The sequence below is a fragment of the Streptomyces sp. NPDC053076 genome (genome assembly GCF_044546845.1).
Lineage (GTDB): Bacteria > Actinomycetota > Actinomycetes > Streptomycetales > Streptomycetaceae > Streptomyces.
Window position 1 is genome coordinate 283,175 of the sequence record NZ_JBITZL010000007.1, and the last position, 217,514, is coordinate 500,688.

Below are 217,514 nucleotides of genomic sequence, written 5' to 3' on the forward strand. Positions count from 1 at the left end.
CTGACCTTCCTGTTCCGCTTCATGCGGCCGCTGGTCGAGGCCGGGCACGTGTACCTGTCCCGCCCCCCGCTGTACAAGATCAAGTGGGGCCGCGACGACGTGGAGTACGCCTACTCGGACCGCGAGCGCGACGCACTGATCGAGATGGGCCGCCAGCGCGGCAAGCGCGTGCGCGAGGACTCGATCCAGCGCTTCAAGGGTCTCGGCGAGATGAACGCCGAGGAGCTGCGCGTCACCACGATGGACCAGGAGCACCGCGTCCTCGGCCAGGTCACCCTCGACGACGCCGCCCAGGCCGACGACCTGTTCTCGGTCCTGATGGGCGAGGACGTCGAGGCCCGCCGCCAGTTCATCCAGCGCAACGCCAAGGACGTCCGCTTCCTCGACATCTGAGTCGGTCTCAGCTGACCGCTTCAGGAAGGATCTTCACCAGCAATGGCCGACGAGAACACTCCCGTCACCCCGGAAGAGGGCGGCGAACTCGTGATGCGTGTCGAGCCCGTCGGGCTCGAGACGGAGATGCAGCGCTCGTACCTGGACTACGCGATGTCCGTCATCGTGTCCCGTGCGCTGCCCGACGTCCGGGACGGTCTCAAGCCCGTCCACCGCCGCGTGCTGTACGCCATGTACGACGGCGGCTACCGCCCCGAGCGCGGTTTCTACAAGTGCGCCCGTGTCGTCGGCGACGTCATGGGCAACTACCACCCGCACGGTGACTCCTCCATCTACGACGCCCTGGTGCGCCTCGCCCAGCCGTGGTCGATGCGGATGCCGCTGGTGGACTCCAACGGCAACTTCGGCTCCCCGGGCAACGACCCGGCGGCGGCGATGCGCTACACCGAGTGCAAGATGGCGCCGCTGTCGATGGAGATGGTCCGGGACATCGACGAGGACACCGTCGACTTCACGGACAACTACGACGGCCGCTCCCAGGAGCCGACCGTCCTGCCGGCCCGTTTCCCGAACCTGCTGATCAACGGCTCGGCCGGTATCGCGGTCGGCATGGCCACCAACATCCCGCCGCACAACCTGCGCGAGGTCGCGGCCGGCGCCCAGTGGTACCTGGAGAACCCGGACGTCTCGCACGAGGAGCTGCTGGACGCGCTCATGGAGCGCATCAAGGGCCCCGACTTCCCGACCGGCGCGCTCGTCGTGGGTCGCAAGGGCATCGAGGAGGCGTACCGCACCGGGCGCGGCTCCATCACCATGCGCGCGGTGGTGGAGGTCGAGGAGATCCAGGGCCGTCAGTGCCTGGTGGTCACCGAGCTGCCGTACCAGGTGAACCCGGACAACCTGGCGCAGAAGATCGCCGACCTGGTGAAGGACGGCAAGATCGGCGGCATCGCGGACGTCCGTGACGAGACGTCGTCGCGGACCGGCCAGCGTCTGGTGATCGTCCTCAAGCGGGACGCGGTCGCCAAGGTCGTGCTGAACAACCTGTACAAGCACACCGACCTGCAGACGAACTTCGGCGCCAACATGCTGGCGCTGGTCGACGGCGTACCGCGCACGCTGTCGCTGGACGCGTTCATCCGGCACTGGGTGACGCACCAGATCGAGGTCATCGTCCGCCGGACCCGGTTCCGGCTGCGCAAGGCCGAGGAGCGCGCACACATCCTGCGTGGTCTGCTGAAGGCGCTGGACGCGATCGACGAGGTCATCGCGCTGATCCGGCGCAGCGAGACCGTGGACGTCGCGCGCACCGGCCTGATGGGCCTGCTGGAGATCGACGAGATCCAGGCCAACGCCATCCTCGAGATGCAGCTGCGCCGCCTGGCCGCCCTGGAGCGCCAGAAGATCGTCCAGGAGCACGACGAACTCCAGGCGAAGATCACCGAGTACAACAAGATCCTCGCCTCGCCGGTCCGCCAGCGCGGGATCGTCAGCGAGGAGCTGGCCGCGATCGTCGAGAAGTACGGCGACGACCGCAAGACGATGCTGGTGCCCTACGACGGTGACATGTCCATCGAGGACCTGATCGCCGAGGAGGACATCGTCGTCACCGTCTCGCGCGGCGGCTACGTCAAGCGGACGAAGACGGACGACTACCGGGCGCAGAAGCGCGGCGGCAAGGGCGTGCGCGGCACGAAGCTGAAGGAAGACGACATCGTCGACCACTTCTTCGTCTCCACCACGCACCACTGGCTGCTGTTCTTCACCAACAAGGGCCGGGTGTACCGGGCGAAGGCGTACGAACTGCCGGACGCCGGCCGGGACGCGCGCGGGCAGCACGTGGCGAACCTGCTGGCCTTCCAGCCGGACGAGGCGATCGCCGAGATCCTCGCCATCCGTGACTACGACGCGGCGCCGTACCTGGTCCTCGCCACGAAGGCCGGCCTGGTCAAGAAGACGCCTCTGAAGGATTACGATTCGCCCCGCTCCGGCGGTGTCATCGCGATCAACCTGCGCGAGCGCGAGGACGGTTCGGACGACGAGCTGATCGGTGCCGAGCTGGTCTCGGCCGACGACGATCTGCTGCTGGTCAGCAAGAAGGCGCAGTCGATCCGGTTCACCGCATCGGACGACACCCTTCGCCCGATGGGCCGTGCCACCTCCGGTGTCAAGGGGATGAGTTTCCGGGAGGGCGACGAGCTTCTCTCGATGAATGTTGTTCGAGCCGGTACGTTCGTGTTCACTGCCACCGACGGTGGGTACGCGAAGCGGACCGCCGTCGACGAGTACCGCGTCCAGGGCCGCGGCGGCCTCGGTATCAAGGCCGCCAAGATCGTGGAGGACCGTGGTTCACTCGTCGGCGCGCTGATTGTCGAGGAGAACGACGAAATCCTCGCGATCACCCTCTCCGGCGGTGTGATTCGTACGCGAGTCAACGAGGTCAGGGAGACGGGCCGTGACACCATGGGCGTCCAACTGATCAACCTGGGCAAGCGCGATGCCGTGGTCGGTATCGCACGTAACGCCGAGGCCGGGCGCGAGGCGGAGGAAGTCGACGGCGATGTGGCCGTGGACGAGACCGCCGAGGCCGCCGCGACCGCCGGCACGGACGAGGGTGAGGCGCCCTCGGCCGAGTAGCACGAGGAGTGAGTCATCGTGAGCGGAGCCACGGGCGCCGGATCGGCCGGTACCTCCACGGGTACGGAAACGGACGGCGGCGGCCGTGGCTCCGCCGCGCGTGCGGCGAGTGCGAACGACCCGCACGACCCGCACACGACCAACCTGAAGCCGGTGAAGGCTTCCGTGTCGGACCCTTCCGGCACGCAGGAATCCCAGCGGGCATCCCAAGGGGGAACTGTGGCGGACACCCGAGGCCCGGCCCCGGCCGGTGAGGCGCGGCCGGCGTCTCCGCTTCCCGGTGAGCGGCGTCCGGAGCAGCCCGACGGGCCGTACCACCCGCCGCAGGCGTACCCGGCGCAGGCCCCCGCCGGGGCGGTCCGCAAGCCGCGGACCGGTGTGCGGACGGCGCCGCGGACCCGCAAGGCGCGGCTGCGGGTGGCCAAGGCCGACCCGTGGTCGGTGATGAAGGTCAGCTTCCTGCTCTCCATCGCGCTCGGCATCTGCACGATCGTCGCCTCGGCGGTGCTGTGGATGGTCATGGACGCGATGGGCGTGTTCTCGACGGTCGGCGGCACGATCTCGGAGGCGACCGGCTCGAACGAGGCGAACGGGTTCGACCTCCAGGCGTTCCTCTCGCTCCCCCACGTGCTGATGTTCACGACGATCATCGCGGTCATCGACGTGGTCCTGGCCACGGCGCTCGCCACGCTCGGCGCGTTCATCTACAACCTCTCCGCCGGCTTCGTGGGCGGCATCGAGCTGACCCTGGCGGAGGACGAGTGACGGCCTCCGCGACCGACCGCGGGCCCCTGACCTGACCGTCCCCGGCAACCGATTTTGGGACTGGCGTGGTCGTGCGCTAATCTTCAGGAGTCAGCGCGCGGGACATACACCGCAGAGCGCGGCGGGGCTATAGCTCAGTTGGTTAGAGCGCATCCCTGATAAGGATGAGGCCACAGGTTCAAATCCTGTTAGCCCCACCATCGAAAAGACCCCCGGTCCCCTAGGGCCAGGGGTCTTTTGACACCCACGGTTGACACCAACGGCCGGGACCGCGTCAGCAGGCGCGCAGAGGGCACCGTTCGTCGGCCGCCGGCCTCGGCTGTGAAAATCACTGTCCGACTGTCGGAACACGGTGATAAAGAGTCCATGTGACGACGCCCCTTACGTTTCCCGTTCTGTTGCGACTGATCGACGAACGGTCGACTGCCTTCCGCGCCGCGGTCGCCTCCGCGCCCAGCCTCGACGTACAGGTGCCGACCTGCCCCGAGTGGACGCTGTTCGATCTGGCGCAGCACATCGGCGAGGGGCGCCGGGCCTGGGCCGCCACCGTCGCCGCGGGGCCTGCTCCGGCCAAGTCCGCAGCGGAGGGCGCCCCGGCTGCGCCTCGGGAGCGCGAGGCCCTGCCGGCCTGGTTGGCGGAGTCCACGGAGCAACTGCTGGACGCATTGCGGAAGGCCGGCCCGGATCGCGGTTGCTGGACGTGGTGGGGTGCGTCCCAGTCGCCGCAGACCTGTGGTGCCGTCGCCCGGCACCAGCTCCAGCAGATCGCGGTGCACACCTACGACGCCCAGGTCACTGTGGGTGCCCCTGAGCCGCTGCCGGACGAGGTGGCGCTCGACGGTGTCGAGGAGTTCCTGTCCACCTGCGTCGCCACGACGAGTGCCTGGCCGCACGAGCCCAACGCCTTCGACTTCCACGCCACCGAGGGCCACTCCTGGTGCCTCACGGTCGACGGCGACGGCGCACGCTCCACCCGTATCTCCGCGCCCGGCACGACGTCTGTCGCCGCTGCCGACGAGGGCCCGAACGCGGCTGGCGTCTCCGTTCGCGGCACGGCCAGTGAGCTGGTTCTCTTTCTGTACGGCCGTATCCCGGCGGACTCCCTGCAGATCGAGGGAGACGCAGGTTTGTTCGATCTGCTTCGCGCGTGGGACCCGGAGGAGTAGGACGGGTGCTGTAGAGCGGCGAAGTAAGCCTTGTCAGTTCGCAGGGCCCGGGGGGCGGGCCGGCGGCCGAGGCGTGCCGTCTTTCGTGATCACGGTGTCATGAAAACGCCCGACCGCTGGCGACGGGGGATGCACCAGCGATCGGGCTATGGCCAAGGGTAACAAGGTTGTCGGTTCCGTGGGGCCAAGTCCGGCGGGATTCGGGCATGTTGGCCGATCATCGACCACACGGGGGGTCGTAGGACAGGCGTGGCAGGTACTCATGCCACCGCTGCGGGGTCAGCACGCCCCGGGTGACCGAACAGATGTGCCGGATCGCCGAGTCCGCGTCCAGGCTCCACAGGCGCACCGTGTCGGTGCCGCTGGAGACGCCGAGGACGTGGCTGTTGGGACTGAAGGAGAGGAAGTTCCCCGTCTTGGCGTTCGGGCTCATCGACTGGCCGATGGCCGTCGCCGAGGCCGGGTCGGTGACGTTCCACAGCCGGACCGTGTTGTCGTTGCCGCCGCTGGCCAGGGTGCGCCCGTCGGCGCTGAGGGTCAGGGACGTGACCGCCTCGGTGTGACCGGTGAGCGGGTCGCCCAGCGCGCTCGCCGAGGCCGGGTCGGTGACGTTCCACAGCCGGACCGTGTTGTCGTTGCCGCCGCTGGCCAGGGTGCGCCCGTCCGCGCTGTAGACCAGGGCGTTGACGGGACCGGAGTGTCCGGTGATCGGCTTGCCGACCGGTACGGCGTGCGCGGGGTCGGTGACGTTCCACAGCCTGATCGTGCTGTCGGCGCTGCCGCTGGCCAGGGTCTGGCCGTCCGGGCTGAAGGCGAGGGAGTTGATGTAGCCCCGGTGCCCGGTGATCGGCTTGCCGACCGGTACGGCGTGCGCGGGGTCCGTGACGTTCCACAGCTGGATGGTGCGGTCGTCGTAGGCGGTCGCCACGGTGCGCCCGTCCGGGCTGTAGGCCAGTGCGTCGGGGCCCATGAAACGGGTCCGCAGGGACAGCGGAGGGCCCGCGACGACCGGGTGGGAGGGGTCGGTGACGTTCCACAGCCGCACCTTCCGGTCGCCGGCGAGAACGGCGAGGGTGTGGCCGTCGGGGGAGAACACCAGCGTGTGCTGGTCGCCGTCGGCGGGCATGAACGGTTTGCCGAGCGGTACGGGCCGGCCGGTCCGCGTCACGTTCCACAGTCGCACCCTGCCGTCCCGGGCGGCCGTGGCCAGAACCTGGCCGTCGGGCCGGAACGCGCCACTCCGGCCGATCATGTCCGAGGTCGGGACCGACCACAGGCGCACCTTGCCGTCCCCGCTGCCGGTGGCGAGGGTCCGCCCGTCCGGGCTGAACCCCAGGGCGTACATCTCGCCGCTGCTGCCCGCGAGCGGCTCGCCGACCTGGGACGGGGACGCCGGATCGCTGACGTTCCACAGGCTCGCCGTGCTGTCCGCGCTCGCCGCGGCCAGCCGCCCGCCGTCGGGACTGAACGCCACCGACCAGATCGGTCCGGTGTGGCTGGTCAGCGGGGAGCCGATCGGCGTCGAGCGGCCGGGGACGGTGACGTCCCACAGCCGGATGGTGTCGTCCGCGCTGCCGCTGGCCAGTGTGTGCCCGTCGGGGCTGAAGGCCACCGAGTGCACCAGGTCGGTGTGTCCGCGCAGCGTCGTGAGCGGCTCGGGCCGGCGCGCGGCCGGGACGTTCCACAGCCGGACCGTGTCGTCGTCGCCGGCCGTGGCCAGTGTGTGCCCGTCCGGGCTGAACGCCACCGAGCGCACCGGGGCGGTGTGGCCGCGCAGCGTGGCCCGCGCGCCGGGCCGGCGCGGATCGGTCACGTCCCACAGCCGCACCGTGCGGTCCTCGCCGGCCGTGGCCAGTGTGTGCCCGTCCGGGCTGAAGGCGACCAGGTAGATGGTGCCCCGGTGCCCGGTGAGCGGCTTGCCGAGCGGTACGGCGTGGGCGGGGTCGGTGACGTCCCACAGCCGGACGGTGCCGTCGTCGCCCGCGCTGGCCAGGGTGTGCCCGTCCGGGCTGAAGACGGCGCTGCTCACCCAGCTGTCATGACCGCTGAGGGGCTTGCCGAGCGGGGCCGGACGGTTCGGGTCGGTCACGTTCCACAGCCGGACCGTGCGGTCGTAGCTGGCCGTGGCCAGCGTCTTGCCGTCCGGGCTGAACGAGGTGAGGTAGACGGCACCGGTGTGGCCGGACAGCGGCCTGGCGAGCGGCGCGTTCACGATCGAGATCAGACGGCTGTACGTGCCCTCGTCACCGGGGCGCAACCGGTGCGCGACCAGATCGAGCTGGGCGGCCAGGGACGGATCCGTGTGCTGGACCCGGTCGGCCTCGGCGAGCACCTGCTCGAACACGGCGTCGTCGCGCTGCTTCGAGGCGATCACGGCGGAACCGGCGGCGAGGACGGCCAGCACCACCAGCGCCGCCACCGCGGCCCTGCTCAGCCACACCGTGCGCTTGCGCAGCCGCACCGAGGCGGCCAGGAACTCCACGGCGCTGCGGGTCAGATAGGTGTCACCGGCCGACCGGGCCCAACTGCGCGCCTGCTCCAGCCGGGATCCCCGGTACAGCAGCGAGTTGTCCCGGCCGGAGTCCTCCCAGGACCGGCCGTCCTCCTCCAGTCGCTGGCGCAGCAGGTGGTCGCCCCGGCCCTCGTCGATCCAGTGCCGCAGTCGGGGCCAGGCGTGCAGCAGCGCCTCGTGGGTGATCTCCACGGTGTCCGCGTCCAGTGTCACCAGCCGGGCCTGTACCAGGGCCTCCAGCGACTCCTCCGTCTTGCCGGGGTCCGCCGACTCCTCCGCCAGTTGCCGCCGGGTGCCGCGCCGGCGCGTGGCCTGGGTGTCCTCGCCCAGCCGGACCAGGCGCAGCAGGAGCAGCCGGGCGGCGGTACGGGCCGCGGGGTCCAGGCCGGACCAGGCACGCTCGGCGGTCGCGGCCACCGCGCCCTGGATGCCGCCCGCCGCGCGGTAGCCGGCCAGGGTCAGCCTGCCGCCCTTCCGGCGCTGCCAGGTGGCCAGCAGGGCGTGCGAGAGCAGCGGGAGCACGCCCGCGTCGTGCGCGCCGCGCGGCCCGTCGGCGCTCACCTCGCGCACGATCAGCTCGGCGAGCCCCGGCTCCAGCTCAAGCCCCACCGCCTTGGCCGGACCGGTCACCGCCTCGCGCAGCTCGCTGCTGGTCAGCGGGCCGAGCACCATGTGGCGGTGCTGGAGCGCGTCGGACAGTTCCGGATAGCCGAGGCACTGCTCGTAGAAGTCGGCCCGGATGCCGAGGACGATCCGGACGGGGGCGGGCGCGCCGGGGCCGGCGAACGGGGTGCAGGCGGAGTGCAGGAACTGGATGAAGGTGCGCCGCTCCGCCTCGTCGGAGCAGAGGGTGAACGTCTCCTCGAACTGGTCCACGATGACGACCGGCCGGTCGTCCGGGGCGTTCGCGCGGCGGGCCCAGGCCGCGACCGCCTCGCGCACGGCGCGGACGACATGCGGGGCGTCGCAGCCGGGCAACGCCGGGTTCTCCGACGCCTCCCGCTCGGCCACGAGCGCTTCGGCGGCGACGGCGGCGAGTTCGGGTATACGGCGTACCAGTTCACCCAGCGGGTCGGCGCCTGGGACGAACTGCAGGACGGGGCCCGGGGGATCGACGAGGGGATCGGTGGGGGGCGGGGTGTCCTGGGAGGGCTCGCCGGACTGCTGTCGGGCCTGGGACGAGGGGCCGTCCTGTGCCGGTCGGGCGGGGCGGGGCGCCGTGGCCGCTCCGTCCTGTGCCGTTCGGGGCGTGGTGGCCGCTCCGTCCTGTGCGGTTCGGGGCGCGCTGGCCGTTCCGTCCTGTGCCGGGCGGGGCGTGGTGGCCGTCGTGTTCCGGTCCTGCTCCTGCTTCGGCCCCTGCTCCTGCTCATGTCCCGGTCGGGCATGGACCGCTCCGTCGGCCGTCGGGCCGTTCTGGCCGGCGGCCAAGGCGGTGTTCAGGGCACCGCCCCGGATCGCGGGGACCAGACCGGCGTTCAGCAGGGACGACTTTCCGGCTCCCGATGCGCCGACCAGCATGATCAGTCCGCCGGACCGTTCGGCCCTGCGGAGCTGGGCGACGAGGGTGTTCGTGCTCCGCTCCCGGCCGAAGAACCACCGGGCGTCCTCCCGCCGGTACGGCGCCAGCCCCCGGTACGGACACACGCCGCCGGCGACGGGCGGTGCCTGGGCCGGTGGCCGCCGGTTCTCCTCCGCGGGCGGCGCGGGACGGTCGCCGACCGGCCCGGCCAGGGCCAGCTCCCACAGCCGCTGCCAGTGGGCGATGTCGTACAGGCCGGTGGAGACCGGAACGGGACGCAGGCGACGGGCCTCCGGGATCAGGATCTGCAGGACCGCCGCGAGGGCGGCGAACTGGGCGGGTACGTTCTTGGCCCGGCGCCAGTCGCTGATCCGCTGCGCGGACACCCGTACGGGCCGGCCGCGCTCGTCGATCCGCTGCAACCGTACGACCGACTCGGCGACGCTCTTGAGGGGAGGATTTCCGGCCTCCTTGTACAGCAGCGCGAGCCGCTCGGCGAAGGCTGTACGTGCCCCTGAGTCGGAACTCAAGGTTCCACACCTCACTTTCCCCCGCGTGTGGACGTCCGGACCGGAAAACTCACCCTATACGCCTGACCTGCGGATAACGGGTGGGCCGGAGATCGGAACCTCCTAGTCGGTGGCGACAGATGGCAGGATCCGAACCCGGTAGCGGACCCGTCACATACCGTCCGGACAGGCCACCGGCACAGCGCCCGAGCAGACAGCCCATGGCGCCGAACGTTCTCGGTCAGATTCGGTCACCTTGTGCCGCGCCCGGCGGGCGAGCCCGCGGGCGCCCCGGAAACAGGCCCCGTTCTTCGACCCGCACCGCACCGCCGAAACGGTACGGGTCGACGGCCTCGCACCGTTCGGCACCGGTCCCCACGAGGGGAGGGACCGGTGCCGGGCGGTCGAGAAGCGGAATTCGTCAGGCGAACCATCCCGCCGCGCGGGCCGTGGTGACGGCTCGTCGCTCGGCCTCGCCGGCACCGGCGTTCAGGGCCGCGTCCCGCCCCCGTGCGGCGCCGCCGGCCGCTGCCGCCGCGGTCTGGGACGCCGTGAGTGCCGCGCGCAGGGCCGCCGCGGCGGCCGGGCCTCCGTCCCGGGTCGCGGCCAGCTGCGCGGCCAGGGCGGCGGTGGCGGCGGTGTTGCGGGCGCAGCGGGCGTCCGCCGCCGGGTCGGGGGCGGACGCGGCCAGGGCGTCCAGCGACCGCGCCGACAGCCGTAGCGCGTTGGCGGCCCGGCCGACGGTGTCCGTCGGCACGATCTCGGCCGCGTCCTGGCCGACACCGGCGTGCCGGCACGCGGCGACCGCACGCTCGTAGGCGCTGTGGGCGCGGGCGCCATGGATCCGGCGCAGCTCCTCCCCCTGTGTGTCCGGTCCGGCCTCCGCCGCTTCGCGTCCGCTCACGCTCATCCTCCGGCCTCCTGTTCCCGGACGGCCTCCTGGGACGGCCTCCCAGGACGACGCCGCATGCCCCGCCGCCGCGGACCGGGCGCGGGCAGGGTGCCACGCCGGACGCGAGGAGACCACACACGCGGGGGTTTCTCGGGTGCCCCGTTCCCGGGGGGCGCGGACCGGCGCGGCGGAGTCGGCGGCCGGCTGCCGGGGACGCGCCCTGGATATCTGATGGCTCGTCAGTTACGGTCGCCTCGCCGGTCGTCGACGAAGGGGTGAGTGCCATGGAGAAGCAGCGTTCCCGGTGCCCGCGACCGCCCGGCGAGCCGCGCTGGGTCGCGATGTTCCACGAGGGCGCCCAGGACAGCTGGACGATGGGCGCGCAGTCCCCGTACCGGGACCCGGTGCTGTACGCCGTCGGCGCCATGGCCCAGACCGTGCGGGCGCGCGGGGAGGAGATGGCGGTCGCGCTCTGGGGGCCGGAGGAAGGCGCCTGGCGCCTCTTCGACAGCCCGTCCGCCACGACACCCGCCCCCGCGCCGGAGCGGCCCGCGTCCGGCTCGGCCGAACCGGCTCGGCTCGCGGAACGCATGACGGGCCGCCGGCACCAGGTGCTCATGGCCGGTCTGAGCAAGGCGGGCCTGTACGACCTGACCCCCGAGGACGGCGAGGCCGTCCGGACCCTGGCCGAACGGCTGGACGAGCCCACCGTCCGCCGGGTGGCCGACTGGCTGTCATCCGCGAGCGGCCGACGGTAGCGGCCCGGCCGGTTCGGCGGCCGGTCCGCCGGGCAGTGACGTCCTGGAGGTCACCGCTGACGGCTGGAGGACGCATGAAGGTCTCCGTCGACCGCTCCCTGTGCTACGGCTCGGCCGAGTGCGCGCACCGGGCGCCGACTCTGTTCGCGTTCGAGGACGGGTACGGCGTCGTACGCCGCGGCGCCGCTGCTCAGGCCGCCGATGACCCGCAGGTGCGCGAGGCGGTCCGGGAGGCGGCCGAGAAGTGCCCCTCCCAGGCCATCACCTTCATGGAGCGGGAGGAGCGGCGGGAGGAGCGGGGGCGGGAGGAGCAGAGGTGGGAGTCGGAGTAGCGGGAGGAGCGGGGGCGGGAGGAGCAGAGGTGGGAGTCGGAGTGGCGGGAGGAGCGGGGGCGGGAGGGGTGGAGGTGGCCGCCGCCGGTGGATAGGCCCAGCCGAGGTCGGCGAGCGCCCGGGCCCGGGCCTCCGCGACCGCCGTACGGGCCGCGAGTTCGGCGGGGTCGACATGTGCCGACTGGCCCGTGACCTGCCCCTCCCACTTGCGGTACAGCAGACCGGCCTCCGCCGAGAACCAGCCGCGGCTCACCGCGTTCAGCGCCAGCAGCAGGCCGGTGTCCTCGGAGGCCGGCAGCGCCATCCAGCCACCCAGGGCGACCAGCAGCTCACGTCGTACGCACAGGCTCGCCGGATGGACCGGTGCGCGAAAGCCGTGGCGCTTCCAGTGGTCGAGGACGGCGCCGCGTTCGATCGGGCCGTCGCCGGGGTCACCGGGGAAGCCGGCCGTGGAGCCGTCGGGCAGCAGGTCCAGGACGCGGCACGTCGTCCACCCCACGCCGGGGTCCGCCTCCAGCGCGGCCAGGTCACGGGCGAGCACGCCCGGCATGAGCTGGTCGTCGGCGTCCAGCACCTTGACGTACTCGCCCTCGGCGCGCGCCAGCGCGATCGTCCGGGCGACGCCGGGGCCGCCCGGCCGGCCCTGGCGGAAACTCACCCGCGCGTCGTCCGGGACGTAGCGGCGGACCTCATCCGAGGTGCCGTCCTGCTGGACGATCCAGTCCCACTCCCAGCCGGCGGGCAGCCGCTGCGCGCACAGGGATGTGTAGGCGTCCGGCAGGAACCGGGCGGACGGGCCGTGGACAGCGGTGACTACGGTGACGCGCCGGCTCACGGCAGCGCTCACCACCTTTCCGTCGGGGTGCGGATCGTTGTCGTACGAGGATGACGTACGACGACGATGCCGTAGGGCGGCGATGCCCGGGTGAGGCGGCTGACGTGGTGCTGCGGGGCGGTGAGGTGTGGTGCTGCGGGGCGGCGAGGTGTGGTGCTGACGTGGTGTCGGGGGGAAACAGCGCGAGACCCCCGGCCGAACCCGGCCGGGGGTCTTTCCGTGTCGACTGGTGCGTACGCAAGTCGCCGTCGTGTCGAGACGTTGCGGTACTGCGGCTGCCGGGGATCAGCAGTCGAGGGAGGCCGAGAGGTGGTCGGTGGACGTGGTCTCCGACGGTGACTGCGTCTCGGTCTTGGTGAGGGGGCGGTGGCGGCAACGCGGGGACTTTCCGTGGGCCTCGGCCCGGATCCGCTGCTTCATCGTGGGGGGCAGGGCCCTGGCATGGGGCCAGGCCCAGTGGCGCGTCGCCGGAATCGTCGGGATCGTGTGCTGCGCGGTGCCGGTGCGGGGGCTCTCGGTCCGGGGGCCGGCCGCGGTGGCGGTGGCGGTGCCCGCGGCGACGAGTCCGAGCGCCGTGCACAGCGCGAAGAAGGCGGTGACGATGGCGGTCCACAGCTTCATGACCTTGTTCTGGGTCATGGCCCCTCACTTTCGGGTTGGGCGATTTGCGTACTTTGCTCATGATGTGTATGTGGGCCGCGAAGTGGTGGACCGACGCCCGTGGCGCGTGGATGTTCCGATGAACACCACTCGTATGGACGCAAAAGGCCAGAAAGGCCGCGAAAGAGGGTGAGCGCGAGCGAAGGGGGAGCAAGGTAACCGTCCGTGCGGGTGCGGTCACCCTCCGGCCAAAACGGCTTGCGACCTGGCCTATTGCGCAGACGGGGGCGGGAGTTGGGCCCCGGCGCAGGTCACCGATCGATATCGGTCGGTGTGTATAGTCGGGCGCCAGAGGTCCCCTACGTCAAGGAAAGACGAGGTCGCGCGGTGAAGAAGCTGCTCCTGGTCGCACTGGCCGCCATCGGCGGGCTCCTCGTGTACCGCCAGATTCAGGCGGATCGCGCCGAGCAGGACCTGTGGACGGAGGCGACTGACTCCGTGCCCACGGGTTCGTGAGTCCGGATACCGAATCTGCTACCCAAGCTGAACAGACCCCGGCCGCCCGCGCGGTCGGGGTCTTGTGTTGCCCGGGGCCGGGCTGGGGCCGTGGCCCGTTGACCTTCGTGTTGCGGGGTCCCGCCGGGTGAGGTAGCCGTGGCTGCGGGCGGTGCCGGATGTGCCGGGCGTTTCGGACGGGCGTACGCGTTGCCCGGATGGCGCAAGGGCGGTCAGGGCAGGATGGGGCTCGCGGTCCGGTGCGGCTGTCCGACGACTGGGGGTGGTGGCGCGTGCGGGGGCGAGGGCGTACGGCGTGGGCGTGGTGTCGGTCCGGCACCGCCCGGCGCGCCGTGACCGTACTGCTGGGGTTCTGCGCCACGGTCGCGATGCCCGCCGCCGCTGCCGCCCCCGTCGCCCAGCCTGCCGCCGCACCGGTCGCCACCGCCGCCCAGCCTGCCGCCGCGCCGGTCGCCGCCGCACCGGTCGCCGTCGGCGGGGCGGGGCCGGGGGCGTACGCCTTCACGCCCGGCGCCCGGACCGTCGCGGGCACGGAGGGCACCGCGGACGCCGTCCCGCTGGACCCCCGCCACACCTACCGCAGCTCCCTCCCGCGAGGCGGCAGGCTCTACTACCGCCTCCGGCTCGCCGCCCAGGACACGGCGTACGTCCCCGTCACCGCCGTACCACCGGCGGACGCCGCCGTCTCCGCCACCGACGGCATCCGCGTCTCACTCCGGGACGCGAACGGCGGTTCCTGCTCCTACGCCTCCGCCCGCTTCGGCGCCGGGCTCAGCCCGCGTCCGGTCACGGCCCTGGGGCAGCGCGAGGCCGGCAAGGCGCTGTGCCAGGGCGGGGGCACGTACTACCTGCTCGTCGAACGGCTCGACGCCGGGGGCTCCGGCGCGGCGGCCCCGGCCCAGCGGTGGGACCTGGAGATCGCGCCCGTCACGGAACCGGGCCTGGCGCGGGCCTCCGCCACGAGTCCGCCGCGGACCTGGGACTCCGCGACCCCGGAGCCCCTCACCGGCCGGCCCCGCGAACGCTCCGGCGGCACCGGATTCGCCGGGGCGCGCCCGTTGGGCCCAGGAGTCTGGCGGACCACCCTCACCCCCGGTGAGACCCGCTTCTACAAGGTGCCGCTGGACTGGGGCCGGCAGCTGCACGCCTCCGCCGAGCTGGGCGGCGCCCCGGGCCACGGCTATGTCGGCGGCGCGCTGAACCTCTCCCTCTACAATCCCGTCCGCGGCTCCGTCGAAGACGCCTCCCTCGGCTACACCGGTGCCGCGAAACCGGCCGCCCTCGCGCCGGTGCCGCCGGTGGAGTACGCCAACCGGTACGCCGTTCAGGCCGGGGTGACCTCCGTCCGCTTCGCCGGCGAGTACTACCTCGTCCTGCACCTCAGCACGCAGTTGTCCGGCACGTTCGGACAGGGGCCGTTCGACGTGACCCTGCGGGTCCGGGTGGACGGACAGGCGCACGCGGGCCCCGCGTACGCCGGCAGCCCCGTACCGGAGGACGCCTTCACGGTCACCGAGCAGGACCGGGAGGCCGCGCTCACCGGGGACACCGGCGGCGGGGGCGACGACCGTGTGATGTGGCTGGTCGCCGTCGGCGGGATCGGCTCGGGGACCGCACTGCTGCTGGTCCTCGGCGGATGGACGGTGGCGGCCCGACGGTCCCATGCACGGGCTCGGTGACGGCGGCCGGGTCGAGGTGGCCGGGGGCGGGTCGGCGCCGGGGCCGGTGCGGCGGCGGAGGGGGCCCGGGTATGGGTCTCGGTCGACAGCCTTGGAGGGGGCCTTCGGTACGGGCTGAGGAGGTCTTGGAGGGTGCCTTCCGTACGGGCTGAGGAGGTCTTGGACGGGGCTCGGGTACGGGCGGAGGCGGAGGCGGACTGGAGGGGGCTCGGGTATGGGTTCGCAGGCGGACTCGGAGAGGGCTTGAGCACGGGCACCGGTGCGAGTTCAGAGGCGGGTGAGCGCCCAGAAACCCACCGCGTAGCAGGCGAGCGCCAGCAGCAGGAGTGGGATGGCTGCCCTGGCCGGCGGGCCGGGGCGGCGCGGCGCGCGGCGCGCCCGACGGCCCCGTGCGCCCGGTGCCCGCCGTGTGGGCGGGGTGGGCGCTGTGGATGAGGGGGGCGGCGCGAACTGCGGCGGGGTGTGGGGCGCCACCTGTGGTTCGCGTGCCGTGTACGCGGCGGTGGTGGCGGTGTCGGTGGACGGGCCCAGCAGGTGGGCTGGAATCGGGGTCCGGAACGGGGGCTGATGCGGCACCGGGCCCGGCCCGAAGACGGGGGGCGGTGGAGGGGTCGGATCGGGGGCCGCGGGATGCCAGGGCGGCGGCAGCCGGAAGCTACCGGTGTCCGACAGGGAGTCGGTGGAGGGGGGCGCGCCGGGGCCCGTACCCCCACGAGAATCCGTACCGGCAGCCGTACCCGCACCAGGGTCTGTACCGGCACCAGGGTCCGTACCCGCACCAAGGTCTGTACCGGCACCAGGAGCTGTACCGGCAGCCATACCGGCACCAGGAGCTGTACCCGCAGCCGTAGCCCCACCGGCAGGGTGGCTGGGAGCCGCACCCGCACCAGGAGCTGGGCCGGAACTCGTACCCGCACTCGTGCCGGCACCCATACTCATCCCCGCACTCGTGCCCGCACCCGCACTCGTGCCCGATCCCGCACTCGTGCCCGCACCCGCACCCGCACTCGTGCCCGCACCCGCGCCCGCTTCCCCCTGCGCCCGCTCCCCCTCCCCCTCTTCCGGGGCTCTGCGCAAGGTCGTTGCCGACGTCGGGCCCGATATCAGGTCCAAGGTCACGCCGGATGCCTGCTGTAGGGGACCGTCGGGTCCGAAACCCGGGGGCAGTGGGCCGAGTTGGTCGAAGACCTCGATGAGTTCGTCATCGGGGCCCGGTTCCGGCAGGAGGTCCGCGGCGCCGGCGAGAGCTTTGCGCGCCCCCGTGGCGGTGCGGAAGCGGTCCGCGGGATCGGGCTGCAGCAGCGAGGCGACCACCTGCCAGAGCGGTTCCGGAATGCCCTTGGGCGGCCCGGGCGTCCCGTGTTCCAGGAAGTGCTGCACGAGCGCCTTGGCGTCGGGTCTGGCGCCTTCGAGGAGGTACAGGGCGACCAGGCCGACGGCGAACAGGTCGGCGGTGAAGTCGGGTTCGGCGCCCAGCAGCTGTTCGGGCGCGAGGTATCCGGGCGTGCCCACCACGAGGTTGGTCTCCGTCAGCCGGGGTTCACCGAGCCGCATGGCGATGCCGAAGTCGGACAGCCGCAGCCGCGGCCGGCCGGTACCGGTGGCTTCGAGGAGCACGTTGGCGGGCTTGATGTCCCGGTGCACGACGCCCTCCGCGTGCACGGCGGCGAGCCCGGACAGCAACTGGTCGAGCAGGGCGCACACGAAGGCCGGCGGGAGGGGGCCGTAGTCGCCGATCAGGTGGACCAGTGAGCCGCCGGCGACCAGGTCCATGGTGAACAGCACCTTGTCGTCGTCGGCGGCCCAGCTGGCCGGGGCGAGGACGTGCGGGTGGTCGATGCGCAGTCCTTGTTCCCGGACGAAGCGGAGCAGGGAGTGGGCGTCGCGCTGCTGGAGGACCTTGGCGGCCACGTAACGCCGTCGGCGATGGTCCCAGGCACGCCATACGGCGCCCACACCCCCGCGTCCTATCGGGTCGGCCAGCTCGTACCGGCCGGCGAAGACCTCACCCATGGCAGCCGCCGCTCCTCCCACTGGCCCCACGAAGCCCCGGGCCTCATGCCCCCCTCGGCTCCCTCGCTCCCCTCCCTACCCAAGAGACGAGCGATACGACCCGGCGGGCCCGGCCCCCTGCGGTGAACCGGCCCGTAGGTCAGTTCTGGTGGGACTGGTAGTGCGCGACGGCGTCGGAGGTGCGGCCGGCGCCGTAGACGCGGAGGAAGTCCGCGAGTTCGGGGTGGCTCGGAGCGAGGGAGTCCGCGGCGTCGATGATGTCACCGGCGGCGGCCACCGAGCGGAGCAGCGACTGGATCTCGCGGACCACTCGTTTCACCGTGGGCGCACCGGAACTGCTCGTGGTCTGGGTGGTGTTGTTGAGCACGGAGCCCCCCTGCGACTTCTTGATCTCGTCCATGCGCTCGGTCGCCTCGGCGGCGCTGACGCTGCCGTCCGCGACCTGGGACGCCAGCTCCTGGAGCAGCTGCACCCGCTGGACCACCGCCGGATTGCCGATCTTCGCGCGTTGGCCGCTCATCAGCTGCGAGAGCATCGGAGCGGACAGCCCCAGGACGGCGGCGAGTCGCGCCTGGTTCAGCCCGAGATCATCGATGAGCTTGCGGAAGAGCGCCCCCAACGGCTCCCCGTACCAGTTCCGCTGCAGCTCCCGCGCTCTGGCGGTGGCTTCCTGCTGTGCGGCATCCATTGCGTCTCCCCATCGCTTCCCCTGAAAACCGCGGTTCGCTGTCGCGAACCACGTCGAGCATCTTACGGAGAGTGGTCATCCGCGGGGACCCCCAATCTTTTTGTGAGATACGGGGGGTGACCCGGTACTCTGGTCTGCGGCACCCGCCGGAACCCACACCGTCCGGCCGGGGGCTGCTTCCCGGGGCCTTAGCTCAGTTGGTAGAGCGCCGTCTTTGCATGGCGGATGTCAGGGGTTCGACTCCCCTAGGCTCCACAGCAGGTCAGACACCCTCCGAGAGTTTCTCTCGGGGGGTGTTCTTGTTCCCCGAGTCCGCATAGAGTCCACAACGCCAAACGATCACGGTTTGACGGTCGCCTTCCGGGGGACTTGATCAGAGCGTTGTCCGCCGTAGAGTGCCAGCGGACGCAGACGAGGACGGTGCGGCTCCCCACGCTGACGACGGGGAACCTTGATCACTCAAATGAGAGTCGGCCCTACTCACAAGTGATCTTGCGGTCGGGAGCGTGGACGGGTGCCCCGTCCCACCCCGCCCGACGATCGGGTCATTACCCGCCGCCGCCAGGTGGGGGAGCAGATCCGCCGCGTCCGCGAACCCCGGCCGAGGGGTCAGGCGCGGGCCTGCACGATGAGCGTGCCGATGTGCCCGGCCTCCGGAGCATCCAGCACGCGCGCCTCGGCGGTGGCGAAACCGGCCCGCAACAGGTGCCGCTCCCACACCTCCGGCTTGTAGCTGTACCGGTAGGTGAACATGGCCTTCCCCGCGAACCCGCCCTTGTACATCCCCTGCGGGCCGTAGGCGCCAGGGATGGCCGGCGGCTGGGAGAACACGAAGACGCCGCCCGGCGCCAGGTGCTTGCGGACGAGCCGGAAGAGGCGGGACGGGTCGGTGAACCAGGCCGCGCCGAAGATGGAGTACACGGCGTCGTACCGGTCCTGATCGGTGGCGAGCCAGTCGAGGACTTCCGCCTGCTCGATCCGGACGCCGAGCGACGCCCACCGGTCACCGGCCAGCTGCACCATCCGGGGCGACAGGTCCACGCCGGTGGCCTTTACGCCCTGCTGCGCGAGGTGGGCCAAGGCGCGGCCGGTGCCGCAGCCGATCTCCAGCACTGACTCAGGTGAGCCCAGGAGTTCAGGCCCCGGCCCGTGGCCGGCGTACTGCGTCCAGCAGAACGAGGGCTCTGCCTCCGCGTCGAACGCGCTCTTGGCGAAGGCGTCCCAGAGTTCGGTCTCGGCGGGGATGTCGTGAGGTACGGGCACGGCGGTCCTCTGGTCGTCGGGATACGGGGAGCCCCCGCCCTCGGGGGTGCGCGAGGGCGGGGGCGACTGTAGCGGGGTCAGTGACTGTCGGGGACCTTGTCGTCGCACGGCGAGCAGTCTGAGCCGTCGATGGCCCACAGCTCTTCATCGATCGCCCAGCCCTGGCTCTTCAGGAACTCGCCGGTGCGCAGGCACAGGCCATCCCGGCGGCGTTCGATGAACGGGGCGTGGTGCTTGTAGGCGCCTCCGTTGTAGCGGCGGCAGATGCCCCACCACACCGGCGTGTCAAGGATGAGCTGGTGTACGCCGATGTCCACGAGCTTGCCGACCCCGAGGTGCACGTCGGGACTCTCGATGGAGCCCATGACGTACATGACGGCATTGCCGAGGATCCGTTCGGCCATGTCACGGACCATCGTGTGGTCGCGCAGCAGCAGCGCGATCTCGCGGCCCCACAGGCTCATGCCGGAGTCGAAGACGTTGACGGTCAGCTCGGTGATGTGGGGTACGACCGCGTTAAGCAGCTCCTGCGGGTCGCGAGTGCGGCTCGATACCGGGAGTTGTAATGCGATGGTCACTCGATCCTCCGTGAGTGGGCGGTTGCCCTCGGGATCCGAGGGCCTGTCTCCGCGCGCCTCCTTGGGAAGTGCTGGAAGACGGGCGGACGTCTAGGGCTCAGCTGTTGCTGAGGTTCTCGTAGTGGTCGCACAGGGCACGGACGGACCGGGCCAGCCTCATCGCGACGGACATGCGCACGTTCGGGTTGTCTCCGGCACCAAGCCGAAGGCGCGCACGAGCCTCGCGGACGCAGGCCAGCGCGCAGGCCGCGGGGGCGTCGTCCGGCTGGTGCTCACCGGTCATCAGCTCGACCACATCGGTAAGGTGCTGGGCATGCCCGACTAGGGCGAGTCTGAGGGTCTCCAGCTCCTCCGGCTTGACCGGCCGTGCGTCATCGGCAAGCAGCCGCCGCGCGGTCGCGCGCATCGTCGTGATGTCGGGCGGCAGCCGGTCGAGGTCTGCCACGGGAGCGGCGGGGGCTGTACGGTGCGTCACGTCGACTCCTTGCAGTCGGCCAGCCCCGGGGCCGTTCGCGCGGTCGCCGGGGCGCTGTGTCACCGATCACATTCGTGCCGTCACCCGGCGTCGCGCGACGACATTTGCGACGTCCTACCGACGACATGCAGGGCGTCATTTCGGTGTCACTCTGAGTGCTGCGGGGTTACCGTGGACCCCATGACAACGCCGAACAGCACCCTCCGTGCCGCGCGTATGGCGCTGCTCATGTCCCAAGACGAGTTCGCCCGGGCGCTCCGCGATGCCGGCCAGCGAGCGGGCACCCCGAACGACGCGTCGAAGCGCCTCGTCCAGCGATGGGAGTCCGGTCAGACCACCGCGCCCCGCCCGATCTACGCCCGCGCACTGGAGGCAGTGACCCGCATGCCTATCGGCAGCCTCGGCTTCCCGGCCACCACACTCGCCCGCGTCAGCGACGACGGACACGGCGGCCATGACCTCGAGGACTCCCCCCTCGGCATCCTGGCCGGGCCCGCACCCACCACACAAGCCGCGCCTGCGAGGAACTACTCCGGGGTGTGGCTGAGCACGTACGAGTACGTGTCCAGCGGACGCGGCAACGAGGTCCTCACCGGCCGGCACTACGTCGTACTCCTGCAGCACGGCAACACCCTGACCGCCCGCAGCCTGCCGAACGGCAGCCTCAACCCGGACAGTCCGCTCACCCTAGACCTCCAGGTGGACGGCAACACGGTCACCGGAACGTGGACCGAGCAGACCGCCGCCGACGGGTATTACCAGGGCGCCCGGTACTTCGGCGCGCTCCAGATGCTGGCCGAGCCGACCGGCCGCCGGATGGCCGGCAAGTGGGTCGGATTCGGCCGCGAGTTCGACGTGAACACCGGCCCCTGGGAGCTGAGGCTCATGGACGCGTCCACGGCCAAGGCCACGCTGGACCGGTACAACCGGCCGCCCGAGGCGTAGCCATTCGTACCCTGAACGCACTGAAGCGGCCCCGCCCTCCCGAAGGAGAGCGGGGCCGCTGTCACGATCCGATGTCGTGAAGGTACGGACGGACCTCGTCGGGTACCGGCTGCGGAGGCGGGGGCAGCTCCAGCTGGGCCTGCCGCATGTACGCGACCAGTGAGCGGGCCCACCCGGCGATGTAGCGCAGGGCGAAGTCCTGGGCGGTGATTCGCTGCCGGTCCTGCTCGGCCTGCGAGCACTCCCCGATCGCCCCCGGTCACCCTCGCCAGGTCCGCAACCGTGCAGGTCACCGGTGTGCAGGCGAAGTGGTCGGCGATCTTCTCGGGTCGTGTCAGGCAGCGGCGGGCCAGGACCCGGCGGCGGCGCTCCCGGATGCCGGTGCCCGCCCGCACCCGCCACGGTATCGGCGCTCCCGGATGCCGGTGCCCGCCCGCCCGCACCCGCCACGGTGTCGGCGACGGCGGCGACCTCGGACGCCGTCGGGCTCCAGCGGGAGTCCAGGTGACCTCCAGAAAGTCCGACGACGCTGTCCAGCGTGGCCGGGGTCCGCCCGGCGCTGCGAACGTGCGATGTGACGGCGGTGAGGGGCATGGCTTTGGGGCCTGAGGCGTTCCGCGAGTTCTTCGGATCCGTACCGACGGCCGTCGCGGTGGTGACCACGGTGGGCCCGGACGGCAGACCGCTCGGCTTCACCTGCAACGCGTTCTGCGCGGTGTCCCTGGACCCGGCGCTGCTCCTGGTGTCGGTGGACGAGGGCTCGCGCACGCTCCCCGCGGTGCTCGGCTCGGAGGTCTTCGCGCTGCACCTGCTGTCCGCCGAGGGCGGCGAGGAGCTCGCCCGGACCTTCGCGGGACGCTCGGACTGGAAGTTCGACGGGGTGGCGTGGCGGCGCGGCGAGTCGGTGCCCGACTGCCCCGTACTGCTCGACGGTGTGCTCGGGCACGCCGAGTGCACCCTGGAGCGGAGCATTCCGGCCGGCGACCACCGGCTGCTCCTCGGGCGGATGGAGCAGGTCCGGATGCGCGAGGAGGCCCGCCCGCTGCTGTACCGGCGGGGGGCCTTCGCCGCGTGGGACGCCGCGCCCGCAGAGATCGCCGCGCGCCCGTGAGCGCCGGGCGCTCAGGCGTGGCAGGCGGGCAGCCCGCCGTGGTACTCGACCATGCGGCGGAAGAGCTCACCCATGTCCACACGGGAGCCGCGGGGCTCGCCCTGTTCCTCGGCATACGCCCGGAAAAGGTTGGGGACGAGCCGCTCGGCGTCCAGCCAGTGCGCGTACCGGCCCAGGTCGGTGCGGCGGGCCAGGGCGACCGGGTCGAGCCCCTCGGCGAGTCCCTGCTTCGCGAGGTCCTGCAGCAGGCGCAGGTATCCCTCGGTCTCTTCGAACACTCCTGGTCCCGCGACCGGTCCGTGGCCGGTGACGACCACCTCGGGGGCGAGGGCACGCATCGTGTCCAGCGCCTCCAGGGTGCCGGCGACCGACCCCATGGGGCAGAACGGAGTCACTCCGTTCATCACCAGGTCGCCGGTGAACAGGACCCGCTCGGCGGGCAGCCAGACCACCGTGTCGTTGCTGGTGTGGGCCGGGCCCAGGTGCAGCAGTTCGGCGGTCTTGTCGCCGATGTGCAGGGTGAGCCGGTCGCGGAAGGTCAGTGCGGGCGTGACGAGTTCGAGGTCGCCCCAGTCCACGTCCGGCCACAGGCCCGTCAAGTGCAGGCCCGCTTCGGCCATTTCCGTACGAAGGCGCTCGTGACCGACGATCAAAGCCTCGGGGAAGACGAAGTTGCCGAAGGTGTGGTCGCCGTGGAAATGGGTGTTGACCAGGACCTGCGGGGCGCTCGGGGCGACACCCAGCACCGCCGCGCGCAGCGCCCGGGCGCGCGCCTCGGTGGCCGCGGTGTCCACGAGGGCCGCGCGGTCGCCCGAGACGATCAGGCCGGCGTTGTTCAGGCACCAGCCGCCGTCGGGCTGCACGTAGGCGAACACGTTGTCGGCGACCTCCGTCAACTCCGGCCCGGCGTCGGCCGGTCCCCCGGTCGGGCGGGCGGTCACTCCGGCAGTCGGTCCGGTCATGTGGGCCTCCTCTTCGACATCATGGATCTGGTTCATCGTCGGCTCAGCGACTGGAGCCCGGCTCGAACTCCACCGGCTCCCGGCTCGGACGTGCCGCGACCACACTGACCAGCACCCCGCCGAGCACGTGTGTGGCGGTGGTGAGGCGGCCGGTCAGCGGGATGCCTGCCGCGTCCCGCAGGACCGGGCGGCCCGCCGGGTCGGCGGCGTCCAGGCCGAAGGTGCGCGGCGGGTGGCGCAGCCCCGTCCCCAGCGCCTTGGTGTAGGCCTCCTTGAGGGTCCACAGGCGCAGCAGTTCCGCGTCGCGAGCGGCGCCGCGCAGTCCCCGCGCGTCCAGCCCGGCGCGCTCGTAGGGCGTGCACATCCGGTGCTCCAGTACGGACATGGGGCGCCCCGGGCGTTCCGCGTCCACGCCGACGCGGCCGCCGCGGAGGACCGCGACGGCCAGCAGGGACCCGGTGTGGCTGAGGCTGAAGTCCAGCTCCGGCAGGTCGGAGGCGTACGGGCGGCCCAGCGCGGTGCGGGCCAGGCGGACCCGGTCGGGATCGCGGCCGCAGAGCGCGCCGAGGGTGGTGCGGATCAGCAGCCGGGAGGCCCTGAAACGCCGGCGCATCCGGTCGTCGCGGAGCGCGTCGAGACGCTCCGCGTCGTCGGGGTGCCCGGGGTGGGCGTCCGCCCGCGCCGCCCATTCCTCGACGGTGCCGTGGACGAGCAGCGGCTGTCCGGGACCGAGTGCGGGCGGGGTCCGCACCGGCGGGCTCAGGCCAGGTGGCCGCGCCGCCCATTCCCCGACGGTGCCGTGGACGAGCAGCGGCTGTCCGGGACCGGGCGCGGGTGGGGTCCGCACCGGCGGGCTCAGGCCAGCTGGTCGTGGGTGACCAGGCGGGAGCGGGTGTGCACGCCCTCCTCGGTCACGACCAGGACGTCGTGCACGACGCAGCTGGGTGCGATCTCCGGCTTCCCGCCGGGCCGGACCGTGACGACCAGGGCGTACACCGTGGAGCGCAGCGAGCCGTCGGCCTGCGGCTCCAGGGCGATGTGGTTGAACCAGTGGCGGCGCTGGACCGGGTCACCCTCGAAGCGCTTGTGGAACTCCACCAGTTCGGCCACTATCCCGGCGCGGCCCACGGCCGGCTCGGCGGCGGGGGAGTGCTGGAAGGTGCCGTCCTCGGTGAAGGTGGCCGCGTACTCGGTGAAGCGGCCCCCGTCGAGGGCCTGCATCTGGTGGGCGTAGAAGTGCTGGACCTGGGCGTAGACGTCGGTACGGACTGCGGTGGCGGTCACCGGTTCCTCCAGAGCGCGAGATGGTCGATGCCGCCACCCTCGCCGGGCGGGCTCGAAGGGCCCTCCACTACGGCTTGAGTCTGGAACGGAGCAGGTCCGGCCGTTCCTGTGGAGCAAGGCCGCCGACCGGATCACCGGCCGGTTCCGCCGTGGCCGCGGCAGGATCTCCGGGCCGGCTCACCAGGTGTGCTGACCCATGCGGGCGGGGGCGCGGCAGGGTGGGGGCGCGGCCGGGTGGCGGTCAGTGCCCGTGCGGTGAGGGGTCCTGGACGCGGGGGGCCGCTTCCACGGCGTGGCGGAGGGTGGCCAGGCTGTTGCGGCCGAGCGCGTCGCGCAGGTAGGTGCGGGCGTCGGCCAGGGTGGCGTCGGGGCCGAGGACCTCGGTGATGCCGCTCGGATCGACGGCGACCGTGTGGCGGGCGGTCGCCACCGGCCCCTCGGGAGTCTCCGCGAACGTCCACTCGCCACTGTGCCCGGACAGCAGCCGGGGGGTGAGCTGCTGCTTGTAGGCGATCCACTCGGGTGCCCGGCAGATCCGGGCCGAGCGCGTGGTGTGGGCGGAGCCGTCCGCCGTCACGGTGTCCATCTCCAGCCACTGCACGCCCGGCTCCGGCTCGGTCAGGTCGACCCGGGCCACGTGCGGCAGCAGGTCGGCCCAGCGCTCGGCGCGCTCGATGAAGGTGTACGCGTCCAGGGCCGCGCCCGCGCCCTGGAGCGGGATCGTGTCGGTGAACGAGAACACCAGGTCGTCCACGGCGTGGCCGGTCTGCGCGAGTGCGGCGAGCGCGCCGAGTTCGCGGGCGCCGTTGCGGTCGAGGGCCTCCTCCAGGCGGGCCACCGCGGCCGGGTCGTCGTCCGCGACGGTGAACCGGTGGCGCAGGACGATCTCCGTGCCGCCGTCGGCCAGTCGCCGGAACAGCCACCCGCCGGACATCGACGTCACGGGCGGCCGGCTGTGCTCCTGGCGGAACGACACGTACAGCCGCCGTGGGTCGAGCACCCGGCGCGAACGCCAGTGTGCGACGTCGCCGTTCACCTCGGCCCAGATCTCGAACCGCTCGGTCCGTCCCTCCCGGGCCAGGTGCCGCACGTGCACGGTCGGCTCGAACACGGCGGGCCACCGCGTCACGTCGGCGACCAGCGCGTACAGCGCCTCGGCCGGTGCGGCGACCGTCACGGTGTGCTCACTGCGGTGAACGGTGGGGCGGGCGGCGGTCTGGGCCATGGTGCGTACTCCTTCGGCGGGTTCGGGCACAGGCGTGAATGCCGCGGGGGCACGCATCGGACATGCGGGCCCCCGCGGTGTGGCGACGGTGCGTCAGGCGGCTTCCGCCACCGAGACGTTGACGAGGTCGAGGAGGAGGCGGGGGGTGAGCTCCTCGTTGACGTCGTCGTCGGAGAGCGAGACGCCGAACTCGCGCTCGATGCGCGAGGCGCTCTCCATGAGGGCGAGGGAGTCGTAGCCGAGGTCCTCGAAGGTGACGTCGAGGATGTCGCCGGAGAGGTCGATGCTGTCGTCCTCGCCCGCGCAGGCGACGAGGATGGTGCGCAGGGCGTCGAGGGTCAACTGAGCCATGTCTGGGTCTCCTTGGGGGAAGTCAGGGGCGGGGTGCGGTGAGGACGACAGCCGAGTTGAAGCCGTGCCGGCCGCGGGCGAGCACCAGGGCGGTGTCGAGGGCGGCCGTCCGGGGCTCGCCGGTCACCAGGTCGATGGCGTAGGTGTCGGGCACCCGGGTGGTGCGGCCGCTCGCCGGGATGACCTGGTCGCGCAGGGCGAGCAGGGCGGCCGCGACGTCGACGGGTCCGCCGCCGGCGCACAGCCGGCCGGTGAGGGCCTTGGGCGCGGTGACCGGGACGCCGCGCGGGCCGAAGAGCCGCACGAGCGCGTCGGCCTCGGCACGGTCGAGCTCCGGGACGCCCGCGCCGTCGGCGAACACCACGGAGACGTCGGCGGGTGTCAGACCGGCCTCGGCGAGGGCGAGCCGGGCGGCGCGGTCCAGGGCCGGCGGGCGCCCGGAACCGGGCGCCGGGTCGAAGGTCGCGGCGTAGCCGGCGATCTCACCGTAGATCCGTTCCGCCCCGCGCTCCCTCGCCGAGTCGGCGTCCTCGACGATGAGGACGGCTCCTCCCTCGCCCGGCACATAGCCGGAGGCATCGGTGTCGAAGGGCAGATAGGCGCGCTCCGGGTCGGTGACCGTGGATACCAGGCCGCCGGCGAGCTGGGAGGCGAAGCCCCACGGGTCGAGCGCGGAGTCGACACCGCCGCTGAGCACCAGCCGGGTGCCGCGGCGGACCGTGCGCCGGGCGTGCCCGATCGCGTCGAGTCCGCCGGCCTGTTCGCCGACCAGAGCGGCGCTGGGGCCGCGCATCGCGTTGCGGATGGAGATCTGGCCTGTGTTGACGGCGTAGAACCAGGCGAACGACTCGTACACGCTGACGTACTCGGGGCCCTGGCTCCACAGCTTGTGGAACTCGCGGTGGGTGAAGTCGAAGCCGCCCTGCGCGGTCGAGGTGACGACGCCCAGGTCGTAGTCGTCGAAGCCGGATTCGGGACCCACGCCCGCGTCGGCCAGCGCCCAGTCGGCGGCGGCGAGGGCGTACCGGGTGGAGACGTCGGTCTGCGGAAGCAGCCGGCCGGGCAGGTGCTCGGAGGCGTCGAAGTCGGTGATCTGCCCGGCCAGCCTGGACGGGTAGCGCGCGGCGTCGAAGCGGGACAGCTCGCCGATGCCGTTCTCGCCGGTCAGCAGCGACTTCCAGTAGCGCTCGGTGCCGAGGCCGCCGGGTGCGACGACGCTGATGCCGGTGACGACGGCACGCTTCGGGGGACGGGTGCTCACGCGGCCACCTCCGGGCGGTGCAGGACCATGGCGCTCTGGAAACCGCCGAATCCGCTGCCCACGGTGAGCACCGTGTCGACGCGCTGCTCGCGCGCCGTGAGCGGCACGTAGTCCAGGTCGCACTCGGGGTCGGGAGTGTGCAGGTTCGCCGTCGGCGGTACGACGTTGTGCGCGATGGCCAGGATCGACGCGGCGATCTCGATGGAGCCGATCGCGCCGAGCGAGTGGCCCACCATCGACTTGATGGAGCTGACCGGCACGGCGTAGGCGTGCTCGCCGAGACTGCGCTTGAACGCGGCCGTCTCGTGGCGGTCGTTCTGCCGGGTGCCGGAGCCGTGCGCGTTGACGTAGTCGACGGCGGTGCGGTCCAGGCGGGCCTCGTCGAGGGCGGCCCGGATGGACTCGGCCATCTCGCGGCCGTCCTTCTTCAGACCGGTCATGTGGTACGCGTTGCAGCGGGTGGCGTAGCCGCCGACCTCGGCGTAGATGTGCGCGCCGCGCCGCTTGGCGGCCTCGTGGTCCTCCAGGACGAACATGGCGGCGCCCTCGGCCAGTACGAAGCCGTTGCGGGTGCCGTCGAAGGGCCTGGAGGCGTGCTGCGGGTCGTCGTTGCGCGGCGTCGTCGCCTTGATGGCGTCGAAGCAGGCGACCACGATCGGCGAGACCGGGGTGTCGGCGGCGCCCGCGATCACCACGTCGGCGCTGCCCTCGCGGATCAGCTGGACCGCGTAGCCGACGGAGTCCAGGCCGGAGGTGCAGCCGTCGGACACCATGGTGACCGGGCCCTCGGCGCCGGCCGCCCAGGCGACCTCGGCGGGCATGACGCCCGGGCTGAGGTAGTCGAACATGTACGGCGACAGATGCGCCGGGTCCACCAGCCACTCCCGGCCGGCGTCCGACATCACCAGGTACTCGTTCTCCAGGCTGGTCGCCGAGGCGACGGCGCTGCCCAGGGCAACGCCGATCCGGGACGGGTCGAGGGCGCCGGTGTCCAGGCCGCTGTCGGTCAGCGCGTCCCGGGTGCAGGCGACGGCGAACTGGGTGGCGCGGTCCATGCGCCGGACCTCCCGCGGGGAGAAGCCCTCGGCGACGGCGTCGAAGTCGACCTCGCCCGCGATCCGGGAGCGGAAGGGGGAGGCGTCGAAGAAGCTGATGGGCCGGGTGGCCGTGCGGCCGGCGGTGAGCAGGTCCCAGAACTCCTTCGTCCCCGAGCCGCCAGGGGCGCGCACCCCGACCCCGGTGATCACTACACGCCGGGTCACCGTCGTCCTCCTGTACTGCTGGGCATCGCGTGGGGCTCCTTTCGCCCGCCGTACCTCACTGACACCCCGGCACACTCCCCGGCCCTGCTCGAGAGCGGCTCGCGGACGGATGGGGCGGCGCCGAGGGCGGCCGGCGCGCCCGGGTCCGGCCGGTCGGGGAGCCCCTGGACCGGGCGGGCGGGGGCTCGGGTCCGCCCGGCCGGGTAGCGCCTGGGCCGGATCGCTCCTCTCCATCCGGCTTCCAGCCCCGCTCGAGCGCCCGTGGCGACGCTCTCCCGTGGCACGGCAGCACGACGCCCCATCCCGCCCCCACCCCACCCGAGGGAGACGAGCAGCAATGACGACGGCGACAGCGACGGCCACGGCCACTTCCGCCACGGCAGCGAAGCCGGTGGCGCTGGTGACCGGTGCCACCAGCGGCATCGGCCTGGCGATCGCCCGGCGGCTGGCGGCTCTCGGCGCGCGCACCTTCCTGTGCGCCCGCGACGAGGAACGGCTCTCCCAGACGGTGAAGGAGCTGCGGGCCGAGGGGTTCGACGTCGACGGCACGGTGTGCGACGTTGCGGACCCGGCCCAGATCCGCGCCTTTGTGGCCGCGGCGGTGCAGCGGTACGGCACGGTCGACATCCTGGTGAACAACGCGGGCCGCAGCGGCGGCGGTGCCACCGCCGAGATCCCCGACGAGCTCTGGCTCGACGTCATCCAGACCAACCTGACCAGCGTCTTCCTCATGACGAAGGAAGTACTCAACGCCGGCGGCATGCTGGCCAAGAAGCGCGGCCGGATCATCAACATCGCCTCCACCGGAGGCAAGCAGGGCGTCGTGCACGCCGTGCCGTACTCCGCGTCCAAGCACGGTGTCGTCGGCCTGACCAAGGCGCTCGGCCTGGAGCTGGCCCGTACCGGCATCACCGTGAACGCGGTGTGCCCGGGCTTCGTCGAGACGCCGATGGCCGAGCGGGTGCGCGAGCACTACGCGGGCATCTGGCAGGTGTCCGAGGAGGAGACCTTCGACCGCATCACCAACCGGGTCCCGTTGGGCCGGTACGTGGAGACCCGCGAGGTCGCCGCGATGGTCGAGTACCTCGTCGCGGATGACGCGGCGGCGGTCACCGCGCAGGCGCTGAACGTCTGCGGCGGACTGGGCAACTACTGATGGCCGCCACCGCGCCCCAGGCGCCCGTCGCGCTGGTCACCGGGTCCTCCTCCGGCATCGGGCAGACCGTCGCCCAGCGGCTGGCCGCCGACGGATACCGCGTGGTCGTCAACTCGGCCCGCTCCGTGGAGGACGGTGAGAAGACGGCCGCCGCTCTGCCGGACGCCCTCTACGTCCGGGCCGACGTCTGTGACGAGGAGGAGTCCCGCCGTCTGGTGGACACCGCCGTCGAGCACTACGGCCGGCTCGACGTCCTGGTCAACAACGCCGGGCGGACGCGGGCCATCCCGCACGCCGACCTGGCCGCCGCCACCCCCGAGGTGTGGCGGGAGATCCTCGGCCTGAACGTGATCGGCACCTGGCAGACGACCGTGGCCGCGATGCCGCACCTCACCCGTTCGGGGAGCGGCGCCGTGGTCAACGTGTCCTCGATCGCGGGCAGCCGCCCGGCCGGCAGCTCGATCCCGTACGCGGTGAGCAAGGCGGCCATCGAGCACATGACCCGGCTCCTGGCCCACACGGTGGGGCCGGCCGTACGGGTCAACGCGGTCGCGCCGGGGCTGATCGAGACGCCGTGGACGCAGAACAGCGACTTCTTCGCGCCGATCGCCGAGCACGTGCGGAAGACCACGCCGCTGCGCCGGACGGGCCGGCCCGAGGACGTCGCCGACGCCGTCCTGGGCCTGATCCGGTCCACGTACACCACCGGGCAGGTCCTGCTGGTGGACGGCGGCGCCCACCTTCTCTGACCCAGGCCCGCACCCGCCCCACGCCCTCTCCCGCACCTGCCCTCACGCCCACACACGCCCTCACCCCCACATCTCACCCCCCTCCCCTTCCCGAGGAGTCAGACCGTGCGGCTCGCCGTGAACCTCGTCCACCAAGGTGCCGGCGAACTCGCCCGCGCCGCCGAACGGCTGGGTTACGCCGCCGCTCTCGCCCCGGAGGGCTACCGGTCCGATGCGGCGAGTGTCCTCGGCCTCGTGGCCGGGGTGACCGAACGCATCGCGCTGATCTCGGGCGTGATGCAGATCCCGGGCCGTCCACCGGCCATGACCGCGCTGACCGCCGCCACGCTCGACTCCCTGAGCGGCGGCCGGTTCCGGCTGGGCCTCGGGGTGTCCAACCCCGATGTGTCGGTGGGCTGGTACGGCGTGCCGTTCACCCGGCCACTGGAACGAACACGGGAGTACGTCGACATCGTCCGGCGCGCCCTCGAGGGTGGGCCGGTCACCCACCAGGGCGCCCACTTCGAGGTCGGCGGCCCCGCTCCGCTGCATCTGCTGACCGAGCGGCGCCCCGGCCGGCTGCCGGTGCTTCTCGCGGCGGTCGGGCCGCGCAACCTGCGGCTCGCGGGCGAGATCGCGGACGGCTGGCTCGGCGTCTTCACCTCACCGGAGGCCGTGGCCCGGTCCGTCGCCGAGATCCGCAAGGGCCGGGGTACCGACGACCTGGACGGCTTCGACGTCCTGCCCAGCCTGCCCACGGCCGTCGCGGACACCGCTGAGGAGGCGGCGGACCTGCTGCGCGGCCAGTACGTGTATCTGATGGGGATCGGCGACCCCGACCGCAACTTCTACTGCTCGATGGCGCGTTCGATGGGGTACGAGGCCGAGACGGCCGCCTTCCTGGACCGGCTCGGCGCGGGCGACCGCGCGGGCGCGGGGGCCGCACTGCCGGTCGGCTTCATCGACCGTACGGCGCTGATCGGCCCGGTCGACCGGATCGCGGACAGGATGCGCGAGTACGCCGACGCGGGCGTGACCACGCTCGGGGTCATGGTCTCGGCCGCCGCGACCGGCCTGGAGGGGCGGCTGACGATCGTCGAGGCGGCGGCCCGCGCCCTGGAGCGCTCCGGCACCGCCACCGCTGCCCCGGCCCCCGTCCCCACCGCCTGACCCTTCTTCGGTTCACATCGAACATCACCCGGCGGGTGGGCCCTCAAGGTGGCCGAGCCGGCTCGCTCCGGTACGACGGATCGGCCTCCGCCCTGTTTCACGTGAAACATCGCCGCCCGGCCCCGTCGCCCCCGTCGCCCGTCCACCTCGCCCCTTCACCGACCGGAGAGCCCGGAGAGTATGGAGAACGCCATGACGCTCCTCTTCCATGACGACTTCGCCGAAGGGCTGCGGGTGCGCGACCCCCGGACCCGGCCCGACGGCCCCTGGTCGCTGCGGCCCGCGGGAGCGCTCGCGGCCGGGGACGGCACCACCCACGCCACGGCCGCCGGCTTGGTGGTCCAGCCCACCGGCATCGACCCGGACACCGGACGCCCGGCCTTCGTGGTGCCGCCCGAGGGGGAGGCGGTCGACCATCTGCGCTGGGCCGCCTTCGGCCCGGCGTGTGACACCGGCGGCGCCACACTGACCGTGTCGGCGACCCTGTCGGCGGAAGTGCGGGGGGTCGTGACGGACGAGGCGGCCGACGACGACATACGCGACGGTGCAGGCGTGCTCGTCGTACTTGACCGCGACGCCGGACTGATCATGGACTTCGGCCTGACCGACGGACGGGTCTGGGCGCTGTACGGCAGGGTGCCCGCACCGGACGGCACCCGGGGAGGGTTCTCGTACAGCGTGCCGCTCGCCTCGCGCCGGCCTTCGGACAGCCACCGCTGCGCCCTCGTGGTGGACTCGGCGGCGGGCGTCGCCCGCTGGCTGCTCGACGGCGACGAGGTGTTCGCCGTCAAGCGGCTGGGACATGGGCTGCCCGAGCCGGCGCGTGCGGACTCCTGGACGCCGGGGCCGTTGTCCACCGTGCGGTCCGCGTTCCTCGCGCCCGGCCTTGCCCTCATCGCGGAATCCCCGCACAGCCAAGGCGTACGGCTGACCGTCTCCGACCTCTCCGTCACACGGTCCGGTGGTTCCGTCGGTCAGCCCGCCCGCTCCGTCCCCCAGGGGGTGGCGGGCTGATGCGGATCAAGAACGCGGCCGACTTCCACACCTGGTTCGCCGAGCGGGGCGCGGCCCATCGCTACCGCATCACCCCGGTACCGCTGCACGATCTTGAGGGCTGGTACACCGATCCGGCAAGCGGCGACGTCCGCCACCGCAGCGGCCGGTTCTTCTCCGTCGAGGGCCTGCGGTACGGCCGGCAGGAACCGGACGGGCCCTCGTGGACGCAGCCGATCATCCGGCAGCCGGAGACGGGCGTCCTGGGTGTGCTGATCAAGCGGTTCGACGGGGTGCCGCACCTGCTGATGCAGGCCAAGATCGAGCCGGGCAACATCAACACGTTGCAGCTCTCGCCGACGGTGCAGGCCACGTTCAGCAACTACATGCGGGTGCACCGGGGTTCCGCGGTGCGCTACATCGACCACTTCCTCAGGCCGGGGGCAGCGGACCGGGTCCACTACGACGCCCTGCAGAGCGAGCAGGGCTCGTGGTTCCTGGGCAAGCGCAACCGCAACATCGTGGTGGAGACGACCGGGGACGTCCCCGTCCACGAGGACTTCTGCTGGGTGCCACGCCCGGTGATGGCGGAGCTGCTGCGGGTCGACAACCTCGTCAACATGGACTCGCGCACCGTGCTGGCCGGTCTGCCGGACGAGCCCCGCGAAGGTCCCGCGTCGGGGCGGCCGGCGGAGAAACCGCTGCACGACACAGCGGCGCTGCTGCACTGGTTCACCGAGGCCAAGGTGCGCCACCGGCCCGAGCGCACGACGATCCCGCTGAGCCGGGTCGACGGCTGGCACCGCGACGCCGAACGGGGTGAGATCGTCCACGAGTCGGGCCGGTACTTCCGCATCATCGGCGTCGACGTCGAGGCCGACAGCCGCGAGGTCACCTCGTGGTCGCAACCGATGCTGGCACCGGTCGGCCGCGGAGTGATCGCCTTCATCAGCAAGGAGTTCCACGGGGAACGGCATCTGCTGGTTCAGGCCCGCGCCGAGGCGGGGACGTTCGACGCCGTCGAGCTGGGGCCCACGGTGCAGTGCAACCCGGGCAACCTGGCCGACGACGCGCCCCGGCCGCCCTATCTGGAGGCCGTCCTGACCGCACGGCCCGAGCAGGTGCTCTTCGACACCGTCCACTCCGAGGAGGGCGGCCGGTTCTATCACGCGGAGAACCGGTACCTCGTCCTGGACGGGGACGAGATGCCCGCCGACGTTCCGGAGAACTACACCTGGATGACGGTACGACAGCTCACCCGCGCCGGCCGGATCGGCAACCTCGTCGACGTGGAGGCGCGGACCCTGCTGGCGTGCGTCCGCACCCTGCCCGACCACGGAGCGGCCCGATGAGCCCGGCACCCACCGGCTCGGCGAACACGGTGCGCACGCCGTCGCCGAGGGCTCTGCGGATCGGGGTCGCCGGCTGTGCCGACATCGCGCTGCGCCGGATGCTGCCCGCCTTCGCCGCTTCCCCGCACACCGAACCGACGGTGATCGCCAGCCGCAGCGCCGACAAGGCCCGGGCCGCAGCCGAGGTGTACGGCTGCGCGGCCGTCGAGGGGTACGACGCGCTCCTCGAACGTCCCGACGTGGACGCCGTGTACGTCCCGCTGCCGATCGCCCTGCACGCGCGCTGGACCGAGCGCGCGCTGCGCGCGGGCAAGCACGTCCTCGCCGAGAAGCCGTTGACCTCACGGGCCGCCGACACCGCACGCCTGCTGGGCCTCGCCCGCGAGCGCGGCCTCGTCCTCGCCGAGAACTACCTGTTCGTCCACCACGGCGCGTACACGGCCGTGCGGGACCTGGTGGCCGCCGGCGTGATCGGTGACGTACGGGCGCTGAGCGCCTCGTTCACGATCCCGCCGCGCCCCGTGGACGACATCCGCTACCGCGCCGACCTCGACGGCGGCGCCCTCCTCGACATCGGTGTGTATCCGCTGCGGCTGGCCTCCCTGCTGCTCGGCCCCGAGCTGCGGGTGCACGGCGCCGTCCTGCGCCACGACACCGCGCGCGGTGTCGACCTCGGCGGCAGCGCCCTGCTCGGCGACCCGGTCACCGGGGCGAGCGCCCAGCTGGTGTTCGGCATGGAGCACGCCTACACGGCGGGCTGGCGCCTCCTCGGCAGCGAGGGCAGCCTCGCCCTCGACCGGGCGTACTCGCCGCCCGCCGGACACCGACCGACCTTGCGGATCGAGCGCGCGGACGGTTCCGAGGAGCGGGTCCTTCCCGCGCACGACCAGGCGAGCACCGCCGTCACCGCCTTCGCCGAGGCGGTGCGCGGAGCCGGCCGGGGGCACGTGGCCGACACCACCCCGGTGCTCCGCCAGGCCGAGCTGGTCGACGCCGTCCGCCGGGCGGCCCACCTCGTGAAGATCTGAGGGGCGACGAGGAAGGACATCCGGCCCACCTCGTGAAGATCTGAGGGCGACGAGGAAGGACGTCCGAGAGCTGCGGAGGCCCGGGCGCCCATGTGATCACCCGCCTCGGCGGGCCGACCCGCGTTCACGGCGCTCGCGTACGGCGAGCGTCGGCACGGTCACCGCCTCACCCGCACGCGCGGCCCAGGCGAGCTGCGCGCCGACGCACCCCGGGACACCACCCCGTGCGGCCGGGCCCGGCCGCACCCAGGGCGGCCTGTAGTCCGGCTCGAGCGGCGCGCGTGAGGCTGGCGCCCAGCACCAGCCAGAGGCACTGTCATGAGGAGCAGACCAGGATGCCGACACAGCAGACGTCCCCGCCCGCGTCTCCCCGGACCACACCCCGGACCGCCCAGCAGATCTCCGACCGGCGGACCTCCCGGATCGACTCCGCCGCCGTCGTCGTCGCGGCAGCCGACGTCGCGAAGATCGCCGCCGAGCACGCGCAGGCCGCCGAGCGCGACCACCGGCTCGCCCCGGAGGTCGTGCGGTTCATGCTGGACGCGGGATTCGCGCGCCACTTCGTGCCCCGCCGGCACGGCGGCGACGCCGGCACCTTCGAGGAGATCGTCCGGGCCGTCTCCGTGGTCGGCGAGGGCTGCACCTCGGCCGCCTGGGCCGCCTCGCTGACCGCCTCCCTCGGCCGGATGGCGGCCTACCTCCCCGAGGCCGGTCAGCGCCGGATCTGGGCGGGCGGCCCGGACGCCCTGATCGTGGGCGCGCTCATGCCCCTGGGCCGGGCCCGCCGCGAAGAGGGCGGCTGGCGGATCAACGGCACCTGGCCCTACGTCAGCGTCGTCGACCACGCCGACTGGGCGCTGGTGTGCGCGATGACCACGCAGGAGCGGCCGGTGGCCCGCTTCTTCGCCGTACCGCGCGGCAGCTGGCGCACCGAGGACACCTGGTCGTCGGTCGGCATGCGCGGCACCGGCAGCAACACCCTCCACGTCGAGGACGTCTTCGTGGCGGACGAGCTGACCTTCACCCGGGACGCGATCGCCACGGGCGTCGCCGACAACGCCGAGGCGCCGTGCCACCGGGTGCCCCTCAAGGCCGTCAACGGCCTGTGCTTCGCCGCCCCCGTACTGGGTGCCGCGCGTGCCGCGGTGGCCGCCTGGCGCGAGGGGACCGCGCCCCGCCACACCTCCGCCTCGGGCGGTCTGGAAAGCTCTGCGGCCGTGATCCTCGGCCGGGCGGCGGGCGAGGCGGACACGGCTGCGCTGCTCCTGGAGTCGGCGGCCCGCGTGGCGGACACGGGCCGGGTCACCGACCTCGAGATGGCCCGCAACAGCCGGGACTGCGCCCTCGCCGCCGAGCTGGCCACGGCCGCCGTCGACCGGCTCTTCGCCTCCGCGGGCACGCGGGCCCACCAGGAGACGGCGCCGCTCCAGCGTCACTGGCGGGACGCCCACTCGGCCGCCGGCCATGTCGTTCTCGGCTTCGCGGGCGCCGCCGAGGCGTACGCCCGCGAACTCCAGCGCGAGAAGTGAGCCACTGAGCGCCGGCCTGCCCACGCCGGGGCACGCACACGAGCCGTACGGAGACCGGGGCGTACGGATGAGCACCGGCCTGCGCACGCCGGGGCACGCACACGAGCCGTACTGAAGCGTGGGCGTACGCAACGGGGAGGGAGCTCCCGCCCCGTACGCCCCGGTCGTCGTGCGTGCCCGGGCGGCCCGTCGTCCGGACGCGGGTACGGCGAGGGCCCCGCTCCCTCTCGGTGGAGCGGGGCCCTCGCCGTGGCGCGGGGGTGGTGGTGCGTACCCGTAGGTCTCAGTCCGTCGGGTCCTTCGCGCCACCCTGGCACGACGGGCTCACGCCCCCGCACGGATCGGCCACAGGAACGTCCGCTTCCGCCACCGGGGTGTGCTGGGTCCGGCCGCGGGCCGCCGCGCCCGTCGGCTCGCGCAGCAGACGGCGCGGCCCGGGACCCTCCTCGCCCAGCTCGTCGTACGGATTGGTCAGCGGACAGTCGCTCACCGACAGGCAGCCGCAGCCGATGCAGTCCTCCAGTCCGTCGCGCAGCGCCAGCAGTTGCTCGATCCGCTCGTTGAGATCGGCGCGCCAGCGCTGCGAAAGCCGCGCCCAGTCGGCCCGGTTCGGAGTGCGCCCCTCGGGCAGGGCGGCGAGCGCCTCGCTCACCGTGCTCAGCGGGATGCCCATCCGCTGCGCCACCCGGATCACCGAGATGCGGCGCAGCGTGTCCCGGGTGTAGCGGCGCTGGTTGCCGGGCGTCCGGCGGCTCTTGATGAGCCCCTTGGACTCGTAGAAGTGCAGTGCCGTGACCGCGACGCCGCTGCGCGCCGACAGCTGTCCGACGGTGAGTTCGGTGACGTGGGACGCGGGTCGGCTGACGCTCATCTCAGCCGGTCTCCGCCAGTGCCCAGTGGAACTGCTCGACGGAGGGCACGCCGCCGGCGATCCGCACCCCGTCGACGAAGACGGTCGGTACTCCGGTGACACCGCGGCGCACGGCGGCCGCCTCGTCCTCGCGCACGTCCGCGGCGTACGCGTCGCCCGCCAGGACCCGTGCGACGTCATCGGCGTCGAGCCCGGCACCGATCGCGGTGCGCGACAGGACGTCGTGGTCCGCCACGTTCTGCTGTTCCTTCAGGTAGACGCGGAACAGGTCGTCCTTCAGCCGGTGCGCGAGGCCGCTCTCGGCCGCGAGGTGCACCAGGCGCTGCGCGTCGAAGGAGTTCACGGGACGGACGCCGGTGAGCCGGATGTCCAGGCCCTCGGCCTCGCCGAGGACGCGGATCTTCTCGAACAGCTCGACGGTCTCCCCGTCCTTGAGCCCGAGCTTCTCCCGCATCATCTCGCCGAGCGTGGCACCGGGCGTACGCGGCTGTTGGGGGCGGAGTTCGAAGCTGCGCCAGACGACCTCGACGTCGTCACGGTCGACGCGCTCGATCGCCTTGTCGAGCCGTGCCTTGCCGATGTAGCACCACGGGCACATGATGTCGGACCAGATCTCGATCTTCACTGCCGCTGTCTCCCCACTTCAGGACCCTTCTCGACCAGCCTGCAACCTCGACCGCGCTAGAGGTCAAGCGCGGCCGCGCCGGCCCGCCCCGCTGAGGGGCCGGCCGGCGCAGCCGGTACGGACGCTGTGTTCGCGACGGTTACTGGACGACCGTCTTGGCCAGCGCGATCGGCTGGTCGGGCCAGCAAGCGAGCTGGGCGTCGCTCGGCCAGTTGACGGGCGTGAACGTCCAGCTGAAGCCCGGGTCGTCGTGCGAGGTGCCGCCGAAGCGGGTCTCCAGGGTGGCCCGGGTCTTGGGGGCCTTCAGCTTGAAGGTGACCTTCGGCAGGTCGAAGGGCGTGTTGGAGGCGTACGGGCCCTCGGCGCGCAGCACCGCCTTGGTGCCGTCCACCTCCAGCTTCGGGGTGCCCGCGACACCGCCGTCGGCGACCTCGTAGGAGACGACGGTCGCGCCCTCCGGCAGCTTGAACTGCAGGGCGACGTCCTTGACGACCTTGTTGTAGGCCGGGTTCGGGGTGATCGGGGCCGGGTCCAGCGTGACGTCGAAGGTGGCGCCGCGCTTGACGGTGGCCGGGGCCTCGGCGTCGACGTACGTGCTGTAGGCCAGGCCCGTGGTGGTGCCGACGCGGCAGTCGAAGTACGTCTTCACCGGGGCGGCCGAGGCGCTGGAGGTGGCGGCCACCAGACCCGTGAGGGCCAGCGGGACGGCGATGGCGGCGGTGCGGGCACGGCTGCGCAGAGCGGACATGTGGGTTCCGTTTCTCGTCGACAGGTCCCCGCCGGCCGGTGCCGGCGGGGGTGGACAACTGGGTTGGCGTGGGGGGTGGTGGCGTCTCCGGGGCGGCCGTCAGGAGGCCGGGGTCCGCCAGAAGTCGGGGTGGTCGCGGTACCAGTCCACGACCGCCCCCAGCCCGCTCTCGATCGACCAGCGGGGCGCGTAGCCCAGCTCCTCGCGGATCTTGGAGTCATCGATCGCATAGCGGAAGTCGTGTCCGGGGCGGTCCTCGACATGGCGCACCATGTCCCAGTCCGCGCCCAGGAGTTCGAGCAGACGGCCGGTCATCTCGCGGTTGCTCAGACCGCTGCCGCCGCCGATGTTGTAGATCTCGCCCGCCCGGCCCTTGGTGAGCACCAGGTGCAGGGCCCGGCAGTGGTCGTCCACGTGCAGCCACTCGCGCACATTGCGGCCGTCGCCGTACAACGGCACGCGACGGCCCGTCAGGAGGCGGGTGACGAAGTTCGGGATGAGCTTCTCGGGGTGCTGGTACGGGCCGTAGTTGTTGGAGCAGCGGGTGATGCGCACGTCGAGCCCGTGCGTGCGGTGGTAGGCGCGGGCGACCAGGTCGCTGGACGCCTTGGACGCCGCGTAGGGCGAGTTGGGCAGCAGCGGGCTGGCCTCGGTCCAGGTGCCGGTCTCCACCGAGCCGTACACCTCGTCCGTGGAGACGTGCAGGACCCGGTCGACGCCGGCCTGCAGGGCCGCGTCGAGGATCTGCTGGGTGCCCGTGACGTTGGTACGGATGAACTCGCCCGGGGCGGTGACCGAGCGGTCCACGTGGGACTCGGCCGCGAAGTGCACGATCGCGTCATGGCCCGGGACGATCCGGTCCAGGAGGTCGCGGTCACAGATGTCGCCGTGCACGAACTCGAACCGCTCGTGTTCGGCGGGCAGGTTCGCGCGGCGGCCCGCGTAGGTGAGCCGGTCCAGGACCGTGACGCGGACGTCGTCGGACTCGGGATAGCTGCCCGCGAGTACCTCGCGGACGTAGTGCGAGCCGATGAACCCGGCGGCGCCGGTGACCAGGATCCTCATGCCGCCACCTCCGCCTGGGTGTGGTCGCCGATGATGAGCCGGCGCCCGGCGGCCTCGCCACCGCGCACCGCGGCCGAGCGGCCGATGATCGAGCCGGACAGTCCGCGCACGCTCTGGATGGACACCCCGTCCAGGACGATGGAGTCGCCGATCCCGGCGCCGTCCAGGACGCAGTCGCGGCCGAGCGCGGTGTACGGGCCCAGCTCGCTGTCACGCACGATGCTGCCCGCGCCGACGACGAGCGGTCCGACGAGACGCGAGCGCTCCACGACGGCCCCGGCTTCGACGAGCACCGGGCCCTCGACGGTGCTGGCCGCGTCGACCTCGCCGTGCACACCGTGGTCGAGCCGGCCGAGCAGCAGGCGGTTGCAGTCCAGCAGGTCGTCCGGGCTGCCGGTGTCCTTCCAGTAGCCGGCGTACGCGTCGGCGACCACCCGGTCGCCGCGCTCCACCAGGAACTGGACGGCGTCGGTGATCTCCAGCTCGCCGCGGGCGCTCGGCTCGATGGCCCGCACCGCGTCGTGCACCGCGGCGGTGAAGAAGTACACCCCGATCACGGCGAGGTCGCTGCGCGGCTGCTGCGGCTTCTCCACCAGTGCGAGCACCCGGCCCTCGGCGTCGACCTCGGCGACGCCGTAGGCCCGCGGGTCGGCCACCTTGGTGAGCAGCAGCTGGGCGGCGGGGCGCGCGGCGCGGAAGGCGCGGGCCGACTCGGCGATGCCCTCGGCGAGGATGTTGTCGCCCAGGTACATCACGAAGTCGTCGTCACCGAGGAATTCCTCGGCGATGGAGACGGCGTGCGCGAGGCCGAGCGGGGCCTCCTGCTGGAGGTAGGTGACGTTCAGGCCGTACGCGGAGCCGTCCCCGACGACCGCGCGGATCTCCTCGCCGCGGTCGCCGACCACGACGGCCACGTCCTCGACGCCGATCTCACGGACGTTCTCCAGGCAGTGCACCAGGATCGGTTTGTTGGCGACGGGCACCAACTGTTTGGGCATGGAATAGGTGAAGGGACGCAACCTGGTCCCCATCCCTCCGGACAGAATCAGCGCCTTCATGGCAACCCTTCACTCGCACCTTTGCCCCGGCCTCGGTTACGGCACCGATTCTGGGAAGCCGACCTAGAGGGCGGGTCCACTTCAGCTGGACTCCGTGTGGCGGACGGGTGCGCGAGGGTGCCGGAGCACGGCGAAGGGGGCCGGCACGGGCCGGCCCCCTTCGTGGACGGGTGCACGGGGGATGGGCACGCGTCCGTATGGAGGGCGTGCTCGCCCGCCGGAGGGCGGGCGGCACGCGTGTGGTCGTCGCCTGAACCAGGCGGTGCAGCGGCTCAGTTCTTGCCCGCGGGCTCCTTGGCCTCCTTGGCGCCGCCGGGTGCGGGGGCCGGCTCGCGACGCTTCTCCTTCGGGACGGCCGCGAGGACCAGGGCGATCAGGAGCATGACTCCGCTGACGAGGAAGACGGTCTGCATCGCCTCGGCCATGCCGTGCAGGAACGGCTTGGCCAGGCGCGGGTCGGCGTGGTCGAGGAAGGAGCTGTTGTCCATCGGGACGGCTCCTTCCCGGGCGCCGAGGAGCACCTTGTTGGCGGCCTGCCCGGTCACCGACGGGTCGTTGACGGCCGCCGTGTAGGCGGGGTCGGAGACCGCGTCGCGGTAGGAGGCGGCCACCTTGTCGCTGACCGCGCCGAAGAACATCGACAGGAAGACGGCGATGCCCGCAGTGCCGCCGATCTGGCGGAAGAAGGTGAACGAGCCCATGCCCGCGCCCATGTACTGCGGCGAGACGCCCGTCTGGATCGCGATCAGCATGACCTGCCAGCACAGGCCGATGCCGAAGCCCATCAGGCCGGCGGCGATGCCCGTCTGCCACAGCGCGGTGTCCGCGGCGAGCGTGCCGAACCAGAAGGTCGCGGCGACCATCAGCACCAGGCCGGTGAGCAGAACGACCTTGTAGCGGCCGGTCTTCGTGACGAACGGGCCCGCGATGCGGCCGGCGACGACGATGCCGAGTGTCTGGGGCAGCATCATCAGGCCGGCCTGGGTGGGCGACAGGCCCTTGACCATCTGGAGGTAGAGGGGCAGCACCGACAGCGCGCCGAACACGGCGGCTCCGACCAGCATGTTGACGCCGTTGTACACGGAGAAGAGCGGGTTGCGGAACATCGGCGTGGGCAGCAGGGCGGCACCGCCCGCCCGCTTCTGCGCCAGCAGGAACAGCACCAGGCCGAGGAGCCCCAGGCCGAACAGGCCGAGCGTCCCGCCCGCGGTCCAGCCCCACTTCGGGCCCTGCTCCACCGCGAAGAGCAGCGGCACCAGGCACAGGATCAGGGTGCCCAGGCCCGCGATGTCGAACTTGTGCTGTGCGCGGTTGGGCTGGATGCGCACCATGGAGGCGATGATCAGCGCCGCCGCCACGCCGATCGGCACATTGATGTAGAAGGCCCAGCGCCAGCCGGATGTGCCCATGAAGCTGTCGAGACCGGCGAAGAACCCGCCCGCGACGGGCCCGACGACGGCCGAGACACCGAAGACCGCGCCGAACCACGCCTGGTAGCGGCTGCGCTCGGCCAGCGGCACCAGATCGGTGAGGATCGCGAAGGCGAGGCTCATCAGACCGCCCGCGCCGATGCCCTGGACACCGCGGAACACCGCGAGGAAGGTCATGGACTGGGCGAGGCCGCACAGCACCGAGCCGAGCACGAAGACAGCGACGGCGGTGCAGTAGACGGGCCGGCGTCCGTAGATGTCGGAGAGCTTGCCGTACAGCGCCGTCGTGATCACCGATGTGATCATGTACGAGGTGTTCGCCCAGCCCTGCTCCGACAGGCCGTTGAGGTCGTCGGCGATGGTGCGCAGCGCGGCGGAGATGATCGTCTGGTCGAGCGCGGACATGAACAGGCCGAGCAGCAGCCCGACCATGATCAGCCGGACCCTGCGCCGGTCCACCGCGTCGGCACTGGAACCGGGCACCGACGCGCCCGGCTTCGCTGTGTCTGTCATTCGGGAGTTTCTTCCTTCGGGATGCGGAAGTGGAGGGGAAGCGGTGCGCCCACAGGTTCGGCCCCGGCACGGACCGGGGGCCCGTCGGCGGGTTCCGGCCGCTGCGTCCGGACCAGGATGAAACCTCTAGTGCGCTAGAGGTCAAGGGGGATTGTGCGGCGCCCGGCTAGGGCACGGCTCGCACCCGCCTCGCGCCTGCCGGCTCCCGTGGCCCGACGACTCCCTCACCGGCCGCTCCCGGTGTTTCCAGCGCCGCTCCAGGAACGCTCGACCCCCGCTGCCTAGCGTCCGCGGCCATGAGATTCCTTTTTGTGTCCGGAGGAAGCGCGGGGGCGGTCTTTCCCATCACCCCGCTGGCGCTGGCGGCGCGCAACGCCGGCCACGAAGTGATCGTCGGGGCCACGGAGAACGTGATGCCGCTGGTCGCGGCGACCGGTCTGCCCGGCGCCCCGATCACCTCGCGCACCATGTTCGACTTCATGCAGCGCGACCGGCACGGCAACCCGCTGGAGATCCCCAAGGACCCGCACGAGCGCAACCTGTTCAACGGCCGGGGCATGGCCCGCCTCGCCCTCGGCAGCATGGAGGGCCTGGTCCCCCTCGTCGAGCGCTGGCAGCCGGACGTCCTGGTCGCCGGGGCGCTGTCGTACGCGGCGCCGCTGGTGGCCCACCGGTTCGGCCTGCCCTGGGTGCGGCACGCGCTCAACATGGGCGAGCCGTCCATCATCGACCTGTCCGCCGCCGCCGAACTGGCCCCGGAGATGGAAGAGATGGGCCTGTCCGCCCTTCCCGACCCGGACATGTACGTGGAGATCTGCCCGCCCGGTGCCCGGCGCCCGGACGCGGGGCCCGCGCAGTTCATGCAGTACGTGCCCTTCAACACCCAGCGCGCGCTCGAGCCCTGGATGTACACCAAGGGAGACCGGCCGCGCGTCCTGGTCTCGGCGGGCAGCCGGGTCACCGCCGACTACGAGGCCGACGCCCTGTCCGCCCTGGTCGAGAAGGTCGCCGGGCTCGACGTGGAACTGCTCATCGCGGCTCCCCAGGAGATGGCGGATGCCCTGGGCGAGCTGCCGGACAACGTGCGCGCGGGCTGGCTGCCGCTCGACGTCGTCCTGCGCACCTGCGACCTGCTGGTGCACCGGGCCGGCGGCAACACGATGCTGCACGCGATCGTGTGCGGCGTCCCCCAGCTGGTGATCCCGGCCATGCCCAAGCAGGTCGGCATGTCCGAGCGGCTCGCCGAGTACGGCGCCGCCATCATGCTCACGGCCGGGCAGGACGACTCACCGGAGAACGTGGCCAAGGCCTGCCGTGAGCTGCTGGAGGACCCGGCCTACAAGGCCCGGACCGACGAGCTGAGCAAGGAGATCGCGGGGCTGCCCACCCCGCACGACGTGACGGTGGCGATCACCGAGCTGGTCCGCGCCCGCGGGGCACTGTGAATCCGGCACCCCCGAATTCGTGAAGAATGCACTGGTCGGCGATCATCAGGTGTTCGCACAATCCAGCCGAGGCGCTGCATCACGGCACCTTCGAGCCGCACACGCTCGCTCGGAAGACTCCTGGAAGGAACCACCATGCTCCCTGTCCTCACCGAGGACCCCTCCTGGGCCCCGGTCCTCACCCCGGACCTCCAGTCGTCGAGCACACTGACGATCGAGGACCTGGACTCGGCCCCCGCCGACGCGTCGGCCCTCTTCACCCTCTGTGTGCTGGCTCCCGAGCCGGCTGAGGCCCTCGCGGCCTGACGACCGCCGTGCGGGAACAGGGAGGACCGGTGGCCGCCGGCGGCGCATCGCGGATCGGCTGGCGCAGCCATCTGCGGAGCGTCGTCGTGCCGGGCGAGGCCGTGTACCTGGTCTCCGGCCGGGGCGTGCGCGCCGTGCGCGGCGCCCCGGCCGAGGTGCTGGCCCCTCTGCTCGACGGCACCCGCACGCCCGACGAGGTGCTGCGGGCCGCCGCCGGGAACCCGGTGGCACCCGGGACGTCCCCCGACGAACTGCGCCGCGCGCTCGCCGAGCTCTGGTCCGCCGGCCTGCTGCGCGCCCGTTCCGCCGGAGCACCGGCACCGGCCGACCCCTCGGCAGAAGCCTTCTGGGACCTGGCCGGCACCGCGCCGCCCACCGGTTCGTCGGTACGGCTCCTGGTGCTCGACGGCCCGGTCAGCCACGCGCGGGCGGCAGCCGCCTGCACCGACTCCGGGCTCACCATGGTGCCGCCCGGCGCGGCGGACGCGGCCGTCACCCTGGTGCTCTGCGCCGACTACCTGGACGAGCGCCTGGCCGGCATCGACGCCCGCCAGCGCGCGGCGGGCCGGCCCTGGATCCTCGCCAAGCCCGGCGGTCCGACACCGTGGACCGGTCCGGTGCTCCGCCCCGGCGACGGCCCCTGCTGGCACTGCCTTGCCGACCGGCTGCGCCTCCAGCGCGGCTCCGAGGCGCCCCTGCACCACGCCCTGGGCAGCGCCGGCCCGGTCGCCCGGCCCGACGCCTCGCTCGCCGCGAGCCGAGCCCTGGGCCTGCACACCGCCGTCCTGGAGACCGCCAAGTTCCTGGCCGGGACGCCGAGTCCGGTACGCGACGCCGTGCACGTCCTGGACACCCTCACCCTGGCCGTCGGTCACCACCCCGTCGTCCACCGCCCCCAGTGCCCGGCCTGCGGCGACCCCGGACTGGTCGGCGCCACGGTGCGCGCGCCCTTCATCCCCGGGCCCCGCCGCAAGGCGGCGGCCGGCGGCAACGGCCACCGCGCCCTGACGCCCCGCCAGATGCTGGACACCTACGGCCACTTGGTGAGCCCGGTCACCGGCGTCGTGCGCGAGGTGCGGCGCGACCCGCGCAGCCCGGCCTTCACCCACAGCTACCTGTCCGGGCACAACCTGGCGCTGCGGGCGCACACCCTGGCCGGGCACACCGCCGGCCTGCGCGCGCTCAGCGGCGGCAAGGGCCTCACCTCCGAGGAGGCCCGGGTCAGCGCCCTGTGCGAGGCCGTGGAGCGCTACAGCGGCACCCGGCACGGCGACGAGCCGGTGGTCCGCGACAGCCTGCGCGCGCTCGGCGAGGCCGCGGTGCACCCGGACACCGTCCGGCTCTACGACGCCCGGCAGCTGCGCGACCGGGCCGCCTGGAACGCCGCCCGCTCGCCCTTCCAGTACGTCGGCCGCCCCTTCGACGAGGAAGCGGTGCTCGACTGGACCCCGGTGTGGTCCCTGACCGCGGGCCGGCAGCGGCTGCTGCCCACCTCGCTGCTCTACTTCGACGCCGACCCCGCGGCCCCGCTGCGCGCGGACTCCAACGGCAACGCCGCCGGGTCCAGCCGCGAGGACGCCTTCGTCCAGGGCTTCCTGGAGCTGGTGGAGCGCGACGCGGTCGCCCTGTGGTGGTACAACCGCACCCTCGCACCCGCCCTCGACCTCGACGCCTTCGCCGCGTCGGGCGACGACTGGATCGAGCCGCTGCGCGCGGGCTACCGCTCCGTCGGCCGCGAGGTCTGGGCCCTCGACCTGACCTCCGACTTCGGCATCCCGGTGGTCGCCGCCCTGTCCCGGCGTACCGACGGGGCCGCCGAGGACGTGCTGTTCGGCTTCGGCGCCCACCTCGACCCGCGCATCGCGGTGCGCCGTGCGCTCACCGAGATGGGACAGCTGCTGCCCGCGGTCATCGACTCCCGCCCGGACGGCTCCGGCTACCGGGTGGACGACCCGCAGGCCCTGTCCTGGTGGCGCACGGCCACCGTCGCCGACCAGCCCCATCTGCTGCCCGCCCCGAACCGCCGCCCGACCGTTCCCGGCGACCACGTGCACACCCCCCGAGCCGACCTCGCCGACGACGTGGCGGCGCTCACCGCGCTCGCCCGGGAGCGCGGTCTCGAAGTCCTCGTCCTGGACCAGACCCGGCCCGACATCGGGCTTCCGGTGGTGAAAGTAGTCATTCCGGGCATGCGCCACTTCTGGCCGCGTTTCGCGCCGGGCCGCCTCTTCGACGTGCCGGTCGCCCTGGGCCGGCTCACCGAGCCCACTCCGTACGAGCGCCTCAATCCGTTGCCGCTGTTCATCTGACCCCGGCCGCCCATGTCCGGTTGTAGGGGTTCTGACCTGGCCTTTCCTGGCCCGTACGCCCCAAGGTACCCGTCGACGACGCCGGGGCCGCCGCCCGTCGGACGCCACGGACCGAACCTCCGGCCGCCGTCGACCATCCCTCCTGTCCGGTCAGACATCACCACCCTTCGCCCGGACGGCGCCGTCCGGGCGATGATCGACTCGCCCCCCGTCGTCCCGGTCACCGCCGGGACGGCCTCCGGGTGTGTCCACCGCCCCCCGCAGAGAGTCGTCGTGCCTGATGAACTCACGTGAACAGCACCTCAACGAGCCGGAAGGACCGGCCCTGAACCTCTCCGGTGAAGTTTCCGACGTGCCTGCCCCGCGGCTGGCGCGCGCGGTCCTCTTGGCTGTGATGGCCGGATATTCCCTGGTCACCGCCGTGAACCTGCTCGGTGAGAGGCTGACACCGGTCGAGAAATGCGTGGGCTTGAGCGCCCTGCTCGCCGTGTTCGGCCTGCAGATCGTGCACTCCCGGCCGCCGGCCCGGCAGAGCCCGTACTGGCATCGAGCGACCACCCTCCTGCTGCAAGGCATCTTCTGCTTCGTACCGCTCGCCCTCTTCGGCATCGCCTGGGGCGCGATGGGCGGCTTCCTGGCCGGGTCCGTGCTCCTGCTGCTCCCCGGCCGGGCCGCCTGGCCGCTGTACGGCGCGATCGGCCTCTTCCTCTTCACGTACTCGGCGCTCGAGGGCAGCAGTGTGCTGGACAGCGTCTACGCGATGGAGGCCACGCTCGTCACCGGGCTCGTGGTGTTCGGGCTGAGCAGCCTGACCGGCCTGGTGACCCGGCTGCACGCACACCGCGCCGACCTGGCCCGGCTCGCCGTCGCCAGCGAGCGGGTGCGCTTCTCCCGGGACCTGCACGACCTGCTCGGCTACAACCTGTCCGCGATCACCCTCAAGACCGAGCTGGTCCGCCGTCTGGTGCCGGACATGTCCGAGGCCGCCCAGAACGAGATCGAGTCCGTCCTCGCCCTGTCCCGCCAGTCGCTCGCCGATGTGCGCAAGGTCGCCACCGGCTACCGGAACATGTCTCTGATCGAGGAGACGGCGGTCACCTGCTCGATGCTGGAGTCGGTCGGCATAGAGGTGGAGACCGCCATCGACGTGGGCCCGATTCCGTCGCAGATCGACACGGTCCTCGCCACGGTGCTCCGCGAGGGCGTCACCAACGCGCTCCGGCACAGCCGCGTCCACCACTGCACCATCCGGTGCCGGGAGGAGAACGGCATGGTCACACTCAGCATCGCCAACGACGGCGTGGACCCCGGGGAGGCGGCCCGGGAATCACAGCAGGCGGACGACTCCGGCGGCAGCGGCCTGGGCAATCTCACCCACCGGCTGACCCGCGTCGGCGGCAGCCTCACCACTCACCTGGGCGACGACGGCTGGTTCAGGATGGTTGCCCGGGCCCCATTGGCTCCCCACGCCTCCCGTCCCTCCTCGGGACCGACGGAGAACAGACTTAAATAGAAAACTGTACGGAAACAAAAAACTGTACTGTGAAACGGTCAAGATGCGGGGGGGATTCACCACAGTGATACGCATATTGTTGGCCGAGGACATGGACCTGATCCGGGGGGCGCTCGTGGCACTGCTCGGCCTGGAGGACGACCTCGAGGTGGTCGCCCAGGTCGAACGCGGTGACAAGATCCTGTCGGCCGCCCTGGAGACCCGGCCCGACGTCGCGATCATCGACATCGGCCTCCCCGGCCTCGACGGCCTGTCGGCGGCGGCCCTCCTCGCCGAGGAGCTGCCCGGCTGCCCCACCCTCATCCTGACCAGCCTCGGCCGCCCGGGCGTGCTGCGCCGGGCGCTGGACGCCAAGGTCTCCGGCTTCCTGCCGAAGGACGCCTCGCCCCAGGACCTCGCCGAGGCGGTGCGCCGGATCGTGGCGGGCCACCGGGCCATCGACCCCGAGCTCGCCCTGGCGGCCTGGGACAGCGTCGAGAGCCCGCTGACCGACCGCGAGAAGGAGGTGCTGCGCCTCACCGCCCAGGGCGATGAGGCGCCGGAGATCGCCTCCCGGCTGCACCTGTCCACCGGGACCGTACGGAACTACCTGACCTCGGTCGTCACCAAGCTGAACGCCCGCAACCGGGTGGACGCGGTGCGCATCGCCCACGAGTCCGGCTGGCTGGTCTGAGCCTCAGACGCCGGTGCGCAGCAGATGACGCCCGGCGTGCTGCGGCTCCAGCTCCGGCTCCCCGGACAGCACCGCCTGGTGCAGCCGCTGCAGGCGCTGTGAGGGCTCCACGCCGAGCTCCTCGATGAGCGTCCGGCGCAGCTGCTGGAAGACCTCCAGCGCCCGCCACACGCCGCCCGACCGGTACAGCGCCGTCATGAGCTGGGCGGCCAGGTTCTCGTTCATCGGGTGGCGGGCGACCAGCATCCGCAGCTCGGCGAGGAGCGAGGCGTGCCGGCCGAGCAGCAGGTCCGCCTCGATGCGCTGTTCGAGCACCCGGGTGCGCTGCTCGTCCATGCCGAGCACCTCGACCCCGAGCACGAGCCCGACCGGCACGTCCACCAGTGCCGGCCCGCGCCACAGCTTCAGCGCCCGGTCCAGCATGACGGACGCGGCGTGCGCGTCGCCCGTCTCCAGCGCGAGCGAGCCGCGAGCCGCGAGCGACTGGAACTCGCGCACGTCACTGTCCTCCGGGCGGACCGCGAGCCGGTAGCCGCCGAAGCAGGTGGCCAGCACGTCCTTGGCGTCCCCGACCTGCTCGGCCGCGCCACCCGCCGGCCCGGTGCGCAGCGCGGCCGTCACCTTCCTGCGCAGGTGGAGGATGTACGTCTGCAGGGTGGTGGCCGCGCTCTTGGGGATCGCATCGCCCCAGATCTCCTCCATCAGCGTCGGCACGGTCACCACCCGCTCCGCCCTGATGGCCAGCAGCGCCAGCAGCTGGCGCGGCTTTCCCGCACTCGGCACGATCGACTGTCCGTTCAGCCGGACGGCGAGCGGCCCAAGAATCCCAATGTCCATGACACTCCCCCATAGCGATTCCGCGTGTAAGTCACTGATCCGCGGTGTGCACATCGACCATGACACGCCTCCTCAGTGGCACCCAGTGTCACGCTCATTGATTGAAATGTGACCGGCTCACTCCAGCGGGACTCCAGGAACAGCCGAGGCCGGCACGCCTGGGAACCCAAGGCATCCGACAGCCCCGACCGGTACAGGTCCCGACATGGGATGGTTCCCTCCGGACCACGATTCAACGGGGGACTTTCGAAGGCGCAATCCGGCGACTGCATTCCTCGATACGTCGACGGAGCTATATTCCGCCATTTAACTGGCGCAATCATTGCTGTGGCCGCGTGGGACCGGGGCCGGGGTGCGGGGCCGGCCCGAGGAGCGGCCTCGGCCCGGGGGTGACCAGCCGGCCGCCGGCCGTGGAGAAATCCCGCGGGCCGAGCCGCTTGACCTCCCGGCGGGCGGCGCCGGTCAGCACGAGCGTCGGCGTCCAGGCGTGCCGGCTCAGCGCGAGGGAGACGATCTCGAGTCCTGCACGGCCTCCTCGGGGGTCAGGCGGGTGCCGTGGGTGAAGGAGCGGGTGAAGGCCGCGTGGCCCAGGGTGGTGCGGGCCGCTCGTGTGATGCGGTCCACGTCGGTGCGTTCGGCGGGCGGCAGCGGCGCGCCCACGCTGCGGCGGGCCGCGTCGGCCGCGCCGAGCAGCAGGGCCGCGCAGCCGGCGGCGGATGCGGTGCCTCGCAGGGCCGCCGCACCGGCCAGGCCCTCCAGGGACAGCGCGAGTGCGCGCGGCTCGCCGAGTGCGCGGGCCACCTCCAGGCCGCGCAGGTGGAGGGCCGCGGCCCGTTCCGCGTCGCCCCGCAGTTCGGCGACGAAGCCCAGCTCGGCCAGGACCAGGTGGTCGCCCGCCTGTGAGGACACGTCCGCGTAGCCGTCGCGCAGGTTCCGCAGGTGTGTTTCGGCGGCGTCGAGGTCGCCGGAGCGGCGGGCGCCGAGCGCGAGACCCATCTCGGCGTGGATCTCGCCGTACTTGTAGCCCTGCTCGGCGGCGCTGCGCCGCGCCTGTTCGTGCAGGTCACGGGCCCGGTCCCAGTCGCGGGCCAGCAGCGCGAGGCGGCCCAGACCGGACAGCCGGGCGGACACCTCGGCCGCGAGGCCCAGTTCGCGCGCGATCCGCAGCCCTTCGTGCTGGCGGTTCGCGGCCTCCTCGTACTCGCCCTTGATCTCCGCGAGCGCGGCGAGCGGTGACACCGTCTGGAGTTCGCCCCAGCGGTCGCCCACCTCGCGGAAGAGCGCGGCGCTGCGCAGCCCGTCGCGGCCCAGTCCGGCGAGATCACCGCGGATCAGCGCGAGCGTGGCCCGCAGCCCGAGCGCGGCGGCGGTGCCCCATTGATCGCCCGCGGTGGTGAAGAGTGTCAGCGCGCGGTCGTTCAGCTCGTCGCTGTCGGCCGCCGCGCCCGCGCTGAACAGGCCGTACGCGCACAGCCACAGCGAGCGCGCCCGGCGTACGGGGTCGGGGAAGCCCGCGCCGTCCGGGACGGTGACGGCCTGCTCGCGATCGCCGGTGAGCAGGGCGAACGCGGTGTGCAGCAGGCCCAGTTCGGCCTGGCCGGCCCGGTCGGCTGCCGTGGTGGTGGCTGCCGTCGTGGTGGTGGCTGCCGTGGTGATGATGGCCGTGGTGGTGGCCGTCGTGGTGTCGAGGACCGTGCGCAGGCTGCGGCGGGCCTGGGTGAGGCGCCCGCGCAGCAGCCACCACCAGGCCAGGGCGGTGGCCAGGCGCGCCGCCTGGGCCGGGCTCCCGGCGGCGGCCCGGCGCACGGCCTCGTCGAGGGCCGCCCGCAGATTGCCGGACTCGGCGTCGAGCCGGGCGAGCCAGGACCGCTGCGCGGCGCCGCGCAGTTCGGGCTCGGCGCGTTCGGCGAGCGCGAGATAGTGGCGCAGATGCCGGTCGCGTACGGCGGTGAGGTCCTCCATCTCGTGCAGCCGCTCGGTGGCGTAGGCGGCGACGGACTCCAGCAGCCGGTAGCGCGGGCCGGTCGGTCCGTCCGCGACGACGACCAGGGACCGGTCGACCAACCGGATGACCAGGTCGGGCACCTCGAAGGCGGCGACGCCGTCACCCGCGCACACCGCCTCCGCCGCCCGCAGGTCGCAACCGTCGCTGAACGCGGCCAGCCGGCGCAGCACGATGCGCTCGGGCGCGCTGAGCAGTTCCCAGCTCCAGTCGATCACCGCGCGCAGGGTCTGCTGGCGCTCGGGCGCACCCCGCCGGCCCGAGGTCAGCAGCCGGAAACGGTCGCCGAGCCGGGCCGCCAGTTCGCACACGCCCAGGGCGCGTACCCGGGTCGCCGCCAGTTCCAGGGCGAGCGGGATGCCGTCCAGGCGGCGGCAGATCTCCGTGACGGCGGCACGGTCGGAGTCGTCGCAGGCGCCGGGGGCGAGGGAGAAGCCGGGTGCCGCCGCGGCGGCGCGCTGCGTGAACAGCCGTACCGCGTCGGCGGTGGGCAGGGGTTCGACCAGGAAGACCTCCTCGCCCGGCAGGCCGAGCGGCTCCTGGCTGGTGGCCAGCACGCGCAGGCCGGGCGCGGTGCGCAGGAGCAGGGCGGTGAGTTCGGCGGCGGCGTCGACGACGTGCTCGCAGTTGTCCAGGACGAGCAGCATCCGCCGGTCGCGCAGTACGGCCGCGAGGTGATGGGCGGGCGACCGGGTGCCGGTGGCCGGGGCCGGCACGGCGGAGGGCGCGTGGTCGCTGATGCCGAGGGACGCCGCGACCAGCTGGGCGAGGTCGGCGGCGGCCCCGCCGCGGACGCCGGAGAACTCCACGAACCAGGTCCCGTCGGGCAGCTCCGCGGCGTCCCCGCCGTCCCGCGGCTCCTCGGCCGCCGCCACGGCCAGCCGGGACTTGCCCACGCCACCGGGTCCGGTGAGGGTCACCAGGCGCGCCACGCGCAGGAGTTCGGAGAGCCGGTCGAGGGCCTCGCGGCGCCCGATGAGGGGAGTGAGGGAGACGGGCAGGTTGGAGGGGGCGGCCGCCTCCGCGGAGGCGGTGCTCGGGGCCGCCTGCGCGGCGGGGGCCGGGCGCGGGGCCGCCGCGGGGGCGGGGCGCGGGTTCGCCGCGGGCGCGGGAGCGTTCTGCGGTATCGCCGTCAGTCCGGGGTCCTGGCGCAGCACCGCCTGGTGCAGTACGGCGAGTTCGGGGCTCGGGTCGACACCCAGCTCGGCGACGAGACGCGCGCGCAGATCCTCGTAGGCCGCGAGCGCCTCGCTCTGCCGGCCGGCCGCGTACAGCGCCCGCATCTGGAGCGCGCGCAGCCGTTCCCGCAGCGGATGCCGGTCCACCAGGTCGGCCAGCTCCCCGGCGAGGAGCACCTGGTCGCCGGTCGCGAGGCGGGCCTCCGCCTGCTCCTCCAGCACGGACAGCCGCTGCTCGGTGAGGCGTTGCACCGCACCGCGGACGAACTCCCGGTCGGCGAAGTCGGCGTAGGCGGGGCCCCGCCACAACTCCAGCGCCTCGGTGAGCAGTCCGGCCCGGGCGCTCGGGTCGGTGACGCCGCGGGCGCGGTCCACCAGGTCGCGGAACCGGGCCGCGTCCACCTCGTCGGCGTCCTCCAGCCGCAGCCGGTAGCCGGACGGCTGGTGCACCACGCGGTCCCGGCCGAGGGCCCGGCGCAGCTGCGAGACCTTGGCCTGGAGCGAGCCCGCGGGCCTGCCCGGTGGCCGGTCGCCCCACAGGTCGTGGATGAGGCGGTCCGCGGGGACCGGGCCGCCGTCGTGGGCGAGCAGGTCGGCGAGCAGCGCCCGGACCTTCGCCTCGGGAACCCGGACGGCCACCCCCTCGTCGTCCCACACCGCCAGTGGTCCGAGCACCCCAAACCGCATGTGCGTCACTGTACGTCACGGCATCACTCCGGCTCGGCGGTCACCCCGGTCACCGCGACGGCACCCGGACCGACACCGGACCGCGAGCCGCCCGGCCCGCAAGCCGCCCGGACCGCAAGCCGCCCGGCGGCCGGACCGCAAGCCGCCCGGACGCCGGGCTGTGAGTCGGCCGCGCGGGGCGAAGGTCAGCCGAACGACGGGGCACAAGCCGGCCACGAGCCAGCCGTGCGCCGGGCCGCGAGGCAGCCGTGAGCCAGCTGGGGGCCGGGCCGCGAGGCAGCCGTGAGTCGGTCGTGTGCCGGGGCCGTAAGCCGGTCGTGCGCCGGGTCATGAGGCAGCCGTGAGCCGGGTCGCGAGCCAGCTGGGGGCCGGGCCGCGAGGCAGCCGTGAGCCAGCTGGGGGCCGGGCCGCGAGGCAGCCGTGAGTCGGTCGTGTGCCGGGGCCGTAAGCCGGTCGTGCGCCGGGTCATGAGGCAGCCGTGAGCCGGGTCGTCAGTCGGACCGTAAGCCGGGCGTCAGCCCTTCCGAAGGTTTCCCGAAGTGCTCCGGCGCATGGTCGTGTCACCGGGCAGTTCGAGGCAGGTGCGGCGGAGGAAACGGCAGCATGACCAAGTACACGGGCCGGACGGCCGTCGTCGTCGGAGAGGCCACCGCCGTCGGGCTGGCCGTCGCCAAGCGTCTGGTGGAAGGCGGCGCCCGGGTCGTGCTGACCGCCCGCACCGCGCAGGAGCGCCACCGGCTGGGCGCCGAACTGGGTTCCACCGCCCGGGTCGTCGCACCGTCCGGTGTGGGGGGCTGCCTGACGTCCGGCGGCGCCGTCGACCTGCTGTTCGCCGATGTCGTGGCCACCGCCCGCCCGCTGCTGCCGCGGCTCACGGACGGCGGCGCGGTCGTGCTGATGACCCCGGCCCCGTCGTCCGCCGCCGTGCACGCGCTCGCCGCCGAACTGGTCTCCCGGGGCATCCGCGTCAACGCCGTCGCGCCGGGCTGTATCGCGGCGCCGGACGGCGACGGGGTGCCCCTGCCGCCCCTGGGCCGCCTCGGTGCCGCCGAGGAGGTGGCCCGGGCCGCGCTCTTCCTGGCCACCGACGCCACCTTCACCACCGGAGTCCGCTTTCCCGTCGACGGGGGGCTCAGCCGGCCATGACAACCCCCCGGCCCTGCATCCTCCGGCCCTGCATCCCCGACCATGCATCCCCCCGCCCTGCATCCCCCGGCCCTGCATCCCCCGGGGGCATGCCCCACCAGCCATGCGCCCCCGGTCATGACGCCACCCCAGGCCATGACGCCCCTGGGCCGGGCACAGCCCCGGGCCGGACACGACCCCCGGCCGGGCACAGCCCCGGGCCGGACACGACCCCCGGCCGGACACGACCCCGGCCGGACACGACCCCCGGCCGGACACGACCCCCGGGCCGGACACGACCCCCCGGCCGGACACGACCCCCCGCCCGTCCCACCCCCCAGTTCCACCCACCCCGTCCCAGAACCCTGGAGCACAGCCATGAGCACCACACCGGAAACCGCGGCTGATTCGCCAACGCGGACAGACGGCGACTCTCGTCGGCAGGGCTTGGAGGAGCAGCCCCAGAAGCTGCCCATGTTCGCCCTGCTGGCCCTGGCGACCGCCGTGTTCATCACGAGCCTCACCGAGACCCTGCCCGCGGGCCTGCTCCCGGCGATGAGCCGGGACCTGCACGTGAGCGAGTCCGCGACCGGACAGACGGTCACGATCTACGCGATCGGCACCGCGCTGACCGCGATCCCGCTGACGGCGGCGACGGCCGGCTGGCGGCGCAAGCGGCTGCTGCTGACCGCCATGATCGGCTTCGCGGTCGCCAACACCGTCACGGCGGTGTCCTCCGCCTATGGGCTGACCATGGTGGCGCGCTTCGTCGCGGGCGTCGCGGCGGGCCTGGCCTGGGCGCTGCTCGCCGGGTACGCACGCCGGCTGGCTCCGGTACAGCTCCAGGGCCGGGCGATCGCCGTCGCCATGGCGGGCATTCCGGTCGCGCTCTCGCTGGGCGTGCCCGCCGGCACCTTCCTGGGCAAGGTGACCGACTGGCGGGTGGCGTTCCTCGCGATGACGGGGCTGACCGTCCTGCTGCTGGCGTGGATCGCCGCGGCCGTACCGGACTACCCGGGCCAGGAGCGCGGCGAGCGGCCGAAGATGCTGCACGCCCTGCGGGTCCCGGGCGTGGTCCCGGTGCTGTTCGTGACGCTGGTCTTCGTGCTGGCGCACACCATCATCTACGCGTACATCGCCACGTTCCTCGACGACCTCGGCATGGGCGGGAACACCGACCTGGTGCTGCTGGTCTTCGGCGCCGCCTCCCTGGCGAGCATCTGGATCGTCGGCGCGCAGATCCACCGGCGGCTGCGGGTGCTGACCGTCGCCAGCTCGCTGCTGGTCGCGGTGGCCGCCGCGGTGCTGGCCGTGCTCGCCGACCACACCGCCTTCGTCTACCTCGCCGCCGTGCTGTGGGGCCTGGGCTGGGGCGGGGTCCCGACCCTGCTCCAGACCGCGGCCGGAGAAGCGGGCGGGGAGGCGGCCGACGCGGCCCAGGCCATGCTCGTGACGCTGTGGAACGTCGCCATGGCGGGCGGCGGCGTCATCGGCGGTGTGCTGCTCGACCTGAGCGGCAGCGACTCCCTGCCGTGGAGCGTGCTGCTGCTCATGCTGCCGGTGATCGCCGTCGTCGCACTCGCCCGCGGCCACGGCTTCCCCGCCAGGAGGCAGGCGGCGTAGCCGCACCGGAGACACGAGACGTCGAGCCGCACCGGAGACACGAGACGTCGAGTACCGCGACGAGGGCGATGAGGAGTTCGTATGCGCATCGGGGAACTGGCGGAGCGCACCCGCACCTCCCGCAGGCTGCTGCGCTACTACGAGGAGCAGGGGCTGATCGCCTCCCGGCGCGGCCCGAACGGCTGGCGCTGCTACGACGAACGGAACGTGGACCGCGTCCGGCAGATCCGCGGTCTGCTCGACGTGGGCCTGCCCACGCGCATCATCCGGCAGATCCTGCCCTGCCTGGACGAGCCGGACGCCATCCACGTCTCCGACGCGTCACCGGAGATCATCGCCGCGCTGGAACGCGAGCGGGACCGGATGACCGAGCGGATCCGGTTCCTGGTGCGCAACCGGGACGCCGTGGCCGCCTACCTCGACACGGTGCGCTGCGGGCGGGCCGCCTGACCCGTTTTCCGCTCCTCGTCCGCCCCTCTCACCAGGACGTTCAGCGAGCCGTCCCCAGGGGTCGCTCCTGGGGATTTGACCATCACACCAATGTCAGTACCGGACTGTGGAGTCATGACCGAAGAGACTGGATCGACCGAGACGACCGAGACGACCGAGACGACCGGGACGGCGCGGCCGGCGCAGCAACTGCTGCACCACGTCGAGTTCGGTTCCGGCACGCCCGTGGTGCTGCTGCACGGCTACACCATCGATCACCGGCTCCTGCTGCCGCTGGAGCCCGTGTTCGCCGCGCGCCGCGGCTGGCGACGGCTCTACGCCGACCTGCCCGGCTCCGGTCGTTCGCCGCGGCTGTCCGGCCCGGTCACGGCCGAGGCCATGGGCGAGGCGGTGCTGCGGTTCGTGGACAAGGTCGTCGGCGACGAGCCGTTCGCGGTCGTCGGCATCTCCTACGGCGGCCAGCTCGCCCGTCATCTGATCGCCGAGCGGGGCCCGCAGGTCCTGGGTACGGCACTGATCGCGCCGCTGGTCAAGCCGGGCGGTGAGCGCGTGCTGCCCGAGCGGCAGGTGCTCACCCGGGACGAGGCACTGCTGGCCGCGCTCGAACCGGCCGACCGCGAGGCGTTCGCGGGCATCGCGCTGTACCAGGACGACGCGGGCTGGAGTGCCTTCCGCGACCATGTACTGCCCGGCATCCGCGCCCACCACCGCGAGGACGCCGCCGCGTTGCTCAAGGCGTACCTGTTCAAGGAGCTGCCGGAGTCCCGCTTCGGCACGCACGACGGCACGCATCTGCTGGTGACCGGCCGCCAGGACCACATGGTGGGCTGGCGTGACCAGTTGGATCTCCTGGAGCACTATCCGCGCGCGACCTACGCGGTCGTCGACGGCGCCGGTCACAACGTCCACCTCGATCAGCCGGACGCCGTGCACGGCCTGCTGGGCAACTGGCTCGACACCCTGGCGGCGCGCCAGGACTGATTAACCAGCGCGCCGCGCCATGGTCCGGCCGCCGAAGGTATCCCCCGGCCTTCGGCGGTCGTCGGCATGCCCTGAGCCGTTTTTGTTCATAAACTTTTGACACGCCATCGGCCAAGCCGAGATCGGCCCATCAATATTGGCCAACCGGTATTTTCCGACCCCCGGTGGCCGCCCTCCATCCCGGCCACCCCAGCAAGGTTCCCCAGGTCAGAGCGCGAAGTTGTGAAGTGCGGACGCTCGACGGACAGGATTGTGGCTCCGAGGGTATTTTGTGGCAAGGGCACATGCACGATGCACCGGCCTCAGTCTGAGCGTTACGAAATACGAGGGGACGTAGCGTTTATGTCGTCGCGTGAGACGCGCATGTCATTGGTCGACGACCTGCGTATGCAGGGGTTTGTGGAGGACATATTCCGGTCACTTCACAGAGTGGAACAACATCGTTGGGCCCGGGCGTATCTGTGGGCCCTGATCCACGGCTCGGGCAAGAAGACACCACGGCGCATGGCGCGTGAGGACGCCTTACCCCCGGCGGCGCTGCGCGGGCTGCACCAGTTCATCAACGCCAGCTCGTGGGACTGGCGGCCGGTGCGGCGCAGGCTCACCGAGCGCGTCGCGGCACAGGCGGCACCCTACGCGTGGACGGTCGCCGAGCTGATCATCCCCAAGAGCGGTGGGCACTCGGTGGGCGTACACCGGCGCGCGGACCCCGCGACCGGCCGGACCGTCAACTGCCAGCGGGCGCTCGGCCTGTTCCTGGCCGGCGCCGACCGGGCCTTCCCGGTCGACTGGAGCCTGGTGCTCAGTGGCCCCTGGGACTGGGACTTGCAGCGCAGGCGGCGTACCCGGATACCGGAGGAGGAGAAGGAGCGCCCGGTCGGCGCCTACGTCCTCGACTACGCCGCGGACGCGGTCACGCTGCCGCATGTGGCCGGACTGCCCTGGGTTCTCGACCTGACGCGGTGCGAGGACGCGGCCGGCGTGCTCGCGGGGCTGGCCCGGGAGCGGCTGGACGTGGTGTGCGAGGTCGACCCCGGCCAGGTCGTGCTCGTCGGACAGCACACGCCGACCGTGCGCACGGTGGGCGCGCTGATGGGGATGCGGCACGCCCGGCAGCCGCATGTGATCGTGGGGCAGGCTCCGGACGGCCGTACCAAGGTGATGACGATCCACACCTACCCCGGCACGGTACGGCTGCCGCAGCTGGCGGTGGGCGCCGACGGCGCCTCGCGCACGTACCGGATCCTGGAGCGGTCCGCCCCGGACGGCCGGCTGCCTCCCCGGTACTGGATCACCAGTCTCACCGACCGGCCGGTGGACGAGGTGCTCTCCCTGGTGCGGGGCCGGACCGCCGCCCTGGTGACCGTCTCCGTCCTGCAGAACCGTCTCGGTGTCCTGGACTTCGAAGGGCGCTCCTTCCCGGGCTGGCACCACCACATGACGATGGCCTCGGCCGCGTACGTCCACCAGTACCTCGACGACGCCCCGGACGGCGGCGTCCCTGCCGAGCGGAGCAGGGCCGCGTGCTGACGGTGTCCGAGGAGCCGAGACGAACAGACGATGAGGGGACGGCAAGGGGTGACGAACGTACTCGTGGTGGAGCGGGACGCCTCCGCGGCCGAGGCCGTCGAGCGTGACCTGCGCAGACAGGGCTACACCACGCGGAGCGTGCACACCGGGGCGCGGGCACTGCGCACCTACCGCGACGCGGACCTGGTGCTGCTCTCGCTGGAACTCGCGGACATGGACGGACTGGAGGTGTGCCGCTCGGTGCGCAGCGACGGTGACACTCCGCTGATCGCCGTGACCGAGCTCGACGACGAGCTGGAACGGGTGCTCGCGCTGCGGGCCGGCGCGGACGACTGCGTGGTGAAGACCTGGGGTTTCCGGGAGATCGGCGCGCGGATAGAGGCCGTGCTGCGTCGTGTCCACCGCAATACGTCCCAGGAAAAGAGCATTTCCCTGCGCCCGCTGCACATAGATCCGCGCAGCCGTGAAGTACGGCTGCACGACCGTCTGGTTCCCGTCACGTCGAAGGAATTCGAGCTGCTGTACGTCCTGGCCGCGCACAGCGAAACGGTCGTGTCGCGAAAGGAGCTGATGGCAAAGGTGTGGGGCAGTAACTGGGCCTGCACCAGCCGCACCATCGACACCCATGTGAGCAGCCTGCGCGCGAAACTCGGCAGCCGGTGGATCACCACGGTCCGCGGTGTCGGCTACCGGATGGGATACGCCGGCGGGCGCGCCTCGGACCTGCCGGGGGCGTCCGGGATCTTCGAGATGCCCGAGGCGTCCTAGGCGCGCGAGGCAGGACGGCGGCCGGAGACGGCCCAGGGCCCCGGGGCGCGGCGACCCGCGTCCGTCGGGGCCCTTCGCCGTCATACCGCCGTCTTCTCCAGGCGGCGCAGGAGCGGGTGCTCCGCGGTGCCGTCACCGCCGGCCAGGGTGCGCCGGGCCCACCACACGGACGCCAGGTTGGAGGTGAGCAGCACCCGGCCGGGCTCCCGCCGGGCGAGCTCCCCGAGCGCGGCGAGCGTGCCCATGCCCGTGCCGGTGCACAACAGGGCGGTGCCGTCGGGGAGGCCGCCCGCCGCGGTGCGGTCGAGTATCGCCGCGGTGGTCACCTGGTACGGGTCGTAGTGCGGGTCGCCGCCGGGAGTTGAGCGCGCCGGGACCGACACGGTTCCGCCGACCGTGAGACCGGCCCGCTCCCAGAAGGCGCGCGAGAGGTCGGTGAGCCACGGCTGGTACGGCGAGACGAGGGTCAGCCGGCGCACGCCCAGGGCCTCGCACGCGGCCAGGATCGCCTGGGTCGAGGACACCACCGGGAAACCCGAGCGCTCGGACAGCTCGGCGCAGAAGGCGCGGTCGCCGTCCGGGCCGAGCAGGTAGTGCGAGGCACTGCACGCCACCACGGCCGCGTCCAGCCGCATGCCGCCGAACTGGCCGAGGGTGTCGGGCAGGACACGGTTGTAGGACTCCAGCATGTCCCTGAGACCGAGCCCGGGTGTCGTCGGGAAGCGGGCCGTGTACACGTTCACGCGGTGGCCGAGCAGCGTGGTGAACTCCGGTTCCGCGGTCGGGTTCTCCGGCGGGACGACAAGCCCGAGCCGGGGGAGTGAGAGAAGGTCCATGAATGGCACGGTAGGGCCGCCGCACCTGCCCCGGCGGCCTATTCCGTACTCTCTTGCGCACCGCCACACCGTCCTTGCACTGCCTGTACTTCTTGACATTCCTTGACAGTTTTCCATGGCCTTCTGACGCTGCATTCCTTGCCCTGCACCCGCTCCGCCACGGAGGCTGTTGTGCAGCGCCAGACGCATTCGTTCCCGGATTGCGGTTCACCGAACTCTTCCGGAAGCAGGGATGGAAATTCCTTTGCAACAAGGAGTGAACGGAAATGGCAGCAACGGAAAACCATGAGAAACTCCCGAACCCGCCTCGGATCTCCGACGCGACCCTGCGCGACTCCGCGCACATGGCGGGTGTCGAGTTCGGCCCGGACGACGCGGCCGCGATCGCCGGCCTGCTGGTGCGCACCGGGGTCGAGCTGGTCGAGGTGGGCATGGTCTCCGGCCCGGGCTCGAAGGACGCCCACCTGGTCGAGGCCGTGCACGACGCCGTCGGGCCCGAGCGCAGCATGACCCTGCTCGTGGTGCGGGACCGGCAGCAGGTGGCCCGCGCCCTCGACGAGGCCGAGCGCCTCGGCGTGCGCCACATCATGTACTCCATTCCCACCTCGGAACAGCACGCCCAGCTGAAGCTGGGCACGCCGAGTGCCAAGTTCCTGCAGGCGCTGGCCCGTTCGGCGATCACACAGGCCAAGGAGCGCGGCTTCCACGTCACCTTCAGCGGCGAGGACGGCGCCCGCACGCCCAAGGAGCGGCTCGTCCCGTACGTCGCCGCCGGCTTCGAGGCCGGGGCCGACCGGTTCCGGCTCGCCGAGACCGTCGCCTACCTCTCGCCCTGGCAGATGGAGTCGGTGATCGGGGACCTGACCGCGATCGACGGCGCCGAGATCGAGATCCACTCGCACAACATGCTGGGCATGGCCGTCGCGAACTCGCTCGCCGCCGTCCGCGCCGGCGCCCGGTGGATCTCGGCGACCGTCGGCGGCATCGGCGAGCGCGGCGGCAACGCCCCGCTGGCCGAACTGCTCACCTCGCTGCGGATCGTGCACGGCGACACCCGCTTCGACCTCGGCCACCTCACCGAGCTGTCCCGGCTCGCCCTGCGGGGCGCCGGCCTCGGCACGGCCTTCCAGTCCGGCCCGACCACGCCGCACGCCTTCGCCTACGAACTGCCCGGCCAGCTCAGCCACCCGGAGGCGTACGAGACCCTCCCGGCCGAACTGGTCGGCGGCTCACGGGAACTGCGCGTCCGCACCCGGCTGACCCCGGCCCTCGTCAAGTGGGCGCTGACCGATTCGGGGACGTCCGTCGACATCGACGCCTTCACGTCCTGGCTCGTGGACCGCCAGGAAAGCACCGGTGGCCCGCTCCTGGACCGGGACGCCGTCCGCAAGGCCGCCATCGACTTCCAGGCCGCCTGAACCAGCCGTACCCACCAGCCGATCCGCGTGACAGAACGGAGCTCGACCATGTCCACCGCCACCCTCACCGGCGCCTGCCCCGAGTGCGAGACCGACCTGACCGTGCCGCCGGTCGTCCAGGGCGAGACCCTGTCCTGCCCCGAGTGCATGCTCACCCTGCGCGTCGAGGACGTCGCCGACGGACAGCTGACCCTCCAGATGGTCGAGGTGCAGCTGCGCGACTGGGGTCAGTGAGATGGGCCGCAAAGTCGCCATAGTCGCCGACCGGATCGCCTGGGAGGAGCGTCAGCTGATCCAGCGCGCCGACGCGCTCGGCCTCTCGGTCGACTGGGTCAACGACGAGTCCCTGTGCCTCGGCGAACCCGGCGCCCCCTCCGTCCGGGACTACGACGCGCTGCTGATCCGCAGCCGTAGCTACACCCGCGGCGGCCTGGTCGCGAGCCTCGCCGAGGCCGCCGGAGCCCGCACCGTCAACACCGCCGGGGCGATCCACGCCTGCGAGAACAAGGCCGCGCTGCGCACCGTGCTGCGCACCGCGGGCGTCCCCGTGCCGGACTTCCGGCTCGTGCTGTCCCGCAAGGACTTCGAGCAGGCGCTCACCGAACTGGAGCTGCCGGTGGTCCTCAAGCCGGTCTTCGGCGGCATGGGCAAGCGGGTCACGCTGATCCGGCACGCCGACACCGCCCAGTCCGTGTACGACTACGTCGAGGACCTCGGCCACGCCTTCGAGCAGGCATGCCTGGTCGAGCCGTACCTGGGCGGCACCTCGGTGCGCTGCCTGGTCGTCGGGCACGAACTGGTCGGGGCCGCCGAGTTCGCCAGCGGCGGCACCGACTGGCGCAACAACGCCGCCCTCGGCAACGACACCCGCGCCCTCGCCCACGACCCCGACCTCGTCAAGATCGTCGACGCGGTCACGGCGGAGCTGGGGCCCGGCATCTACGGCGTCGACCTGTTCCGCACCGCCGAGGGCTACGTCGTCAACGAGGTCAACCACGCCCCCGGCTTCCGGGCCGTGGCCTCGGCCACCGGCGCGGACGTCCCCTCGGCCATCGGCCGCCATGTGCAGGAGCTGCTCGCATGATCCGCGCAGGAATCGTCGGTGCCTCCGGGCTGGCCGGCGGCGAACTCATCCGACTGATCACCCAGCATCCCGACCTGGAGCTGACCTTCCTCGGCGGCTCCTCGAACATCGGCAGGCGCCCGGCCGAGCTGCACCCGGCCCTGCGCATCGCCCCCGGTCTGACCGTGCAGCCGGTCACCGAGGACGTCGCCGACCAGGTGGACGTCCTGCTGCTGGCCACGCCCGCCCCGGTCTCCGCCGAGCTGGCCGCCCTGTTCGCGGACCGCGTCCCGGCCGTCGTCGACCTCAGCGGCGCCTTCCGTATCCGCACCCCGGAGCGGCACGCCCGCTGGTACCCGAAGGTCCAGCGGCGCACCGACCTGGCCGACCGGTTCGTCTACGGCGTGCCGGAGCTGATCGGCGACCAGCTGGCCGGCGCGGCACTGATCTCACTGCCGGGCTGCTACGCCACCGCGATCACGCTCGGCCTCGCCCCGCTCACCCTGGGCCTCGGCCTCGACCTGAAGACCGTGGTGGTGGACGGCAAGAGCGGCTCCAGCGGCGGTGGCCTCCAGCTGCGCACCGCCGACCTGCACCCCTTCCGTAGCGGCGCCATCGCACCGTACGCGCCCACCGGTCACCGGCACGCGGCGGAGGTCAGCGACTTCCTGGAGCGCGGCAAGCCCGGCTCGGTCGGCTCGCTGAGCATGTCGGCGTACGGCGTCTCGCATGTGCGCGGGCTGCTCACCAGCGCTTACGTCTTCACCGACGGCGAGGTCGACCAGCGCGCACTGCAGCGGGCGTACCTGCGCTTCTACAAGGAGCACCGGTTCGTGCGGGTGCGCCGGCACACCGAGACGCTGATCCCGGTGCCGGACCCGCAGGCGGTGCTCGGCTCCAACTACTGCGACGTGACGGCCCTGCACGACGAGGAGGGCGGCCGGATCGTCGTCCTCGCCGCCCTGGACAACCTGGTCAAGGGCGCGGCCGGCCAGGCCGTGCAGGCGGTGAACCTCCGCTTCGGGCTGCCCGAGGAGACGGGACTGACGATGCACCCGGTGATGCCCGCATGAGTACGGCACAGCACCCCGGGCAGGCCCCGGCCGTCGTGAAGCTCGGCGGCAGCGCCGTCGACGATCTCGACGGGACCTGGTGGGACGACCTGGCCCGGCTGGGCCGGCAGCGCCCGCTGGTCCTGGTGCACGGCTGGTCCAAGCCGCTGAGGAAACTCAGCGCCCGCCACCGCGAGCCGTCGGCGATCCTGCGCGACCGGTACGGCAACCAGAGCCGCTGGACCACGCCCGAGGTCATCGACGACATCAAGACCGTCAGCGCCCGGCTCGGCGCCGAGGTGCTCCAGCAGCTGGAGCGGCGTGGCCTGCGGGCCGAACGGCTGCTCGGCAGCGACGGCCTGCTCGCCGCCGGCGAGGCCGAACGCTGGTGGTGGCGGGACAAGCAACTGGTCGAGCTGGAGAACCTGGTGGGCCCCGTCACGGACGCGGACCCGACCCTGCTGAAGGACCTGGAGCCCGGCCGGGCCCGGCTCGTCACGCCACTGGCCCGCAACCCTGCGGGCCGGGAGGTCAACACCGACGCCGACCGGGCCGCCGCCGCCCTCGCCGGTGCCGTCGGCGCGCCCGACCTGGTGCTCGTCACCGACGTCACGCACCTGCTGATCGACGGCGAACCCGTCCGCGAGATCAGCGCCGAGGCCGCCGCCGCGTTCCGCGACAAGGGCGCCACCGGCGGCATGCGCAAGAAGCTGCGGGCCGCCGACGAGGCCCTGCAACGCGGCGTGGCACGGGTCGTCATCGGCAGCGCGCCCGTCTCCGACCTGCTCGCCGCCCGCACCGGCACCGTCATCACGCGAACGTGAGGAGTACGCCCGTGGCGCAGCCCCGTGTCCTGGTCGTCAACAACGGAACCCTGTCCCTGCCCCAGCTGCGCCGCCGCTTCGAGGAGCTGGGCTCGGCGACCGACGCCGTCGACGCGGCGTCCGTCCCCACCCGCCCCGACGGCCGCTACCAGGCGATCGTGCTGAGCGGCACCAAGGTGCGGGCCTACGACCAGGACCACTACAAGCCGCTCGTCGACCTCGTCATGACCTCCGGCGTACCGGTCTTCGGCATCTGCGGAGGCATGCAGATCCTGGCCGTCTCGGCCGGCGGCCGACTCGCCGAGGGCCCGCAGCGGGTCGGCGGCTACGAGGTGCAGGTCGACACGGAAGAACCGCTGTTCAGTTACGTCAAACCGACGGTGACGGTGTTCCACCGGCACACCCTCTACCTCCAGCAGGCCCCGCAGGGCTTCCGCTCCATCGGCCGCTCCGTGCACGCGCCCGTGGAGTTCCTGCGCTCCGACGACGGACGCATCCTCGGTTCCCAGGCGCATCTGGAGTTCCGCAGCGACGGCCTGGAGATCCTGCGGGGTTTCACGCAGCTCTACAAGTGACCGCCACCGATCCACCACTCACGAGGACTTGAGAGTTGACATGAGCTTTGTGGAAGACACCCAGGAGCCCGCGTTCACCGTCCACCTGAACGGCAGCGGCGGCACCATCAGGAGCTGGGTGGTCGTCGACACGCTCGTCGACGGCCTGGCCATGGGCGGCGTGCGGATGACCCCCGGAGTCACCGAGGAGGAAGTCCGCGGCCTGGCCCGGGACATGACCGACAAGTTCACGCTCGCGGGCCTGCGCATCGGCGGCGCCAAGGGCGGCATCGTCTCCGACGGCGGCAACCGCGAGGAGACCTTCCGCACCTTCGGCCGCACCGTCAAGCCCCTGCTGCACGGCGGCATCCACCTCGGCATCGACATGGGCGTCACCCCTGCCGACCGGGCCGTGTTCTTCGACGAGGCGGGCTACGACCCGCGCTACCGCCTGGGCGCCCCGGACATGCCCGTCGACTGGCGCACCTACTACGAGCCGCTCATCGACGTCACCGGGCACGGCGTCGGTGTCGCCGCGGTCACCGCCCTGGAGGCGAGCGGTCGCGGCGAGGCCGCCCGCGTGGTGGTGCAGGGCTTCGGCGCCGTGGGCCGCGCGGTCGCGCAGTTCCTGGAGGACCGCGGCCATGTCGTCGTGGCCGTCGCCGACGTGCAGGGCACCATCAGTGCCGACCGGCTGCCGGTGGCCGAACTGGCCGCTGTCACCGACGAGTTCGGCCGGATCGACCGCGCCCGCCTGCCGCAGCACGTCACCACCTCCAGCGCGCCGGACGCGTGGCTCGACGTCGACGCCGACGTGCTGGTCCTCGCCGCCCAGAAGCACGCGCTGAACGCCGAGAACGCCCACCGGCTGCGTGCCGCCCTGGTCGTCGAGGGCGCCAACCTCGCCTCCGACGCCGAGGCGCGGGAGAAGGCACGGGCCGCCGGCGCCACGCTGGTGCCGGGGGTCATCGCCAACATCGGCGGGGCCGGCGCCGCCGCCCTGGCCGTCACCCGGGTCGTCCCCTTCGGGCTGGCCGCCGACGCCCGCAAGGCGTGGGTCTTCGACTGGATCGGCGACCGCGTCCGGCGCAACACCCGTGACCTGCTGGAGATCGCGGCCGGCCGGGCGGGCGACCCGCTGCCGGAGCTGCTCGCGGCCCGCCGCGAGGACCGCCGATGACCGCCCCGGCCGCCGCCCGCCACCCCGGACCGGCCACCGCGGCACCCGGAGAGGACGCGGCCGAGTACCGGCGCCGCGGCTGGTGGCGCGACGAGACCTTCCTCGACGACCTGCGCCGCCGGGCCCGCGAGCACCCGCACAAGCCGGCGATCGCCGCGCGCCGCGTCGCCGAGGCCCGCACCGACACCCTGGACTACGCCGAACTGGCCCGGCTCACCGACCGGTTCGCGCTCGCGCTGCTTCGGCTCGGCGTGCGCAGGGGCGACGTCGTCGCCGTACAGCTGCCCAACCGGTGGGAGATGGTGCCGCTGATCTTCGCGTGCATGCGCGTCGGCGCCGTCATCTGCCCGATCTCCCCGATCTGCCCCGAGGAGGAGCTGCGGCACCGCCTCGGACTGACCGAGGCCCGGGTCTGCGTCACGCTCCCCGAGTGGTCGGGCACACCGCTGGCGGAGATCGTCACCGGGCTGCGGGCCGAGCTGCCCACGCTCGCCCACGTCGCGGTGGTGGACGGCCCGGTGCCCAACGGCGCGCTCTCCTTCCACGAGCACTTCGTGGCCGTGGCCCGCGAGGAGGAGCCCGGCGCGGCCGAGCTGGACGGCCTGGCGCTGGGGGCCGACGAGCCGTTCGTGGTGCTGTTCACCTCCGGCACCACCGGTGAGTCGAAGGGCGTCCTGCACAGCCCGAACACGGTCCACTCGGCCGTCCGCGGCTACGTCGACGCCTTCGGGCTCGGCGACGACTGGGTGGCCGCCGTGTCCACGCCGCTCGTGCACTACTCCGGCTTCGCGCAGGGCGTCCTCGCGGGCGTCATGCTCGGTGGCACCGTCGCCTTCCAGGACGTGCGCCGCAACGAGGCCCTGCTGGACCTGGTCGAGCGCTACGGGGCCACGCTGCTGTACGGGCCGCCGGCCACGCTCGCGGACGTCGCCGCGTCGCAGCGGGCCGTGCGGCGGGACACCAGCACGCTGCGGCACGTGGTCATCGGCTCGGCCCAGGTCCTGGAGGAACTCGCCGACGAGGTGCACGCGACGCTGGGCGCGCGGACGTACTCGCTGTGGGGCATGTCCGAGAACGGTCCGGTCACCATGACCCGGCCCACCGACCCGGAGGACTGGGCCGCGCACAGCAACGGCCGCGCCATCGACGCCATGCGCACCCGGATCGAGGCGCCCGGCGCCGACGGCACGGGCCGGCTCCGGGTGCGCGGCGCCTCGCTCGCGCTCGGCTACTACCGGCGCGAGGACGTCTTCGCCGCCGAGTTCGACGCGGACGGCTGGTTCGACACCGGCGACCTGGCCCGGGACGACGGCCGCGGCGGCCTGCGCATCGTCGGCCGGGCCCGCGACGCCATCGTCCGCGACGGGCGGGTCGCCCCCATGACGGAGCTGGAGGCGGTCATCGGCGGTCACCCCGGGGCCGTCGAGGCCGCGCTGGTCGGCCTGCCGCCGAGCACCGCCGACGCCGACCCCGTGATCTGCGCGGTCGTGGTCCCGCGCGGCGAGCAGGGCCCGACACTGGCCGGGATCCGGGACCGGATCCGGGAGGCGGGGCACGACGAGCGCTTCCTGCCGGACCGCGTCGAGCTGGTGCCCGCGCTGCCCAAGACGCTGACCGGCAAGGTCCGCAAGGCCGAGCTGCGCCAGCGGTACGGGACGGGGTGAGCCGCGTGCCCACGGCCCCGCAGGCGGCCCCGCGACGGGCCGCGGCCGTCCCCATGTCGGCGACCCTCGCCGCCGACGCCGCCCTGGCGGAACGGCGCCGCTCGGGACAGCGCGTGCTGCCCATGACCAGCGGCGAGATCGGTCTGCCCGTGCTCCCCGCGCTGCGCGAGCGGCTGGCCGCGGCGGCCGGGGAGAACGCCTACGGACCGGTGGCCGGCGGCCCCGCGCTGCGCGAGGCCGCCGCCGGCTACTGGCAGCGGCGCGGTCTGCCCACCGACCCCGGTCTCGTGGTGGCCGGCCCGGGCAGCAAGGCGCTGCTGTACACGCTGGTCCTCGCGGCCGGCGGCGACGTGGTGGTGCCCGTGCCGAGCTGGGTCAGCTACGCGGCGCAGGTCCGGCTCGCGGGCGGGCGGGCGCTGCCGGTGCCGATCCTGCCGGGCGAGGGCGGTGTCCCGGATCCCGAGCGGCTGCGCGCGGCGGTCACCCTCGCGCGCGCCGCCGGGCAGGACCCGCGCGCCGTGGTGGTGACGGTGCCGGACAACCCGACCGGCACCGTCGCCTCACCCGAGACCGTGCGGCGCCTGACCGAGACGGCCCGCGACCTGGACCTGGTCGTGATCTCCGACGAGATCTACGGCGACCTCGTCCACGACCCCGGCCGGCCCGCCGTCTCTCCGGCGGCATACGCCCCCGAGCGCACCGTCGTCACCACCGGTCTCACCAAGAACCTGGCGGTCGGCGGCTGGCGCACCGGCGTGGCCCGGCTGCCCGACAGCCCGGCCGGGCACGAACTGCGCGCCACGCTGCTCTCCGTCGCCAGCCAGATCTGGTCCAGCCCGCCCGCCCCGATGCAGACGGCGGCGGCCTGGGCCTTCACCGAGCCGCCGGAGATCACCGAGCGGATCGCGGCCGGCCGCCGACTGCACGCGACGGTGGCCCGCGCGGCGGCCGAGCGCTTCACCGCGGTCGGCGCGCTGCTCGCGCCGGTGACCGCCACCTGCTACCTCTACCCGGACTTCGAGCCACTGCGCGCCCGCCTCGCCGCGGCGCACGGTGTCACCGGCGGCGCCGACCTGGTCCGGCTGCTCGTGGAGCGGCACGGCGTCGGCGTCCTGCCGGCGAGCGCCTTCGGCGAGCCGGACCGCGCGCTGCGGATCCGCGCCGCCACCAGCCGCCTGTACGGCGACACCGACGAGCGGCGCACCACCGCGCTGACCGCGCCCGACCCGCTCGTCCTGCCGTGGGTCCGCGAGGGCCTCGACCACCTCGGCGAGGCCCTGACCGACCTGACCGCCCCCCGCCCCTGACCGCCCCCGCCCCCTGACCGACCCCCGCCCCCTGACCGACCCCCGCCCCTGACCGACCCCCGCCCGTGACCGACCGACGCCCCTGACCGACCCCCGCCCCTGACCGCCCTGACCACACCCCGCTTCTGACCGCGCCTGGAGGCTTCCCCGTGTCCCAGTCCCTGCCGCCCGTGCTCACCGAGGTCACCTACGAAGACGGCCGCCACGTCACCTTCGGCCGGCCCCGACCGGGTGAACCGCAGACGCTGTACCGGGTCGCCGAGGGCGCCCTGGCCGCCGCCTTCACCGGCACCGACGGCTCCGCGGACGCCGTCCGGGCAGCCGTCACCGAGGGCGCCGAGACGGTCGTCGTCCCCGCCGGCGACCCGGCCGTGCGCCCCCTGGTGCCGCTGCTGCCCCAGGCGTCCGGCGCCGCGCTGCTGAGCGGCTTCATGGGCACGCACAAGAAGAAGTGGGGCGGGCAGAGCCAGCCGGAGGACGGCGAGTTCACGCCGCCCAAGTGGTTCTTCAAGGGCTTCGGCGACTGGGCCCGGCTGCCCGGCGAACCACTGACCGTGCCCGCCGCCCCGATCGCCCTCATCGAGGAGCCGGAGGTCGTGCTCGTGTACGTCAACGACGCCGACGGCACCCCCCACTACGCCGGCTACACCTTCGGCAACGACCTGTGCGACATCGGCCTGCACCGCAAGGACCCGGGCTACAACCCGTACTGCAAGCTGTGCGACACCGCGCTCGCGCCCTGGCTGTTCCTCGGCCCGCCGCCGCGCTCGGCGACCGGCCGGGTCACCATCGTGCGGGACGGCGCGACGGCCTGGGAGGGCAGCTTCGACTGCGGCGGCGACGCGCTGTACTTCCGGGTCCGGGACATGGCGGAGCACCTGTTCTCCTTCCCGGCGGTCCGGCGGCCCGGCCTGGTCAACTACGTGCTGCTGGGCGCCGACGAGGCCAGCTTCCACGACGGCTTCCGGATCGCCGACGGCGACCGCATCGGCATCGACGTCAAGAGCCACGGCGTCAGCTTCGAGAACACGGTGCGGTACGTCTCCCCGGCCCCCGCGGCCGTGCTCCCCGCCTCATGAGCGGCCCGGCCGCCGCCGGACGCAAGCAGATGCACCTCGCGGCCCAGCTGCCCGGCATCCACAATGTGACCGTCTGGTCGGACCCGCGCTCCAAGAGCCAGATCGCCTTCGACTCGTTCCTGCACCTGGCGCGGACCGCCGAGCGCGGCCGGTTCGACTTCTTCTTCCTGGCCGAGGGCCTGCGGCCGCGCGAGCACAAGGGACGGCTGTACGACCTCGACGTGGTGGGCCGGCCCGAGAACCTCACGCAGCTGAGCGCCCTGGCCGCGGTCACCACCCGGCTGGGCCTCGCCGCCACCGTCAACGCCACCTTCAACGAGCCCTACGAGGTGGCGCGCCGGCTGGCCACCCTCGACCACCTCAGCGGCGGGCGCTCCGCCTGGAACGTGGTCACCAGCTTCGACGCCTTCACCGGCGAGAACTTCCGGCGGGGCGGATTCCTCGCCGAGGCCGACCGGTACGGGCGCGCGGCGGAGTTCCTGGCCACCGCGCGTGAGCTGTGGGACAGCTGGGCCGACGGCGACGTGCGCGCCGACGCGGCGGCCGGCACGTTCGTCCGGCCCGGCGCCGGCCGCTTCGCGCACCACGGCCGGCACTTCGGCATCTCCGGCCGCTTCACGACCCCGCGCCCGCCGCAGGGGCACCCGGTGATCATCCAGGCGGGCGAGTCCGGCCCGGGCCGCGACTTCGCCGCCGCCGAGGCCGACGTCGTCTTCAGCAAGTACAACCGGCTCGACCAGGCCCGCTCCTTCTACCGGGACGTCAAGGCCCGCCTGCCCCGGTACGGCCGCGGCCCGGACGAGCTGAAGATCCTGCCGACGGCCACCGTGGTGGTCGCCGACAGCGACGCGGAGGCCGCCGCGTACGCCGACGAGATCACCCGCGCCCAGGTGAGCCCGCAGACCGCGATCGCGCACCTGGAGGCCGTCTGGGGCCGGGACCTGTCCGGTCACGACCCCGACGGCCCGCTGCCGGACATCGAACCCGAACCCGACTCGCTGATGCTGAAGGGGCATTCGCTGTTCCGCCGGGACCGCGCCGAGACCGCGCGGCGCTGGCGGTCCCTCGCCGAGGAACGCGGCCTGAGCATCCGTGAACTGGTCATCGAGGTCACCGGCGGACAGACCTTCGTCGGCGCCCCGCACACCGTCGCCGACGCGATGGACCACTTCGTACGGACCGACGGCGCGGACGGCTTCGTCCTCGTCCCGCACCTGACCCCCGGCGGCCTGGACGACTTCGTGGCCCGGGTCGTGCCGCTGCTCCAGGACAAGGGCGTCTTCCGGCAGGACTACACGGGCTCCACCCTGCGTGACCACCTGGGTCTGCCGCACCGCACGGCACGCGCCACCGCGGACCCCACTGCCGAGGAGGAGGTCTCGTGACCGTACCCCCGCTGCACCTCGCCGTAGCCCTCGACGCCGCCGGCTGGCACCCGGCGGCCTGGCGGGCCGCGGACGCCCGGCCCGGCGCGCTGTTCAGCGCCGAGTACTGGGCGGACCTGGTCACCGAGGCCGAGCGCGGCCTGCTCGACTTCGTCACCTTCGAGGACGCGCTCGGTGTGCAGTCGGCCGCCTTCCACCGGCCCGACGACCGCACCGACCAGGTGCGCGGCAACCTGGACGCGGTCCTGCTCGCGGCCCGCGTGGCGCCCCTGACCACGCACATCGGCCTGGTCCCGACCGCGAACGTCACCCACACCGAGCCGTTCCACGTGGCCACCGGCGTCGCCACCCTCGACCACGTGAGCACGGGCCGGGCCGGTCTGCGCCCGCAGATCGCCTCGCGCGCCGCCGACGCCACCCACTTCGGCCGCCGTACGACGCCGCAGCTCACCGACGACGACGTGCGCGACCCGGAACGGATCGGCCGGCGGCTGCGCCCGCTGTTCGGCGAGGCCGCCGACGCGGTGGAGGCCGCCCGGCGGCTGTGGGACAGCTGGGAGGACGACGCGGAGATCCGGGACGTGGCCACCGGCCGCTTCATCGACCGTGACAAGGTGCACCACATCGACTTCGCGGGCGAGCACTTCAGCGTCCGGGGCCCTTCCACCGTCCCGCGTCCGCCGCAGGGGCAGCCGCCGGTGATGAGCCTGGCGCACGCCTCCGTGCCCTACGAGTTCGCGGCGCGCTCCTGCGACGCCGTGTGGATCACGCCGCACGACCGCGCGGGAGCCGCGGCGACCCTCGCCCAGGTGGACACGGCCGTCGCCCGCGTCGGCCGCGACACCCGCGCCCGGCCGCTGCTGCGGTTCGCCGAACTGCTCGTCCTCCTGGACGCCGAGCCGGGTGCCGCCGCGCGGCGCAAGGCACACCTCGACGCTCTGGCAGGCACCGAACTCGCCTCCGACGCCGAGGTGTTCACCGGCACCCCGGGCGAACTCGCCGACCTGTTGCTGGACTGGCGGGAGGCCGGACTCGACGGTTTCCGGCTGCGCCCCGGCACGCTGCCGCACGACCTGCTGGAGATCACCCGCGGCCTGGTACCGGAGTTGCGGCGGCGCGGGGCGTTCCGCACCGCCTACGACGCGACGACGCTGCGGGGCCATCTGTGCCTGCCGCGCCCCGACAGCCGCTACGCGCGGGCCGGCCGATCCCGCCGGTGACCGTTCTCACACACCGACCGCTTGCCCCTCACACCAGTGTGAGGATGTGAGGCTGCGAGGGTGGCTACCGATGCGAGGACATCCGCCTCACCCGACGCCCCTGCCGGTACGGAGAAGTCGGCGCACCGCCCGGCGGCGAGACAGCTCAGTTTCATCGCCGCCGCGCGGCTGCTGCCGTCCTTCTGCATCCTGGCCTCGCACCTGTCCTTCGAGAAGGTCTTCCGGGACCGCACGGTGCAGCAGACGTACTACCGCCTCTTCAACCCGGCGGGCTTCAACGCCGTGTCGTTCTTCATCGTCCTCAGCGGCTTCATCCTGACCTGGATCTCGACGGAACGTCCGCCGGACCGCGCCTTCCGGGCCCGCCGGCTGCTGCGCATCCTGCCGGTGCACTTCCTGACCTGGGCCGTGGTCGTGTGCGCCTTCGCTGCCACCTCCCCGGCCACCGGCCTGTTCGCCACCCTGACCCTGTTCCAGGGCTGGTTCCCGGACCACGGCGTCTACTGGGCGGCCAACGCACCGGCCTGGACCCTGTCGACCGAACTCGTCCTGTACGCGGTGTTCCCGGCCGTCCACCGGTTCCTGACCCGTCGCGGCGACCGGTTCTGGTTCGGCCTGCTGACCGGTCTCATCGCGGTCGTGGTGCTGCTGCCGCTCGTGCTGCAACTCCTCCCGGACGGGGCGACCTTCGCGAACGCGGCGTTCACCGAGCGCGGCCACGCCGTGCGGGTCTCGGAGTGGAAGTACTGGCTCGTCTACGTCTTCCCGCTCACCCGTGTCCTGGAGGCGCTGTGCGGCATGGTGATCTGCCTGCTGGTGCTGCGCGGCAGGTGGACGCGGAACGTCTGGCTGCCCACCGTGCTGCTCGTGCTCGCGGTGGCGGTCGAGGAGCTGTGGGCGCCGATCCTGCTCGACCTGACGGCGCTGACGATCGTCCCGGTCGTCCTGCTCATCGGCGCGCTGGCGGCCAGGGAGATCGCCCGCTGGAACACGCCCGGCGCCCGGGAGAACCGCGTGATCACGAACATCTCGGCCTACGGCAAGTACACGTTCGGCATCTACATGTACCAGTGGGCCCTCATCCTGGTGTGCCGGCGGTATCTGCACCCCTGGGGCAACTCGGTCGCCGCGGGCGTGCTCTTCGTCCTGGCCTTCTACGCGCTCAGCGTCGCCGTCTCCATGATCTCGTACCGCTTCGTCGAGACCCCGGTCAACCGCTTCATGAAGCCCGCGATCTCCGCCTACGCCAGGCGATGAGGTTCTCGGGCCGGCCCGGGCCGGCACCGACGTGCCGCCGCCGGCCGGGTTCGCCCGGCCGGCGGCGGCACGTCACGCGCGGGGCCCGGAGCCCCTGGGCTCAGGACTCCTCGTCGCGGTGGGCGGCTTCCTCCTCCGCCTGCTTCGCCTGCACCTCCGGGTCCAGGCCCGTGGCGCCGGTGCCGTCCACGGAGCTGAGGCGGGGCGAGTCGGGGACCTCCGTCGCCGCGGGCGGTTCGACCAGCCAGTCGGGGTTGGCCTGCTTGTCCCACCACTTCCAGGCCGCGAAGGCGCCGCCCGCCAGGGCGGTCAGCAGCGCGGCGATCTTCACGGCGCGGCCGGCCCGGGACCGCCGCTGGTTGCGCCGGGCCAGCTTCTGGATGTCCTGGGCCGATACCTGACCGCGCAGCGCGACCAGGGCGGCGGCGCCGCGCGCGGCGGCCTCGTCGCGCACCGGAGCGGTCGCCGCCACGGCCTGCTCGATCCTGGGGCGCGAGTAGTCGGCGGCCTGCCGGGCGGCCTTGCGGGTACGGACGGCGGCCTCGTGCGCGGCGAGGTCCACCTTCGGCGGTACGTGGGCGCGAGCCTGCTCCAGGCGCGGGGCGAGCCGGGCGTCGTACTGTTCGCGGGCCTGTTCGGCGGCCTGCGACACCACGGGCGCCAGCCGTACGCGTGCCTCCTGCGCGTAGTACGCGGCACGCTCCTTGGCCGTGTCGGCGTAGGGCGCCACCACTTCCGCGGCGTGCAGCACGCTGTCCTTCGCCGAGCCGGTCGCGGCGCGCACGCTGTCGATGCGGGTCACGGGTTTCCTCCTCCTCGGTGGCGGTACGGTATTTCGACTTTCCACCCTTTTACGGATCATGCCTGCCGACGGCCGGTGCGGCATGCGCGGACGGGCATATGGGTGCTGGTCGCTCTCTTCGGCTTGATGGCGGGCAACAAGGCCCGTCGTCGACACTGCCACGAATCGCCCGGACGCGCCGCCCGCCCGGCGGAACTCGTGGCCGCTCGGCGACGCGGGGCCGGGGGCGTGGAAGGATCGACGTGTCCGGGCGGACGACAACGGAAGGCGGACCGTGGCAGAGCAGTTGTACGCGACCCTGAAGACCACCCTCGGCGAGATCGAGGTCCGGCTCTTCCCGCTGCACGCTCCCGTCACGGTCAGGAACTTCGTGGAACTGGCCCGCGGCGAACGGGAGTGGACGCATCCCGGCACCGGCGTGCGCAGCAGAGACCGGCTGTACGACGGCACGGTCTTCCACGCCGTCATCGGCGGCTTCATGATCCAGGGCGGTGACCCCCTGGGCAACGGCCTCGGGGGCCCCGGCTACGGGTTCGAGGACGAGTGCCACCCGGACCTGGCCTTCGACACCCCGTATCTGATGGCGATGGCCAACGCCGGGCCGGGCACCAACGGCTCGCAGTTCTTCATCACCGTCACCCCGAGCACCTGGCTGAACGGCAAGCGCACCATCTTCGGCGAGGTCACCGGTCCGGTCGGCCGGAAGGTCGTCGACGCCATCGCGCGCGTGCCGACCGGGCGCAACGACCGGCCCCTCGTCGACGTCGTCCTCGAGACGGTGGTCATCGAGACGCGCGAGGGCTGAGGCCGTCCCTCCGGCGTCCCGGGTACCGGAAATTCCCGTAGGGAACCGAACACCCCGCTCGACCGTAAGGCTGAGCGGGGCAGGATAGTGCTGTCAGGCAGGCATACGACGAGCAAGGGGATCTGATGGAGCAGGCCGCAGGGAGCGCGCAGGACGCCCGCAGCGTGCCCGTGTGCTACCGGCACCCGGACCGCGAGACCGGCGTGCGCTGCACCCGCTGTGAACGGCCCATCTGCCCCGAGTGCATGGTCAGCGCCTCGGTCGGTTTCCAGTGCCCGGACTGTGTCCGCGGCGGTTCTGGGACGGGGACGGGGCCGGCGCCGCGGGCGTCCCGGCCGCGCACGATCGCCGGCGGCACGGTCACGGCCGACCCCCGGCTGCTCACCAAGATCCTGATCGGGATCAACCTCGCGGTCTTCATCGCGATCCAGGCCGACCGCTCCCTGCTGGACCACGTGGTGCTCTACGGCGCCTGGCCCCCGAAGCCGTCTCCGCCGACCTCGGGTGTCGCCGGGGGCGAGTGGTACCGCCTGGTGACGTCGATGTTCGCGCACGAGGAGTACTGGCACATCGGCTTCAACATGCTGAGCCTGTGGTGGCTCGGCGGCCCGCTCGAAGCGGCCCTCGGCCGGGCCCGTTATCTGGCGGTCTACTTCGTCTCCGGGCTGGCCGGCAGCGCGCTGGCCTACCTGCTCACCTCGCCCGCGACCCCCACGCTCGGTGCCTCGGGCGCGATCTACGGGCTCTTCGGCGCCACCGCCGTGCTGATGCGCCGGCTCAACTACGACCTGCGGCCGATCGTCGCGCTGCTGGTGATCAACCTGATCTTCACCTTCAACCCGGCCATGAACATCTCCTGGCAGGGGCACATCGGAGGGCTCGTCGCCGGTGTCGTCACCGGGTACGCGATGGTGCACGCCCCGCGCGAGAAGCGGTCGCTGGTGCAGTACGGCACCTGTGCCGTCGTCCTTGCCGTGGCCGTGGCCCTCGTGCTGGTCAGGACCGCTCAGCTCACCTGAGGAGTGGGGGAACACGCTGCGGCCGAACCGTTGTCCACAGCGTGTGCCGGATCTTGTGCATACGGTGCGGGCACAGCTGTGCCCCCTGTCGCTCGGATGTGTTTCCGCAGGTCGGACAGGGGGCGAACGGATGTCTGAGAGTCGGTTGACCAGTCACACCGGCGTCAACATCCGACGGGTTATCCACAGATCGTCGTTCTTTTTCCCCACTGTGGAAAACGGCTGTGGATAACTCAGTGGATAGCCCTGGGCAGAGCTGTCGCGAAGGCGCCGCAGCCCTGCCGCCCGGCTACTTCCACTGCGTGGAGACACCGAACCCGGCGGCGATGAAGCCGAAGCCGACCACGATGTTCCAGTTGTCCAGGCTGTCGATCGGCAGCGAACCGTCGGTCACGTAGAAGACGACGATCCAGGCCAGGCCGATCAGGAACATGGCCAGCATGACCGGCGCGACCCAGGCCCGATTGGTCAGCCTGATGGCCTGCGCCTGCTTGGCCGGCGGCGGCGTGAAATCGGCCTTCTTGCGGATACGTGACTTCGGCACGAGGGTCTCTCCTGTCGATGCGCTGCGTGGCCGCGCAGGTAACTGGGTCGGGCTCGGGGGCAGCGTACAAGGGGCCAACATGACGACTCTGTGTGCTCCCCCGGGCGTCCGTTAGCGTAGTGCTTCCGTGGCGCCGAAGGAGATAAGGGTACGTTGAGCAATTCTGCCGACTCCCCCGGGACGGGATCAACGGGCTCCGGCCCTGTCCGCAGGCCGCGTTTCCGGCCCGTGCGGGTGCTCACGGCCGCCGTCTTCGCCCTCGCCGGGCTCATCTTCTTCACCAGCTTCAACACGGCCAAGGGCACCGACATCCGCCAGGACGGCTCCCTGCTGAAGCTGTCCGACCTGATCCAGCAGCGCAGCCGCAAGAACAAGGAGCTGGACGAGTCCAACGCGGCCCTGCGCGACAGCGTGGAGTCGCTCGCCGAGAGCGACGACGGCAGCACCAAGGCCGAGGACGACAGGCTCGGCGGGCTGGAGGGACGGGCGGGCACCCGGAAGCTCACCGGGAAGGCCGTCACCGTCACCCTGAACGACGCCCCGCCCGACGCCACCGCCAAGCTCCCCGGCTACCCCGAGCCGCAGCCCGACTACCTGGTCATCCACCAGCAGGATCTGCAGGCCGTGGTGAACGCCCTGTGGCAGGGCGGCGCCCAGGGCATCAAGGTCATGGACCAGCGGCTGATCTCCACCAGCGCGGTGCGCTGCGTCGGCAACACGCTGATCCTCCAGGGCCGCGTCTACTCACCGCCGTACAAGATCACGGCGGTCGGGGACCCGGACCGGCTGAAGCAGGCACTCGCGGACAGCAAGGCGATCCAGACCTACATGGTCTACGTCAACGTCTACGGGCTCGGCTGGAAAGTCACCGACGACGGGACGGTGACTCTTCCCGGCTACTCCGGCACAGTGGATCTGCACTACGCGAAGCCAGTGGAGTAGGCAGGTCCCAGGTAGGTCCCGGTCAGGAGCCGCCGGTGCGTGTGATCGTCAGGACCGTCAGCGAACTGTGCATCACCCTCGGCACCCTGATCGTGCTCTTCGTCGCCTACGTGCTCTTCTGGACGGGCGTGCGGGCCGACGGCGCGATGAGCGACCAGATCGACCAGCTGCACCGGCGGTGGTCCCAGGGGAACGTGCGGCCGGCGGACACCCCGGGCGAGCGGACGGCGTCCATGGCGAAGCCGGAGCCGTACCGCTACGGCAGCCCGTTCGCGATCATGTACATCCCGCGGCTCGGTTTCACGTGGAACAAGCCGGTGCTGGAGGGCACCGGCCGGGACGTGCTGGCCGAGGGACTCGCCCACTACCGGGGGACCGCGCGGCTCGGGCAGCGGGGCAACTTCGCGGTCGCCGGGCACCGCCGGACCTACGGCGACCCGCTCAAGGACTTCCCGAAGCTGCGGCCGGGCGACGCGGTGGTGCTCACGGAGGGTACGACCTGGTTCACGTATCGGATCGACAAAGGGCCCTACAAAACCGTGCCGACCGATGTCGAGGTGATCGGCCCTGTCCCACGTAAGTCCGGGTATACGCGTCCGGGCCGCTATCTGACGCTGACCACGTGCGATCCGGAATGGGGACACAGTCACCGGCTGATCGTCTGGGCGCACCTGGATTCCACACAGCCCGTGGAGGCAGGCGAACCGAGCGCTCTGCGCCGTTAGTCTGGTGGCGTACGGCGTGGGTCTGGTGCCGTAGGGACACGGAAGGGACGGCAAGGGACGGCATGTACGGCTGGATCTGGCGGCATCTGCCGGGGAACGCGTGGGTGAAGGCGCTCGTCTCGCTGGTACTGGTCCTGGCCGTGGTCTACGTCCTCTTCCAGTACGTCTTCCCCTGGGCGGAACCGCTGCTGCCCTTCAACGATGTGACGGTGGACAACCAGTGAGTGCGCGGATTCTCGTCGTCGACAACTACGACAGCTTCGTCTTCAACCTCGTCCAGTACCTGTACCAGCTGGGCGCCGAGTGCGAGGTGCTGCGCAACGACGAGGTGTCGACGGCGCACGCCCAGGACGGCTTCGACGGCGTACTGCTCTCGCCCGGCCCCGGCACCCCCGAGCAGGCCGGCGTGTGCGTGGAGATGGTCCGGCACTGCGCCGCCACCGGCGTCCCGGTGTTCGGCGTGTGCCTCGGCATGCAGTCGATGCAGGTGGCGTACGGCGGTGTGGTCGACCGGGCGCCCGAGCTGCTGCACGGCAAGACCTCGCCGGTCGAGCACGAGGGCAAGGGTGTCTTCGCGGGCCTGCCCTCGCCGTTCACCGCGACCCGCTACCACTCCCTGGCCGCCGAACCGGCCACGGTCCCGGCCGAGCTGGAAGTGACCGCCCGCACGCACGACGGCATCATCATGGGCCTGCGCCACCGGGAACTCCCGGTCGAGGGCGTGCAGTTCCACCCCGAGTCGGTGCTGACCGAGCACGGACACCGGATGCTGGCCAACTGGCTGGTGGAGTGCGGCGACCAGGGTGCCGTCGCGAGGTCGGCGGGGCTCGCCCCGGTGGTGGGCAGGGCCACGGCGTGACCGCGCTGCGCCCCGAGCGCGAGGACTTGTACGGCGGACAGCGGCCGTACGAGTCCTCCGGCGGTGCGCGGCCCTACCCGGGACACCGGCAGGACCCGCCGACGGCGCCGATGCCCCGGCTGACCGAGGAGGACCTGACGGCACCGATGCCGCGGGCCGCTCAGGGCGGAGGGAGGGCGCCGTCGCCCTCGCCGGCCGGGGACTTCACGGCGCCGGCTCCCGCCGACGAGGAGACGATGGCGCTGCGCCTCCCGGGGGCGGACCGATTCGACCGGGAGAGCGCGCCCGTACGCGACTCTGCGGCCCCCTCGGCCTCTCCTGCCACCGGAGCCGCCCCGGGCGGCCGTGCGGCCCGGAGAAAGGCCGCCAAGCGGCGTGGCGGGGGCCGGCACGGCAGCGGCACCCGGGGGACGGCGACTCCCGCGGCAAAGCGGGACCCGCAGCGGCCCCTGACCCGGGTGGAGGCCCGGCGGCAGGCCCGGCTGCGCAAGCCGAGTCCGGCGACCGTCGCGAGCCGGGCCATCGGCGAGGTGTTCATCACCACCGGCGTGCTGATGCTGCTCTTCGTCACCTACCAGCTGTGGTGGACCAACGTCCGCGCGCACGCGCAGGCCGGCAGCGAGACGCACCAGCTCCAGGACGACTGGGCCAGCGGCAAGCGCAATCCGGGCGTCTTCGAGCCGGGGCAGGGCTTCGCCATCCTGCACATCCCGAAGCTGGACGTCGTGGCGCCCATCGCGGAGGGCGTCAGCAACAAGAAGGTGCTCGACAAGGGCATGGTCGGGCATTACGGCGAGGCCCCGCTGAAGACGGCGATGCCCCAGGACAGGACCGGCAACTTCGGCCTCGCGGCGCACCGCAACACGCACGGTGAGCCGTTCCGGTACATCAACAGGCTCACGGCCGGTGACGCGGTCGTCGTCGAGACGCAGGACACCTACTTCGTGTACAAGGTGACCTCGATGCTGCCGGTGACCCCGCCGTCCAACACGGGTGTGCTGGACCCGGTCCCCCCGGGCTCCGGTTTCACCGAGCCCGGCCGCTACATCACCCTCACCACCTGTACGCCGGAGTTCACCAGCAAGTACCGGCTGATCGTCTGGGGCAAGATGGTCCAGGAACGCCCGCGCAGCGCGGGCAAGCCGGACGCACTCATCGAGTAGGGCTCATCGAGTAAGGGCAGAGGAACTGTGGCAGCGACCGCCGACGAGACCGAAGAGACCACGGACGCGTCCGAACCGGATCCCGCTCCGCGCCCCCGGCGCCCCGGCCGGATCGCGCTGGCGGTCAGCGTCTTCGGGGAACTCCTCATCACGGCAGGCGTGTTGCTCGGCCTGTTCGTCGTCTACTCGCTGTGGTGGACGAACGTGCTAGCCGACCGCAAGGCGGACCGGCAGGCCGACAAGGTGCGCGAGCACTGGGCGCAGCAACAGGACGCCGGTCCCGGCGCGCTCGACACCGAGGACGGCATCGGGTTCCTGCACGTACCGGCGATGAAGAACGGCGAGGTGCTGGTCGAGAAGGGCACCGACACGGACGTCCTCAACGACGGTGTGGCCGGCTACTACGCCGAACCGGTCAAGGCCACGCTGCCCATGACCGGCAAGGACGGCAACTTCGCCGTCGCCGCCCACCGGGACGGCCACGGCGCGAAGTTCCACAACATCGACAAGCTGGAGAAGGGCGACCCGATCGTCTTCGAGACGCGGGACAAGTGGTACGTCTACAAGGTCTACTCGATCCTCCCCGAGACCTCGAAGTACAACGTCAAGGTGCTGTCGTCGGTCCCGAAGGAGTCCGGCGCGAAGAAGGCCGGCCACTACATCACCCTGACGACCTGCACCCCCGTCTATACCTCCCGCTACCGCTACGTGGTGTGGGGCGAACTGGTCCGCGTGGACAAGGTCGACAGCGCACGCACACCGCCCGAGGAACTGCGCTGACCCGCCGGTGAGACGCCGTGGGCCCCGGCCGGGATCTCCCGGCCGGGGCCCATGTGCGTCTGCCGGAGGCGTCAGCCGTCGGTGCCGCCGAAGATGTTGGTGCCGCCGTTGTCGTTGTTGCCGTTCCCGTTCCCGTTGCCACCGTCGAAGGAGACGGTGGTCAGCGTGATCGTCGTGCTGTTCGGGTCGGCATTGCCGTTCGGCTGCGGATCCTGCTGGCTGACGAACGCGTTGTCGTCGTCGGAGCTGCCCGGGGCGAACTGGATGTTGTTGAAGCCGGCCTGCTGAAGGATCTGCTTGGCTTCCGCCACCCGCTTGGTGACGACGTTCGGCACCGGCTTCTGTGGCTGCTGCTGCGCCTTGCCGACGTTGATCACCACACTGGTGTTCTTGACGACCTCCTGGCCCGCGACCGGGTTGGTGCTCTGCACCTTGCCGTCCTGGGCGGGGTCGGTGACCGGGGTCTCGGTGCAGCTGGAGCTCGGCACCAGGCCCTTGGCCTGGATTTCGGCCTTCGCCTCGTCACACGTCTTGCCGGTGACGTCGGGAACGGCGATCTTCTCCTCGGCCTTGGCGACCGTGAGGGTGATCGTGGTGCCCTTCTCCTTGCTGACACCGCCGTCCGGGTCCTGGGTGATGACCACGCCGGGCGTCTGGGCCGACACCTCGGTCTTCTTCTCGACCTCGAAGCCCTTGCCCTTGAGCTGGGACTCCGCCTGGTCGAACTGGATGCCGCGCACGTCCGGCACGGTGACCTTCGGCGCACCCGCCGAGATCACCAGGTCGATCGTGTCACCCTTCGCGACGTTCGTGCCCGCCTCGGGGTTCTGGGAACAGACGTTGCCCTTCGGCTGGTCCTCGCACGCCTGGCGCGTGGGCGCGCCCAGCTTCAGGTCGGAGTTCTCCGCCATCTTCCTGGCTTCGCCGAGGGTGTGACCGACGAAGTTCGGCGCCTTGAAGGACTGGTCGTTGTTCCCGCCGCCGAAAGCCCACTTGCCGATCAGGATCGCGCCGACCAGGACCAGCAGACCCGCCACCACCAGCAGGATCGTGGAGGTGTTGGACTTCTTCTGCTGGCGCCGGCGGTCCGGGCGGTCGTCGTAGCCGTAACCGCCGTCGTCGGGACTCATGGGCGGGAGCATGGTGGTCGCCCCCGCGCCCGCGTCCGAGCGCAGGGCGGTCGTCTGCTGGTCGTCGGGGTAGCCGCCGTAACCCACCGCGCCCAGGGCGGCCGTGGCCGCGACCGGCTGGCCGTCCAGGCACGCCTCGATGTCCGCGCGCATCTCGTCGGCCGACTGGTAGCGGTAGTCCGGGTCCTTGACCAGTGCCTTGAGGACGATCGCGTCCATCTCGGGCGTGATCTCGGGGTCGAAGACCGACGGGGCCTGCGGTTCCTCACGCACGTGCTGATAGGCCACGGCCACCGGCGAGTCGCCCACGAAGGGCGGCCGTACGGTCAGCAGTTCGTAGAGGAGGCAGCCCGTCGAGTAGAGGTCGGACCTCGCGTCGACCTGCTCACCCTTGGCCTGCTCCGGCGACAGGTACTGGGCCGTGCCGATGACCGCCGCCGTCTGGGTCATGGTCATGCCGGCGTCGCCCATGGCGCGGGCGATGCCGAAGTCCATCACCTTGACCTGACCGTTGCGGGTCAGCATGACGTTGGCCGGCTTGATGTCGCGGTGGACGATGCCACTGCGGTGCGCGTACTCCAGACCCTGGAGGATGCCGATGGTCATCTCCATCGCGCGCTCGGGCAGCAGCTTGCGGCCGGAGTGCAGCAGCTCGCGGAGCGTGGAACCGTCGACGTACTCCATCACGATGTACGGGATGGAGACCCCGTCGATGTAGTCCTCGCCCGTGTCGTAGACCGCGACGATCGCGGGATGGTTGAGCGAGGCGGCCGACTGGGCCTCCCGGCGGAACCGGGCCTGGAAGGACGGATCACGCGCGAGGTCCGCGCGCAGCGTCTTCACCGCCACGGTGCGGCCGAGCCGGGTGTCATGCGCGAGGTAGACCTCCGCCATGCCACCGCGGCCGAGCACCTGGCCCAGCTCGTACCGGCCGCCGAGGCGACGCGGCTCTTCCATAGCTACCTACCAGCCCTCTCCGTCGGTCTCGGCCGCGCACCCGCGTGCGCGGCCGGAGGCTGCCGTCCGGGCCTACCGTACCCGGCTCGTTCTGTGTGACCTGGCCAAGCCCGGAACCCGATACAGGACCGGTATCGCAACGTGCAACGATGTGAAGGGGTTGTGAGCGGCATCACCCGTCGTGGCCGACAGGCGGTCACTTCTTGGAGTCGATGACCGCCTCCATGACGTTCTTCGCGATCGGCGCGGCCAGGCCGCCACCGGAGATGTCGTCGCGATTGGCCGCGTCGTCCTCGATCACCACGGCCACGGCGACCGGCGAGCTGCCGTCGCTCTGCTTGGCGTAGGAGATGAACCAGGCGTAGGGGTTCTCGCTGTTCGCCACACCGTGCTGGGCGGTACCGGTCTTGCCGCCGACCGTCACGCCGTCGATCTTCGCGTTGGTGCCGGTGCCCTTCTCGACCACCGTCTGCATCATGTCCTGGAGGATCTGCGCGTTCTTCGGCGACAGCGGCCGGCTCAGCTCCTCCGGCTCCGTCTTGGCGACCGGGTCCAGGTTCGAGGACTGCAGCGAGTCCACCATGTACGGCTTCATCAGCTTGCCGTCGTTGGCGACCGCCGAGGCGACCATGGCCATCTGCAGCGGGGTCGCGGCGGTGTTGTACTGGCCGATGGAGGACAGCGCGGTCTGCGACTGGTTCATGTCGTCGGAGAACACCGACGCGGTGGCGCGCACCGGGGTGAACTGCTCGGCGTCGAAGCCGAACTTCTTCGCCTCGGCGAGCATCTTGTCGTTGCCGAGGTCGGAGCCGATCTTGCCGAAGACCGTGTTGCAGGAGTACTGGAGCGCGACCCGCATGGGCGCGTCCTTGCACGGGATGTTGCCCTCGTTCTTCAGCTGGGTCGTGGTGCCCGGCATGGTCCACGGCAGCGGCGAGTCGGTCTTCTCGTCGGCCGAGGTGTACTTGCCGTTCTCCAGCGCCGCCGCGGCCGTGACCACCTTGAAGGTGGAGCCCGGCGGGTAGGTCTCGCGCAGCGCCCGGTTCAGCATCGGGTCGTTGGGGTTGTACTTCTTCTGGAGCTTCTTCCAGGCCGCCGCGTCGTCGTCGCTGTTGCCCGCGAAGGACGAGGGGTCGTACGACGGGTAGGAGGCCAGCGCCAGGATCTTGCCGGTGGAGGGCTCCAGGGCGACCACGGCGCCCTTGCCGCCCTGCTTCTTCAGGCCGTCGAACGCGGCCTTCTGGGCGGCGGAGTTGAGCGTGGTGACGACGTTGCCGCCCTGCTGCTCCTTGCCGGTGATCATGTCCAGGGTCTTGCGGAAGAACAGCCGGTCGTCGTCGCCGGTGAGGATGCCGTCCTCGATCGACTCCAGCTGGGTGGCACCGAACGCCTGCGACGCGTAGCCGGTGACCGGCGCCCACATGGACCCGTTCTTGTACGTCCGCTTGTACTTCAGGTCGTTCAGACCGGTCTTGCTGCTCGCGGACGACCCGGTGATCGGGTTGCCGCCGACGATGATGTCGCCGCGCGGGGTGGCGTAGCGGGCGATGGTGACGCGGCGGTTCTTCGGGTCCTCCTTGAGGCTGTCCGCCTTGAGGTACTGGAGCCAGTTGTCCCGCAGGAGCAGGGTCAGCACGAGGAGGCCGCAGAAGACCGCGATTCGGCGCAGGGGCTTGTTCATGACGGACGCACCACCTGGGTCATCTCGGCGTCGGGGTTGCTGGCGGGGGTGGGCGCCGGGCGCCGGGCGGTGTCGCTGATGCGGATCAGAATGGCGATCAGCGCCCAGTTGGCCAGCACGGAGGAACCGCCGTACGCCATGAACGGCATGGTCATACCGGTCAGCGGGATGAGGCCCATGACACCGCCGGCCACCACGAAGACCTGGAGGGCGAAGGCGCCGGACAGACCGACGGCGAGCAGCTTGCCGAACGGGTCGCGGGCGGCGAGTGCGGTGCGCACGCCGCGCTCGACGATCAGACCGTAGATCAGCAGGATCGCCATGATGCCGGCGAGCCCCAGCTCCTCGCCGAAGGTGGCGAGGATGAAGTCGGAGTTGGCGGCGAACTTGATCAGGTCCGAGTGGCCCTGGCCCCAGCCGGTGCCGAGGGTGCCGCCGGAGCCGAACGCCCACAGGGCCTGCATCGCCTGCTCGGAGTGGCCGAGCACGCCCTGCTGGCTGAGGGTGTACTCCTTCATCGGGTCGAGCCAGGCTTGGACACGCATCTTCACGTGCGGCTCGAAGCTCGCCACGCCGACGGCGCCGGCCGAGGACATCAGCAGACCGAAGAAGATCCAGCTGGTCCGCTCGGTGGCGACGTACAGCATGATGATGAACATTCCGAAGAACAGCAGCGAGGTGCCGAGGTCGGTCTCGAAGACCAGGATGAGGATCGAGATCCCCCAGACCACCAGGATCGGTCCGAGGTCACGGCCGCGCGGCAGGTACAGGCCCATGAAACGGCGGCTGGCGAGGGCCAGGGCGTCCCGCTTCACCATCAGGTACCCGGCGAAGAAGATGGCGAGGACGATCTTCGCGAACTCACCGGGCTGGAGCGAGCCCAGACCGGGCACCCGGATCCAGATCTTGGCGCCGTAGATGTTGGCGCCGAGGCCCGGCACCAGCGGCAGGATGAGCAGCACCAGGGCGCCGAACATCGAGATGTAGGTGTAGCGCTGGAGGACGCGGTGGTCCTTGAGGAAGATCAGCACCACCACGAACAGCGCGATGCCCAACGCGGTGTACAGCAGCTGGCGGGGCGCGGCCGTGACGAAGTTGGGCAGCGACTGCAGCAGCTTCGACTGGTCCAGCCGCCAGATGCACACCAGTCCCAGCCCGTTCAGCAGGGTGGCCAGCGGCAGCAGCAGCGGGTCGGCGTACGGCGCGAACTTCCGTACCCCGAGATGGGCCACTCCGGCCAGCAGACCGAGGCCGAGGCCGTAGCTCAGCAGGCCCGCGGGCACCTGGTCGTCGATGGCCAGGCCCACGTTGGCGTAGGCGAACACCGGGATGACCACGGCGAAGACCAGGAGGGCCAGCTCGGTGTTGCGGCGGCTCGGTGCGCCGATGGCGCCGATCGTGGACGTGTGATGCGTCGGCGAGTTCGTAGTACTGCTCATCGTGTGACAGGGCCTCTCACGGCTTGCCTACTGCTTACCGCACAGCGAGACGACCTTCTGCTCATCCTCCGAGAGAGTGGGGCCGGGGCTGGGGGTCGCGGACGGGGTCGTGGACGGAGACTTCGAAGGGGACGTCGGGGATGTCTTCGATGCCGACGGGTTCGGGGACGAGTGCGGCGTCGGGGAGACCTTGGTGAAGGCGGTGTGCGTGACGGCACCCGTGGTGCCGTGCGAGCCGTTGGTGCCGGAGGGCTTGTCCTGGCCGTTCTTGGCATTGCGCCGGGCGTCCTCGGCGGCCTTGCGCTCGATCTGCTTCTGGCAGGCGGAAGCCTGCACGGCCAGGTTCTGCACCTTCGTCCGGGCCGCCTCCAGGCCGCCCACCGGGATCGTGGCCTTCACCTGCTTCTGCTGGTACGGCGGCAGGTACTTGAGTTCGATCTCGGGGTGGTCCTTCTCCACCTTCGACAGCGAGACCCAGGCCAGGTCCTGGCTGATCCCCCGGTACAGCGCGACGTGCTCGTCCCTGGTGCCGACGTAGTACTGCGTCTGCGTCCAGCGGTAGCCGCCGTACAGGCCGCCGCCGATCACGGCGAGGGCGAGGGCGCCGTAGAGCGAGGTCCGCAGCCAGCGGCGCCGCTTGCGCGGCTTGCCGAAGTCGTCGTCGGCGTAGTCGCCGAAACCGCCCTCCGGGATGTAACCGGTGGTGTCGCCGGAACCGGGCGGGCCGAACTCGCCGCCGCCCCCGTGGCCCTGGCCCTGACGGCCCAGGTGGGAGGCGCGGCCGGCCGGGGTCTGCATGATGCCGTTGTCGTGCAGATGGTGCTGGTTCTCGGCCACGGCACCGACCACGACCGGCTGGTCCGACAGCTGCCCGGCGAGGGTGTCCCCGGTGTCCAGGTCGAGCACGTCGGCGACGATCACGGTGATGTTGTCGGGGCCGCCGCCGCGCAGCGCGAGCTGGATCAGCTCCTGCACGGTCTCCTGCGGACCCTGGTAGCTGGCGAGCGTCTCCTCCATCGTCTGGTGGGAGACGACGCCGGACAGACCGTCGGAGCAGATCAGATAGCGGTCACCGGCCCTGACCTCGCGGATCGACAGGTCGGGCTCGACGTGCTCACCGCTGCCCAGCGCGCGCATCAGCAGGGAGCGCTGCGGGTGGGTGGTGGCCTCTTCCTCGGTGATCCGGCCCTCGTCCACCAGACGCTGCACCCAGGTGTGGTCCTGGGTGATCTGGGTGAGCACACCGTCACGGAGCAGATACGCGCGGGAGTCGCCGACGTGCACGAGACCGAGCCGCTGGCCGGTCCACAGCAGCGCGGTGAGGGTCGTCCCCATGCCTTCGAGCTGGGGGTCCTCCTCCACCATGGCGCGCAGCTGGTCGTTGGCGCGCCGCACGGCCACGCTGAGGGAGGTGAGGATGTCGGAGCCGGGTACGTCGTCGTCGAGCGTGACCAGGGTGGAGATGACCTCGGAGGAGGCGACCTCGCCGGCCGCCTGTCCGCCCATGCCGTCGGCGATGGCGAGCAGGCGCGGCCCGGCGTAACCGGAGTCCTCGTTGCCCTCCCGGATCATGCCTTTGTGCGATCCGGCGGCAAAGCGCAGTGACAGACTCATGCGCACCTCGCCCGTCGGCTCCGGGTACAGCCGGTCGTGTCGAGCCACACTGCCCACCCTCCGGTTGGGAGCGCGCCGGAGACCGGGTGGCGGCCTGCCGCTGCGTGCTCGCTCCGCTCGCGCTTACTCATGACGTAGCACTACTTCCGCAGCTCGATTGCGGTCTTGCCGATGCGGATCGGCGCGCCCAGCGGGATCGGTGTGGGGGTCGTCAGCCGGGACCGGTCCAGGTAGGTGCCGTTCGTGGAACCGAGATCCTCGATGATCCACTGGCCGTCGCGGTCCGGGTAGATCCTGGCATGGCGGCTGGAGGCGTAGTCGTCGTCCAGCACGATCGTGGAGTCGTGCGCCCGGCCCAGGGTGATGGTCTGGCCCTGGAGCGCGACGGTGGTGCCGGTCAGCGTGCCCTCGGTCACGACCAGCTTGGAGGGAGCGTTGCGGCCACGTCGGCCGCCGCTCTGCTGGGCGCGCTGCGGCGGCGGCGCGGCCTGCTGCCGGGCCTGCTGCCGGCCCGGCTGCTGCGGCCGGGCCGCTTCCCTACGCGATCCGCGCTGGGTGACGCGCGTACCGAACAGGTCGCTCCGGATGACCTGCACGGCCACGATCACGAACAGCCACAGTACGGCCAGGAAACCCAGCCGCATGACCGTGAGGGTCAGCTCTGACATTGCCCCCGCTTCACCCTTCGGCTTGCCTATAGATAACGGTGGTGCTGCCCACGACGATCCGCGAGCCGTCGCGGAGCGTAGCGCGGGTGGTGTGCTGCCCGTCCACCACGATGCCGTTGGTGGAGCCGAGATCCTGGATCGTCGAGGGCGTTCCGGTCCGGATCTCGCAGTGCCGGCGGGAGACGCCGGGGTCGTCGATCCGCACGTCGGCGTCGGTGCTGCGGCCCAGCACCAGCGTCGCGCGGGAGATCTGGTGGCGGGTGCCGTTGATCTCGATCCAGTAGCGGGTGCGCGCGCCGCTCATCGGGGCGGCGGCGGGTCGCTGGGTGGCGGGTTGCGGGTAGCCGTACCCGCCGGGGCGGGCGCCGGGCGGCGGCGCGGACGGCATCGGCGGCGCACCCGCGGGGGCGGCCGGCGGATAGCCGTAGCCACCGGGGGCGCCCTGCCCGGGGCGGCCGGCCGCCGGTGCGCCGGGGGCCTGTGGTGCCCCCTGCTGACTGCTGGAGGAGGCGAGGGTGCGCGAGCGCACCCGGTACAGGCCGGTGTCCAGGTCGTCGGCCTTCTCCAGGTTGACCTTGATCGGCCCCATGAAGGTGTACCGCTGCTGCTTGGCGTAGTCGCGCACCATGCCGGCCAGCTCGTCGCCGAGCTGCCCGGAGTAGGGGCTCAGCCGCTCGAAGTCGGGCGTGCTCAGCTCCACGATGAAGTCGTTGGGTACGACGGTGCGCTCACGGTTCCAGATCGTGGCGTTGTTGTCGCACTCCCGCTGGAGCGCACCGGCGATCTCCACGGGCTGGACCTCGGACTTGAAGACCTTGGCGAAGGTGCCGTTCACCAGACCTTCGAGACGCTGCTCGAACTTCTTCAGGACTCCCATGGGGCACCTCCTCCGTCCCTGCCGTCGTCTTGCCTGCTCTGTGCCGCTGCGGTGCCGGGTACTGCGGCACTGCTTACTGATCGTATCTACGCGCCCGCCAATCAGCCGGTTCCCCCAGCGGCTCCCCTTCGAACTCTCGGCGCGTGTCCTGCTGCCATGGATCGTAGAGGCGGGCGAAGTCCAGTGTCCCGCACCCGGCTGTGCACCCGGCCCGCCTCCTGGGGAGATGGCCTGGACCGGTACGAGGTTGATACGTGAGGCGTGTCTCCTTGATACGTACGGGACGGACGAGCCGCGGTACGGGCAGCCGGTCATCGCTCCCGGGCGCGCCCTGCGGGCGGGGCTCCGCGGTGCCGGCGGGCGGGAGCGGGCGGCCGGGAAGGGATGTGAATCCACCCCGTACGACGTGCTAATGTTCTGGGTGTCGGAAGGGGCCAGCCCGAAAGGGAAGAAGCCGGAAGACACACCCAATGCGCGGGTGGCGGAATAGGCAGACGCGCTGGATTCAGGTTCCAGTGCCCGCAAGGGCGTGGGGGTTCAACTCCCCCCTCGCGCACAGAGAAACCGATGTGACGGGTCTCTGCCGGTGACGGAAGTCACCGACAGGGGCCCGTTCTTCGTTTTACCGGTTCCTTCTCGTTTGTGAGACATCGCACAACCTCGATGGCTCTGCGCGCAGTCCGGCCGGTGAGCTATCTCACCCACGAGCCGACGGCTGCGGGCGGTGGCGGGAGCGGGCCGCGCCGCGCCGGTCCGCCCGTGGGTCCCGCCTCCCGGCGCTTTTCCCTGACCGCCGGGCTTTCGCGTATCCGGCGCGGGCCAAACTGCCGAACTGCCGGTGAGAACGGGTTCGCGCCCTTTCCGGGTGCCTGCCGCACGGTGGCGCGCCCGAGGCCGTGCACATCCTCCTTGGCTCAGCCCTTTTCCCTGGCCCTTTTCACCCCTGCGGGTTCCCGGGCGGGTTCGATCGCGGAAGGGATGTCTCCTCATATGCAGCCCGCCCGCGCCCCCGAAGCCGAAAGGACCTGCCGGCCGGGAGCGCGGGGCGGCCTGTTGCACAGTGGCTGCCGTGATGACAGAGGTCTTGCACCGGGCGGTGCGGGCCGGAGCTTCGCGAGTGCCGGGCTCGGCTGCCCGGGCATGTCGCGGGGGTACGACGAACTCGGCCACGGCGACGCGGAGTCGATCGCCGTCGTCCACCGGGCCTTTGCCGGTCCGGCAGGCACCGGTCGTCTTCCTGGTGCGGAACAACGGCTTCGCCGTCTTCGTCCCACTCGCCCAGCAGACCGCCGCGCCTCCCTGCACCGGCGCCGGCCGGTGCCCGCTGAGCCGCCCCCTGGCTCGCCGGCCGCCCCTGCGCCGGCCGGCGTCGCGCGCCGTCGGGGCCGGTCCCGGTCAGGAACCGCGGCCCGGCCGAGGGCGGCTGGGCCGGTGGGAACCGGCGGAGTCGTCCACAGGGTCTGACGCGTTTCGGCCACCGGTTGTACGGTCTCCCCGAGTTGATGTTCTACCGACGCCGGGTCGACGGCGCGCGAGCAGTACGGGGGAGGCGGTCGTGGTGACCGGAACCGGTGTCGGGGTGGCGGACGAGGCGGACGTGGCCGATGTGACGGACCGGGGCGCGCGTCGGCTGCCCCGGGTGCGCGGATTCGCCCAGAGGCCGTCGCAGGACTCGTCGGCCTCGCCGAAGCAGGAGGGCAAGGCGCTCCGGGCGGGCGTTCCCCGCTCCGCCCACCACACACTCGACCTGGACGCCGCCCGCCCCGACGCGGTGAGCGCGGTGACCGGGTCCAACGCCGGCCGCATCCCCGAGCTGATCCCGCTCCGCGTGGGCCGCATGGCCGCCGGCCCGTTCGCCTTCCTGCGCGGCTCGGCCGGACTGATGGCGTACGACCTCGCGCGCACCCCCGTGACCAGGATCGGCACCCAGATATGCGGGGACGCGCACGCGGCCAATTTCGGTCTGTACGGCGACGCCCGCGGTGACCTCGTCATCGACCTCAACGACTTCGACGAGACCGTGCACGGCCCCTGGGAGTGGGACCTGAAGCGGCTCGCGGCCTCACTGGTGCTCGCCGGCCGGGAGGCGGGTGCCGACGAGGACACCTGCCGCGCGGCGGCCCGGGACGCGGCCGGCGCCTACCGACGCACCATGCGGCTGCTGGCCAAGCTGCCCGCGCTCGACGCCTGGAACGCCATCGCGGACGAGGAACTGGTCTCCCACACCGACGCCCACGACCTGCTCGGCACGCTCCAGCGGGTCTCGGAGAAGGCCCGGTCCAACACCAGCGGCCGGTTCGCTGCGAAGTCGACCGAGGCGGTGGCGGACGGCGGACGCCGGTTCGTGGCCGCCCCGCCGGTGCTGCGCCACATCCCCGACGCCGAGGCCGCGGCGGTCGTATCGTCCCTGGAGACCTACGTCGACACGCTCGGCGAGGACCTCCACCCCCTGCTCGCCCGGCACGCCGTGCACGACGTGGCCTTCCGGGTGGTCGGCACCGGCAGCGTCGGCACCCGGTCCTACGTCGTCCTGCTGCTCGACCACCGCGACGAGCCACTGGTCCTCCAGGTGAAGGAGGCGCGCCCCTCCGCGCTCGTCCCGCACCTGGCCTCGGCCGGGTTCGCCACCCCGCCGGTGGCGCACGAGGGCCGCCGCGTGGTCCTCGGGCAGCAGCGGATGCAGGTCGTCAGCGACATCCTGCTCGGCTGGACCACCGTCGACGGGCGCCCCTACCAGGTGCGCCAGTTCCGCAACCGCAAGGGCAGCGTCGACCCGGCCGCCCTCGCCACCGACCAGATCGACGACTACGGCCGCATGACCGGCGCCCTGCTGGCCCGCGCCCACTCCCACAGCGCCGATCCCCGGCTGATCGGCGGGTACTGCGGCAAGAACGAGGAGCTGGACGAGGCGATCGCCGCGTTCGCCGTGACCTACGCCGACCGCACGGAAGCGGACCACGCGGACCTGCTCACAGGCATACGCGCGGGCCGGATAGCAGCCGAGCCGGGACTCTGAGCGACCGCGCGCCGCGTAAAGGGACCCGGAGAACTTGCCGAGCGACGGACACCGCAGCTCCGTAAGGGGGCGCGGGGAACTTGCCGAGCGACGGGCACCGGAACTCCGTAAGGGGGCGCGGGGAACTTGCCGAGCGGCGTGCACCGCAGCTCCGTAAGGGGGCGCGGGGAACTGCGCGACCGGCCACGACGGTCCCGCACCCGGCGATGAACCCCCAGCCCCGCGGCGGGACACCGCATCCCGCACCCGGCGACGAACCCCCAGCCCCGCGGCGGACACCGCATCCCGCACCCGGCGACGAACCCCCAGCCCCGCGGCGGGACACCGCATCCCGCACCCGGCGATGAACCCCCAGCCCAGCGGCGGACACCGCATCCCGCACCCGGCGACGAACCCCCAGCCCCGCGGCGGGACACCGCATCCCGCACCCGGCGACGAAACCCCAGCCCCGCGGCGGGACACCGCATCTCCACCCCGACTCACCACACGTCACCGCACCCCTCACCACACTCTCCACGGCTTCCCTCACCACACTCTCCACCGCACCGGAACCTCAGATCCCGGCCCAAGCCGAGCGCAGCGCTACGCTGGGCGGGTGACGACCCCCGAAGCCGACCAGTCCCAGCCGCCACGCCCCGAGGAACGGCTGGAACAGGCCGTACGGGTCGCCGAGCAGGCGTTGATCGAGTACGAGATCGCCGTGGAGACGTTCCGCGTCGAGGTCGAGAACTTCTCCCGCCTGCACGAGCAGCGACTCGGCCCGCTCTACCTCCGCATCGAGGAGCTGGACGCGGAGATCGCCGAGGCGAAGGCCGCCCGCACCGGTGACCCCGAGGACATCCGCCGTGCCGCCGAGGCCCGCGCCCACGTGCTGCCGATCCCCGGCGTGGAGGAACTGCTGCACGGCTGGATGGACGGCGACGGCCTGTTCCCGGAGGCCACCGCCATGCTCACCGGCCAGGCGGTACGACCCCCGCAACGGGTGCGGCCCAGCGAGGAGGCCCGCAAGCTCTACCGCGACCTCGCCCGCAAGGCCCACCCCGACCTGGCCCAGGAGGAAGAGGAGCGCAAGCGCCGCGAGGAGTTCCTCAGCCGGGTCAACGCCGCCTATGCCCGCGGTGACGAGACCCTTCTCACGGAGCTGGCCGCGGAGTGGGCCGCCGGTCCGGTGCCGGCCGAGCGTCGTCCGAGCCCCGCCGAGGAGCTGTACGCCCGCCTCGAATGGCTCGCCCAGCGCAAGGAACTGATCGCCCTCGTCGCTCGTGAGCTGGAGGAGGGCGCGATCGCCGGGCTGCTCCGCCTGGCTCCGGACGACCCCGACGGGCTGCTCGACGAGATCGCCGGCCGGCTGCGCGCCGACATCACCCAGCGGGAGGCGGAACTGGCCGCGCTGGTGGGGCAGGACTGAGCCCGACCGTGTTCGGGTAGCGTCGGAGCCATGAATCTCGGAGCTGGTGTGCCCACGGTCCAGGTGACGGACCTCAAGGACGGCGACTTCCTGCTGGACGTCCGCGAGGACGACGAGTGGCAGGCGGGCCACGCCGAGCGCGCGCTGCACATTCCCATGAGTGACTTCGTGGCCCGCTACGGCGAGCTGACCGAGGCCGCCCCGCAGGACGGCCGCGTCCACGTCATCTGCCGCTCGGGCGGCCGCTCGGCCCAGGTCACCATGTACCTGGTGCAGCAGGGCATCGACGCGGTGAACGTCGACGGCGGCATGCAGTACTGGCAGCAGACCGGCCGCGCGGTCGTCACCGACGACGGCAAGCCAGGCTTCGTCCTGTAGCCGGAGCCTCCCGGAACCGGAGCCTCCCGGAACCGGAGCCTCCCGGAACCGGAGCCTCCCGGAACCGGAGCCTCCCGGAACCGGAGCCTCCCCGAACCGGAGCCTCCCGGAACCGGAGCCTCCTGGAACCGGAGCCTTCCGGAGACGGAGCCTTCCGGAACCGGAGCCTCCCGGAGACGGCCGGCGAGCCGCCTCCTCAGCCGAGAGGGTGGGTGGCCAGCAGGTCGCCGAGCCTCTCCTCGTACGCCGCCGCCGGGCCGAGCGCCAGCTCCAGGTGCTTGGCCCAGGCGTGGTAGCGGTGCAGCGGGTAGTCGGTGTCCGCGCCGAACCCGCCGTGCAGATGCTGTGCCGTCTGCACCACCCGTCGTACCCCTTCCGCCGCCCAGATTTTCGCCACGGCGACGTCCCCGGCGGCGGGCAGTGCCCCCGGTGCCCCGGAGGCGATCCGCCACGCGGCCTGCCACAGGGTGGCTTCCATGGCGCGCAGGTCGATGTACCGGTCCGCGGCCTGCACCGCCACCGCCTGGAACGTCGCGATCGGATGCCCGAACTGTTCCCGCTTGCCGGTGTACTCGCCGGTCATCCGCAGCACCCGTTCACCCAGCCCGAGCGCCAGCGCGCACGTCCCGGTCACCAGCAGCGCGTGCAGCCACTCCCAGGCGCCGTCGGCCTCGATCACATCGTGCGGCTCGACCCGTACCGACCGCAGCCGCAGTTCGGCCAGCCGCTCACCGGTGGTGGAGACCTGCTCGGCCAGCGCGACCCCGTCCGCCTCGCGCGGTACCAGCGCCAGCACGGTCCGGCCGGGGGCCGTGCCCTCGGTGTGCGCCGGTACGACGACCAGGTCCGCGTCGTACGCCCACGGCACCGCCGTCTGCACCCCGTCCAGCAGCCACGCCTGCCCGTCCCGCCGCGCGGTGACGGCCGGCTCGGCCGGGTCGTGGCCGGTACGTCCGTGCGCCGCGACGGTCAGCACCAGCTCACCGCGCCCCGCCCGGTCCAGCAGACGGCCGGCCAGCTCCGGGCCGCCGTGGACCTGCACGGCCGCGGCGGCGGCGCTGTGCTCCAGCAGCGGCACCCGCGCCAGTACCTTGCCGGCCTCGCGCAGCACCAGACACAGCGCGATCGCGTCGAGGCCCGCCCCGCCGTGCGTCTCGGCCAGCAGCAGACTCAGCAGGTCCGCGTCGGCGAGCCGGGACCACAGCGCCCGGTCGAAGCCCTCGGCCACGGCGCCGAGGGTGAGCGCCGGACTGGGCACCGCGTCCGGCACCACCCCGGCGAACACCCCTCGCGCCGCCTCGGCCGCCGCCAGCTGCTCCTCGGTGAAGGTGAAGTCCACGGCCTGTCCTCCCGGCGGGTCCAGTCATCTGACGGTCCGTCAAGATAGAACAGGTTCTAGGAGAAGGGAACGGTCATCGAGCGCTCGGATGCCCGGCTCGCCCCATGCCGTTCTCAGCGGTCGAAGTCCAGCTCCACCCGTTCCGTCAGCGGATGCGACTGGCAGGCCAGCACATACCCGGCCTCCGTCTCCTCCGTCTCCAGCGCGAAGTTGCGGTCCATGCGCACCTCGCCCTCGACCAGGAAGGCCCGGCACGTCCCGCACACCCCGCCCTTGCAGGCGTAGGGCGCGTCGGGCCGGTTGCGCAGCACCGTCTCCAGCAGCGACTCCCCGTCCCGCACCGGCCAGGTGCCGCCGCGACCGTCGAGCCGTGCGGTGACGGTGCTGTGCTCGGGCGCCGCGACCGTGGCCGCCGGGGCCGGCCCCCCGTCCACGTGGAAGATCTCCTCGTGGATCCGGTCCCGGGCCACGCCCAGCTCGCGCAGCGTCCGCTCCGCACCCTGCACCAGCCCGTAGGGCCCGCACAGGAACCAGCCCGCCACCCGCTCCACCGGCAGCAGCGCGGGCAGCAGCCCGGCGAGCCGTTCCCGGTCGAGCCGGCCCGACGGCAGGCCCGCCTGCTGCTCCTCCCGGGAGAGCACGGTCACCAGCTGAAGCCGCTGCGGATAGCGGTCCTTCAGGTCGGCGACCTCCTCCAGGAACATCGTGGACGCGGCGGTACGGTCGCTGCGTATCAGGCAGAAGCGGGCCGAGGGTTCACGCGCGAGCAGCGTGGCGACGATGGACAGGACCGGGGTGATGCCGCTGCCGCCGACCACCGCCGCGTACAGGCCGGGCGCCGGTTCCAGCGTGAACCGGCCCGCCGGGGTCATCACCTCCAGCTCGTCCCCGAGGCCGATCTCCTTCAGCGCGTACGTCGAGAAGGCCCCGCCCTCGACCAGCCGCACCCCCACCCGCAGGACGGCCGGGCCCTCGCCGGCCGGGTCGGGGGCGGGCGAGCAGATCGAGTAGGTGCGCCGGATGTCCGTGCCGTCGGTCCGGCGGCGCAGGGCGAGGTGTTGGCCCGGGGCGTGGCGGTACTCCTCACGCAGCTCGGGCGGGACGGAGAAGGTGAGGGCGACGGAGTCGTCCGTGAGCCGGTCGACCGCGGCCACCGGGAGCGGGTGGAAGCGCGCCATCACAACTCCTTGAAGTGGTCGAACGGTTCACGGCAGGCCAGGCAGCGGCGCAGCGCCTTGCACGCGGTGGAGGAGAACCGGCTCAACAGCTCGGTCTCGGCCGAGCCGCAGTGCGGGCAGCGGACCGGCTCGGTCCCGGTCTCCGTGTCCCGTGCGCGGGTCGGGCCCAGGGACAGCGGCACCGGGCCGTCGTCCTGGCGCACCCGCGGGGGAGCGATACCGAACTCCCGCAGCTTCTCGCGCCCTTCGGGGGTGATGTCGTCGGTCGACCAGGCGGGAGCGAGCACCGTGCGGACGGTGACCTCGCGCATGCCGTGGGCGCGCAGTACCCGCTCGATGTCCAGGCTCATCGCCTCGATGGCCGGGCAACCGGTGTAGGTGGGGGTCAGGTCGACCTCCACCGCGTCGGTGCCGTGCACCCGCACCGCGCGGAGCACGCCCAGCTCGCGCAGGGTGAGCACGGGCAGCTCGGGGTCGGGCACCGCCCCGGCCAGCTGCAGCAGTTCCGCCTCCAGGGCGGTGGCGGTCACCATGTCGCTCCCGGATGACTGCGGTGCAGGTGCTGCATCTCGGCGAGCATCCGGCCGAACGACTCGGTGTGCAGGCCCTGCCGGCCGGCGCCCGCCGACCAGGCGCCGGTGCGCGGGCCTTCCGGGACGGTCAGGCCGGCCCGGCCCAGCACGTCGGTGACGGACTCCAGCCAGCGGGCCTCCAGCCCGGCCCGGTCGGTGTCCAGGCCCTCCACCGGCTGGAACATCTCCCCGGTGAAGCGCCACAGCGCGTCCGTGGCCCGCCGCATCCGCTCGTGGCTGGTCTCCGTGCCGTCACCGAGCCGCAGCGTCCACTGCTCGGCGTGGTCGCGGTGATAGGCGACCTCCTTCACCGCCTTCGCGGCAAGCGGGGCGAACGGGCCGTCTCCGCTGGCGAGTTCGGCATAGAGCAGGTGCTGGTACGTGGAGAAGTACAACTGGCGGGCGATGGTGTGCGCGAAGTCGCCGTTCGGCTGCTCGACCAACTGGAGGTTGCGGAAGGCGCGTTCCTCGCGGAGGTAGGCCAGCTCGTCCTCGTCGCCGGCCAGCGACAGCAGGACCCGGGCCTGGCCGAGCAGGTCCAGGGCGATGTTGGCGAGAGCGACCTCCTCCTCCAGGACGGGGGCGTGCCCCGCCCACTCCCCGAGGCGGTGGGAGAGCACCAGGGCGTCGTCGCCGAGGGCGAGCGCGGCGGTCACCGGGACGGTGACGGGGCCGGTGGCGGTCACAGGTGCTTCACCCCTTCCGGGATCTCGTAGAAGGTCGGGTGCCGGTAGGGCTTGTCGGCGGCCGGCTCGAAGAAGGGGTCCTTCTCGTCCGGCGAGGAGGCGGTGATCACGGCGGCCGGGACGACCCAGATGGAGACGCCCTCGCCGCGCCGGGTGTACAGGTCGCGGGCGTTGCGCAGGGCCAGTTCGGCGTCGGGCGCGTGCAGGCTGCCGGCGTGGGTGTGGGAAAGGCCGCGCCGGGAGCGCACGAAGACCTCCCACAGGGGCCAGTCGGTGGTGCTCATGCTCGCGTCGCTCCCGTCCCACCGGTGTCGCCGGTGTGCTTTGCCGCGTAGGCCGCGGCGGCTTCCCGTACCCAGGCGCCCTCCTCGTGGGCGCGCCTGCGCTGGGTGATCCGCTGCTCGTTGCAGGGGCCGTTGCCCTTGAGGACCTCCCAGAACTCCGTCCAGTCGATCGGGCCGAAGTCGTAGTGCCCCCGCTCCTCGTTCCACCTCAGCTCCGGGTCGGGGAGGGTGAGGCCCAGGGACTCGGCCTGCGGGACACAGATGTCCACGAAGCGCTGGCGCAGTTCGTCGTTGGAGTGGCGCTTGATCTTCCACTCCATCGACTGCGCGGAGTGCTGGGACTCGTCGTCGGGCGGGCCGAACATCATCAGCGACGGCCACCACCAGCGGTCGACCGCGTCCTGGGCCATGGCGTGCTGCTCGGGCGTGCCCTTGCCGAGTGCCAGCAGCAGTTCATAGCCCTGGCGCTGGTGGAAGGACTCCTCCTTGCAGATCCGCACCATCGCACGGGCGTACGGGCCGTAGGAGCAGCGGCACAGGGGGACCTGGTTGGTGATCGCGGCACCGTCCACCAGCCAGCCGATCGCGCCGACGTCGGCCCAGGTCAGAGTCGGGTAGTTGAAGATCGAGGAGTACTTCTGGCGGCCGGTGTGCAGCTTGTCGAGCAGTTCGTCGCGGCCGGTGCCGAGGGTCTCGGCCGCGCTGTACAGGTACAGGCCGTGGCCGGCCTCGTCCTGGACCTTGGCCATCAGGATCGCCTTGCGGCGCAGGGAGGGCGCGCGGGTGATCCAGTTGGCCTCCGGCTGCATGCCGATGATCTCGGAGTGCGCGTGCTGGGCGATCTGCCGGACCAGGGTGGCGCGGTAGGCGTCGGGCATCCAGTCGCGCGGTTCGATGCGTTCGTCGGCGGCCACCGCCGCGTCGAAGGCGTGCTGGTAGGCCGCCGTGTCGACGGTGTCCGGTGCGCCGTCCGCCGGTGTGCGGGCCGTGCGCTGCGCGGCTGCTGTGGCCATGCGGTCCCCCTGACCTCGGGCTCTGCGGTGAGCACGGTCCGTTCGATCTGTCCCGACCGATCGTTCGGTCCGTGCGCATCCATGGTGTGCCGGGCCGCCGCGGGGTGTCAACCGCTGTGGAAAACTCGGCGGCGCGGCCGGTGCACGACGTGGTGCAGCGGCCTGTGGACAAGGCGGCGGAGCGGCCTGCGGGCAACGTGGTGGAGCGGCCTGTGGACAATGCTCGAAGCAGGCCGGAGGGCGGGCGAACCGGCGTCCGGTCCGTGCCGCGTGGCGAGGACCACCGCCGTCGGCCCGTACCCGGGGCTGCGCCCGGTGCCCGGGGCTGAGTACCGTTCCGTGCGAGCGCCGAGACGTGGCGCTCGCATAAGCCTGCGGCGCCTGTGACGGGCGCCGCGCAACCGGTCCGACCCGCTCAGCCGATCCGCGGAGCCGGACGGCCGAGTCGAACGACTGAACTGAACGACGAGCTGACCGCATGAGCCGAGACGGGGGACGGGACGGAATGGACGCGTACGACGAGGACTCGCGGGGCCCACAGGCCCCCGCCGGGTCGGCCGGGACGCGTCTCCCGGAAGAACCCCCGGAGCAGCAGCCGCCGTCCCCGCCCCGCACCGGCGTCGCCGCGCTCTCCCCGCGCTACCAGGTCGCCGCGGCACTGGCCCTCGCGGTGGTCGCCGTCGGCGCCGGTGTGCACCTGCTGATGGTGTTCCTCAGCCTGGCGCCCGCGAACACGGTGACGAAGCAGCACGGCCAGGCGGTGCAGGACTGGGTGTATCCGGAGTTCGAGCAGAACTGGAAACTGTTCGCCCCGAACCCCCTCCAGCAGAACATCGCCGTACAGGTCCGCGCCGAGGTACGGATGCGCGACGGCGGCCTGCGCACCAGCGGCTGGACGGACCTGTCCGCCCAGGACGGCGCCGCCATCGACGGCAATCCGGTGCCCAGCCACACCCAGCAGAACGAGCTGCGCCGGGCCTGGGACTTCTTCGCCTCCACGCACGGTGCCGACAACCGTCCGGTGGGCATGCGCGGCTCGCTGTCCGAGCAGTACCTGCGGCGCATCGTGGTGATGCGCCTTTACCGGGACGATCCGACGAGCCGGGGAGGCGTGATCCAACGCGTGCAGGTCCGTTCCAGCACCACCAATGTGCAGCCGCCGTCGTGGAGCCGTGAGCAGATCTCCGCCAAGCCCGTCTACCGCGTGCTGCCCTGGTGGTCCCTGACGTCCGACGAGGCCGCGGGAGGCGTGCGGTGAACAGTCTCTCCCCGACGTTGTCCCGCGGTGTCGCGCGGGTCACCGAGGCGGCCCTCGGGCCGTACCAGAGCGCCGTGATACGGATCGGCTTCGCCGGTACCTGGCTGCTGTTCCTGCTGCGCGAGTTCCCCCACCGCCAGGAGCTGTACGGCCCCTCCGGGCCGTGGGGCTGGAACCTCGCCAAGGAGCTGACCTCCGACAACCACGCCTTCACCGCGCTGCTGTGGTCCGACGGACAGCTCTGGTTCGAGTGCTGCTACACACTGGCCATCCTCGCCGGCGCGGCGCTGGTGCTCGGCTGGCGCACCCGGACCGCCTCCGTGCTGTTCATGGTCGGCGTGCTGTCCCTGCAGAACCGCAGCGTCTTCGTCGGCGACGGCGGCGACAACGTCCTGCACCTGATGTCCATCTACCTGGTCTTCACGCGCTGCGGACAGGTGTGGTCCCTCGACGCCCGCCGCGCGGCCCGCGCCGCCGCGGCACGCGCGCGTGGGGAGCATGTGGCCGCCGACCGGACGGGGCCGGTGCTGTGGGCGGTGTCCGGCCTGGCGCTCGGCACGGCGACGCTGACCGGGCGGTTCGACGGCGACTGGCTGATCCCGGCGCTGCTGTGGACGTACTGGGCGGTCCTCGGCCTGTGGTGGGCCGTCGAACGCCGGGCGGCCTGGTACGAGCCCCGGACCCTGCTGGACGTCCTCGCCAACATCCTGCACAACGGCGCCCTGATCGTGATCATGGCGGAGGCGTGCCTCATCTACGCCACGGCCGGCTGGTACAAGATCCAGGGCTCGCGCTGGCAGGACGGCACCGCCGTCTACTACCCGCTCCACCTGGACTACTTCTCCCCCTGGCCCGCACTCGCCGACCTGATGTCCTCCAGCGGCACGATCATGATGATCGTGGCCTACGGGACGGTCATGGTGCAGGTCGCCTTCCCGTTCACCCTGTTCAACCGGCGGGTCAAGAACGTCCTGCTGGTGCTGATGATGACCGAGCACGCGGTGATCGCGGTCGTCCTCGGCCTGCCGTTCTTCTCGCTGGCGATGATCGCCGCCGACGCGGTCTTCCTGCCGACGTCGTTCCTGCGCCGGCTCGGCGATCTGGCGGCACGCGCGCGTGGGCGGCTCGTCGGGCGCCCCGGTGGTGCGGTCCCGGCGCCGCGCTCCCCGGAGGAGAGCACGGCCGGCCACGTAGGGTTCACCGCATGACCGACCCGTTGACCCGCTGGCGCGCGCACGCGGAGGGGGCCGTCCTGCTCGACGGCTTTCACGCCCTGAAGCACGCGCTGCGCTTCGGCGCCGAGGTGCCGGTCGCGGTCACCACCGACCGGGCGGCCGCACTGGCGCTCGCCGAGGAGCTGGCCGGGGACGTCCGGGGTGCTCTGGACGGCCTGCTGACGGAGGTGCCCGAGCAGGAGTACGCCGCCCTCGTGCCACGCCCCCATCCGACCGGCGTCGCCGCCCTCGCGGTACGGCCGTCGCGCGAGGCCAACCTGCGTACGCTGGCCCGCACGCCTCGCACCGCCCCCGTCGTGGTCCTGGACAACCCCCGCAATCTGGGCAACGCCGGCGCCGTGATCCGGCTGGCGGCCGGCTTCGGGGCCACCGGAGTGGTCACCACGGGCACGCTCGACCCCTGGCATCCCACGGTGGTGCGCGGCGGTGCGGGCCTGCACTTCGCGACCGCCGTGGAACGCCTCGGCGTCGCCGAGCTGCCCGCCGGACCGCTGTTCGCCCTCGATCCGGAGGGCGAGGACATCCGCGGCACCCGGCTGCCCGACGACGCCGTGCTGGCCTTCGGCTCGGAGCGCACCGGTCTGTCGGCGGAGCTCCGCGCCCGCGCCGACCACCTGCTGCGCCTCCCGATGCGCCCCCAGGTCTCCAGCTACAACCTGGCCACCAGCGTGGCGATGACGCTGTACCACTGGAGCGCGACCGGCGGCACACCCACCGCCTAGATCTCCCGCCGCACCTCCACCACCCGGAAGCGGTTGGCCACGAACGCGCTGTCGGTGAGGGCCGCGTTCGCCGCCGGGTTGCCGCCCGAGCCGTGGAAGTCGGAGAAGGCGGCCGTCTGGTTGACGTAGACCCCGCCCGTGAGGTTCAGGGAGAGCTGGGCGGCCTCCTCCAGGCAGACCTCCTCGACGGCCTGTTCGGTGCCCGCGTCCGTGGTGTACGCGCCGACCGTCATCGCGCCCTTCTCCCGGACCGTACGGCGCAGCAGCTCCACCGCGTCCGTCACCGAGTCGACGGCGACCGCGAAGGAGACCGGGCCGAAGCACTCGCTCATGTAGGCGGCCTCATCGTCCGGCTTGGCGCCGTCCAGCTTGACGATGACCGGGGTACGGACCACCGCGTCCGGGAACTCCGGATGGGTGATCTCGCGGGAGGCCAGGGCGACCTCGCCGAGACCGGCCGCGGCCTCCAGGCGGGCCTTGACGTCCGGGTTGACGATCGCGCCCAGCAGGGCGTTCGCGCGCGCGTCGTCACCGAGCAGGCCGTCGACCGCGCGGGCGAGGTCGGCGGTGACCTCGTCGAAGGTCTTGGGGCCCTGGTCGGTGCTGATGCCGTCGCGGGGGACGAGCAGGTTCTGCGGGGTGGTGCACATCTGGCCGCTGTACAGCGACAGCGAGAACGCCAGGTTGGACAGCATGCCCTTGTAGTCGTCCGTGGAGTGCACGAGCACCGTGTTGACGCCGGCCTTCTCCGTGTAGACCTGCGCCTGGCGGGCGTTGGCCTCCAGCCAGTCGCCGAAGGACGTCGACCCGGTGTAGTCGATGATCCGGATATCGGGGCGGGTGGCGAGGGTCTTGGCGATGCCCTCGCCGGGGCGCTCGGCGGCCAGGGCCACCAGGTTCGCATCGAAGCCGGCCGCGGCCAGCACGTCCCGGGCGACCTGGACGGTCAGTGCGAGCGGGAGCACCGCGCGCGGGTGCGGCTTGACCAGCACCGCGTTGCCGGTGGCCAGGGAGGCGAACAGGCCCGGGTAGCCGTTCCAGGTCGGGAAGGTGTTGCAGCCGATGACCAGGGCGGTGCCGCGCGGGACGGCCGTGAACCGCTTGGTGAGGGCCAGCGGGTCGCGCTTGCCCTGCGGCTTGCTCCACTCCGCCGTCTCGGGCGTGCGGACCTGCTCCGCGTACGCGTAGGCCACCGCCTCCAGGCCGCGGTCCTGGGCGTGCGGGCCGCCGGCCTGGAACGCCATCATGAACGCCTGTCCGCTGGTGTGCATGACGGCGTGTGCGAACTCGTGCGTCCGGTCGCTGATCCGCTTGAGGATCTCCATGCAGACCACCGCCCGGGCCTCCGGTCCCGCGTCCCGCCAGGCCCGCTGCCCGGCCCGCATGGCCGGAAGCAGCACGTCGACGTCCGCGTGCGGGTAGGTCACGCCCAGCTCGACGCCGTACGGCGAGACCTCGCCGCCCACCCAGTCGTCCGTGCCGGGTTGGCCGAGGTCGAGCCGGGTGCCCAGCAGGGCGTCGAAGGCGGCCTTGCCCGCAGCCGCGTCCAGGCTGCCGTTCTCGCCGTACGCCTTCGGGTGTTCGGGGTGCGGGGACCAGTACGCGCGCGTGCGGATCGCTTCCAGGGCCTGGTCCAGGGTGGGTCGATGCTTCTCGATCAGCTCGTGGGTGGTCAGTTCGGCGGCCATACGGGACCAACTCCTCGTCTGGAGAGCTCTTCGTCGAGTCCGTGACCTGGGCAGAGGCTGCCAGTCAGGGATAGAGTAACCGAACGATCGGTCGGGACAAGGGGGTCCGGCGGATCTGTGGAAAACGTCGTGCGGGAGGATCGCGCACATGACAGCACTCGACCTCAGTAGCCCCGTGGCCGTCGTCGGCACCGGCACCATGGGTCAGGGAATTGCCCAGGTCGCGCTGGTCGCCGGCCATCCCGTGCGGCTGTACGACGCCGTTCCCGGGCGGGCCGGGGACGCGGCCGAAGCGATCGGCGCCCGCCTCGACCGGCTCGTGGAGAAGGGCCGGCTCGCCGGTGACGACCGGGACGCGGCCCGCGCTCGGCTCAAGGCCGCGGACAGCCTCACGGAGCTGGCCGACTGCGCGCTCGTCGTGGAGGCCGTCCTGGAGCGGCTGGACGTCAAGCAGCAGCTCTTCGGCGAGCTGGAGGAGATCGTCTCCGAGGACTGCCTGCTCGCCACCAACACCTCCTCTCTGTCGGTGACGGCCATCGGCGGCCCGCTGCGCCACCCGGGCCGTTTCGTCGGCCTGCACTTCTTCAACCCGGCGCCGCTGCTGCCGCTGGTCGAGGTGGTCTCCGGGTTCGCCACCGACGTCACGTCGGCCACGCGCGCGTACGAGACCGCCCGCGCCTGGGGCAAGACCCCGGTGGCCTGCGCGGACACCCCCGGCTTCATCGTCAACCGCATCGCCCGGCCGTTCTACGCCGAGGCGTTCGCCGTCCACGAGGCCCAGGCCGCCGACCCCGCGACCATCGACGCGGTCCTGCGCGAGTGCGGCGGCTTCCGGATGGGCGCCTTCGAACTGACCGACCTGATCGGCCAGGACGTCAACGAGTCCGTCACCCACTCGGTGTGGCGGTCCTTCTTCCAGGACGTGCGCTTCACCCCCTCCCTGGCCCAGCGGCGGCTGGTGGAGGCCGGCCGGCTCGGCCGCAAGAGCGGGCGCGGCTGGTACGACTACGCCGACGGCGCCGACCGGCCCGAGCCGCACACCGCCGACAAGGAGAAGCCGCCCGCCTACGTCGTCGCCGAGGGCGACCTGGGCCCCGCGGCCGAGCTGCTCACCCTGGTCCGCGAGGCGGGCATCCAGGTCCGCGAGGAGGACGAGGACAACGGCTCCCGGCTGGTGCTGCCCAGCGGCGGCCACCTGGTCCTCGCCGACGGCCAGACCTCCGCGGAGTTCCGGGACGTCGTCCACTTCGACCTCGCCCTGGACTACCGCACGGCCACCCGGATCGCCCTGTCCGCCTCCCAGGACACCTCGCCGCACACCCTCGCCGAGGCCACCGGACTGTTCCAGGCGCTCGGCAAGGAGGTGAGCGTCATCGGTGACGTCCCCGGCATGATCGTCGCCCGTACGGTCGCCCGGATCGTCGACCTCGCCCACGACGCCGTCGCCAAGGGCGTCGCCACCGAGGAGGACATCGACACCGCGATGCGCCTGGGCGTCAACTACCCGCTCGGCCCCTTCGAATGGGACCGCCGACTCGGCCGCGAGTTCGCCTTCGGCGTCCTGGACGAGATGCACGAGCGCGACCCCTCCGGACGCTACGCGCCCTCCCTCGCGCTCTACCGCCACGCGTACGCCATCGACAAGCGGGAGGGCTCCGTATGACCACGGCCAGACGCGACACCTACACGCCCGAGACGCTGCTCTCCGTCGCCGTGCGGGTCTTCAACGAGCGCGGCTACGACGGCACCTCCATGGAGCACCTGTCCAAGGCGGCCGGCATCTCCAAGTCGTCGATCTACCACCACGTCAGCGGCAAGGAGGAGCTGCTGCGCCGGGCCGTCAGCCGCGCCCTGGACGGCCTGTTCGCCACTCTGGACGAGGAGCACGCGCGCGTGGGGCGGCCCGCCGACCGGCTGGAGCACGTCGTGCGCCGCATGGTCGAGGTGCTCATAGCCGAGCTGCCCTATGTGACGCTGCTGCTGCGCGTGCGCGGCAACACCGAGACCGAGCGGTGGGCGCTGGAGCGCCGCCGCGACTTCGACCACCGTGTGGCCGAACTGCTGAAGGCGGCGGCGGCCGAGGGGGACGTGCGCGGCGACGTGGAGGTCCGCCTGGCCACCCGGCTGGTCTTCGGAATGATCAACTCCATCGTGGAGTGGTACCGGCCGGACGCGCGGGGGGCGAGCGGCCAGGAGGTGTCCGACGCCGTCGTCCGGCTGGTCTTCTCGGGGCTGCGCCAGGACTGACCTCAGCTGTCCGGCTCCAGGTCCTCCTCCTCGAACACCAGCAGCGTGCGGGTGCTGAGCACCTCGGGGATCGCCTGGAGCCGCGTCAGCACCAGCTCACGCAGCGCCCTGTTGTCGGGCGTGTGCACCAGCAGCAGCACATCGAAGTCCCCGCCCACCAGGGCGATGTGCGAGGCACCGGGCAGCAGCCTGAGCTGCTCGCGGACCGTGCGCCAGCTGTTCTGCACGATCTTCAGCGTGATGTACGCGGACGTGCCGTGGCCCGCCCGCTCGTGGTCCACGCGGGCGCTGAAGCCCCGGATCACGCCGTCCTCGACGAGCCTGTTGATGCGCGCGTAGGCGTTGGCGCGCGAGACGTGGACGCGTTCGGCGACGGACCGTATCGAGGCGCGGCCGTCCGCCTGCAGGATCCGCAGGATGTCCTGGTCGATGGCGTCCAGCGGGCGCGGTGGCGGAAGCAGGACACTTTCCTGCGGCCCCTCGGCCATTTGTTCAGGCTCCATGTCCCCCCGCTCCATCGCCGTGGACGTCCTGCGTTCATTCCAGGCTGTGGAGAACCGTTTGTCCACAGCCTGAAGGTGCCTGTAGCCAAAATGTGCCGGCGACCGAACAATCGGTAGGTGAGACGGGTCACTGTCGACCCGTCTCCCGTAGTCGCTCCCACGAGGAGGTGCCGTCATGACGGTTCTGGAGCAGCGGGGCGCGTACCGGCCATCGCCGCCGCCCGCCTGGCAGCCCCGTATGGACCCCGCGCCGCTGCTGCCCGACGCCGAGCCGTACCGCGTCCTCGGCACCGAGTCGGCCGCGAAGGCCGACCCCGGCCTGCTGCGCCGGCTGTACGCCGAGCTGGTGCGCGGGCGCCGTTACAACACGCAGGCCACCGCCCTGACCAAGCAGGGCCGGCTCGCCGTCTACCCCTCCAGCACCGGCCAGGAGGCATGCGAGATCGCCGCCGCCCTGGCGCTCGAGGAGCGTGACTGGCTCTTCCCCAGCTACCGCGACACGCTCGCCGTCGTCGCCCGGGGCGTGGACCCGGTCGAGGCACTCACCCTGCTGCGCGGCGACTGGCACAGCGGCTATGACCCCTACGCCCACCGGGTGGCTCCCCTCAGCACCCCGCTGGCCACCCAGCTGCCGCACGCCGTCGGCCTCGCCCACGCCGCCCGCCTCAAGGGCGACGACGTCGTCGCGCTCGCCATGGTCGGTGACGGCGGCACCAGCGAGGGCGACTTCCACGAGGCACTGAACTTCGCCGCCGTCTGGCAGGCACCGGTCGTCTTCCTGGTGCAGAACAACGGCTTCGCCATCTCCGTCCCGCTCGCCAAGCAGACCGCCGCGCCCTCCCTGGCCCACAAGGCCGTCGGGTACGGCATGCCGGGCCGGCTGGTCGACGGCAACGACGCCGCGGCCGTGCACGAGGTCCTCGCCGACGCCGTACGGCACGCGCGGGCGGGCGGCGGACCGACCCTGGTCGAGGCGGTGACGTACCGCATCGACGCCCACACCAACGCCGACGACGCCACCCGGTACCGGGGCGACGCCGAGGTCGAGGCATGGCGCGCCCACGACCCGATCGAGCTGCTGGAACGCGAACTGACCGCGCGCGGGCTGCTGGACGAGGCCGGTGCCGAGGCGGCCCGGCAGGACGCCGAGACGATGGCCGCCTCCTTGCGGGAGCGCATGAACCGGGACCCCGAACTCGACCCGATGGACCTCTTCGACCACGTCTACGCCGAGACGACCGCCCAACTGCGCGAGCAGCGCGCCCTGTTGCGGGCCGAGCTGGCGGCCGAGCAGGAGCAGCACGGCGAGCACGGCGAGGAGCCCGGCGCACGGGAAGGCGGCGCCCGATGACGACCGTCGCCGTCAAGCCCGCCACCATGGCGCAGGCGCTCACGCGCGCGATGCGCGACGCGCTGGCCGCCGACCCCACCGTGCACGTCATGGGTGAGGACGTCGGCACCCTCGGCGGTGTCTTCCGCGTCACCGACGGGCTCGCCAAGGAGTTCGGCGAGGACCGCTGCACCGACACCCCGCTCGCCGAGGCCGGCATCCTCGGCACCGCGGTCGGCATGGCCATGTACGGCCTGCGGCCCGTGGTGGAGATGCAGTTCGACGCCTTCGCCTACCCGGCGTTCGAGCAGCTGATCAGCCATGTCTCCCGGATGCGCAACCGCACCCGCGGCAGGATGCCCCTGCCGATCACCGTGCGTGTCCCCTACGGCGGCGGCATCGGCGGGGTCGAGCACCACAGCGACTCCTCCGAGGCGTACTACATGGCCACCCCCGGCCTCCATGTCGTCACCCCGGCCACCGTCGCCGACGCCTACGGACTGCTGCGCCGGGCCATCGCCTCCGACGACCCGGTCGTCTTCCTGGAGCCCAAGCGGCTGTACTGGTCGAAGGACACCTGGAACCCCGAGCAGCCGACGGAGGTCGAGCCCATCGGCCGGGCCGTGGTCCGCCGCTCCGGCCGCAGCGCCACGCTCATCACCTACGGGCCGTCGCTGCCGGTCTGCCTGGAGGCCGCCGAGGCCGCCCAGGCGGAAGGCTGGGACCTGGAGGTCGTCGACCTGCGCTCCCTGGTGCCGTTCGACGACGAGACGGTCTGTGCGGCCGTCCGGCGCACCGGTCGCGCGGTCGTCGTGCACGAGTCCACCGGGTTCGGCGGACCGGGCGGCGAGATCGCGGCCCGGATCACCGAGCGCTGCTTCCACCACCTGGAGGCGCCGGTGCTGCGGGTCGCCGGGTTCGACATCCCGTATCCGCCGCCCATGCTGGAGCGGCACCACCTGCCCGGCGTCGACCGCATCCTGGACGCCGTGGCCCGGCTGCAGTGGGAGGCCGAGGGCTGATGGCTCAGGTGCTGGAGTTCAAGCTGCCCGACCTCGGTGAGGGACTCACCGAGGCGGAGATCGTCCGCTGGCTGGTCCAGGTCGGTGACGTGGTGACCGTCGACCAGCCGGTGGTCGAGGTCGAGACCGCCAAGGCGATGGTCGAGGTGCCCTGCCCCTACGGCGGAGTGGTCACCGCGCGCTTCGGCGAGGAGGGCACCGAACTGCCCGTCGGCGCCCCGCTGCTGACCGTCGCCGTGGGCGGAGCGACCGCGGAACCCGAGGGCTCGGGCAACGTCCTCGTGGGATACGGCACCCAGGCCCCGGCGGCACGCCGGCGCCGGGTCCGGGCGGCTACGACCGCAGCCGACGGGCGGACGCGGCAGACCGGGACCGCTCCGACGGGTACGACCACCGCCAACGGGCGGGCACTGAAGCCCGCCATGGCACCCCACGCGCACGGGGGCGCACCGGCGACGCCGCGGACGCCCGCGACCCCGCCGGCGTCCACAGCCGTGCCGGTCGGGGGCCCGGCTCCCGTGATCTCCCCCCTCGTGCGCAAGCTCGCCCGGGACAACGGCGTCGACCTGCGACAGCTGGTCGGCTCCGGGCCGGACGGGCTCATCCTGCGCGCCGACGTCGAGGACGCGCTGCGGGCCGGCACCACGCGCCTGCGAACGGCCGACGAGCAGGCCGTACCGGCCCCGGCGGTCGTACCGGCCCCGGCGGTCGCCGCCCGTGCCGAGGGCGCGGTCCGGATCCCGCTCAAGGGCGTCCGCGGGGCCATCGCCGACAAGCTCTCCCGCAGCCGCCGGGAGATCCCGGACGCGACCTGCTGGGTCGACGCCGACGCGACCGAACTCATGCGTTCCCGGGCCGCGATGAACGCCGCCGGAGGCCCGAAGATCTCCCTCCTGGCGCTGCTCGCCCGCATCTGCACGGCCGCTCTGGCCCGGTTCCCCGAGCTGAACTCCTACGTCGACACCGAGGCCCGCGAGGTCGTCCAGCTCGATCACGTCCACCTCGGGTTCGCCGCCCAGACCGAACGCGGGCTGGTCGTGCCGGTCGTCCGGGACGCCCACGCGCGCGACGCCGAATCCATGACCGCAGAGTTCGCCCGGCTCACCGAGTCCGCCCGCACCGGGACGCTCACACCCGGGGAACTCACCGGCGGAACCTTCACGCTGAACAACTACGGCGTCTTCGGCGTCGACGGCTCCACCCCGATCGTCAACCACCCCGAGGCGGCCATGCTCGGCGTCGGCCGCATCGTCCCCAAACCGTGGGTGCACGAGGGCGAACTGGCCGTCCGCCAGGTCGTCCAGCTCTCGCTCACCTTCGACCACCGGGTGTGCGACGGCGGCACGGCGGGCGGCTTCCTGCGGTATGTGGCGGACTGCGTGGAACAGCCGGCGGTGCTGTTGCGCACCCTGTGAGAGAGGAGCGTGCCCACGCCGTGACGTACGGCAGATCCGGAAAGAGGGGTCGGCAGGACATACTCGGGGGGTGACCGAGACCGCACCCGCCGCTTTCGGGGCGCCCACGCCGTACGACGCCGTCGTGCTGGCCGGCGGCGCCGCCCGGCGGCTCGGCGGGGCCGACAAGCCCGGGGTCCGGGTCGGGGGCCGCGCGCTGCTCGACCGGGTGCTCGCGGCCTGCGCGGACGCCCGGACGACCGTCGTCGTGGCCGCACCCCGGCCCACCCTCCGGCCGGTGCGCTGGGCCCGCGAGGAGCCGCCCGGCGGCGGGCCGGTCGCCGCGCTGGAGGCCGGCCTGCGGTGCGCCACCGCCGGCCACACCGTCGTGCTCTCCGCCGACCTGCCCTTCCTCGAGCGGGACACGGTCCAGGAACTGCTGACCGCCCTTGAGGACCACGGCAGCGACGGCGCGCTGCTCACCGACGCCGACGGTCGCGACCAGCCACTCGTGGCCGCCTACCGCACCGCGGCCCTGCGCCGCGGGCTGACCGCCCTCGCCGCCGCACACGGCGGCCTCACCGGGCTGCCCCTGCGCCGGCTGACCGGCGCCCTCCGCCTCACCCGCGTCCCGGATCCCCTCGCGTCGTTCGACTGCGACACCTGGGACGACATCGCCGACGCCAGGGCACGGATCAGGGAGCATGGGTACGTGTTGGATGAATGGATTTCCGCAGTCAAGGACGAACTGGGCATCGACCTGGACGTCGACACCGGCGTCCTGCTCGACCTGGCCCGTGATGCCGCACACGGCGTGGCCCGACCCGCCGCGCCGCTGACCACCTTCCTCGTCGGCTACGCGGCGGCGAAGGGCAAGGGCGACCCCGAGGCCGTCGCCGAGGCCGCCCGCAAGGCCGCCGCGCTGGCCCTCGGCTGGGAAGAGGAGAGCGACAGCGGCAAGAACGAGAGCACCGGGGGCCCGAGCGCCCCGGACGCCGGATGACCGCCCCCGGCACCCGGGCCGACGCGCCCGCCGAGGAGACCGACGACCTCGACGTCGAGGAGGCCCTGGCACTGGTGAGGGAAGGCCACCGGGAGACCCGGGACGACGGCACGGGCGAAGGCGCGGGCCAGGTGCCCGGACCGTCCCCCCAGCCCGCCGGCGAACCGCCCGCCGAGCGGCACCGGGCCACTGCCTGGCCCCGGGCCCGCGAGATCGCCGCCCGGGCCGGGCGCGCCCACGGCCCGAAGGGCGCGGGAGGCGCCCCCGCCGGCACCCGCCGCGCCCCCGTCGCCGTCTCCCTTGCCGACGCCCTCGGACTGGTCCTGGCCGCGCCTCTCGATGCGCTCACCGACCTGCCCTCCTTCGACACCTCCGCGATGGACGGCTGGGCGGTCGCCGGGCCCGGACCCTGGCAGGTACGGGACGAGGGGGTGCTCGCCGGGCACGCCCAGGGCGAGCCGCTCACCGACGGCGAGGCGGTCCGTATCGCCACGGGTGCCCGCATCCCCGCCGACACCACCGCCGTCCTGCGCACCGAGCACGGCCGGATCGACACCCAGGGCCGGCTGCACACCACCCGCGAGATGTTCCACGGCCAGGACATCCGGCCCCGCGGCCAGGAGTGCCGCAACGGCGACCAGCTGCTGCCCGTGGGCACCCTGGTCACCCCCGCCGTCCTGGGCCTCGCCGCGGCGGCCGGCTACGACACGGTCACCGCCGTGCCGCGCCCCCGCGTCGAAGTCCTCGTCCTCGGCGACGAGTTGCTGACCGAGGGCCTGCCGCACGACGGGCTGATCAGGGACGCGCTCGGTCCCATGCTGCCGCCCTGGCTGCGCGCGCTCGGCGCCGACGTCATCGCCGTCCGCCGGATCGGCGACGACGCCCAGGCGCTCCGCAAGGCGGTCACCGGTTCCAAAGCCGACCTGATCGTCACCACGGGCGGCACCGCGTCCGGACCCGTCGACCACGTCCACCCGATCCTGGAACGCATCGGCGCCGAACTCCTCGTCGACGGTGTCAAGGTGCGCCCCGGCCACCCCATGCTGCTGGCCCGCACCAAGGACCACCAGCACCTCGTCGGCCTGCCCGGCAACCCCCTCGCGGCCGTCTCCGGCCTGCTCACGCTCGCCGAACCGCTGCTCCGCACCCTCGCCGCCCGCCCCGCCCCCGAGCCGTACACGCTGCCGCTCAAGGAGGCGGTGCAGGGACACCCGTACGACACCCGGCTGATCCCCGTGGTGCTGCGCGGTGACCATGCCGTGCCGCTGCACTACAACGGCCCGGCCATGCTCCGGGGCGTCGCCGCCGCCGACGCGCTGGCGGTCGTACCGCCGGGCGGGGCCCGCCAGGGTGAGGAGGCGGAACTGCTGGACCTGCCGTGGGCCGCCGCCGGAATCGGGGTGTGTTTCACGTGAAACTTCCGGGCCACGACGCCATCGCCCGCCAAGCGGACGAACACCTGGTGACCCAACGGGTGAAACTCCCGAGGAAAGTGGTGGAGCGCCCGGTCCGCCAGGTCGTCAAGCGGCTGATCATGGCCCTGCTGGTACTGGTCGCCACCGCGTTCGTCGTCTACGTCGACCGCGACGGCTACCACGACAACTCCGACGGCGCCGTCGACCTGCTCGACTCCTTCTACTACGCGACCGTCACCCTCTCCACCACCGGTTACGGCGACATCACCCCGGTCAGCGACGGTGCCCGGCTCACCAACATCTTCGTCATCACGCCCCTGCGCGTGCTGTTCCTGATCATCCTGGTCGGCACCACGCTGGAGGTCCTCACCGAGCGCACCCGTGATGAGTGGCGCCTGAACCGCTGGAGGTCCACCTTGCGTGACCACACCGTCGTCATCGGCTTCGGCACGAAGGGGCGGTCGGCCATCCAGACCGTCTGCGCGACCGGGCTGAAGAAGGAGCAGGTGGTCGTCGTCGACCCCAGCTCCAAGGCGGTCGACGCGGCGACCGCGGAAGGCTTCGCGGGGGTCATGGGCGACGCCACCCGCAGTGAGGTGCTCAAGCGCGCCGAGGTCCACAAGGCCCGGCAGATCATCATCGCCCCGCAGCGCGACGACACCTCGGTGCTCGTCACCCTGACCGCCCGCCAGCTCAACCGCAACGCCAAGATCGTGGCCGCCGTCCGCGAGGAGGAGAACGCACCGCTGCTCAAGCAGTCCGGCGCCGACGCCGTCATCACCAGCTCCGGTGCGGCCGGCCGGCTGCTCGGCCTGTCCGTGCTCAGCCCCGCCGCCGGCATGGTGATGGAGGACCTCATCCAGCAGGGCAGCGGCCTGGACCTGATCGAACGCCCGGTGGTCCGCGGCGAGGTGGGCAAGAAGCCGCGCGAGACGGACGACCTCGTGGTGAGCGTCGTGCGCGGACACCGGGTGCTCGGTTACGACGATCCGTCCCTCGGCACCCTCCAGCTGACCGACCGGCTGATCGCCATCGTCCGGGCCACCCCGGGCAACCAGGTCACCCCGGACACCCGCCCCCTGCCACACGGGTGACAGGACCGGTGGGGGGTAGCGTCGTCGGCATGCATGCGATCACGATTCCCGAACCTGGTGGTCCCGAGGCACTGGTGTGGGACGAGGTCCCCGATCCGGTACCCGGCGAGGGCGAGGTGCTGGTCGAGGTGGTGGCCAGCGCCGTCAACCGCGCCGACATCCTGCAACGCCAAGGTTTCTACAACCCCCCGCCCGGCGCCTCCCCCTATCCCGGCCTGGAGTGCTCCGGCAGGATCGCCGCGCTCGGCCCCGGCGTCACCGGCTGGTCCGTCGGCGACGAGGTGTGCGCGCTGCTCGCGGGCGGCGGCTACGCCGAGAAGGTGGCCGTACCGGCCGGGCAGCTGCTGCCCGTGCCCGAGGGCGTCGACCTCAGGCAGGCGGCGGCGCTGCCCGAGGTGGTGTGCACCGTCTGGTCCAACGTGTTCATGGTCGCCCACCTGCGTCCCGGCGAGACGCTGCTGGTGCACGGCGGCTCCAGCGGCATCGGCACGATGGCGATCCAGCTCGCCAAGGCCCTCGGCACCGAGGTCGCGGTGACCGCCGGCACCAAGGAGAAGCTGGACTACTGCGCCGAGCTGGGCGCGGACGTGCTCATCAACTACCGCGAGCAGGATTTCGTCGCCGAGATCAGGCAGGCAACCGACGGCGCGGGTGCCGACGTCATCCTCGACAACATGGGCGCCAAGTACCTGGACCGCAACGTCCAGGCCCTCGCCGTCAACGGGCGGCTCGCGATCATCGGCATGCAGGGCGGCGCGAAGGGCGAGCTGAACATCGGCGCGTTGCTGGGCAAGCGGGCCGCGATCAGCGCGACCTCGCTGCGCGCCCGGCCGCTGAGTGAGAAGGCGGCCATCGTCGCCGCCGTGCGCGAGCACGTGTGGCCCCTGCTCGCCGCCGGGCAGGTCCGCCCGGTGGTGGATCGTGAGCTGCCGATGCGGGAGGCGGCGGAGGCACACCGGCTGGTGGAGGCGAGCGGTCACATCGGCAAGGTGCTGCTGGTGGCGCCGTAGCGACTGGGCCGGTGCCGGGCGGTCAGGTCCTGCGGAGTCGCAGGCCCAGGAGCGCCAGCCCCAGGCCCAGACCTATGAGGACCAGGCCGCTGCCCAGCGGGAGGATCCGCAGGACCGGTTCGGCGGGGGTCGCCTGCTGGGCAGCGGACCGCGGTGAAGGCGTGGCGGAGTGGCGTCCGGATTTCTCGGGCGGTGCGGAGGCGGTCGGCAGGTATGTGGTCTCCGGCTCCGCCGGCTGTGCGGCGGGAGTGGCGACAGCGGGGTCGTCGTCGCCCTCCACCTCGATCGCGGGTCCCTCCGGCCGGCCCGGCCGCATCCGCCCCTCACCGGCCAGGCTGCCCGCCCGGGACGGTGATGCGGAGGCGAGTGGGGGATAGGGGCGGACCGACGCCGAGGCCGAGTCGGACGGCATGGGGACGGGCGCGGGCGAGTCCAGGTGCGTGAAGCCGGCGGCGGACGGCCCCGGGCTCGGGCTGTCGTCGCCCGGCCGTTCCTGCTCCGGGTGCCCGCGGACCGGAGCGGAGTGCTCTGGGGCGGCGTGCTCTGGAGGGGAGTGCTTCGGGGACGGGTGCCGCGTCGGCCCTCGCTGCCCCTCCCCGTGTCCCGTGGCGGACGCACGGGCGGGGCCCGGCTCGGCGGTGTACGCGGCCGTGCTGCCGTACGCGACGGCGGCGCCGTACACCGGCAGAGCCGCCGCCGTCAGGACGGCCAGCAGCCGGAGCCAGCGGAGCGTGAGTCGCAGGCGTGGAGTCACGTCGGTGACCTCCTGGAGCCCTGGTGTCAAGACCTATGGATAACCAACGGAAACCAGCCTCACATTCGCCGCTTGATTGGGCATTTCGGATTGAGCCGACGGGTCTACACGGTGGATCAACCTCACGAGGGGGCAGCACGGTGATGAGGTGTTGGCGTGCGAGAGAATGGCGGCATGGAGATGCCGAGGAACGAACGGTCGTCCGAGAATCCTCAGATCCTGGTCGTGGGCCAGGACGGGATGGCGCTCGGCGGCGGGGGCGACGACCCCCGTGAGACCCCGGTGACGGAGCAGGTCGAACAGCCGGCCAAGGTCATGCGGATCGGCAGCATGATCAAGCAGCTGCTGGAGGAGGTGCGGGCGGCTCCCCTCGACGAGGCCAGCCGGGTCCGGCTCAAGGAGATCCACGCCAGCTCGGTGAAGGAGCTGGAGGACGGGCTGGCCCCGGAACTGGTCGAGGAACTGGAGCGGCTCTCCCTGCCGTTCACCGACGAGACCACCCCGAGCGACGCGGAACTGCGGATCGCTCAAGCGCAGTTGGTGGGCTGGCTGGAGGGCCTCTTCCACGGGATCCAGACGACACTGTTCGCCCAGCAGATGGCCGCGCGGGCCCAGCTGGAGCAGATGCGTCGCGCGCTCCCGCCGGGCGTCTCCGGTCAGGAGGGCGACGACCATCTCGCGGGCGGCCGTTCGGGCGGGCCGTACCTGTAGGCGATCGACCGCCGTAACCGTAGGCGGTCCACCGCGGCACCTGTAGGCGGTCCACCACGGCACGGCGTAGGCGGTCCACCGCGGCACGGCGTAGGCGGTCCACCGCGGTACCCGTAGGCGGTCCACCGGGCCGCCCCGGCAGGCCCCGGAGGGCCGCACCCGCCCCGCAAGGCCCCGCACCCGACTCGGCCACGACACACGAAGGGCCCGGCGGACGACCGCCGGGCCCGATCCATGTGCCGAACCGCCGGGGCGCCTGAGCTATGCCCTGACCGCCCTGGTGCGGATCACTGCGGGGGATTGCCCGTCGACACGCTCAGCTGGATGCTGTCCAGGTCGTTCGGGTCGATGTCGGTGCCCTGGGCGGGGAACTGGTTCAGAACGGTTCCGTCGCCCCAGGTGTTGTCGTCCTGGGCCTTGATGTCCCACTTCCAGCCCGCGGCCTGGAGGCACTCCTTCACGGAGTTGATGTCCTTGTACCGGAAGTCGGGCATCTCGGCCTTCTCCGGGTCCGTATAGGACTCCCGCGGATCGGTGCACTTGGTCTTGTCGATCCGCCGGGTGCGGTCCGGCCCGCGATAACCCGCCCGGTGGGACGCGGACGCCGAGGCGCCGGAGCCACCGGTACCGCCCTTGGTGTCGTCGCCGTTCTTCAGTGTCAGGGCGACGATCAGCCCGACGGTCACGACGGCCGCCACCGCGACGGAGCCGATGATCACCGGGCGCCTGTTGCCGCCACCGCCTGCGGGCTGCCCGGCCGGGTGCGGCGAGATCGAGTACGGCGGCGGGGTCTGGGGCGCGGTCTGCGGGCCGTAGCCCACGGGAGGCGTCTGGTAGCCGCCCTGCTGCGGGTAGCCGTAGGCCGGTGCGGGCGTCGGGTGGCCGTACGGGTTCGGGACCGGGTTCTGGACCGGAGCCGGCTGGTACGGCGTCTGCACCTGCCCCTGCGGCGCCGAGGGCGCCTGGCCGACCGGCGGGAACACCGCGGAGCCGACACCCGAGCCGCTCTGCTGCGGTCCGGCGCCCGGCACGATGCTGGGCGGCGCCGCCTGGAAGGAGGCCGCGACGCGCAGGCACTCGGCACGCATGGACTCGGCGGTCGGGAAGCGCTCGTTCGGGTTCTTCTTCAGCGCGCGGGCGACCAGCGCGTCCACGGCGGGCGGCAGCGAGCGGTTGATCGAGGAGGGCGCCACCGGCTCCTCCTGCACGTGCGCGTACGCGATCGCCAGCGGCGAGTCGGCGTCGAACGGCAGCCGCCCGGTGACGAGCTGGAACAGCATGATGCCGACCGAGTACAGGTCGGAGCGGGCGTCCACGCTCCGGCCGAGGGCCTGCTCGGGCGAGAGGTACTGCGGGGTGCCGACGACCATGCCGGTCTGCGTCATCGAGGTGACACCGGACTGCATGGCGCGGGCGATGCCGAAGTCCATCACCTTGACCACGCCGCGCTTGGTCGTCATCACGTTGCCCGGCTTGATGTCGCGGTGGACCAGCCCCATCTCGTGGCTGATCTCCAGGGCCGCGAGCACATCGGCGGTGATCTTCAGCGCCTTGTCGGCGGGCATCGCGCCGTACTGCCGCATGTCCTCCTCGAGGACCGAGCCCAGCGGCCGGCCCTCGATGTACTCCATGACGATGTACGGCGTCGCCGTGCCGGTCAGTTCGTCCTCGCCCGTGTCGAAGACGGAGACGATGTTGGTGTGCGTGAGCTTGGCCACGGCCTGGGCCTCGCGGCGGAAGCGCTCGCGGAACGCCTGTTCCCGGCCCAGCTCGGTGTGGAGCGTCTTGATCGCGACCTGGCGGTCCAGCACCGTGTCGTACGCCAGGTGCACCGAGGCCATGCCGCCTTCGCCGAGCAAGTCGCGCAGCTGGTAGCGGCCGCCGGCCAGGGCCTGCCCCGCGTACCGGCCGTGTGCGCCGTCCTGGCTCATCTCTCCGCGTCCCCCACTGGCCGTCCGGCGCCGTCGCCCAGCGAACTGGCCTTGATCGAATGTGTCATTCCCGGCCAAGTCTGCCCGAGGGCACAGACACGTCAAGCTCGGTGCCCGTTCCGTGACCGTACGGGCAAGAAGCGTCGCGCAAGCGTTACAGGGGATGTGCGACCGGCACACAGAATTTGCACGAGAGCGCGTGCTAGAGGTTTCATGGCCGGTCCGTCTCGGCTCGGTCCCGGTTGCCGTTCCGAACCGGCGGCCCCCACGGAGGCTGTAGCGTGGCCGACGGAGACCCGTGACAACACCGCGCGCACCGCGGGCAGAAACGACGGCGAGGACTGATGGCACAGACGCAGCGCTCTCAGGGCCCGTCCGACCCCGAGGCGACTGGCGGCGGCATGTCAGACGGGCCGGAGATGTGGGGCAACGGCGGGCTCGTCGGCGACGGCCGGTACCGGCTCACGCACCGGCTGGGCCGGGGCGGCATGGCCGAGGTGTTCGCGGCCGAGGACGTCCGCCTGGGCCGCACGGTCGCGGTCAAGCTGCTCCGCGCGGACCTGGCCGAGGACCCGGTCTCCAAGGCCCGTTTCACTCGCGAGGCGCAGTCGGTCGCGGGCCTCAACCACCACGCGATCGTCGCCGTGTACGACTCCGGCGAGGATGCGGTGGGCGGCCAGTCCGTGCCGTACATCGTCATGGAGCTGGTCGAGGGCCGCACCATCCGCGACCTGCTGCTGAACGCCGAGGCGCCGGGCCCCGAGCAGGCGCTGATCATCGTCTCCGGGGTGCTGGAGGCGCTTGCCTACTCGCACCAGCACGGCATCGTGCACCGTGACATCAAGCCGGCGAACGTCATCATCACCGACAGCGGTGCCGTCAAGGTGATGGACTTCGGCATCGCCCGCGCCCTGCACGGCGCGTCCACGACGATGACGCAGACCGGCATGGTCATGGGCACCCCGCAGTACCTCTCCCCGGAGCAGGCCCTCGGCAAGGCCGTCGACCACCGCTCCGACCTGTACGCGACCGGCTGCCTGCTCTACGAACTCCTCTCGCTGCGGCCCCCGTTCACCGGTGAGACCCCGCTGTCGGTGGTCTACCAGCACGTCCAGGACGTGCCGGTGCCGCCGTCGCAGGTCGCCGACGGGACCTGCCCGCCCGAGCTGGACGGCCTGGTCATGCGGTCCCTCGCCAAGGAGCCCGACGACCGGTTCCAGACGGCCGAGGAGATGCGCGGCCTGGTCCAGTACGGCCTGCAGATGCTGTACGAGCAGGGCGCCCACACCGGCACCTGGAACACCGGCCCGGTCGAGGCGCACGACGGCCGGCACACCCCGGCGGCCGGCTTCGCCGGGACGACCGTCATGCCGCACCCGATGGAGGGGGCGGGCACCGCGCAGATCCCGCAGCCGATCCTGCCCGCGGGCTACGGCAACGGCGACGACGGCGGTTTCGAGGGGAACGGCAACAGGGGGAGCGGACGCGGCAAGCTGTGGATCCTCGCCGTTTTCGCCGTCATCGCGATCGCGGCGGGCGTCGCGCTGGCGCTGAAGGGCGCGGGCGGCAACGGCGGCAGCGGCACCGACACCAAACCGACGACGACGCACTCCAAGAGCACGAAGCACAAGTCGCCCTCCGCGACCCCGTCCGACGAGGACACCGGCCAGCCCACCGATTCCTCCACGGACACCGGCTCGGACCCGGGCACCGGGTCGGGCTGGCCGCCGGCCACCACGCCGTCGTACAGCCAGTCGCAGTCGGCCAGTTCCACCCCGAGCGACGAGCCGTCGGACCCGCAGCCCTCGCAGTCGCAGCCCACGGACCCGACGGACGGCGGGACCACGGTCGGCGGCGACACGACCGACGGGACCACCGACGGGGGGACCACCGAGGGGGAGACCACCGACGGCGGGACCACGGAGGGCGGCGGCACCACCACCGACGGGACCACGACGGACGGCGTCTCGGGCGACACCGCCGGTTGAAGGACGCCCACGGCGGCCGGGACGGCGTCGCCCGGCCTGGCCTGACCTGAGTCCGAAGCGGGCCGTCCGGCTCACTGCACGAACGCGTCGCACACCGCGTCGTACTCGCGTGTCCACCACACCGCGAGTGCCGACGCGGCCGGGAACTGGCAGTCCGCGCGCGTGTCGCCGCGCTCGTAGTGCCAGCGCAGCATCCAGAAGTCGTTCAGCCGTTCCCACCACACCCGGTGCACGGCCGCCGCCAGCTCCGAGGGCGTGGCGCCGGCCGCGCGGCGGTACGTGCGCGCGTAGGCACGCACTTTCGGCAGGTCCAGCGTCCCGCCGGGCCGGACGAAGAAGATCACGGCGGCCCGGACGGCCTCCTCCGCGCGCGGCTGCACGCCGAGCCGGTCCCAGTCCACGATGGCGGCCGGGGCGTCGTCCTTGTAGAGCAGGTTGTACGGGTGGAAGTCGCCGTGCACCCAGCCGACCGAGCCGCCGCGGGGCGGGCGCCGGTCGGCGTGCTGCTCCAGGAGCGCGCGGCGTTCGAGCAGCCGGTGCCGGGCGAGTTCGTCGAAGGCGTCGGCGGGGCGGTGCCGGCGCACGTGCGCGAGCAGGTCGTCGATGAGGGCGAAGGTGTCGGCCGGGTCGGCGCTCTCCACGGGGTGCGGGCTCGTCGCCGGGCGGGTGCGCCCCTTGGGGGGCATCACGCGCTCCAGACAGGCGTGTACGGCCCCCAGGAGCGCTCCCAGGCGTGCGCTCTCCCCGCGCGTGAGCTGACCGCCGTGGCGGTGCCTGCCGTCGATCCAGGGGTGCAGGGCGTAGGCGTGGCCGCCGACGACGGCGACCGTGCGGCCCTCCCGGTGCGCGAGCGGCGGGGCGACCGGGACGCCGAGGTCGGCGAGGCGCTGGGTGGCGCGATGCCGGTGTTCGATGGCGGCCGGGTCGGCGGTGTCCGGGTCGAAGTGGTGTTTGAGGAAGTAACGGCCGCGTGTGGTGCACAGCCGGTAGCCGCGGTTGAGCAGGCCCTGGTCGACCGGCTCACAGGTGAGGGCGGTACCCGCGGCGTACAGGCGGAGCAGGGCGCCCAGAGGGGGCGCATGGGGCACAAGGGGGGGTACACATGAGCGCGGCACGCGCCAGATGGTAGGGCACGCGCGGCCCCTGTGAGCTGGGCCTTGTCACAGACAGTCGTCGACGGTCGCTTTCGGTCATGGTACGGGCTTTTCCGCTGCATGCGGCCGGCGGAGGCAGCTGCCCGGGGCGTCGCATTCCGGGTTCGGCGAACGGACCGCGGACGGAATTCTTGATCGCCTTTTCCGTCGGGTGCGGTCGTTCACGGATCCGGCGATCACCCGGCCCGTTCGCCGATCAGTCGCACGAGGGCGTCCGAAGCCCGCCGTCCCTCTCGATATCCGGCTCGCCGGAGGGCGACTCGCGGACACCATGACGGCCGATCTCATGGCCATCGGGCAGAAATAGCAGTATTTTTCCTCTTTCATGCACGAGGTAAGACTCACAGGAAACTCTTCCCGTGACCTGGGTGGGCGGGATAACGTGCGGTTGCTCCGGACTACCGCAAGGCTGTGACCAGCGCGCTTTCCTATCGCCTCGATTTACTTGGAAATCCAAGCAAAATCGCAGGTCAAACGGGGTTTCACAGAAATGTGAGGCACTGGGTAACGTAATGGTTGCAGGGCGCTCGCCGGGGCACCTGTCACGCCTGTTCCCGGCCGAGTGGCACCCACCCCGTGCCCCGGTGGTCGAAACAGGTGAGCCGCACTGGCCTACCGGCAACCCCGGGGGCCGGAACGACGGAGGAGCACACGTGACCGTGGAGAGCAGTGCCGCGCGCAAGCCGCGACGCAGCGCCGCAGGCAAGGCCGGCACCACCGGTACCAAAACCGGGGCCACCGGCACCAGGCGCACCACCCGCAGTACCGCCGAGCAGGGCACCGACCCCGAACTCGTGCAGCTCTTGACCCCGGAGGGCAAGCGGGTCAAGAACGCCGAGTACGACGCCTACGTCGCCGGCATCACCCCCGAAGAGCTGCGCGGCCTGTACCGCGACATGGTGCTCACCCGCCGCTTCGACGCCGAGGCCACCGCCCTGCAGCGCCAGGGCGAACTGGGCCTGTGGGCCTCCCTGCTGGGCCAGGAGGCCGCCCAGATCGGCTCCGGCCGGGCCACCCGCGAGGACGACTACGTCTTCCCGACCTACCGCGAGCACGGCGTCGCCTGGTGCCGCGGTGTCGACCCGACCAACCTGCTCGGCATGTTCCGCGGCGTGAACAACGGCGGCTGGGACCCGAACAGCAACAACTTCCACCTGTACACGATCGTCATCGGCTCCCAGACCCTGCACGCCACCGGCTACGCGATGGGCATCGCCAAGGACGGCGCGGACTCGGCGGTCATCGCCTACTTCGGCGACGGCGCCTCCAGCCAGGGCGACGTCGCCGAATCGTTCACCTTCTCCGCGGTCTACAACGCCCCGGTGGTGTTCTTCTGCCAGAACAACCAGTGGGCGATCTCCGAGCCGACCGAGCGCCAGACCCGCGTCCCGCTCTACCAGCGCGCCCAGGGCTACGGCTTCCCCGGCGTCCGCGTCGACGGCAACGACGTGCTGGCCTGCCTCGCGGTCACCAAGTGGGCGCTGGAGCGCGCCCGCAGCGGCGAGGGCCCCACCCTGGTGGAGGCGTACACCTACCGCATGGGCGCGCACACCACCTCCGACGACCCCACCCGCTACCGGGGCGACGAGGAGCGGCTGGCCTGGGAGGCGAAGGACCCGATCCTGCGCCTTCGCCGGTACCTGGAGACCTCCCACCACGCGGACGAGCAATTCTTCGCGGAACTCGAGACCGAGTCCGAGGCGTTGGGCAAGCGGGTGCGCGAAGCGGTCCGCGCCATGCCCGACCCGGACCACTTCGCCATCTTCGAGAACGCGTACGCGGACGGGCACGCGCTCGTCGACGAGGAGCGCGCCCAGTTCGCCGCCTACCAGGCGTCGTTCGCCGATGAAGGGGGTCACTGAGATGGCCGAGAAGATGGCGATGGCCAAGGCCATCAACGAGTCGCTGCGCCGTGCCCTGGACACCGACCCCAAGGTCCTCGTCATGGGCGAGGACGTCGGCAAGCTCGGCGGCGTCTTCCGGGTGACGGACGGCCTGCAGAAGGACTTCGGCGAGAGCCGGGTCATCGACACCCCGCTCGCCGAGTCCGGCATCGTCGGCACCGCGATCGGCCTGGCCCTGCGCGGCTACCGCCCGGTGGTGGAGATCCAGTTCGACGGCTTCGTCTTCCCGGCCTACGACCAGATCGTCACCCAGCTCGCCAAGATGCACGCCCGCTCCCTGGGCAAGGTCAAGCTGCCGGTCGTCGTCCGCATCCCCTACGGCGGCGGCATCGGCGCGGTCGAGCACCACTCCGAGTCCCCCGAGGCGCTGTTCGCGCACGTGGCGGGCCTGAAGGTCGTCAGCCCCTCCAACTCCTCCGACGCGTACTGGATGATGCAGCAGGCCATCCAGAGCGACGACCCGGTGATCTACTTCGAGCCCAAGCGGCGCTACTGGGACAAGGCCGAGGTCGACTTCGAGGCGATCCCGGCCCCGCTGCACAAGGCCCGCGTGGTCCGCGAGGGCACCGACCTCACCCTGGCGGCCTACGGCCCGATGGTGAAGCTCTGCCAGGAGGCCGCCGACGCGGCGGCCGAGGAGGGCAAGTCCCTGGAGGTCCTGGACCTGCGCTCGGTCAGCCCCCTCGACTTCGACGCCGTGCAGTCCTCGGTGGAGAAGACCCGCCGCCTGGTCGTGGTCCACGAGGCGCCGGTGTTCTTCGGCTCCGGCGCGGAGATCGCCGCCCGGATCACCGAGCGCTGCTTCTACCACCTGGAGGCACCGGTCCTGCGGGTCGGCGGCTATCACGCCCCGTACCCGCCGGCCCGCCTGGAGGAGGAGTACCTGCCCGACCTGGATCGCGTGCTCGACGCCGTCGACCGCTCGCTGGCGTACTGAGGAGAGGGTCGTGACGACGATGACGGAAGCGTCCGTACGCGAGTTCAAGATGCCCGACGTGGGCGAGGGACTCACCGAGGCGGAGATCCTCAAGTGGTACGTCCAGCCGGGTGACACGGTCACCGACGGCCAGGTGGTCTGCGAGGTGGAGACCGCCAAGGCGGCGGTGGAACTCCCCATCCCCTACGACGGCGTGGTCCGCGAACTGCACTTCCCCGAGGGCACCACGGTGGACGTGGGCACGTCCATCATCGCGGTGGCCGTCGCGGGGGCCGGCGGTGCCGCACCGGAGGCGCCCGCCGAGCAGCCGCGGACGGAGCCCGCCCAGCCGAAGGACGAGCCGAAGCCGGAAGGCCGACAGCCGGTCCTCGTCGGCTACGGCGTGGCGACCTCCTCCACCAAGCGACGCCCCCGCAAGGGCCCGGAGGTCACGGTCCCGGCGCAGGCGATCCAGGCGGAGCTGAACGGCCACGGCGGCGCGGTCACCGACAAGGCCCGCCCGCTGGCCAAGCCGCCCGTGCGCAAGCTGGCCAAGGATCTGGGCGTCGACCTGGCTGTGATCGTCCCGTCCGGCCCGGACGGGATCATCACCCGCGAGGACGTCCACGCGGCGGCCGCGCCCCAGACCGTCGAGCAGGTCGCCCAGGCCCCGGCCGCCGCCCCCGTGGCCGCGGCGCCCGTGACGTCGTACGACACCGGGCGCGAGACCCGTGTCCCGGTCAAGGGTGTCCGCAAGGCCACCGCGCAGGCGATGGTCGGTTCGGCCTTCACGGCCCCGCACGTCACCGAGTTCGTGACGGTGGACGTGACCCGCACGATGAAGCTGGTCGAGGAGCTGAAGCAGGACAAGGACATGCAGGGCCTGCGGGTCAACCCGCTCCTGCTGATCGCCAAGGCCCTGCTGGTCGCCATCAAGCGCAACCCGGACGTCAACGCCTCCTGGGACGAGGCCAACCAGGAGATCGTGCTCAAGCACTACGTCAACCTGGGCATCGCGGCGGCCACCCCCCGTGGCCTGATCGTCCCGAACATCAAGGACGCGCACGACAAGACGCTGCCGCAGCTGGCGGAGGCGCTGGGCGAGCTGGTGGCGACGGCCCGCGAGGGCAAGACCTCGCCCGCCGCCATGCAGGGCGGCACGGTGACCATCACCAACGTCGGTGTCTTCGGCGTCGACACGGGCACCCCGATCCTCAACCCGGGAGAGTCGGCGATCCTCGCGGTCGGTGCGATCAAGCTCCAGCCCTGGGTCCACAAGGGGAAGGTGAAGCCGCGTCAGGTCACCACCCTGGCCCTGAGCTTCGACCACCGGCTGGTCGACGGCGAGCTGGGCTCCAAGGTCCTCGCGGACGTCGCGGCGATCCTGGAACAGCCGAAGAGGCTCATCACCTGGGCATGAGGCCCCTGGTGGGTAACGTCCGGGATGAGAGAGGGGGCGGCCGCCCGTTTGGGTTGCGACCGCCCCCTCTCTCTTTCAGCCCCGGTCGAGCACGCACACCGGCACGCCGTCCTCGGCTCCGCTGCGGCGGAGTGCCGGTGTGCGGTGAGTCGGTGCCCGGCTCGGGGCGCGGTCAGCCGGGCCGGTGGGTCCGGAGCGCGTTCAGCAGGGCCGCGCCCCGCTCGGCGTCGTCCACGCTCACCGCGAAGTCGGTACGCCGCCCCCGGGGGCGTATGACCAGGCAGTCGCCGGCGCGGAGCATGACCGTCGTGCCGAGGCCGCTGAAGCGGTAGCCCCAGCCGCCGACCTGGGAGGGCAGCCGCCGCTCGGCGCGGGCGGACTCGATGGCGGCCGGGGCCCAGCGGCGGGCGGGCCAGCCGAGCGGGCCGAACGACACCTCCAGACCGGCCTCCGACACCTTGGCCTGGACCGAGGAGAAGGCGGTGACGGTGAGCGCGGTGACCGTGCAGACCACGCACACGGGCCACAGCCCGGCGGGGTTCACCAGACCGGCGGCCAGGGTGACCAGCGCGGCGGCGGCGAGCAGACCCGCCACCGCCGCCAGCAGCCGCAAGGCCGGGTTGGCCGTACGGGAGAACCACACCAGCCGTTCGCCCTCGGGCAGGTCCAGTGCGCGGGCGGTGGCGGCGGGTGCGGCGGTGGGCAGGGTGGTCAGCCGCCATGTGATCGCGCCGGCCACCGCCGCCAGGGCCATGGGCAGCACCACGCCGAGGACGGACATCCGGGCCTCGTGCCAGTCCGCGCGGTCGAGGTTCGCCCGGACCACGGACACCTGCGCGCCGACGAGAACAGCCCCCGTGGGTGCGAGCGCCATCGCCCGCCAGGGGCGTGCGGCGGGCCGGGAGCGGCGCCATCGGAGGCTCACCGGGAGGGCGACCAGCAGCCAGACGGCCGCCGGGAACAGGGAGGCCGCCCACAGCGGCATCGAGCCGTCGGGGGTGTCACCGCCGCTCCAGTGGGTGGCCAGCCGGCCGGGGAGCCGGTCGTGCGCGGCCCAGGGCACCCCGGCGAGCACGGCGGTGACGGTCGCCGTCGAGGCGACGAGCCACCGGCGCGCCGTGTGACCGTGGGGCTCGGCCCCTGTGTCCTTCCCCGTCATGCCGGCCCCCGGATCATGTCGATGAGGTCGCTTGGGCTGTAACCCAGCCGGGACGCCTCCGCCACCAGCTCCCGCACCTTGATCTGCAGCCCGGAGCGGCGGGCCGCGCCCTCGGCGACCGTGATCCCCCGGCCCCGCCGGAACTCCAGCAGGCCCTCGTCCCGCAGTTCGCGCAGACCGCGCAGGACGGTGTTGACATTGATGTCCAGGGCCGTGGAGAGAGCGCGGGCCGAGGGCAGCCGGTCGCCCGCGCGGCACTCGCCCTCGGCGATGGCCCGTCGGATCGCCGCGGCGACCTGTTCGTGCAGCGCGCGGGTGTCGGCCGTGTCCAGACGTAGCAGCATGGTGCTAATGACACTAGCACCATGGGTGCCATCGTGAAGGGGGGAGCAACGAGAAGGGCCCGCCGCGGTACGCGACGGGCCCTCGGGGTCGAGCGGTGTGTCAGCCGAGCTTGGCGAAGCCGTAGCCGAGGAGCTTCTTGGCGTCGGCCTCGCGCTGGGCGATGGAGGAGGAGGCGAGGACGGTGCCGATGACCGTCTTGCCGTTCCGGGTCGCGGCGAACACCAGGCAGTACTTGGCCTCCGGACCGGAGCCGGTCTTCACCCCGATGGTGCCGCTGTAGCTGCTGAGCAGCCCGTTGGTGTTCTTCCACGGGGCCATCGTGCGGGTGCCGCCCGACTTGGTCTTCGTCTTGGCGGTGTACGACTTCGTCTTCACGACCGTGCGGAACGTGGAGTTCTTCATCGCGCTGCTGGCGATCTTCGTCAGGTCGCGCGGTGTCGAGTAGTTGTTGCCGCTGCCGATGCCGTCGAAGGAATCGAAGTGGGTGTTGGTCAGATGCAGGTTCTTGGCGGCGGTGTTCATCTTTCCGATGAAGCTCTTCACGCGGGCCGCGCGGGTGGAACCGGTACCGAACTTGTCGGCGAGCGCGTAAGCGGCGTCGCAGCCGGACGGCAGCATCAGACCGTACAGCAGCTGACGCACCGTCACCTTGTCACCGACGATCAGGTGCGCCAGGGAGGCGTTGTTCTTGACGACGTAGTCGCTGTACGCCTTGTCGATCGTCACCGTGGCGTTCAGGTCGAGGTTCGGCTGCGCGAGCACGACCTTGGCGGTCATGATCTTTGTGGTGGAGCCGGTGGAGAGCGGCTTGTCCGCGTTCTTCCCGAACAGCGTCGCGCTGTTGGAGTTGTTCATGAGGTACCCGCCCTTGGCCACGATCGAGGGCGTGGCGACGGCCTGTGCGGGCGCTGCGGTGAGGGCACCGGTGGCGAGCAGCGCGCCGGAGGTGACAGCGACGGCGGCGGCTGTGCGGAAGCGGGTGCCCGTAATGCCGGTAATCAATGTGATGTACCTCGGATGTGTTGAATGCCCCTGATATGCGGCCGAGTTGACGTGGGAGCGGAAGGGAGCCGCATGTGTGTGACACGTAAGTAGCACAGAAGGTTGTGCGGCCGCTGCGAGAGGCGCTCATCACGTCCGCATGATGGACGGGGCTGCCGCTTGCGTACGTGTTGTATCTATCCTGTGGGCATGAAAACGGCCGTCGAGCAGCCCGCACCGCAGTCCCTGAAGCCGCCACCCGCCGCCGACCGCGTGTACGCCCATGTCAAGCAGGGGGTGCTCGACCGCCGCTACGAAGGCGGCACCCTGCTCACCGAGGGCGAGCTGGCGGAGGCCGTGGGGGTCTCGCGCACCCCCGTCCGGGAGGCGCTGCTGCGGCTGGAGGCCGAAGGTCTCATCCGCCTCTACCCGAAGAAGGGCGCCCTGGTCCTGCCGGTCTCCGCGCAGGAGATCGCCGACGTGGTGGAGACCCGGCTGCTGGTGGAGGAGCACGCGGCCCGCAAGGCCGTACCCGCCCCGCCGGGACTGCTGGAGCGGCTGACCGAGCTGCTGGAGCAGCAGAAGGCGCAGGCCGCGGCCGGCGACCTGGCCGCCGCCGCGGTCACCGACCGCTGCTTCCACGCCGAGATCGTGCGCAGCGGCGGCAACGAGATCCTCTCCCGGCTCTACGACCAGCTGCGCGACCGCCAGCTGCGGATGGGCGTCGCCGTCATGCACTCCCATCCCGACCGGATCGCCAAGACGCTCGCCGAGCACGAGGAGATCCTGGACGCGCTGCGCGCCGGGGACGCGGCGGCGGCCGTCGGTGTCGTGCACCGGCATGTGGGCTGGTTCTCGCACCTCGCGCGGGGTGAGGTCCGATGAGCGCTCCCGGGCCCAACGCCACCCTTCCGGGTGACCCGCCAGGTGGGCGCCGGGCCGTCGCCGTGTGGTCCATAGGCGTGGCCGTCTACTTCGTCGCCGTCATCTTCCGTACGTCGCTGGGGGTGGCCGGCCTCGACGCGGCCGACCGCTTCCACGTGGGCGCCTCCGCCCTCTCGACGTTCTCCATCCTCCAGCTGCTGGTCTACGCGGGCATGCAGATACCCGTCGGCCTGCTGGTCGACCGCCTGGGCACCAAGAAGGTGCTGAGCATCGGGGCGGTGCTGTTCACCGCCGGGCAGCTGGGCTTCGCCTTCTCCCCGTCGTACGGCACCGCGCTCGCCTCCCGGGCGCTGCTGGGCTGCGGCGACGCGATGACCTTCATCAGCGTCCTGCGGCTCGGCACCCGCTGGTTCCCCGCCCGGCGCGGGCCGCTGGTCGCGCAGCTCGCGGGACTGGTCGGCATGGCGGGCAACCTGATCTCGACGCTGGTCCTGGCCCGGCTGCTGCACAGTGTCGGCTGGACCCCCGCGTTCGCGGGCAGCGCGCTGGCGGGTGCCGTCGTCCTGGTCCTGACCCTGCTGTTCCTCAGGGACCACCCCGAGGGGCAGGAACCGGAGCTGTCCCCGCACCAGGGTGCGGCCTACGTCCGCCGGCAGATCGCCGCCTCCTGGCGGGAGCCGGGCACCCGGCTGGGTCTGTGGGTGCACTTCACCACCCAGTTCCCGGCGATGGTGTTCCTGCTGCTGTGGGGTCTGCCGTTCCTGGTCGAGGCGCAGGGCCTCAGCCGCGCCACGGCCGGCGAACTGCTCACCCTCGTCGTCCTGTCCAACATGGTGATCGGTCTGGTCTACGGCCAGATCGTCGCCCGGCACCACGCGGCGCGGCTGCCGTTGGCTCTGGGCACGGTGGGTGCCACCGCGCTGCTGTGGGCGGTGACGCTGGCCTACCCCGGGGAGCGTGCCCCGATGTGGCTCCTGCTGGTGCTGTGCGCGGTGCTCGGCGCGTGCGGGCCGGCGTCGATGCTCGGCTTCGACTTCGCCCGGCCGGCCAACCCGCCCGAGCGGCAGGGTACGGCGTCCGGCATCACCAACATGGGCGGCTTCATCGCCTCCATGACCACGTTGTTCGCGATCGGCGTGCTGCTGGATGCGACCGGGGACGACTACACCGTGGCCTTCTCGGCGGTGTTCGTCCTCCAGGCGCTCGGCGTCAGTCAGATTCTGCGGCTGCGGGGGCGGGCGGCTCGGCGGGAGCGTGAGCGGTTGGTCGCCAGCCGGGTGGAGACGGTGCACGTGCCTGCGGCTTGAGGCCGTCCCCGCCCACCCACGCGCCACCCGTTTCCAGTCCGCTGGAAGGCGGGCCGACCCGCCGGCGCCCCCACCGTCGGCGGCTGCCCGTTCCGGGAGGGGTCGGGCGAGGGGGGGCGACCCGGTCCTCGCCGTCGGTGGCTGCCCGTTCCGGGAGGGGTCGGCCGAGGGAGGTGGCCCGGTCCCCGTCGTCGGTGGCTACCCGTTCCGGGAGGGGTCGGGCGAGGGAGGTGGCCCCGTGGGATCTCCGCCGTCGGCGGCTGCCCGTTCCGGGAGGGGCCGGCCGTGGGGGTGGCCCGGCCCCGGCGTTGGCGGCTGTTTGTTTCGGGGGTGGGTGTCCGGGGGGCTACGGCGTCACCGTGAAGTTGTGCAGGATCGCCGACGCCAGGTCCTGGTCGCCCTCCGTCTTCACCCGGTCCGCCACCGCCTCGGGGGTGACACGGCCGCAGGCCAGGCGGACGTAGGTCTCCCAGTCCAGGACGAGGGCGGCGGCGGGGCCGAGGGCGGGGGCGGTCTCCACCGTGCCGCGGCCCTGGATGTCGACGCGGACGGTGCGCAGGAACTCGACCGGTCCGTGCACGTCGAACACGATCGCCGAGCTGCGCGGCGCGCCCGCGTCCCGCGCGACGACCCCGGGCAGCGCCTCCAGCAGGACGTCCCGGGTGATGTGGGCGCCCGGCGAGTCCAGGTTGCCGGGGCGGCCGAGGGCCGTGCGCAGGTCCTGCTCATGCACCCAGACGTCGAACGCTCGCGCCCGGTATGCCTGTTCCAGGGTGATCTCCGTGCTCAGCGGCCCGCGTACCAGGGTGCCGGGGTCCCGGGACTCGTTGCGCAGCTGGCGGTTGCGCCGGATGACCGTGTACTCCAGCTCGGCCGTCATCTCCGGCGCCGTGTGGTGGCGGCGGACGTCGACCTGCATCTCCATGTAGCGCTGGTGCTCGGTGGTGACGTGGAACAGGTCGCGCGGCAGGGCGTGGATGGGGCGCGGATCGCCCAGCATCTCGCAGTCCACGCCGATGACATGGGACACGATGTCCCTGACCGACCAGCCGGGGCAGGGTGTCCGCCGGTTCCACTCGCCCTCGACGAGCGACTGCACCATCTCGGATATCGCTTCGATGGAGTGCGTCCAGGCGTCGGCGTAGGGCTGGAGGGTGGGATGCAGACTCACGGAACGGGACCCCTCGGCGGTCGGTACACGGGCAGGTTGTGGCGGCATTGCCAGCGGGCGGCGGCTGCACTTCGGCGGGTGTCTTGAGAGGCTAAGTTACGCTGCTGAAAGGCACCCCGGCAGTGCTTTCGTGTGACGATCGTAGGCCCGTGTGGACGGCTCGAATGCCAGGACGGTGGTAGTGTGCGCGCCTCGCTGATCCAGATCGACGTGGACGAGGGTGAACCGGCCGGCTCCCGGAGGCGGCGCGTGGCCGCGCTGGTGCGGGAGCAGAGCGGGGCCGACCTCGTCGTACTGCCCGAGCTGTGGACCACCGGCGCCTTCGCCTACGAGGAGTTCGGCCGCGAGGCCGAGCCGCTCGAAGGGCCGACGTACGAGGCGATGGCCAAGGCGGCGAGCGACGCGGGTGTGTGGCTGCACGCCGGCTCCATCCCCGAACGGGCAGCGTCCGACAGCGGCTCCGCCCCGGGCGAGGGCCCCCTCTACAACACGTCTCTCGTCTTCTCCCCCTCCGGTGAACTGGCCGCGGTCTATCGCAAGATCCATCGCTTCGGCTTCGACAAGGGCGAGGCCGTGCTGATGGGGGCGGGCCGGGACCTGGTGACGGTCCGGCTGCCCGGGACCACGCTCGGCGTGGCCACCTGTTACGACCTCCGTTTCCCCGAACTCTTCCGCGGACTGGTCGACGCCGGCGCCGAGACGCTGGTGATCCCGGCGGGCTGGCCCGAGCGGCGACGCGCGCACTGGACGCTGCTGGCTCAGGCGCGGGCGGTGGAGAACCAGGCGTTCGTGCTCGCATGTGGAACGGCCGGCACCCACGCCGGAGTTCCGCAGGCGGGTCACTCGATCGTGGTGGATCCGTGGGGCGAGGTGCTCGCGGAGGCCGGCGCCGGCGAGGAGGTCCTCACGGTCGACATCGACCCGGCGAAGGTGGCCGCGACCCGCGAGCAGTTCCCGGCGCTGAAGGACCGGGTCCTGGGCCTGGAACCACCCCGGCACCGGGGTTAGCGCTTTCGCACCCGCCCCGGCTCAGTCCTCCTCGCCCTCCTTCTCGGCGAGGTGGATGACGCACACCGCCACCGCGATGAGCAGCGCCGGGTCGGCGTCCTCCCGTACGACGTCGACGCCGTACGTGTCGCGGACGGTCAGCCAGCGGCGGGAGATCACCGCGAGGAGTTCGCCGTCGTACTCGACGGCGAACTCGCGGTCCATGATCTTGCCGCTGACGTCCAGCTCTGTGCCGTCCACCAGGGAGACCCGGTAGTGGTTGCGCAGCAGGGACAGCCGCTTGCGCTTGATCCTGGCCAGGGGCTCGCCGTCCCGTTCGATCACCATGGTGTCGCGCAGGGCGAGCATCTTCTGGTGGATGTCGATCAGGACCCGCCCCTGGGCGTCCTTCAGCTCGAAGGTGTCCCGCAGGCGCATCGCCTTGCCGTCGACGAGGAACACCTTCCGGCCCTGCTCGTCCTCGATCCACCAGTCGTCACCGATGCCGAGGATCCGGTCGCGTACGAGGAATCTCATACGGAGCATGCTTCCCCGGGGCGGGCCGATCGTCACGGAAGCGGGGAAATGCCGCGGTGACGGCCGGACCGGCCGATCAGGGCACCCCCGCGAACCGCTTGCGGTCCGCCGACGGGCTCGGCCCCGTATCCCGCCGCGGCCCGGAACCCACCGGGACCCTGACCGTCGGCGACCGGCACGAGGAGGTCCGGGACCACGTGGACGCGACCACGGGCCACGCGCTGACCTGACCGGGCGCCGTGCTCCACCGGTACGCCAGGTGTTCGCGAAGTGAACTCTTAGGTCAGGCAAGGGAGTTGGCCAACCGGTGGGCCGCCGCCCGTGTCGAACGGTACGGAAGTCGGAACACTCGCCCGTCCGTTCCTCCCGGAGGTCCACCATGTCCGCTCGTCCTCACCGCCGTCGGCCGGTGCGCGCGCTCGCCCTGGCCGTCGGCACCGCCGCCCTGGCGGTGCCGTTCGCCCTGACCGGCACCGCCGGTGCCGCGACGCCGTCGGCCACCGCCGAGGTCAACCGGTACGACTGGCAGCTCACCTACAAGGCCGCGGTCGGCCAGACGAACAAGGCGACGGTCACCGCGTCCCTCACCGGTGACCGGTCCGGCATCACCTACGTCATCGACGACGTCGTCACGATCACGGCGGGCCACGACTGCGCCTACCCGAACAGTGCCGATCACACCAAGGTCGCCTGCACGGTCACCGGCGTGGACAGCCAGGACCCCTATGCCGCCCTGGTCATGAACCTCGGCGACCGCAATGACACCGTCGCGTACAAGAACGCCACCGACCAGATCTACTCCTACGCCGAGATCTCCCTCGGTACGGGCGACGACAAGGCGACGGACTCGGGCCGCCTCGACGGTGCCTACGTCTCGGGCGACGCGGGCGACGACACCCTCACGGTCGGTGCGGAGGGCCTGGCCTGGGGCGGCGACGGCAAGGACACGATCAACGCGGGCGGCGGCGACAACATCGCGAAGGGCGGCAGGGGCGACGACGTCCTGCGTGGCGGCGCCGCGGGCCAGGACCTCGCCGGCGACGACGGCAACGACACGATCTACGGCGGGACCGGCGCCGACACCCTGTACGGCGGCAAGGGCAACGACGTCCTGTACGGCAACAGCGGCAACGACAGGCTGTACGGCAACAGCGGGAACGACAAGCTGTACGGCGGCCCCGGCCGGGACACCCTCTCCGGCGGCCCCGGCCGGAACGTGGTCCACCAGGACTGACGGCCCCGCCCGGGTCTTCCACAGGTGCCGGACGCGCTGTGGACGCCGGATGGCACCCTTGAGTCACGACCGGTTCCGCTGCCCGGCGCGCCCGAGCCGCCGCTCAGGGCCGAGCGGACCGCCTGTCACTCGTGCCGGTGGCCTTGGACGAGCGGGAGGCGGCGCCTCAGACGCCGTAGCCGTCGGAGTAGCCGCCGTCGACGCGGTGGTGATGGTGGTGCGGTTCCTCTTCGACGACCTGTGTCGTCGGCGGCACCACCACACGGCGGCGTCGCGCGATCCCGCTGAACGTCGCGACGCCGATCAGGCCCACGGCCATCAGGATCAGGCCGACGACGGTGAGGTTGACGCCGTGCATGTGCCAGTCCGTCGCGAACGTGAGAATGGCCCCCACGGCTATGAGGATGATGCATCCGCCGAGCCCCATGAGGCTTCGCCTCCCCTTCCGGTTCCGGAATCTCCGGTGCCGTTCGGGTACCCGGCGGGATCCGGACTAGCCCTCCAGAAAAGCCGTCAGCGCGTTCGCCAGCAGGAAGGGGTCGTCGGCGCCGCACAGTTCACGGACGCTGTGCATGGAGAGGATCGCGACGCCGATGTCGACCGTGCGGATACCGTGCCGGGCCGCGGTGATCGGGCCGATGGTGGTGCCGCACGGCATGGAGTTGTTCGAGACGAAGCTCTGGAAGGGGACGTTCGCCTTCTCGCAGGCCGCGGCGAACACCGCACGGCCCGAACCGTCCGTGGCGTAGCGGTTGTTGACGTTGACCTTGAGGATCGGCCCGCCGTTGACCCGCGGGTGGTGCGTCGGGTCGTGCCGCTCGCCGTAGTTGGGGTGCACGGCGTGACCCGTGTCGGAGGACAGACAGACCGAGTCGGCGAGGGAGCGGGCCCGGTCCTCGTACGACCCCCCGCGCGCGAAGATTGAGCGTTCCAGCACCGTGCCGAGCAGCGGGCCGTCCGCGCCGGTGTCCGACTGGGAGCCGTTCTCCTCGTGGTCGAAGGCGGCCAGCACGGGGATGCGGGTCAGCGGGGCGCCGGAGGCCGCCACGGCGGCGAGGGCGGCGGCGCCGGCGTGCACGGACAGCAGGTTGTCCATGCGCGGACCGGCGACCAGCTCCCGGTCCCGGCCGAGGTAGGCCGGCGGCTCCACGGGGTGCGCCATCAGGTCCCAGCCGGCCACCGAGCCCGCCGCCAGCCCGGCCTCCTGCTCCAGGAAGGCGATGAGATCGCCCTCCAGCACGTCGTTGCCCAGCCCCCACACCGGCTGCATGTGCCGCTGCTTGTCGAGCTTGAGTCCCTCGGCGCTGACCGAACGGTCCAGGTGGATGGCGAGCTGCGGCACCCGCAGCAGCGGCCGGTCCACGTTGACCAGGACCGAGGAGCCGTCGCGCAGGGTCAGCCGGCCGGCCAGGCCCAGATCCCGGTCCAGCCATGAGTTGAGCAGCGGGCCGCCGTAGATCTCCACGGCGACCTGGCGCCAGCCGTGCGCCCCGCTGTCCGGGCGCGGCTTGACCCGCAGGCTCGGCGAGTCGGTGTGGGCGCCGATGATGTGGAACGGCGTGTGCGGCTCGGCGCCCTCGGGCACGTACCAGGCCACGATCGCGCCGCCGCGCAGCACGTACCGGCCGCCGTGCGTCCCGTCCCAGGCGTCCGTCTCCGCCACCTGACGGAACCCGGCCTTCTCCAGCCGCTCAGCGGTGTTCGCCACGGCGTGGTACGGCGACGGGCCGGCCGCCAGGAAGGACATCAGGTCGTCGGTGTGGCCGCGGTCGAAGCGGGCTGCTGCGCTCATGGGATTCACCTTAACGACGTGCACGGGCCCGCTCCCGGAAAGGAGCGGGCCCGTGCGAGGAATCGTCGGGGACGTCCGGAACGTCTAGAAGGCCGACTCGTCCAGCTCCATGAGGTCCAGCTCGACGCCCGAGGCGATCTTGCGGGCGAGCGTGACGCCCGGCAGGACGTTCGCGGCGAAGAACTTCGCCGCGGCGATCTTGCCGGTGTAGAACGCCTTGTCCTTCGCCGAGGCCGTGGTCAGCTTCTCGGCGGCTATCGCGGCGCCCTTGAGGAGCAGGTAGCCGACGACCACGTCACCGGAGGCCAGCAGCAGGCGGGTGGTGTTGAGGCCGACCTTGTAGATGTTCTTGGTGTCCTGCTCGGTGGCGGCGAGGTCGGTCAGCATCAGGCCGACGATCGCCTCCAGCTCTACGGCCGCCTTGGCCAGGTGCTCGCGGGCGCCGGCCAGCTCCTCGCCGCCGGTGCCGAGCGCCAGGAACTTCTTGATGTCCTCGGCGAGGGAGTTCAGCGCGGCGCCCTGGTTGCGGACGATCTTCCGGAAGAAGAAGTCCTGGCCCTGGATGGCCGTGGTGCCCTCGTACAGGGTGTCGATCTTGGAGTCCCGGATGTACTGCTCGATCGGGTACTCCTGGAGGAAGCCGGAGCCGCCGAAGGTCTGCAGCGACTGGGCGAGCTGCTCATAGCCCTTCTCGGAGCCGTAGCCCTTGACGATCGGCAGCAGCAGGTCGTTCAGCGCTTCCTCGGCGGAGGCGTCCTCACCGTTCGCCTCCTTGATCTGGATCGCGTCCTGGATCGAGGCGGTGTACAGCACCAGGGCGCGCATGCCCTCCGCGTACGCCTTCTGCGTCATGAGCGAGCGGCGCACGTCGGGGTGGTGGGTGATGGTGACCTTGGGCGCGGTCTTGTCCATGAAGTTGGCCAGGTCCGGGCCCTGGACGCGCTCCTTGGCGTACTCCAGCGCGTTCAGGTAGCCGGTGGACAGCGTGGAGATCGCCTTCGTGCCGACCATCATGCGGGCGAACTCGATGATGCGGAACATCTGGCGGATGCCGTCGTGCTTGTCGCCGATCAGCCAGCCCTTGGCGGGGTGCTGGTCGCCGAAGGTCATCTCGCACGTGTTGGACGCCTTCAGGCCCATCTTGTGCTCGACGTTGGTGGCGTAGACGCCGTTGCGCTCGCCCAGCTCGCCGGTCTCGAAGTCGAAGAGGTACTTCGGGACGAGGAAGAGGGACAGGCCCTTGGTGCCGGGGCCGGCGCCCTCGGGACGCGCGAGCACGTAGTGGAGGATGTTCTCCGACATGTCGTGCTCACCCGAGGTGATGAAGCGCTTCACGCCCTCGATGTGCCAGGAGCCGTCCTCCTGCTGGACCGCCTTGGTGCGGCCGGCGCCCACGTCCGAGCCGGCGTCCGGCTCGGTGAGCACCATGGTGGAGCCCCACTGCTTCTCGGTGGCGATCGTGGCGATGTGCTTCTGGACCTCGTTGCCCTCCTCGAAGAGGATGCCGGCGAACGCCGGGCCGGAGGAGTACATCCACACGGCCGGGTTGGCGCCCAGGATCAGCTCGGCGTAGGCCCAGATCAGGGAGCGCGGCGAGGTGGTGCCGCCGATCTCCTCCGGCAGGCCGAGCCGCCAGTACTCGGAGTCCATGAAGGCCTGGTAGCTCTTCTTGAAGGACGCGGGGACCGGCGCGGTGTTGGTCTCCGGGTCGAAGACCGGCGGGTTGCGGTCGGCGTCGGCGAAGGACTCGGCCAGCTCGTTCTCGGAGAGGCGGGTCAGCTCCTCCAGGACGCTCTTGGCGGTCTCGACGTCCATCTCCTCGAAGGGGCCGGTGCCGTACACCTTGTCGCGCCCCAGTACTTCGAAGAGGTTGAACTCGATGTCGCGGAGATTGGACTTGTAGTGCCCCATGGCGACGGCTCCGTAGAGGGATCGGCGAGGCACTGGCTCCTCGCACCTAGTTCACGTACCAACAAGTAGCTCCGATGATGCTACCCGTCGGTAATAAGAAGCAACCCCTGTCGGGTCAAGTGTGAGAAGGGTCTACTCCCCTGCGCGCGCGTGTGTGCGAGGACGCCCGCCCGCCTCGACCGAGTCGTCGGCACGGCGTGGCGATCCGGAACGATGGCCCCCATTTCTTCGGCGCCCGCTGGATTGATTTCCCCGCCGCCCCTGCGGAGGTCCCGCGTCGGTACGCTTGCGCCCATGTACGGCTACGACCAGAACGTGGGCGCTCAGCAGCAGTACGCCTCACCGCAGCAGCAGATGCCGGGCGGTGCCGGCGGGTACGGCCAGCAGCCGCCGCTCTACCCGGAGCCGTCCCCGCCCTCCCTCGCGGACGCCGTGCGCGCCTTCACCACGGGTCAGATGGCCGCCGAGGACTTCCAGCAGATCTTCGCCACGTCGAAGGTGTACTGCCCGCGCGGCGACACCCCCGGCTTCCTCGCCCTGCACAACACCCAGCAGCCGGTGATCCCGATGTTCACCTCGCTCAAGGAGCTGCGCCGGTACGCGGGCAAGGAGTCCAAGTACTTCGTCATCACCGGCGCGGAGGTGATCGACCTGCTGCCGACCGGCTACGGCTTCGTCCTGGACATGGAGGGCGAGCACCGGATGGTGTTCGACGCGAAGGCGGTCGAGCAGATGGTGGACTTCGCGATGCGCCGGATGTACGGCGGCTGAACCATTCCTTCCGGTGGCGGAGTCGGCCCATGGTGCCGCCGCCGTGACTCCGGCCGACACCTCGCCGCTGGCCCTGCCGGGCCGGCGGCTTTTCCGTTGCCGCTCGGCGCGCTCCACCCCGGAGGGAATTCCCTCCGGGGTTCGCGCGTTCCTGGTGGCAAGAAGTTCAACGCTCAACTAAAGTGGGCGTACCAAGGAGGTACCCACCATGCCTGCAGTGACCGTCGAGAACCCGTTGACGCTGCCCCGCGTGACCGCTCCCGCCGACGCCGTGGCACGCCCCGTGCTCGCCGTCACGACCGCCCCGAGCGGTTTCGAGGGTGAGGGCTTCCCGGTGCGCCGGGCGTTCGCCGGGATCAACTACCGCCATCTCGACCCGTTCATCATGATGGACCAGATGGGCGAGGTGGAGTACGCGCCGGGTGAGCCCAAGGGCACCCCCTGGCACCCCCACCGTGGCTTCGAGACCGTCACCTACATCATCGACGGGATCTTCGACCACCAGGACTCCAACGGTGGCGGTGGCACCATCACCAACGGCGACACCCAGTGGATGACGGCAGGTTCGGGCCTGCTGCACATCGAGGCCCCGCCGGAGTCCCTCGTCATGTCCGGCGGTCTCTTCCACGGCCTCCAGCTGTGGGTGAACCTGCCCGCCAAGGACAAGATGATGGCCCCGCGCTACCAGGACATCCGCGGCGGCAACGTCCAGCTGCTCACCACTCCCGACGGCGGCGCGCTCCTGCGCGTCATCGCCGGCGAGCTGGACGGCCACGAGGGTCCCGGCATCACGCACACGCCCATCACGATGATCCACGCGACGCTCGCCCCGGGCGCCGAGATCACGCTCCCCTGGCGTGAGGACTTCAACGGTCTGGCGTACGTCCTCGCGGGCCGCGGCAGTGTCGGTACCGAGCGTCGCCCGGTCCACATGGGGCAGACGGCCGTCTTCGGCGCCGGCTCCTCGCTGACCGTCCGCGCGGACGGGAAGCAGGACTCGCACACCCCGGACCTGGAGGTCGTCCTCCTCGGCGGACAGCCCATCCGTGAGCCGATGGCCCACTACGGCCCGTTCGTCATGAACACCAAGGACGAGCTGATGCGGGCCTTCGAGGACTTCCAGAAGGGCCGGCTGGGCACGGTCCCGGCGGTGCACGGGATGTCCGAGGGCGGACTCTGACCCGTCGGCGCCCGGTCGGTCGGCGCACCGGCCGGATCATGAAGCGGGGGCGGCGGGCCGGTACCTCGACGGCCCGCCGCCCCGTTCTCACCCGGCCGGCCTCGCACCGCAGGACAGCCGGTGGGGTTCATGATCGGCTGGAGCCGTGCGCCTGTTGCCCGAACCCGTTCGCCGGCTCGCCGCCTGGTGCGTCGTGCTGCTGCTCGTCGCGGGGGTCGGCTGGGTCGGGGTGCGGCTGTGCGGGGAGCTGCGTACGGCCGTCACGCCGGTGCTGCTGGCCCTGCTCGGCACCGCTTTGCTGGGGCCGCTGTACCGGCGGCTGGTGCGGGCGGGGGTGCAGCGTTCGGTGGCGGCCGGGCTCACCTGTGCCGCCGTCCTGGCCGTCGTCGGCGGTGCCGTCTACATCATCGTCGCCGCGCTCATCGACACCGGCGGACAGATCGCCGCCTCGCTGCGGCAAGCCGCCAAGGGGGTCGCACGGCACTTCGGGGTCGCCGGAAACGGGCTGGACGACCTCGCCGGCAAGGCACGAGAGCTGCTGGGCAAGTTCGCCGGGACGGCCGTGTCCAACGTCGTCAGCGGCGTCAGCGTCGTCGCCGAGAGCATCGCCATGGCCGTGCTGACGCTGCTGCTCGTCTTCTTTTTCCTGCGGGACTCCCAACGGGCCGTGGCGGCCCTCCGCTCCCTCGCGCCCGGCGGCACCGCCGACACCGTGGAGGCCGTCGCCCGGCGGGCCTTCGCCGGGGTGGAGGGGTTCATGCGCGGGACGACCGTCATCGCCCTCATCGACGCCCTGTGCATCACCGTCGGCCTGCTGGTCCTCCGGGTGCCCGGCGCGGTGGGGCTCGGGGCGCTCGTCTTCGTCGGCGCGTACATCCCCTACCTCGGCGCCTTCATCTCCGGCGCGGTGGCCGTGCTGGTCGCCTTCGCCGACCGGGGGGTCGTGATCGCGCTCTGGGCGCTCGGGGTGGTGCTCGCGGTACAGGTGCTGGAGGGGCATGTGCTGCAACCGGCGATCCAGAGCCGGACCGTGCAGATGCACCCGGCCGTCGTGCTGCTGGCGATCACCGCGGGCGCCTCCGTCGCGGGCATCCTCGGCATGCTTCTCGCGGTCCCGCTGACCGCGGCGGCCTTCGGCGTCGGAGCGGAGCTGCGGGGCCGCTACGGAGGAGCGGCCGACTCCGCCACCGGAGCGACGCCCGGCACCCCGCCCGACGCGCCCCCTGGCGCCACACCCCGTGAGCCGTAGGCCCGCGCGCCCGCCGACTCCGTACCGCCTGCACACTTCCCGGTGCGACCGCCTGCGCATTCCGCGGTGCGACCGCCTGCGCCCTTCCCGCACGCCCGCCTACGCCCTCCCGGCGCGACCGCCTACGCGCCCCCCGGCGCGCCCGTCGGTTCGCAGAGTTCGAACCAGATGCTCTTGCCCTCGCCCCGCGGGTCCACCCCCCACGCGTCCGCGAGGAGTTCGACCAGTATCAGGCCACGGCCGGAGGAGGCCAGTTCACCGGGGCGGCGCCGGTGCGGCAGGTCGTCGCCCGTGTCGAAGACCTCCACCCGCAGCCGCCGCGCGGCCCCCTCGCCGGTGACCTGGGCGAGCAGCAGCGCGTCGGCGTCGGTGTGCACCAGCACGTTGGTGACCATCTCGGAGACCAGCAGCACCGCCGAGTCCACCTGCTCGACCGAGGCCCAGTCGTGCAGCAGGTCGCGCAGGTGCCGGCGGGCCTCGGCAATCCGGTCGGGCTCGTCCTGCGCCACCGACAGCAGAGTGCGCCGCACCGTGCGTACCGTGCCGCCGCAGTCGCGGTCCTCCCCCGGCCGGCACAGCAACAGCAGCGCGATGTCGTCCTCGCGGCGGTCGGCCAGCGGGCCGGTGGTGTGGTGCGAGGACGGCCCGTGCACCGCCTGCACCAGCACGTCGGCCAGGGACTCCAGGTCACCCTGGTGGTCCTCCAGCGTCGCGCGCAGCCGGCGCCAGCCGCTCTCCATGTCGTGCCCGCCGGTCTCGATCAGGCCGTCGGTGCACAGCATCAGCGTCTCGTCGGGTTCGAGGGTGAACCGGGTCGTCGGATAGTCGGCGTCCGGGTCGATGCCCAGCGGCAGACCGCCCGCCGTCGGCCGCAGCATCACCGTGCCGTCCGCCATCCGGATCACCGGGTCCGGGTGCCCGGCGCGGGCGATCTCCAGCCCGCCCGTCGCCGGGTCGGTCTCCACGTACAGACAGGTCGCGAAGCGCAGGCCGGCCAGGGGGTCCTCGTCGGAGCCGAGCGTGACACCGTGCAGGAAGCGGGAGGCGCGGGAGAGGACGGCGTCCGGGCGGTGCCCCTCGGCGGCGTAGGCGCGCAGCGCGATCCGCAGCTGGCCCATGAGCCCGGCAGCGCGCACGTCATGGCCCTGGACGTCCCCGATGACCAGCGCGAAGCGGCCGGAGGGCAGCGGGATCATGTCGTACCAGTCGCCGCCGACCTGGAGTCCGCCGCCGGTCGGGATGTACCGGGCGGCCACCTGTATCCCCGGGATGTCGGGGCCGAGCGAGGGCAGCATGGAGCGCTGGAGGCCGTCCGTCAGTTCACGCGCGGTCTCGGCGGCACCGGCCCGGGACAGTGCCTGGGCGAGCATCCGGGCGACCGTGGTCAGGACCGCGCGTTCGTCGGGCGTGAACGCCACCGGGTAGGTGAAGGCGGCCATCCAGGCGCCCATCGTGCGCCCGGCGACCGTCAGCGGCAGGAACGCCCATGAGCTGCGGCCGAAGACCTGGGCGAGCGGCCAGGTGACCGGGTAGCGCTCCTTGTACTCCGCCGGGGAGGACAGGTAGACGGCCCGGCCGGTGCGGACGACCTCGGCGGCCGGGTAGTCGGTGTTCAGCGGCATGTGGGAGAAGGGGTTCATGTCGCCGGGCTGATGGCCGTGCTGGCCGGTGATCGTCAGCCGGTCGCCCTCGACCCCGAACACCACGAGCCCGTCCGGGGAGAACCCCGGCATCGACAGGCCCCCTGCCACCCGCAGCACCTCGGCGGTGGACCGCGCCTCCGCCAGCGCCCGGCCCGCGTCCAGCAGGAACGCCTCCCGGGAGCGCCGCCAGTCCCCGGTGACCGCGCTGCGGGCGGCTGCCGTGCCCGGGGTCGGCTCGGTCACCTCCTGGAGGGTGCCGATCAGCTCGTACGCCTGCCGTTCGGAGTCGTAGGACGGCTTGGACCGGCTGCGGACGACCCGCAGGATGCTGCCGTCCCCGTCCATGATCCGGATGCGCACCTCGGCGAGGGTGTTCTCGGCGACCGCCAGCCGCACCACGCCGGTGATCTCGTTCCAGTCGACCGGGTGCAGCCGGGCCCGGGCCTGCGCCTCCGTGAGGGTGGCCGGCTCCACGGGCAGGCCGAGCAGCCGTGCCGCCTCCGCGTCCACGGTGACCAGCCCGGCGGCGGTGTCCCAGTGCCACAGTCCGGTTGCGAGGGCGCCGAGGACGTCCTCGACGGACGGCAACGGCTCACCTGTGCGCATTGCCCCACTTTAAGAAGATCAGCTAGATAAGTGCCACTGTAAGAAGACCTGAGGGGGACGAGCCGCCTTTGGAGGTGCCGCCGAAGGAAGGGAGCCGGATGCCGGGCGTGCGGGGAAAATGGTGGGGAGCCGATCTTGGCGTGCCCGGTACCCTTGATGGGTCCGGGCCCCGTGCCCGTTCCCGCCGGTCGCAGGGCCGGCAGGAGAGAACCCCACCACGAAGGACGATGAACGACGATGCATCGGTACAGGTCCCACACCTGCGGCCAGCTCCGCGCCTCTGACGTCGGCACCGACGTCCGGCTGAGCGGCTGGCTGCACAATCGGCGCGACCTGGGCGGCATCCTCTTCATCGATCTGCGTGACCACTACGGCATCACGCAGCTGGTCGCCCGCCCCGGCACCCCCGCGTACGAGGCTCTGGACAAGGTCTCCAAGGAGTCCACGGTCCGCGTCGACGGCCGCGTTGTTTCACGTGGAACCGAGAACGTGAACCCCGACCTGCCCACCGGCGAGATCGAGGTCGAGGTCGCCGAGGTCGAGCTGCTCGGCGCGGCGCAGCCCCTGCCCTTCACCATCAACACCGAGGACGGGGTCAACGAGGAGCGGCGTCTGGAGTACCGCTTCCTGGACCTGCGCCGCGAGCGCATGCACCGCAACATCATGCTGCGTACGGCGGTCATCTCGGCGATCCGGCACAAGATGACGGCGCTGGGCTTCAACGAGATGGCGACGCCCATCCTGTCCGCCACCTCGCCCGAGGGTGCCCGCGACTTCGTGGTGCCCTCCCGGCTGAACCCGGGCAAGTTCTACGCCCTGCCGCAGGCCCCGCAGCAGTTCAAGCAGCTGCTGATGATCTCCGGCTTCGACCGCTACTTCCAGATCGCACCCTGCTTCCGCGACGAGGACGCCCGTGCCGACCGCTCGCCGGGTGAGTTCTACCAGCTCGACGTCGAGATGAGCTTCGTCGAGCAGGAGGACGTCTTCCAGCCGATCGAGCAGCTGATGACCGAGCTGTTCGAGGAGTTCGGCAACGGCCGCCATGTGACCTCCCCCTTCCCGCGGATCCCGTTCCGCGAGGCGATGCTCAAGTACGGCTCCGACAAGCCGGACCTGCGCGCCAAGCTGGAGCTGGTGGACATCACCGATGTCTTCGAGGGCTCGGAGTTCAAGGCGTTCGCCGGCAAGCACGTGCGCGCCCTGCCCGTCCCGGCCGTCCAGGACCAGCCGCGCAAGTTCTTCGACCAGCTCGGCGACTTCGCCGTGTCCCTGGGCGCGAAGGGGCTGGCCTGGGTCCGCGTCGGCGAGGACGGTGCGCTGTCCGGCCCGATCGCGAAGTTCCTCACCGAGGAGAACGTCGCCGAGCTGACCAAGCGGCTCTCCCTCGCCCCCGGCCACGCGATCTTCTTCGGCGCGGGCGAGTTCGACGAGGTCTCCAAGATCATGGGCGCCGTCCGCGTCGAGGCCGCCAAGCGGGCCGGCCAGTTCGAGGAGAACGTCTTCCGCTTCTGCTGGATCGTCGACTTCCCGATGTACGAGAAGGACGAGGAGACCGGCGCGATCGACTTCTCGCACAACCCCTTCTCCATGCCGCAGGGCGGCCTGGAGGCCCTGGAGACCCAGGACCCGCTGGACATCCTGGGCTGGCAGTACGACATCGTCTGCAACGGCGTCGAGCTGTCCTCCGGTGCGATCCGGAACCACGAGCCGGACATCATGCTCAAGGCCTTCGAGATCGCGGGCTACGACCATGAGACCGTCGAGGAGAAGTTCGCCGGCATGCTGCGCGCCTTCCGCTTCGGCGCCCCGCCGCACGGCGGCATCGCCCCGGGTGTGGACCGTATCGTCATGCTCCTCGCGGACGAGCCCAACATCCGCGAGACGATCGCCTTCCCGCTCAACGGCAACGCCCAGGACCTGATGATGGGCGCTCCGACCGAGCTGGAGGAGGCCCGCCTGCGCGAGCTGCACCTGAGCATCCGCAAGCCGCAGCCGAAGTAAGCGGTACGCTCGGCCTGTGCGCGCGGCATCTGTCCTGACTCGCTCTTGACGATCGGCGCGCACAGCCGTCTCCGGGCCGGGTGACAGCTTGCGTCCCTACCGTCCCGGCCCATGACCGGATACCACTCGTGCATCCGGCAGAGACCGCGAGCCGACCCGTCGTGCCGTGATCGTGGCGGGCGGCGCCACCGCCGTCGCCCTGGGGCTGGGCGGCGCGCTGGCCGTCGACGCGTCCGCGGACGACGACACCACGGCGGACACCTGCTGCAAGCTGACCTCCGAGACCGTCGAGGGTCCCTACTACATCGACGCCGACAAGCTCCGGCGGGACGTCACCGAGGACCAGGCCGGCATCCCGCTCACGCTCACCCTCAGTGCTGCTGACGGAGGACGTCGAGCCGTACTCCACCAACACCACCCCCCGGACCCCGCTCGACCAGGACACGGTCTACCCGGGCAACGGGCACGCGGGCGGCCTGCTCCGCCTGAAGTACGACAGGAAGCACATCGCGCGCGGTGTCCGGGCCCGCCTCACCCTGGGCGTGGCCCCGGACGAGACGCACGACGGCACCTGACAGCCGAGGTCAGCCGTCCTGCTCCTGCTCGTCGGCGTCGGTGTCCGGGGACGCGCCGTCCTCCAGGAGCCGCTCGGCGATGTCGTCGGACCATTGCTGGGCCCAGGCACGCAGGGCGGTGACCTCCTGCTCGTCCAGCCCGTACCGGACGAAGTCCCGGTCTGAGTAGAAGTCCGTGCCTGTCAGCCGGGACTGAAGGGTGGGCAGGTCGAACGGGTCGTGGGCGTGGCGGCGGCCCAGTTCCTCCAGGTCAGGCAGGGTGAAGCGGTCCGCTGCCGCCCGGGCGTCGATGAGGTCGACGGCCGCGCCCCGGTCGTACAGGGCCCGGATCTTCGTCCCGACGGCGTCCTCCAGGGAGAGGGCCGGCCCGTACCCGGTGAGCTCCGGGGGCTGCCAGAACGCCTCCTTGTGCAGCACGAGGGCGCAGGTATCGCCGCTCGCCGGGTCGGTGACCGTCAACTGCGCGGTGAGCGCGCTGACGGCCCCGGCCCGGACGTGCCGCCCGCGAGCCTCCAGCGTCGCGCCGACGGCACCGGAGATCACCGCCATGCGCTCGGCGCTCTCGGTGGCGAAGTCGAGGTTGGCGTGTGGACGCCGGAGCAGTCCGTGGGCCTGGAGGGCGTATCCGCCGGCCAGGACCAGACCGTAGGGGCCGCCCGCCGAGACGGCGTCCGCCAGGAGCCGGCGATGGGGTTCGGGGATGTCCACGGGAAGATCTTTCCGGCTTCCTGTCACACGCGCGACGACGGGGTTCAAAGAGGTGTCCGGAGCACGCGGAACACTCTTCAGGAGCCTCTCATGCGTACCGCCCGGATCGTCGTCACCTCGGGCGCCGCGTTCATGGCCGGGTTCTCCGCAGTGCTGCTGCTGATGCGGGTGCAGTGGATCGTGCAGGCACTGACCGACCACCGGATGCCGCGCTCGTGGTGGACCCTGCTGGGGCCGGTCAAGGGCGCCGAGCCCAACGGCCCGGCGCCCCTCGGTGCATCAGACGCGCGCGGTCAGCCTTCCTCGCCGCCGAAGCGCTCCTTGTACGTCTCCAGGTCCTCGTCCGTCAGCTTGGCGAAGAGCACCGGCGGGACCGTGAACGGAGTCCCGGACGGTACGGAGGACAGGGCCTTCGCCTCGTCGGCCGTGACCCAGACGGCGGTGTCGTCCGGCAGGGTGAAGGCACCGCGCATCGCCGCCGAGCTGGCCGGGATCAGCGGCTCGGAGACCACCGCGTACAGGTGGATGAGGTTCATCGCCGTACGCAGGGTGAGGGCCGCGCCCTCCTTGTTCGTCTTGATCTCCAGCCAGGGGGCCTTCTCCTCCAGGTAGGAGTTGCCGGCCGACCACAGGGCGCGCAGGGCCGCGGCGGCCTTGCGGAACTGGAGGGACTCCATGTGCGACTCGTACTCCGCGAGGAGCGCCGCGATCTCCTCGCCGAGCTTCGCCTCCGCCTCGCCAGGCTCGCCGCCGGCCGGGACCTCCTCGCCGAAGCGCTTCTTGCTGAAGGACAGCACGCGGTTGACGAAGTTGCCGAGGGTGTCGGCCAGGTCCTTGTTCACCGTGGCGGTGAAGTGCTCCCAGGTGAAGGACGAGTCGTCCGACTCCGGGGCGTTGGCGATCAGGAAGTAGCGCCAGTAGTCGGCGGGCAGGATGGCCAGGGCCTGGTCGGTGAAGACGCCCCGCTTCTGCGAGGTGGAGAACTTTCCGCCGTAGTACGTCAGCCAGTTGAACGCCTTGACGTAGTCGACCTTCTTCCACGGCTCGCGCACGCCCAGCTCGGTGGCCGGGAACATCACGGTGTGGAAGGGGACGTTGTCCTTGGCCATGAACTCGGTGTAGCGGACGGTGTCGTCCGCCTCGTACCACCAGGACTTCCAGTCGCGGTTCTCCGGGTCCTGGTCGGACCACTCCTTGGTCGCGCCGATGTACTCGATCGGGGCGTCGAACCAGACGTAGAAGACCTTGCCCTCGGCCGCCAGCTCCGGCCAGGTGTCCGCCGGGACCGGGACGCCCCAGTCCAGGTCACGGGTGATCGCCCGGTCGTGCAGGCCCTCGTTCAGCCACTTGCGGGCGATGGAGGAGGCCAGCTGCGGCCAGTCCTCCTCGTGCCGGGCGACCCATGCCTCGACCTCGTGCTGCAGCTTGGACTGGAGCAGGAAGAGGTGCTTGGTCTCGCGGACCTCCAGGTCGGTGGAGCCGGAGATCGCCGAGCGCGGGTTGATCAGGTCGGTCGGGTCCAGCACGCGCGTGCAGTTCTCGCACTGGTCGCCGCGGGCCTTGTCGTAGCCGCAGTGCGGGCAGGTGCCCTCGACATAGCGGTCCGGCAGGAAGCGGCCGTCGGCCGGGCTGTAGACCTGGCGGATCGCCCGCTCCTCGATGAAGCCGTTCTCGTTCAGCTTGCGGGCGAAGTGCTGGGTGATCTCGCGGTTCTCCGGGGAGGAGCTGCGGCCGAAGTAGTCGAAGGCCAGCGCGAAGCCGTCGTAAACCGCCTTCTGCGCGTCGTGCGCCTGCGCGCAGAACTCGGCCACGGGCAGGCCCTGCTCCTTGGCGGCCAGCTCGGCGGGGGTGCCGTGCTCGTCCGTCGCGCAGATGTAGAGGACGTCGTGGCCGCGCTGGCGGAGGTACCGGGAGTACACGTCCGCCGGGAGCATGGACCCCACCATGTTGCCCAGGTGCTTGATCCCGTTGATGTACGGAAGGGCGCTGGTGATGAGGTGTCGAGCCATCGTGGCTGCTCCCAGGTCGCTGCTTTTCTGCGGTTTCGAACCTTGAAATCGTAGCCGACATGGGTGGGCCGCCCGCTTCCCGTTTTGCAGGGTGGGAAGGGGCGGCCCGGGCTTCACCGACAGTGACGGTGCGGTGTCCGGCGCGCGGGCGCCTACGACCGCCTACGGGTGCCTACGGGCGCCAGGTGGCGAGGACGCCCTCGTACAGCTCGGTGTCCGTCAGCTCGCGGGGAGTGGGGCCCGCGTGGAAGAAGGACGTGTTGCCGGTCTTCAGCTTGCGGAGGTAGTCGAACGCCTTGTTGTCGTGCTCGCCGAAGGCGACGAAGGAGAAGAACAGGGTCGGGTGGGACTCCGCCGCCGCGGTGAGCGCCTGGGTGGCGGGGGTCTTGGCGTCCGGGGCGCCGTCGGTCTGGAAGACGACGAGGGCGGGGGTGCCGGGGGCCGCGGTCTTCTCGTAGTGGGCGAGTACGGCCTCCACGGCGGCGTGGTAGCTGGTACGGCCCATGCGGCCGAGTTCGGCGTGCACGTCGTCGATCTTGGTTTCGTGGTCCGGGGACAGGGTGAGGTCGGTGGTGCCGTCGACCTCGGTGGAGAAGAAGACGACGGGGACCGTGGCCTCGGGGTCGAGGTGGGCGGCGAGGGCGAGGGTCTGGTCGGCGAGGGCCTGGGCGGAGCCGTCCTTGTAGTACGGGCGCATGCTCGCGGAGCGGTCCAGCACGAGGTAGAGCTTCGCTCGGGTGCCGGTGAGGTTCGCCTTCTCGAGGGTGGCTGTGGCGGCCTTGTAGGCGGTGGTGAGGGCGGGGGTGTGGGTGCGGACGTGGGTGAGCGGGGTGGCGGGGGTGGCCCTGCCGACCGCCTCGGCTTCGCCTTCGGCGTCCGTGCTCCCACCCGCACCACCCGTGCGGGTCTCGTTGTCGGGTGCGGGTGGCCCCTGTGGGGTGTCCTCGCCGTCGGCGGGTGACGGGGCGGCGGTCGTCTCGCCGGCCTCCACCTCCGCTTCCGCTGCCGCTTCACCTTCGGCTTCCGCCGCAGCTTCGGCTTCCGCCTCGGCTTCGCCTTCGGCGTCCGTGGTCCCACCCGCACCACCCGTGCGGGTTTCGTTGTCGGGTGCGGGTGGCCCCTGTGGGGTGTCCTCGCCGTCGGCGGGTGACGGGGCGGCGGTCGTCTCGCCGGCCTCCACCTCCACCTCCGCTGCCGCTTCACCTTCGGCTTCCGCCGCAGCTTCGGCTTCGGCTTCGGCCGCAGCTTCCGCTTCCGCAGCTTCCGGTTCTGCCGCAGCTTTGCCTTCCGCCGCCGCTTCGCCTTCCGCTTCCGGCGTGGTCTGGGCTGCTGCTTCCGCTTCCGGGGCTGCCTTCCGCTCCGTGTCGGTCTGGGGCTCGGGCTCCGCCGCGTTCGCGGTTTCCGCCTCGGTCGCCTCGGCGCCGGCCGGTTCCCGGTGCTCTGCTGTCTCCGGTGCCGTGTCGGTCTGGGGCTCGGGCTCGGGCGCCTCCGCGGGCACCGTCTCGACTGCCTCGGCGCTGGCCGGATCGGGTTCCGTGGAAGCCTGCCGTTCCGTGCTCGGCTCTGCTTCCACCGTCGTGGTCGTCGGTTCCGGTTCCGTCTCCGGCTCAGCCTCCACGGGCGTGTTCGCCTCGGGGTTCGGCTCCGCGGTAGCCGCCTCCGTGACCTGACTCTTCTCCTCGGGCTTCGTTGCGGCCTCGGTGCTCGGAGGGGTCGGCTGGGCGGCCTCTTCCTCGGCGCTCTGCTCAGCCGCGGCCGGGGTCGGTTCCTCGGGGCTGTTCTCAGGCGTTTCCTCGGCCTTGGCCGGAGCCGTCTGCTCGGTCTTGGTCGCAGGCGTTTCCTCGGCCTTGGCCGGAGCCGTCTCCTCGGCGTTGGCCGCAGGCGTTTCCTCGGCGTTGGCCGGAGCCGTCTGCTCGGTCTTGGCCGCAGGCGTTTCCTCGGTCTTGGCCGGAGTCGTTTGGTCGGCCTGGGGGGTGGGGGCGGTCTTCGGCTCGTCGGGCGTGGCCGTGGGCTCGGTGGTCGGGCCCTCCGGTGACTGGGACGGGTGGGGGACCTTGATGTGGTCGAAGGCCGCCGCCACCAGTTCGTGTTCCGCCGAGGAGGACTGGCGGGGCTCGGGCAGAGTGGCGGCCGACGACCCGGCCGCGGGCGGGGTCTGCGCCGGGGTCCGGTCCGCACCCTCCGCCTCGGTGGCTCGTGACTTGCGTGAGCGGCCGAATGCGTTCCGCAGGAGAGTGAGAATGCCCATGTGCGCAACCCTTCGTGTGAGTTGTAGCCCGTCAATCACTGGCCAGGACGGACACGTAAGGTTAGCGGCCCCGCGTTGCCGCCCCGCGTCAGTGCGGGGACGTGATCGCGCGGGCGGCGGCGACCTCCTGGCGGAGGGGTTCGAGGACGCTGCCGGCGGGGCCGGTGAGGTCGGTGCGGACGGCGATCAGGGTTTCCGCACGCCGTACGCCCTCCGACAGCTCCCGGAGTTGCAGGGTCACCTGGGCGATCTCGCCGGCGGACGGGGGCGGCGCCCCATGGCGGACGCGGACGCGGGCCGCCGTCGTGGCGTCCACGATGCGTTCCACGGCCACGACCAGCGGCCACCACGCGGCGGCGCGCCGGCCGGTCGGCGGCGGCTCGGTCAGGGCCCGCTGGAATTCCGTGCGGATGACGGACAGGTCGCGGTAGAGGCGGCGGCGCATACGCGCACGGGCGGACGGGTCGGTGCCGTCGCCGAACGCCGCCTCGACGTAGGCCGCCGTGTCGGCCACCGCGTCGGCCAGGCGGTCGCCCACGCGGGTGTGCCAGCTCTCGGGCCAGAGGAGGTAGCCGGCGGTCAGCACGATCGCGCAGCCCAGGAGCGAGTCGTTCAGCCGCGGCAGCAGCAGGGCCGTGCCCTGGTGGTTGAGGATGTCGGAGAGGAGCAGGATCACCGGGGTGATGGCCGCCGTCTGGTAGCCGTAGCCCCGCGGGGTGAGGGCCGGGATGAGCGGGGCCAGGACGAAGAGCACGGGGACGTCCCACCAGCCCAGCGGCACCTCGGCCAGCACCACCGCCGCCAGCACCAGACCGGCCACCGTGCCCAGGGCGCGCAACAGGGCGCGGGAGAAGACCGAGCCGAAGTCCGGCTTGAGGATGAAGGTGACCGTCAGCGCGACCCAGTACGAGCGGGCGACGGGGACCAGGGAGACCAGGGCCTGGGCGATGCCGATGCAGACCGCCAGCCGTACGCCGTAGCGCCAGGAGTTGGCGGACAGGACGACGTTGCGCGCGGTACGGGCCGTACGGATGCCGAGCGCGGCCGGCCGGCCCAGGCGGTCGTCGATGCCCCGGGGGTCGACGTCGGGCGCGGTGACGACCTCGGCGGTGTGGCGCAGGGCGTGGTCCACCGCCCGGGCCGTCTCCGTGGTGGGAAGGGGGAGCCGGAGGGGCGGCGGGGGCGCGTCGTCCCTCTCCACGGCCCGGGCCAGGTGGTGGAGCGCCTCGGGGATCTGCGGCGGGAGCGGGCGGGCCGCCAGGTGGGCGGCGGGGGCCGCCTCGATCACCGGAGTGATGGCGTTCAACCGGGCCAGCATCCGGGTGAGTTCGCGGCTTCGGCCGTGGTGGCGGGCGCGCCGGGCCAGGATCAGGTCGTACGACTGGTTCAGGGACTGGGTGACGGTGCGGCGGGCCTCCTCGTACTCCTCGGTGCGGTCCGTGCCGGCGATGGTGAGCAGGTCGGCGACCGTGCGGTACGTGGCCGCGACGGCGGTTCGTTCGGGGACGCCCGCGCGCAGCGGCCAGGCCAGCAGGGCCAGCAGGAGGACCAGGAGGCCGCCGCCGGTCATCAGGACGGGGGCCAGCCACCAGGGGGACGGCAGCGGGAGGCCCGCGCCGATCACGCAGTTGAGGAGCAGGAGCAGGCCGGAGACGGAGGCCACCACGCCGATCGTGGAGATCATGCCCGAGATCAGGGCGACGCCGGTGACGGCGACCACGGCGTGCCAGCCGTGGCCGTACACCAGGGTGCCCAGGGTCACGCCGACCGCGCCGAACAACTGGGGGACGGCGATGTTGAGGATGCGCATGCGGTAGGCGTCGGCGGTGTCGCCGATGACGCCGGACAGGGCACCCATGGCGGCGAGGGCACCGTAGGCCGGGCGGCCGACGGCGAGGCCGATCGCCAGGGGGAGGGCCATGCCGAGGGCGGCGCGGGCCATGGCGGACCGGTTGGCGGGCGCCTGCTGGGGTTTGAGGTTCCGGACCAGCCAGTCGGGAGGAGTGAGGCCGATGGGGAACTCTCGGAGCATGTGCCCATTATGGCCGGATAGGAGTGGTCGGCCTTGGGCGGGCTGGGGTGGGTGGAGGTGAGCGCCGTCCGCTTCGCACGCTGTCACCTTCGGGTGCTGTCACTTTCGGGTGTGCAGTATGAGGTCGGTCAGGAGGGCGCGGTGGTCTGTGCCGGAGACGGGGAGGACGTGGGCGTCGGTCACGGTGAAGTCCTGGGAGAGCAGGACGTGGTCGATCTGGGCCCCGATGACGGAGGCGGTGCGGGAGGGCCAGCTCGGGGTGCGGTCGTGGTCGGCGAGGCGGGCCGCGTCGGACAGGCCGGTGTCGAGGATGTGCCGGAAGGCCGCGTGGTCCTGGGAGGCGTTGAAGTCGCCGGCGAGGACGGTCGGCGTGCCGGGGCCGGCGGCGGCGAAGGCGCGGAGCCGGCCGAGTTCGCGGCGCCACAGGCCGACCTGTCCCGGCAGCGGGGGCATGGGGTGGGCGAGCTGGAGGCGTACGGCGTGACCACGCACGTCGGCCACGGCGCCGGGCATGCCCATGGTGCCGGCGACGCCCGCGGCCGGTGTCAGCGGGAAGCGGCTCAGGATGAGGGAGCCCTTGGAGCCGTCCGCCTCGACGGCCCGGCGGTACGGATAGCCGACCTCGCGTTCCAGGGCGGCCCGGCAGCCGGAGTCGCACTCTTGTACGAAGACCACGTCCGGGCGCCGCTCCCGCACCACCCGGACGAGGGCGGGGGTGCCGCGGCCGAACTCGACGTTCGAGGTCAGCACGCGGAACGCGGCGAGGGGCGGCCCGTCGGGCCCGCCGGTCCTGCCGTACGGCTCCAGGTACCAGGCGAGCAGGCCGAGGACGACGACCGCCCACACCAGCCCCGCCCACCAGCGGGCGAGCAGTGCGCACAGCAGCGCGAAGCCGGCCGGCAGCAGCAGCCAGGGCAGGAAGGCGAGGAGCTGGGGTACGGGAGTGATGCCGTCGGTGTCGGCGGCCCGGCAGCCGGCGACCACGCTCACCCCGGCGAGCAGCAGACCGGCGCACCAGGCGCCGAGCCTGCGTCCGCGGCGCTGGGTCACGGGTGCGAGCCTACGATCAACCGTCCAGCCGCGCCAGGAAATCACCCAGCGCCCGGTTGAACTCCCGGGGTCGTTCCAGGTTGGGCAGGTGGGCGGCGCCCTCGACGACGTGCAGGACGGAGTCGGGGAGGGCCGCGTGCATCGCCTCGGCGTCGGCGACGGGGGTGTAGGTGTCGTCGGTGCCGACCAGGACGAGGGCCGGTACGGGCAGCTTGGTCAACAGTTCGCGGTAGTCCGGGCGTTCGGCCCGGCCGCGCAGGGCCGCCGCGGCGCCCTCCGGTGAGGTGGCCGTCATCATGCGGTACACGTGGGCCTTGACCTCGGGATCGGCGTACGGGGCGACCATCTTCTCCAGTACCTCGTCGGCGTAGCCCCCCATGCCCTCGGTGAGCAGCCGGTCGGCCATGGCGTTGCGGCTGTGCCTGCCCTCGGTGGTCTCGGCGGCGGGGAAGGTGTCGGCGAGGACGAGGCCCCGGATCCGGTCGCCGAAGCGGGCGGCGCACTCCATGGCGATCTGGCCGCCCATGGACAGGCCGGCGAGGGCGAAGGTGTCCACGCCCAGGTGGTCCAGCAGGCCGGCGATGTCGCGGGCGTGGCGGGAGAGCGGGACCGTGCCGGGGGTCACGGGGGAGGCGCCGTAGCCGCGCAGATCGGGGGCGATCACCCGGCGGGCGGTGGCGAACTCCGTCAGCTGCGGGTGCCACATCGTGCGGTCGAAGGGGTGGCCGTGGATGAGGACGAGGGGAACCCGGGAGGGTACTCCGGGGTCTTTGTCCTCGAATGCGAGGAAAGGGGGCATGCGACGACCCTAGGGCCGCCCCGGCGATCGGTGCAATAAAATCTTTGCTCTCGGTGCAATCAACGGCTCGCTGCCCAGGGGGACTTGTGGACGACTACCGGCGCATCGCCGACCGGATCGCGGCCGACATCACCGGCGGACGGCTCCTGCCCGGCCAACGGCTGCCGCCCCAGCGCGCGTTCGCCCGCCGGCACGGCATCGCGCCCTCGACGGCCGGCCGGGTCTACGCCGAACTCGTGCGCCGGGGACTGGTGGTGGGCGAGGTCGGGCGCGGCACCTTCGTGCGGGCCACCGCGCCGGACGGGCAGCCGGGGCACACCCTGACCGAGGCGGGCGGCGCCCCGCCCGTGAACCTGGAGCTGAACTACCCCACCGCTCCCGGCCAGTCGGAGCTGCTGGCCCCGGCCCTGGCCCCGCTGCTGCGGCCGGACGCGCTCGGTCAGGCGCTGCGGCCGGCCGCCGCCGCGGGCACCCCGGCGGCCCGGGAGGCGGTCGCCGCCCTGCTCACCCGGGGCGGCTCGAGGGTCCGGCCGGAGCGGATCCTGTTCACCGGCAACGCCCGCCAGGCGATCGCCGCCACCCTCGCCTCCCTGGTCCGGCCCGGCGGCCGGGTCGGCGTGGAACCGCTGACGTATCCGCTGGTGAAGGAGGTCGCGGCGCGCCTCGGCCTGATCCTCGTCCCGCTCGCCACGGACGCGGAGGGGCCCCTGCCGGAGTCCGTCGCCGCCGCCCACCGCGGTGCGCCGCTGTCCGCGCTCTACCTCCAGCCGACCCTGCACAACCCCACCTCGCGGACGACGAGCCCCGGACGGCTGCGGCAGCTGGCCGACGCTGTCCACAGGCTGGGGATACCCGTGGTCGAGGACCGCATCTGGTCCTTTCTGCACCCGGGCGGCACACCGCCGCTCGCCGCGCTGGCGCCGGGGCTGGTGCACCTCGTCGACGGCCTGTCCAAACGGGTCGCGCCGGGCCTCACCGTGGGCTTCGTCGCCGTACCGGAGGACCGCGTCGAGGCGGTGGCCCGGGCCGTCCGGTCCGGCGGGTGGAGCGCGGGCGCCTTCGCGCTGGAGGCGGCCGTGCGCTGGCTCGGTGACGGCACCGTGGACCGGCTGGTGGCCGCCAAGCGGCAGGACGCGCGGCGGCGGCAGCGGCTGGTCGCCGAGAAGCTGGCCGGGTTCGCCGTACGGTCCGATCCGGCCGCCTACTTCGCCTGGTGGGAGCTGCCCGCGCCATGGCGGGCGGACACCTTCACGGCCGCCGCGCGGGCGCACGGGATCGCCGTCACCCCGGGCACGGCCTTCTGCGTGGACCCCGGCCGCACACCGGACGCGGTCAGGCTCGGGCTCGCGTCGGTGCCGGAGCCGCGGCTGGCGCGGGCGCTGGCGACCCTCGCCGGCGTCGCGCGGGACGGGGCAGCCGCAGATACCGGGTGAGCCAGGTGAGCAGGGCCACCGTGAGACCGAGGCCCAGCAGCAGCCAGGCGGCCGTGCGCAGGGTGCCGGTGAGGGCGTCGTAGACCGCGCCCGCGGCCGGGTGGGACACGCCGGCGGGCAGGTCGGCCAGGGTCAGGCCGCGGCCGACGCAGAGGGCGAGGGCGAGCAGGGCGCCGCCCAGGGCCGTACCCAGGGCGGTGGCGACGACGGCCCGGCGCCGGCGGACGGCGAGCGCGATCCCGGCGACGGCGAAGGCGACGGACGCCACCGGCAGCCAGAATCCGGCGACTTCGAGCACGTGGAACCCCTTCCGGAGCACGGTCAGTTGGCCCGCCGGAAGCACGGCGACCGCGGTGTGCTCCACCGGGATGCGCGCGGCGAACGGCACGTGGTCGCGGGTGAGCTGGCGCTTGACCTGGGCGGTGACGGGGGCCAGGTCGACCATGACGGCGTGCTCGTCCTCCTCGCGCAGGGCGCGCAGGACGGCGTCGTGGGTGACCCGGTTGCCGGTGTCCCAGGCCAGCCGGAAGGCCCGCGTGTGGGTGAAGGAGCGCACCGCGTCATGCACGAACGGGCGGACCGAGCCGCGCATCGGGCGGATGTCCAGGTGCTCGTCCACGGCGCGCAGGATGCCGTCACCGACCGTGTCCACGACGGCCTCCCGCACGGCCGGATCGGCGGCGAGCGGCGCCATCGTGGTGACGTAGCGGCCCGTGTCGGCCAGCCCGTACGCCGCCCAGGCCGCCAGCGCGCCGAACGGTGCGAGGAGGCAGGACAGGGCGATCAGCAGGGCCGACAGGGCGCTCCTGAGGCGTCGTGAGGGCACACCTCCAGGCAAGGGCTCCGGGGGCCGGCGCGCGAGCGGGAGGACTGCATTAGGGCGGCAGGAGGACCCCTCTGGCGGAACGGGGGTTTCCGCTCCCCGGTGGAGGGCTCACCCGAACGGGTGTTTCCTGGTGCTGGAGGGGTTCCGGCGAGTCCGGCTTCTCAGGGTCGTGGGGGCCGGACCGTGTCCGGAACCTCGCTCCGGTGAGGAGGAGGGGGACGCAGGGGAATGTGTGGGTCCCGGCCGACCGGCCGGGACCCACGCGTGTCGCCGGTGCGTCCGCCGGATCCCAGCGGAACCGGCGCCCGGAGATCTCAGCGGATCCGGCGCCCGGAGGCGTCCTCCCGCGTGTAGTAGCGGTAGAAGAGCACGGCGAAGGTGACCGCCGACACCGCCAGGGACATCAGCATCGACCGCACCACGTCGTCGTGGCGGCCCTGGCCGGCGCCCTGGGTGGCCATGATGCTGCCGCTCTGGCTGTAGAGGAACCCGAACGCGCAGCCGACGAACGCCGACCACAGCAGTGCGTGCAGCTCCCGCGGCATGCGCGGAGCCAGCACCAGCAGCGCCATGCACACCACCGCGAACACCACCGCGCTGACGAAGCCGAGCAGCAGGTTCCAGCCGGTGATCTCACCGCCGGCACGGTTGTTGGCCGCCACCCAGTAGCCGTAGACCAGGCCCAGCACGACCGGCACGCCGATCCGTGCCATCGCGTGGGTGCGGGCGTCGAGGACGTCGGGCGGACGGGCGCGCACGTCGGTCGACCGGCCCTCCACCTCGGGTGTGCGGCCGGGCCGGGACATACCGCCGGGTGCGGGTGCCGCTTGAGCCATGAGAGCACTCCTCTCTCTCCTCGCCCCCGCTCTGCCCCCGGTTCCAGGGCACACCGGGGGGCACGGCCTGGCAAGTCGGCCGGAAAGGCGGTGATCGCCCGGATGCGTGCGCTTCTCGCCCGTGATTCTCTGAAGGCATGGAGGGCTGCCGGCCGTGACGGAGATGGAGTACGGGCGGGGGAGCCCGTTGCTGAAGCTCCACGGGCGGAGCATCGCGTGGCTACCGCCCCTGCTGCTGCTCGTCGGCATCATCCTGCTGGACTTCACCACGGGGGAACAGTTCCGGATCATCTCCTGGATCGTCCTGGTCCCGGGCATCGCCGCCGCCATCTGCGGCGTGTGGACGACGGCCGCGTACAGCGTGCTGTCGGTGGTGACGTACGTCGTCGTGGACAGCGCCTGGCCCGACCAGTACAAGGCCGGATTCGGCGATTTCCTCCTGGTCGCCCTCGGCGGCACCCTGGCCACCCTCGCGGCCGTCGTACGTGTGCGCCATGAACGGCAGATCCTGCACATCCGGGACATCGCCGAGACCACCCGGCGTACCGTGCTGCGCCCGCTGCCGCCGCGCTGGGCCGGTCTGGAGCACGCGGGGGTGTACCTGGCCGCCGACGTCGACGCCCGGGTCGGCGGTGACTTCTACGACATCCAGCCCGGCCCGTACGGCACCCGGGTCCTCGTCGGTGATGTGCAGGGCAAGGGCCTGGGGGCCGTGGAGACCGCCGCCGCGCTGCTCGGCACCTTCCGCGAGGCCGGTTACCACGAGAAGGACCTCACGACCGTCGCCGAACGCCTGGAGACCCGGATGATCCGGCACCGCTCCCACACCGCCGCGCTCGGCCGGGACGACGGCGACCGCTTCGCCACCGCCGTCCTCATCGCCTTCGCCGACGACACCCCGGAGACGATCGACGTGGCGAACTTCGGCCACGAACCCCCGCTCGCCGTCGGCCCGCGCGGGGTCCGTGAGCTGCCCAGCGGTGACGGGGTGCCGCTCGGCTTCGGTGACCTCGCGGGCCGGCTGCCCCCCGTGCACCGGGTGCCGCTGGCCGCCGACGAAACCCTGCTGCTGGTCACCGACGGGGTGACCGAGGCCCGCGACGGGCTCGGCACGTTCTACACGCTGGCCCGCGAGGTCGACCGGGCGGTCACCGCCGACCCGCGCCGTGCCGAGCCCCGCGGCCTGGTCCGCCAGGTCCGCGACGGCGTTCTGCGGCACAGCGGAGGGCGGCTGGAGGACGACACCACGATCTTCGCGGTGCGGCGGCTGGCGGGTGCCGGGGGCGGCCGGAGCGAAGAGCCCGAACAGGGACGTTTGCGGTCCTGAGCCACCGGTGTGCACCGGCAGCGGTTACGGTGCTGGCTGGAGAGCGGATCTACGGGGTCCTCGGGTCCGGAGGGTCCACGGCGTCCGCAGGGTGACAGGGGGAGGCACGATGCCCGGAACCGTGCTGCTGCTCGCGGCCGCGCCGCTGGGCCGCGGGCGGCTGGTGGACGCGGCCGGTGTCCTGCCGGTGCTGGCCGCCGTCGCCCCCGCCGTGCTGTCCGGCACCGACACCGCGAACGTCGTCGAACTCGCCGACCCGCTGGAGCCGCAGGCCGTCCTCACCCGGCTGCGGGCCGCCGCCGCGGCCCCCGGACCTCTCACCGTGTATCTCACCGGGCAGCTGCACCTGGACCGCCGTCAGCACCAGCTGCATCTGGCCCTGGCCCGCACCACCCCGGCCACGATCCGCTACACCGCGCTGCCCTGGCACTGGATCCGCGAGGAACTGCGGCTGCGCTCGGCTTCGGACACCGCGCTCGTCCTCGATCTGCACGCGGACACGGAGACCTGGCGGCACCTCGGCCAGCGCGGCCTCGACTCCGGCCCGCACACCGCCGTGTACGGCCGTGTGGCCCCGCCCGCCGCGCGGCGGGGCCTCGCCGAGCCGGCGTACATGAAGACGGTGGCCACCCTCCTGAGAAGCGGCCACCGGCCGCCCCTCGCCGCCCTGCACCAACAGGCCATGTCCCGCATTCCGGAGGAGACCACGGGCAATCTGCTCCTGGCCCACGCCGGGGGATACGCTCCGGGCTTCCCGACGGCCGCCGGCACGCCCCGGCACCCTGTGTACGGCGGCCCGGCGCCGGGCGCGGTGACCGGTGACCTGCTGCCCGGTGCCGCGGCCGCGGGCTTCGTGCCGGGGCCCCCGCCGGTCGCGGCCGTGCCCGGTTCCCGGGTCGGCGGGGCCGTTCCCGCGGATCCGCACACCGCCATCAGCGCTGCCGTGCGGGGCGGGCGGCACGGGGAGGCCGACGGGCTCGCCGCTCGGTACGAGCAGGATGCCGTGCGGGCCCACGGTGCCGGCTCCGAGCAGGCGCTGCACTGGGGCGAGGTACGGGCCGATCTGGCGATGTTCGCGGGGGACCCGGTGCGCAGTTGCCGGGCCTGGCTGGCGGTGGCCGAGGCGCGGCTGGGCGCCGGGCAGGCGGTGGACGCGCCCGCCGTGGAGGCGGCCGTGGACCGCGCGCACCACCAGTGGGGCCGTATCAAGGACGCGGCGCGGGCCCGTGAACTCGGGCCCGCGCTCGCGCAGTTGCGGCTCAGGGTGCCGGGGCGCCGGCGTGGCGCGCTGGAGAACGTCCAGCGGCAGCTGGGCCGGCTCCAGGCCGCCCAGTAGCCCCCGCCGCGGTCTTACCTGGTGAAGGTGAAGTACCTCCAGGCGCCGTGCGTGGTGGAGTTCACGCTGTCACCGGAGGAGGCGTTGATGTACGAGGAGCGGACCCGGAAGCGCCAGCCGACGTCCTCGCCGTGGTCGCCGTTGATGCGGACCTTGGAGACGCCGTCGGAGCCCAGCTTGAAGTACGCGGGGTCACCCGGGTACCAGCGGCCCTGGTAGTACACCTCGAACTCGAACTTCTGCGCCCGGTTCGGGTAGTAGGGCATCTTCGTCGTGACCAGGGGGTCCTTGGTCTTGTGGAAGAAGTAGTACGTGTGGCCCCACGTGGACTGCGCCTTGTAGTGGCCGGAGACCGACGTGGACACGCTGACCTTGGCGCCGACCGTGGCCGAGGCGGAGGCGGACGTGTAGCGGGCGTCGCCCGCGAACTTCGCGGTGACCTTGGTGTCCCGCCTCAGGTCCAGCGTGACCGACAGGTCCCCGTGGGAGTTGACCTTCCCGGTCCTGACCCGCTTGTTCGGCTTGTCGCCGCCGAACGGGTCGGCCCAGATCTCCACCGTACGGTTCTTGTACGTCGCGCCGAGGTGCGCGGTGAACTTGACGTCCTTGCCGTACGCGTACACCTTGCCGTTGTTGTCGACCGTCAGCTTCGGCTTGGCGCGGGAGACGGTGACGGAGTCCGAGCCGGAGCCGGCCGCGTGCTCGGCGTCGCCGGCGAAGGCCACCGTGTACGTCACCTTGCCGCCGGCCGGCGGGGTGTCGGTGAAGGAGTAGGTGCCGTCGGCCTTGACGGTCGCCGCGGGCAGCGTCCTGCCCTTCGGGGAGTCCAGGTCGGTGCGGGTGACGGTCAGCTTGGTGCCGGCGCGGACGGCCACCTTGGAGGTGACCTTGCCCTTGACGGTGAGCTTCTTGGCGCGGGTGGCCGTGGCCGGCGCGTCCACGGTGACGGCGGTGACCGCCTTGGTGGGCGCGGTGAGGACGCGCAGTGCGTAGGTGCCCACGTTGTTGCTGGTCACGGCGAACAGCCGGGAGCCGTCCGGGGCCCAGGCCAGCCCGGAGGCGGCCAGCAGGTCGGAACCGCTGCTGGTGCCGGTGTTCGGGAAGTCGTAGGTGCGGACGGCCTCGCCGCTGCCGGGCCGGAAGATGTACACGTCCGGGTCGTAGGAGCCGCTGATGCCCGCCGCGACCGTGCCGTCGGGCGCGATGACCACGGAGTTGGGGTAGGCGTTGGTGACGTACTTGCCGTCCTCGTTGAGGTCGGAGGTCCGGAACACCTGCTGGACGTAGGGCGCGCCGCTGGCCACCACGACGTCCTTGCCGTCGGGGGTGACCTGGAGGTCGCCGAGGTTGCTGCCGGCCTCGCGGGTGCTCGCCAGCTTCGTGGCGGTGCCCGACGAGACGTCGTACGACGCCAGTTCGACCGGGCTCTGCCCGAGCGCGCCCGCGACGAGGGTGCCGGAGCCGGGCGCGGCGTCCAGCAGCGGGGCCGCGTACCAGCTGTTGTCCTGGCCGAGCGTGACGTCGTGCGTCTCGCTCGTCAGGTCGACGGAGCCGATGTTGCCATTGGCGGCGCCGCCGTAGCCGAACCAGAGCCTGCCGCCCGCCAGGGCGACGCTGAGCGGCTTGTCGCCGACCGTGTACCGGGTGGTCTCGGTGTCGGTCGCGGTGTCGATGACGGCGATGGCGTCCAGGTCCTGCACGGCCGCGTAGAGCGTGCCGGAGTCGGCGGACAGCTCCAGGCCGTGGACGCCGGAGAGGCTGGTGGTGAGCTGCTTGACGACCGTGCCGGCGAAGTCGGTGATGACGATCTTGCCGTTCAGCGGGTCGCTGACGAAGACCTGCTGGTGGACGGCGTCGACGACGATGTCACCGGTCTGCCTGACCGGCAGGCTGTGACTGGAGTCGGCGAAGGCCGGAGTGACGGCGAGGGCCGCCGAGCTGAAGAGGACCGCCAGAGTGGTGGCGGCCGTGAGAGAGCGCTTGCGCACGCTGATTCGAACCCCCCGGAACGAAGGAAAGGCATGGGGTGCCACCGGGCACGGCGTTGCGTGAGCCCCCTGTGCATGAGCCGTGTGTGCCTCGTGCGGCGAGTGCGCAAAGACTAGGTCATGTCACCGACAACAGCGCCAGTGCCCCGGAGACGAGCGTGCGGACACCTGGGGCGACCGTGGACAGGTCGGGCGCGAACCGGGGGCTGTGGTTGCTCGGCACCGCCGAGAACTTCTCGGGCAGGGTGTCGCCGGGCGCCTGCTCCCACACCTCGGCGGGGGTGGTGGTGACGAACCAGTAGGCGTACGGGATCGAGCCGAGCGCCAGCTCGGGGAAGTCCTCGCTGCCCATCGCCGGGCCCGGGTCGAAGACCGTGCCCGTGCCGAACGGTCAGTTCCCTGGCGACGCGGCCGGCGGCGGAGGTCACGCGGTCAGGGTAGGCCCTGGCCGACGACGTCCGCAGCGGGGCGCGGCCCGGGGGCGGGGGGCCGGGCCGCGGGAGCGGTCGTGCTCACCCGGCCGTCAGTGGTCCGCCTGCCGGGCCGCGATCGGCGCCGGTGGGGTGTCGGCCGCTCGGGCCGGGCCGGCGTTGGCCGCGAGGACCAGGGCCGAGGTGGCGATGACGGCCGCGACGACGCCCCGGGCGGCGGAGGTTCGCCCGGTCGCTCGTCTGCGGGAGTACGGGAGGGCGGTGGGGGGTGCGTAAGGTGCGGATGTACGTCCGGGCACGGCGACCTCGCAACACAACAGCGGCGTATCAAGCGTGCTTAATCCGCCATTTAACCTAGGGGTTGTCGGATTCCAACGGCAAGAGGTGACAGGGCACTTGGGGGGAGCAGGGGCATGCGGGAGCGGGACGATCCGGAGGTCATCGGGCGCCGTGTGCAACGGCTGCGCGCCGAACGCGGACTCACCCAGCGGCAGTTGGCGGAGCCGGCGTACACGCCCGCCTACATCTCCACCCTGGAGGCGGGGCGGGTCCGCGCCTCGGACGAGGCGTTGCGGCACATCGCGGACCGGCTCGGGGTCGCTTTCGAGGAGCTGTCCGTCGGCCGCCCCGCCCATCTCGCCACCGGTGTGCGGCTGCGGCTCACCGAGGCCCAGCGTGTCCTCGCCGACGGCCGGGCCGAGGAGGCCGCCGCCCAGTACGCCGTACTGCGCGCCGAGGCGGAGGCCCACGGACTCGGCTCCGAGCAGGCCGCCGCCCTGCTCGGACTCGGGGAATGCGCCCTGGAGACCGGGCGGCTGACCGAGGCGCGCGAGTACTTCGAGCGGGCCGAGGAGCAGATGACCGGGGAGGCGCTGCCGATGCGCGTGCCCGCCGTACGCGGCCGGGCGGTGGCGCACTACCTCGCCGGTGAACTCCGGTACGCGGTCTACCTCCTGGAGTCCACCCTCGACGAGCTGAACCGCGGCGGGCTGCACGACCCCGACGCGCTCCTGCTGCTCTACGCCAGTGTCATCGGCCCGTACATGGACATGGGCGCCCATGCCCGTGCCGCCCAGGCCGCCGAGTTCGCCCTCGCCCTCGCCCCGCAGGCCGGCGACCCCGCGCTGATCGCCCGTATGCACCGCTCGGTGGCCCGCACCCTGCTCGCCGAGGGCCGGGTCGCCGAGGCCGACGTCTCCCTGGCGAAGGCGGCCGAGCTGTACCGCCAGCTGCGCCTGCGCACCGAGCTGGCCAACTGCCACTGGATGCGCGGCTACGTCTACGCCCAGAACGACGAACTGGATCGCGCCGAGGCGGAGTTGCGGCAGGCGCACACCATGCTGGCGCGGACCCGGGCCGCCCTGTACCGCAGCCAGGCCGCCGTCGAACTCGCCGACGTCCTGCACCGCCGGGGCAAGTCCGAGGAGGCCGCCGAGCTGCTGCAGGGTGTCCTCGGGGACTTCTCCTCCGAGCGCGGCGCCGTCCACGCCGCCGCCGCACACCGCCTGCTCGGCATCATCGCCGAGGACACCCGGGACACCGAGGCCGCGGAGGAGCACTACGTGCGCGCCCTCAGCCTGCTGGAACGCGCGGGCGCGGCCGGTGACCTCGCCGACCTGTGCCGCCTGCTGGGCGACCTGCTGCGCCGCACCGGCCGCATCGAGGCCGCCCTGGACGCCTACCGCACCGGCCTGGGCCACCGCACCACTCCCGGTACCACCACCCTGGGGCCGGCCCCGGCCCAGCCACCGCTGTGAGCCGGGGCCGGGCCGGTCTCACACCTGCACCCGGCCCTGTCTGCGGATGTCGGCCAGGCGGAGGGCGCCGACCTGGACGGCGGCCTGCGTCGCGTCGTTCGGTACGTCGCCGAGACCGCCGTTGGTGAGGGCGAAGGCGTCCTCACCCACCCGTACGGCGGCCACGTCCAGCGTGAGCAGGAACTCCTGCCCGTCGGACGCCGTACCGGCGAAGGTGATCCGCAGGCCCTGGCGCAGGTCCCCGACCTCCGGCAGCGGGGCGTTCGTGACCTGGACGTCCTCCACGAGCCCGAGATCCGTGGTGGCCGTGAACCGCGCGCACTGCACCGGCATCGTCCCCAGCCACGCCAGCGCGGCGTCGACGTCCGCCGGGCGGCGGGCGCCGAGCTGGTAGCGGATCTGGGCGTCGGTGTCGGCGTCGTCCAGGCCGATGGCGACACGCGCCGGGGCGCCGAGGAGTTCGTCGCTGTAGAGGGCGTCCAGCAGCCGCTGGCACTCCCCGGCCGTGGTGTGCGTCTTCAGCAGTCCGTCCCGCCAGGTGGCCGCGCCGCGCGTGGCGGTCCAGGGGGCGCCGAGGTCCGTCTGGGTGATCAGCGCTGCCTGCGCCTGGTCGTCGGTGAGCGTGGAACCGTCGGCCCGCGCGGAGGTCCTGGACGTCGGCGCCGGCCGGTCGACCGTGGGCAGGGGGTGCGGCGCGCTCTCCGGGTGGTGCAGGCCGAGGGCCGCGCAGCCGCCGCCGACGAGGAGACCGGTGGCGAGCAGGGGAAGGAGGACGGCACGGGGTATCTGGGGGCGTATCGCGGGGGACATCGATGCCTCCTGGGCTGCGTGCGGCCGGTGGGATGCCTGATCTCACGGCACCACCGGCCCGACCCGCTCACCAGCGCTCCGGTCCGTACGGGTGAGGGGCCGGCGGTAAATCCGTGGTGGGGGCCGTGCCGAGCTGTTACGGTCCCGCCCATGCAGCGCGCCCAGCAGTGCCCGTCGAGCACGACGACGCCGGAGACCGTCCCGGCGCGCTGACACCTGACCAGCATCGAAGCCCCGGGGCGCACGCCCCGGGGCTTCGGCATGTCACGGGGTGTCCCCTTGCCGACCCACGGAGGAGACCCCATGAACGACCGGAGCGCCGGCGACGACCAGGCCCGGCTTCCCGACCACCGCCGCCTCGGCCGGGAACTCGGCATCTTCGACACCGACCCGCTGATGGGCGCCGGCCTGCCGTACTGGCTGCCCGACGGCGCGGTCGTCCGGCACACCCTGGAGGAGTACATCCGGGACGCCGAACGCCGGGCCGGCTACCGGCACGTGTACTCGCCCGCGCTCGGCAAGCGGGAGCTGTACGAGATCTCGGGGCACTGGGACCACTACCGCGACGACATGTACCCGCCGATGAGGCTCGGCGCCGAGGAGGTCGTGCTGCGGCCCAGCCTCTGCCCCCACCACGCCCTGATCTACCGCTCGCGCTCCCACAGTTACCGCGAACTGCCTCTCCGCTTCGCCGAGCTGGGCACCATGCACCGCGCCGAGCTGTCCGGTGTCCTGGGCGGCCTCACCCGGGTACGCGCCATCCACCTCAACGACGCCCACGTCTTCTGCACCCCGGACCAGGCGGTGGCGGAGGCGGCCGCCGCCCTGGCGCTGATCGCCCGCGCCCACGCCGACCTCGGCATCGAGGCCGTACGCCACCGCCTCTCCCTGCCCGGGGAGGGCGGCAAGTACGTCGCCGACCCGGAGCTGTGGCGCCGGGCCACCGCGATGCTGCGGGAGGTCCTCGCCGAGGCGGGGGTGGCCTACGAGGAGGCGGAGGGCGAGGCGGCGTTCTACGGCCCGAAGATCGACGTGCAGATCGCGGACCCGGCGGGCCGCGAGTCCACCCTGTCCACCGTGCAGATCGACCTCCACCAGCCCGCCCGCTTCGACCTGCACTACACCGGCGCCGACGGCGCGAAGCACCGGCCGGTGATGGTGCACCGCAGCATCATCGGCAGCGTCGAGCGGGCGGTCGCCCACCTCATCGAGGTGCACGGCGGCGCGTTCCCGGCCTGGCTGGCCCCGATCCAGCTGGTCGTGCTGCCGGTCGCCGAGGAGCAGGTGGAGCAGGCGGCGGCGGTGGTCCGCGAGGCGGTCGCCCGCGGACTGCGCGCCGAACTCGCCGGGCCCGGGGACGGCACCCTGGGTGCCAGGGTCCGCGCCGCCCGCCTGGTGCCGTACCAGGCGGTGATCGGCGCCCGCGAGGCCGGCGCCGGGCTGGCCGCCGTACGGCTGCGGGACGGGCGGCGGCCCGGCGCGTTCCCGGTGCCCGACGTGCTGCACCGGATCACCGAACGGGTGGCGGCACGCGGGACCACCCTCTGGGACGGCCCGGCCGGTGCCGGTCACGACCGGCCGGCCTGATCTAAGGTCGGCACGACGGAAGGAGTCCGCCGTGACCGGTCAGCCCATTCCCGTGATCATCGACTGCGACACCGGCGTCGATGACGCCCTGGCCCTGCTGTTCGCCGTACGCCACCCGGGACTCGACCTGCGGGCGGTGACCTGCGTGGCCGGGAACACCGACGTCGACGGCGTGGTCCGCAACACGCTCACCGTGCTGGAGCGGGCGGGCGCCCCCGACATCCCGGTGGGCCGGGGTGCCGAGCGCCCGCTGCTGGAGCCGGCCCGCCCGGCCCAGCATGTGCACGGCGCCGACGGCATGGGCGACCTGGGCCTGCCCGCGCCCACCCGGGCCCCGGCGGACGTCGACGCCGTCACCCTGCTGCGCCGGGAGATCCTCGCGTCCCCGCGCCCGGTGACCCTGATCCCGACCGCCCCGCTGACGAACATCGCCCTGCTGCTGCGCACCCACCCGGAGGTGACCTCGCACATCGAGCGGATCGTGTTCATGGGCGGTGCCGTGACCACCGGGAACGCCACGCCGGTCGCGGAGTTCAACGTGTGGCACGACCCGGAGGCGGCGGCGATCCTGCTCACGGCCGGGGTGCCGATCACGATGTACGGCCTGGACGTGTTCATGCGGGTCGTGGTCCCCTCCGACGAGGTGCACCGGCTGCGCACGAGCGGCGAACCCGGCACCCGCCTGGCCGGTGACCTCCTCGCGCACCGGCCGACCACCCAGGGCGAGGAGCCGGAGGCGGAGGAGGCGGGCGGTCTCGGCGACGCGGGCGCGGTGTGCGCGGTCGCCGACCCGCAGGGCATCACCACCCGGCTGCTGCCGGTCGAGGTCTGCCTGGCCCCCGGTCCGGCCCGCGGCCAGACCGTCGTGGACCGCCGTCCCCGGCCGGGTGAGTCCGAGATCCACGAGGGTGGCCGCGAACGGGCCCTGGTGGACGTCGCGTTGGAGGTGGACGTCGACCGTTACGTCAAGCTGTACCTGGAAACGGTCGAACGCTAGTCCTTGTTCCTTTTCCGGGCAATGCGGACAGAGTCTGTAGTGTCGACCGAACGGCACAGCGACCGTCGTACCGCCCGAACGGAGCCCGTATGGCAGACCTCTCGCCGGACCTCTCGTCCAGGAACCCCGACTGGTGGCGGCAGGCCGTCATCTACCAGGTCTATCCGCGCAGCTTCGCCGACGCCGACGGGGACGGCCTCGGCGACCTCCGGGGCATCACCGAGCGACTGAACCACCTGGCCACGCTCGGCGCGGACGCCGTGTGGCTGAGCCCCTTCTACCCCTCCGAACTCGCCGACGGCGGCTACGACGTCATCGATCCGCGCGGGGTCGACGAGCGCCTGGGCACCCTGGAGGACTTCGACGCCCTGGTCGCCGAGGCGCACCGGCTCGGCCTCAAGGTCGTCGTGGACGTCGTCCCCAACCACACCTCCCGGCTGCACCCCTGGTTCCAGGAGGCGCTGCGCGCCGCCCCCGGCTCCCCGGCCCGGGACCGCTACGTCTTCCGGCCGGGCCGGGGAGCGCACGGCGAACTCCCGCCGACGGACTGGCAGTCGGTGTTCGGCGGCAGCGCCTGGCGGCGGGTTGCGGACGGCGAGTGGTACCTCCACCTGTTCGCGCCCGAACAACCCGATCTGAACTGGGAGAACGAGGAGGTCCGGGCCGACTTCCGCACCACCCTGCGCTTCTGGTCCGACCGGGGCGTCGACGGCTTCCGCGTCGATGTCGCGCACGGCCTGGCCAAGGACCTGGCGGAGCCGCTGCGGGACGTCGGCGACATCGGCGCGACCGGCGAGGACGCCCTGCCGAAGGTGCCGCCGGGCAGCCACCCGTACTGGGACCGTGACGAGGTCCACGAGATCTACCGCGACTGGCGCAAGATCTTCGACGCCTACAGCCCGCCGCGCATGGCCGTCGCCGAGGCATGGGTCCCGGGCGACCGCCGAGCCCGGTACGCCCGTCCCGACGAACTGGGCCAGGCGTTCAACTTCGAGTACCTGGAGGCGCGGTGGGACGCAGCGGAACTGCGTGAGGTCATCACCGGCTCGCTGGCCACGGCCCGGGCCGCCGGGGCCTCCGCCACCTGGGTGCTGTCCAACCACGACGTCGTCCGGCACGCCTCCCGGCTCATGCTGCCGCCCGGCACCGACCCGGCCGCCTGGCTGCTGTCCGGCGGCGCGGCGCCCGCGATCGACACGGCGGCCGGCCTGCGCCGGGCCCGGGCGGCGACCCTGCTGATGCTGGCGCTGCCCGGCTCGGCGTATCTCTACCAGGGCGAGGAACTCGGCCTGCCCGAGGTCGCCGACCTGCCCACGGAGGTGCTCCAGGACCCGATCTGGGAGCAGACCGGCCATGTCCGCAAGGGCCGCGACGGCTGCCGGGTGCCACTGCCGTGGACGACGAGCGGACCGTCGTACGGCTTCGGGCCCGGGGCCGGCTGGCTGCCGCAGCCGTCGGGCTTCGCGGCCTGCGCGGTGGAGGCGCAGGCCGGTACCGAGGGTTCCACGCTGGAGCTGTACCGCACCGCCCTGCGGCTGCGCCGCAAGCTGCTGGAGGGCGAGACGCTGACCTGGACCCCGGACACGCCCGCCGACGTGCTGGACTTCTCCCGTACCGGGGCCTGGCGCAGCGTCACCAACCTGGGCTCGGAGCCGGTGCCGCTCCCGCCCGGTGAGATCCTGCTGAGCAGCGCGCCACTGCCGGACGGGAAGGTACTGCCGTCCGACACGACGGTCTGGCTGGGCTAACCCGCCGACGGGCTCGGGCCGGGGGCGGTGCCGCTCGCGGTCCCGCCGCCGTCGCCGACGCCGCCCAGGTCGAGCGGCGTGGAGGTGGCGGTCGGCGGCGGGGTCAGCACCACCTCCGGCTGGCCCGCGGCCGGCGGCGGCGGAGTCAGGTCGGACGAGGGCAGCTTCGGCGGGGTGGTCTGGTTGAAGATGGTCTGGTCGAAGTCCACCAGACCGGTCTTCTCCATCACCGTGATGTGGTCCAGCACGGTGTCGTTGGCCTGGTCGGCGAGGGCGCGGACCAGGGAGTTCTTGGTGGTGGAGCGGATCTTCGCGATGGTGTTGAAGATCGAGCCGTGGGTCATCCGCAGGATGTTGGCGAAGTCCGTGTCGAACTGGTTGCCGCTCTCGCCCTTCAGCTGGTTGACGAACCCCTGCTGTTGCGGGCTCGCCACGTTGGGCAGCGTGATGTTCAGCATGGGGGCGATCTTGCGGCAGGAGGAGTCCAGCGCGGCGTGCCCGTCGACCAGGTGCGCGCTGGCCGTCTTGACCCCCTGGGAGGAGCCCTTCTGGAGCCCGATCTGCCCGAGCGGGTACTCCCACAGGCCGGCCGCCCGCACCTTGACCACGAAGTCCCGGTCGCCCTCGGTGAGCGGCCCCCACTGGGTCTGCGCGATGATCCGCGTCTGCGAGCTGGAGACGGTGTCCAGCCCGAGCATGCCCGGGTAGGCGAGTGCCGCGAGGGTGAGGGCCATCGCACCGCCCACGAAGAGAGTTCCCGTCGCGTTCCGCGAAAAGCGCACCGTGCCTCCTGCCCGGTCGTGGATCCCGCCCACGATGACTGCGTGGGCGGTTCGGACACACAGCAGTACGGACGGGAGAGCGATTCGTCTCTGCCGAGCGGGTAAAAATTGTGAACGGCCTCCGGAGTCCGTCGATTGCCTTCCATTGGTGTCCATGACAAACGGTTGCCGAAACGTTGACCATCGACCGGGAGAAGGCGGGGCCGACGCGGTCCTAGATTCGCCGCATGCCTCCGTCGTCCCCGCCCCGTCCGCCCGCCGCGCTGCCCGTCCTGCCCTACCGCAAGCCCACCCAGGGCCGTGACTACTGGGTGCTGGACGACGTCCTGCCCGACGTCGACGCCGTACGGCAGCGGTGCCTGGCCAAGGACGACTGGGTCGAGGGGTACCCGTACACCTCCGAGACATGGCCGGGCCTGCGCGCGATGCCGGGCCTGGAACCCGCCGAACTGGCCCGCGTCGAAAGGCTCGTGAAGAAGGCGACCGGGGCGGAGGAACTGTGGGTGCAGCGGACGCCCGGCGGCGGCACCCTCAACCACAACTGCGTCCAGGTGGTCGGCGAGGGCGAGAGCCGGCCCCGTCCGCACACCGACTCCCGCGCCCTGTGCCGGTACGCGGCCGTGCTCTACCTCAACCCGGCCGCCCCCAAGGACTGCGGGACCGCCTTCTACCGCCAGTCGCTCCCCGGCGGCCGGCTCGGCGGCAACCTGGTCCAGGCCCCGCACCACAACCTCGTCGAGGCCCTCGGCACGCGGTTCGTCCCGGCGGACCACTTCGAGGAGGACGTACGGGTCCCGCACACGTACAACCGTCTGCTCCTCTACCACGCCAACCTGGTGCACAGCGCGACCGGTTACACCGGCCGGACGCTGGAGGAGAAACGCATGACGGCGGTCTTCTTCTGGATGGCATGAGCCGGGCGGGTGAGTCAGGATGAGGGCGTGACTGCACAGATACTGGATCATGTCCCCGGGCCTTCGCTCGAGTACCGGCCCGTTCGGACGGCGGGCCGGCTGGCCGCCGGGGGGCTGGTCCTCGCGGGGCTCGCCTGGGTGGCGCGGGGGGTATGGGAAGCCCGGCTGGCGATGGCGGGGGAGCCGGCGTCCGGGCCGCCGGACCAGGGGGACGGGGTGCACCGGCCGCTCAACGGTCTGGAGGACTCCTACCACTTCGTCACCTCCCTCGGCGGCGGCGCCGCCCTGCTCTGCGCGCTGCTGTTCATCTCCTGGCTGGTGCGGCTGCGGGACAACGCGCGCGCCATGTCGGGAGAGGCCCCCAAGTACGCGGGGATCTGGGTGTACCTGGGCTGGATCGTTCCCTTCGTCAACCTGTGGTTCCCGCGCGGGATCGTCGCCGACGCCTACCGGCGCACCGTCCCGGAGCGCAGGCTGCCCGTCTCCGTCGACGTGTGGTGGGGACTGTGGCTGATCGGCATGCTCAGCGGGGTGGGGATCGTGTCCCGAGACTCCACCGACGAGATCATCGCCCGTGCGTACACCGAGGTCTGGCCGCTGCTCGCCAGTGACGCTGCCGTCGTCGGGGCGGCCGTCGCCGGGGTGTTCGCGGTCCGGGCCGTCACCGCCGCGCAGGTGGAGCGCGTCCGCCGGGTCCGGGAGGCGCCGGCCGGGCTGACCGGGACGCCACCGGGCCTGTCGTAGCCGGTGTGAGGCGGACGCGCGTGCGGTACGGATGGTGGGCATGAGCAGTGTCGCCATCGTGGGAGCCGGGCCGGGACTCGGGGCCGCCGTCGCGCGGCGGTTCGGGCGGGAGGGGTTCGGTGTCGGACTCGTCGCCCGGGACCGCGGCCGGCTGGACGTGATCGTCGACGGCCTCGCGGACGAGGGGATCGCCGCCCGCGGGTTCGCCGCCGACGTGCGCCGGCCGGAGCAGCTGGCCGTGGCGCTGAGGGAGCTCGCCGACGCCCTCGGGGTCATCGAGGTGCTGCAGTACAGCCCGGTGCCGCACCGGGACTTCATGCGGCCGGTGCTGGACACCGGACCCCGGGACCTGGTGGGGCCGATCGAGTTCTCCGTCTACGGACCGGTGGCCGCCGTCCAGCAGGTGCTGCCGGGCATGCGGCGGCTCGGGCGCGGGACGATCCTGTTCGTCAACGGCGGGAGCGCCGCCGTACCGCACCCCGAGCGGGCCGGGACCTCGATCGCCTTCGCCGCGGAGAGCGCGTACGGCCATCTGTTGCACGAGCGGCTGGCGGCGGAGGGGATCCATGTCGCGCAGCTGGTGATCCCGGGGGCGATCACGGCGGGGCACGCGCGCAAGGACCCGGACGTGCTCGCGCGGACCCTGTGGTCCATGCACCGGGAACGGCACGGGTTCCGGCACTACGCCGACGACCTCGACAGCTGACCCCGGCCGCGGAGGGGGCGGCCCGCCCCTGGTCGGATCTCCGGCATGGTGGGCACGGAAGCGTCCGGGCGGTGACGCGAGGGGCGGGAGATCTCCGTCTGGCTGGGCGCGGTGTCCGCCGGCTGCTGGCTGTGCTGTCCGTTCTGGGCCCTGGTGTCGGTCGTCGCGCTGCCGGCCGGCCCGGCGGGGCTGGTGCGGTGCGTCGTCGAGCACCGTGCGGGCCGGGCCCGGGGCCGGGTGGTCGCCGGCGGGCTGCTGTCGCTGGTCGGTACGGCCGCCGCGGTCGCCCATCCGGTCTTTCTCGGCACGCATCCCGACCTGCCCGTGCAGGGCTGAGCGGGCGCGGGGAACGGTCACCCTGCGGGGAGTGACTTTGTGGGCCAATATGGGGATATTGGCCGCATCGCTCTCTTCAAAGGGGGCCTCCATGGCTGTGGAAATCCCTGCGCTCGTCAAGACGTCCCGACTCAGGAGCCGGGGCGGGCTGCTGGGCGAGTGCCTGGCGGAGTTCCTCGGAACCTTTGTCCTCATCGCCTTCGGCTGCGGTGTGGTCGCGATGGCGGTGGCCGCGCTGCCCGGTTCGGGCCGGGCCGCCACCCCCACCACGATCTTCCTCGCGGCGGGCGACTGGCTGCTCATCACCTGGGGCTGGGCCTTCGCCGTCGTGTTCGGCGTCTACGTCGCCGGCGGCGTCAGCGGCGCCCACCTGAACCCGGCGGTGACCCTGGCGATGGCCCTGCGCCGCGGGTTCTCCTGGGCCAAGGTCGTGCCCTACTGGTTCGCGCAGGTCGTCGGCGCCCTCACCGGGGCCGCGCTGGTCTACCTCGTCTACCACGACGCGATCAACACCTTCGACCGCACCGTGCCGGGGCCGAAGGTGAACGGGCACACGAACACCACCTTCTCCATCTTCGCGACCTTCCCGGCCCCGTACTTCCACGGCGGCGTCTGGGGGCCGCTGGTCGACCAGATCGTCGGTACGGCCTTCCTGCTCATGCTGATCGCCGCCGTCATCGATCTGCGCAACCAGGCCGTGAAGGCCAACCTCGGACCGCTGGTCGTGGGGTTCGCCGTCGCCGCCATCGGTATGTCCTACGGCGCCAACGCGGGCTACGCCATCAACCCGGCCCGCGACTTCGGACCGCGCCTGTTCACGTACGCGGCGGGCTGGGACAGCCTGGCGTTCCCGGGGAGCGTGTCCGGGGCCTTCAGCGCCTACTGGTGGATCCCGATCGTCGGGCCGCTGGTCGGCGGCGCCATCGGCATCCTGGTCTACGACCTCTTCATCGGTGACGTCCTGATCGTCCGGTCCCAAATGTCCGAACCGCCCCCGCCCGGCCGTTCGACCCCGGTCCACACCAGCGACGAGGAGTGACCCCGGCGGGCGCCCCTGACAGCACGGCACCCGGGCCCGCGCCGAACCGCTGCGGGGCGCGCCGGGGCCCGGTCTCCCCTCGTGGCTCGGGCGCCGGTGCCGGGGCCGGCCCGGGTCAGCGTGGGGAGGCCGTTCCGTCCCCGGTGATCGTGACCTTGGCGCCGACGACGGTGTGCTCGTACAGCCAGCGGGCGTCGGCGGTGCGCAGAGCGATCAGCCCCAGCGTGGACGGGCGGCGGCCGGGGACGTCCACCGTGGAGCCGGCGCCGTAGAGGAAGTGCCGGTCGCCCGGCCGGCCGAGGAAGGCCAGCACCCAGTCGTGCTTCTCCACCACGCCCGACGGCGCGGAGCTGAACCGCACGTGGCGCAGCCGCTCGGTGACCCGGGCGACCGCGTCGTCGCGGAACGGGTGGCTCATGCCGGGCGCGGAGACCGGGAACGTCCGTCCCCCGGCGCGCAGTTCGAGGGTGGTCAGATCGATCGCGATGTCGTGGACGGTCGTGTCGCCGGAGGGCGGGGGCGGTGCCGGAGCGGTGGTGGAGGCGGTGGCCGCGGGCGGGTGGGCCGGCCGGTCGGCGGGGTCCAGCAGGACCGTGCCGGCGAGGACGGCCGTGCCCGCGGCGACGAGCCCGGCCGCCACCAGCGCGGCCCGGCGGGTACGGCGGCGCCGCACGGCCCGCCGTCGTACGACCGCGCCCGGGGCCGGGGCGAAGCGCCGGCCCTGGCCGGCCACCTCGCGCAACGCCTCCGTGAGCCGGTCGGAGAGTTCCTCGGGCGCGGACGGGCCCGACGGGTCATGGGGCATGGGTGGCCTCCTTCGTCCCGGTCACGGTCTCGGCCTCCTCGGGCGACAGATGGCGGGCGAGCGCGGCGCGGCCACGGGCCAGACGTGCCTTGACCGTGCCGACGGGCGAGCCGGTCTCCGCGGCGACCTGATCCACGCTCAGGTCGCACACGTGGTAGAGAACCACGGCCAGCCGTTGTGCGGGGGGCAGTTCGCGCAGGGCGGCGACCAGGGCCACGTGTTCGGGTCCGGGGCCCGGGGCCTGCTCCGGCGCAGTGTCCTTGCGGACGAGTTCCAGCCAGCGCCGGGCCCGCCGGAAGCGGCTGACCGCGAGCCGGGTGGCGACCGTGCGGATCCACGCCTCCGGCGCCTGGGCCGCGTCGAACGACGTCCGCCGGTCCCAGGCCCGGACGAACGCCTCCTGCACCACGTCCTGTGCCTCGGCGTGATCACCGGTGAAGGCGTACAACTGGCCCACCAGGCGAGGGAAGGCAGCGGTGTAGAAGGCGTCGAACTCCTCCTCCGTCATCCGGTCTCCCCCGTGTCCCCCGTTCCGGAGAGGCGATCCTACGGGGCGTCCGGGGTGTGCGGCCCATGCCGTCGGGAACCGCGGATTTCCCCGGGAACGCATGCAACCCGGGCCCCCTGCGGTGCGTACAGGCGATGTCCGTACACAACTCAGGGGGATTTCCGTGTCCACGCTCGACTCGACCAGCCACCGCCCGCGCCGCCTGTGCTCCGTCGCCGCCGCCCTCGCGGCGGCCTGCGCGATCGTCCTCTCGGCGACCGGCTGCGCCACCACCACCTCGTCGGCCGCCACCGAGCCCACCGGCCCGGCCGCAACCGGCGCGCGCCGGACCACCCCCGCGCCCGGCCGGACCGCGCCCGCCGTCCCCGAGCCGGCCGCCCTCGCCGGCGCCCGGGTCAATGTCGGCGAGGGCGCCACCGTCGGCGTGGGCATGCCGATATCCGTCACCTTCCCGCGTCCGGTCCCCGAGGCCCAGCGGGCGGCGGTCGAGCACTGGCTCACCGTCGGCACCGAGCCGTCGGTCACGGGCGCCTGGAGCTGGGTCAAGGACCGCGATCTGCTCGACGGACAGCGCGTCGACTACCGGCCCCCGGCCTACTGGAAGCCCGGCACCCGCGTCACCCTGCGCGTCGGCACCCACGCCGTGCGGCACTTCACCGTCGGCCGCTTGCTGACCGCGACCGTCGACGTACGCAGCCACACGATGACCGTCACGCAGGACGGCGAGCCCACCACCCGCATCCCGGTCACCGCCGGCCGGCCCGGCCTGGACACCTGGAACGGGACCATGGTGGTGCTGGACAAGCAGCCCAGGGTCTACATGGACTCACAGACCGTCGGTCTCGGGGACGCCTACCACGGCTACTACGCCTGGGCCGTGCACGTCACCACGTCCGGCACCTACGTCCACCAGAACCCCAACGCGAACACCTACGCCGGCCGGTCCAACGTCACCCACGGCTGTGTCGGCCTCGCCACCGACGGCACGGCCGAACGGTTCTACCGGCGCGTCATCCCCGGCGACGTCATCCGCGTCACCGGTTCCAAGGAGACGGTCGCCGCCGGCAACGGCTACGGCGACTGGAACCTCACCTGGTCCCAATGGCTGGCCCACAGCGCGACCCGGAAGGGCGGCACCGGCCCCTCGACACGGTCGTAACACTCGGGGGGCTTGCGCGCCGCACGGCTCCGGACATGCCCGCCGGCGACATCAACGGGCCCTTCGCTCTTGCCCGTTGGCGCCGGCACCTCTAAGTTAAGCGCGCTGTTAAGTGAACTTAACCGGCTACTTGAGTGAGGGTGTCGTGCCGTACCGCGCAGGACCGCGTACCCGTCCGATCAGCGCTGCCGGAGCCGCTCTCCTCGCCGTGGCGGCGCTGGTGGGCGCGGCGGACTCGGGGCCGGCCCAGGCGGCTGCCCTCGCGGAACGCACCCGGCTCGTCGAGTACTTCCCCGGCCCCGGGGCGGAACCCCGGCAGGTGACCGTCCCGGTGGACACGCCGGCGGACGCCCCGGCAGCCGGGACGGCCCGCCGCGCGCCGGGCCCGGGGGGTACCGGACCGGCGGTGCGGCCCCTCCAGCGCACCGGGCCGGTGTCCGCGCGGCTCGACCTCGTGGTGATGGGGGACGGCTACACCGCCGACGAGCAGGACGAGTTCGCCGCGGACGCCGAGGAGAAACTGGACGCGATCTTCGGCATCGAGCCCTACCGGAGCTACCGCGGGCTCTTCAACGTCTGGCTGGTGAACGCCGTCTCCACCGAGTCCGGCGTCTCCGGCGACCCGACGGCCGACGACGTGAAGGACACCGCGCTGGGCTCCTCCTTCTTCTGCGACGGCCTCGAACGCCTGCTGTGCGTCGACACCGGCGCGGTCACGCGGTACGCCGCCCTGGCCCCGGACGCCGACGTCGTCTTCGTCGTCGCCCACTCCGCCAAGTACGGCGGCGCCGGCTACTCCGCCCCCGACCTGCCGCCGGGCTCCCCCTTCCACGGCGTGGCCACGATGTCGTCCGGCAACGAACGCTCGTACCTCATAGGGGCCCATGAACTCGGCCACTCCATAGGCGGCCTGGCCGACGAGTACCAGTACCCGGGCTACGGCGCCTACCCCTCCCCCGAGGAGCCCGCCGCGGCCAACCTCACCCTCCACCGCGACCCGGCCGAGGCCAAGTGGCGCCGCTGGGCCGGGGTCCAGGACCCGACCGGATCGGTCGTCGGCACGTACGAGGGCGGCGGCTACTACGAGACCGGCATCCACCGCCCGACCGCCACGTCCCTCATGCGCAGCCTGGAATCGCCCGAGTTCAACGTCGTCGGACGCGAAGCGATGATCGCCGGCTTCTACGCCGACGCGGACGCGCTGACTTCCTCCGTCCCCACCGCACGCCCCGTCCGCCCGAGCCGGGCGATCACGGTGCGCCTCGCCCCGCTGAGCGGCCTCGCCGACCTCCGCCTCACCTGGTACGTCGACGGCAGGCAGGTCCCGTGGGCGGCCGGCGCCCGGACGACGACCCCCCACGCGCTGGGCGTCCGCGGCCACGGCCACCGGATCACCGCGACCGTGACCGACCGGACCGCGGCCCTGCGCGACCCGGCCCTGCGCGCTCAGGCCACCGACTCGCTCACCTGGACCGTACGGTGACCCACCGTCGTCACAGCACCAGCAGCAGCGTGGCCACGGCGGTGAAGCCGGCGCACACCGCGACCACCACGCCCACGCAGCGCCGCCGCAACACCTCGTACCGGTGCTCGTACTCGGCCCGCAGCGACACGCACCGGGCCGCGACGCGTTCCAGGTCCGCCCTGGCCCGCCGCAGACCGTCGGCGACGTACCTCCGCTCGATCTCCTCGCGCTGCGCCGTCGTCAGCCATTCCAGGGGCTCCGTGAACTCCCGCGCACGCCGCTCCGCCTCGGCGATCCGGGCCTGCCACAGCAGGTAGCCCTCCACCTCGTTGCCGAGGTCGCCGCCCACTCCGGCTCCCTGCTGGGGCGGACCGCTCACCCGTGCCCTCGGTCGGTCGCGGCCGGGAACCCGTGAGCCTCGAATTCCTGCATCGCGATGTCCGGGTGGTGCAGGTCGAACGCCGGGGACTCGCTGCGCACCCGCGGCAGGGTGACGAAGTTGTGCCGGGGCGGCGGGCAGGAGGTCGCCCACTCCAGCGAGCGGCCGAAGCCCCACGGGTCGTCCACGCCGACCCGCTCGCCGTACTTGGCCGTCTTCCACACGTTGTACAGGAACGGCAGCATCGACAGACCGAGCAGGAAGGAACCGATGGTCGAGAGCGTGTTCAGGGCGGTGAATCCGTCGCTCGCCAGATAGTCGACGTACCGGCGCGGCATGCCCTCGGCGCCCAGCCAGTGCTGCACCAGGAAGGTGGTGTGGAACCCGACGAAGAGCGTCCAGAAGGTGATCTTGCCGAGCCGCTCGTCCAGCATCTTGCCCGTGAACTTGGGCCACCAGAAGTGGAAGCCGGCGAACATCGCGAACACGACCGTGCCGAAGACCACGTAGTGGAAGTGGGCGACCACGAAGTACGAGTCGGAGACGTGGAAGTCCATCGGGGGCGAGGCCAGGATGACACCGGTCAGGCCACCGAAGAGGAACGTCACGAGGAAGCCGGCGGCCCACAGCATCGGCGTCTCGAAGGACAACGAGCCCTTCCACATCGTGCCGATCCAGTTGAAGAACTTCACGCCGGTCGGGACGGCGATCAAAAACGTCATGAAGGAGAAGAACGGCAGCAGCACCCCACCGGTGACGTACATGTGGTGCGCCCACACCGTCACCGACAGACCCGCGATCGCGATGGTCGCGGCGACCAGGCCCATGTAGCCGAAGATCGGCTTGCGGGCGAAGACCGGGATGATCTCTGTGACGATCCCGAAGAACGGCAGGGCGATGATGTACACCTCGGGATGGCCGAAGAACCAGAAGAGGTGTTGCCACAACAGGGGCCCGCCGTTGGCCGCGTCATACACGTGGGCGCCGAACTGCCGGTCCGCCTCCAGGGCGAACAGCGCCGCGGCCAGGCACGGGAAGGCCAGCAGGACCAGCACACCGGTCAGCAGCACGTTCCAGGTGAAGATCGGCATGCGGAACATGGTCATGCCCGGGGCGCGCATGCAGATGATCGTGGTGATGAAGTTGACCGCGCCGAGGATGGTGCCGAAGCCGGAGAAGGCCAGACCCATGACCCACATGTCGCCCCCGGGACCCGGGGTGCGCATGGCCGAGGACAGCGGGGTGTAGGCGAACCAGCCGAAGTCGGCCGCGCCGTCCGGGGTGAGGAAACCGCCCACCGCGATGAGCGAGCCGAACAGGTACAGCCAGTAGGCGAACATGTTCAGCCGCGGGAACGCCACGTCGGGCGCACCGATCTGCAACGGCATGATCCAGTTCGTGAACCCGGCGAACAGCGGGGTCGCGAACATCAGCAGCATCACGGTGCCGTGCATCGTGAACAGCTGGTTGTACTGCTCGTTCGAGATCATCTGGATGCCCGGCCGGGCCAGCTCGGCGCGCATGATCAGCGCCATCACTCCGCCGAACAGGAAGAACCCGAACGACGTCGACAGATAGAGCGTGCCGATCGTCTTGTGGTCGGTGGTCGTCAGCCACTTCACCACGACATTGCCGGGCTGTTTGCGCCGGACCGGCAGCTCGCTCTCGTACGAGTCCTCGGCTGCCTCGGCACCGTCCTGGGGTTCGTTGAGGATGCTCACCAGTCGTCCGTCTCCCGATGCTCGCCGTGCGCCCGCGCCACGTCAGTCATCCGCCATCCTCACCGTGCGAGGGCGGCCCCGACAGCCTGAGCGGCCGACGCGCGGCCGTCCGGATGACGGATGCACCCGGACGGAGCAGCGAAGCGGGGCACAGCACGGCCGGCCGCCCTGCCTCGTGCCGCGGGAGGCGAGGGGTCCGGCCGTCGTGGCCCTCCCCGGCCGCGGGAGCGGTGGACACCGCCGGAAGTGCCGCCCGCGAGAATCGGTCGCCGAAGGCCGTAACGCGCAGGGACCCCCACCGCGTGCAAGAGGTGACGTCGACCACGAGAGGACACACGGTGAGGGAAGCACCCGCGGACTACCTGGAGTTCGCAGTCGCCCGCAGCGGTCCGTTGTTCCGGACCGCCTGCCTGCTCACGGGCGACTGGCACCTCGCCGAGGACCTGGTGCAGGAGACCCTCGCCAAGATGTACCGGTCCTGGCGGCGGATCAACCGCGCGGAATCCCCCGTGGCGTACGCCAACACCGTGCTGGTGCGCACCTACATCTCCCAGCGTCGCCGCCGCAGCTCCACCGAGCGCCCCAGCGACCGGCTGCCCGACGCCGCCGGACCGGCACCGGACGCGGAACTGCGGATGGCCTTGCTGGACGGCCTGGCGCAGCTGACGGCCAAGGACCGCGCCGTGCTGGTGCTGCGCTACTGGGAGGACCGCTCGGTGGAGGAGACCGCCCGGGTACTGAAGCAGTCGCCGGGCGCCGTCCGGGCCCGGAGCATGCGCGCCCTGCAACGGCTGCGCGCCCTGCTGGGCACCGAGTTGGCCGACCTGACCGCATGAACGGCGCCGGCCGGCCTGACCGCACGGACAGGGCCGGCCGACCTGACCGTACGAGGCCGAGTCCGCCGCCCCGACCGGATGAGCCGACTCGGCCCGACCTGACCGTATGACGAGCGTGGCCCGACGGTGCTCGGCGCCGCGGCCGATCCCAGAAGAACGGAGACCCGCCATGTCCCTCGACGAGGAGTTCGAGGCCCGGGTGGCCCGCGCCATGAGCCGGGCCACGGTCGAGTTCCCGCCCCACTCCGCCGACCTGGTACGGCGTTCCGTCGGCCGGGGCCGACGTATGCGGCTGTTCGCCGCCGCCCGGATCACCGCCGCGGCTGCCGCGGTGGTCACCGCGGGAGGCGGCCTGCTGGCCACGGGCGCCCTCGGCGGCCAAGGCGACGGCACCACCGATCAGCTGCGGACCGCCACCCGGGGCCGTGCCACCGAGCAGCCGGCCCCCCGGGCGGCCTCGCCGGTCAGCGGCGAGGAGATGGTCCGCACACTCAAGAGCCTGCTGCCGCCGGGCGGTACCGTCTCCGCGGCCTCGGGCACGGGCACCCAGGACGGCGGCCCCGGCGTCCGGCCCGCGGCCGAGCTGACCTACACCACCGCGCGGGGTTCCTCCGGCATCGACATCACCCTCGCCCGGCTGGACCCCCGAATCCCCGGCGAACAGCAGGGCGACGGCGGCTGTCTGCCGGTGGAGGTGCGCCCCTACGACAAGTGCACCACCGAGAAGCTCCCCGGCGGGGCGGTGCTCAACACCACCAAGTCGTTCACCTACCCCAACGGCGACACCGGCCAGAAGCGCTGGTACGTGGTGCTCACCACCGCCGAAGGCGCCCAGCTGACGGTGCAGGAGTTCGGCGGAGGCGGCGAGAAGGCGTCGGCCGATGACACCGATCCGCCGCTGTCCATCGCCCAGCTGACCTCGATCGTGCGCAGCCCGGCGTGGGAGAAGGCGATCGCCGCGCTGCCGGCGCCGGAGCCGACTCCCACGACCGCCGCCTCCTCCGGCCGGCAGCACGCACCCGGCACACGGCTGAGCCAGGTACTGAAGGCACACCTGCCCCGGGGCGGGACCGTCTCCGACGAGAACGCCGCTGACGGGCTGGTGCAGCTCGTGTACGACGACGGCCACGGGAAGAACATGGTGGAGGTCGACGTGCAGTACGGCATGACCACCGACCTGGCCGGGCACATGGGGTGCGCCGGTGTCACCGGTCACTGCGAGGCCACGACGCTGGACGACGGCACCCGGGTCAAGAAGGTCCGGGGAACGTCGGAGAAGGGCGGCTCGGCCCAGGTGTGGCTGGTCGACACCCTGTACCCGGACGGCCGGCGGGTGGTGGCCCGGGAGGTCAACTCCTTCGCCGAGAGCGCCCCGGTGACCCGCTCCCGGCCCGCGCTGGGCATGGACCGGCTGCTGGGCATCGCGCTCGACAAGCGGTTCTTCACGGACTGAGCCGCCGGAGCCCGCGGGGTGGCGCCGACTCCGTTGACTCCGGCTGAACGGCCGTGCGACGGTGAGAACGCGCTCGTCCCGGGAAGCATGGGGAAACTGGAGGCAAACCGCTGTGCCCTTCGGAAACGACGACTCCCGCCCCGCCATGGACCGCAGCCTGACCCCGGATCAGCTGGAGTCGTTCGAGAAGGAGTTCGCGTCCCGTCCCGCGAACCGGCTGATGCAGAACGCGGTCACCCAGACCCCGGTGGACGATGTCGCCCTGGACCGGCGGATCCTCACCGGCATCGACCACTCGGTCTCCCACCACCTGGACGACTGGAAGGCCACCGACCAGAAGCAGAGCGGACGCTGCTGGATGTTCGCCGGGCTCAACCTGCTCCGGGTCGGCGCCGCGCGCGAACTGGGCGTGCGGGACTTCGAGTTCTCCCAGAACTACCTGCTCTGGTGGGACAAGTTCGAGCGTGCGAACCACTTCCTCGAGGCGGTCATCGACACCTCGGACCGGGAGGTGGACGACCGTACGGTCGCGCATCTGCTGGCGGACCCGATCGGTGACGGCGGCCAGTGGAACATGTTCGTGGCCCTGGTCGCCAAGCACGGCCTGGTACCGAAGTCGGCGATGCCGGAGACCGACAGCTCCTCCGCGACGAGGGCGATGAACCGCTCCCTGCAGACCCTGCTCCGCCAGGGGGCACGCGACCTGCGCGGGCTGGCCGGGGAGGGAGCCGGTGCCCAGCGGGAGCGCAAGCGGGAGGTACTGGCCGCCGTCCACCGGGTGCTCAGCATCCACCTCGGCACTCCGCCGCGGCGGTTCCTGTGGCAGTGGGAGGACAAGGACAAGCAGTTCCACCGCGACGGCTGGCTCACCCCGGCGGAGTTCGCCGCCTCGTACGTGCGGCTCCCGCTGGACGAGTACGTCTGCCTGGTGCACGACCCCCGCGAGTCGAGCCCGGTCGGCCGCACCTTCACCGTCGAGTACCTGGGCAACGTCGTGGACGCCCCGCCGGTGGTCTACCTGAACGTGCCGATGGAGCTGCTGAAGCGGCTGGCCATGGACACGATCGTCGGCGGGGAGCCGGTGTGGTTCGGCTGTGACGTCGCCAAGATGATGCGCGCGGACGCCGGCGTCTGGGACGCCGGGCTCTACGACTACGCCGCCGTCTACGACGCCCCCTTCACCATGGACAAGGCCGACCGGCTGCTGCACCACGACACGCAGATGACCCACGCGATGCTGTTCACCGGTGTCGACGTGGTGGACGGCGGCCCGCGCCGCTGGCGGGTGGAGAACAGCTGGGGTGAGGAGAAGGCCGACAAGGGCTTCTGGACCATGAACGACTCGTGGTTCGGCGAGCACGTCTTCGAGATCGCGGTCCGCCGCTCCGCCCTGCCCGCGGACCTGGCCACCGCCCTCGACCGCCCTCCGATCGTCCTCCCCGCCTGGGACCCGATGGGCGCTCTCGCCGGCTGAGGACGAGGAGCCACCCGGACGACCGCCCTGTCGGACGGGCGACGGTCAGCTGGGGAGAGCGAGGACGCCCAAGGCGTACCCCTGGTCGTCGACGACGGGGGAAACGTCCAGCGTCCGGATCCGCATGGCGGCTTCCGCGTCGTCGAGGATGGTCGCGGACGAGGTGAACGGGCCGCGGTCGAGCGGGATGTCCCGCACCCGGGTCCGGTCGGTGTACCAGTGGCCGCCGCGGTGCGCAGCGAGCTGCGCCCGGGTCACCAGACCCGTGCACCGGCCGTCCTCGTCCTGGAGCAGCAGATGCGCAACGCGGGCGCCGATGAGGACGGACAGGGCGACGTCGACCGTCATGTGCTCGTCCACCTGTGGCCCGGGGGCATGCATGACGTCACGGGCGGTCAGACCGGTGCTGTAGACCCTCCCGGTCGGGTGCGCGCGGGACGGGACCTGTCGGGGGCGGGACGACACCTGCGGGGAGCAGGACGGAAACGACGTCAAAGGCTTCTCCTCTTCGAGGACGACGGTGGTGTCTCTTCGCCGGGCGCGGTGGGGCCGGTGACAGATGGCCTGGACTGCCGGGACTCGACCTGACGAGTGTCGGGGAGTGCCTGCGGCAGTACGGAATCGCTCGGGGACTCGGAGGAAGGAGCCGAGTGGAAGCGAAAACGCGGCTGGGGCCCGCACCCCGAGAGTGCGGGCCCCAGCCACGTGATGCGCGAGCCCTGGGGCTCGCGACGATTCGCGTCGGTGTCAGGCGGGAACGATGTTCTCGGCCTGCGGGCCCTTCTGGCCCTGCGTGACGTCGAAGGTAACCTTCTGGCCTTCCTGAAGCTCGCGGAAGCCCTGGGTGGCGATGTTCGAGTAGTGGGCGAACACGTCAGCGCCGCCGCCGTCCTGCTCGATGAAGCCGAAGCCCTTTTCCGCGTTGAACCACTTCACGGTGCCAGATGCCATAGTTAATCTCCCTTGAGGGGCAGTGCCGGATTCCGCACTTTACGGAACCGAGTCGCCGCGATGATCACCCCTCCGGAAAAGAAACCGGAAAGCTTTGCAAAGAAACAAGTCTCTGGTAACCAAAACTGCAACTGCTATCACGCTAACACAGGTCGGGGAAAAAATGCAGGCACCTGGAAAGTGTCGCAGCACCCCTCGGCCGACCGAGAGGGGATTTCTGCACCGGCGGTACTAGATATTCAGCCCGCACTCAACCAGCTTACGGTGCATTTCCTCGTTCAGCCGCAGCGCGTCGCCGAGCCGCTCCTCCAGGGAGACGATGCGGCACGCGGCCTCGACGGGGGTCCCCTGGTCGACGAGTTCACGGACGCGGGCGGCGATGCGCAGCTGGCGGCGGGAGTAACGGCGATGTCCGCCTTCCGAGCGCAGCGGGGTGATCAGCTCGGCCTCGCCGACGGCCCGCAGGAAGCCCGGGGTGGTGCCGAGAACGTCGGCCGCCCGTCCCATGGTGTAGGCGGGATAGTCGTCGTCGTCGAGGTGGCCGGCGACGTGAGGGTTCTCGGCGGGCATAGCACCTTCGCTGGGGAGACGCGGCGAGGGATCCGGGCGGGCGCGACACCCGTGCACCGAAGAATCGGCACCCTCTGTTCTGGTGTCACAACCCTATCGCCGGCACACCCGGAGATGTGGAGTGCCCGGGACAGGTTTTCCCGCGTCTCCTGACACCAGCGCCCCTCCGGCGGGGCCCACCTCGGCGTGCCTTACCGGGCGACGACGCGACGACACGGCGATGCGGCGGGGCGCACCCCCACCCGCCGCGCGTTTGAACGCATGCCCAATGGTGACCTGTGCGGTGGAGAGCGGCCGTGCCGCGTGGGTTCGGACAGGCAGCCCGCATTCCGTGCGTCCGTCCCCCACTCTGCCGCTCGGCTGTCACAGGCCGTGCGGCAGGGCTCGTTCGGGCGGCAGTGCTCGGAGCGGACCGCGTCAGCCGGTCCTCGCGTTTTCCACCGCGGCCTTCAGCACCCGCCTGCCGTGGTCTTCAGCGCCCGTCCGCCTGCCGTCGGCCGGCAAGCCCGCGGCCCGGCCGGCTCACGATCAGCGTGCGTGCGCCGGAACCAGCGCCCTCGAGGCCGTCTTCTCGCCACCGGTCCCTGGAGCCCCACAACCCAGCGCCCCGTGCTCGCCGACACCCGGCGGGAGCGGGGCGCCGTGGCGTGTGGCGCGCGGTGGCACGGCTCCGCGCCCGGAGCGATTCCCGTTCGGTCGACAGCCGGGTGCTGGCTCATCAGGGGGTCCCGGCCACTGAATAGGGGTTGCCGATAGGGGTTTCCGATAGGGGTTGTCCATGAACTATTCCGCGGGTAGCTTTTTTCTCGGTTCTTCGTCTTATTTTCCGGTGCTTCGGCCACCGAGTCGCCGGCGGCCGCGGTATCCAACCTTATGCCGCTCCAAGTGATGTCTTCGGGCGCGATTAGGACCAAGGAGAAATCATGGCTCGTACGAAAACGTTCGCGCTGACCGCCGAAGAGCTCGAGAAGTTCGCTCGTGATGGCTACATCGGTCCTTTCGATCTCTACACCGAAGACGAGATGGAAGGGCATCTCAAGGCGCTCAGGCCGAAGCTGCTCAGGACCAAGACGTCCATATACAGCGAGGGGCAGACGGAATCCGGCAACACGAACCTGGCGGCCAGCTATGACCGCCATCTCGACGTCGACTTCCTCGCCGAGCACATCGCCAGGCCGGAGATCGTGGACAGGGTGTCGAGCATCCTCGGTCCGGACACCCTCTGCTGGCGTACCGAACTCTTCCCGAAGTACCCGGGTGACGAGGGAACGGACTGGCACCAGGCGGACAACTTCTCCAGCGTCGACGGGGCGAAGCACCCGCACATCGTGTGGCCGGAGGACGCGGAGTTCGGCGGCACCATAACGGCCTGGACCGCCTTCACGGAGGCATCGGTCAAGAATGGCTGCCTTCAGTTCATCCCGGGCACTCACACGTCGATGAACTATGACGAATCAAAGATCATGGAATACAACCCGGAGATCATCAACCAGGTGGAGAAGGACGGTGTGAAGCGCGGGCTCTTCGGTTACGACTACCGGCAGCTGCAGAAGGACCCGGACTGGAGCCCCGACGAGTCCAAGGCCGTCTCCCAGGTCATGCGCCAGGGGCAGTTCATCCTCTTCTGGTCGACGCTCATGCACGCATCTCATCCGCACAGCGGCGAAACCGATCAGATGCGGCTTGGCTTCGCCTCTCGCTACCTTCCGACACAGGTCCAGGTCTACCCGTACTCCGACGAGCTCCTGGAATTCGGAGCGCGGGCAAGCCTCAAGAAATATGGCTGTGTGCTGACGTCCGGCGAGGACCGCTACGGCCACAATCGCTTTGTTGAGACCACTGTCAATGGTTTCCGATTCCCCGTGCACTAGGAGAGATGGCAAATGAGCGAGACGGACAACCGAATGGCACCGGACACACTGCTGGCCTGGGTCGTCGACGAGTGCAAGCAGCTCGGTCTGCGGGTGACGGGCGGCGAGGACGACTTCTTCGAAGCCGGAGGCACGTCGCTCACCGCGGTGAAGCTGATCGAGCGGGCCGAACGAGAGTTCGGCGACGACTCGCTTCCCGCGGACGAACTGTTCACCGACAGCCGGCTCGTGGAGATCGTGGCCAGCATCCAGCGGAACGGCAAACACGCTGACGCGGTGTCGGACTAGAGGGTCGGCGTGGCGGCATCGGACGGCAAGTGGGTGATGACCCTCAAGGCGGCGGTGGCAGAGCCTGCCAGCACGTTGTTCTGCTTCCCTTACGCGGGTGGGAGCCCCGAGACGTTCCGTGGCTGGTGCGACGGGATCGCGGACGACATCGAGTTGTTGTGCGTGATATTGCCTGGCCGGGGACGCCGTCTCAAGGAAGCTCGCTACGACCGGTGGCAGCCCCTGGTGGACGACGTCTTCGAGGCACTGTCGCCGTACCTGAACCGCCGCCACGCCTTCTATGGTCACAGTTTCGGTGGACGGCTGGCGTACGAGCTGTCTCATCTGGCTTCGGCGGAGTACCCGGGAAGGACGAGCCGGCTGTTCGTCTCCGGCTGCCGGAGCCCGGACACGCCGCAGCGGCGGCCGTACATGCACCAGATGACGGAGAGTGACTTCCGGGGTGCGGTGGAGAAGATGGGTGGCACGCCGGCGGAGCTCTTCGAACACGAGAGGCTGCTGCGCCTGGTCCTGCCGACGGTGCGAAGCGAGATTCGGCTTGCCGAGATATGGGACCACCGCCACGCTTCTGGCGTAGATGTTCCCATCACTGCCCTGTACAGCCCGGATGATCCGATCGACGGCTGGGCGACGATGCGCGGCTGGCAGAAGTTCACCGAGCGGTCTTGCGAACTGATCGACGTTCCTGGCGGACATTTCTTCGTGGACAGCCACCCAGAGTACGTAACAAGAATCGTCAACACACGTCTGGGGAATGTGAATGGATAAGATTGCCCTTTCGAAAGAGGCTCTATCTATTCATCAGCGGATCAACAGGACTGATGCCGGCTATCCGGCGGAGAGCTTGAAGGAACTCTTCGAGGGTGTTGCCGGCCGTCGTCCGGACGCCGTCGCGGTCGTCCATCGGGAGCGCAGGCTCACGTACCGTGAGCTCAACGGCCTGGCGAACAGCCTGAGCGTGCGGCTCCGCGCGGCCGGGGTGAACCCCGGCCATGTCGTGGGGCTGAGCGTCAAGCGCTCGCCGGAGATGATCGTCGCGATGCTGGCGATCATCAAGTGCGGCGCCACGTACCTGCCGTTCGACCGCACCTGGCCGGATGAACGCCTCCACGGGATCTTCGGCCAGGCGGGCTGCGCAGCGCTGCTGACCGACGCGTCCGACGAGATGACGGTCCGTTTCGGGCGCATGCGGGTGGTGCCCGTCGACCTGTCCGCGCTGCACGAGGACGAGAAGAACCCTTCCCTGCGGGTCCAGCCGGACTCCATCGCCTACATCGTCTTCACGTCCGGATCCACAGGATCCCCCAAGGGCGTGCCGATCCGGCATCAGGGCGTCGTCCGCCTCGTTTCCCATGCCTGTTTCGTTGCCCTCGACGAGAACTCCGTCATTCCGCAGCTTGCGTCGATATTCTTCGATGCCGCGGTGTTCGAGATCTGGGGAGCGTTGCTGAACGGCGGGACATGCGTGCTCTACCCGTCGGACCACGTGCGGTTGTCGGAGCTGAAGCGGGTCGTACAGCAGAATGGCGTCACGGCCGTTTTCGTGACGACGGCGCTCTTCAATGTGATTGTGGATGAGGCCCCCGGCACGCTCGATAGCGTGCAGACCATTCTCACGGGTGGCGAGGCGCATTCCCTGCGGCATATCGAGCGGGCGCGCAAACATTACGGGGACGACAAGGTCGTCAGTGTCTACGGGCCGACCGAGTGTTCGGTCTTCGCCACGTATTACCCCGTGCGCGGTTCCGTCGAGGGTGAGCCCGCGTTGCCGATCGGCCTGCCCATCCAGAACACGACCCTGTACGTCGTCCGCGACGGTGCGCTGTGCGCCCCGGGCGAGGCCGGAGAGGTGTGCCTGGCGGGACCTGGTCTCTCGCCGGGCTATCTGGGAATGCATGAGCTGACGGCAGAGAAGTATGTCGAGTACGACATCGACGGCGAAAAGGTAAGGCTCTACCACACCGGCGACCGCGGGTATGTCCGGGAGGATGGCAATGTCGTCTTCCAGGGACGCCTGGACGACCAGGTGAAGGTCAATGGTTTCCGGATCGAGCTCGGAGAGATCGCGCACTTCATGAACGAGGTGCCGCACGTCAAGCAAAGCTACGTCACCACGAGTGAGAAGGAGTCCGGCGAGAAGGTCGTGGTGGCGTTCGTGGTGCCGGCCGACGAGGCGTGTACGCCCCAGGCGTGCCACGACCACCTCGTCAAGAAAGTTCCCAGCTACATGCTGCCCGGGGAAATCCATGTGTGCGACAGCCTGCCGCTGACGGGCTCGGGCAAGGTGGACCGAAGGGTGCTCCTGTCCCGACGGAATGACCAGGCGGCTGCTGAGTCGCAGTGACCGGTGCGGTGTTCGGGCACCGAGCGCACGTGCTTGACCTGCGGGAATCCTGAATGAAGACGACAGAAGGGCATGGATCCAGTGACAGCGACCGGGCTGAGCATCAAGGCGGCGAACCTCTGGCTTCCGCCAGGAAAAGAAGGCCCCGCTGAGGGTGAGCTGAACGCAGCCGATTTCGAACGCATCGGTGTCTCGGAACTGTATGTCGCTCCGGACGACATAGCGCCGCCGCAGATGGCTGTGCTGGCCGCGGGGAACGCTCTGGAGGCAAGCGGAATCGAGCCGGCTTCCATTGGCTGCGTGGTTCATTCCTTCAGTTACCACCAGGGCTTTGACATGTGGTCGCCGGCGCACTACATCGCTTATCAGGCCGGGATCATCGACGCGCTGCCCGTCAACGTTCAGCAACTCTGCAACGGTGGCGCCGTAGCGCTGCACCTCGCGGCGAAGTGGCTGGTCGCCACACCTGACGCGAGCGCGGCCCTCGTCACGACTGCCGACCGGTTCTGCCCTCCGGGATTCAACCGATGGGCGAGTGACGACGATGCGGCCTACTCGGACTCGGCGACCGCGGTCCTGCTCGGCCGGACCGGAGAGGGCAGCGACTTCCTCCACCTGCTTTCGCTGGAGATGCTGACGGACACCGAGTGGGAAGTCCAGATGCGCGGCGATGACGAGTTCACCTCCGTACCGCTGGGGCACGGCACTCCGATCGACCTCCGGCGCGCCAACAAGGTGTTCAGGGAATCCGGTGCGGCAGCGCGAATGGTCAAGATCGCCGTTCCGAAGCTGCACGACTTCGTCCTGCGGTCTCTGCGCGCAGCGAACATCGAACCCAAGGATCTCAGCTGCATCGCGCTACCGCGTCTCAGCCGGACGATGCGCGAGGGCATGTTCAAGCCCGCCATCAGCGAGGTCATCGGAGGAAACCCCCGCTACCTCGAATGCGGCACCGGGTGCCTCGGCGCCGGAGACCTCCTCGGGAACCTGGCGGACATCGAGGACAGCCTCAACCCGGGCGAATACGGGATGCTCATCCAGGGATCCGGCGGATACACCTTCACGTGTGCCGTGGTCCAGGCGCCCGTGAAGTAACGCGGAAACCGGGGAGATCATGGCCACGACGCCGAGTACATGGGATCCTGCGACATATCCCCTCTGGCACGGGACTGTTCCCACGTCAGCGATTCTCGACCAGCACGGACCCCAGGACATCTGGGTCAAGGGCGAGGGGTCCTGGCTGATCGACGCAGCGGGACATCGCGCCCTCGACGCCCGCGCGGGGGTCGGCAACATGATGCTCGGTTACGGCAGGACCGACATCGTGGAAGCGATGTGCCGTCAGGCACGCGAGCTGCCCTATGTCTGCATGGTCCGGTGGGAACTGCCGGCTCCTGTGGTCGTCGAACTGGCGCGGGCACTCACCGAGATCGCCCCTTCCGGCCTCAGCCGGGTGCGGTTCTGCCATACCGGCGGCGCAGCGGTCGAGAGCGCGATACTGATGGCCCGCTCCTATCACCGGAACACGGGTCGGCCGGACAAGCGTCTCATCGTAGGTCTGCGCGACAGTTACCACGGCAGCCCGATGGCAGCCATGGCGGCGAGCGGGCAGCGCATCATGCACTGGCTCTTCGGTCCGATGCCGGACGGCTTCTGCCACCTTCCGGAGCCGGCCGACGAAGCGGGTACGGAACTCGCGGAGCAACTGGACGCGCTGGGGCCGGAGCGCATCGCGGCGCTGATACTCGAGCCGGTCAAGGGACGGAACGGACAGCCACTCCCTGACCCGTACATTCGAGCCGCACGTGAATACTGCACGAAGAACAACATTCTCCTGATCTTCGATGAGGCGTTCACGGGGTTCGGGCGGATGGGGGAAATGTTCGCGGCCGACATATCCGGGGTCTCGCCGGACATCATGTGCCTTGCGAAGGGCATCACCGCCGGCTACGCGGCGCTCGGGGCGGTCCTGGCGAGCGACCGGATCCACCAGGCGTTCGACACCGGCAGCACCGTGTTCGCTCACGCGTCGACCACGGACGGCCACCCGGTGGCCTGCGCCGCGGCGCTCGCCGCGATCCGGGCGTACACATCGGAGGACCTGGTGGCCAACGGCCGGGCACTCGGCCGGCTCCTGTGCGACCGGCTGAACGGCCTGCTCGATGGGGTACCCGCGTTCGGGGGTGTCCGGGCTGTCGGCGCATATGTGGCGATCGACCTGGTGGATCACGACGGCAGTCCGCTCTCGATGCAGGACCGCCGGTACCTGGAGGCGGCGTGCCGGCGGGAAGGCGTGCTGGTCCACTACACGCCCGACACCGTCGTGCTGATGCCTCCCCTGACGATGACCACGGAGGAGGCGGAGTTCGCGGCGCGGAAATTCGCGAGCGTCGTGTCCGGTCTCCGGCCGGCCGTCGCCTAGGGAGTTTCCGCGAACAGGACAGTGGAGCGGCGCGGTCGGCTGCCGGAGGTGCACAGGCTGGTGGCTGACGCGTTCGACGAGGACGAGTGGCCCACGGTGATGCCGGCGAGGGTGGCCATTTCCTCACGGTGTGGGTGGATACGGCCCGCCCGCGTGATCAGCCGGAGCCGGTACCGGAACTGCCCGCCGCCTCACTCGCGGCACGGCGGTACTCCTCGTTGATGCGCTGAGCCTCCTCCAGCTGATCCTCAAGGATGACGATGCGGCAGGCGGCTTCGATCGGAGTGCCCCTGTCCACGAGCTCGCGGGCGCGGGCGGCGATCCGCAGTTGGTAGCGGGAGTACCGGCGATGTCCTCCCTCCGAGCGGAGGGGGGTGATCAGCCGAGCCTCGCCGATGGCTCGGAGGAAGCCCGGGGTGGCGCCGAGCATCTCGGCTGCCCGGCCCATCGTGTAGGCGGGGTAGTCGTCGTCGTCCAGACGATCACCAAGAGGGTTGTCCGCTGTCATGTCACCTCGCTGTGCAACGCGTCGAGGGGCCCTGGCGCCGTACGGCACCAGGGCCCCGAAGGAAATTCAACACCATCTGTCGGCCTTACTGCTGTGCCGACCTTCTGTTTCCGCTACCCGGCCCGACAGGGGGGAGCGGGGGATCGCAGCTGCGTGACCGGGGACCACCATCCATTCCGGGGTCTTGCGGTACCCGGGCCGAGTGCTTCTCGGGCCGGGCGATCCTGATGGCGTCTGCTCCTCCATTCCTCTCTGAACCAACCACTGTGGGAACCGGTACTGCTGTCGGCAGCTCCTCGACGTGCGAGCCGCCCAGTGCGGCTCCCAGTCTCGTCACCGTCCTGGGAACACTTTGGCTTCGAGGCTCGAGAGCCGCACTGACCTGCGAACTTCGTTTCATCCACCCGCCAGTTCGTGTCTGGCGGGTCGCGTTCGACCGTCTCTACGAGTTGAAGCGTAACCACGCCAGGGGCGAATGTCTACTCTGGCAAAGGCAGATTTCACCTTTCTGGGGGAGGAAGAAACCTGCCACCTGCGGCTTGGCCCTCGTGAGCCGTGAGCCGTGAGCCGTGAGCCGTGAGCCGTGAGCCGTGAGCCGTGAGCCGTCGGGCGTGGCGGCGTGGCGGCGTGCCGGCGTTCATGGACCGTGCGCGGTCTCAGCCACTTCGACCGGTGCGACGCCGTCTGCGCCCCGTTGCACGGCCAGAGTTTCCACGCGGATGACGACACAGCGATGGGGGCCTTGCCGACGCGCGTCGGCAAGGCCCCCACCGGGATCCTGAGGGCGGTTTCCCGCCCGTCCTCATACGTTCACGGGGCCGGCTCCGCCGAGCAGTGCCGACGCGGTCCCAAGCGCGGTCGGAACACCCATGGGCGCCGCCTCGGGGCCGTCGTGGCAGATGAACCCGAGGCGGGCCATGGCCCGGGTGACCTCGCCGGCGGTGAAGTCACGGCGGTCCTGGCGCGTGATGACCTGGCCCACCTGCTTGACGGGGTAGCGGCGGCGCCCGATGGTCACGGACTCTCCCGTGACGATCTCGGGCCTGACGCCCTTCATCGTGGCCAGCACCCCCGTCTTGGTCAGGTCGAACGGGTACCGGGCGATGACGCAGCGCATGATGCCTCCCAGGGGAGAAGTCGCGGGGGGAAGGAAACGGGGCTGTCCGCGGCGAGGCGGGTCAGCGGCAGAGGGGCGAGGCGGATCAGTGGCAGAGAGCGGGGACGCCCGCGACTCGGCCGTACTCACCGATGGCGCCGGGACCGGCGCCGGGCGAGGGCAGCGATCCTTCGAGGACGTCCCGCAGACGGATCCGGTCCGTGTACGTGGGACTGTCGCGGAGAACGGCGAGCCGGACCAGAGTGATCAAGTTTGTGCTCCGGTCGTCCCCGTCGCACACCGTCAGGTACTCGACACGGGCGCCCGCCATGACGGCCAGCGCCACCTCGACGGTCATGTCGTCCCACACCCGGGGCCCGTACGCTTCGATGTCGTCGGCCACGGTCACGGGGGCCGGGTCCGGCATGCGGTACTGCGTCTGGGGGGCGGGGTCCGGCATGGAGTACTGCGTCCGGATCGACGTCAAGGGGTGCCTCCTGCGGTAAGGGCTGGTCGGTTCGGTGACCGGGCGGTCCCGGGGAGACCGCGGTGCCCGGGCATCGGCCCGGGCACCGCGCCGGGCTCAGGCAGCCGATTCGTTGCCGGGCCGCAGCTGTGCCCTGCGACGCACCCCCGCGCCGACGGGTCGGCCCTGGCCGGTGCGGCCCCGGCGGCTCCGGGACGGCGAGGACGCGCGGCGGGGGCGTTCCACGACCGGCGCGGTGATGACCACCGGGACGCCGGAGGGAGCCTGGGCGCCGGTGATGCGGCTCAGTTCCGCCTCGCCCGAGCGCACCGGTGTGATGTGCGGGGTGATGCCGGCCGAAGCCATCAGCCGGCTCATGCCGCGGCGCTGGTCGGGCGTCACGAGGGTGACGACGCTGCCGGACTCGCCGGCGCGGGCCGTACGGCCGCCACGGTGCAGGTAGTCCTTGTGGTCGCTGGGCGGATCCACGTTGACGACCAGGTCGAGGCTGTCGACGTGGATGCCGCGGGCCGCGACGTTGGTGGCCACCAGGACCGTGACGTGACCGTCCTTGAACTGCGCCAGGGTCCGGGTGCGCTGCGGCTGGGACCTGCCACCGTGCAGGGCCGCGGCGCGGACACCGCTGTTCAGCAGGTGCTCGGTCAGCCGGTCCACGGCGTGCTTGGTGTCCAGGAACATGATGACCCGGCCGTCCCGGGCCGCGATCTCGGTGGTCGTGCGGTGCTTGTCCGCGTCGCGCACGTGGAGTACGTGGTGCTCCATCGTGGTGACGGCACCGGCCGACGGGTCGACGGAGTGCACCACCGGGTCGGTCAGGTAGCGGCGGACCAGCAGGTCGACGTTGCGGTCCAGGGTGGCTGAGAAGAGCAGTCGCTGGCCCTCGGGGCGCACCTGGTCGAGCAGGGCGGTGACCTGGGGCATGAAGCCCATGTCGGTCATCTGGTCGGCCTCGTCGAGAACCGTGATGCCGACGTCGGCGAGCAGGCAGTCGCCCCGGTCGATGAGGTCCTTGAGGCGACCGGGCGTCGCGACGACCACCTCCGCACCTCCGCGCAGCGCCCCGGCCTGCCTGCCGATGGACATGCCGCCGACGACGGTGGCGATCCGCAGGCGTACGGAGCGGGCGTAGGGCGCGAGCGCGTCGGTGACCTGCTGGGCCAGCTCACGGGTGGGGACGAGGACCAGGGCCAGCGGCCGGCGCGGCTCCGCGCGGCGGCCCGCCGTACGGGCCAGTACGGCGAGGCCGAAGGCGAGGGTCTTGCCCGACCCGGTGCGACCGCGGCCGAGTACGTCACGGCCGGCCAGCGAGTTCGGCAGGGTCGCCCCCTGGATCGGGAACGGTACGGTCACGCCTTCCTGGCCGAGCGTGGTCAGCAAGGGCGCCGGCATGCCGAGATCGGCGAACGACGCGACAGCGGGCAACGCCGGTGTGACCGTCTTCGGCAGCGCGAACTCGCCCTGCGGGGCCTGGCGGTTTCCGTAACCGCCGGAACGGCGCGGAGCGCCGGAGCGGCCTGCGGCGGAGCTTCCTCCGAAGCGGTCGTATGTGCGGGTCGTGCGTGCGCGAGTGGTGCGGGCGCGGTCCATGCGGAACCTTCCTCGACGTGGGCACGTATCAAGGAAATTCCGCAGCGAATTGAGCGGCGCAGAGAATCGCGAGAACGAGCCGGAAATGACAGGGTTGAACTACCCTGAAAATAAAGCGAGCCGGAGCCCGCACCCCAAGGTGCGGGCTCCGGCGGCGAAGTATGCGTCAGCGCCGGTGCGTCAGGCGGGAACGATGTTCTCGGCGGTCGGGCCCTTCTGCCCCTGCGCGATGTCGAACGACACCTTCTGGCCTTCCTGCAGCTCACGGAAGCCCTGGGCGGCGATGTTCGAGTAGTGGGCGAAGACGTCGGCGCCGCCGCCGTCCTGCTCGATGAAGCCGAAGCCCTTTTCCGCGTTGAACCACTTCACAGTGCCAGTAGCCATTTTATTTCTCCTTCGGAGACGGTGTCAGGAATGCCGCCCTGTGCGGATTCCGTGTCGCCGTGATGATCAGCCGTCGGAAAAATCTTCTGGCAACCACAACTGCAACTGACGTCGACAGTAGCACGCCGATATCGCCGCCGCCCGATAAGTAAATACGCCCCGCCTGTCGCCTCAGGAATATTCCTCGTGCGCCGCGTCGATTTCTTACGTTGCGACCACAGATATTGTCTCCCGGGCCGCGGTGTCGCCGCCGAGCGTCTCCGCTCACAGCGCTGTGACCTCCGACGACGGCTCGTCCACGGCCGCCGGAGTCCTCGGCGGACGAGATGCCGACGAAAACGGCGGAACCCCGGAAGCGAGACGAAGACCACATGGCGCCTCCACCGAACGATTTCGGTTCTCGTCACCCGCTCGTCCTCGGACGGCACCATGGGCATCATGAGGGTGAAGGCAGCCAACGGAGTCGTGGTCCGGGGGCCCTCCTAGCCGGCGCGAGCGGCGGTCCAGGTGATGTGCGGGGGCTCGACCCGTGCGCACAGGGGCCCGCCCTGCGCGTCGGTCAGGCCGAGGCGTCCGATCAGCAGCCCTTCGCGTGCGGCGGCGGCGAGTACGTCGGCGGGGATGACATCGAGCATGAGCTTGGCGCGGCGGAACATCGTGAAGGTGCCCGACTCGTCGACCGTGCCCCACGACAGGTAGATGAACCGTCGGCCCAGACGATCCTGCACGTAGGGCCCTTTGACCTCGGTGCCGGCCGGCGAGGCGCTCGTGGCGCACTCCAGGGTCCAGGTCGCGGACGGCGCGTCGCCGGGCTGGGGCTCGAGGAGTTCGGCCGGACGGTCGCGGCGTTGCACCGCGACGTGGATGTTGCCGTAGGCGGGCACTTTGCCGTCGACAGAGGCGGGACGAGTGAGGCCGGGCAGGTCGAAGGCGTCGATGCGGATGCGCATGACGGCCATCATCCCGCCCCTGGCGCAGTTGTTGCTTCAAGGTGGCCGAGGTCAGGCGGAGGTTGGCAAGATCCTGGCATGCAATTCGACGATCCTGGCAGCCTGTACGAGGTGTGCACCCAGCGGCTCGGTGAGAGGGCCGGTCGGCAGTTTGCTGCCATGGGCCGCCGCGGCTTTCGGCTGATCCGCTCAACCGAAAGGTCCCGGGCAACCGGTCAATGTCGGCTTGGGGGTCCTGCCCTCCTCGAACCGGAGACCCTCTGGCCCGAACACAACGGTGTTCCGCTGTCCCTGCACGCCGTACTGGACACGGATGCTCTCGCTAGCTGGCTGGGCACGGAACTGCCCGTACGACCTGGCCTGCTCAACTTCTTCTACCTGGATCCAGACCTGCCGTACGAGGAGTACCGCAAACTGGACGTGTCCGAACCCGGGGTATGCCGCGTCATCCCCGCCGACCCGACACAGGCAGTCATGGTGACAGCCCCCGAACCAGCGAGAAGCTACGCGGCGATGCCGGTCCACGCGGCTGAGGTGACCATGCTCCCGGACTGCTGGGACGTCGAGGACGATGACGTGGAGTTCGACAGGGGCCAACACTGGGGAGCGGCATCGCTGATCCTCAGCGAGATGGGAGATCTCGATGGAAACACCGCCGGCAGTCACTGCGCCTTCGGTTGGCCGGACACCTCGTACACGCTGAAGGTGTCGTCTCGCGACGCCGACGGCGCAGCCGTCCATCTACTCCAGCTTGCCGAGGACACCGAACTCGGATGGGGTTGGGGTGACGCCGGAACGTTGTATTTCACGATCCCGGCCAGAGCGCTCGCGGCCGGCGACTTCCGCAAGGCAGTGGCACAGGTCCTCTGCTGTTGACGCGCACGGCAGAAGATTCGCGGGAGCCGCATCCGCCGCAAAAACCCGTCCGGCCGTGCAGCCGAAGCGCGACCTGTATGACCATGCCCATATCGGACTGGACAACAAACAGCCTCAGGCCACTGGCCTTGCTGTCCGCCCTGAAGGGCACGGCTGGGGCACGAGCTCGAATTAGCCGCCGCTCCGCTCGATGCGCAGATGGATCGGCCCGCGCAGCACGGGGCTGCGCCGGTACGGTGGCGGGTCGGCGATCAGGCTGGGCCGGTCGAGGCGGCGTACCAGCTCGCTCAGCGCGATCTGGGCTTCCCGTCGGGCCAGCGGGCCGCCGAAGCACAGGTGGATGCCGCTGCCGAAGCCGAGGTGCTGGTTGTCCTGCCGGTCGGGGTCGAAGCGGTCGGGATCGTGGAAGCGATCCGGATCGCGGCTGCCCGCGGCCAGCATCAGCATGATCTGCGAGCCTTGGGGAATGACGGTGTCGGCGACGGTGATGTCGCTGTACGCCGCCCGCCAGGGAATGATGTGCACGGGCGGCTCGTAGCGCAGCAGTTCCTCGACCAGCGGCACGATCAGATCCGGTTCGTGGCGTAGTCGTTGCAGCACCTGAGGGTTGCGCAGCAGAGTCAGCATGCCGTTGGTGATGAGGTTGACGGTGGTCTCGTGGCCGGCGATCAGCAGCAGGTTGGCGGTGCTGATGATCTCCTCGTCGGTCATCCGTCCGTCCGGCCCGTCGTCGTTGGCGAGGCGGGACAACAGGTCGTCGCCCGGGCGGCCGTGGCGTTGTTCCAGCAACCCGCCGAGGTACTGGCGCAGTTCGCCGCGGGCCCGTACGCCGTTGTCGAGTTTTTCCCTGGGGTCGGTCCTGGGGTCGTAGTCGATCGAGTCGATGATGTCGTTCACCCACAGACGGAACCTCGGTTCGTCCTCGCGGGGCACGCCGAGCAGGTGGCAGATCACGGTGACGGGGAACGGGTAGGCGAGGTCGTCGACGATGTCGATCTGCTCCTTGTCCGCGAAGTCGTCGATCAGGCGGCCGACCGTGGCGGTCAGGTCGGGTTCCAGGCCGGTCACCAGCCCGGGGGTGTGCGGGGGGCCGAAGTGGCGCATCGCCATCCGCCGCAGCCGGTCGTGGTCGGGCGGGTCGAGGTTGATGAAGGGCGGCGTGGTCGTTCCCTCGACCGAGGGCATCGGATGCGACAGATGGCGGACGTCGGAGCTCAGGTGCGGATTGTGCAGGACGTCCGTGAGCTCGCGGTACGTGCTGATGACGTAGCTGCCGTCCTCCTGCCGGGCCACCGGTGTCCTGCGCAGCTCGGCGTAGAGGGGGTACGGGTCGGGCCGGGAGGAGTAGTCGAGGATCCGGTGCAGCATGTCGGGTGACTCGGCCGTGGTCATCTCGCTCTCCCTCCTACCGGCGGTACTGCGCGGCCGTGACCCGCCGCTCGCCGGGGTCGTGTCCGGTGACGACCACGGTGGCGCCCTGGGCGAGCAGGGAGGGGCCGGGGAAGTCGACGGGCTGGTCGGGCATGGGGCAGGGCGGCGGGAAGGGCGCGGCCGTCTCGATGAGACGGCGGTAGTGGTCCAGCCACTTCGCGTTGTTGAAGCTCACCGCGGCGGTGACCCGGCCCCGGTAGCCGTAGGCGGCGACGAAGCGGTGGTCGGGCACCGATCCCTGGGTGACGACCACCTCGTCGGCGAAGGTCGGCACGCCGACGGACTTGATGTTGACGCCGAACTGGATCGACCAGAACAGCGGGACGGACAGGTGGGGCCAGCGGTCCGCCTGGCCGTTGACCATGTTGTGGGCCGCGACCCGGGCCTGCTCCACGGCGTTGGCCCAGTGCTCCAGCGAGATGAGCCGGTATTCGTAGATCGGGTTCGGGCAGCGTGCCACGTCCCCGGCGACGAAGATGTCGTCGGTGATCAGGCCGTTGAGGTCCATGGCGCGGCAGCCCGTGTCGCAGGCGATGCCCCAGACCCCCGCCGCCAGTCCCGAGCCGCGCAGCCACTCGGTGTTGCGGATGCCGCCGAGTGCCACCACCGCCACGTCGGCGTCGAGCGTGCTGCCGTCGTCGAAGTGGGCGCGGCGGAGCCGCCCCTGTGCGTCGCCCTCCAGCTGGGTGACCTTGACACCGCACCGCAGGTCGACACCGTGGGCGCGCTGCATGTCCGATGCCACCTCGCCGATCATGGCGCCGAGCGCGCCGACCAGCGGGGCCGGCGCGAGTTCGGCGACGGTCACCGGGATGTCCCGCTCGCGGCAGATGGAGGCGATCTCGGAGCCGGTGAATCCGGCACCGATGACCAGCACGCGGGAGGGTCCGGCGGCGAGGGCCCGCTGCAGACCTTCGGCGTGCTCACGGGTACGTACGACGAACACTCCGTCCAGGGCCGCCTCGGACTCGACGAACCAGGGCCGGGCCCGTACCCCGGTGGAGATCAGCACCCGGTCGAAGGGGATCTCGCGTCCGTCGGCGAGACGCACGTGGTTGGTGGCCAGGTCCAGCCCGTCGGCGGGCACGCCCAGCAGCCACTCCGCGTCGATGTCACGCCGGCGCGGCAGCACGGTGCCGTCGGCGGGCACCCACCCCGTCAGCACCTGCTTGGACAGGGGAGGCCGGTCGTAGGGCTCGCCCAGCTCGTCACCGATCATGGTCAACGATCCGGTGAACCCCTCGTCGCGCAGGGACTCCGCGGCCCGCAGTCCCGCCAGGGACGCCCCGACGATCACGATGCGGCCCTCGCGCTTGAACGCTCGCAGGTTGTCGGCGCTGGTCATGGCCTCGTTGCCTCCACCGGTACGTCCCGCCCCTCCGGCCGCTCCTCCAGCCGGTCGACCAGGATCGCCTGGACCGGGCAGGCCGCCGCGGCGCGCAGCACCCGGTCGCGCTGGGCGTCGTCAGGGTTCGAGGCGTACATCAGCGCTTCCTCGCCGTGCATCCGGAACGCGTCAGGAGCCAGGAACGCGCACTGCGCATACCCTTCACAGCGGGAAAGATCAACGACAACTCTCATCCCGACCTCCACAGGGACTGCGAGGCGCGGACCCCGAAGCCGCCGCCCTTCCGGCGTGCGAAGTGCGGGAGGGCCGGAGAGAAAGGGGTTCGGCCGTTGCCTGCCCACCTCGGCGAACTGGGAGGTGGCACACCGCGCTTGTCGGGTCTCCGCAGAAGGAATCGGCCATCACCCACGAGGCGACCGGCGTCCGTGGGACCGCCTGGAAATCCTGCTGTTTGGCCCGATCAGCCTATGCCGCGCACGCATCACCCGCACCCCGAGCCAACGCCCTCCGGGTCGGCGACCACCTGCTGGAGCGGCTGGTCTGAGCCTGCGCCGGGGCCGGACCCCGACCGGGCGAAAATTCTCCGCCGGGCAGCGCAACGCACTCCACCATGGCATGCCGCCGTCCCTCCCCGGTGCTTGTCTGATGCCAGGACCTCCGGGCTGCGGACCCGGCAGAACCGGCCACGCAGTGGAGGAGCAGGACATCGTGAGTTCCACCGTGAGTTCGACCGAGGGGACATCCCAGGGCGTGATCCCCGCCCACCTGCTGCGCGGGCAGAAGGCACTCGTGACCGGCGCGAACTCCGGGATCGGCAGGGCGACGGCCGTGGCTCTGGGCCGGGCGGGGGCCGATGTCGTGGTCAACTATGTGGCCGGCGGCGAGGAGGCCGAGGAGGTGGTCGAGGAGATCGCCGCCCTCGGTGTCCGGGCGGCCGCCTACGAGGCGGACGTCTCCGACGAGCAGCAGGTCGTCGCCATGATGGACCGGATGGTCCGGGAGTTCGGCACGATCGACATCCTGGTCGCCAACGCGGGCCTCCAGCGGGACGCCCCGTTCACGGACATGACCCTCGCCCAGTGGCAGAAGGTCCTGGACGTCAATCTCACCGGGCAGTTCCTGTGCGCCCGTGAGGCGACGAAGGAGTTCCTGCGCCGCGGTGTCGTGCCCGAGGTGTCGCGCGCGGCCGGGAAGATCATCTGCATGAGCTCGGTGCACCAGATCATCCCGTGGGCCGGGCACGTCAATTACGCCTCCTCCAAGGGCGGGGTGCAGATGATGATGGAGACCCTGGCCCAGGAACTCGCCCCGAAGAAGATCCGCGTGAACGCGATCGCCCCCGGGGCCATCAGGACCCCCATCAACCGCAGCGCCTGGGAGACCCCTCAGGCCCGGGAGGACCTGCTGCGGCTGATCCCCTACGACCGCATCGGCGACCCCGAGGACATCGGCTACGCGGCCGTGGGCCTCGCCTCCGACCTCATGGACTACGTCGTCGGCACCACCCTCTACGTCGACGGCGGGATGACGCTCTTCCCGGGCTTCGCCACCGGCGGCTGACCACTGCGGCTGACCACTGGCGGCTGACCTCGTCCCGGCGGTCGCCCTGCTGTACTGGCTGGACACCCACGGCGAGCTGGGAGCGCCTCACCGACGCCGACCTGTGGCGCGGCAGCTCCGGTGACGAGGGCTGAACCTCGGCCCGACTACTTCTTGTCGAGCGCCTCGTTCAGGGTGATGGCCGAGTCGATGAGGGCGAGATGGGTGAACGCCTGGGGGAAGTTGCCGAGCTGACGGCCCGTCGGGTCGATCTCCTCGGCGTACAGGCCCAGGTGGTTGGCATACCCCATCATCTTCTCGAACACCAGCCTCGCCCGGTCGGTCCGTCCCGCGCGTGCCAGGGCGTCGACGTACATGAACGTGCACAGCGAGAAGGTGCCCTCCGAGCCGCGCAGGCCGTCGGGCGAGGCATCGGGGTTGTAGCGGTAGACCAAGCTGTCGCTGACCAGTTCCTCCTCCATGGCGTCCAGGGTCGCCGCCCACATCGGGTCCCCGGGAGTGAGGAACCCGACCGTCGCCATGCGCAACAGCGAGGAGTCCAGGACCTCACTGCCGTAGTGCTGGACGAAGGCCCGCCGGTCCCTGCTCCACCCTTCGGCCATGACCTGCTCGTAGACGGCGTCCCGCTCGGTCTGCCAGCGTCCGGCCGCGGACGGCCACCCCTTCGCCTGGGCGAGTCGCAACGCGCGGTCGAACGCCACCCACGACATCACCCGGCCGTACGTGAAGTCCTGGCGACCGCCGCGGGTCTCCCAGATTCCCTCCTCCGCCTGGTCCCAGTGGTCGGCCAGCCAGTCCAGGTCCGTCCGCAGCGAGGTCCAGCCCTCGTGCCCGACCTCGAAACCGTGCCGGTGCGCGAAGTAGATGCTGTCCAGCGCCTCGCCGTAGATGTCCAGCTGGAGCTGGGTGGCGGCGCCGTTGCCGATCCGCACCGGGGCGGAACCCGCATAGCCCTCCCAGTGGTCGAGGATCAGCTCGCTCAGGTCGGAGGCGCCGTCGACCTTGTACATGATGTTGAGCGGGCCCGCGTTCCCGTCCCCGCCGGCCCCCTCCCTGACCCGGTCGCCCAGCCAGGCGATGAACGCCCTGGCCTCCTCCGTGAAGCCCAGTCCCAGCAGGGCGTACACGGAGAAGGAGGCATCCCGGATCCAGGTGAAGCGGTAGTCCCAGTTGCGCTCGCCGCCCAGCTGCTCCGGGAGGGCCGCCGTCGGAGCGGCCACCACGGCGCCGCTGGGGGCGAAGGTCATGAGCTTGAGCGTGATCGCGGAACGCTCCACCACCTCCCGCCAGCGCCCGGTGTAGCGGGACTGGGCCAGCCAGGAGCGCCAGAACGCCGCCGCCTCCTCGAATAGCCGTTCGTGTTCGGCGCGGCGGATCTCCCTGGGCGGCCCCTCGGCGCCCATCTCCAGAATCAGCCCGCGCTGCTGGCCCGCCTCCAGGGTCAGCGAAACCTGGAGGTCGGCATCCCGGTCCGTGAGAACGTCGGCGATCCGGTCGTCCTCCGGCTCCCGGACGGGGTGCACGGTGAGTTCCGTGCCGTCCTCCGCGACGAAGACCGCTCCGTGCGGGGTGGTGTGCAACTGGTGTTTGCTGCGCCCGTAGTCGAACCGTGGGGCGACCTCCACATCGAACCTCATGGTGCCGCGTACACAGCGGACCAGGCGGACCAGGCGGTGACGGTGCGTGGCCGTCGTACCGGTCACGGGCATGAAGTCGACGACCTCACCGGCGCCCGCCTCGGTCATGAACCGGGTCACCAGGATCGCTGTGTCGGGCAGGTACAGCTGCTTGGTCGCATGGGTCGGGTGCGCCGGCCGAACCGAGCAGTGTCCGCCCTTCTCCTGGTCCAGAAGCGCCCCGAACACACTCGGCGAGTCGAACCGCGGGGAGCAGAACCAGTCGATCACTCCCTCGGTGGTCACCAGCGCCGCGGTCTGCAGATCACCGATCAGCCCGTGGTTCTCGATCAGCGGGTAGTCGTCCATCGGGGCGCCCCTTCCGGTGTGCGATTCACCCGAATGCCCCCTCGATCAGGCTATGCCGGAGCTCCGGCTCCGGCTCGTCGTGCCCTACCCCCGCGACCCCGTCGCTCCGGCACGGCGAGCGGCGCGGTGCCACGGCGCCGCTGCAGACGCGGGGTGCGGGGCGAGCAGTCCGACGGTCACCTCGGTGAGTGCGGACGGCATGACCATACGGAGGTGGATCAGATCCATCCGGACCTGTTGTGGGCCCGGACCGACGCGGTCACGGACGGCACCGGGCCGGGCGGGACAGCCGCGGGTCCCTCGTCACGGGTTGTGCCACTCGGTCGGCCGGGAGCGGTCACCGCTCCGGCGCGGACACCGCCCGCACCACAGCCGCCAGAACCTCCGCCGGGCTCTCCGAGTCGTTGACGTCGATGGTGACGCCCGGTTCGTCGGCGTGCAGCGGATCCAGCGTCGCGTACTGGGAGTCGAGCAGCCCCGGCGGCATGAAATGGCCCCTGCGCCGTGTCATGCGCTGCGCGGCCACCTCACGGTCGAGGGCCAGATACACGAACCACACGTTCGCTGCCGCACGGCGGAACTGGTCGCGATACGCGCGCTTGAGCGCGGAACAGGCGGCAACACCTCCGTGTCCACTCGACCCGGTGGTCCGGATCCACTCCGTGACCGCCGCCAGCCAGGACCGCCGGTCAGCGTCGTCCAACGGGTGTCCGGACGCCATCTTGACGCGGTTCGACGCGGAGTGGAGGTCGTCCCCCTCCAGGAACGGCACACCGAGCAGGTCCGCGAGCCGGACGCCCACGGTGGACTTGCCGGACCCGGACACACCCATCACGATCACCACGCGCGAACCGCCGACCACTTCGGCCAACGGTCCTCCCGGAACTGGCAGCGGAATGAGTTACTCCACTATCGCTCGCACTCCCCGGTCCAGACAGCCGAGGCCCCCGAGAACCGGCCCCCGCGGCCATCCCGCCCGCTCATCGAATGCCGAGACGTCGATGTCTGAACGCGGGGTGCCTTCGACCTGAGGCAGGGAGTGCCCCTGTAGTACCCACGGTGGACCTGTCGGCCGGTCCCTACTGCGTTTTCCCAGTGCGATGACCACGGTCAGGTCCGCCCCGGCGCTCGGCGGCTGCAGTAGCGGGGATCGTCGGCAGGCGCACGACGACACGACGGGCCGGTCCCGGAGAGCCTGGACGGACAGTCGGCACCAGATGTGGAGTGCCGTTGCTACTTTCCTGTATCGAGTGGGCCGTCTGGCCTTCCGGCGACGCTGGTACGTCGCCCTGGTGCGGGCGGCCGTCCTGGCCGCCGTCGGGTTGGGCGCCCTCAACGCCCCGGGCGCCTCCGACGAGGAGTTCTCCATGCCGGGCATCGAGTCCCAGAAGGCGTTCGACCTGCTGGAGGAGCGCTTCCCGGGGACCACGGCCGACGGTGCGACCGCCCGTGTCGTCTTCGTCGCGCCGAGCGGTGAGAAGGTGACCGTGAGCGGGCACAGGCGGGCCGTCGAGAAGGCCGTCGCCGAGCCGGCCGACGGCACGCAGGTGGCGAGTGCCGCCGACCCGTTCCGGGCGAAGGCGGTCAGCAAGGACGGTACGACGGCTTAAGCGACCGTCACCTACAAGGTCGAGGCCAACGACCTCACCGACGCCAGCACGACCCGTTGGAGCAGGCCAGGCCGGGTGGTCGGGATGAGGACGCGGGTGGTGACCAGCTCCGGGTCGGCGCAGATGGCGGCGGTGGCGGCGAGGCCGTCCGTGCCTTCCGACGGAGCCGAGGCGGTGGGTCTGACCTGCGGCCGCAACCTTTCTGACCTGCGTTGATCTGTCGCGCCGACGGTGTTGCGTGGACCCGGACGCCCTGCTGAGTCAAGCGCAGAGCCCGTTCCGTTTTCGTCGGGGATGCCTTCGCTCGTGCACACGCCTTCCGGTGTCGTGCGCCCCCATGACGGGGTCGGCTCTCGTGCTTCCTCGGAACAATGCTCGACTCAGCTCACTTGCCGGCTTCCGGGCCGTACCACTGGAGCGCCTGGCCGGTGACGGCGGCGATGCACTCGAAGTCCCGGTCGCGATGCAGGAGGGTCAGTCCCTGCAGCTCGGCCGTGGCGGCCACCACCAGGTCGACGGCTCCGGCGCTGCGGTGCTGTCCACGCTGCGTGAGAATCTCCTGGACCTGCCAGGCGCGGTCGTAGGCGCGATCGTCGACCGGTACCCAGCCGAAGAGCACACGCATGTCCTCGATGCCCTGTGTGCGGTCGGCGGCGGACCGCATGCTGTAGAAGAACTCCAGCTCGGTGATGGGACAGGTGGCGATCAGCCCGGCTGCTGCCGCCTGGTCCCATCCGTACTGCTCGGCATCGCCACGCAGCAGCCGGGCGAGTGCGCTGGTGTCGATGAGGAATTGCGCGGCGTTCACCGGCGGTAGTTCCCCTTGTCCTCGAAGAGGTCCAGGTCGAAGGCGCCCTCCTCCGCCGCGGCGCGCAGGCGGGTGAGCGCCAGAGCGCGCCGCCGGTTCTCGAGGACCTCGCGGAGAGCGGTGTTGACCGTCTCTTTCTTGGTGCTGGTGCCGAGGGCCTTGGCCACGTCTGCCACCAGCTGGTCGTCGAGGTCGATCACGGTTCGACTCACACCGTCCACCTCCTGCGTGGATATCGCAAACGCCATCAATGATATCTCAAGCGATACATGACCAGGTGGTCGACCTGGACAGAATGGTCAGCCGGCGTCGCGCTTCCGTGACCAACGACCACGACGTTCTTCGGTGTAACCACGGACAGCGGCTACCTGACACCGTCGCGGGCAGGCCGCACAAGGGCGCTGAAGAGGACCTGCTGCACCGGGGTCTCATGTGCGGTGTCGTCGCCCTTCGCCAAGAGAACGGCACGCTGATGGCTTTGGCTCGTGTCGTGCCATGGCCCCGCGCGCCAAGGGGCGTGCCAGGCGGCGCAGTTGAGGAGAGGGTTGGTGGCGACCGGATACGCCGAGGGGCTCCGTGCCCTCCGCGTGCCCTATCTCGAGTCGTGTCCGGAGCGCGAGGGGTGATAAAAGGTCTGGACAACAAGAAAACCCCAGGCTGCTGACCTGGGGTTTCAATGAGCCGGAGCGCACCGCCGGTGTCGCCGAGGGCGACGGCGATACTCATCGCCTGCGTGGCGGCGTAGAGCGGCCCGAAGGGCTGCGCATGCCGACCACGAGCATGCTCCGCCCCGAGGCGGGCACCGACCGCATGCGCCTGCGAAAGGTATTCCCGCGCCGTGTCCGGCGAGGCGCCACCCCGGGACGCGGCCACAGCAGCGTTCGTGACGAGCTGCCCGTACACCGACAGCCGGTCTGGATCGTGCTCGGACATCTTCGGCTCGATCCGGTTGGCCTGAGCCGCAGCGAGCGCAAACCCCTGCGCGGTCCGCCCGTCGCGGAGATTCACCCACGCCGTGGTGGCGGCCAGGTGGGCATCCCGCAGGTCGTCGCTGGCCTGCACGGCGATCTGTCGGCCGTAGGTGAGCGCCGCATAGGCCAGGTCCCGTGAACCCCACACGTTCGCGGCCATACCGGCAGTCTGGAAGACATCGGCCAGGACGCCGGCCGCGGCCTCCCGCTCGTCGGCGTCCGCAGCGTCGTATCGGGCGCGAGCTTCGGGCAGCAAGGCGCCGATCAGCGCACCGAGCTCGGTGTAGCGGCCCGCCCAATAGGCCGCGTCAGCACGCCGAACGACACCGCGGAGTTCTTCGACGGTGCCCGGCTCAGTGCCGGTGGGGATGCCGATCGCGGCATCGTGGGTGGCAGCGGACAGCGCGCGCAGTGCTGCACGCTCGTCGCGGTCCATGGATCGACGCGGCGCCTGCTGGCCGAGGAGCACGGCGATGTCCGTCCCAAGCGCAGAGGCAATGGACAGAAGCGAAGGAAGGGAAGCGGTGCCGCCCCGCTCCAGTTTCCGCACAACACCCACAGAGACGTTGGCCGCTTCAGCCAACTGCTCCTGCGTCATGGCACCGCGCAGCGTCTTGAGCCGTTCAGCGGTGCTGTACTCGGACCACTGCATCGCAGCAACTCCTCCCCGACCGACCAGGCACGGACCGTACCCACTGCTTTACGACGGGCAACACCCATGGGTACCGTCGGCACGGTGAGTTGGCTGGAAGTCACTGCTAGACGGAAAGTGTGGCGCTCACTCCAAGCAATGCCTCAAGATCGGCCACCGTGGCGGCTTCATCCGTCGCCAGGACGGTAGTGACGCCCAGGGCCTCGGCAGGTGGCAGGTTTCGAGGGTGGTCGTCGACGAACACGCACGCCTGCCCAGGAAGCCCGAGACGCTTCAACGTCAGCTCATAGATGGCAGGCTCGGGTTTTGCCATGCGGACCTGCTCCGAGATGACGCGCACATCGAAAAGGTCCCAAATCCCAGCATGCTCGTACGGGTTGAAGGGGTCCGTGCCGAAACTGTTCGACAGGAGAGCGAGACGGTACCCCGCGCTCTTGGCAGCTCGTGCGAGCGCGACCATGCGCCGAGCTGGGGGCACCGCGGCCCAGGCGCGCCCCATCAGGTTGTCCGGTGCGACATGTGCACCGAGAAGGGCTGCGGTGCGCTTGTTCCACTCCTCCTGGCCGATCTCACCGATCTCCAGTGCCGTGTAGAGCCGTCGGCCTTCAGGGTCGTCGTTCAGGGTGGCGCGCCACGCTTCCGGGGGAAGCCCTTCCGACTCGCACCAGGCGCGGTGCACGGCGAGCGGATCGGCGGTCAGCACCCCGGCGAAGTCCAGGATGAGCCCTTGCTTGGCTTGGCGGTCCGCGGTGTCCACGGGCTGCGGCATGCTGCGTGCTCCCTCTCGCTCGGCCTCACGAAGACGCTACCGCGCGACGGGCGCACGGATGCTGTACAAGCCGCAGGACTTGTACGGCGCGCGGGCCGCTTCGGGTGTCGTGCAGAAGGGCGCACTCAACACTGCCGGAGTCCGGCATGGTCGCCCCTGCTGAGTGGTCCTATTACCGACGGAGTCCGGCCGGACGGAAAAGCGGTACCCGCAACGACTCGGGATCAAGGCCAAGTGCCGGCGGGACTACAACCTGAGCGGGATGGGGAGGAGTCTGGGCTTCGTCCCGGACGGCGAGGTCCGAGGGCGGGGCCGTGACGGCGAGATCCTGATGGATGGTGGTTAGACCTTGCCCATCCGGACCTGTTCACGGAAATGGAGAGCGATGCGCTCCTAGTGGTGACGGTCGACCATGGAGTGTTCGCCGATCTGCGCGGCCTCGCTGACACAGCCGACGCGGAGGAATCCCGCGCCCAGGAAAGCCGGCTGGATGGCGGATCTCGTCGAGCTCGCATACACACCCCAGCTGGTTCATCAGATCCGGGACCTCACAGACACGGCAGAGCGTCAGCACCAGCGGGCGGCTCTGACCGGCCTGCGCAAGGTGTCCCCCAAATGCGTCTCGCCATGTGAGGCGATCAAGGATGGCTCGCCGAAATTGGCGCTCGCGCGCCCCTTGAGAGGTCGCTTGGCCTCGACTTAGGGCACGCGGAGGGCACGCCGCCCTCAAAATGGTCTAGACGACAAGTGAACCCCAGGTCGGCGACCTGGGGTTTCTTTTGGAGCGGGTGACGAGAATCGAACTCGCGCTCTCAGCTTGGGAAGCTGATGTTCTACCATTAAACTACACCCGCGTATGTCAGGACATGGTCTCCGCAGATCCCTGGCCCGGACGCTTGCTCACTGTACATCATCGCCGACCCCGGGTGCCGGGACCCCGGAGGTTTGAGGCTGTTTCAGGGTGGGATCCGACTGCGGGTGGCTGGAGTTGGGGCGTACCGTGGAGGCCGGAGTGCCGCCTGGAGAGTCCTCTCTTTGATCCCGTAATGTGGCATTTGTCGTCCGGGCAGAATCGCCGGACGAGGCTCTTGGGGAAGGGACTTGAGGGACTTGAGTGACTTGATGGAACGCACCGTCGTCCGTTGCGCGGACGGGCACGTCTTCAGCACCGCTTCGTTCCCGATGCAGCAGGCCGGGCGGCTCGGCCCCGGCCGGCTCGTGCGGTGTCCGCGATGCGCCCGGCTCCGCAGTGCGGTGCCCGTGGTCATGGAGAAGCGGTAAACGGGAAGGTCAGCAGACCGGCTGTAGCCGGAGCGTGACAGCGGGCGCGCGGAGCCGTTGCGATTGTCAGGGCTCCGCGCGCCTTGCGTATCCTCGCTACGTGCTTCTCTCAGACAAGGACATCCGGGCCGAGATCGACGCCGGGCGGGTACGGATCGATCCCTATGACGAATCCATGGTGCAGCCGTCGAGCATCGACGTGCGGCTGGACCGGTATTTCCGGGTGTTCGAGAATCACCGGTACCCGCACATCGACCCCTCCGTCGAGCAGGCCGATCTGACCCGGCTGGTCGAGCCCGAGGGCGACGAGCCGTTCATCCTGCACCCCGGGGAGTTCGTGCTCGCCTCCACCTACGAGGTCATCACGCTGCCCGACGATCTCGCCTCGCGGCTCGAGGGGAAGAGCTCGCTCGGTCGGCTCGGACTGGTCACCCACTCCACCGCCGGGTTCATCGACCCCGGCTTCAGCGGACACGTCACCCTTGAGCTGTCCAACCTCGCCACGCTCCCCATCAAGCTGTGGCCGGGCATGAAGATCGGACAGCTGTGCATGTTCCGGCTGACCTCGCCCGCCGAGTCCCCGTACGGCAGTGAGCGGTACGGCTCCCGGTACCAGGGGCAGCGCGGGCCGACCGCCTCGCGGTCCTATCTCAATTTCCATCGGACCCAGGTGTGAGGGCTACGACGACATGAGCGACGCAGACGTGCGGGAGAACCTGACCTACGAGCGGTTCGGGCTCGCCATCCGGGAGCTGGCGCAGACCATCGCCGACGACGGCTACGAGCCCGACATCGTGCTGAGCATCGCGCGTGGCGGGGTGTTCGTCGCCGGCGGCCTCGCCTATGCCCTTGATTGCAAGAACATCCACCTGGTGAACGTGGAGTTCTACACCGGCGTCGGGACCACCCTGGAAATGCCGGTCATGCTCGCGCCCGTGCCGAACGTGATCGACTTCTCCGACAAGAAGGTGCTGATCACCGACGACGTCGCGGACACCGGCAAGACCCTGAAGCTCGTCCGTGACTTCTGCCTCGACACCGTCGCCGAGGTGCGCTCCGCGGTGGTCTACGAGAAGTCCCACTCCCTCGTGAAGTGCGAGTACGTGTGGAAGCGGACCGATGACTGGATCAACTTCCCGTGGAGTGTCGAGCCGCCCGTGGTGCAGCGGGCCGGACAGGTTCTCGACGCCTAGCCCCACGGCACGCACAGGGGAAAGGGCCCCCGGCGGCCGACTGCCGGGGGCCCTTTCCGTGCGCGAGGCTGCTCAGAACGTGCCGAGCTTCACTATCGACAGCAGCGCCACCAGCTGGATCGCCGCCGCGCCCAGCGCCTTCGGCCAGGGCAGGTCGTGCGAGCGGGAGACCATCAGGGTCAGCAGGGCGCCCGCGCCGATCCAGGTGGCCCAGCCGAGGATCTGCACGAAGCCGGCGTCGCCGCCGAAGAACATGGCGAAGACCAGACGGGGCGTGTCCGTGAGGGCCGTGATCAGCATGGACAGGCCCACCGTGGGCTGCCAGGCGCCGTCACCGCCGAGCTGGCGGGCCAGGGTGTGGGTGACCACGCCCAGGACGAACAGGCCCAGCACCATCGCGACCGCGGCGAACAGCACCATCGGCACCGTGGTGGAGAACGAGGAGTCGATCGCGTCCTTGCGGGCGTCGTCGAAGCCGAAGACGGCCAGCAGGCCGTAGAGGAAGGTCACGACGAGGGCCGGGACCCACATCGTGTAGTCCCGCATGCGCAGGAACGTCTGGTCGGGGGAGAGGATGATCCCCTTCAGCAGTTCCTTCCAGTGCAGGGGCGGCCCGACCGGTCCGGCGGGCGCGGCGGCCGAGCCGGAGTGATAGGTCGCGCCCTGGGTGTAGCCGGCCGCCTCGTCGACCGAGAACGCCTGCGTGTGCCCCGGGTTGTTGGCCGCGTACGGGTCGTGCCCGGCCGGTCCGGGATCCGCGTAACCGCCGTCGCCGAAGTACTCCGGTCCGTCGTCGGCCGGCCCCGGGTAGCCGTACTGCTGTCTCTGCTGCGGGTACGAGGGCTGCTGTCCCTGCTGCGGGTACGACGGCTGTGGCGCCGACGGGTAGCCGTACGAGGGGCCCGACGGGCGCGACCGCCCGTGCGAGGGCTGACCGTACGGCGCTCCCCCGGGCTGCGCGTGCCCCCCGGGCTGCGCGTGCCCCCCGGGCTGCGCGTGTCCCCCGGGCTGAGCGGGGCCGTTTCCGCGCCCGTGCCCGTACGGCGCTCCCTGGGGCGCCTGCTGTCCTTGGGGGGTGCGGTTGTCCCGGCCCCCGCGTCCGATCCTGAATCCAGCCACGTCATCGAACGTACCTGGTGCCGGCGGCCGACGGGCCGGGCCCGGTGGTCCGGGCCCGGCTTTGCGGCCGACCTGTGACATCCCCTAAGGGACCGTCAGGCCCGGCACCGGGGGTTCCTCGGGGTTCCGGGGGCGCCAGGGCCTCAGGGGGTTTCCCCGGGGGAGCAGGGTCCTCAGGGGTTCCTTCCGGGTCTGCCGCGCTCCGTCCCGGGTGTGACCCGGTCCGTCCCGGGTGTGACCCGGTCCGTCTCGGGTCTGCCGCGCTCTGTCTCGGGTCTGTCCCGGCCGTTTCGGTCTGCCGCGGCCGTCTCGGTCCGTCCCGGGCTGAACCGGCCCGTCCCGGTCCGGGGCCGTCTCAGTCCGCGAGGACCCCGCCGAACTGCGGGGTGCCGCTGGTGGAGACGCCCACGGTGGTCACGCCGAAGGCGCGCGAACCCGTCGTACAGGTTCGCCCGGGCGTGCTGTCGTACCGGTTCGCCGGGGCGTGCTGTCGTACCGGTTCGCCCGGGCGTGCTGTCGTACCGGTTCGCCGGGGAGCGGCTTCGTACTCGGCCTGTTGGCGTACGCCGTTCCGACCGCCTTCTGAGGCCGGCCGGGGGGCATGGTCCAGGATGGGTCCATGAGCGTAGTGAAGATCAACGTGCTGACCGTCCCCGCCGAGCAGCGGGAGACGCTGGAGAAGCGGTTCGCCGCGCGGGCCCACGCGGTGGAGAACTCCGACGGCTTCGAGTGGTTCGAGCTGCTGCGTCCCGTCGAGGGCACCGACCAGTACCTCGTGTACACGCGCTGGCGGGACGAGGAGTCCTTCCAGGCGTGGATGGAGGGCCCGATGAAGTCCGCGCACCAGGGTGGCGGCGAGGGAGGCGAGCGCCCGAAGCCGGCGGCCTCCGGCTCCACCCTGTGGTCCTTCGACGTGGTGCAGCAGGCGGCGCCGAAGGGCGCCTAGCCCGGAAGTATGAGACTGCGGCGCCCCGTTGCCGCGTATCCGGCGGCGCCCCGTTGCCGCGTACACGGCGGCGCCCCCTGGCACGTACACGGCGGCGCCACCGTGTCACGTACACGATGGCGCTCCCCTGTCACGTGAACGACGGCGCCCCCTGCCTGTGCGGGTCAGGGGGCGCCGTCGGGTCTTTCAGTGAGCGGTTACTTCGCGGGTTCGGGTTCCGGTTCGCTCTCGGTCCGGGGTTCGCCCGCCGGGTCGAGCGGGGTCCGGACGGAGTCGAGCAGCAGCTGGGCGACGTCGACGACCTGGATGGACTCCTTCGCCTGGCCTTCGTTCTTCTTGCCGTTGACGGAGTCGGTGAGCATGACCAGGCAGAAGGGGCAGGCGGTGGAGACGATGTCGGGGTTGAGGGCGAGGGCCTCGTCGACGCGCTCGTTGTTGATGCGCTTGCCGATGCGCTCTTCCATCCACATCCGGGCGCCGCCGGCGCCGCAGCAGAAGCCGCGTTCCTTGTGGCGGTGCATCTCCTCGTTCCTGAGGCCCGGGACCTTGCCGATGATCTCGCGCGGGGGCGTGTAGATCTTGTTGTGGCGGCCCAGGTAGCAGGGGTCGTGGTAGGTGATGATGCCCTCGACGGGGGTGACGGGGATCAGCTTGCCCTCGTCGACGAGGTGCTGGAGCAGCTGGGTGTGGTGAATGACCTCGTAGTCGCCGCCGAGCTGCGGGTACTCGTTGCCGAGGGTGTTCAGGCAGTGCGGGCAGGTCGCGACGATCTTCTTCGCGGACTTCGGCTTCGCGGACTCGGGAACGACCTTGCCCTCGTCGTCGGTCTCCTCGCCGAAGGCCATGTTCAGCGCGGCGACGTTCTCCATGCCGAGTTCCTGGAACAGGGGCTCGTTGCCCAGGCGGCGGGCGGAGTCGCCGGTGCACTTCTCGTCGCCGCCCATGATCGCGAACTTGACGCCCGCGATGTGCAGGAGTTCGGCGAATGCCTTGGTGGTCTTCTTGGCGCGGTCCTCCAGGGCGCCGGCGCAGCCGACCCAGTACAGGTAGTCGACCTCGGTGAGGTCCTCGATGTCACGGCCGACGACCGGGATGTCGAAGTCGACCTCCTTGGTCCACTCCAGGCGCTGCTTCTTGGCCAGGCCCCAGGGGTTGCCCTTCTTCTCCAGGTTCTTGAGCATCGTGCCCGCCTCGGAGGGGAACGCGGACTCGATCATGACCTGGTAGCGGCGCATGTCGACGATGTGGTCGATGTGCTCGATGTCGACCGGGCACTGCTCGACGCAGGC

Annotated in this window: 193 protein-coding genes, 4 tRNA genes and 5 pseudogenes (1 of these 202 cut by a window edge); 111 read left to right on the forward strand and 91 right to left on the reverse strand. The window is 71.7% G+C overall.

The window, feature by feature from the left end:
• The 5 genes from gyrB to ACIGYR_RS27630 form a co-directional block, all read left to right on the forward strand.
• Positions 1 to 393 carry the 3' end of a DNA topoisomerase (ATP-hydrolyzing) subunit B gene (gyrB, locus tag ACIGYR_RS27610; RefSeq protein WP_391845979.1) on the forward strand. 1,677 nt of this gene lie to the left of the window's left edge, so the window shows 393 of its 2,070 coding nt (coding positions 1,678–2,070); the start codon falls outside the window, past its left edge; its stop codon occupies positions 391 to 393.
• 42 nt (positions 394 to 435) lie between these two features.
• Positions 436 to 3,030, forward strand: a complete 2,595-nt coding sequence (gene gyrA / locus ACIGYR_RS27615) for a DNA gyrase subunit A (RefSeq protein WP_399603667.1) — start codon at positions 436 to 438, stop codon at positions 3,028 to 3,030.
• 18 nt (positions 3,031 to 3,048) lie between these two features.
• Entirely contained in the window at positions 3,049 to 3,795 is a 747-nt protein-coding gene (locus tag ACIGYR_RS27620) for a DUF3566 domain-containing protein (protein WP_399603665.1), read from the forward strand.
• A 123-nt stretch (positions 3,796 to 3,918) separates the two neighbouring features.
• A tRNA-Ile gene (locus ACIGYR_RS27625) sits at positions 3,919 to 3,995 on the forward strand.
• Positions 3,996 to 4,163: 168 nt separating this feature from the next.
• Positions 4,164 to 4,961, forward strand: a complete 798-nt coding sequence (locus ACIGYR_RS27630) for a maleylpyruvate isomerase family mycothiol-dependent enzyme (protein WP_399603662.1) — start codon at positions 4,164 to 4,166, stop codon at positions 4,959 to 4,961.
• A gap of 217 nt (positions 4,962 to 5,178) precedes the next feature.
• Here ACIGYR_RS27630 and ACIGYR_RS27635 read toward each other — a convergent pair whose 3' ends face one another.
• Together ACIGYR_RS27635 and ACIGYR_RS27640 are read right to left on the reverse strand one after the other, a co-directional pair.
• On the reverse strand, positions 5,179 to 9,522 hold the full coding sequence (locus ACIGYR_RS27635) for a hypothetical protein (RefSeq protein ID WP_399603659.1): 4,344 nt from the start codon (positions 9,520 to 9,522) through the stop codon (positions 5,179 to 5,181).
• Between the two features lie 400 nt (positions 9,523 to 9,922).
• Positions 9,923 to 10,411 carry a hypothetical protein gene (locus ACIGYR_RS27640; RefSeq protein WP_399603656.1) on the reverse strand — a complete coding sequence of 163 codons (489 nt, stop codon included), beginning with the start codon at positions 10,409 to 10,411 and terminating at the stop codon, positions 9,923 to 9,925.
• Between the two features lie 266 nt (positions 10,412 to 10,677).
• On the opposite strand from ACIGYR_RS27640, the gene ACIGYR_RS27645 reads away from it, so the two are divergent.
• On the forward strand, positions 10,678 to 11,151 hold the full coding sequence (locus ACIGYR_RS27645) for a hypothetical protein (RefSeq protein ID WP_399603654.1): 474 nt from the start codon (positions 10,678 to 10,680) through the stop codon (positions 11,149 to 11,151).
• 74 nt (positions 11,152 to 11,225) lie between these two features.
• Entirely contained in the window at positions 11,226 to 11,483 is a 258-nt protein-coding gene (locus tag ACIGYR_RS27650; protein ID WP_399603651.1) for a ferredoxin, read from the forward strand.
• Between the two features lie 85 nt (positions 11,484 to 11,568).
• On the opposite strand, the pseudogene ACIGYR_RS27655 reads toward ACIGYR_RS27650, so the two are convergent.
• A pseudogene (locus ACIGYR_RS27655) lies at positions 11,569 to 12,330 on the reverse strand (glycosyltransferase family 2 protein); the annotation flags it as partial.
• Positions 12,331 to 12,603: 273 nt separating this feature from the next.
• A complete protein-coding gene (locus ACIGYR_RS27660) occupies positions 12,604 to 12,957 on the reverse strand; it encodes a DUF6344 domain-containing protein (protein WP_399603648.1) in 354 nt (117 codons plus the stop codon).
• 348 nt (positions 12,958 to 13,305) lie between these two features.
• On the opposite strand from ACIGYR_RS27660, the gene ACIGYR_RS27665 reads away from it, so the two are divergent.
• Together ACIGYR_RS27665 and ACIGYR_RS27670 are read left to right on the forward strand one after the other, a co-directional pair.
• A complete protein-coding gene (locus tag ACIGYR_RS27665) occupies positions 13,306 to 13,434 on the forward strand; it encodes a DLW-39 family protein (RefSeq protein WP_003999697.1) in 129 nt (42 codons plus the stop codon).
• A 368-nt stretch (positions 13,435 to 13,802) separates the two neighbouring features.
• Positions 13,803 to 15,113, forward strand: coding sequence for a hypothetical protein (locus tag ACIGYR_RS27670; RefSeq protein ID WP_399604139.1), 1,311 nt, complete (start codon positions 13,803 to 13,805; stop codon positions 15,111 to 15,113).
• Between the two features lie 267 nt (positions 15,114 to 15,380).
• On the opposite strand, the gene ACIGYR_RS27675 is transcribed toward ACIGYR_RS27670, so the two are convergent.
• Together ACIGYR_RS27675 and ACIGYR_RS27680 are read right to left on the reverse strand one after the other, a co-directional pair.
• Positions 15,381 to 17,126: a serine/threonine-protein kinase gene (locus ACIGYR_RS27675; RefSeq protein WP_399603645.1), complete on the reverse strand. Its 1,746-nt coding sequence runs from the start codon at positions 17,124 to 17,126 to the stop codon at positions 15,381 to 15,383.
• Positions 17,127 to 17,265: 139 nt separating this feature from the next.
• A complete protein-coding gene (locus ACIGYR_RS27680) occupies positions 17,266 to 17,814 on the reverse strand; it encodes a helix-turn-helix domain-containing protein (RefSeq protein WP_391845997.1) in 549 nt (182 codons plus the stop codon).
• A gap of 182 nt (positions 17,815 to 17,996) precedes the next feature.
• Here ACIGYR_RS27680 and ACIGYR_RS27685 point away from each other — a divergent pair.
• Positions 17,997 to 18,069: transfer RNA gene (locus tag ACIGYR_RS27685), tRNA-Ala, on the forward strand.
• Positions 18,070 to 18,423: 354 nt separating this feature from the next.
• Here ACIGYR_RS27685 and ACIGYR_RS27690 read toward each other — a convergent pair.
• From ACIGYR_RS27690 to ACIGYR_RS27700, 3 genes are all read right to left on the reverse strand, one after another.
• The gene (locus tag ACIGYR_RS27690) at positions 18,424 to 19,077 is read right to left on the reverse strand and encodes a class I SAM-dependent methyltransferase (protein ID WP_399603641.1); all 654 of its coding nucleotides are present in this window, start codon (positions 19,075 to 19,077) and stop codon (positions 18,424 to 18,426) included.
• Positions 19,078 to 19,154: 77 nt separating this feature from the next.
• Positions 19,155 to 19,655, reverse strand: a complete 501-nt coding sequence (locus ACIGYR_RS27695; RefSeq protein WP_399603638.1) for a hypothetical protein — start codon at positions 19,653 to 19,655, stop codon at positions 19,155 to 19,157.
• Positions 19,656 to 19,752: 97 nt separating this feature from the next.
• The gene (locus ACIGYR_RS27700; RefSeq protein ID WP_399603636.1) at positions 19,753 to 20,130 is read right to left on the reverse strand and encodes a DUF6415 family natural product biosynthesis protein; all 378 of its coding nucleotides are present in this window, start codon (positions 20,128 to 20,130) and stop codon (positions 19,753 to 19,755) included.
• Between the two features lie 180 nt (positions 20,131 to 20,310).
• Between ACIGYR_RS27700 and ACIGYR_RS27705 the strand changes: the two genes are divergently transcribed.
• Complete coding sequence (locus tag ACIGYR_RS27705) at positions 20,311 to 21,075, forward strand: helix-turn-helix domain-containing protein (protein ID WP_399603634.1); 765 nt, start codon at positions 20,311 to 20,313, stop codon at positions 21,073 to 21,075.
• Between the two features lie 592 nt (positions 21,076 to 21,667).
• Positions 21,668 to 22,186, forward strand: a complete 519-nt coding sequence (locus tag ACIGYR_RS27710; protein ID WP_399603632.1) for a flavin reductase family protein — start codon at positions 21,668 to 21,670, stop codon at positions 22,184 to 22,186.
• Between the two features lie 11 nt (positions 22,187 to 22,197).
• On the opposite strand, the gene ACIGYR_RS27715 is transcribed toward ACIGYR_RS27710, so the two are convergent.
• The 7 genes from ACIGYR_RS27715 to ACIGYR_RS27745 all read right to left on the reverse strand — a co-directional run bounded on the left by ACIGYR_RS27715 (position 22,198) and on the right by ACIGYR_RS27745 (position 28,531).
• A complete protein-coding gene (locus tag ACIGYR_RS27715; RefSeq protein ID WP_399603629.1) occupies positions 22,198 to 23,148 on the reverse strand; it encodes an MBL fold metallo-hydrolase in 951 nt (316 codons plus the stop codon).
• A gap of 43 nt (positions 23,149 to 23,191) precedes the next feature.
• Entirely contained in the window at positions 23,192 to 23,995 is an 804-nt protein-coding gene (locus ACIGYR_RS27720) for a 4'-phosphopantetheinyl transferase family protein (protein WP_399603626.1), read from the reverse strand.
• An 8-nt stretch (positions 23,996 to 24,003) separates the two neighbouring features.
• On the reverse strand, positions 24,004 to 24,432 hold the full coding sequence (locus tag ACIGYR_RS27725; RefSeq protein WP_391846005.1) for a nuclear transport factor 2 family protein: 429 nt from the start codon (positions 24,430 to 24,432) through the stop codon (positions 24,004 to 24,006).
• A gap of 241 nt (positions 24,433 to 24,673) precedes the next feature.
• The gene (locus ACIGYR_RS27730) at positions 24,674 to 25,657 is read right to left on the reverse strand and encodes an aromatase/cyclase (protein WP_399603623.1); all 984 of its coding nucleotides are present in this window, start codon (positions 25,655 to 25,657) and stop codon (positions 24,674 to 24,676) included.
• 93 nt (positions 25,658 to 25,750) lie between these two features.
• On the reverse strand, positions 25,751 to 26,008 hold the full coding sequence (locus ACIGYR_RS27735) for an acyl carrier protein (protein ID WP_391846009.1): 258 nt from the start codon (positions 26,006 to 26,008) through the stop codon (positions 25,751 to 25,753).
• A 22-nt stretch (positions 26,009 to 26,030) separates the two neighbouring features.
• Complete coding sequence (locus ACIGYR_RS27740; protein ID WP_399603619.1) at positions 26,031 to 27,269, reverse strand: ketosynthase chain-length factor; 1,239 nt, start codon at positions 27,267 to 27,269, stop codon at positions 26,031 to 26,033.
• The gene (locus ACIGYR_RS27745; RefSeq protein WP_399603616.1) at positions 27,266 to 28,531 is read right to left on the reverse strand and encodes a beta-ketoacyl-[acyl-carrier-protein] synthase family protein; all 1,266 of its coding nucleotides are present in this window, start codon (positions 28,529 to 28,531) and stop codon (positions 27,266 to 27,268) included. The genes ACIGYR_RS27740 and ACIGYR_RS27745 overlap by 4 nt, the downstream gene beginning before the upstream one ends.
• A 337-nt stretch (positions 28,532 to 28,868) precedes the next feature.
• Here ACIGYR_RS27745 and ACIGYR_RS27750 point away from each other — a divergent pair, with 337 nt between their 5' ends.
• The 7 genes from ACIGYR_RS27750 to ACIGYR_RS27780 all read left to right on the forward strand — a co-directional run bounded on the left by ACIGYR_RS27750 (position 28,869) and on the right by ACIGYR_RS27780 (position 36,487).
• The gene (locus ACIGYR_RS27750; RefSeq protein ID WP_391846014.1) at positions 28,869 to 29,687 is read left to right on the forward strand and encodes an SDR family NAD(P)-dependent oxidoreductase; all 819 of its coding nucleotides are present in this window, start codon (positions 28,869 to 28,871) and stop codon (positions 29,685 to 29,687) included.
• On the forward strand, positions 29,687 to 30,436 hold the full coding sequence (locus tag ACIGYR_RS27755) for an SDR family NAD(P)-dependent oxidoreductase (RefSeq protein ID WP_399603613.1): 750 nt from the start codon (positions 29,687 to 29,689) through the stop codon (positions 30,434 to 30,436). Before ACIGYR_RS27750 ends, ACIGYR_RS27755 begins: the two co-directional genes overlap by 1 nt.
• A 105-nt stretch (positions 30,437 to 30,541) precedes the next feature.
• Positions 30,542 to 31,585, forward strand: coding sequence for an LLM class flavin-dependent oxidoreductase (locus ACIGYR_RS27760; protein WP_399603610.1), 1,044 nt, complete (start codon positions 30,542 to 30,544; stop codon positions 31,583 to 31,585).
• 192 nt (positions 31,586 to 31,777) lie between these two features.
• Positions 31,778 to 32,599, forward strand: a complete 822-nt coding sequence (locus tag ACIGYR_RS27765; protein WP_399603608.1) for a DUF6081 family protein — start codon at positions 31,778 to 31,780, stop codon at positions 32,597 to 32,599.
• Positions 32,599 to 33,930, forward strand: coding sequence for an NDP-hexose 2,3-dehydratase family protein (locus ACIGYR_RS27770; RefSeq protein WP_399603605.1), 1,332 nt, complete (start codon positions 32,599 to 32,601; stop codon positions 33,928 to 33,930). Before ACIGYR_RS27765 ends, ACIGYR_RS27770 begins: the two co-directional genes overlap by 1 nt.
• A complete protein-coding gene (locus ACIGYR_RS27775) occupies positions 33,927 to 34,958 on the forward strand; it encodes a Gfo/Idh/MocA family protein (protein ID WP_399603603.1) in 1,032 nt (343 codons plus the stop codon). The genes ACIGYR_RS27770 and ACIGYR_RS27775 overlap by 4 nt, the downstream gene beginning before the upstream one ends.
• 335 nt (positions 34,959 to 35,293) lie before the next feature.
• Positions 35,294 to 36,487, forward strand: coding sequence for a hydrolase (locus ACIGYR_RS27780; protein ID WP_399603600.1), 1,194 nt, complete (start codon positions 35,294 to 35,296; stop codon positions 36,485 to 36,487).
• Positions 36,488 to 36,770: 283 nt separating this feature from the next.
• Here ACIGYR_RS27780 and soxR read toward each other — a convergent pair whose 3' ends face one another.
• The 6 genes from soxR to ACIGYR_RS27810 all read right to left on the reverse strand — a co-directional run bounded on the left by soxR (position 36,771) and on the right by ACIGYR_RS27810 (position 42,797).
• The gene (soxR, locus tag ACIGYR_RS27785) at positions 36,771 to 37,358 is read right to left on the reverse strand and encodes a redox-sensitive transcriptional activator SoxR (RefSeq protein WP_399603598.1); all 588 of its coding nucleotides are present in this window, start codon (positions 37,356 to 37,358) and stop codon (positions 36,771 to 36,773) included.
• Position 37,359: 1 nt separating this feature from the next.
• Entirely contained in the window at positions 37,360 to 37,983 is a 624-nt protein-coding gene (locus tag ACIGYR_RS27790) for a DsbA family oxidoreductase (RefSeq protein ID WP_391846028.1), read from the reverse strand.
• Between the two features lie 139 nt (positions 37,984 to 38,122).
• The gene (locus tag ACIGYR_RS27795) at positions 38,123 to 38,731 is read right to left on the reverse strand and encodes a hypothetical protein (protein ID WP_391846030.1); all 609 of its coding nucleotides are present in this window, start codon (positions 38,729 to 38,731) and stop codon (positions 38,123 to 38,125) included.
• Between the two features lie 99 nt (positions 38,732 to 38,830).
• Positions 38,831 to 39,796 carry a dTDP-glucose 4,6-dehydratase gene (rfbB, locus tag ACIGYR_RS27800; RefSeq protein WP_391846032.1) on the reverse strand — a complete coding sequence of 322 codons (966 nt, stop codon included), beginning with the start codon at positions 39,794 to 39,796 and terminating at the stop codon, positions 38,831 to 38,833.
• Entirely contained in the window at positions 39,793 to 40,854 is a 1,062-nt protein-coding gene (locus tag ACIGYR_RS27805) for a glucose-1-phosphate thymidylyltransferase (protein WP_399603594.1), read from the reverse strand. Before ACIGYR_RS27805 ends, rfbB begins: the two co-directional genes overlap by 4 nt.
• Before the next feature lie 272 nt (positions 40,855 to 41,126).
• A complete protein-coding gene (locus ACIGYR_RS27810) occupies positions 41,127 to 42,797 on the reverse strand; it encodes an MDR family MFS transporter (protein ID WP_399603591.1) in 1,671 nt (556 codons plus the stop codon).
• 296 nt (positions 42,798 to 43,093) lie between these two features.
• On the opposite strand from ACIGYR_RS27810, the gene ACIGYR_RS27815 reads away from it, so the two are divergent.
• From ACIGYR_RS27815 to ACIGYR_RS27835, 5 genes are all read left to right on the forward strand, one after another.
• Complete coding sequence (locus ACIGYR_RS27815) at positions 43,094 to 44,242, forward strand: glycosyltransferase (RefSeq protein WP_391846037.1); 1,149 nt, start codon at positions 43,094 to 43,096, stop codon at positions 44,240 to 44,242.
• Between the two features lie 135 nt (positions 44,243 to 44,377).
• The gene (locus ACIGYR_RS27820) at positions 44,378 to 44,548 is read left to right on the forward strand and encodes a hypothetical protein (RefSeq protein ID WP_391846039.1); all 171 of its coding nucleotides are present in this window, start codon (positions 44,378 to 44,380) and stop codon (positions 44,546 to 44,548) included.
• 29 nt (positions 44,549 to 44,577) lie between these two features.
• Positions 44,578 to 46,857, forward strand: a complete 2,280-nt coding sequence (locus ACIGYR_RS27825; RefSeq protein WP_399603588.1) for a TOMM precursor leader peptide-binding protein — start codon at positions 44,578 to 44,580, stop codon at positions 46,855 to 46,857.
• A gap of 280 nt (positions 46,858 to 47,137) precedes the next feature.
• Positions 47,138 to 48,370 (forward strand): sensor histidine kinase, encoded by a 1,233-nt coding sequence (locus ACIGYR_RS27830; protein ID WP_399603585.1) that lies wholly within the window; start codon positions 47,138 to 47,140, stop codon positions 48,368 to 48,370.
• A 64-nt stretch (positions 48,371 to 48,434) separates the two neighbouring features.
• Positions 48,435 to 49,043 (forward strand): response regulator, encoded by a 609-nt coding sequence (locus ACIGYR_RS27835; protein ID WP_399603582.1) that lies wholly within the window; start codon positions 48,435 to 48,437, stop codon positions 49,041 to 49,043.
• 3 nt (positions 49,044 to 49,046) lie between these two features.
• Here ACIGYR_RS27835 and ACIGYR_RS27840 read toward each other — a convergent pair whose 3' ends face one another.
• Entirely contained in the window at positions 49,047 to 49,880 is an 834-nt protein-coding gene (locus ACIGYR_RS27840) for a BTAD domain-containing putative transcriptional regulator (protein WP_391846047.1), read from the reverse strand.
• 495 nt (positions 49,881 to 50,375) lie between these two features.
• Entirely contained in the window at positions 50,376 to 53,747 is a 3,372-nt protein-coding gene (locus ACIGYR_RS27845; RefSeq protein WP_399603579.1) for a BTAD domain-containing putative transcriptional regulator, read from the reverse strand.
• Positions 53,748 to 54,350: 603 nt separating this feature from the next.
• On the opposite strand from ACIGYR_RS27845, the gene ACIGYR_RS27850 reads away from it, so the two are divergent.
• The 6 genes from ACIGYR_RS27850 to ACIGYR_RS27875 all read left to right on the forward strand — a co-directional run bounded on the left by ACIGYR_RS27850 (position 54,351) and on the right by ACIGYR_RS27875 (position 60,224).
• Positions 54,351 to 54,893 carry an SDR family NAD(P)-dependent oxidoreductase gene (locus ACIGYR_RS27850; protein ID WP_399603576.1) on the forward strand — a complete coding sequence of 181 codons (543 nt, stop codon included), beginning with the start codon at positions 54,351 to 54,353 and terminating at the stop codon, positions 54,891 to 54,893.
• 357 nt (positions 54,894 to 55,250) lie between these two features.
• Entirely contained in the window at positions 55,251 to 56,495 is a 1,245-nt protein-coding gene (locus tag ACIGYR_RS27855) for an MFS transporter (RefSeq protein ID WP_399603573.1), read from the forward strand.
• An 81-nt stretch (positions 56,496 to 56,576) separates the two neighbouring features.
• Positions 56,577 to 56,945 carry a MerR family transcriptional regulator gene (locus ACIGYR_RS27860; protein WP_391846055.1) on the forward strand — a complete coding sequence of 123 codons (369 nt, stop codon included), beginning with the start codon at positions 56,577 to 56,579 and terminating at the stop codon, positions 56,943 to 56,945.
• 114 nt (positions 56,946 to 57,059) lie between these two features.
• Entirely contained in the window at positions 57,060 to 57,926 is an 867-nt protein-coding gene (locus ACIGYR_RS27865) for an alpha/beta fold hydrolase (RefSeq protein ID WP_399603571.1), read from the forward strand.
• 387 nt (positions 57,927 to 58,313) lie between these two features.
• A complete protein-coding gene (locus ACIGYR_RS27870; RefSeq protein WP_400014327.1) occupies positions 58,314 to 59,456 on the forward strand; it encodes a transposase in 1,143 nt (380 codons plus the stop codon).
• Between the two features lie 30 nt (positions 59,457 to 59,486).
• Positions 59,487 to 60,224 carry a response regulator transcription factor gene (locus ACIGYR_RS27875; protein WP_399603565.1) on the forward strand — a complete coding sequence of 246 codons (738 nt, stop codon included), beginning with the start codon at positions 59,487 to 59,489 and terminating at the stop codon, positions 60,222 to 60,224.
• A gap of 80 nt (positions 60,225 to 60,304) precedes the next feature.
• Here ACIGYR_RS27875 and ACIGYR_RS27880 read toward each other — a convergent pair whose 3' ends face one another.
• Complete coding sequence (locus ACIGYR_RS27880) at positions 60,305 to 61,060, reverse strand: arylmalonate decarboxylase (protein ID WP_399603562.1); 756 nt, start codon at positions 61,058 to 61,060, stop codon at positions 60,305 to 60,307.
• A 266-nt stretch (positions 61,061 to 61,326) separates the two neighbouring features.
• Here ACIGYR_RS27880 and ACIGYR_RS27885 point away from each other — a divergent pair, with 266 nt between their 5' ends.
• From ACIGYR_RS27885 to ACIGYR_RS27945, 13 genes are all read left to right on the forward strand, one after another.
• A complete protein-coding gene (locus ACIGYR_RS27885; RefSeq protein ID WP_399603560.1) occupies positions 61,327 to 62,478 on the forward strand; it encodes an isopropylmalate synthase in 1,152 nt (383 codons plus the stop codon).
• Positions 62,479 to 62,526: 48 nt separating this feature from the next.
• Positions 62,527 to 62,712 carry a lysine biosynthesis protein LysW gene (locus ACIGYR_RS27890; RefSeq protein ID WP_391846064.1) on the forward strand — a complete coding sequence of 62 codons (186 nt, stop codon included), beginning with the start codon at positions 62,527 to 62,529 and terminating at the stop codon, positions 62,710 to 62,712.
• A gap of 1 nt (position 62,713) precedes the next feature.
• Positions 62,714 to 63,562 carry a RimK family alpha-L-glutamate ligase gene (locus tag ACIGYR_RS27895; RefSeq protein WP_399603556.1) on the forward strand — a complete coding sequence of 283 codons (849 nt, stop codon included), beginning with the start codon at positions 62,714 to 62,716 and terminating at the stop codon, positions 63,560 to 63,562.
• On the forward strand, positions 63,559 to 64,614 hold the full coding sequence (argC, locus tag ACIGYR_RS27900) for an N-acetyl-gamma-glutamyl-phosphate reductase (RefSeq protein WP_399603553.1): 1,056 nt from the start codon (positions 63,559 to 63,561) through the stop codon (positions 64,612 to 64,614). Before ACIGYR_RS27895 ends, argC begins: the two co-directional genes overlap by 4 nt.
• Complete coding sequence (locus tag ACIGYR_RS27905; RefSeq protein ID WP_399603550.1) at positions 64,611 to 65,417, forward strand: acetylglutamate kinase; 807 nt, start codon at positions 64,611 to 64,613, stop codon at positions 65,415 to 65,417. Before argC ends, ACIGYR_RS27905 begins: the two co-directional genes overlap by 4 nt.
• 11 nt (positions 65,418 to 65,428) lie before the next feature.
• Positions 65,429 to 65,992 (forward strand): type 1 glutamine amidotransferase, encoded by a 564-nt coding sequence (locus ACIGYR_RS27910; RefSeq protein ID WP_399603548.1) that lies wholly within the window; start codon positions 65,429 to 65,431, stop codon positions 65,990 to 65,992.
• A 40-nt stretch (positions 65,993 to 66,032) separates the two neighbouring features.
• A complete protein-coding gene (locus ACIGYR_RS27915) occupies positions 66,033 to 67,151 on the forward strand; it encodes a Glu/Leu/Phe/Val dehydrogenase dimerization domain-containing protein (RefSeq protein WP_399603546.1) in 1,119 nt (372 codons plus the stop codon).
• Entirely contained in the window at positions 67,148 to 68,815 is a 1,668-nt protein-coding gene (locus tag ACIGYR_RS27920; protein WP_399603543.1) for an AMP-binding protein, read from the forward strand. The genes ACIGYR_RS27915 and ACIGYR_RS27920 overlap by 4 nt, the downstream gene beginning before the upstream one ends.
• Before the next feature lie 53 nt (positions 68,816 to 68,868).
• Entirely contained in the window at positions 68,869 to 70,122 is a 1,254-nt protein-coding gene (locus tag ACIGYR_RS27925) for a pyridoxal phosphate-dependent aminotransferase (RefSeq protein WP_399604137.1), read from the forward strand.
• Positions 70,123 to 70,271: 149 nt separating this feature from the next.
• Positions 70,272 to 71,201, forward strand: a complete 930-nt coding sequence (locus ACIGYR_RS27930) for a fumarylacetoacetate (FAA) hydrolase (protein WP_399603540.1) — start codon at positions 70,272 to 70,274, stop codon at positions 71,199 to 71,201.
• Positions 71,198 to 72,586 carry an NtaA/DmoA family FMN-dependent monooxygenase gene (locus ACIGYR_RS27935; RefSeq protein ID WP_399603537.1) on the forward strand — a complete coding sequence of 463 codons (1,389 nt, stop codon included), beginning with the start codon at positions 71,198 to 71,200 and terminating at the stop codon, positions 72,584 to 72,586. Before ACIGYR_RS27930 ends, ACIGYR_RS27935 begins: the two co-directional genes overlap by 4 nt.
• Entirely contained in the window at positions 72,583 to 73,806 is a 1,224-nt protein-coding gene (locus ACIGYR_RS27940; RefSeq protein WP_399603534.1) for an LLM class flavin-dependent oxidoreductase, read from the forward strand. The genes ACIGYR_RS27935 and ACIGYR_RS27940 overlap by 4 nt, the downstream gene beginning before the upstream one ends.
• 60 nt (positions 73,807 to 73,866) lie before the next feature.
• Entirely contained in the window at positions 73,867 to 75,063 is a 1,197-nt protein-coding gene (locus tag ACIGYR_RS27945) for an acyltransferase family protein (protein ID WP_399603531.1), read from the forward strand.
• Positions 75,064 to 75,163: 100 nt separating this feature from the next.
• Here ACIGYR_RS27945 and ACIGYR_RS27950 read toward each other — a convergent pair whose 3' ends face one another.
• Positions 75,164 to 75,865, reverse strand: a complete 702-nt coding sequence (locus tag ACIGYR_RS27950) for a DUF5324 family protein (protein ID WP_391846083.1) — start codon at positions 75,863 to 75,865, stop codon at positions 75,164 to 75,166.
• Between the two features lie 274 nt (positions 75,866 to 76,139).
• Here ACIGYR_RS27950 and ACIGYR_RS27955 point away from each other — a divergent pair, with 274 nt between their 5' ends.
• A complete protein-coding gene (locus ACIGYR_RS27955) occupies positions 76,140 to 76,670 on the forward strand; it encodes a peptidylprolyl isomerase (RefSeq protein ID WP_399603527.1) in 531 nt (176 codons plus the stop codon).
• 125 nt (positions 76,671 to 76,795) lie between these two features.
• On the forward strand, positions 76,796 to 77,689 hold the full coding sequence (locus ACIGYR_RS27960; protein ID WP_399603524.1) for a rhomboid family intramembrane serine protease: 894 nt from the start codon (positions 76,796 to 76,798) through the stop codon (positions 77,687 to 77,689).
• Positions 77,690 to 77,978: 289 nt separating this feature from the next.
• On the opposite strand, the gene crgA is transcribed toward ACIGYR_RS27960, so the two are convergent.
• Positions 77,979 to 78,233: a cell division protein CrgA gene (crgA, locus tag ACIGYR_RS27965; protein WP_391846088.1), complete on the reverse strand. Its 255-nt coding sequence runs from the start codon at positions 78,231 to 78,233 to the stop codon at positions 77,979 to 77,981.
• 153 nt (positions 78,234 to 78,386) lie between these two features.
• Between crgA and ACIGYR_RS27970 the strand changes: the two genes are divergently transcribed.
• The 6 genes from ACIGYR_RS27970 (at position 78,387) to ACIGYR_RS27995 (ending at position 82,702) form a co-directional block, all read left to right on the forward strand.
• On the forward strand, positions 78,387 to 79,175 hold the full coding sequence (locus ACIGYR_RS27970; protein ID WP_391846090.1) for a DUF881 domain-containing protein: 789 nt from the start codon (positions 78,387 to 78,389) through the stop codon (positions 79,173 to 79,175).
• Positions 79,176 to 79,210: 35 nt separating this feature from the next.
• Positions 79,211 to 79,900, forward strand: a complete 690-nt coding sequence (locus tag ACIGYR_RS27975; protein ID WP_399603520.1) for a class E sortase — start codon at positions 79,211 to 79,213, stop codon at positions 79,898 to 79,900.
• Positions 79,901 to 79,962: 62 nt separating this feature from the next.
• Positions 79,963 to 80,124 (forward strand): hypothetical protein, encoded by a 162-nt coding sequence (locus ACIGYR_RS27980; protein ID WP_190016099.1) that lies wholly within the window; start codon positions 79,963 to 79,965, stop codon positions 80,122 to 80,124.
• Positions 80,121 to 80,759: an aminodeoxychorismate/anthranilate synthase component II gene (locus tag ACIGYR_RS27985; protein ID WP_351316620.1), complete on the forward strand. Its 639-nt coding sequence runs from the start codon at positions 80,121 to 80,123 to the stop codon at positions 80,757 to 80,759. Before ACIGYR_RS27980 ends, ACIGYR_RS27985 begins: the two co-directional genes overlap by 4 nt.
• Positions 80,756 to 81,922 (forward strand): class E sortase, encoded by a 1,167-nt coding sequence (locus tag ACIGYR_RS27990; RefSeq protein WP_399603517.1) that lies wholly within the window; start codon positions 80,756 to 80,758, stop codon positions 81,920 to 81,922. The genes ACIGYR_RS27985 and ACIGYR_RS27990 overlap by 4 nt, the downstream gene beginning before the upstream one ends.
• A 27-nt stretch (positions 81,923 to 81,949) precedes the next feature.
• Positions 81,950 to 82,702, forward strand: coding sequence for a class E sortase (locus ACIGYR_RS27995; protein WP_399603516.1), 753 nt, complete (start codon positions 81,950 to 81,952; stop codon positions 82,700 to 82,702).
• Positions 82,703 to 82,773: 71 nt separating this feature from the next.
• Here ACIGYR_RS27995 and pknB read toward each other — a convergent pair whose 3' ends face one another.
• From pknB to ACIGYR_RS28025, 6 genes are all read right to left on the reverse strand, one after another.
• Positions 82,774 to 84,789 (reverse strand): Stk1 family PASTA domain-containing Ser/Thr kinase, encoded by a 2,016-nt coding sequence (gene pknB / locus ACIGYR_RS28000; protein WP_399603512.1) that lies wholly within the window; start codon positions 84,787 to 84,789, stop codon positions 82,774 to 82,776.
• Positions 84,790 to 84,985: 196 nt separating this feature from the next.
• The gene (locus ACIGYR_RS28005; protein ID WP_391846101.1) at positions 84,986 to 86,470 is read right to left on the reverse strand and encodes a peptidoglycan D,D-transpeptidase FtsI family protein; all 1,485 of its coding nucleotides are present in this window, start codon (positions 86,468 to 86,470) and stop codon (positions 84,986 to 84,988) included.
• Positions 86,467 to 87,909 carry an FtsW/RodA/SpoVE family cell cycle protein gene (locus ACIGYR_RS28010; protein WP_391846103.1) on the reverse strand — a complete coding sequence of 481 codons (1,443 nt, stop codon included), beginning with the start codon at positions 87,907 to 87,909 and terminating at the stop codon, positions 86,467 to 86,469. Before ACIGYR_RS28010 ends, ACIGYR_RS28005 begins: the two co-directional genes overlap by 4 nt.
• Positions 87,910 to 87,936: 27 nt before the next feature.
• Positions 87,937 to 89,523 carry a Stp1/IreP family PP2C-type Ser/Thr phosphatase gene (locus tag ACIGYR_RS28015; protein WP_399604134.1) on the reverse strand — a complete coding sequence of 529 codons (1,587 nt, stop codon included), beginning with the start codon at positions 89,521 to 89,523 and terminating at the stop codon, positions 87,937 to 87,939.
• A 140-nt stretch (positions 89,524 to 89,663) separates the two neighbouring features.
• Positions 89,664 to 90,191, reverse strand: a complete 528-nt coding sequence (locus ACIGYR_RS28020) for an FHA domain-containing protein (RefSeq protein WP_399603508.1) — start codon at positions 90,189 to 90,191, stop codon at positions 89,664 to 89,666.
• Between the two features lie 10 nt (positions 90,192 to 90,201).
• Complete coding sequence (locus ACIGYR_RS28025) at positions 90,202 to 91,068, reverse strand: FhaA domain-containing protein (protein WP_391846107.1); 867 nt, start codon at positions 91,066 to 91,068, stop codon at positions 90,202 to 90,204.
• 472 nt (positions 91,069 to 91,540) lie between these two features.
• Here ACIGYR_RS28025 and ACIGYR_RS28030 point away from each other — a divergent pair.
• The 4 genes from ACIGYR_RS28030 to ACIGYR_RS28045 all read left to right on the forward strand — a co-directional run bounded on the left by ACIGYR_RS28030 (position 91,541) and on the right by ACIGYR_RS28045 (position 95,870).
• Positions 91,541 to 91,624 (forward strand) — tRNA-Leu (locus tag ACIGYR_RS28030).
• A 1,002-nt stretch (positions 91,625 to 92,626) separates the two neighbouring features.
• The gene (locus ACIGYR_RS28035; RefSeq protein WP_399604131.1) at positions 92,627 to 94,084 is read left to right on the forward strand and encodes a DUF2252 domain-containing protein; all 1,458 of its coding nucleotides are present in this window, start codon (positions 92,627 to 92,629) and stop codon (positions 94,082 to 94,084) included.
• Positions 94,085 to 94,679: 595 nt separating this feature from the next.
• Positions 94,680 to 95,492 (forward strand): hypothetical protein, encoded by an 813-nt coding sequence (locus ACIGYR_RS28040; protein WP_399603504.1) that lies wholly within the window; start codon positions 94,680 to 94,682, stop codon positions 95,490 to 95,492.
• A 48-nt stretch (positions 95,493 to 95,540) separates the two neighbouring features.
• Positions 95,541 to 95,870 (forward strand): rhodanese-like domain-containing protein, encoded by a 330-nt coding sequence (locus tag ACIGYR_RS28045; RefSeq protein ID WP_391846294.1) that lies wholly within the window; start codon positions 95,541 to 95,543, stop codon positions 95,868 to 95,870.
• Between the two features lie 196 nt (positions 95,871 to 96,066).
• Here the strand turns inward: ACIGYR_RS28045 and ACIGYR_RS28050 are convergent, their stop codons facing one another.
• From ACIGYR_RS28050 to paaA, 6 genes are all read right to left on the reverse strand, one after another.
• Positions 96,067 to 97,209, reverse strand: coding sequence for an acyl-CoA dehydrogenase family protein (locus ACIGYR_RS28050; protein WP_399603501.1), 1,143 nt, complete (start codon positions 97,207 to 97,209; stop codon positions 96,067 to 96,069).
• A 113-nt stretch (positions 97,210 to 97,322) separates the two neighbouring features.
• The gene (locus ACIGYR_RS28055) at positions 97,323 to 98,387 is read right to left on the reverse strand and encodes a 2Fe-2S iron-sulfur cluster-binding protein (protein ID WP_399603498.1); all 1,065 of its coding nucleotides are present in this window, start codon (positions 98,385 to 98,387) and stop codon (positions 97,323 to 97,325) included.
• On the reverse strand, positions 98,387 to 98,920 hold the full coding sequence (paaD, locus tag ACIGYR_RS28060) for a 1,2-phenylacetyl-CoA epoxidase subunit PaaD (protein ID WP_399603495.1): 534 nt from the start codon (positions 98,918 to 98,920) through the stop codon (positions 98,387 to 98,389). Before paaD ends, ACIGYR_RS28055 begins: the two co-directional genes overlap by 1 nt.
• A complete protein-coding gene (gene paaC / locus ACIGYR_RS28065) occupies positions 98,914 to 99,645 on the reverse strand; it encodes a 1,2-phenylacetyl-CoA epoxidase subunit PaaC (protein ID WP_399603492.1) in 732 nt (243 codons plus the stop codon). Before paaC ends, paaD begins: the two co-directional genes overlap by 7 nt.
• Positions 99,642 to 99,929, reverse strand: coding sequence for a 1,2-phenylacetyl-CoA epoxidase subunit PaaB (gene paaB / locus ACIGYR_RS28070; RefSeq protein ID WP_399603489.1), 288 nt, complete (start codon positions 99,927 to 99,929; stop codon positions 99,642 to 99,644). The genes paaC and paaB overlap by 4 nt, the downstream gene beginning before the upstream one ends.
• Positions 99,926 to 100,942, reverse strand: coding sequence for a 1,2-phenylacetyl-CoA epoxidase subunit PaaA (paaA, locus tag ACIGYR_RS28075; protein ID WP_391846120.1), 1,017 nt, complete (start codon positions 100,940 to 100,942; stop codon positions 99,926 to 99,928). Before paaA ends, paaB begins: the two co-directional genes overlap by 4 nt.
• Positions 100,943 to 101,447: 505 nt before the next feature.
• Between paaA and ACIGYR_RS28080 the strand changes: the two genes are divergently transcribed.
• Genes ACIGYR_RS28080 through ACIGYR_RS28090 form a run of 3 tightly spaced genes read left to right on the forward strand, consistent with a single transcriptional unit; the run spans position 101,448 to position 104,157 of the window.
• Positions 101,448 to 102,200, forward strand: coding sequence for a DUF5819 family protein (locus ACIGYR_RS28080; protein ID WP_391846296.1), 753 nt, complete (start codon positions 101,448 to 101,450; stop codon positions 102,198 to 102,200).
• Positions 102,197 to 103,408, forward strand: a complete 1,212-nt coding sequence (locus ACIGYR_RS28085; RefSeq protein ID WP_399603486.1) for an HTTM domain-containing protein — start codon at positions 102,197 to 102,199, stop codon at positions 103,406 to 103,408. Before ACIGYR_RS28080 ends, ACIGYR_RS28085 begins: the two co-directional genes overlap by 4 nt.
• Complete coding sequence (locus ACIGYR_RS28090) at positions 103,405 to 104,157, forward strand: TrmH family RNA methyltransferase (protein ID WP_399603483.1); 753 nt, start codon at positions 103,405 to 103,407, stop codon at positions 104,155 to 104,157. Before ACIGYR_RS28085 ends, ACIGYR_RS28090 begins: the two co-directional genes overlap by 4 nt.
• Here the strand turns inward: ACIGYR_RS28090 and paaN are convergent.
• On the reverse strand, positions 104,154 to 105,845 hold the full coding sequence (paaN, locus tag ACIGYR_RS28095; protein ID WP_399603480.1) for a phenylacetic acid degradation protein PaaN: 1,692 nt from the start codon (positions 105,843 to 105,845) through the stop codon (positions 104,154 to 104,156). The two genes, ACIGYR_RS28090 and paaN, sit on opposite strands and share 4 nt — an antisense overlap.
• A gap of 148 nt (positions 105,846 to 105,993) precedes the next feature.
• Between paaN and ACIGYR_RS28100 the strand changes: the two genes are divergently transcribed.
• Together ACIGYR_RS28100 and ACIGYR_RS28105 are read left to right on the forward strand one after the other, a co-directional pair.
• The gene (locus tag ACIGYR_RS28100) at positions 105,994 to 107,508 is read left to right on the forward strand and encodes a 3-hydroxyacyl-CoA dehydrogenase (RefSeq protein ID WP_399603477.1); all 1,515 of its coding nucleotides are present in this window, start codon (positions 105,994 to 105,996) and stop codon (positions 107,506 to 107,508) included.
• Positions 107,505 to 108,092, forward strand: a complete 588-nt coding sequence (locus ACIGYR_RS28105) for a TetR/AcrR family transcriptional regulator (RefSeq protein WP_391846129.1) — start codon at positions 107,505 to 107,507, stop codon at positions 108,090 to 108,092. Before ACIGYR_RS28100 ends, ACIGYR_RS28105 begins: the two co-directional genes overlap by 4 nt.
• A 2-nt stretch (positions 108,093 to 108,094) precedes the next feature.
• Here ACIGYR_RS28105 and ACIGYR_RS28110 read toward each other — a convergent pair whose 3' ends face one another.
• A complete protein-coding gene (locus ACIGYR_RS28110) occupies positions 108,095 to 108,595 on the reverse strand; it encodes an Lrp/AsnC family transcriptional regulator (RefSeq protein ID WP_391846131.1) in 501 nt (166 codons plus the stop codon).
• Positions 108,596 to 108,770: 175 nt separating this feature from the next.
• On the opposite strand from ACIGYR_RS28110, the gene pdhA (ACIGYR_RS28115) reads away from it, so the two are divergent.
• From pdhA (ACIGYR_RS28115) to ACIGYR_RS28145, 7 genes are all read left to right on the forward strand, one after another.
• A complete protein-coding gene (pdhA, locus tag ACIGYR_RS28115) occupies positions 108,771 to 109,946 on the forward strand; it encodes a pyruvate dehydrogenase (acetyl-transferring) E1 component subunit alpha (RefSeq protein ID WP_399603472.1) in 1,176 nt (391 codons plus the stop codon).
• Entirely contained in the window at positions 109,943 to 110,947 is a 1,005-nt protein-coding gene (locus tag ACIGYR_RS28120) for an alpha-ketoacid dehydrogenase subunit beta (RefSeq protein WP_391846135.1), read from the forward strand. The genes pdhA (ACIGYR_RS28115) and ACIGYR_RS28120 overlap by 4 nt, the downstream gene beginning before the upstream one ends.
• Positions 110,947 to 112,362, forward strand: a complete 1,416-nt coding sequence (locus ACIGYR_RS28125) for a dihydrolipoamide acetyltransferase family protein (protein ID WP_399603468.1) — start codon at positions 110,947 to 110,949, stop codon at positions 112,360 to 112,362. Before ACIGYR_RS28120 ends, ACIGYR_RS28125 begins: the two co-directional genes overlap by 1 nt.
• A 70-nt stretch (positions 112,363 to 112,432) precedes the next feature.
• Entirely contained in the window at positions 112,433 to 113,344 is a 912-nt protein-coding gene (locus ACIGYR_RS28130; RefSeq protein ID WP_399603465.1) for an NTP transferase domain-containing protein, read from the forward strand.
• Positions 113,341 to 114,759 carry a molybdopterin molybdotransferase MoeA gene (locus ACIGYR_RS28135; protein ID WP_399603462.1) on the forward strand — a complete coding sequence of 473 codons (1,419 nt, stop codon included), beginning with the start codon at positions 113,341 to 113,343 and terminating at the stop codon, positions 114,757 to 114,759. The genes ACIGYR_RS28130 and ACIGYR_RS28135 overlap by 4 nt, the downstream gene beginning before the upstream one ends.
• Entirely contained in the window at positions 114,756 to 115,853 is a 1,098-nt protein-coding gene (locus ACIGYR_RS28140; RefSeq protein WP_399603460.1) for a potassium channel family protein, read from the forward strand. The genes ACIGYR_RS28135 and ACIGYR_RS28140 overlap by 4 nt, the downstream gene beginning before the upstream one ends.
• Positions 115,854 to 115,882: 29 nt before the next feature.
• Complete coding sequence (locus ACIGYR_RS28145; protein ID WP_399603457.1) at positions 115,883 to 116,863, forward strand: NAD(P)H-quinone oxidoreductase; 981 nt, start codon at positions 115,883 to 115,885, stop codon at positions 116,861 to 116,863.
• A gap of 22 nt (positions 116,864 to 116,885) precedes the next feature.
• On the opposite strand, the gene ACIGYR_RS28150 is transcribed toward ACIGYR_RS28145, so the two are convergent.
• Positions 116,886 to 117,617, reverse strand: a complete 732-nt coding sequence (locus ACIGYR_RS28150; RefSeq protein WP_399603454.1) for a hypothetical protein — start codon at positions 117,615 to 117,617, stop codon at positions 116,886 to 116,888.
• A gap of 174 nt (positions 117,618 to 117,791) precedes the next feature.
• Here ACIGYR_RS28150 and ACIGYR_RS28155 point away from each other — a divergent pair, with 174 nt between their 5' ends.
• Positions 117,792 to 118,328 carry a bacterial proteasome activator family protein gene (locus tag ACIGYR_RS28155; RefSeq protein ID WP_391846147.1) on the forward strand — a complete coding sequence of 179 codons (537 nt, stop codon included), beginning with the start codon at positions 117,792 to 117,794 and terminating at the stop codon, positions 118,326 to 118,328.
• 287 nt (positions 118,329 to 118,615) lie between these two features.
• Here the strand turns inward: ACIGYR_RS28155 and ACIGYR_RS28160 are convergent, their stop codons facing one another.
• Positions 118,616 to 120,259, reverse strand: a complete 1,644-nt coding sequence (locus ACIGYR_RS28160; protein WP_399603451.1) for a protein kinase — start codon at positions 120,257 to 120,259, stop codon at positions 118,616 to 118,618.
• 344 nt (positions 120,260 to 120,603) lie between these two features.
• Between ACIGYR_RS28160 and ACIGYR_RS28165 the strand changes: the two genes are divergently transcribed.
• Entirely contained in the window at positions 120,604 to 122,247 is a 1,644-nt protein-coding gene (locus ACIGYR_RS28165) for a protein kinase (RefSeq protein WP_399603449.1), read from the forward strand.
• A 71-nt stretch (positions 122,248 to 122,318) separates the two neighbouring features.
• Here the strand turns inward: ACIGYR_RS28165 and ACIGYR_RS28170 are convergent, their stop codons facing one another.
• Positions 122,319 to 123,335 carry a phosphotransferase gene (locus tag ACIGYR_RS28170; protein WP_399603445.1) on the reverse strand — a complete coding sequence of 339 codons (1,017 nt, stop codon included), beginning with the start codon at positions 123,333 to 123,335 and terminating at the stop codon, positions 122,319 to 122,321.
• 719 nt (positions 123,336 to 124,054) lie between these two features.
• Here ACIGYR_RS28170 and pdhA (ACIGYR_RS28175) point away from each other — a divergent pair.
• The 3 genes from pdhA (ACIGYR_RS28175) to ACIGYR_RS28185 are packed head-to-tail and all read left to right on the forward strand — an operon-like array spanning position 124,055 to position 127,641.
• On the forward strand, positions 124,055 to 125,263 hold the full coding sequence (pdhA, locus tag ACIGYR_RS28175) for a pyruvate dehydrogenase (acetyl-transferring) E1 component subunit alpha (RefSeq protein WP_391846152.1): 1,209 nt from the start codon (positions 124,055 to 124,057) through the stop codon (positions 125,261 to 125,263).
• A gap of 1 nt (position 125,264) precedes the next feature.
• Entirely contained in the window at positions 125,265 to 126,242 is a 978-nt protein-coding gene (locus tag ACIGYR_RS28180; protein ID WP_391846153.1) for an alpha-ketoacid dehydrogenase subunit beta, read from the forward strand.
• 10 nt (positions 126,243 to 126,252) lie between these two features.
• Positions 126,253 to 127,641: a dihydrolipoamide acetyltransferase family protein gene (locus ACIGYR_RS28185; protein ID WP_399603440.1), complete on the forward strand. Its 1,389-nt coding sequence runs from the start codon at positions 126,253 to 126,255 to the stop codon at positions 127,639 to 127,641.
• A 172-nt stretch (positions 127,642 to 127,813) separates the two neighbouring features.
• Here the strand turns inward: ACIGYR_RS28185 and ACIGYR_RS28190 are convergent, their stop codons facing one another.
• The 3 genes from ACIGYR_RS28190 to ACIGYR_RS28200 all read right to left on the reverse strand — a co-directional run bounded on the left by ACIGYR_RS28190 (position 127,814) and on the right by ACIGYR_RS28200 (position 130,147).
• On the reverse strand, positions 127,814 to 128,800 hold the full coding sequence (locus ACIGYR_RS28190) for a DUF1648 domain-containing protein (protein ID WP_399603437.1): 987 nt from the start codon (positions 128,798 to 128,800) through the stop codon (positions 127,814 to 127,816).
• Complete coding sequence (locus tag ACIGYR_RS28195) at positions 128,797 to 129,144, reverse strand: GntR family transcriptional regulator (protein ID WP_399603434.1); 348 nt, start codon at positions 129,142 to 129,144, stop codon at positions 128,797 to 128,799. The genes ACIGYR_RS28190 and ACIGYR_RS28195 overlap by 4 nt, the downstream gene beginning before the upstream one ends.
• Before the next feature lie 100 nt (positions 129,145 to 129,244).
• Positions 129,245 to 130,147 carry a D-alanyl-D-alanine carboxypeptidase family protein gene (locus ACIGYR_RS28200; RefSeq protein WP_391846159.1) on the reverse strand — a complete coding sequence of 301 codons (903 nt, stop codon included), beginning with the start codon at positions 130,145 to 130,147 and terminating at the stop codon, positions 129,245 to 129,247.
• 189 nt (positions 130,148 to 130,336) lie between these two features.
• Here ACIGYR_RS28200 and ACIGYR_RS28205 point away from each other — a divergent pair, with 189 nt between their 5' ends.
• Positions 130,337 to 131,011, forward strand: a complete 675-nt coding sequence (locus ACIGYR_RS28205) for a GntR family transcriptional regulator (RefSeq protein ID WP_391846161.1) — start codon at positions 130,337 to 130,339, stop codon at positions 131,009 to 131,011.
• Positions 131,008 to 132,318 (forward strand): nitrate/nitrite transporter, encoded by a 1,311-nt coding sequence (locus ACIGYR_RS28210; RefSeq protein ID WP_399603429.1) that lies wholly within the window; start codon positions 131,008 to 131,010, stop codon positions 132,316 to 132,318. Before ACIGYR_RS28205 ends, ACIGYR_RS28210 begins: the two co-directional genes overlap by 4 nt.
• 346 nt (positions 132,319 to 132,664) lie before the next feature.
• Here ACIGYR_RS28210 and ACIGYR_RS28215 read toward each other — a convergent pair whose 3' ends face one another.
• Positions 132,665 to 133,489 carry a maleylpyruvate isomerase family mycothiol-dependent enzyme gene (locus ACIGYR_RS28215; protein WP_399603426.1) on the reverse strand — a complete coding sequence of 275 codons (825 nt, stop codon included), beginning with the start codon at positions 133,487 to 133,489 and terminating at the stop codon, positions 132,665 to 132,667.
• Positions 133,490 to 133,672: 183 nt separating this feature from the next.
• Here ACIGYR_RS28215 and ACIGYR_RS28220 point away from each other — a divergent pair, with 183 nt between their 5' ends.
• Entirely contained in the window at positions 133,673 to 134,497 is an 825-nt protein-coding gene (locus ACIGYR_RS28220) for a carbon-nitrogen family hydrolase (protein WP_399603423.1), read from the forward strand.
• 21 nt (positions 134,498 to 134,518) lie between these two features.
• Here the strand turns inward: ACIGYR_RS28220 and ACIGYR_RS28225 are convergent, their stop codons facing one another.
• Positions 134,519 to 135,013 (reverse strand): LURP-one-related/scramblase family protein, encoded by a 495-nt coding sequence (locus tag ACIGYR_RS28225; RefSeq protein ID WP_391846169.1) that lies wholly within the window; start codon positions 135,011 to 135,013, stop codon positions 134,519 to 134,521.
• 143 nt (positions 135,014 to 135,156) lie between these two features.
• Between ACIGYR_RS28225 and ACIGYR_RS28230 the strand changes: the two are divergent.
• A pseudogene (locus tag ACIGYR_RS28230) lies at positions 135,157 to 135,243 on the forward strand (cupin); the annotation flags it as partial.
• A 149-nt stretch (positions 135,244 to 135,392) separates the two neighbouring features.
• The gene (locus ACIGYR_RS28235) at positions 135,393 to 136,247 is read left to right on the forward strand and encodes a calcium-binding protein (protein ID WP_399603420.1); all 855 of its coding nucleotides are present in this window, start codon (positions 135,393 to 135,395) and stop codon (positions 136,245 to 136,247) included.
• Between the two features lie 166 nt (positions 136,248 to 136,413).
• Here ACIGYR_RS28235 and ACIGYR_RS28240 read toward each other — a convergent pair whose 3' ends face one another.
• The 3 genes from ACIGYR_RS28240 to ACIGYR_RS28250 form a co-directional block, all read right to left on the reverse strand.
• Positions 136,414 to 136,674: a DUF6458 family protein gene (locus tag ACIGYR_RS28240; protein ID WP_399603417.1), complete on the reverse strand. Its 261-nt coding sequence runs from the start codon at positions 136,672 to 136,674 to the stop codon at positions 136,414 to 136,416.
• A gap of 66 nt (positions 136,675 to 136,740) precedes the next feature.
• A complete protein-coding gene (locus ACIGYR_RS28245) occupies positions 136,741 to 138,039 on the reverse strand; it encodes a M18 family aminopeptidase (RefSeq protein ID WP_399603414.1) in 1,299 nt (432 codons plus the stop codon).
• Between the two features lie 84 nt (positions 138,040 to 138,123).
• Positions 138,124 to 139,950, reverse strand: coding sequence for an acyl-CoA dehydrogenase (locus ACIGYR_RS28250; RefSeq protein WP_399604128.1), 1,827 nt, complete (start codon positions 139,948 to 139,950; stop codon positions 138,124 to 138,126).
• 294 nt (positions 139,951 to 140,244) lie between these two features.
• Here ACIGYR_RS28250 and ACIGYR_RS28255 point away from each other — a divergent pair, with 294 nt between their 5' ends.
• The 3 genes from ACIGYR_RS28255 to ACIGYR_RS28265 all read left to right on the forward strand — a co-directional run bounded on the left by ACIGYR_RS28255 (position 140,245) and on the right by ACIGYR_RS28265 (position 143,150).
• Positions 140,245 to 140,721, forward strand: coding sequence for an SseB family protein (locus ACIGYR_RS28255; RefSeq protein ID WP_391846176.1), 477 nt, complete (start codon positions 140,245 to 140,247; stop codon positions 140,719 to 140,721).
• A gap of 208 nt (positions 140,722 to 140,929) precedes the next feature.
• Entirely contained in the window at positions 140,930 to 141,901 is a 972-nt protein-coding gene (locus ACIGYR_RS28260; protein WP_399603410.1) for a pirin family protein, read from the forward strand.
• A gap of 145 nt (positions 141,902 to 142,046) precedes the next feature.
• Positions 142,047 to 143,150, forward strand: coding sequence for an AI-2E family transporter (locus ACIGYR_RS28265; RefSeq protein WP_399603407.1), 1,104 nt, complete (start codon positions 142,047 to 142,049; stop codon positions 143,148 to 143,150).
• A 122-nt stretch (positions 143,151 to 143,272) separates the two neighbouring features.
• Here ACIGYR_RS28265 and ACIGYR_RS28270 read toward each other — a convergent pair whose 3' ends face one another.
• Positions 143,273 to 145,399, reverse strand: coding sequence for a SpoIIE family protein phosphatase (locus ACIGYR_RS28270; RefSeq protein WP_399603404.1), 2,127 nt, complete (start codon positions 145,397 to 145,399; stop codon positions 143,273 to 143,275).
• Positions 145,400 to 145,636: 237 nt separating this feature from the next.
• On the opposite strand from ACIGYR_RS28270, the gene aspS reads away from it, so the two are divergent.
• Both aspS and ACIGYR_RS28280 read left to right on the forward strand, forming a co-directional pair.
• Positions 145,637 to 147,400: an aspartate--tRNA ligase gene (aspS, locus tag ACIGYR_RS28275; protein ID WP_391846184.1), complete on the forward strand. Its 1,764-nt coding sequence runs from the start codon at positions 145,637 to 145,639 to the stop codon at positions 147,398 to 147,400.
• A gap of 172 nt (positions 147,401 to 147,572) precedes the next feature.
• Positions 147,573 to 147,972, forward strand: a pseudogene (locus ACIGYR_RS28280) (hypothetical protein); the annotation flags it as partial.
• Positions 147,973 to 147,984: 12 nt separating this feature from the next.
• Here ACIGYR_RS28280 and ACIGYR_RS28285 read toward each other — a convergent pair.
• The 6 genes from ACIGYR_RS28285 to ACIGYR_RS28310 all read right to left on the reverse strand — a co-directional run bounded on the left by ACIGYR_RS28285 (position 147,985) and on the right by ACIGYR_RS28310 (position 156,821).
• Positions 147,985 to 148,683, reverse strand: a complete 699-nt coding sequence (locus ACIGYR_RS28285; RefSeq protein WP_399603400.1) for a hypothetical protein — start codon at positions 148,681 to 148,683, stop codon at positions 147,985 to 147,987.
• 293 nt (positions 148,684 to 148,976) lie between these two features.
• Positions 148,977 to 150,692, reverse strand: coding sequence for a methionine--tRNA ligase (gene metG / locus ACIGYR_RS28290; RefSeq protein WP_399603397.1), 1,716 nt, complete (start codon positions 150,690 to 150,692; stop codon positions 148,977 to 148,979).
• 172 nt (positions 150,693 to 150,864) lie between these two features.
• Positions 150,865 to 152,940: a VWA domain-containing protein gene (locus ACIGYR_RS28295; protein WP_399603395.1), complete on the reverse strand. Its 2,076-nt coding sequence runs from the start codon at positions 152,938 to 152,940 to the stop codon at positions 150,865 to 150,867.
• Positions 152,941 to 153,028: 88 nt separating this feature from the next.
• Positions 153,029 to 154,972 carry an FUSC family protein gene (locus ACIGYR_RS28300; protein WP_399603392.1) on the reverse strand — a complete coding sequence of 648 codons (1,944 nt, stop codon included), beginning with the start codon at positions 154,970 to 154,972 and terminating at the stop codon, positions 153,029 to 153,031.
• 99 nt (positions 154,973 to 155,071) lie between these two features.
• Positions 155,072 to 156,022: an endonuclease/exonuclease/phosphatase family protein gene (locus ACIGYR_RS28305; RefSeq protein WP_399603389.1), complete on the reverse strand. Its 951-nt coding sequence runs from the start codon at positions 156,020 to 156,022 to the stop codon at positions 155,072 to 155,074.
• Between the two features lie 16 nt (positions 156,023 to 156,038).
• On the reverse strand, positions 156,039 to 156,821 hold the full coding sequence (locus ACIGYR_RS28310; protein ID WP_399603386.1) for an alpha/beta fold hydrolase: 783 nt from the start codon (positions 156,819 to 156,821) through the stop codon (positions 156,039 to 156,041).
• Positions 156,822 to 156,907: 86 nt separating this feature from the next.
• On the opposite strand from ACIGYR_RS28310, the gene ACIGYR_RS28315 reads away from it, so the two are divergent.
• On the forward strand, positions 156,908 to 158,254 hold the full coding sequence (locus tag ACIGYR_RS28315) for a PLP-dependent aminotransferase family protein (protein ID WP_391846200.1): 1,347 nt from the start codon (positions 156,908 to 156,910) through the stop codon (positions 158,252 to 158,254).
• Here ACIGYR_RS28315 and ACIGYR_RS28320 read toward each other — a convergent pair.
• Together ACIGYR_RS28320 and ACIGYR_RS28325 are read right to left on the reverse strand one after the other, a co-directional pair.
• Complete coding sequence (locus tag ACIGYR_RS28320) at positions 158,154 to 159,080, reverse strand: hypothetical protein (RefSeq protein ID WP_399603383.1); 927 nt, start codon at positions 159,078 to 159,080, stop codon at positions 158,154 to 158,156. The two genes, ACIGYR_RS28315 and ACIGYR_RS28320, sit on opposite strands and share 101 nt — an antisense overlap.
• Before the next feature lie 314 nt (positions 159,081 to 159,394).
• On the reverse strand, positions 159,395 to 159,916 hold the full coding sequence (locus ACIGYR_RS28325) for a hypothetical protein (RefSeq protein WP_399603381.1): 522 nt from the start codon (positions 159,914 to 159,916) through the stop codon (positions 159,395 to 159,397).
• A 163-nt stretch (positions 159,917 to 160,079) separates the two neighbouring features.
• Between ACIGYR_RS28325 and ACIGYR_RS28330 the strand changes: the two genes are divergently transcribed.
• Together ACIGYR_RS28330 and ACIGYR_RS28335 are read left to right on the forward strand one after the other, a co-directional pair.
• Positions 160,080 to 161,243 (forward strand): PP2C family protein-serine/threonine phosphatase, encoded by a 1,164-nt coding sequence (locus tag ACIGYR_RS28330; RefSeq protein WP_399604125.1) that lies wholly within the window; start codon positions 160,080 to 160,082, stop codon positions 161,241 to 161,243.
• Positions 161,244 to 161,352: 109 nt separating this feature from the next.
• Positions 161,353 to 162,579, forward strand: a complete 1,227-nt coding sequence (locus ACIGYR_RS28335) for a hypothetical protein (RefSeq protein ID WP_399603378.1) — start codon at positions 161,353 to 161,355, stop codon at positions 162,577 to 162,579.
• 14 nt (positions 162,580 to 162,593) lie between these two features.
• On the opposite strand, the gene ACIGYR_RS28340 is transcribed toward ACIGYR_RS28335, so the two are convergent.
• Complete coding sequence (locus tag ACIGYR_RS28340) at positions 162,594 to 164,567, reverse strand: Ig-like domain repeat protein (protein ID WP_399603375.1); 1,974 nt, start codon at positions 164,565 to 164,567, stop codon at positions 162,594 to 162,596.
• Between the two features lie 118 nt (positions 164,568 to 164,685).
• Positions 164,686 to 164,955 (reverse strand): annotated as a pseudogene (locus tag ACIGYR_RS28345) (amidohydrolase); the annotation flags it as partial.
• Positions 164,956 to 165,411: 456 nt separating this feature from the next.
• On the opposite strand from ACIGYR_RS28345, the gene ACIGYR_RS28350 reads away from it, so the two are divergent.
• On the forward strand, positions 165,412 to 166,755 hold the full coding sequence (locus ACIGYR_RS28350) for a tetratricopeptide repeat protein (protein WP_399603372.1): 1,344 nt from the start codon (positions 165,412 to 165,414) through the stop codon (positions 166,753 to 166,755).
• Positions 166,756 to 166,773: 18 nt separating this feature from the next.
• On the opposite strand, the gene ACIGYR_RS28355 is transcribed toward ACIGYR_RS28350, so the two are convergent.
• Positions 166,774 to 167,565, reverse strand: a complete 792-nt coding sequence (locus tag ACIGYR_RS28355) for a hypothetical protein (RefSeq protein ID WP_399603369.1) — start codon at positions 167,563 to 167,565, stop codon at positions 166,774 to 166,776.
• A gap of 303 nt (positions 167,566 to 167,868) precedes the next feature.
• Between ACIGYR_RS28355 and thrS the strand changes: the two genes are divergently transcribed.
• The 3 genes from thrS (at position 167,869) to ACIGYR_RS28370 (ending at position 171,897) form a co-directional block, all read left to right on the forward strand.
• Entirely contained in the window at positions 167,869 to 169,152 is a 1,284-nt protein-coding gene (thrS, locus tag ACIGYR_RS28360) for a threonine--tRNA ligase (protein ID WP_399603366.1), read from the forward strand.
• Between the two features lie 31 nt (positions 169,153 to 169,183).
• Positions 169,184 to 170,149, forward strand: a complete 966-nt coding sequence (locus tag ACIGYR_RS28365; protein ID WP_399603363.1) for a nucleoside hydrolase — start codon at positions 169,184 to 169,186, stop codon at positions 170,147 to 170,149.
• A gap of 89 nt (positions 170,150 to 170,238) precedes the next feature.
• Complete coding sequence (locus tag ACIGYR_RS28370) at positions 170,239 to 171,897, forward strand: glycoside hydrolase family 13 protein (protein ID WP_399603360.1); 1,659 nt, start codon at positions 170,239 to 170,241, stop codon at positions 171,895 to 171,897.
• On the opposite strand, the gene ACIGYR_RS28375 is transcribed toward ACIGYR_RS28370, so the two are convergent.
• Positions 171,894 to 172,643, reverse strand: coding sequence for a DUF4142 domain-containing protein (locus ACIGYR_RS28375; RefSeq protein ID WP_399604122.1), 750 nt, complete (start codon positions 172,641 to 172,643; stop codon positions 171,894 to 171,896). The genes ACIGYR_RS28370 and ACIGYR_RS28375 overlap by 4 nt on opposite strands.
• 263 nt (positions 172,644 to 172,906) lie before the next feature.
• Here ACIGYR_RS28375 and ACIGYR_RS28380 point away from each other — a divergent pair, with 263 nt between their 5' ends.
• The 5 genes from ACIGYR_RS28380 (at position 172,907) to ACIGYR_RS28400 (ending at position 176,418) form a co-directional block, all read left to right on the forward strand.
• Entirely contained in the window at positions 172,907 to 173,593 is a 687-nt protein-coding gene (locus ACIGYR_RS28380) for a DUF6445 family protein (RefSeq protein WP_399603358.1), read from the forward strand.
• A 27-nt stretch (positions 173,594 to 173,620) separates the two neighbouring features.
• Positions 173,621 to 174,337, forward strand: coding sequence for a DUF4328 domain-containing protein (locus ACIGYR_RS28385; protein ID WP_399603356.1), 717 nt, complete (start codon positions 173,621 to 173,623; stop codon positions 174,335 to 174,337).
• A 40-nt stretch (positions 174,338 to 174,377) separates the two neighbouring features.
• Positions 174,378 to 175,043 (forward strand): SDR family NAD(P)-dependent oxidoreductase, encoded by a 666-nt coding sequence (locus tag ACIGYR_RS28390; protein ID WP_391846222.1) that lies wholly within the window; start codon positions 174,378 to 174,380, stop codon positions 175,041 to 175,043.
• Positions 175,044 to 175,154: 111 nt separating this feature from the next.
• The gene (locus ACIGYR_RS28395) at positions 175,155 to 175,379 is read left to right on the forward strand and encodes a hypothetical protein (protein WP_399603353.1); all 225 of its coding nucleotides are present in this window, start codon (positions 175,155 to 175,157) and stop codon (positions 175,377 to 175,379) included.
• Between the two features lie 91 nt (positions 175,380 to 175,470).
• Positions 175,471 to 176,418 carry an MIP/aquaporin family protein gene (locus ACIGYR_RS28400; RefSeq protein WP_399603350.1) on the forward strand — a complete coding sequence of 316 codons (948 nt, stop codon included), beginning with the start codon at positions 175,471 to 175,473 and terminating at the stop codon, positions 176,416 to 176,418.
• A gap of 115 nt (positions 176,419 to 176,533) precedes the next feature.
• Here the strand turns inward: ACIGYR_RS28400 and ACIGYR_RS28405 are convergent, their stop codons facing one another.
• Together ACIGYR_RS28405 and ACIGYR_RS28410 are read right to left on the reverse strand one after the other, a co-directional pair.
• Positions 176,534 to 177,223, reverse strand: coding sequence for a L,D-transpeptidase (locus ACIGYR_RS28405; RefSeq protein WP_399603348.1), 690 nt, complete (start codon positions 177,221 to 177,223; stop codon positions 176,534 to 176,536).
• Positions 177,213 to 177,731 (reverse strand): SigE family RNA polymerase sigma factor, encoded by a 519-nt coding sequence (locus ACIGYR_RS28410; protein WP_399603346.1) that lies wholly within the window; start codon positions 177,729 to 177,731, stop codon positions 177,213 to 177,215. The genes ACIGYR_RS28405 and ACIGYR_RS28410 overlap by 11 nt, the downstream gene beginning before the upstream one ends.
• A gap of 163 nt (positions 177,732 to 177,894) precedes the next feature.
• Here ACIGYR_RS28410 and ACIGYR_RS28415 point away from each other — a divergent pair, with 163 nt between their 5' ends.
• Together ACIGYR_RS28415 and ACIGYR_RS28420 are read left to right on the forward strand one after the other, a co-directional pair.
• Positions 177,895 to 178,890, forward strand: a complete 996-nt coding sequence (locus tag ACIGYR_RS28415) for a L,D-transpeptidase (protein WP_399603344.1) — start codon at positions 177,895 to 177,897, stop codon at positions 178,888 to 178,890.
• 145 nt (positions 178,891 to 179,035) lie between these two features.
• Positions 179,036 to 180,373: a M64 family metallopeptidase gene (locus ACIGYR_RS28420; RefSeq protein WP_399603342.1), complete on the forward strand. Its 1,338-nt coding sequence runs from the start codon at positions 179,036 to 179,038 to the stop codon at positions 180,371 to 180,373.
• A 10-nt stretch (positions 180,374 to 180,383) separates the two neighbouring features.
• On the opposite strand, the gene ACIGYR_RS28425 is transcribed toward ACIGYR_RS28420, so the two are convergent.
• Both ACIGYR_RS28425 and ctaD read right to left on the reverse strand, forming a co-directional pair.
• Positions 180,384 to 180,704 carry a cytochrome C oxidase subunit I gene (locus tag ACIGYR_RS28425; RefSeq protein WP_399603339.1) on the reverse strand — a complete coding sequence of 107 codons (321 nt, stop codon included), beginning with the start codon at positions 180,702 to 180,704 and terminating at the stop codon, positions 180,384 to 180,386.
• A gap of 26 nt (positions 180,705 to 180,730) precedes the next feature.
• Entirely contained in the window at positions 180,731 to 182,455 is a 1,725-nt protein-coding gene (gene ctaD, locus ACIGYR_RS28430; protein WP_399603336.1) for a cytochrome c oxidase subunit I, read from the reverse strand.
• A gap of 338 nt (positions 182,456 to 182,793) precedes the next feature.
• On the opposite strand from ctaD, the gene ACIGYR_RS28435 reads away from it, so the two are divergent.
• The 3 genes from ACIGYR_RS28435 to ACIGYR_RS28445 all read left to right on the forward strand — a co-directional run bounded on the left by ACIGYR_RS28435 (position 182,794) and on the right by ACIGYR_RS28445 (position 186,218).
• Positions 182,794 to 183,291 carry a SigE family RNA polymerase sigma factor gene (locus ACIGYR_RS28435; RefSeq protein ID WP_399603334.1) on the forward strand — a complete coding sequence of 166 codons (498 nt, stop codon included), beginning with the start codon at positions 182,794 to 182,796 and terminating at the stop codon, positions 183,289 to 183,291.
• A gap of 169 nt (positions 183,292 to 183,460) precedes the next feature.
• Positions 183,461 to 184,744 carry a hypothetical protein gene (locus tag ACIGYR_RS28440; RefSeq protein ID WP_399603332.1) on the forward strand — a complete coding sequence of 428 codons (1,284 nt, stop codon included), beginning with the start codon at positions 183,461 to 183,463 and terminating at the stop codon, positions 184,742 to 184,744.
• A gap of 112 nt (positions 184,745 to 184,856) precedes the next feature.
• Positions 184,857 to 186,218, forward strand: a complete 1,362-nt coding sequence (locus tag ACIGYR_RS28445; protein ID WP_399603330.1) for an aminopeptidase C — start codon at positions 184,857 to 184,859, stop codon at positions 186,216 to 186,218.
• A 45-nt stretch (positions 186,219 to 186,263) separates the two neighbouring features.
• Here ACIGYR_RS28445 and ACIGYR_RS28450 read toward each other — a convergent pair whose 3' ends face one another.
• From ACIGYR_RS28450 to ACIGYR_RS28460, 3 genes are all read right to left on the reverse strand, one after another.
• Complete coding sequence (locus ACIGYR_RS28450; RefSeq protein ID WP_399604119.1) at positions 186,264 to 186,599, reverse strand: CBS domain-containing protein; 336 nt, start codon at positions 186,597 to 186,599, stop codon at positions 186,264 to 186,266.
• A 366-nt stretch (positions 186,600 to 186,965) separates the two neighbouring features.
• A complete protein-coding gene (locus ACIGYR_RS28455; protein WP_069779708.1) occupies positions 186,966 to 187,169 on the reverse strand; it encodes a cold-shock protein in 204 nt (67 codons plus the stop codon).
• Positions 187,170 to 187,400: 231 nt separating this feature from the next.
• A complete protein-coding gene (locus ACIGYR_RS28460; protein WP_399603325.1) occupies positions 187,401 to 187,739 on the reverse strand; it encodes a MerR family transcriptional regulator in 339 nt (112 codons plus the stop codon).
• A 923-nt stretch (positions 187,740 to 188,662) separates the two neighbouring features.
• On the opposite strand from ACIGYR_RS28460, the gene ACIGYR_RS28465 reads away from it, so the two are divergent.
• From ACIGYR_RS28465 to ACIGYR_RS28490, 6 genes are all read left to right on the forward strand, one after another.
• Positions 188,663 to 189,610, forward strand: a complete 948-nt coding sequence (locus ACIGYR_RS28465) for a chlorinating enzyme (RefSeq protein ID WP_391846245.1) — start codon at positions 188,663 to 188,665, stop codon at positions 189,608 to 189,610.
• Between the two features lie 12 nt (positions 189,611 to 189,622).
• Positions 189,623 to 189,898, forward strand: coding sequence for a phosphopantetheine-binding protein (locus ACIGYR_RS28470; protein ID WP_391846247.1), 276 nt, complete (start codon positions 189,623 to 189,625; stop codon positions 189,896 to 189,898).
• Between the two features lie 9 nt (positions 189,899 to 189,907).
• The gene (locus ACIGYR_RS28475) at positions 189,908 to 190,666 is read left to right on the forward strand and encodes a thioesterase II family protein (RefSeq protein WP_399603321.1); all 759 of its coding nucleotides are present in this window, start codon (positions 189,908 to 189,910) and stop codon (positions 190,664 to 190,666) included.
• On the forward strand, positions 190,659 to 192,242 hold the full coding sequence (locus tag ACIGYR_RS28480) for an amino acid adenylation domain-containing protein (RefSeq protein ID WP_399603318.1): 1,584 nt from the start codon (positions 190,659 to 190,661) through the stop codon (positions 192,240 to 192,242). Before ACIGYR_RS28475 ends, ACIGYR_RS28480 begins: the two co-directional genes overlap by 8 nt.
• Positions 192,243 to 192,314: 72 nt before the next feature.
• Positions 192,315 to 193,337: a ketoacyl-ACP synthase III family protein gene (locus ACIGYR_RS28485; RefSeq protein ID WP_399603315.1), complete on the forward strand. Its 1,023-nt coding sequence runs from the start codon at positions 192,315 to 192,317 to the stop codon at positions 193,335 to 193,337.
• A 19-nt stretch (positions 193,338 to 193,356) separates the two neighbouring features.
• Positions 193,357 to 194,664 (forward strand): aspartate aminotransferase family protein, encoded by a 1,308-nt coding sequence (locus tag ACIGYR_RS28490; RefSeq protein ID WP_399603312.1) that lies wholly within the window; start codon positions 193,357 to 193,359, stop codon positions 194,662 to 194,664.
• 157 nt (positions 194,665 to 194,821) lie between these two features.
• Here ACIGYR_RS28490 and ACIGYR_RS28495 read toward each other — a convergent pair whose 3' ends face one another.
• From ACIGYR_RS28495 to ACIGYR_RS28520, 6 genes are all read right to left on the reverse strand, one after another.
• Positions 194,822 to 195,172: a MerR family transcriptional regulator gene (locus ACIGYR_RS28495; protein WP_391846256.1), complete on the reverse strand. Its 351-nt coding sequence runs from the start codon at positions 195,170 to 195,172 to the stop codon at positions 194,822 to 194,824.
• Positions 195,173 to 195,974: 802 nt separating this feature from the next.
• Complete coding sequence (locus ACIGYR_RS28500; RefSeq protein ID WP_391846258.1) at positions 195,975 to 196,289, reverse strand: SCO5918 family protein; 315 nt, start codon at positions 196,287 to 196,289, stop codon at positions 195,975 to 195,977.
• A gap of 85 nt (positions 196,290 to 196,374) precedes the next feature.
• Entirely contained in the window at positions 196,375 to 196,695 is a 321-nt protein-coding gene (locus ACIGYR_RS28505; protein WP_399604117.1) for a CBS domain-containing protein, read from the reverse strand.
• Between the two features lie 156 nt (positions 196,696 to 196,851).
• Positions 196,852 to 198,342, reverse strand: a complete 1,491-nt coding sequence (locus tag ACIGYR_RS28510; protein WP_391846260.1) for a DEAD/DEAH box helicase — start codon at positions 198,340 to 198,342, stop codon at positions 196,852 to 196,854.
• A gap of 180 nt (positions 198,343 to 198,522) precedes the next feature.
• Positions 198,523 to 198,726, reverse strand: coding sequence for a cold-shock protein (locus tag ACIGYR_RS28515; RefSeq protein ID WP_030224351.1), 204 nt, complete (start codon positions 198,724 to 198,726; stop codon positions 198,523 to 198,525).
• A gap of 482 nt (positions 198,727 to 199,208) precedes the next feature.
• Positions 199,209 to 199,676 (reverse strand): DUF5990 family protein, encoded by a 468-nt coding sequence (locus tag ACIGYR_RS28520; RefSeq protein ID WP_399603309.1) that lies wholly within the window; start codon positions 199,674 to 199,676, stop codon positions 199,209 to 199,211.
• Between the two features lie 78 nt (positions 199,677 to 199,754).
• On the opposite strand from ACIGYR_RS28520, the gene ACIGYR_RS28525 reads away from it, so the two are divergent.
• On the forward strand, positions 199,755 to 200,552 hold the full coding sequence (locus tag ACIGYR_RS28525) for a DUF1963 domain-containing protein (protein ID WP_399603306.1): 798 nt from the start codon (positions 199,755 to 199,757) through the stop codon (positions 200,550 to 200,552).
• Between the two features lie 171 nt (positions 200,553 to 200,723).
• Here ACIGYR_RS28525 and ACIGYR_RS28530 read toward each other — a convergent pair whose 3' ends face one another.
• The 3 genes from ACIGYR_RS28530 to ACIGYR_RS28540 are packed head-to-tail and all read right to left on the reverse strand — an operon-like array spanning position 200,724 to position 203,564.
• Entirely contained in the window at positions 200,724 to 201,944 is a 1,221-nt protein-coding gene (locus tag ACIGYR_RS28530; RefSeq protein WP_399603303.1) for a cytochrome P450, read from the reverse strand.
• 13 nt (positions 201,945 to 201,957) lie between these two features.
• Positions 201,958 to 203,328: an NAD(P)/FAD-dependent oxidoreductase gene (locus tag ACIGYR_RS28535; protein WP_399603301.1), complete on the reverse strand. Its 1,371-nt coding sequence runs from the start codon at positions 203,326 to 203,328 to the stop codon at positions 201,958 to 201,960.
• Complete coding sequence (locus tag ACIGYR_RS28540; RefSeq protein ID WP_399603299.1) at positions 203,325 to 203,564, reverse strand: ferredoxin; 240 nt, start codon at positions 203,562 to 203,564, stop codon at positions 203,325 to 203,327. Before ACIGYR_RS28540 ends, ACIGYR_RS28535 begins: the two co-directional genes overlap by 4 nt.
• A 532-nt stretch (positions 203,565 to 204,096) precedes the next feature.
• On the opposite strand from ACIGYR_RS28540, the gene ACIGYR_RS28545 reads away from it, so the two are divergent.
• Entirely contained in the window at positions 204,097 to 204,891 is a 795-nt protein-coding gene (locus tag ACIGYR_RS28545) for an SDR family oxidoreductase (protein ID WP_399604114.1), read from the forward strand.
• Positions 204,892 to 205,037: 146 nt separating this feature from the next.
• On the opposite strand, the gene ACIGYR_RS28550 is transcribed toward ACIGYR_RS28545, so the two are convergent.
• Both ACIGYR_RS28550 and ACIGYR_RS28555 read right to left on the reverse strand, forming a co-directional pair.
• Positions 205,038 to 206,876 (reverse strand): glycoside hydrolase family 15 protein, encoded by a 1,839-nt coding sequence (locus ACIGYR_RS28550; RefSeq protein WP_399603297.1) that lies wholly within the window; start codon positions 206,874 to 206,876, stop codon positions 205,038 to 205,040.
• Between the two features lie 337 nt (positions 206,877 to 207,213).
• The gene (locus tag ACIGYR_RS28555; RefSeq protein WP_399604111.1) at positions 207,214 to 207,738 is read right to left on the reverse strand and encodes a gluconokinase; all 525 of its coding nucleotides are present in this window, start codon (positions 207,736 to 207,738) and stop codon (positions 207,214 to 207,216) included.
• Positions 207,739 to 208,126: 388 nt separating this feature from the next.
• Here ACIGYR_RS28555 and ACIGYR_RS28560 point away from each other — a divergent pair, with 388 nt between their 5' ends.
• On the forward strand, positions 208,127 to 208,486 hold the full coding sequence (locus tag ACIGYR_RS28560) for an MMPL family transporter (RefSeq protein ID WP_399603293.1): 360 nt from the start codon (positions 208,127 to 208,129) through the stop codon (positions 208,484 to 208,486).
• 74 nt (positions 208,487 to 208,560) lie between these two features.
• Here ACIGYR_RS28560 and ACIGYR_RS28565 read toward each other — a convergent pair.
• The 6 genes and pseudogenes from ACIGYR_RS28565 to ACIGYR_RS28590 form a co-directional block, all read right to left on the reverse strand.
• A pseudogene (locus ACIGYR_RS28565) lies at positions 208,561 to 208,641 on the reverse strand (DNA-binding response regulator); the annotation flags it as partial.
• A gap of 230 nt (positions 208,642 to 208,871) precedes the next feature.
• Entirely contained in the window at positions 208,872 to 209,294 is a 423-nt protein-coding gene (locus tag ACIGYR_RS28570) for a PIN domain nuclease (RefSeq protein ID WP_399603289.1), read from the reverse strand.
• Positions 209,291 to 209,506, reverse strand: a complete 216-nt coding sequence (locus ACIGYR_RS28575) for a type II toxin-antitoxin system VapB family antitoxin (protein ID WP_033320602.1) — start codon at positions 209,504 to 209,506, stop codon at positions 209,291 to 209,293. The genes ACIGYR_RS28570 and ACIGYR_RS28575 overlap by 4 nt, the downstream gene beginning before the upstream one ends.
• 46 nt (positions 209,507 to 209,552) lie before the next feature.
• Positions 209,553 to 210,917, reverse strand: coding sequence for a helix-turn-helix domain-containing protein (locus ACIGYR_RS28580; RefSeq protein ID WP_399603286.1), 1,365 nt, complete (start codon positions 210,915 to 210,917; stop codon positions 209,553 to 209,555).
• 106 nt (positions 210,918 to 211,023) lie between these two features.
• Positions 211,024 to 211,686: an HAD-IA family hydrolase gene (locus ACIGYR_RS28585; RefSeq protein WP_399603283.1), complete on the reverse strand. Its 663-nt coding sequence runs from the start codon at positions 211,684 to 211,686 to the stop codon at positions 211,024 to 211,026.
• Positions 211,687 to 212,466: 780 nt separating this feature from the next.
• Positions 212,467 to 212,540 (reverse strand) — tRNA-Gly (locus tag ACIGYR_RS28590).
• Between the two features lie 527 nt (positions 212,541 to 213,067).
• Between ACIGYR_RS28590 and dcd the strand changes: the two genes are divergently transcribed.
• The gene (gene dcd / locus ACIGYR_RS28595) at positions 213,068 to 213,643 is read left to right on the forward strand and encodes a dCTP deaminase (RefSeq protein ID WP_161287729.1); all 576 of its coding nucleotides are present in this window, start codon (positions 213,068 to 213,070) and stop codon (positions 213,641 to 213,643) included.
• Positions 213,644 to 213,656: 13 nt separating this feature from the next.
• Entirely contained in the window at positions 213,657 to 214,160 is a 504-nt protein-coding gene (locus ACIGYR_RS28600) for a phosphoribosyltransferase (protein WP_391846266.1), read from the forward strand.
• A 72-nt stretch (positions 214,161 to 214,232) separates the two neighbouring features.
• Here the strand turns inward: ACIGYR_RS28600 and ACIGYR_RS28605 are convergent, their stop codons facing one another.
• The gene (locus ACIGYR_RS28605) at positions 214,233 to 215,360 is read right to left on the reverse strand and encodes a YIP1 family protein (RefSeq protein ID WP_399603281.1); all 1,128 of its coding nucleotides are present in this window, start codon (positions 215,358 to 215,360) and stop codon (positions 214,233 to 214,235) included.
• Positions 215,361 to 215,898: 538 nt separating this feature from the next.
• Here ACIGYR_RS28605 and ACIGYR_RS28610 point away from each other — a divergent pair.
• Positions 215,899 to 216,225, forward strand: a complete 327-nt coding sequence (locus ACIGYR_RS28610) for an antibiotic biosynthesis monooxygenase family protein (RefSeq protein ID WP_399603278.1) — start codon at positions 215,899 to 215,901, stop codon at positions 216,223 to 216,225.
• A gap of 197 nt (positions 216,226 to 216,422) precedes the next feature.
• Here the strand turns inward: ACIGYR_RS28610 and ACIGYR_RS28615 are convergent.
• A partial coding sequence (locus ACIGYR_RS28615; RefSeq protein WP_400014325.1) for a (Fe-S)-binding protein occupies positions 216,423 to 217,514 on the reverse strand: 1,092 nt, incomplete at its 5' end.

What these genes read in the sequence shown, in the direction of transcription:
- gyrA (WP_399603667.1), top strand. Translation starts at nt 436, where the DNA reads ATGGCCGACGAGAACACTCCCGTCACCCCGGAAGAGGGCGGCGAACTC.
- ACIGYR_RS27640 (WP_399603656.1), bottom strand. Translation starts at nt 10,411, where the DNA reads ATGAGCGTGAGCGGACGCGAAGCGGCGGAGGCCGGACCGGACACACAG.
- ACIGYR_RS27645 (WP_399603654.1), top strand. Translation starts at nt 10,678, where the DNA reads ATGGAGAAGCAGCGTTCCCGGTGCCCGCGACCGCCCGGCGAGCCGCGC.
- ACIGYR_RS27650 (WP_399603651.1), top strand. Translation starts at nt 11,226, where the DNA reads ATGAAGGTCTCCGTCGACCGCTCCCTGTGCTACGGCTCGGCCGAGTGC.
- ACIGYR_RS27660 (WP_399603648.1), bottom strand. Translation starts at nt 12,957, where the DNA reads ATGACCCAGAACAAGGTCATGAAGCTGTGGACCGCCATCGTCACCGCC.
- ACIGYR_RS27670 (WP_399604139.1), top strand. Translation starts at nt 13,803, where the DNA reads ATGCCCGCCGCCGCTGCCGCCCCCGTCGCCCAGCCTGCCGCCGCACCG.
- ACIGYR_RS27675 (WP_399603645.1), bottom strand. Translation starts at nt 17,126, where the DNA reads ATGGGTGAGGTCTTCGCCGGCCGGTACGAGCTGGCCGACCCGATAGGA.
- ACIGYR_RS27680 (WP_391845997.1), bottom strand. Translation starts at nt 17,814, where the DNA reads ATGGATGCCGCACAGCAGGAAGCCACCGCCAGAGCGCGGGAGCTGCAG.
- ACIGYR_RS27705 (WP_399603634.1), top strand. Translation starts at nt 20,311, where the DNA reads ATGACAACGCCGAACAGCACCCTCCGTGCCGCGCGTATGGCGCTGCTC.
- ACIGYR_RS27710 (WP_399603632.1), top strand. Translation starts at nt 21,668, where the DNA reads ATGGCTTTGGGGCCTGAGGCGTTCCGCGAGTTCTTCGGATCCGTACCG.
- ACIGYR_RS27715 (WP_399603629.1), bottom strand. Translation starts at nt 23,148, where the DNA reads ATGACCGGACCGACTGCCGGAGTGACCGCCCGCCCGACCGGGGGACCG.
- ACIGYR_RS27730 (WP_399603623.1), bottom strand. Translation starts at nt 25,657, where the DNA reads ATGGCCCAGACCGCCGCCCGCCCCACCGTTCACCGCAGTGAGCACACC.
- ACIGYR_RS27735 (WP_391846009.1), bottom strand. Translation starts at nt 26,008, where the DNA reads ATGGCTCAGTTGACCCTCGACGCCCTGCGCACCATCCTCGTCGCCTGC.
- ACIGYR_RS27750 (WP_391846014.1), top strand. Translation starts at nt 28,869, where the DNA reads ATGACGACGGCGACAGCGACGGCCACGGCCACTTCCGCCACGGCAGCG.
- ACIGYR_RS27755 (WP_399603613.1), top strand. Translation starts at nt 29,687, where the DNA reads ATGGCCGCCACCGCGCCCCAGGCGCCCGTCGCGCTGGTCACCGGGTCC.
- ACIGYR_RS27765 (WP_399603608.1), top strand. Translation starts at nt 31,778, where the DNA reads ATGACGCTCCTCTTCCATGACGACTTCGCCGAAGGGCTGCGGGTGCGC.
- ACIGYR_RS27770 (WP_399603605.1), top strand. Translation starts at nt 32,599, where the DNA reads ATGCGGATCAAGAACGCGGCCGACTTCCACACCTGGTTCGCCGAGCGG.
- ACIGYR_RS27775 (WP_399603603.1), top strand. Translation starts at nt 33,927, where the DNA reads ATGAGCCCGGCACCCACCGGCTCGGCGAACACGGTGCGCACGCCGTCG.
- ACIGYR_RS27780 (WP_399603600.1), top strand. Translation starts at nt 35,294, where the DNA reads ATGCCGACACAGCAGACGTCCCCGCCCGCGTCTCCCCGGACCACACCC.
- soxR (WP_399603598.1), bottom strand. Translation starts at nt 37,358, where the DNA reads ATGAGCGTCAGCCGACCCGCGTCCCACGTCACCGAACTCACCGTCGGA.
- ACIGYR_RS27795 (WP_391846030.1), bottom strand. Translation starts at nt 38,731, where the DNA reads ATGTCCGCTCTGCGCAGCCGTGCCCGCACCGCCGCCATCGCCGTCCCG.
- rfbB (WP_391846032.1), bottom strand. Translation starts at nt 39,796, where the DNA reads ATGAGGATCCTGGTCACCGGCGCCGCCGGGTTCATCGGCTCGCACTAC.
- ACIGYR_RS27805 (WP_399603594.1), bottom strand. Translation starts at nt 40,854, where the DNA reads ATGAAGGCGCTGATTCTGTCCGGAGGGATGGGGACCAGGTTGCGTCCC.
- ACIGYR_RS27810 (WP_399603591.1), bottom strand. Translation starts at nt 42,797, where the DNA reads ATGACAGACACAGCGAAGCCGGGCGCGTCGGTGCCCGGTTCCAGTGCC.
- ACIGYR_RS27815 (WP_391846037.1), top strand. Translation starts at nt 43,094, where the DNA reads ATGAGATTCCTTTTTGTGTCCGGAGGAAGCGCGGGGGCGGTCTTTCCC.
- ACIGYR_RS27820 (WP_391846039.1), top strand. Translation starts at nt 44,378, where the DNA reads ATGCTCCCTGTCCTCACCGAGGACCCCTCCTGGGCCCCGGTCCTCACC.
- ACIGYR_RS27830 (WP_399603585.1), top strand. Translation starts at nt 47,138, where the DNA reads ATGAACTCACGTGAACAGCACCTCAACGAGCCGGAAGGACCGGCCCTG.
- ACIGYR_RS27840 (WP_391846047.1), bottom strand. Translation starts at nt 49,880, where the DNA reads ATGGACATTGGGATTCTTGGGCCGCTCGCCGTCCGGCTGAACGGACAG.
- ACIGYR_RS27845 (WP_399603579.1), bottom strand. Translation starts at nt 53,747, where the DNA reads ATGCGGTTTGGGGTGCTCGGACCACTGGCGGTGTGGGACGACGAGGGG.
- ACIGYR_RS27850 (WP_399603576.1), top strand. Translation starts at nt 54,351, where the DNA reads ATGACCAAGTACACGGGCCGGACGGCCGTCGTCGTCGGAGAGGCCACC.
- ACIGYR_RS27855 (WP_399603573.1), top strand. Translation starts at nt 55,251, where the DNA reads ATGAGCACCACACCGGAAACCGCGGCTGATTCGCCAACGCGGACAGAC.
- ACIGYR_RS27860 (WP_391846055.1), top strand. Translation starts at nt 56,577, where the DNA reads ATGCGCATCGGGGAACTGGCGGAGCGCACCCGCACCTCCCGCAGGCTG.
- ACIGYR_RS27865 (WP_399603571.1), top strand. Translation starts at nt 57,060, where the DNA reads ATGACCGAAGAGACTGGATCGACCGAGACGACCGAGACGACCGAGACG.
- ACIGYR_RS27870 (WP_400014327.1), top strand. Translation starts at nt 58,314, where the DNA reads ATGCAGGGGTTTGTGGAGGACATATTCCGGTCACTTCACAGAGTGGAA.
- ACIGYR_RS27875 (WP_399603565.1), top strand. Translation starts at nt 59,487, where the DNA reads ATGAGGGGACGGCAAGGGGTGACGAACGTACTCGTGGTGGAGCGGGAC.
- ACIGYR_RS27880 (WP_399603562.1), bottom strand. Translation starts at nt 61,060, where the DNA reads ATGGACCTTCTCTCACTCCCCCGGCTCGGGCTTGTCGTCCCGCCGGAG.
- ACIGYR_RS27885 (WP_399603560.1), top strand. Translation starts at nt 61,327, where the DNA reads ATGGCAGCAACGGAAAACCATGAGAAACTCCCGAACCCGCCTCGGATC.
- ACIGYR_RS27890 (WP_391846064.1), top strand. Translation starts at nt 62,527, where the DNA reads ATGTCCACCGCCACCCTCACCGGCGCCTGCCCCGAGTGCGAGACCGAC.
- ACIGYR_RS27895 (WP_399603556.1), top strand. Translation starts at nt 62,714, where the DNA reads ATGGGCCGCAAAGTCGCCATAGTCGCCGACCGGATCGCCTGGGAGGAG.
- argC (WP_399603553.1), top strand. Translation starts at nt 63,559, where the DNA reads ATGATCCGCGCAGGAATCGTCGGTGCCTCCGGGCTGGCCGGCGGCGAA.
- ACIGYR_RS27905 (WP_399603550.1), top strand. Translation starts at nt 64,611, where the DNA reads ATGAGTACGGCACAGCACCCCGGGCAGGCCCCGGCCGTCGTGAAGCTC.
- ACIGYR_RS27915 (WP_399603546.1), top strand. Translation starts at nt 66,033, where the DNA reads ATGAGCTTTGTGGAAGACACCCAGGAGCCCGCGTTCACCGTCCACCTG.
- ACIGYR_RS27920 (WP_399603543.1), top strand. Translation starts at nt 67,148, where the DNA reads ATGACCGCCCCGGCCGCCGCCCGCCACCCCGGACCGGCCACCGCGGCA.
- ACIGYR_RS27925 (WP_399604137.1), top strand. Translation starts at nt 68,869, where the DNA reads ATGTCGGCGACCCTCGCCGCCGACGCCGCCCTGGCGGAACGGCGCCGC.
- ACIGYR_RS27935 (WP_399603537.1), top strand. Translation starts at nt 71,198, where the DNA reads ATGAGCGGCCCGGCCGCCGCCGGACGCAAGCAGATGCACCTCGCGGCC.
- ACIGYR_RS27960 (WP_399603524.1), top strand. Translation starts at nt 76,796, where the DNA reads ATGGAGCAGGCCGCAGGGAGCGCGCAGGACGCCCGCAGCGTGCCCGTG.
- ACIGYR_RS27980 (WP_190016099.1), top strand. Translation starts at nt 79,963, where the DNA reads ATGTACGGCTGGATCTGGCGGCATCTGCCGGGGAACGCGTGGGTGAAG.
- pknB (WP_399603512.1), bottom strand. Translation starts at nt 84,789, where the DNA reads ATGGAAGAGCCGCGTCGCCTCGGCGGCCGGTACGAGCTGGGCCAGGTG.
- ACIGYR_RS28005 (WP_391846101.1), bottom strand. Translation starts at nt 86,470, where the DNA reads ATGAACAAGCCCCTGCGCCGAATCGCGGTCTTCTGCGGCCTCCTCGTG.
- ACIGYR_RS28010 (WP_391846103.1), bottom strand. Translation starts at nt 87,909, where the DNA reads ATGAGCAGTACTACGAACTCGCCGACGCATCACACGTCCACGATCGGC.
- ACIGYR_RS28015 (WP_399604134.1), bottom strand. Translation starts at nt 89,523, where the DNA reads ATGAGTCTGTCACTGCGCTTTGCCGCCGGATCGCACAAAGGCATGATC.
- ACIGYR_RS28020 (WP_399603508.1), bottom strand. Translation starts at nt 90,191, where the DNA reads ATGTCAGAGCTGACCCTCACGGTCATGCGGCTGGGTTTCCTGGCCGTA.
- ACIGYR_RS28025 (WP_391846107.1), bottom strand. Translation starts at nt 91,068, where the DNA reads ATGGGAGTCCTGAAGAAGTTCGAGCAGCGTCTCGAAGGTCTGGTGAAC.
- ACIGYR_RS28055 (WP_399603498.1), bottom strand. Translation starts at nt 98,387, where the DNA reads ATGGCGCGCTTCCACCCGCTCCCGGTGGCCGCGGTCGACCGGCTCACG.
- paaD (WP_399603495.1), bottom strand. Translation starts at nt 98,920, where the DNA reads ATGGTGACCGCCACCGCCCTGGAGGCGGAACTGCTGCAGCTGGCCGGG.
- paaB (WP_399603489.1), bottom strand. Translation starts at nt 99,929, where the DNA reads ATGAGCACCACCGACTGGCCCCTGTGGGAGGTCTTCGTGCGCTCCCGG.
- paaA (WP_391846120.1), bottom strand. Translation starts at nt 100,942, where the DNA reads ATGGCCACAGCAGCCGCGCAGCGCACGGCCCGCACACCGGCGGACGGC.
- ACIGYR_RS28080 (WP_391846296.1), top strand. Translation starts at nt 101,448, where the DNA reads ATGGACGCGTACGACGAGGACTCGCGGGGCCCACAGGCCCCCGCCGGG.
- ACIGYR_RS28090 (WP_399603483.1), top strand. Translation starts at nt 103,405, where the DNA reads ATGACCGACCCGTTGACCCGCTGGCGCGCGCACGCGGAGGGGGCCGTC.
- paaN (WP_399603480.1), bottom strand. Translation starts at nt 105,845, where the DNA reads ATGGCCGCCGAACTGACCACCCACGAGCTGATCGAGAAGCATCGACCC.
- ACIGYR_RS28100 (WP_399603477.1), top strand. Translation starts at nt 105,994, where the DNA reads ATGACAGCACTCGACCTCAGTAGCCCCGTGGCCGTCGTCGGCACCGGC.
- ACIGYR_RS28105 (WP_391846129.1), top strand. Translation starts at nt 107,505, where the DNA reads ATGACCACGGCCAGACGCGACACCTACACGCCCGAGACGCTGCTCTCC.
- ACIGYR_RS28110 (WP_391846131.1), bottom strand. Translation starts at nt 108,595, where the DNA reads ATGGAGCCTGAACAAATGGCCGAGGGGCCGCAGGAAAGTGTCCTGCTT.
- pdhA (WP_399603472.1), top strand. Translation starts at nt 108,771, where the DNA reads ATGACGGTTCTGGAGCAGCGGGGCGCGTACCGGCCATCGCCGCCGCCC.
- ACIGYR_RS28120 (WP_391846135.1), top strand. Translation starts at nt 109,943, where the DNA reads ATGACGACCGTCGCCGTCAAGCCCGCCACCATGGCGCAGGCGCTCACG.
- ACIGYR_RS28125 (WP_399603468.1), top strand. Translation starts at nt 110,947, where the DNA reads ATGGCTCAGGTGCTGGAGTTCAAGCTGCCCGACCTCGGTGAGGGACTC.
- ACIGYR_RS28135 (WP_399603462.1), top strand. Translation starts at nt 113,341, where the DNA reads ATGACCGCCCCCGGCACCCGGGCCGACGCGCCCGCCGAGGAGACCGAC.
- ACIGYR_RS28145 (WP_399603457.1), top strand. Translation starts at nt 115,883, where the DNA reads ATGCATGCGATCACGATTCCCGAACCTGGTGGTCCCGAGGCACTGGTG.
- ACIGYR_RS28155 (WP_391846147.1), top strand. Translation starts at nt 117,792, where the DNA reads ATGGAGATGCCGAGGAACGAACGGTCGTCCGAGAATCCTCAGATCCTG.
- ACIGYR_RS28160 (WP_399603451.1), bottom strand. Translation starts at nt 120,259, where the DNA reads ATGAGCCAGGACGGCGCACACGGCCGGTACGCGGGGCAGGCCCTGGCC.
- ACIGYR_RS28165 (WP_399603449.1), top strand. Translation starts at nt 120,604, where the DNA reads ATGGCACAGACGCAGCGCTCTCAGGGCCCGTCCGACCCCGAGGCGACT.
- ACIGYR_RS28180 (WP_391846153.1), top strand. Translation starts at nt 125,265, where the DNA reads ATGGCCGAGAAGATGGCGATGGCCAAGGCCATCAACGAGTCGCTGCGC.
- ACIGYR_RS28190 (WP_399603437.1), bottom strand. Translation starts at nt 128,800, where the DNA reads ATGACGGGGAAGGACACAGGGGCCGAGCCCCACGGTCACACGGCGCGC.
- ACIGYR_RS28195 (WP_399603434.1), bottom strand. Translation starts at nt 129,144, where the DNA reads ATGCTGCTACGTCTGGACACGGCCGACACCCGCGCGCTGCACGAACAG.
- ACIGYR_RS28205 (WP_391846161.1), top strand. Translation starts at nt 130,337, where the DNA reads ATGAAAACGGCCGTCGAGCAGCCCGCACCGCAGTCCCTGAAGCCGCCA.
- ACIGYR_RS28210 (WP_399603429.1), top strand. Translation starts at nt 131,008, where the DNA reads ATGAGCGCTCCCGGGCCCAACGCCACCCTTCCGGGTGACCCGCCAGGT.
- ACIGYR_RS28225 (WP_391846169.1), bottom strand. Translation starts at nt 135,013, where the DNA reads ATGAGATTCCTCGTACGCGACCGGATCCTCGGCATCGGTGACGACTGG.
- ACIGYR_RS28235 (WP_399603420.1), top strand. Translation starts at nt 135,393, where the DNA reads ATGTCCGCTCGTCCTCACCGCCGTCGGCCGGTGCGCGCGCTCGCCCTG.
- ACIGYR_RS28240 (WP_399603417.1), bottom strand. Translation starts at nt 136,674, where the DNA reads ATGGGGCTCGGCGGATGCATCATCCTCATAGCCGTGGGGGCCATTCTC.
- ACIGYR_RS28245 (WP_399603414.1), bottom strand. Translation starts at nt 138,039, where the DNA reads ATGAGCGCAGCAGCCCGCTTCGACCGCGGCCACACCGACGACCTGATG.
- ACIGYR_RS28250 (WP_399604128.1), bottom strand. Translation starts at nt 139,950, where the DNA reads ATGGGGCACTACAAGTCCAATCTCCGCGACATCGAGTTCAACCTCTTC.
- ACIGYR_RS28255 (WP_391846176.1), top strand. Translation starts at nt 140,245, where the DNA reads ATGTACGGCTACGACCAGAACGTGGGCGCTCAGCAGCAGTACGCCTCA.
- ACIGYR_RS28260 (WP_399603410.1), top strand. Translation starts at nt 140,930, where the DNA reads ATGCCTGCAGTGACCGTCGAGAACCCGTTGACGCTGCCCCGCGTGACC.
- ACIGYR_RS28270 (WP_399603404.1), bottom strand. Translation starts at nt 145,399, where the DNA reads ATGCGCACAGGTGAGCCGTTGCCGTCCGTCGAGGACGTCCTCGGCGCC.
- aspS (WP_391846184.1), top strand. Translation starts at nt 145,637, where the DNA reads ATGCATCGGTACAGGTCCCACACCTGCGGCCAGCTCCGCGCCTCTGAC.
- metG (WP_399603397.1), bottom strand. Translation starts at nt 150,692, where the DNA reads ATGGCTCGACACCTCATCACCAGCGCCCTTCCGTACATCAACGGGATC.
- ACIGYR_RS28295 (WP_399603395.1), bottom strand. Translation starts at nt 152,940, where the DNA reads ATGGGCATTCTCACTCTCCTGCGGAACGCATTCGGCCGCTCACGCAAG.
- ACIGYR_RS28300 (WP_399603392.1), bottom strand. Translation starts at nt 154,972, where the DNA reads ATGCTCCGAGAGTTCCCCATCGGCCTCACTCCTCCCGACTGGCTGGTC.
- ACIGYR_RS28310 (WP_399603386.1), bottom strand. Translation starts at nt 156,821, where the DNA reads ATGCCCCCTTTCCTCGCATTCGAGGACAAAGACCCCGGAGTACCCTCC.
- ACIGYR_RS28325 (WP_399603381.1), bottom strand. Translation starts at nt 159,916, where the DNA reads ATGGCTCAAGCGGCACCCGCACCCGGCGGTATGTCCCGGCCCGGCCGC.
- ACIGYR_RS28330 (WP_399604125.1), top strand. Translation starts at nt 160,080, where the DNA reads ATGGAGTACGGGCGGGGGAGCCCGTTGCTGAAGCTCCACGGGCGGAGC.
- ACIGYR_RS28335 (WP_399603378.1), top strand. Translation starts at nt 161,353, where the DNA reads ATGCCCGGAACCGTGCTGCTGCTCGCGGCCGCGCCGCTGGGCCGCGGG.
- ACIGYR_RS28350 (WP_399603372.1), top strand. Translation starts at nt 165,412, where the DNA reads ATGCGGGAGCGGGACGATCCGGAGGTCATCGGGCGCCGTGTGCAACGG.
- ACIGYR_RS28355 (WP_399603369.1), bottom strand. Translation starts at nt 167,565, where the DNA reads ATGTCCCCCGCGATACGCCCCCAGATACCCCGTGCCGTCCTCCTTCCC.
- thrS (WP_399603366.1), top strand. Translation starts at nt 167,869, where the DNA reads ATGAACGACCGGAGCGCCGGCGACGACCAGGCCCGGCTTCCCGACCAC.
- ACIGYR_RS28370 (WP_399603360.1), top strand. Translation starts at nt 170,239, where the DNA reads ATGGCAGACCTCTCGCCGGACCTCTCGTCCAGGAACCCCGACTGGTGG.
- ACIGYR_RS28380 (WP_399603358.1), top strand. Translation starts at nt 172,907, where the DNA reads ATGCCTCCGTCGTCCCCGCCCCGTCCGCCCGCCGCGCTGCCCGTCCTG.
- ACIGYR_RS28390 (WP_391846222.1), top strand. Translation starts at nt 174,378, where the DNA reads ATGAGCAGTGTCGCCATCGTGGGAGCCGGGCCGGGACTCGGGGCCGCC.
- ACIGYR_RS28400 (WP_399603350.1), top strand. Translation starts at nt 175,471, where the DNA reads ATGGCTGTGGAAATCCCTGCGCTCGTCAAGACGTCCCGACTCAGGAGC.
- ACIGYR_RS28405 (WP_399603348.1), bottom strand. Translation starts at nt 177,223, where the DNA reads ATGCCCCATGACCCGTCGGGCCCGTCCGCGCCCGAGGAACTCTCCGAC.
- ACIGYR_RS28410 (WP_399603346.1), bottom strand. Translation starts at nt 177,731, where the DNA reads ATGACGGAGGAGGAGTTCGACGCCTTCTACACCGCTGCCTTCCCTCGC.
- ACIGYR_RS28440 (WP_399603332.1), top strand. Translation starts at nt 183,461, where the DNA reads ATGTCCCTCGACGAGGAGTTCGAGGCCCGGGTGGCCCGCGCCATGAGC.
- ACIGYR_RS28450 (WP_399604119.1), bottom strand. Translation starts at nt 186,599, where the DNA reads ATGCATGCCCCCGGGCCACAGGTGGACGAGCACATGACGGTCGACGTC.
- ACIGYR_RS28455 (WP_069779708.1), bottom strand. Translation starts at nt 187,169, where the DNA reads ATGGCATCTGGCACCGTGAAGTGGTTCAACGCGGAAAAGGGCTTCGGC.
- ACIGYR_RS28460 (WP_399603325.1), bottom strand. Translation starts at nt 187,739, where the DNA reads ATGCCCGCCGAGAACCCTCACGTCGCCGGCCACCTCGACGACGACGAC.
- ACIGYR_RS28465 (WP_391846245.1), top strand. Translation starts at nt 188,663, where the DNA reads ATGGCTCGTACGAAAACGTTCGCGCTGACCGCCGAAGAGCTCGAGAAG.
- ACIGYR_RS28470 (WP_391846247.1), top strand. Translation starts at nt 189,623, where the DNA reads ATGAGCGAGACGGACAACCGAATGGCACCGGACACACTGCTGGCCTGG.
- ACIGYR_RS28480 (WP_399603318.1), top strand. Translation starts at nt 190,659, where the DNA reads ATGGATAAGATTGCCCTTTCGAAAGAGGCTCTATCTATTCATCAGCGG.
- ACIGYR_RS28485 (WP_399603315.1), top strand. Translation starts at nt 192,315, where the DNA reads ATGGATCCAGTGACAGCGACCGGGCTGAGCATCAAGGCGGCGAACCTC.
- ACIGYR_RS28490 (WP_399603312.1), top strand. Translation starts at nt 193,357, where the DNA reads ATGGCCACGACGCCGAGTACATGGGATCCTGCGACATATCCCCTCTGG.
- ACIGYR_RS28495 (WP_391846256.1), bottom strand. Translation starts at nt 195,172, where the DNA reads ATGACAGCGGACAACCCTCTTGGTGATCGTCTGGACGACGACGACTAC.
- ACIGYR_RS28500 (WP_391846258.1), bottom strand. Translation starts at nt 196,289, where the DNA reads ATGCGCTGCGTCATCGCCCGGTACCCGTTCGACCTGACCAAGACGGGG.
- ACIGYR_RS28505 (WP_399604117.1), bottom strand. Translation starts at nt 196,695, where the DNA reads ATGCCGGACCCGGCCCCCGTGACCGTGGCCGACGACATCGAAGCGTAC.
- ACIGYR_RS28510 (WP_391846260.1), bottom strand. Translation starts at nt 198,342, where the DNA reads ATGGACCGCGCCCGCACCACTCGCGCACGCACGACCCGCACATACGAC.
- ACIGYR_RS28515 (WP_030224351.1), bottom strand. Translation starts at nt 198,726, where the DNA reads ATGGCTACTGGCACTGTGAAGTGGTTCAACGCGGAAAAGGGCTTCGGC.
- ACIGYR_RS28520 (WP_399603309.1), bottom strand. Translation starts at nt 199,676, where the DNA reads ATGCGCATCCGCATCGACGCCTTCGACCTGCCCGGCCTCACTCGTCCC.
- ACIGYR_RS28525 (WP_399603306.1), top strand. Translation starts at nt 199,755, where the DNA reads ATGCAATTCGACGATCCTGGCAGCCTGTACGAGGTGTGCACCCAGCGG.
- ACIGYR_RS28530 (WP_399603303.1), bottom strand. Translation starts at nt 201,944, where the DNA reads ATGACCACGGCCGAGTCACCCGACATGCTGCACCGGATCCTCGACTAC.
- ACIGYR_RS28535 (WP_399603301.1), bottom strand. Translation starts at nt 203,328, where the DNA reads ATGACCAGCGCCGACAACCTGCGAGCGTTCAAGCGCGAGGGCCGCATC.
- ACIGYR_RS28540 (WP_399603299.1), bottom strand. Translation starts at nt 203,564, where the DNA reads ATGAGAGTTGTCGTTGATCTTTCCCGCTGTGAAGGGTATGCGCAGTGC.
- ACIGYR_RS28550 (WP_399603297.1), bottom strand. Translation starts at nt 206,876, where the DNA reads ATGGACGACTACCCGCTGATCGAGAACCACGGGCTGATCGGTGATCTG.
- ACIGYR_RS28580 (WP_399603286.1), bottom strand. Translation starts at nt 210,917, where the DNA reads ATGCAGTGGTCCGAGTACAGCACCGCTGAACGGCTCAAGACGCTGCGC.
- ACIGYR_RS28585 (WP_399603283.1), bottom strand. Translation starts at nt 211,686, where the DNA reads ATGCCGCAGCCCGTGGACACCGCGGACCGCCAAGCCAAGCAAGGGCTC.
- ACIGYR_RS28600 (WP_391846266.1), top strand. Translation starts at nt 213,657, where the DNA reads ATGAGCGACGCAGACGTGCGGGAGAACCTGACCTACGAGCGGTTCGGG.
- ACIGYR_RS28605 (WP_399603281.1), bottom strand. Translation starts at nt 215,360, where the DNA reads ATGTCACAGGTCGGCCGCAAAGCCGGGCCCGGACCACCGGGCCCGGCC.
- ACIGYR_RS28610 (WP_399603278.1), top strand. Translation starts at nt 215,899, where the DNA reads ATGAGCGTAGTGAAGATCAACGTGCTGACCGTCCCCGCCGAGCAGCGG.